At 72.0% G+C, this 230,686-nt stretch carries 196 protein-coding genes, 6 tRNA genes and 1 riboswitch (2 of these 203 running past the window's edge); of the genes, 135 read left to right on the top strand and 67 right to left on the bottom strand.

Features of this window, described 5'->3' with window-relative positions; all coding sequences use genetic code 11:
- The 3 genes in view from repSA to CHF15_RS19695 are tightly spaced (at most 11 nt apart) and all read left to right on the top strand, a layout consistent with a single transcriptional unit that may run on beyond the window.
- Positions 1–640: the 3' end of a replication initiator protein RepSA gene (gene repSA, locus CHF15_RS19705; protein ID WP_089225136.1), read on the top strand. Its footprint begins 761 nt before the window's first position; the window shows 640 of its 1,401 coding nt (coding positions 762–1,401); its start codon lies off the left edge, out of view; the stop codon is at positions 638–640.
- Between the two features lie 11 nt (positions 641–651).
- The gene (locus CHF15_RS19700; protein WP_179279879.1) at positions 652–825 is read left to right on the top strand and encodes a helix-turn-helix transcriptional regulator; all 174 of its coding nucleotides are present in this window, start codon (positions 652–654) and stop codon (positions 823–825) included.
- Complete coding sequence (locus CHF15_RS19695; protein ID WP_089225134.1) at positions 822–2,195, top strand: tyrosine-type recombinase/integrase; 1,374 nt, start codon at positions 822–824, stop codon at positions 2,193–2,195. The genes CHF15_RS19700 and CHF15_RS19695 overlap by 4 nt, the downstream gene beginning before the upstream one ends.
- Before the next feature lie 217 nt (positions 2,196–2,412).
- Here CHF15_RS19695 and CHF15_RS19690 read toward each other — a convergent pair.
- Positions 2,413–2,484, bottom strand: a tRNA-Arg gene (locus CHF15_RS19690).
- A gap of 243 nt (positions 2,485–2,727) precedes the next feature.
- Here CHF15_RS19690 and CHF15_RS19685 point away from each other — a divergent pair.
- The 25 genes from CHF15_RS19685 to CHF15_RS19560 all read left to right on the top strand — a co-directional run bounded on the left by CHF15_RS19685 (position 2,728) and on the right by CHF15_RS19560 (position 28,238).
- Positions 2,728–3,165 carry a response regulator gene (locus tag CHF15_RS19685; RefSeq protein WP_245938920.1) on the top strand — a complete coding sequence of 146 codons (438 nt, stop codon included), beginning with the start codon at positions 2,728–2,730 and terminating at the stop codon, positions 3,163–3,165.
- Positions 3,166–3,231: 66 nt separating this feature from the next.
- Positions 3,232–4,209 (top strand): ArgS-related anticodon-binding protein NrtL, encoded by a 978-nt coding sequence (gene nrtL / locus CHF15_RS19680; RefSeq protein ID WP_089225132.1) that lies wholly within the window; start codon positions 3,232–3,234, stop codon positions 4,207–4,209.
- Between the two features lie 19 nt (positions 4,210–4,228).
- Positions 4,229–5,620, top strand: a complete 1,392-nt coding sequence (lysA, locus tag CHF15_RS19675; RefSeq protein ID WP_089225131.1) for a diaminopimelate decarboxylase — start codon at positions 4,229–4,231, stop codon at positions 5,618–5,620.
- A 126-nt stretch (positions 5,621–5,746) separates the two neighbouring features.
- On the top strand, positions 5,747–7,093 hold the full coding sequence (locus CHF15_RS19670; RefSeq protein ID WP_089225130.1) for a homoserine dehydrogenase: 1,347 nt from the start codon (positions 5,747–5,749) through the stop codon (positions 7,091–7,093).
- 7 nt (positions 7,094–7,100) lie between these two features.
- Positions 7,101–8,189 (top strand): threonine synthase, encoded by a 1,089-nt coding sequence (gene thrC, locus CHF15_RS19665; RefSeq protein WP_089225129.1) that lies wholly within the window; start codon positions 7,101–7,103, stop codon positions 8,187–8,189.
- 261 nt (positions 8,190–8,450) lie between these two features.
- Positions 8,451–9,374, top strand: a complete 924-nt coding sequence (gene thrB, locus CHF15_RS19660; RefSeq protein WP_089225128.1) for a homoserine kinase — start codon at positions 8,451–8,453, stop codon at positions 9,372–9,374.
- Between the two features lie 398 nt (positions 9,375–9,772).
- Complete coding sequence (gene rho, locus CHF15_RS19655; protein WP_089225127.1) at positions 9,773–11,698, top strand: transcription termination factor Rho; 1,926 nt, start codon at positions 9,773–9,775, stop codon at positions 11,696–11,698.
- A gap of 262 nt (positions 11,699–11,960) precedes the next feature.
- The gene (locus tag CHF15_RS19645) at positions 11,961–13,100 is read left to right on the top strand and encodes an LCP family protein (protein WP_089225125.1); all 1,140 of its coding nucleotides are present in this window, start codon (positions 11,961–11,963) and stop codon (positions 13,098–13,100) included.
- Positions 13,101–13,223: 123 nt separating this feature from the next.
- Positions 13,224–13,448: a 50S ribosomal protein L31 gene (rpmE, locus tag CHF15_RS19640; RefSeq protein WP_018563536.1), complete on the top strand. Its 225-nt coding sequence runs from the start codon at positions 13,224–13,226 to the stop codon at positions 13,446–13,448.
- A 114-nt stretch (positions 13,449–13,562) separates the two neighbouring features.
- The gene (gene prfA, locus CHF15_RS19635) at positions 13,563–14,651 is read left to right on the top strand and encodes a peptide chain release factor 1 (RefSeq protein ID WP_018563535.1); all 1,089 of its coding nucleotides are present in this window, start codon (positions 13,563–13,565) and stop codon (positions 14,649–14,651) included.
- A gap of 16 nt (positions 14,652–14,667) precedes the next feature.
- Positions 14,668–15,513 carry a peptide chain release factor N(5)-glutamine methyltransferase gene (gene prmC / locus CHF15_RS19630; RefSeq protein ID WP_089225124.1) on the top strand — a complete coding sequence of 282 codons (846 nt, stop codon included), beginning with the start codon at positions 14,668–14,670 and terminating at the stop codon, positions 15,511–15,513.
- A gap of 31 nt (positions 15,514–15,544) precedes the next feature.
- Positions 15,545–16,192, top strand: coding sequence for an L-threonylcarbamoyladenylate synthase (locus tag CHF15_RS19625; protein WP_089225123.1), 648 nt, complete (start codon positions 15,545–15,547; stop codon positions 16,190–16,192).
- Positions 16,189–16,821, top strand: a complete 633-nt coding sequence (locus CHF15_RS19620; RefSeq protein WP_089225122.1) for an arsenate reductase/protein-tyrosine-phosphatase family protein — start codon at positions 16,189–16,191, stop codon at positions 16,819–16,821. The genes CHF15_RS19625 and CHF15_RS19620 overlap by 4 nt, the downstream gene beginning before the upstream one ends.
- 180 nt (positions 16,822–17,001) lie before the next feature.
- Positions 17,002–18,303 carry a serine hydroxymethyltransferase gene (locus CHF15_RS19615; protein WP_179279871.1) on the top strand — a complete coding sequence of 434 codons (1,302 nt, stop codon included), beginning with the start codon at positions 17,002–17,004 and terminating at the stop codon, positions 18,301–18,303.
- A 118-nt stretch (positions 18,304–18,421) separates the two neighbouring features.
- The gene (locus CHF15_RS19610; protein WP_089225240.1) at positions 18,422–19,729 is read left to right on the top strand and encodes an MraY family glycosyltransferase; all 1,308 of its coding nucleotides are present in this window, start codon (positions 18,422–18,424) and stop codon (positions 19,727–19,729) included.
- Positions 19,730–19,984: 255 nt separating this feature from the next.
- The gene (locus CHF15_RS19605) at positions 19,985–20,398 is read left to right on the top strand and encodes a hypothetical protein (RefSeq protein ID WP_089225121.1); all 414 of its coding nucleotides are present in this window, start codon (positions 19,985–19,987) and stop codon (positions 20,396–20,398) included.
- A 210-nt stretch (positions 20,399–20,608) separates the two neighbouring features.
- Entirely contained in the window at positions 20,609–21,439 is an 831-nt protein-coding gene (gene atpB / locus CHF15_RS19600) for a F0F1 ATP synthase subunit A (RefSeq protein ID WP_026251816.1), read from the top strand.
- Positions 21,440–21,517: 78 nt separating this feature from the next.
- Entirely contained in the window at positions 21,518–21,760 is a 243-nt protein-coding gene (atpE, locus tag CHF15_RS19595; protein ID WP_018563527.1) for an ATP synthase F0 subunit C, read from the top strand.
- Between the two features lie 44 nt (positions 21,761–21,804).
- Positions 21,805–22,350, top strand: coding sequence for a F0F1 ATP synthase subunit B (locus tag CHF15_RS19590; RefSeq protein ID WP_018563526.1), 546 nt, complete (start codon positions 21,805–21,807; stop codon positions 22,348–22,350).
- Positions 22,347–23,162 carry a F0F1 ATP synthase subunit delta gene (locus CHF15_RS19585; protein WP_089225120.1) on the top strand — a complete coding sequence of 272 codons (816 nt, stop codon included), beginning with the start codon at positions 22,347–22,349 and terminating at the stop codon, positions 23,160–23,162. The genes CHF15_RS19590 and CHF15_RS19585 overlap by 4 nt, the downstream gene beginning before the upstream one ends.
- Positions 23,163–23,251: 89 nt before the next feature.
- Positions 23,252–24,823: a F0F1 ATP synthase subunit alpha gene (gene atpA / locus CHF15_RS19580; RefSeq protein WP_018563524.1), complete on the top strand. Its 1,572-nt coding sequence runs from the start codon at positions 23,252–23,254 to the stop codon at positions 24,821–24,823.
- Positions 24,824–24,825: 2 nt separating this feature from the next.
- Positions 24,826–25,743, top strand: a complete 918-nt coding sequence (locus CHF15_RS19575) for a F0F1 ATP synthase subunit gamma (RefSeq protein ID WP_089225119.1) — start codon at positions 24,826–24,828, stop codon at positions 25,741–25,743.
- Positions 25,744–25,745: 2 nt separating this feature from the next.
- On the top strand, positions 25,746–27,188 hold the full coding sequence (gene atpD / locus CHF15_RS19570; RefSeq protein ID WP_089225118.1) for a F0F1 ATP synthase subunit beta: 1,443 nt from the start codon (positions 25,746–25,748) through the stop codon (positions 27,186–27,188).
- A 123-nt stretch (positions 27,189–27,311) separates the two neighbouring features.
- The gene (locus CHF15_RS19565; protein WP_026251815.1) at positions 27,312–27,692 is read left to right on the top strand and encodes a F0F1 ATP synthase subunit epsilon; all 381 of its coding nucleotides are present in this window, start codon (positions 27,312–27,314) and stop codon (positions 27,690–27,692) included.
- Between the two features lie 99 nt (positions 27,693–27,791).
- Positions 27,792–28,238, top strand: coding sequence for a DUF2550 domain-containing protein (locus tag CHF15_RS19560; protein WP_089225239.1), 447 nt, complete (start codon positions 27,792–27,794; stop codon positions 28,236–28,238).
- 138 nt (positions 28,239–28,376) lie between these two features.
- On the opposite strand, the gene CHF15_RS19555 is transcribed toward CHF15_RS19560, so the two are convergent.
- The gene (locus CHF15_RS19555; RefSeq protein ID WP_089225117.1) at positions 28,377–29,027 is read right to left on the bottom strand and encodes a response regulator; all 651 of its coding nucleotides are present in this window, start codon (positions 29,025–29,027) and stop codon (positions 28,377–28,379) included.
- A complete protein-coding gene (locus CHF15_RS19550; protein WP_089225116.1) occupies positions 29,024–30,226 on the bottom strand; it encodes a sensor histidine kinase in 1,203 nt (400 codons plus the stop codon). The genes CHF15_RS19555 and CHF15_RS19550 overlap by 4 nt, the downstream gene beginning before the upstream one ends.
- 135 nt (positions 30,227–30,361) lie before the next feature.
- Between CHF15_RS19550 and CHF15_RS19545 the strand changes: the two genes are divergently transcribed.
- Entirely contained in the window at positions 30,362–30,913 is a 552-nt protein-coding gene (locus CHF15_RS19545) for a hypothetical protein (RefSeq protein ID WP_089225115.1), read from the top strand.
- A 10-nt stretch (positions 30,914–30,923) separates the two neighbouring features.
- On the opposite strand, the gene CHF15_RS19540 is transcribed toward CHF15_RS19545, so the two are convergent.
- Positions 30,924–31,496 (bottom strand): cob(I)yrinic acid a,c-diamide adenosyltransferase, encoded by a 573-nt coding sequence (locus CHF15_RS19540; protein ID WP_089225114.1) that lies wholly within the window; start codon positions 31,494–31,496, stop codon positions 30,924–30,926.
- 252 nt (positions 31,497–31,748) lie between these two features.
- Between CHF15_RS19540 and CHF15_RS19535 the strand changes: the two genes are divergently transcribed.
- From CHF15_RS19535 to CHF15_RS19525, 3 genes are all read left to right on the top strand, one after another.
- On the top strand, positions 31,749–32,597 hold the full coding sequence (locus CHF15_RS19535) for a 3-hydroxyacyl-CoA dehydrogenase family protein (protein ID WP_089225113.1): 849 nt from the start codon (positions 31,749–31,751) through the stop codon (positions 32,595–32,597).
- 190 nt (positions 32,598–32,787) lie between these two features.
- Complete coding sequence (locus tag CHF15_RS19530; protein WP_018563514.1) at positions 32,788–33,111, top strand: STAS domain-containing protein; 324 nt, start codon at positions 32,788–32,790, stop codon at positions 33,109–33,111.
- Between the two features lie 243 nt (positions 33,112–33,354).
- Complete coding sequence (locus CHF15_RS19525; RefSeq protein WP_245938919.1) at positions 33,355–35,916, top strand: ATP-binding protein; 2,562 nt, start codon at positions 33,355–33,357, stop codon at positions 35,914–35,916.
- Between the two features lie 95 nt (positions 35,917–36,011).
- Here the strand turns inward: CHF15_RS19525 and nucS are convergent, their stop codons facing one another.
- A complete protein-coding gene (nucS, locus tag CHF15_RS19520) occupies positions 36,012–36,674 on the bottom strand; it encodes an endonuclease NucS (RefSeq protein ID WP_018563512.1) in 663 nt (220 codons plus the stop codon).
- A 186-nt stretch (positions 36,675–36,860) separates the two neighbouring features.
- On the opposite strand from nucS, the gene CHF15_RS19515 reads away from it, so the two are divergent.
- On the top strand, positions 36,861–37,253 hold the full coding sequence (locus CHF15_RS19515; RefSeq protein ID WP_018563511.1) for an SCO5389 family protein: 393 nt from the start codon (positions 36,861–36,863) through the stop codon (positions 37,251–37,253).
- Between the two features lie 53 nt (positions 37,254–37,306).
- Here the strand turns inward: CHF15_RS19515 and CHF15_RS19510 are convergent, their stop codons facing one another.
- Positions 37,307–38,332, bottom strand: coding sequence for an LLM class flavin-dependent oxidoreductase (locus tag CHF15_RS19510; RefSeq protein ID WP_089225111.1), 1,026 nt, complete (start codon positions 38,330–38,332; stop codon positions 37,307–37,309).
- Between the two features lie 214 nt (positions 38,333–38,546).
- Between CHF15_RS19510 and CHF15_RS19505 the strand changes: the two genes are divergently transcribed.
- The gene (locus tag CHF15_RS19505) at positions 38,547–38,870 is read left to right on the top strand and encodes a hypothetical protein (protein WP_026251812.1); all 324 of its coding nucleotides are present in this window, start codon (positions 38,547–38,549) and stop codon (positions 38,868–38,870) included.
- Positions 38,871–38,898: 28 nt separating this feature from the next.
- On the opposite strand, the gene CHF15_RS19500 is transcribed toward CHF15_RS19505, so the two are convergent.
- The 7 genes from CHF15_RS19500 to mce all read right to left on the bottom strand — a co-directional run bounded on the left by CHF15_RS19500 (position 38,899) and on the right by mce (position 48,493).
- Entirely contained in the window at positions 38,899–39,768 is an 870-nt protein-coding gene (locus tag CHF15_RS19500; RefSeq protein ID WP_179279870.1) for an ABC transporter permease subunit, read from the bottom strand.
- A complete protein-coding gene (locus CHF15_RS19495; protein ID WP_089225110.1) occupies positions 39,765–40,943 on the bottom strand; it encodes an ABC transporter ATP-binding protein in 1,179 nt (392 codons plus the stop codon). Before CHF15_RS19495 ends, CHF15_RS19500 begins: the two co-directional genes overlap by 4 nt.
- A gap of 113 nt (positions 40,944–41,056) precedes the next feature.
- On the bottom strand, positions 41,057–41,833 hold the full coding sequence (locus CHF15_RS19490; RefSeq protein ID WP_089225109.1) for an ABC transporter permease subunit: 777 nt from the start codon (positions 41,831–41,833) through the stop codon (positions 41,057–41,059).
- A gap of 1 nt (position 41,834) precedes the next feature.
- Positions 41,835–42,821, bottom strand: a complete 987-nt coding sequence (locus CHF15_RS19485; RefSeq protein WP_089225108.1) for an ABC transporter ATP-binding protein — start codon at positions 42,819–42,821, stop codon at positions 41,835–41,837.
- Positions 42,822–42,953: 132 nt separating this feature from the next.
- Positions 42,954–43,886, bottom strand: a complete 933-nt coding sequence (locus CHF15_RS19480) for a coiled-coil domain-containing protein (protein WP_089225107.1) — start codon at positions 43,884–43,886, stop codon at positions 42,954–42,956.
- Between the two features lie 103 nt (positions 43,887–43,989).
- Entirely contained in the window at positions 43,990–47,886 is a 3,897-nt protein-coding gene (gene scy, locus CHF15_RS19475; RefSeq protein ID WP_089225106.1) for a polarized growth protein Scy, read from the bottom strand.
- Between the two features lie 178 nt (positions 47,887–48,064).
- Positions 48,065–48,493 (bottom strand): methylmalonyl-CoA epimerase, encoded by a 429-nt coding sequence (gene mce / locus CHF15_RS19470; protein ID WP_018563502.1) that lies wholly within the window; start codon positions 48,491–48,493, stop codon positions 48,065–48,067.
- Between the two features lie 172 nt (positions 48,494–48,665).
- Between mce and CHF15_RS19465 the strand changes: the two genes are divergently transcribed.
- Together CHF15_RS19465 and meaB are read left to right on the top strand one after the other, a co-directional pair.
- Positions 48,666–49,841: an acetyl-CoA C-acetyltransferase gene (locus CHF15_RS19465; RefSeq protein ID WP_089225105.1), complete on the top strand. Its 1,176-nt coding sequence runs from the start codon at positions 48,666–48,668 to the stop codon at positions 49,839–49,841.
- Positions 49,842–49,946: 105 nt separating this feature from the next.
- Entirely contained in the window at positions 49,947–50,903 is a 957-nt protein-coding gene (meaB, locus tag CHF15_RS19460; protein ID WP_089225104.1) for a methylmalonyl Co-A mutase-associated GTPase MeaB, read from the top strand.
- 39 nt (positions 50,904–50,942) lie between these two features.
- Here the strand turns inward: meaB and CHF15_RS19455 are convergent, their stop codons facing one another.
- From CHF15_RS19455 to CHF15_RS19440, 4 genes are all read right to left on the bottom strand, one after another.
- Complete coding sequence (locus CHF15_RS19455) at positions 50,943–51,419, bottom strand: MarR family winged helix-turn-helix transcriptional regulator (RefSeq protein ID WP_089225103.1); 477 nt, start codon at positions 51,417–51,419, stop codon at positions 50,943–50,945.
- 64 nt (positions 51,420–51,483) lie between these two features.
- Positions 51,484–52,260, bottom strand: coding sequence for an AIM24 family protein (locus tag CHF15_RS19450; RefSeq protein ID WP_018563498.1), 777 nt, complete (start codon positions 52,258–52,260; stop codon positions 51,484–51,486).
- Positions 52,257–52,907: an AIM24 family protein gene (locus CHF15_RS19445; RefSeq protein WP_089225102.1), complete on the bottom strand. Its 651-nt coding sequence runs from the start codon at positions 52,905–52,907 to the stop codon at positions 52,257–52,259. Before CHF15_RS19445 ends, CHF15_RS19450 begins: the two co-directional genes overlap by 4 nt.
- Entirely contained in the window at positions 52,907–53,545 is a 639-nt protein-coding gene (locus CHF15_RS19440) for an AIM24 family protein (protein WP_089225101.1), read from the bottom strand. The genes CHF15_RS19445 and CHF15_RS19440 overlap by 1 nt, the downstream gene beginning before the upstream one ends.
- 255 nt (positions 53,546–53,800) lie before the next feature.
- On the opposite strand from CHF15_RS19440, the gene CHF15_RS19435 reads away from it, so the two are divergent.
- Positions 53,801–54,154 (top strand): DUF3817 domain-containing protein, encoded by a 354-nt coding sequence (locus tag CHF15_RS19435; RefSeq protein ID WP_089225100.1) that lies wholly within the window; start codon positions 53,801–53,803, stop codon positions 54,152–54,154.
- Positions 54,151–54,444 (top strand): MTH1187 family thiamine-binding protein, encoded by a 294-nt coding sequence (locus CHF15_RS19430; RefSeq protein WP_089225099.1) that lies wholly within the window; start codon positions 54,151–54,153, stop codon positions 54,442–54,444. Before CHF15_RS19435 ends, CHF15_RS19430 begins: the two co-directional genes overlap by 4 nt.
- 36 nt (positions 54,445–54,480) lie before the next feature.
- On the opposite strand, the gene CHF15_RS19425 is transcribed toward CHF15_RS19430, so the two are convergent.
- On the bottom strand, positions 54,481–55,455 hold the full coding sequence (locus CHF15_RS19425) for an ArsR/SmtB family transcription factor (RefSeq protein WP_089225098.1): 975 nt from the start codon (positions 55,453–55,455) through the stop codon (positions 54,481–54,483).
- A 92-nt stretch (positions 55,456–55,547) separates the two neighbouring features.
- Here CHF15_RS19425 and CHF15_RS19420 point away from each other — a divergent pair, with 92 nt between their 5' ends.
- Positions 55,548–56,771 carry an MFS transporter gene (locus tag CHF15_RS19420; protein WP_089225097.1) on the top strand — a complete coding sequence of 408 codons (1,224 nt, stop codon included), beginning with the start codon at positions 55,548–55,550 and terminating at the stop codon, positions 56,769–56,771.
- A gap of 99 nt (positions 56,772–56,870) precedes the next feature.
- Here CHF15_RS19420 and CHF15_RS19415 read toward each other — a convergent pair whose 3' ends face one another.
- Positions 56,871–58,496 carry a M4 family metallopeptidase gene (locus CHF15_RS19415; protein ID WP_089225096.1) on the bottom strand — a complete coding sequence of 542 codons (1,626 nt, stop codon included), beginning with the start codon at positions 58,494–58,496 and terminating at the stop codon, positions 56,871–56,873.
- 417 nt (positions 58,497–58,913) lie between these two features.
- Between CHF15_RS19415 and CHF15_RS19410 the strand changes: the two genes are divergently transcribed.
- The 3 genes from CHF15_RS19410 (at position 58,914) to CHF15_RS19400 (ending at position 61,668) form a co-directional block, all read left to right on the top strand.
- On the top strand, positions 58,914–59,420 hold the full coding sequence (locus CHF15_RS19410; protein WP_089225095.1) for a MarR family winged helix-turn-helix transcriptional regulator: 507 nt from the start codon (positions 58,914–58,916) through the stop codon (positions 59,418–59,420).
- 59 nt (positions 59,421–59,479) lie between these two features.
- Positions 59,480–59,815 carry a DUF3817 domain-containing protein gene (locus CHF15_RS19405; protein WP_089225237.1) on the top strand — a complete coding sequence of 112 codons (336 nt, stop codon included), beginning with the start codon at positions 59,480–59,482 and terminating at the stop codon, positions 59,813–59,815.
- Positions 59,816–59,967: 152 nt separating this feature from the next.
- The gene (locus CHF15_RS19400) at positions 59,968–61,668 is read left to right on the top strand and encodes an acyl-CoA mutase large subunit family protein (protein WP_089225094.1); all 1,701 of its coding nucleotides are present in this window, start codon (positions 59,968–59,970) and stop codon (positions 61,666–61,668) included.
- Between the two features lie 101 nt (positions 61,669–61,769).
- On the opposite strand, the gene CHF15_RS19395 is transcribed toward CHF15_RS19400, so the two are convergent.
- Together CHF15_RS19395 and CHF15_RS19390 are read right to left on the bottom strand one after the other, a co-directional pair.
- Positions 61,770–62,906 (bottom strand): DUF3103 family protein, encoded by a 1,137-nt coding sequence (locus CHF15_RS19395; RefSeq protein ID WP_089225093.1) that lies wholly within the window; start codon positions 62,904–62,906, stop codon positions 61,770–61,772.
- Between the two features lie 202 nt (positions 62,907–63,108).
- Entirely contained in the window at positions 63,109–63,726 is a 618-nt protein-coding gene (locus CHF15_RS19390; protein WP_089225092.1) for a TetR/AcrR family transcriptional regulator, read from the bottom strand.
- Positions 63,727–63,918: 192 nt separating this feature from the next.
- On the opposite strand from CHF15_RS19390, the gene CHF15_RS19385 reads away from it, so the two are divergent.
- From CHF15_RS19385 to CHF15_RS19365, 4 genes are all read left to right on the top strand, one after another.
- Complete coding sequence (locus CHF15_RS19385) at positions 63,919–64,878, top strand: tetratricopeptide repeat protein (protein WP_089225091.1); 960 nt, start codon at positions 63,919–63,921, stop codon at positions 64,876–64,878.
- 619 nt (positions 64,879–65,497) lie between these two features.
- Positions 65,498–66,121 (top strand): DUF6230 family protein, encoded by a 624-nt coding sequence (locus tag CHF15_RS19375; protein WP_089225090.1) that lies wholly within the window; start codon positions 65,498–65,500, stop codon positions 66,119–66,121.
- 90 nt (positions 66,122–66,211) lie between these two features.
- Entirely contained in the window at positions 66,212–66,823 is a 612-nt protein-coding gene (locus tag CHF15_RS19370; protein ID WP_089225089.1) for a DUF6114 domain-containing protein, read from the top strand.
- Positions 66,813–68,096 (top strand): hydrogenase expression protein HypF, encoded by a 1,284-nt coding sequence (locus tag CHF15_RS19365; RefSeq protein ID WP_089225088.1) that lies wholly within the window; start codon positions 66,813–66,815, stop codon positions 68,094–68,096. The genes CHF15_RS19370 and CHF15_RS19365 overlap by 11 nt, the downstream gene beginning before the upstream one ends.
- A 108-nt stretch (positions 68,097–68,204) precedes the next feature.
- Here the strand turns inward: CHF15_RS19365 and pyk are convergent, their stop codons facing one another.
- The 3 genes from pyk to pta all read right to left on the bottom strand — a co-directional run bounded on the left by pyk (position 68,205) and on the right by pta (position 72,992).
- Positions 68,205–69,629, bottom strand: a complete 1,425-nt coding sequence (pyk, locus tag CHF15_RS19360; RefSeq protein WP_089225087.1) for a pyruvate kinase — start codon at positions 69,627–69,629, stop codon at positions 68,205–68,207.
- Between the two features lie 109 nt (positions 69,630–69,738).
- Positions 69,739–70,890, bottom strand: coding sequence for an acetate kinase (locus tag CHF15_RS19355; protein WP_089225086.1), 1,152 nt, complete (start codon positions 70,888–70,890; stop codon positions 69,739–69,741).
- A gap of 23 nt (positions 70,891–70,913) precedes the next feature.
- Entirely contained in the window at positions 70,914–72,992 is a 2,079-nt protein-coding gene (gene pta / locus CHF15_RS19350; protein WP_089225085.1) for a phosphate acetyltransferase, read from the bottom strand.
- Between the two features lie 159 nt (positions 72,993–73,151).
- On the opposite strand from pta, the gene CHF15_RS19345 reads away from it, so the two are divergent.
- Positions 73,152–74,177, top strand: a complete 1,026-nt coding sequence (locus CHF15_RS19345; protein ID WP_089225084.1) for an ATP-dependent 6-phosphofructokinase — start codon at positions 73,152–73,154, stop codon at positions 74,175–74,177.
- Between the two features lie 42 nt (positions 74,178–74,219).
- Here CHF15_RS19345 and CHF15_RS19340 read toward each other — a convergent pair whose 3' ends face one another.
- Entirely contained in the window at positions 74,220–74,903 is a 684-nt protein-coding gene (locus CHF15_RS19340; protein WP_089225083.1) for a response regulator, read from the bottom strand.
- On the bottom strand, positions 74,900–76,534 hold the full coding sequence (locus CHF15_RS19335) for a sensor histidine kinase (protein ID WP_089225236.1): 1,635 nt from the start codon (positions 76,532–76,534) through the stop codon (positions 74,900–74,902). Before CHF15_RS19335 ends, CHF15_RS19340 begins: the two co-directional genes overlap by 4 nt.
- Before the next feature lie 143 nt (positions 76,535–76,677).
- Here CHF15_RS19335 and CHF15_RS19330 point away from each other — a divergent pair, with 143 nt between their 5' ends.
- The 6 genes from CHF15_RS19330 (at position 76,678) to fxsT (ending at position 87,292) form a co-directional block, all read left to right on the top strand.
- On the top strand, positions 76,678–78,060 hold the full coding sequence (locus tag CHF15_RS19330) for a cation:dicarboxylate symporter family transporter (RefSeq protein ID WP_089225082.1): 1,383 nt from the start codon (positions 76,678–76,680) through the stop codon (positions 78,058–78,060).
- A 491-nt stretch (positions 78,061–78,551) separates the two neighbouring features.
- Entirely contained in the window at positions 78,552–78,749 is a 198-nt protein-coding gene (locus tag CHF15_RS19325; RefSeq protein ID WP_089225081.1) for a hypothetical protein, read from the top strand.
- Between the two features lie 32 nt (positions 78,750–78,781).
- Positions 78,782–81,139 carry an FxsB family cyclophane-forming radical SAM/SPASM peptide maturase gene (locus CHF15_RS19320; RefSeq protein WP_245938918.1) on the top strand — a complete coding sequence of 786 codons (2,358 nt, stop codon included), beginning with the start codon at positions 78,782–78,784 and terminating at the stop codon, positions 81,137–81,139.
- A 1-nt stretch (position 81,140) separates the two neighbouring features.
- Positions 81,141–81,926 carry an AAC(3) family N-acetyltransferase gene (locus CHF15_RS19315; RefSeq protein WP_089225079.1) on the top strand — a complete coding sequence of 262 codons (786 nt, stop codon included), beginning with the start codon at positions 81,141–81,143 and terminating at the stop codon, positions 81,924–81,926.
- Between the two features lie 121 nt (positions 81,927–82,047).
- On the top strand, positions 82,048–83,391 hold the full coding sequence (locus CHF15_RS19310; RefSeq protein WP_089225078.1) for a TIR-like protein FxsC: 1,344 nt from the start codon (positions 82,048–82,050) through the stop codon (positions 83,389–83,391).
- Positions 83,375–87,292 carry an FxSxx-COOH system tetratricopeptide repeat protein gene (fxsT, locus tag CHF15_RS19305; RefSeq protein ID WP_089225077.1) on the top strand — a complete coding sequence of 1,306 codons (3,918 nt, stop codon included), beginning with the start codon at positions 83,375–83,377 and terminating at the stop codon, positions 87,290–87,292. Before CHF15_RS19310 ends, fxsT begins: the two co-directional genes overlap by 17 nt.
- A 7-nt stretch (positions 87,293–87,299) precedes the next feature.
- On the opposite strand, the gene CHF15_RS19300 is transcribed toward fxsT, so the two are convergent.
- The 6 genes from CHF15_RS19300 to CHF15_RS19275 form a co-directional block, all read right to left on the bottom strand.
- Positions 87,300–88,181 carry an alpha/beta fold hydrolase gene (locus CHF15_RS19300; RefSeq protein ID WP_179279877.1) on the bottom strand — a complete coding sequence of 294 codons (882 nt, stop codon included), beginning with the start codon at positions 88,179–88,181 and terminating at the stop codon, positions 87,300–87,302.
- Between the two features lie 48 nt (positions 88,182–88,229).
- Positions 88,230–89,126: a DUF4231 domain-containing protein gene (locus CHF15_RS19295; RefSeq protein WP_089225076.1), complete on the bottom strand. Its 897-nt coding sequence runs from the start codon at positions 89,124–89,126 to the stop codon at positions 88,230–88,232.
- A 192-nt stretch (positions 89,127–89,318) separates the two neighbouring features.
- Complete coding sequence (glgB, locus tag CHF15_RS19290) at positions 89,319–91,949, bottom strand: 1,4-alpha-glucan branching enzyme (RefSeq protein WP_089225075.1); 2,631 nt, start codon at positions 91,947–91,949, stop codon at positions 89,319–89,321.
- 37 nt (positions 91,950–91,986) lie between these two features.
- Positions 91,987–93,444, bottom strand: coding sequence for a maltokinase N-terminal cap-like domain-containing protein (locus tag CHF15_RS19285; protein ID WP_089225074.1), 1,458 nt, complete (start codon positions 93,442–93,444; stop codon positions 91,987–91,989).
- 253 nt (positions 93,445–93,697) lie between these two features.
- A complete protein-coding gene (gene treS, locus CHF15_RS19280) occupies positions 93,698–95,398 on the bottom strand; it encodes a maltose alpha-D-glucosyltransferase (RefSeq protein WP_089225073.1) in 1,701 nt (566 codons plus the stop codon).
- A complete protein-coding gene (locus CHF15_RS19275) occupies positions 95,395–97,392 on the bottom strand; it encodes an alpha-1,4-glucan--maltose-1-phosphate maltosyltransferase (RefSeq protein WP_089225072.1) in 1,998 nt (665 codons plus the stop codon). Before CHF15_RS19275 ends, treS begins: the two co-directional genes overlap by 4 nt.
- A 568-nt stretch (positions 97,393–97,960) precedes the next feature.
- On the opposite strand from CHF15_RS19275, the gene glgP reads away from it, so the two are divergent.
- Complete coding sequence (gene glgP / locus CHF15_RS19270) at positions 97,961–100,597, top strand: alpha-glucan family phosphorylase (protein ID WP_089225071.1); 2,637 nt, start codon at positions 97,961–97,963, stop codon at positions 100,595–100,597.
- Between the two features lie 85 nt (positions 100,598–100,682).
- Here glgP and CHF15_RS19265 read toward each other — a convergent pair whose 3' ends face one another.
- The 5 genes from CHF15_RS19265 to glgX all read right to left on the bottom strand — a co-directional run bounded on the left by CHF15_RS19265 (position 100,683) and on the right by glgX (position 110,786).
- The gene (locus tag CHF15_RS19265; RefSeq protein ID WP_089225070.1) at positions 100,683–103,058 is read right to left on the bottom strand and encodes a M4 family metallopeptidase; all 2,376 of its coding nucleotides are present in this window, start codon (positions 103,056–103,058) and stop codon (positions 100,683–100,685) included.
- Positions 103,059–103,394: 336 nt separating this feature from the next.
- The gene (locus CHF15_RS19260; RefSeq protein WP_089225069.1) at positions 103,395–105,281 is read right to left on the bottom strand and encodes an ABC transporter ATP-binding protein; all 1,887 of its coding nucleotides are present in this window, start codon (positions 105,279–105,281) and stop codon (positions 103,395–103,397) included.
- Positions 105,278–107,134 carry an ABC transporter ATP-binding protein gene (locus CHF15_RS19255; protein WP_089225068.1) on the bottom strand — a complete coding sequence of 619 codons (1,857 nt, stop codon included), beginning with the start codon at positions 107,132–107,134 and terminating at the stop codon, positions 105,278–105,280. The genes CHF15_RS19260 and CHF15_RS19255 overlap by 4 nt, the downstream gene beginning before the upstream one ends.
- A gap of 34 nt (positions 107,135–107,168) precedes the next feature.
- On the bottom strand, positions 107,169–108,440 hold the full coding sequence (locus tag CHF15_RS19250) for an MFS transporter (RefSeq protein WP_375821646.1): 1,272 nt from the start codon (positions 108,438–108,440) through the stop codon (positions 107,169–107,171).
- 63 nt (positions 108,441–108,503) lie between these two features.
- Entirely contained in the window at positions 108,504–110,786 is a 2,283-nt protein-coding gene (gene glgX, locus CHF15_RS19245; protein ID WP_089225066.1) for a glycogen debranching protein GlgX, read from the bottom strand.
- Positions 110,787–111,048: 262 nt separating this feature from the next.
- Between glgX and CHF15_RS19240 the strand changes: the two genes are divergently transcribed.
- The 5 genes from CHF15_RS19240 to CHF15_RS44960 all read left to right on the top strand — a co-directional run bounded on the left by CHF15_RS19240 (position 111,049) and on the right by CHF15_RS44960 (position 116,400).
- Positions 111,049–112,185, top strand: coding sequence for a L,D-transpeptidase (locus tag CHF15_RS19240; RefSeq protein WP_089225065.1), 1,137 nt, complete (start codon positions 111,049–111,051; stop codon positions 112,183–112,185).
- 200 nt (positions 112,186–112,385) lie between these two features.
- A complete protein-coding gene (locus tag CHF15_RS19235) occupies positions 112,386–113,564 on the top strand; it encodes a L,D-transpeptidase (RefSeq protein ID WP_089225234.1) in 1,179 nt (392 codons plus the stop codon).
- Between the two features lie 58 nt (positions 113,565–113,622).
- Positions 113,623–114,390, top strand: a complete 768-nt coding sequence (locus CHF15_RS19230) for an enoyl-CoA hydratase/isomerase family protein (protein WP_089225064.1) — start codon at positions 113,623–113,625, stop codon at positions 114,388–114,390.
- Positions 114,391–114,644: 254 nt separating this feature from the next.
- Positions 114,645–115,142: an ATP-binding protein gene (locus tag CHF15_RS19225; RefSeq protein ID WP_089225063.1), complete on the top strand. Its 498-nt coding sequence runs from the start codon at positions 114,645–114,647 to the stop codon at positions 115,140–115,142.
- Between the two features lie 289 nt (positions 115,143–115,431).
- Positions 115,432–116,400, top strand: coding sequence for a scabin-related ADP-ribosyltransferase (locus CHF15_RS44960; protein WP_179279869.1), 969 nt, complete (start codon positions 115,432–115,434; stop codon positions 116,398–116,400).
- A 202-nt stretch (positions 116,401–116,602) separates the two neighbouring features.
- Here CHF15_RS44960 and CHF15_RS19215 read toward each other — a convergent pair whose 3' ends face one another.
- Positions 116,603–118,240, bottom strand: a complete 1,638-nt coding sequence (locus CHF15_RS19215) for an FAD-dependent monooxygenase (RefSeq protein WP_089225062.1) — start codon at positions 118,238–118,240, stop codon at positions 116,603–116,605.
- 140 nt (positions 118,241–118,380) lie between these two features.
- Between CHF15_RS19215 and CHF15_RS19210 the strand changes: the two genes are divergently transcribed.
- The 10 genes from CHF15_RS19210 (at position 118,381) to CHF15_RS19165 (ending at position 127,270) form a co-directional block, all read left to right on the top strand.
- A complete protein-coding gene (locus tag CHF15_RS19210; RefSeq protein WP_089225061.1) occupies positions 118,381–119,481 on the top strand; it encodes a SchA/CurD-like domain-containing protein in 1,101 nt (366 codons plus the stop codon).
- Between the two features lie 81 nt (positions 119,482–119,562).
- Positions 119,563–120,000: a cupin domain-containing protein gene (locus CHF15_RS19205; protein WP_089225060.1), complete on the top strand. Its 438-nt coding sequence runs from the start codon at positions 119,563–119,565 to the stop codon at positions 119,998–120,000.
- Complete coding sequence (locus CHF15_RS19200) at positions 119,997–121,265, top strand: beta-ketoacyl-[acyl-carrier-protein] synthase family protein (RefSeq protein WP_089225059.1); 1,269 nt, start codon at positions 119,997–119,999, stop codon at positions 121,263–121,265. The genes CHF15_RS19205 and CHF15_RS19200 overlap by 4 nt, the downstream gene beginning before the upstream one ends.
- Positions 121,262–122,482, top strand: coding sequence for a ketosynthase chain-length factor (locus tag CHF15_RS19195; RefSeq protein ID WP_089225058.1), 1,221 nt, complete (start codon positions 121,262–121,264; stop codon positions 122,480–122,482). The genes CHF15_RS19200 and CHF15_RS19195 overlap by 4 nt, the downstream gene beginning before the upstream one ends.
- A 28-nt stretch (positions 122,483–122,510) precedes the next feature.
- Positions 122,511–122,768, top strand: a complete 258-nt coding sequence (locus tag CHF15_RS19190; protein WP_089225057.1) for an acyl carrier protein — start codon at positions 122,511–122,513, stop codon at positions 122,766–122,768.
- A gap of 3 nt (positions 122,769–122,771) precedes the next feature.
- Positions 122,772–123,233 carry an SRPBCC family protein gene (locus tag CHF15_RS19185; RefSeq protein WP_089225056.1) on the top strand — a complete coding sequence of 154 codons (462 nt, stop codon included), beginning with the start codon at positions 122,772–122,774 and terminating at the stop codon, positions 123,231–123,233.
- Positions 123,230–123,562, top strand: a complete 333-nt coding sequence (locus tag CHF15_RS19180) for a TcmI family type II polyketide cyclase (protein ID WP_089225055.1) — start codon at positions 123,230–123,232, stop codon at positions 123,560–123,562. The genes CHF15_RS19185 and CHF15_RS19180 overlap by 4 nt, the downstream gene beginning before the upstream one ends.
- A complete protein-coding gene (accD, locus tag CHF15_RS19175) occupies positions 123,555–125,285 on the top strand; it encodes an acetyl-CoA carboxylase, carboxyltransferase subunit beta (protein ID WP_089225054.1) in 1,731 nt (576 codons plus the stop codon). Before CHF15_RS19180 ends, accD begins: the two co-directional genes overlap by 8 nt.
- Positions 125,282–125,917, top strand: coding sequence for an acetyl-CoA carboxylase biotin carboxyl carrier protein (locus tag CHF15_RS19170; protein ID WP_089225053.1), 636 nt, complete (start codon positions 125,282–125,284; stop codon positions 125,915–125,917). Before accD ends, CHF15_RS19170 begins: the two co-directional genes overlap by 4 nt.
- Positions 125,918–125,923: 6 nt before the next feature.
- Entirely contained in the window at positions 125,924–127,270 is a 1,347-nt protein-coding gene (locus CHF15_RS19165; RefSeq protein ID WP_089225052.1) for an acetyl-CoA carboxylase biotin carboxylase subunit, read from the top strand.
- A 4-nt stretch (positions 127,271–127,274) separates the two neighbouring features.
- Here CHF15_RS19165 and CHF15_RS19160 read toward each other — a convergent pair whose 3' ends face one another.
- From CHF15_RS19160 to CHF15_RS19150, 3 genes are all read right to left on the bottom strand, one after another.
- Complete coding sequence (locus CHF15_RS19160; protein ID WP_089225051.1) at positions 127,275–128,351, bottom strand: methyltransferase; 1,077 nt, start codon at positions 128,349–128,351, stop codon at positions 127,275–127,277.
- Positions 128,348–129,418 carry a right-handed parallel beta-helix repeat-containing protein gene (locus tag CHF15_RS19155; RefSeq protein ID WP_089225050.1) on the bottom strand — a complete coding sequence of 357 codons (1,071 nt, stop codon included), beginning with the start codon at positions 129,416–129,418 and terminating at the stop codon, positions 128,348–128,350. Before CHF15_RS19155 ends, CHF15_RS19160 begins: the two co-directional genes overlap by 4 nt.
- Positions 129,419–129,509: 91 nt before the next feature.
- The gene (locus CHF15_RS19150; protein WP_089225049.1) at positions 129,510–130,556 is read right to left on the bottom strand and encodes a hypothetical protein; all 1,047 of its coding nucleotides are present in this window, start codon (positions 130,554–130,556) and stop codon (positions 129,510–129,512) included.
- Between the two features lie 215 nt (positions 130,557–130,771).
- Here CHF15_RS19150 and CHF15_RS19145 point away from each other — a divergent pair, with 215 nt between their 5' ends.
- Together CHF15_RS19145 and CHF15_RS19140 are read left to right on the top strand one after the other, a co-directional pair.
- Positions 130,772–131,329, top strand: a complete 558-nt coding sequence (locus CHF15_RS19145; RefSeq protein WP_089225048.1) for a sigma-70 family RNA polymerase sigma factor — start codon at positions 130,772–130,774, stop codon at positions 131,327–131,329.
- A complete protein-coding gene (locus tag CHF15_RS19140; protein WP_089225047.1) occupies positions 131,326–131,943 on the top strand; it encodes a zf-HC2 domain-containing protein in 618 nt (205 codons plus the stop codon). The genes CHF15_RS19145 and CHF15_RS19140 overlap by 4 nt, the downstream gene beginning before the upstream one ends.
- 103 nt (positions 131,944–132,046) lie before the next feature.
- Here CHF15_RS19140 and CHF15_RS19135 read toward each other — a convergent pair whose 3' ends face one another.
- Positions 132,047–132,499, bottom strand: coding sequence for a MarR family winged helix-turn-helix transcriptional regulator (locus CHF15_RS19135; protein ID WP_089225046.1), 453 nt, complete (start codon positions 132,497–132,499; stop codon positions 132,047–132,049).
- 68 nt (positions 132,500–132,567) lie between these two features.
- Between CHF15_RS19135 and CHF15_RS19130 the strand changes: the two genes are divergently transcribed.
- The 3 genes from CHF15_RS19130 (at position 132,568) to CHF15_RS19120 (ending at position 135,321) form a co-directional block, all read left to right on the top strand.
- Positions 132,568–133,659, top strand: coding sequence for a YhgE/Pip domain-containing protein (locus tag CHF15_RS19130; RefSeq protein WP_089225045.1), 1,092 nt, complete (start codon positions 132,568–132,570; stop codon positions 133,657–133,659).
- 86 nt (positions 133,660–133,745) lie between these two features.
- On the top strand, positions 133,746–134,531 hold the full coding sequence (locus CHF15_RS19125; protein ID WP_089225044.1) for a hypothetical protein: 786 nt from the start codon (positions 133,746–133,748) through the stop codon (positions 134,529–134,531).
- Between the two features lie 40 nt (positions 134,532–134,571).
- On the top strand, positions 134,572–135,321 hold the full coding sequence (locus tag CHF15_RS19120; RefSeq protein WP_089225043.1) for a hypothetical protein: 750 nt from the start codon (positions 134,572–134,574) through the stop codon (positions 135,319–135,321).
- Between the two features lie 89 nt (positions 135,322–135,410).
- Here CHF15_RS19120 and CHF15_RS19115 read toward each other — a convergent pair whose 3' ends face one another.
- The 4 genes from CHF15_RS19115 to gcvT all read right to left on the bottom strand — a co-directional run bounded on the left by CHF15_RS19115 (position 135,411) and on the right by gcvT (position 139,857).
- On the bottom strand, positions 135,411–136,790 hold the full coding sequence (locus CHF15_RS19115) for an L-serine ammonia-lyase (RefSeq protein WP_089225042.1): 1,380 nt from the start codon (positions 136,788–136,790) through the stop codon (positions 135,411–135,413).
- Between the two features lie 154 nt (positions 136,791–136,944).
- The gene (gene glyA / locus CHF15_RS19110; RefSeq protein ID WP_089225041.1) at positions 136,945–138,216 is read right to left on the bottom strand and encodes a serine hydroxymethyltransferase; all 1,272 of its coding nucleotides are present in this window, start codon (positions 138,214–138,216) and stop codon (positions 136,945–136,947) included.
- A 62-nt stretch (positions 138,217–138,278) separates the two neighbouring features.
- The gene (gene gcvH, locus CHF15_RS19105; protein WP_018563431.1) at positions 138,279–138,659 is read right to left on the bottom strand and encodes a glycine cleavage system protein GcvH; all 381 of its coding nucleotides are present in this window, start codon (positions 138,657–138,659) and stop codon (positions 138,279–138,281) included.
- A gap of 85 nt (positions 138,660–138,744) precedes the next feature.
- On the bottom strand, positions 138,745–139,857 hold the full coding sequence (gene gcvT / locus CHF15_RS19100) for a glycine cleavage system aminomethyltransferase GcvT (protein ID WP_089225040.1): 1,113 nt from the start codon (positions 139,855–139,857) through the stop codon (positions 138,745–138,747).
- 179 nt (positions 139,858–140,036) lie between these two features.
- Positions 140,037–140,137, bottom strand: a riboswitch (glycine riboswitch).
- A 173-nt stretch (positions 140,138–140,310) separates the two neighbouring features.
- Here gcvT and CHF15_RS19095 point away from each other — a divergent pair.
- Entirely contained in the window at positions 140,311–140,988 is a 678-nt protein-coding gene (locus CHF15_RS19095; RefSeq protein ID WP_089225039.1) for an AAA family ATPase, read from the top strand.
- A 34-nt stretch (positions 140,989–141,022) separates the two neighbouring features.
- Here the strand turns inward: CHF15_RS19095 and CHF15_RS19090 are convergent, their stop codons facing one another.
- A complete protein-coding gene (locus tag CHF15_RS19090; protein ID WP_089225038.1) occupies positions 141,023–141,781 on the bottom strand; it encodes a hypothetical protein in 759 nt (252 codons plus the stop codon).
- Positions 141,782–141,964: 183 nt separating this feature from the next.
- Here CHF15_RS19090 and CHF15_RS19085 point away from each other — a divergent pair, with 183 nt between their 5' ends.
- Together CHF15_RS19085 and CHF15_RS19080 are read left to right on the top strand one after the other, a co-directional pair.
- Entirely contained in the window at positions 141,965–142,747 is a 783-nt protein-coding gene (locus CHF15_RS19085; protein WP_245938917.1) for an enhanced serine sensitivity protein SseB, read from the top strand.
- A gap of 77 nt (positions 142,748–142,824) precedes the next feature.
- Positions 142,825–143,610, top strand: coding sequence for an enhanced serine sensitivity protein SseB C-terminal domain-containing protein (locus CHF15_RS19080; protein ID WP_089225037.1), 786 nt, complete (start codon positions 142,825–142,827; stop codon positions 143,608–143,610).
- A gap of 185 nt (positions 143,611–143,795) precedes the next feature.
- Here the strand turns inward: CHF15_RS19080 and CHF15_RS19075 are convergent, their stop codons facing one another.
- The gene (locus tag CHF15_RS19075; protein ID WP_089225036.1) at positions 143,796–145,307 is read right to left on the bottom strand and encodes a DUF885 family protein; all 1,512 of its coding nucleotides are present in this window, start codon (positions 145,305–145,307) and stop codon (positions 143,796–143,798) included.
- A gap of 323 nt (positions 145,308–145,630) precedes the next feature.
- Between CHF15_RS19075 and CHF15_RS19070 the strand changes: the two genes are divergently transcribed.
- The 21 genes from CHF15_RS19070 (at position 145,631) to CHF15_RS18970 (ending at position 172,806) form a co-directional block, all read left to right on the top strand.
- Positions 145,631–146,623 (top strand): ABC transporter permease, encoded by a 993-nt coding sequence (locus tag CHF15_RS19070; protein ID WP_089225035.1) that lies wholly within the window; start codon positions 145,631–145,633, stop codon positions 146,621–146,623.
- Positions 146,624–146,727: 104 nt separating this feature from the next.
- Positions 146,728–148,500, top strand: coding sequence for an ABC transporter substrate-binding protein (locus CHF15_RS19065; protein WP_179279868.1), 1,773 nt, complete (start codon positions 146,728–146,730; stop codon positions 148,498–148,500).
- A gap of 105 nt (positions 148,501–148,605) precedes the next feature.
- Complete coding sequence (locus CHF15_RS19060; RefSeq protein ID WP_089225232.1) at positions 148,606–149,604, top strand: ABC transporter permease; 999 nt, start codon at positions 148,606–148,608, stop codon at positions 149,602–149,604.
- Positions 149,601–150,713 (top strand): ABC transporter ATP-binding protein, encoded by a 1,113-nt coding sequence (locus CHF15_RS19055; protein WP_245938916.1) that lies wholly within the window; start codon positions 149,601–149,603, stop codon positions 150,711–150,713. The genes CHF15_RS19060 and CHF15_RS19055 overlap by 4 nt, the downstream gene beginning before the upstream one ends.
- An 11-nt stretch (positions 150,714–150,724) precedes the next feature.
- Complete coding sequence (locus CHF15_RS19050) at positions 150,725–151,789, top strand: ABC transporter ATP-binding protein (RefSeq protein ID WP_089225033.1); 1,065 nt, start codon at positions 150,725–150,727, stop codon at positions 151,787–151,789.
- Between the two features lie 26 nt (positions 151,790–151,815).
- Positions 151,816–152,481: a trimeric intracellular cation channel family protein gene (locus CHF15_RS19045; protein ID WP_089225230.1), complete on the top strand. Its 666-nt coding sequence runs from the start codon at positions 151,816–151,818 to the stop codon at positions 152,479–152,481.
- Positions 152,482–152,551: 70 nt separating this feature from the next.
- Positions 152,552–153,721 carry a cysteine desulfurase family protein gene (locus CHF15_RS19040; protein WP_089225032.1) on the top strand — a complete coding sequence of 390 codons (1,170 nt, stop codon included), beginning with the start codon at positions 152,552–152,554 and terminating at the stop codon, positions 153,719–153,721.
- 567 nt (positions 153,722–154,288) lie between these two features.
- Positions 154,289–155,452: a tRNA 2-thiouridine(34) synthase MnmA gene (gene mnmA / locus CHF15_RS19035; RefSeq protein WP_089225031.1), complete on the top strand. Its 1,164-nt coding sequence runs from the start codon at positions 154,289–154,291 to the stop codon at positions 155,450–155,452.
- Between the two features lie 84 nt (positions 155,453–155,536).
- Complete coding sequence (locus CHF15_RS19030; RefSeq protein ID WP_089225030.1) at positions 155,537–156,076, top strand: LOG family protein; 540 nt, start codon at positions 155,537–155,539, stop codon at positions 156,074–156,076.
- A 27-nt stretch (positions 156,077–156,103) separates the two neighbouring features.
- Positions 156,104–156,793: an SDR family oxidoreductase gene (locus CHF15_RS19025; protein WP_089225029.1), complete on the top strand. Its 690-nt coding sequence runs from the start codon at positions 156,104–156,106 to the stop codon at positions 156,791–156,793.
- A gap of 92 nt (positions 156,794–156,885) precedes the next feature.
- On the top strand, positions 156,886–157,851 hold the full coding sequence (locus tag CHF15_RS19020; protein WP_245938928.1) for a methionine synthase: 966 nt from the start codon (positions 156,886–156,888) through the stop codon (positions 157,849–157,851).
- 7 nt (positions 157,852–157,858) lie between these two features.
- Positions 157,859–160,087 carry an NAD-dependent DNA ligase LigA gene (gene ligA, locus CHF15_RS19015; protein WP_089225027.1) on the top strand — a complete coding sequence of 743 codons (2,229 nt, stop codon included), beginning with the start codon at positions 157,859–157,861 and terminating at the stop codon, positions 160,085–160,087.
- Positions 160,088–160,302: 215 nt separating this feature from the next.
- Positions 160,303–162,411 (top strand): putative bifunctional diguanylate cyclase/phosphodiesterase, encoded by a 2,109-nt coding sequence (locus CHF15_RS19010; protein ID WP_089225026.1) that lies wholly within the window; start codon positions 160,303–160,305, stop codon positions 162,409–162,411.
- 211 nt (positions 162,412–162,622) lie between these two features.
- On the top strand, positions 162,623–162,919 hold the full coding sequence (gene gatC / locus CHF15_RS19005; protein ID WP_018563411.1) for an Asp-tRNA(Asn)/Glu-tRNA(Gln) amidotransferase subunit GatC: 297 nt from the start codon (positions 162,623–162,625) through the stop codon (positions 162,917–162,919).
- A 5-nt stretch (positions 162,920–162,924) separates the two neighbouring features.
- Positions 162,925–164,418, top strand: coding sequence for an Asp-tRNA(Asn)/Glu-tRNA(Gln) amidotransferase subunit GatA (gatA, locus tag CHF15_RS19000; RefSeq protein ID WP_089225025.1), 1,494 nt, complete (start codon positions 162,925–162,927; stop codon positions 164,416–164,418).
- Positions 164,415–164,663 (top strand): hypothetical protein, encoded by a 249-nt coding sequence (locus tag CHF15_RS18995; RefSeq protein WP_089225024.1) that lies wholly within the window; start codon positions 164,415–164,417, stop codon positions 164,661–164,663. The genes gatA and CHF15_RS18995 overlap by 4 nt, the downstream gene beginning before the upstream one ends.
- 25 nt (positions 164,664–164,688) lie before the next feature.
- On the top strand, positions 164,689–166,197 hold the full coding sequence (gene gatB / locus CHF15_RS18990) for an Asp-tRNA(Asn)/Glu-tRNA(Gln) amidotransferase subunit GatB (protein WP_089225023.1): 1,509 nt from the start codon (positions 164,689–164,691) through the stop codon (positions 166,195–166,197).
- 244 nt (positions 166,198–166,441) lie between these two features.
- Entirely contained in the window at positions 166,442–168,640 is a 2,199-nt protein-coding gene (locus CHF15_RS18985; RefSeq protein WP_089225022.1) for an MMPL family transporter, read from the top strand.
- Between the two features lie 17 nt (positions 168,641–168,657).
- Complete coding sequence (locus CHF15_RS18980) at positions 168,658–169,284, top strand: hypothetical protein (RefSeq protein WP_179279866.1); 627 nt, start codon at positions 168,658–168,660, stop codon at positions 169,282–169,284.
- Positions 169,285–169,465: 181 nt separating this feature from the next.
- Positions 169,466–169,678, top strand: a complete 213-nt coding sequence (locus CHF15_RS18975) for a hypothetical protein (RefSeq protein WP_089225021.1) — start codon at positions 169,466–169,468, stop codon at positions 169,676–169,678.
- Between the two features lie 50 nt (positions 169,679–169,728).
- On the top strand, positions 169,729–172,806 hold the full coding sequence (locus tag CHF15_RS18970; RefSeq protein ID WP_089225020.1) for a helix-turn-helix transcriptional regulator: 3,078 nt from the start codon (positions 169,729–169,731) through the stop codon (positions 172,804–172,806).
- A gap of 29 nt (positions 172,807–172,835) precedes the next feature.
- Here the strand turns inward: CHF15_RS18970 and CHF15_RS44955 are convergent, their stop codons facing one another.
- The 3 genes from CHF15_RS44955 to CHF15_RS18960 all read right to left on the bottom strand — a co-directional run bounded on the left by CHF15_RS44955 (position 172,836) and on the right by CHF15_RS18960 (position 175,325).
- The gene (locus CHF15_RS44955; protein ID WP_179279865.1) at positions 172,836–173,006 is read right to left on the bottom strand and encodes a DUF6191 domain-containing protein; all 171 of its coding nucleotides are present in this window, start codon (positions 173,004–173,006) and stop codon (positions 172,836–172,838) included.
- Between the two features lie 23 nt (positions 173,007–173,029).
- Entirely contained in the window at positions 173,030–174,235 is a 1,206-nt protein-coding gene (locus CHF15_RS18965) for a PQQ-dependent sugar dehydrogenase (protein WP_410169651.1), read from the bottom strand.
- A gap of 97 nt (positions 174,236–174,332) precedes the next feature.
- The gene (locus CHF15_RS18960; protein ID WP_089225019.1) at positions 174,333–175,325 is read right to left on the bottom strand and encodes an aldo/keto reductase; all 993 of its coding nucleotides are present in this window, start codon (positions 175,323–175,325) and stop codon (positions 174,333–174,335) included.
- Between the two features lie 56 nt (positions 175,326–175,381).
- Between CHF15_RS18960 and CHF15_RS18955 the strand changes: the two genes are divergently transcribed.
- From CHF15_RS18955 to serA, 6 genes are all read left to right on the top strand, one after another.
- Positions 175,382–176,335 (top strand): 2-hydroxyacid dehydrogenase, encoded by a 954-nt coding sequence (locus CHF15_RS18955; protein ID WP_089225018.1) that lies wholly within the window; start codon positions 175,382–175,384, stop codon positions 176,333–176,335.
- Positions 176,336–176,607: 272 nt separating this feature from the next.
- A complete protein-coding gene (locus tag CHF15_RS18950) occupies positions 176,608–179,460 on the top strand; it encodes a putative bifunctional diguanylate cyclase/phosphodiesterase (protein ID WP_179279864.1) in 2,853 nt (950 codons plus the stop codon).
- A gap of 212 nt (positions 179,461–179,672) precedes the next feature.
- Complete coding sequence (locus CHF15_RS18945) at positions 179,673–181,550, top strand: acetolactate synthase large subunit (RefSeq protein ID WP_089225016.1); 1,878 nt, start codon at positions 179,673–179,675, stop codon at positions 181,548–181,550.
- A 32-nt stretch (positions 181,551–181,582) separates the two neighbouring features.
- On the top strand, positions 181,583–182,110 hold the full coding sequence (gene ilvN / locus CHF15_RS18940) for an acetolactate synthase small subunit (protein WP_018563397.1): 528 nt from the start codon (positions 181,583–181,585) through the stop codon (positions 182,108–182,110).
- A 77-nt stretch (positions 182,111–182,187) separates the two neighbouring features.
- Positions 182,188–183,186 (top strand): ketol-acid reductoisomerase, encoded by a 999-nt coding sequence (ilvC, locus tag CHF15_RS18935; RefSeq protein WP_089225015.1) that lies wholly within the window; start codon positions 182,188–182,190, stop codon positions 183,184–183,186.
- Positions 183,187–183,439: 253 nt separating this feature from the next.
- Positions 183,440–185,029 (top strand): phosphoglycerate dehydrogenase, encoded by a 1,590-nt coding sequence (serA, locus tag CHF15_RS18930; RefSeq protein WP_089225014.1) that lies wholly within the window; start codon positions 183,440–183,442, stop codon positions 185,027–185,029.
- Here the strand turns inward: serA and CHF15_RS18925 are convergent.
- The gene (locus CHF15_RS18925) at positions 185,013–186,320 is read right to left on the bottom strand and encodes a glycosyltransferase 87 family protein (protein ID WP_089225013.1); all 1,308 of its coding nucleotides are present in this window, start codon (positions 186,318–186,320) and stop codon (positions 185,013–185,015) included. The genes serA and CHF15_RS18925 overlap by 17 nt on opposite strands.
- 154 nt (positions 186,321–186,474) lie before the next feature.
- Positions 186,475–187,662: a PucR family transcriptional regulator gene (locus tag CHF15_RS18920; protein ID WP_089225012.1), complete on the bottom strand. Its 1,188-nt coding sequence runs from the start codon at positions 187,660–187,662 to the stop codon at positions 186,475–186,477.
- Positions 187,663–187,804: 142 nt separating this feature from the next.
- On the opposite strand from CHF15_RS18920, the gene CHF15_RS18915 reads away from it, so the two are divergent.
- Positions 187,805–188,734 (top strand): proline dehydrogenase family protein, encoded by a 930-nt coding sequence (locus CHF15_RS18915; protein ID WP_089225011.1) that lies wholly within the window; start codon positions 187,805–187,807, stop codon positions 188,732–188,734.
- 35 nt (positions 188,735–188,769) lie between these two features.
- The gene (gene pruA, locus CHF15_RS18910) at positions 188,770–190,410 is read left to right on the top strand and encodes an L-glutamate gamma-semialdehyde dehydrogenase (protein ID WP_089225010.1); all 1,641 of its coding nucleotides are present in this window, start codon (positions 188,770–188,772) and stop codon (positions 190,408–190,410) included.
- Between the two features lie 420 nt (positions 190,411–190,830).
- On the opposite strand, the gene CHF15_RS18905 is transcribed toward pruA, so the two are convergent.
- Positions 190,831–192,438 carry a purple acid phosphatase family protein gene (locus CHF15_RS18905; RefSeq protein ID WP_089225009.1) on the bottom strand — a complete coding sequence of 536 codons (1,608 nt, stop codon included), beginning with the start codon at positions 192,436–192,438 and terminating at the stop codon, positions 190,831–190,833.
- Between the two features lie 130 nt (positions 192,439–192,568).
- Here CHF15_RS18905 and CHF15_RS18900 point away from each other — a divergent pair, with 130 nt between their 5' ends.
- Positions 192,569–193,606 (top strand): 3-isopropylmalate dehydrogenase, encoded by a 1,038-nt coding sequence (locus CHF15_RS18900; RefSeq protein ID WP_089225008.1) that lies wholly within the window; start codon positions 192,569–192,571, stop codon positions 193,604–193,606.
- Positions 193,607–193,814: 208 nt separating this feature from the next.
- Positions 193,815–194,903 carry a branched-chain amino acid aminotransferase gene (locus CHF15_RS18895; RefSeq protein ID WP_089225007.1) on the top strand — a complete coding sequence of 363 codons (1,089 nt, stop codon included), beginning with the start codon at positions 193,815–193,817 and terminating at the stop codon, positions 194,901–194,903.
- Positions 194,904–195,000: 97 nt separating this feature from the next.
- On the opposite strand, the gene CHF15_RS18890 is transcribed toward CHF15_RS18895, so the two are convergent.
- On the bottom strand, positions 195,001–196,428 hold the full coding sequence (locus CHF15_RS18890) for a cytosine permease (protein WP_089225006.1): 1,428 nt from the start codon (positions 196,426–196,428) through the stop codon (positions 195,001–195,003).
- A 155-nt stretch (positions 196,429–196,583) separates the two neighbouring features.
- Between CHF15_RS18890 and ureA the strand changes: the two genes are divergently transcribed.
- The 7 genes from ureA (at position 196,584) to CHF15_RS18855 (ending at position 203,936) form a co-directional block, all read left to right on the top strand.
- The gene (gene ureA / locus CHF15_RS18885; RefSeq protein ID WP_089225005.1) at positions 196,584–197,267 is read left to right on the top strand and encodes an urease subunit gamma; all 684 of its coding nucleotides are present in this window, start codon (positions 196,584–196,586) and stop codon (positions 197,265–197,267) included.
- Complete coding sequence (locus tag CHF15_RS18880) at positions 197,264–198,952, top strand: urease subunit alpha (RefSeq protein ID WP_410169649.1); 1,689 nt, start codon at positions 197,264–197,266, stop codon at positions 198,950–198,952. The genes ureA and CHF15_RS18880 overlap by 4 nt, the downstream gene beginning before the upstream one ends.
- A gap of 14 nt (positions 198,953–198,966) precedes the next feature.
- Entirely contained in the window at positions 198,967–200,010 is a 1,044-nt protein-coding gene (locus CHF15_RS18875) for an agmatine deiminase family protein (protein WP_089225003.1), read from the top strand.
- Between the two features lie 25 nt (positions 200,011–200,035).
- The gene (locus CHF15_RS18870) at positions 200,036–200,650 is read left to right on the top strand and encodes a TetR/AcrR family transcriptional regulator (RefSeq protein WP_089225002.1); all 615 of its coding nucleotides are present in this window, start codon (positions 200,036–200,038) and stop codon (positions 200,648–200,650) included.
- A gap of 374 nt (positions 200,651–201,024) precedes the next feature.
- Complete coding sequence (gene cimA / locus CHF15_RS18865) at positions 201,025–202,629, top strand: citramalate synthase (protein ID WP_089225001.1); 1,605 nt, start codon at positions 201,025–201,027, stop codon at positions 202,627–202,629.
- A 363-nt stretch (positions 202,630–202,992) separates the two neighbouring features.
- On the top strand, positions 202,993–203,307 hold the full coding sequence (locus CHF15_RS18860; protein WP_089225000.1) for a hypothetical protein: 315 nt from the start codon (positions 202,993–202,995) through the stop codon (positions 203,305–203,307).
- Between the two features lie 122 nt (positions 203,308–203,429).
- Positions 203,430–203,936 (top strand): hypothetical protein, encoded by a 507-nt coding sequence (locus CHF15_RS18855; protein WP_089224999.1) that lies wholly within the window; start codon positions 203,430–203,432, stop codon positions 203,934–203,936.
- A 70-nt stretch (positions 203,937–204,006) separates the two neighbouring features.
- Here the strand turns inward: CHF15_RS18855 and CHF15_RS18850 are convergent, their stop codons facing one another.
- On the bottom strand, positions 204,007–204,840 hold the full coding sequence (locus tag CHF15_RS18850) for an MOSC domain-containing protein (protein ID WP_089224998.1): 834 nt from the start codon (positions 204,838–204,840) through the stop codon (positions 204,007–204,009).
- Positions 204,841–204,909: 69 nt separating this feature from the next.
- Here CHF15_RS18850 and CHF15_RS18845 point away from each other — a divergent pair, with 69 nt between their 5' ends.
- The 5 genes from CHF15_RS18845 to CHF15_RS18825 all read left to right on the top strand — a co-directional run bounded on the left by CHF15_RS18845 (position 204,910) and on the right by CHF15_RS18825 (position 209,453).
- Complete coding sequence (locus CHF15_RS18845) at positions 204,910–205,389, top strand: GNAT family N-acetyltransferase (RefSeq protein ID WP_089224997.1); 480 nt, start codon at positions 204,910–204,912, stop codon at positions 205,387–205,389.
- Positions 205,390–205,482: 93 nt separating this feature from the next.
- On the top strand, positions 205,483–206,559 hold the full coding sequence (locus tag CHF15_RS18840; RefSeq protein WP_089224996.1) for an HpcH/HpaI aldolase/citrate lyase family protein: 1,077 nt from the start codon (positions 205,483–205,485) through the stop codon (positions 206,557–206,559).
- On the top strand, positions 206,556–207,428 hold the full coding sequence (locus tag CHF15_RS18835) for an HpcH/HpaI aldolase/citrate lyase family protein (RefSeq protein ID WP_089224995.1): 873 nt from the start codon (positions 206,556–206,558) through the stop codon (positions 207,426–207,428). Before CHF15_RS18840 ends, CHF15_RS18835 begins: the two co-directional genes overlap by 4 nt.
- A 167-nt stretch (positions 207,429–207,595) precedes the next feature.
- Entirely contained in the window at positions 207,596–209,218 is a 1,623-nt protein-coding gene (locus tag CHF15_RS18830; protein WP_089225228.1) for an acyl-CoA carboxylase subunit beta, read from the top strand.
- A 16-nt stretch (positions 209,219–209,234) separates the two neighbouring features.
- The gene (locus tag CHF15_RS18825; RefSeq protein WP_089224994.1) at positions 209,235–209,453 is read left to right on the top strand and encodes an acyl-CoA carboxylase epsilon subunit; all 219 of its coding nucleotides are present in this window, start codon (positions 209,235–209,237) and stop codon (positions 209,451–209,453) included.
- Between the two features lie 187 nt (positions 209,454–209,640).
- Here the strand turns inward: CHF15_RS18825 and CHF15_RS18820 are convergent, their stop codons facing one another.
- The 8 genes from CHF15_RS18820 to CHF15_RS18785 all read right to left on the bottom strand — a co-directional run bounded on the left by CHF15_RS18820 (position 209,641) and on the right by CHF15_RS18785 (position 219,833).
- Entirely contained in the window at positions 209,641–210,219 is a 579-nt protein-coding gene (locus CHF15_RS18820; RefSeq protein ID WP_089224993.1) for a GTP-binding protein, read from the bottom strand.
- Entirely contained in the window at positions 210,200–210,760 is a 561-nt protein-coding gene (locus CHF15_RS18815) for a DUF742 domain-containing protein (protein WP_089224992.1), read from the bottom strand. The genes CHF15_RS18820 and CHF15_RS18815 overlap by 20 nt, the downstream gene beginning before the upstream one ends.
- A 71-nt stretch (positions 210,761–210,831) precedes the next feature.
- Entirely contained in the window at positions 210,832–211,245 is a 414-nt protein-coding gene (locus CHF15_RS18810) for a roadblock/LC7 domain-containing protein (protein WP_018562059.1), read from the bottom strand.
- Between the two features lie 9 nt (positions 211,246–211,254).
- Complete coding sequence (locus CHF15_RS18805; protein ID WP_245938914.1) at positions 211,255–214,356, bottom strand: sensor histidine kinase; 3,102 nt, start codon at positions 214,354–214,356, stop codon at positions 211,255–211,257.
- Positions 214,357–214,818: 462 nt separating this feature from the next.
- A complete protein-coding gene (locus CHF15_RS18800) occupies positions 214,819–215,427 on the bottom strand; it encodes a GTP-binding protein (protein WP_078620110.1) in 609 nt (202 codons plus the stop codon).
- A complete protein-coding gene (locus CHF15_RS18795) occupies positions 215,408–215,815 on the bottom strand; it encodes a DUF742 domain-containing protein (protein ID WP_089224990.1) in 408 nt (135 codons plus the stop codon). Before CHF15_RS18795 ends, CHF15_RS18800 begins: the two co-directional genes overlap by 20 nt.
- A 76-nt stretch (positions 215,816–215,891) precedes the next feature.
- Positions 215,892–216,305 carry a roadblock/LC7 domain-containing protein gene (locus tag CHF15_RS18790; RefSeq protein ID WP_018562063.1) on the bottom strand — a complete coding sequence of 138 codons (414 nt, stop codon included), beginning with the start codon at positions 216,303–216,305 and terminating at the stop codon, positions 215,892–215,894.
- 9 nt (positions 216,306–216,314) lie between these two features.
- Entirely contained in the window at positions 216,315–219,833 is a 3,519-nt protein-coding gene (locus CHF15_RS18785) for a nitrate- and nitrite sensing domain-containing protein (protein WP_089224989.1), read from the bottom strand.
- 564 nt (positions 219,834–220,397) lie between these two features.
- On the opposite strand from CHF15_RS18785, the gene CHF15_RS18780 reads away from it, so the two are divergent.
- The 10 genes from CHF15_RS18780 (at position 220,398) to CHF15_RS18735 (ending at position 225,223) form a co-directional block, all read left to right on the top strand.
- Complete coding sequence (locus CHF15_RS18780; protein WP_089224988.1) at positions 220,398–220,586, top strand: hypothetical protein; 189 nt, start codon at positions 220,398–220,400, stop codon at positions 220,584–220,586.
- Positions 220,587–220,671: 85 nt separating this feature from the next.
- Positions 220,672–221,463 carry a fumarylacetoacetate hydrolase family protein gene (locus tag CHF15_RS18775; protein WP_089224987.1) on the top strand — a complete coding sequence of 264 codons (792 nt, stop codon included), beginning with the start codon at positions 220,672–220,674 and terminating at the stop codon, positions 221,461–221,463.
- Positions 221,456–222,940: a glutamate--tRNA ligase gene (gene gltX, locus CHF15_RS18770; RefSeq protein WP_089224986.1), complete on the top strand. Its 1,485-nt coding sequence runs from the start codon at positions 221,456–221,458 to the stop codon at positions 222,938–222,940. The genes CHF15_RS18775 and gltX overlap by 8 nt, the downstream gene beginning before the upstream one ends.
- Before the next feature lie 69 nt (positions 222,941–223,009).
- Positions 223,010–223,969, top strand: coding sequence for a pseudouridine synthase (locus tag CHF15_RS18765; protein ID WP_089224985.1), 960 nt, complete (start codon positions 223,010–223,012; stop codon positions 223,967–223,969).
- A 9-nt stretch (positions 223,970–223,978) separates the two neighbouring features.
- Complete coding sequence (locus CHF15_RS18760) at positions 223,979–224,698, top strand: HAD family hydrolase (protein ID WP_089224984.1); 720 nt, start codon at positions 223,979–223,981, stop codon at positions 224,696–224,698.
- A gap of 88 nt (positions 224,699–224,786) precedes the next feature.
- Positions 224,787–224,858: transfer RNA gene (locus CHF15_RS18755), tRNA-Gln, on the top strand.
- 17 nt (positions 224,859–224,875) lie between these two features.
- Positions 224,876–224,948 (top strand) — tRNA-Glu (locus CHF15_RS18750).
- A gap of 27 nt (positions 224,949–224,975) precedes the next feature.
- Positions 224,976–225,048 (top strand) — tRNA-Glu (locus CHF15_RS18745).
- Between the two features lie 12 nt (positions 225,049–225,060).
- Positions 225,061–225,132 (top strand) — tRNA-Gln (locus CHF15_RS18740).
- Between the two features lie 18 nt (positions 225,133–225,150).
- Positions 225,151–225,223 (top strand) — tRNA-Glu (locus CHF15_RS18735).
- 91 nt (positions 225,224–225,314) lie between these two features.
- On the opposite strand, the gene CHF15_RS18730 is transcribed toward CHF15_RS18735, so the two are convergent.
- Positions 225,315–225,959 carry a MerR family transcriptional regulator gene (locus CHF15_RS18730; protein WP_179279863.1) on the bottom strand — a complete coding sequence of 215 codons (645 nt, stop codon included), beginning with the start codon at positions 225,957–225,959 and terminating at the stop codon, positions 225,315–225,317.
- A gap of 82 nt (positions 225,960–226,041) precedes the next feature.
- Between CHF15_RS18730 and CHF15_RS18725 the strand changes: the two genes are divergently transcribed.
- Entirely contained in the window at positions 226,042–226,542 is a 501-nt protein-coding gene (locus tag CHF15_RS18725) for a DUF4188 domain-containing protein (RefSeq protein WP_089224982.1), read from the top strand.
- A gap of 16 nt (positions 226,543–226,558) precedes the next feature.
- Here CHF15_RS18725 and ndgR read toward each other — a convergent pair whose 3' ends face one another.
- Positions 226,559–227,275: an IclR family transcriptional regulator NdgR gene (gene ndgR, locus CHF15_RS18720; RefSeq protein WP_089224981.1), complete on the bottom strand. Its 717-nt coding sequence runs from the start codon at positions 227,273–227,275 to the stop codon at positions 226,559–226,561.
- A gap of 161 nt (positions 227,276–227,436) precedes the next feature.
- On the opposite strand from ndgR, the gene leuC reads away from it, so the two are divergent.
- The 4 genes from leuC to CHF15_RS18700 all read left to right on the top strand — a co-directional run bounded on the left by leuC (position 227,437) and on the right by CHF15_RS18700 (position 230,556).
- Positions 227,437–228,858 carry a 3-isopropylmalate dehydratase large subunit gene (gene leuC, locus CHF15_RS18715; RefSeq protein WP_089224980.1) on the top strand — a complete coding sequence of 474 codons (1,422 nt, stop codon included), beginning with the start codon at positions 227,437–227,439 and terminating at the stop codon, positions 228,856–228,858.
- Positions 228,859–228,863: 5 nt separating this feature from the next.
- Positions 228,864–229,457 carry a 3-isopropylmalate dehydratase small subunit gene (gene leuD, locus CHF15_RS18710; RefSeq protein WP_089224979.1) on the top strand — a complete coding sequence of 198 codons (594 nt, stop codon included), beginning with the start codon at positions 228,864–228,866 and terminating at the stop codon, positions 229,455–229,457.
- 133 nt (positions 229,458–229,590) lie between these two features.
- The gene (locus CHF15_RS18705; protein ID WP_018562075.1) at positions 229,591–229,824 is read left to right on the top strand and encodes an SCO5555 family protein; all 234 of its coding nucleotides are present in this window, start codon (positions 229,591–229,593) and stop codon (positions 229,822–229,824) included.
- Positions 229,825–229,947: 123 nt separating this feature from the next.
- A complete protein-coding gene (locus CHF15_RS18700) occupies positions 229,948–230,556 on the top strand; it encodes an HU family DNA-binding protein (protein ID WP_089224978.1) in 609 nt (202 codons plus the stop codon).
- A gap of 73 nt (positions 230,557–230,629) precedes the next feature.
- Here CHF15_RS18700 and CHF15_RS18695 read toward each other — a convergent pair whose 3' ends face one another.
- Positions 230,630–230,686, bottom strand: partial view of a hypothetical protein gene (locus tag CHF15_RS18695; protein WP_018562077.1) — the final stretch only. Its footprint extends 162 nt past the window's final position; 57 of the gene's 219 nt are visible here — the last part of the coding sequence; its start codon lies beyond the right edge, outside the window; its stop codon occupies positions 230,630–230,632.

Genomic DNA, 230,686 nt, shown 5'->3' with positions numbered 1-230,686 from the left:
CATCCGCGCCGCCGCACGCCGGGTTGCGGTCCCGGTTCCCGCCGCCGGCGACTACCCGGCCCGCACCTTGGCCTGGGGCACACAGCTCGATGTGCAGCCCATCCGGTCTGCCGACGCCGGTACGGACGGGGAGCTGACCGAGCAGGCTGTCGCCTCGTACGTGGCCAAGTACGCCACCAAAGCCGCCGAGACCACCGGCACCGCCGACCGCCGGGTCGGCAACCGCGAGGCCCTCGTACTCCTGGGCGTCCCGCCCCACCCGCGACGGCTGATCGAAGCCTGCTTCGACCTCCACAAGCTCTACCCCGACCGCAAGCTCCTCGACTGGGCCCACATGCTCGGCTTCCGCGGCCACTTCTCCACCAAATCCCGCCGCTACTCCACCACCCTCGGCGCCCTACGCCAGGTCCGCGCCGACTACCGCGCCGCCCAACAACGCGCCGCCCTCGGCCTGCCCGACCCCGACGACTCCCCGGAAGCCACCACGCTCGTCCTCGCCCACTGGCAATACGCCGGCCACGGCCACACCCCCGGCGAATCCGTCCTCGCCGCCACCATCCACCGCGACATCCAGACCAACCGCGAAACCGCCCGCGAAGCCCTGCAAGACCTCCGAGCACAGGAAGGGACCGCAGCGTGAAGGACGAATTGATGACTGTTCCGCAAATCCTTGCCGAGTTGGGCGGCGTTTCACGTCGTACGTTCTACCGCTGGCGTGAACTGGGGCAAGGGCCTGACGCGTTCAAGCTTCCTAACGGAGAGCTCCGGGTGTGGCGTAGTGACTTCATGGCGTGGCTGCGCCGGCTGGAAGGGACCGCCGCGTGAGGTCTCTCGACGTGAAGGTGTGGGCCGTTCGCAAGCGGAACACCAAGACACCGTCCTATAACGTGCGCTGGTCCGTGGGCGGCCAGGTCTTCTCCGATACGTTCCGGACCAAAGGGCTCGCTGAAAATTTCCGCTCCAAGATCCTGCGGGCGGCCCATGACGGTGATGAGTTCGACTCCGGTAGCGGTCTTCCTGAGTCCATGGCTGAGAAGAAGCCCACGCTGACCTGGTACGACTTCGCGCTCAAGTACCTGGCCATGAAGTGGCCTCACGCCGCACCGAATACGCGCGTCGGGATCAATGAATCGCTGGCGGCGGTGACCGTGGCGCTTCTGGATGACCGTCTCGGCAGGCCGACGGATGAACTGCTCCGCAAGGCCTTGCGGAACTGGGCCTTCGTCCTGCCAGGGCCGAATGATCGGGAACTGCCGCCGGAGATCGCCAACGCGCTGCACTGGGTGTCCAAGGCATCACGCCCGCTGGTCGATCTCGGTGACCCAGTGATCGGACGTGCCGTGCTCGATTCGCTCAAGCTCAAATTGGACGGTACCGCCGCGGCTGCCGAGACCGTGCGCCGGAAGCGACGGACGCTCGTCAACGCCATGCATTACGCGGTCGACCTGGGCGCGTTTCCAGAGAATCCGCTCTCCGGCGTCCGGTGGCAAAAGCCCAAGGTTTCCAGCGAGGTAGATCCCCGGGTCGTCGCTAACCCTCACCAGGCGCGCGCTCTGCTGTGTGCCGTGTCGTACCTCGGCGGCTACCGCCGTGCCCGCGGCCGGCGCCTGGTCGGGCTGTTCGCCGCGATGTACTTCGGGGGCCTGCGTCCGGCCGAAGCGGTCGGCCTCGCCGATACAGACCTCACCCTGCCCGCCATCGGATGGGGCTCCGCCCTGCTCCACCGCACGCGTCCCAGCGTCGGCAAGCAGTGGACCGACTCCGGGGAGAGCCACGACGACCGCGGGCTGAAGAACCGGCCCGCTGAGGACGTGCGACGGGTGCCGATTCCCCCGCAGCTGGTGGTCATCTTCCGCGAGCACCTCGACACCTTCGGGACCGCCGGCGACGGGCGCCTGTTCTTCAGTGAGGGCGGGGGAGTGGTCTCGTCGTCGTCCTACTACCGCGCTTGGCAGGAGGCTCGCGTGCTGGCGCTGCCGCCGGCTGTGGCCGCCTCACCGCTCGCCCGGCGTCCCTACGACCTCCGGCACTCGGCGCTCTCGACGTGGCTGAACGCCGGCGTGGATGCCACTGAAGTTGCCGAACGGGCGGGCAACAGCGTGGAGGTGCTGCTGAGTCGGTACGCCAAGTGCATCGACGGCCGGCAGGAGGTCGCCAACCGCCGCATTGAGGACCTGCTGCGCGAGTACGAGTGACGATCGGCGGACTTCTGCGATCCTGGCCCCCGGACCTTTCCGGGGGCCTTCGCCGTTTTCGGGGGCTGACCTGGGCCGATGGCTCAAGATCCTGTCCACGTACTGTCCACAGACCCCGTCCTACGGCCACTTTTGGCGGCATACGGCTGCGCATACGCGAAGACCCCGCATCCAGCGTTCTGGCTGGTGGCGGGGTCTTTTGGCACCTCGTGCGAGGTGCCCCCGGCAGGATTCGAACCTGCGCACACGGCTCCGGAGGCCGTTGCTCTATCCCCTGAGCTACGGGGGCGTGTCGTCCGCCGTGGCGGCGACGGGTGAAACCTTACCAGCCTGGAAGGGGTGTCCGTGTACAGGGTTTCCGGGGAGGCGGGTTGCTGGAGGGGGCGGGGTGAAGGACGTGCCCCGAGCCGTGTGCCTGTGGCATAGCCCATGGCGGCGGGGCGTGTCCGGCACACCGTCGTGGCGTCCCCCGGTCGGGGAAGGAATGGGGAAAACGCGGACGCATCCGATCCGGCACGCCTAGGCTCTGAATGTGCCGGGCGTGTCCGGCCGGGTGCTTGTCGTCGACGACAACAAGGTCATCCGGCAGCTGATCAGGGTCAATCTCGAGCTGGAGGGCTTCGAGGTCGTGACCGCGGCTGATGGTGCCGAGTGCCTGGACGTGGTGCAGCAGGTACGCCCCGACGTGGTGACCCTCGACGTCGTCATGCCGCGCCTCGACGGGATACGGACGGCGGCCCGCCTCCGCTCCGACCCCCGCACCCGTGACGTGCGGATCGCCGTGGTCAGCGCCTGCACCCAGGCCGAGGTGGAGAGCGCCGTCGCCGCCGGGGTCGACGCCTTCCTCGGCAAGCCCTTCGAGCCCGGCGAGCTGATCCGTGTCGTACGGCGGCTCGTCGGTGTGGACGCCGACGTCGACGCCGACACCCCCCAGGAAGGCGCGTCGGCAGGCACCCCGGGCAGTGCGTGACGAGCGGTGACCAAAGGGTGAAACCCGTTCGCGTCCGCACCCCCCTCCTCGCCTACGCTTGCGCTTGTGACCCCCGCTGAGCTCTCCCGCACCGTGCTCGCCACGGTCCGTCGTGCCGTCGAGGCCGACGAGCTCAGCCTCACGGGCCCCGTGCCCGAGCGGGTCGTCGTGCGCAGGCCACCGCGCCCCGGGTGCGGGGACTACGCCACCAACGTGGCCCTGCAACTCGCCCCCCTCACCGGCGCCGCGCCCCTCGCCATCGCCGACGTCATCAGCCGCCGGCTCGCCGCCGCCCCCGGCATCGCCCGGGTGGACGTCGCCGCACCCGGCTTCCTCAACATCACCCTCCAGGGCGATTCCCACGAGGCCCTCGTCGACCTCGTGCGCGAGCAGGGCCACCGCTACGGCGTCGACGGGAACAAAGACCTTCCCGAACCCGCACCCACCGGCGAACCCCGCGCCGACGCCTACGCCGCCGCCCTCCGCCGGCTCCACGCCGCAACCGGCATCGAGCCGCCCGCGCGACGCCCGCACCCCGTACGCCGGACCCCGGACGAGTTGCTGCGCACCCTCGGCGCCGACGCCACCGCCTGGGCCCTGCTGCGCCCGCCCGCCGAGGACGCCCCCCGCACCGACCCCGCGGAGCACCTGGCACAGCGCGAGGGCAACCCCCTGTTCCTGGTCCGGTACGCTCACGCCCGCAGCCGGGCCCTGCTGCGCAATGCCCACGACCTGGGCCTGGAACCCGGCGCCGCATCCGGCCGCCGGGACCCCGCGGAGACCGAACTGCTCGGCCTGATCGCCGACTTCCCCCGCACCGTGGAGGCCGCGGCCCGGCACGGCGCGCCCGACCGGGTGGCGCGGCTGCTGGAGCGCACCGCCGACGCCTTCCTCCGCTTCCACGACGCGTGCCCGGCCCTGCCGAGGGGCGAGGAGAAACCCTCGGCCGTTCACGGGGCCCGCCTGGCGCTCGCCGACGCCGCCGGGACCGTGCTCGCCAACGGCCTGACCCTGCTCGGCATCAGCGCCCCCCGACACCTGTGAGAGCAGAGAGCACGAGACGATGAGCCGTTCCGCACACCCCGCCGGGCCCCGCTACGCCGACGTCCTCCCCGAGGGCCACTACGCGGCGCCGCCCGCCGACCTGAACACCCTGGACCCCCGCGTCTGGGCCCGTACCGTCACCCGGGACGCCGAGGGCGTCGCCACCGTGGGCGGTCTGGACGTCCGCGGCCTCGCGGAGGAGTTCGGCACCCCCGCCTACATCCTGGACGAGGCCGACTTCCGGGCCCGCTGCCGTGCCTGGCGCGAGGCCTTCGGCGCGGACGCCGACGTCTTCTACGCGGGCAAGGCGTTCCTGTCCCGCGCGGTGGTGCGCTGGCTGCACGAGGAGGGCCTCAACCTCGACGTGTGCTCCGGCGGCGAGCTCGCCGTGGCGCTGTCCGCGGGGATGCCGGCCGACCGGATCGCGCTGCACGGCAACAACAAGACCACCGCGGAGATCCGCCAGGCCGTCGAGGCCGGGGTGGGGCGGATCGTGGTGGACTCCTTCCAGGAGATCGTCCGGGTGGCGGACGCCGCCCAGAAGGCGGGCAGGCGCCAGCGGGTGCAGATCCGCGTCACCGTCGGCGTCGAGGCGCACACCCACGAGTTCATCGCCACCGCGCACGAGGACCAGAAGTTCGGCTTCTCGCTGGGCGGCGGGGACGCGGCCGAGGCGGTGCGCCGGGTGCTGCGCCTGGACTCGCTCGAACTGGTCGGCATCCACTCGCACATCGGCTCGCAGATCTTCGACACCTCCGGTTTCGAGGTGGCGGCGCACCGGGTGATCGGCCTGCTGCGGCAGATCCGCGACGAGCACGGGGTGGAGCTGCCCGAGATCGACCTCGGCGGCGGCCTCGGCATCGCGTACACCCCGGACGACGACCCGCGGGAGCCGCAGGAGATCGCCAAGTCGCTGGGGGAGATCGTCTCCCGCGAGTGCCGGGGCGCGGAGCTCGCCGTCCCGCGGCTGTCGGTCGAGCCGGGCCGGGCGATCGTGGGCCCGACGGCGTTCACCCTCTACGAGGTGGGCACGATCAAGCCGCTGGAGGGCCTGCGCACCTACGTGAGCGTGGACGGCGGGATGTCGGACAACATCCGCACCGCGCTGTACGACGCCGAGTACAGCGTGGCCCTGGTGTCGCGGTCGAGCGACGCCGAGCCGATGCTGACCCGGGTCGTCGGCAAGCACTGCGAGTCGGGCGACATCGTGGTGCGCGACGCCTTCCTCCCCGCCGACCTCGCGCCCGGCGACCTGCTGGCGGTGCCGGCGACGGGGGCGTACTGCCGCTCGATGGCCAGCAACTACAACCACGCCCTGCGCCCCCCGGTGGTCGCCGTCAGGGACGGTGAGGCCCGGGTGATCGTCCGGCGCGAGACGGAAGAAGATCTCCTGCGTCTCGACGTCGGCTGACGTGAAATCTCACATAGAAGAAGCCCGGTCTCGCGATCCGGACGGCACGTGGAAACTTCCGTCCGGTGCGTGAGACTGGGACCGTCCAAGAGGCTTGCAAGAGCTGAAACCGCGAAGCGAGGTCGGATGATGCGTACGCGTCCGCTGAAGGTGGCGCTGCTGGGCTGTGGTGTGGTCGGCTCAGAGGTGGCGCGCATCATGACGACGCACGCGGACGACCTCGCCGCGCGGATCGGCGCCCCGGTGGAACTCGCCGGGATCGCCGTACGGCGGCCCAACCGGGTGCGCGCGGGCGTGCCCGCGGAACTGCTCACCACGGACGCGACCGCCCTGGTCAAACGCGGGGACATCGACGTGGTCGTCGAGGTGATCGGCGGCGTCGAGCCCGCCCGCTCGCTGATCACCACCTCCTTCGAGCACGGCGCCAGCGTGGTGTCCGCCAACAAGGCGCTGCTGGCCGCGGACGGTGCCGCGCTGCACGCCGCGGCCGTCGAGCACGGGGTGGACCTCTACTACGAGGCCGCGGTCGCCGGCGCCATCCCGCTGATCCGCCCGCTGCGCGAGTCGCTGGCCGGCGACAAGGTCAACCGGGTGCTGGGGATCGTCAACGGCACGACCAACTTCATCCTCGACAAGATGGACACCACCGGCGCCGGCTACTCCGAGGCGCTGGACGAGGCCACCGCCCTGGGCTACGCCGAGGCCGACCCGACCGCCGACGTCGAGGGCTTCGACGCCGCCGCCAAGGCCGCGATCCTGGCCGGCATCGCCTTCCACACCCGGGTGACCATCGACGACGTGCACCGCGAGGGGATCACCGAGGTCACCGCGGCCGACATCGCCTCGGCCCGGCGGATGGGCTGCACGGTGAAACTGCTCGCGATCTGCGAGCGCAGCGCCGACGGGCGTTCGGTCACCGCCCGCGTCCACCCGGCGATGATCCCGCTGACCCACCCGCTGGCCAGCGTGCGCGAGGCGTACAACGCGGTCTTCGTGGAGGCCGCGGCGGCCGGCCAGCTGATGTTCTACGGCCCCGGGGCGGGCGGCTCGCCGACGGCCTCCGCGGTGCTGGGCGACCTGGTGGCGACCTGCCGCAACAAGCTGGCGAGCACCACAGGGCCGGGGGAGTCCGCGTACGCGCAGCTCACCGTGAGCCCGATGGACGACGTGGTGACGCGCTACCACATCAGCCTGGACGTGGCGGACAAACCGGGTGTCCTGGCCCAGGTGGCCACGGTCTTCGCGGAGCATCAGGTGTCGATCGACACGGTGCGGCAGCAGGGAAGGAATCCGGCCGCCGACGGAGTCGCCGTCGAACAGGGCGGCGGCGGGCGACGGGAGGGCGGGGAGGCGTCGCTCGTCGTCGTCACCCACCGGGCGCCCGACGCGGCGCTCGGGGCGACCGTCGAGGCGCTGCGCAAGCTCGACACCGTCCGGGGCGTCGCCAGCATCATGCGTGTGGAAGGGGAGTAACCCAGCGATGAACGCAGTCTCGGCCGGCCGCGTGCCGGCCACCCACCAGTGGCGCGGCCTCATCGAGGAGTACCGCGACCGGCTCCCGGTCGGTGCGGCGACCCCCGTGGTCACGCTGCTCGAGGGCGGCACCCCGCTGGTCCCCGCCCAGGTGCTGTCCGAGCGCACGGGCTGCGACGTCTTCCTGAAGGTGGAGGGCGCCAACCCCACCGGCTCCTTCAAGGACCGCGGCATGACGATGGCGATCTCCAAGGCCAAGGAGGAGGGCGCGCAGGCGGTCATCTGCGCCTCCACGGGCAACACCTCCGCCTCGGCCGCCGCCTATGCGGTGCGGGCCGGGATGGTCTGCGCCGTCCTGGTGCCGCAGGGCAAGATCGCGCTCGGCAAGATGGGCCAGGCGCTGGTGCACGGCGCGCGCATCCTGCAGGTCGACGGCAACTTCGACGACTGCCTGGACCTCGCCCGCGGCCTGTCCGACAAGTACCCGGTGGCGCTGGTCAATTCGGTGAACCCGGTGCGCATCGAGGGCCAGAAGACCGCCGCCTTCGAGATCGTGGACGCGCTCGGCGACGCGCCGGACATCCATGTGCTGCCGGTCGGCAACGCCGGGAACATCACCGCGTACTGGAAGGGCTACCGCGAATACACCGCGGACGGCGTGTCGACGCGCAATCCGCGAATGTGGGGCTTCCAGGCCTCCGGTGCCGCGCCGATCGTGCTGGGCCACCCCGTGCGGCAGCCGCAGACGATCGCCACCGCGATCCGCATCGGCAACCCGGCGTCCTGGCAGTTCGCCGAGGAGGCGCGGGACGAATCCGGCGGCCTGATCGACTCGGTGACCGACCGTCAGATCCTGGCGGCGTACCGGCTCCTCGCCGCCCAGGAGGGCGTCTTCGTCGAGCCGGCCTCGGCCGCGAGCGTCGCCGGGCTGCTGCAGGCCGCCGAGCAGGGCAAGGTCGACCCGGGCCAGCGGATCGTCTGCACGGTCACCGGCAACGGCCTCAAGGACCCCGACTGGGCGGTGGCCGGCGCGCCGCAGCCCGTCACCGTTCCGGTGGACGCCGACGCGGCCGCGGAGCGGCTCGGGCTGCTCTGACCCCCGAGGGACAACAGGGGCGCACGGATTCGCACGCGACACGCATCACGCGCTGTCCGTGCGCCCTATGTCGCAGGAGAACCTTCCTTCGATAGGCTGACCTCACACCGGCGCCGCCGCACGCCGTTCTGGCTCATGCCATTGGCATCCTCCTCGCGGGATCCCCTTGGTACGGTCCCCCAAGTCCTCGCCGCCGTACGGCAACGATGCCGCGGCATCGCGAGGCGCAAACGCCCGTGAAACAAGGAGAGTCATCGAACGATGGCCGGACCAGCCTTCCGCGCCGCCGCCGTCCGAGTGCGCGTCCCCGCGACCAGCGCCAATCTCGGACCGGGCTTCGACGCCTTCGGCCTGGCGCTCGGACTCTACGACGACGTCGTGGTCCGGGTGGCCGACTCCGGTCTGCACGTCGACATCGCCGGCGAAGGCGCCGACTCGCTCTCCCGCGACGAGAACCACCTGGTCGTACGCTCCCTGCGGACCGCCTTCGACCTGCTCGGCGGGCAGCCGCGCGGCCTGGAGGTGGTGTGCGCCAACCGCATTCCGCACGGCCGCGGACTGGGCTCCTCCTCCGCCGCCATCTGCGCCGGCATCATGGCCGCCCGCGCGGTGACGATAGGCGGGCAGGACAAGCTCGACGACGCCGCTCTGCTGGAACTGGCCAACGAGATCGAGGGCCACCCGGACAACGTCGCCGCCTGTCTGCTCGGCGGCTTCACGCTGGCCTGGACCGAGGGCGGCGCCGCCCACGCGGTCCGGATGGACCCCGCCGAGTCGGTCGTTCCGGTGGTCTTCGTGCCGGGCAGGCCGCTGCTGACCGAGACCGCCCGGGGGTTGCTGCCGCGCACCGTCCCGCACGTGGACGCCGCGGTCAACGCGGGACGCGCCGCGCTCCTCGTCGAGGCCCTCACCCGGCGGCCCGACCTGCTGCTGCCCGCCACCGAGGACCGGTTGCACCAGGAGTACCGGGCGCCCGCGATGCCGGAGAGCACGGCACTGGTGAACCGACTGCGCGCCGAAGGCGTCCCCGCCGTCATCTCGGGTGCGGGACCCACGGTGCTCGCGCTGGCGGACGAGGAAACCGCCGACAAGGTCTCCCGGCTCGCGGGCGAGGGGTGGGCGGCGAACCGTCTGGCCCTCGACGCGGCGGGGGCGAGTGTGCTGCCGCTCGCTGTGGGGCAGTGACACGATTGCCGGTCGTAGAGAGGGGGAATGTTTGTTGGATCCGGTAGTGTTAATCTCATTGCTGCACCCGTGGACTCAGGCACCCGCCTGCTGGACCTGTTGTCCCGGTGCCTTGTGTCCCGCATCGGGACCGCCCATTCTTCCGGGAGCCTCCCACACCGCATAGGCAGCCTGCCTGGGCAGTGCCGAGCACGCTCCGGAGACGGCGCGGGTGACATTTCACCCGAGAGTGAACTCTCACCTCGCCGGTAACTGTGTTTTTTTGTTCCACATCATTTCCTCCGCCATCAGGCGGACCACCGCCCCGGGTCCGGCGCAAGTGATAAGGACCGGATCCGGACAGCACGACCGGTCGCCGAGCCAGACAGGCCGACGTCCGCTCCAGGGAAGGACCCTTCGTGAGCGACACCACCGATCTGATGGGCGTACGCGCAGACAGCCCTGTCGCCGCGTCCGATGCTGCCGCGCCTGCCACCGGTGCTGCCACTGCCCCCGCCGCGCGGCGCCGTCGCGCGGGTACCGGTCTTGAGGGCATGGTCCTGGCCGAGCTGCAGCAGCTCGCCTCCGGTCTCGGCATCAAGGGCACCGCGCGGATGCGCAAGAGCCAGCTCATCGAGACCATCAAGGCCGCGCAGTCCGGCGGCGGCGCCAAGGCCTCCGCCGCCGAGGGCGCGCCCGCCGCCGAGAAGCCGAAGCGCCGGGCCACCTCGCGTACCCGTACGGGTGAATCCGCCGAGGCCGGCAGCCAGGGCGCCGAGCAGCAGCCGAAGCAGATCGAGATCCCCGGCCAGCCGGCCGGCGAGAAGGCCGCGTCCGCGGCCAAGGGCAAGGCGGAGTCCGCCAAGTCCGAGCAGTCCCCCGAGGGCCGTGCCGAGGCCGCCGTGGACAGCGCCGAGGGCAAGTCCGGTGAGGGCAAGGGCGGCGACGACCGCCGCGAGAGCCGCCGCGACCGTCAGCGGGACCGGCAGCGCGACCGCCGCAAGGGCGGCGAGGACGGCGGCCAGCAGCGTCAGCAGCAGGACGGCGGCCAGCAGCGTCAGCAGCAGGGCGGCGGCCCCCAGGGCGGCCAGGACGACTACGACGACGAGAGCGGCGGCCGCCGCCGCAGGGGCCGTTACCGCGACCGCCGCGGCCGCGGTGGCAACCGCCGCGACGACTTCGCGGGCGAGCCGCAGGTCGCCGACGACGACGTCCTGATCCCGGTCGCCGGCATCCTGGACATCCTCGACAACTACGCGTTCATCCGGACCTCGGGCTACCTGCCCGGCCCGAACGACGTGTACGTCTCGCTCGCCCAGGTCCGCAAGAACGGCCTGCGCAAGGGCGACCACGTCACGGGTGCCGTCCGGCAGCCGAAGGACGGCGAGCGCCGCGAGAAGTTCAACGCGCTGGTGCGCCTGGACTCCGTCAACGGCATGGCGCCGGAGAGCGGCCGCGGACGCCCCGAGTTCAACAAGCTCACCCCGCTGTACCCGCAGGAGCGGCTGCGGCTGGAGAACGAGCCCGGCCAGCTGATCACCCGGATCATCGACCTGGTCGCCCCGATCGGAAAGGGCCAGCGCGGCCTGATCGTGGCCCCGCCGAAGACCGGTAAGACGATCATCATGCAGGCCATCGCCAACGCGATCACCCGCAACAACCCCGAGTGCCACCTGATGGTCGTCCTCGTCGACGAGCGTCCGGAAGAGGTCACCGACATGCAGCGGTCGGTGAAGGGCGAGGTCATCTCCTCGACCTTCGACCGTCCCGCCGAGGACCACACCACCGTCGCCGAGCTCGCCATCGAGCGCGCCAAGCGGCTGGTGGAGCTGGGCCACGACGTCGTCGTCCTGCTGGACTCCATCACCCGTCTGGGCCGCGCGTACAACCTCGCGGCGCCCGCCTCCGGCCGCATCCTGTCCGGTGGTGTCGACTCGACCGCGCTGTACCCGCCGAAGCGCTTCTTCGGTGCCGCGCGCAACATCGAGGACGGCGGCTCGCTGACCATCCTGGCCACCGCGCTGGTCGAGACCGGCTCGCGCATGGACGAGGTGATCTTCGAGGAGTTCAAGGGCACCGGCAACATGGAGCTCAAGCTCGACCGGAAGCTCGCGGACAAGCGGATCTTCCCGGCGGTGGACGTCGACCCGTCCGGTACCCGCAAGGAGGAGATCCTGCTGGCTCCGGACGAGCTGAACATCACCTGGAAGCTCCGCCGGGTGCTGCACGCGCTCGACTCGCAGCAGGCGATCGAGCTGCTGCTGGACAAGATGAAGCAGACCAAGTCCAACGCCGAGTTCCTGATGCAGATCGCCAAGACCACCCCGGGTGGCAACAACGACTGACGCCCCGGCGTCGGCACGGCTCAGGAGGCCGGTCCGGTCACTTCGGTGACGGGACCGGCCTTCCGTCGTACGCGGCCGCCGGCGGCGTCCGGGTCCGCCGTGGCACCGACCGGATGGCTCTCACCTGCGGCGGTGTCCGGCGCGTCCCGCTGCGGGGCGGCCCCGGACCCGCTGTCATAGCCCTGCGGGCACCCCCTCGCGTGGCTGATCACCGGATGGGGTATCCCGATCATAAGGAGTCGAATCAGGACAAGAGGAGCCGATGCCCGAGCACGCGGACGACGGACGAGCCGCCCGGCGACGCCTTCGCAGCCCGAGCCTGCGCAGCCCCCGCCGGCGGGCCCTGCGGATCACCGCCTGGGTCGTGGCGACGTTCCTGCTGCTGACCACGACCGCCGTCGGATGCCTCTACCTCAAGCTCAACGGCAACATCAGGGGCATCGACATCAACGCCCTCCTCGGGCGCGACCGGCCGGCCGACGTCGACAACGGCTCGATGGACATCCTCGTCCTGGGCTCGGACTCCCGTTCGGGCAGCAACCAGAAGGCCGGCGGCGGCACGGACGACGGCACCGCCCGCTCCGACACCGCGATGATCGTCCACGTCTACCAGGGGCACGACCGGGCGAGCGTGGTCAGCATCCCCCGCGACACCCTCGTCGACCGGCCCGCCTGCGCCGAGCCGGGCGGCGGCACCGCCCCGCCCCGCAGCGGCGAGATGTTCAACGAGGCGTACGCGATCGGCGGCCCGGCCTGTGCGGTCAAGACGGCCGAGACGATGACCGGCATCCGCATGGACCACTACATCGAGGTCGACTTCTCCGGCTTCCAGCACCTGATCGACGCCCTCGGCGGGGTCACCGTCACCACCAGCCAGGCCATCAGCGACGACCGCAGCCACCTGCACCTGCCGGCCGGCACGCACCACCTCGACGGCAAGCAGGCCCTCGGCCTGGTGCGGACCCGGCACGGTGTGGGGGACGGCAGCGACCTGGGCCGCATAAGGCTGCAGCAGGCCTTCCTGAAGGCCCTGGTGGACCGGGTGAACGGCATCGGGCTGCTGAGCTCGCCGACCCGGCTCTACGAGATCGCTGACACCGCCACCGGTGCCATCACCACCGACTCGGAGCTGGCGTCCGTCAAGAAGCTGGTCGGCCTCGGGGAGAGCCTGAAGGGGCTGGGGTCCAAGGACATCGGCATGGTCACGATGCCGGTGCGCTACGACCCCGCCGACCCCAACCGCGTACTGCCCATCACCGACCAGGCGGAGCAGGTCTGGGCGGCGCTGCGGGCCGACAAGCCGATCCCCAGGTCCGCCACCAAGGGCTCGGCAGGTGACGACGTCGACACGAACGGTGTGGTCAGGAGCTCCTCGCAGGCGTCCGCCGGCGGACCGGAATAGATCACCGCGGCCCCCGGTTTGGGGAGATGCGGCCAGTGCTGGCAGACTGGTACGTCGGCCCCGGTTCACGTGACGCAAGCCCGCGGCACGACCCGGGACCCTCCCGAACACTAGGAGAACCCCTTGAAGCGCGACATCCACCCGGAGTACGTGGAGACCCAGGTCAGCTGCACCTGCGGCGCCTCGTTCACCACCCGCAGCACCGTGAAGGACGGCGTCATCCGTGCCGACGTCTGCTCCGCGTGCCACCCGTTCTACACGGGCAAGCAGAAGATCCTCGACACCGGTGGCCGTGTGGCCCGCTTCGAGGCCCGCTTCGGCAAGGCGGCCGGGTCCGCCAAGAAGTAGCGACCCGAAAGCGCCGGTCCACGGCTGCCCGGATATCCTCCGGCGGCCGGACCGGCGCTTTGTCGTCCCAGGCTGGTTCACCGGCGTTCACCCCTTCCAGAAGCAGGGATCCTGATGTTCGAGGCGGTCGAGGAACTGATCGGCGAGTACGCCGACCTCGAGAAGAAGCTTGCCGACCCGGCGGTCTTCGCCGACCAGGCCAACGCGCGCAAGCTCAACAAGCGCTACGCGGAGCTGACCCCCATCATCGGCACCTACCGCGGCTGGAAGCAGACCGGCGACGACATCGGCACCGCGCGGGAACTGGCCGCGGACGACCCCGACTTCGCCGCCGAGGTGAAGGAGCTGGAGAAGCAGCGCGAGGAGCTCACCGAGCGCCTGCGGCTGCTGCTCGTCCCGCGCGACCCCAGCGACGACAAGGACGTGATCCTGGAGGTCAAGGCGGGCGAGGGCGGCGAGGAGTCCGCGCTGTTCGCCGGCGACCTCCTGCGCATGTACCTGCGCTACGCCGAGCGCCAGGGCTGGAAGACCGAGATCATCGACGCCAACGCCTCCGACCTCGGCGGCTACAAGGACGTCCAGGTCGCGGTGAAGACCAAGGGCGGCAACGGTGCCACCGAGCCCGGTCAGGGCGTCTGGGCCCGGCTGAAGTACGAGGGGGGCGTGCACCGCGTGCAGCGCGTGCCGGCCACCGAGTCGCAGGGCCGCATCCACACCTCCGCCGCCGGGGTGCTGGTGACCCCCGAGGCCGACGAGGTCGAGGTCGAGATCGGCCCCAACGACCTGCGGATCGACGTCTACCGCTCCTCGGGCCCCGGCGGCCAGTCGGTCAACACCACCGACTCCGCGGTGCGCATCACCCACCTGCCCTCCGGGCTGGTCGTCTCCTGCCAGAACGAGAAGAGCCAGCTGCAGAACAAGGAGTCGGCGATGCGTATCCTGCGCTCCCGGCTGCTGGCCGCCGCGCAGGAGGAGGCCGAGCGCGAGGCCTCCGACGCCCGCCGCAGCCAGGTGCGGACGGTGGACCGCAGCGAGCGCATCCGCACCTACAACTTCCCGGAGAACCGCATCTCGGACCACCGCGTCGGCTTCAAGGCGTACAACTTGGACCAGGTCCTCGACGGCGAACTGGACGCGGTGATCCAGGCGTGTGTCGACGCCGACTCGGCGGCCAAGCTGGCCGCCGCAGGCGACGGAAGCTGAACCGGAGGCGGAGAACGTGAACCTGCTGCTCGCCGAGGTCGCCCAGGCGACCCAGCGGCTGGCCGACGCCGGCGTTCCCTCGCCGCGGTTCGACGCCGAGGAGCTCGCGGCGTATGTGCACGGGGTGAAGCGCGGAGCGCTGCACACCGTCGCCGACGCCGACTTCGACGCGCGCTACTGGGAGGCCGTGGCCCGCCGCGAGGCCCGCGAGCCGCTGCAGCACATCACGGGCCGGGCGTTCTTCCGGTACCTGGAGCTCCAGGTCGGCCCCGGGGTCTTCGTACCCCGACCGGAGACCGAGTCGGTCGTCGGATGGGCCATAGACGCGGTGCGCGCCATGGACGTCGCCGAGCCGCTCATCGTCGACCTGTGCACCGGTTCGGGCGCCATCGCGCTCGCCCTGGCACAGGAGGTGCCGCGCAGCCGGGTGCACGCGGTGGAGCTGTCCGACGAGGCGCTGGTGTGGGCCCGCAAGAACGTCGAGGGCAGCAAGGTCGACCTGCGGCAGGGCGACGCCCTGGAGGCCTTCCAGGACCTCAACGGCCAGGTGGACCTGGTGATCTCCAATCCGCCCTACATCCCGCTCACCGAATGGGAGTACGTGGCGCCGGAGGCCCGCGACCACGACCCCGGTATGGCGCTGTTCTCCGGTGAGGACGGCCTCGACACCATCCGCGGCATCGAGCGCACCGCGCACCGGCTGCTGCGGCCGGGCGGGGTCGTCGTCATCGAGCACGCCGACACCCAGGGCGGCCAGGTGCCCTGGATCTTCACCGAGGAGGCCGGCTGGGCGGATGCCGCCGACCACCCCGACCTCAACAACCGCCCCCGGTTCACCACTGCCCGCAAGGCGACGCCGTGACCACGGCGCCGCACGTCATGGAGGTCTGCTGATGGCACGGCGTTACGACTGCTCGGACGCGACGGACCGGGTTGCCGGACTGCGCGAGGCCGCGTCCGCCGTACGCCGCGGCGAGCTCGTGGTGCTGCCCACCGACACCGTCTACGGCATCGGCGCGGACGCGTTCAACACCGAGGCCGTCGGCGACCTGCTGGAGGCCAAGGGCCGGGGCCGCAACATGCCCTCACCCGTCCTGGTCGGCTCCCCGAACACCCTGCACGGCCTGGTCACCGACTTCAGCGAGCAGGCCTGGGAGCTGGTCGACGCCTTCTGGCCCGGCGCGCTCACCCTCGTCGCCCGTCACCAGCCCTCGCTCCAGTGGGACCTGGGGGACACCCGCGGCACCGTCGCCGTCCGCATGCCGCTGCACCCGGTCGCCATCGAGCTGCTGACCGAGACCGGCCCCATGGCCGTCTCCAGCGCCAACCTGACCGGGCACCCCTCGCCGCAGGACTGCGACGCGGCGCAGGAGATGCTCGGCGACTCCGTCGCGATCTACCTCGACGGCGGCCAGACCCCCGCGGCCGTGCCGTCCTCCATCGTGGACGTCACCGGCAAGGTGCCCGTCCTGCTGCGGGCGGGCGCGATCAGCGCGGAGCAGCTCCGTGAGGTCGTACCCGACCTGGAGGTCGGCAATTGACACCGCCCATACCCGGGCAGTGGGATCACGGCGAGCGCCCGTTCCGCATCCTCCACGTCTGCACCGGCAACGTCTGCCGCTCGCCGATGGCCGAGCGGCTGACCCGGCACGAGCTGACGGTGCGGCTCGGTGACGGCGCCGCGGGGATCATCGTGGAGAGCGCCGGCACCTGGGGACACGAGGGCGCGCCGATGGAGGCGCACGCGGCGACGGTGCTCGCCGAGTACTCCGCCGACCCGGTGGGCTTCCTCGGACGCGAGCTCCTCGACGACCACGTGATCGACGCCGACCTCGTGCTGACCGCGACCCGCGACCACCGCGCCCAGGTGATCTCCATGGGGCACGCGGCGGGTCTGCGCACCTTCACGCTCAAGGAGTTCACCCGGCTGGTGAAGGCCATAGACCCGGCGACGCTGCCGGAGGGCAGCGTGACCGAGCGCGCGCGGTCCCTGGTGCGCGCCGCCGCGGCCCTGCGCGGGTGGCTGCTGGCGCCCACCGCCGACGCGGACGAGGTGTACGACCCGTACGGCGCCCCGCTGACGTTCTTCCGCAGCATCGGCGAGGAGATCCACGACGCGCTGGACCCCGTCCTGACCGCGCTCACCGGGGTTCCGGCGCCCACCGCCTGACCGCGCGGGCGGAAGGTTTCCCCGGGTCGCGGGCGGCCCTCGGGACGGGCGCCCGGGGCGCGGCGGCCCGGCCCGCGGCGAGTCCCCGGCCCCCGGTGGAGCACAACGCGGCGCGAAATGTCCGGAAGGGTGCAACAGTGGCAGGTGAGAACCTTCCCAGCCGCCCCCGGGAGCGCCGCCATGCCCACCGCGGAAGCGTCTTCACCCCACATAGTCACCCCCACGCTCCCGGCGGGGGGCCGCGGCCTCGACGAGCTGCGCGCCCATGACCCGGAGCTGGCCGACATCCTCCTCGGAGAGGCCCAGCGGCAGGCCTCGTGCCTGCAGTTGATCGCGGGCGAGAACTTCACCTCCCCGGCCGTCCTGACGGCGCTCGGCTCACCGCTGGCCAACAAGTACGCCGAGGGCTACCCCGGTCACCGCCACCACGCCGGGTGCGAACTGGTGGACCTGGCCGAGCGGCTGGCCGTGGAAAGGGCCACACGGCTGTTCGGAGCCGCGCACGCGAACGTGCAGCCCTACTCCGGCTCCTCGGCCGTGCTGGCCGCCTACGCGGCCCTCCTGGTCCCCGGGGACACCGTCCTGGCGATGTCGCTGGCCCACGGCGGCCACCTCACCCACGGGTCCGAGTCGAACTTCTCCGGCCGCTGGTTCCGCATCGCCGGATACGGGGTGACGCGGGGCGAGACCTTCGAGGAGGGCGGGCTGATCGACTACGAGCAGTTGCGGGACCTGGCACACCGGCACCGCCCGAAGGCGATCGTCTGCGGTGGCATCGCCTACCCCCGGCACATCGACTACGCGGCCTTCCGGGAGATCGCGGACGACGTCGGCGCGTACCTGATCGTGGACGCCGCGCACACGCTCGGCCTGGTCGCCGGCGGCGCCGCGCCCAACCCGGTGCCGTACGCGGACGTGGTGTGCGCCACCACGCACAAGACGCTGCGCGGACCGCGCGGCGGGCTCGTCCTGTGCGGCGCGGACCTGGCCCAGCGCATCGACCGGGCGGTCTTCCCCTTCTCGCAGGGCGGTCCGCACATGCATGCCGTCGCCGCGAAGGCGGCGGCCCTCGCCGAGGCGGCGCGGCCGGAGTTCGCGCTCTACGCGCACCAGGTCGTCGCCAACGCCCGCACGCTCGCCGGCGCGCTCGCCGCTCAGGGCGTGCGCATCGCCACCGGCGGCACGGACACCCATCTGATCGCGGCGGACGTGTCGGCCCTGGGCGTCACCGGGATGCGCGCCCGCGGACTGTGCGCGGCCGCCGGGATCGTGCTGGACAAGTACACGCTGCCGTACGACACGGAGCCCTGCACGGCCGGATCCGGAATCCGTCTGGGCACCGCGTCGGTGACCACCCAGGGGATGCGCGAGGAGCAGATGCCGCAGGTCGCGGACCTGATCGTGCGCGCGCTGCGGGAGGAGCGGGGACTGGCCGGCGAGGTCGCGGAACTGGTGGAGGCGTTCCCCCCGTACCCCGGCTGAGACGCGCTTCACAGGGGGGCCGGGCCACCCGGGTGAGTGGCATGTGCAACCCTGGGTACCCGCTGTGAGTCTTCGTCTGTGTTTACAGTCGCCACCCGGACGCGAATAGGGTGTGCCCGTGCGCGAGTACCTCTTGACCCTGTGCGTGGCAGCTGCCGTGACCTACCTCCTCACGGGGCCGGTACGGAAGTTCGCCATCGCGGCAGGTGCCATGCCCGAGATCCGCGATCGCGACGTCCATCGCGAACCCACGCCACGCCTCGGCGGTATCGCCATGTTCGGCGGCCTGTGCGCGGGCCTGCTGGTGGCGGCCCACCTGACCAACCTCAAGAGCGTCTTCGAGCTCTCCAACGAGCCGCGGGCGCTGCTCTCCGGCGCGGGCCTGATCTGGCTGCTGGGCGTGCTGGACGACAAGTGGGGCGTGGACGCCCTGATCAAGCTGGGCGCGCAGATGATCGCGGCCGGCGTGATGGTGCTGCAGGGCCTCACCGTGCTGTGGCTGCCGATCCCGGGCAAGGGCATCGTCGCGCTCACACCGGTGCAGTCGACCCTGCTGACCGTGGCCCTGGTCGTGATCACGATCAACGCGGTCAACTTCGTCGACGGACTCGACGGACTCGCGTCCGGAATGGTGTGCATCGCCGCGATCGCGTTCTTCATGTACGCGTACCGCATCTGGTACGGCTACGGCATCGAGGCGGCCGCCCCGGCGACGCTGTTCAGCGCCATCCTCATCGGGATGTGCCTGGGCTTCCTGCCGCACAACCTGCATCCCGCGCGGATCTTCATGGGCGACTCGGGCTCGATGCTGATCGGCCTGGTGCTGGCCTCCGGCGCCATCTCGATCACCGGCCAGACCGACCCCGACGCCATCACCAACCTGACCGGTTCGACGCGGGACACCACGCACTTCATGGTGCCGGTCTACATGCCCCTGGTGCTGCCGCTGACGCTCATCGCGATCCCGGCGGCCGACCTGGTGCTGGCCATCGTGCGCCGCACCTGGAACGGGCAGTCGCCGTTCGCCGCCGACCGCGGCCACCTCCACCACCGACTGCTGGACATCGGCCACTCGCACAGCCGGGCCGTGTGGATCATGTACTTCTGGTCCGCGCTGATCGCTTTCGGCGCGGTCGCCTTCTCGGTCAACTCCTCCAGTCTGTGGATCGTCCTGGGCATCGTGATGCTGAGCGCCATGGGCCTGAGTGCCCTGCTCATGCCGCGTTTCCGGCCCCGGGCCCCGCGCTGGGCCGAGGCGTTCGTCCCGCCGCGGTACCGCCGTACCCAGGTGGAAGCCGCGCAGGAGGCACACGACGCCGCCGCGGCCACCATCGCCGCGGGGGAGGCCCCCGGCGTCAACGGGGCGACCGCGCTCAGCGCACGGTCCCTGGTGGACGCCGGCCGCGGCTCGGGCAGCCGTCCGTAGGCCGAACGCTCTTTAGCACACCCGTCGCGAAGCGCCGGGGAGACTCCGCGAGAGGTACTTCTTCCGTGTGACAGGTCACACACGAACCGGGTAAAGACCTCATCAAATAGTTTGTGATACCGTTCACGAGAACCCGGAATCAAGCCGAAAGACCCTAGTGCGATGGTCTTCCGGCGTGAGGCATGTCCTCGCCGCCGGGCTACCCTCGTCCTCGACGACCCCTGTACTCCCAACCTCGCCGGAGGAGCTGCCGCCATGCAGTCCAACGACGTCCGAACGCTTCTGAACTGCGCCGTGCCCGCCGTTGCCGCGGGGGTGATCGCGGTCGCTGTCTCCGGCGTACTCGCGGGCGGCAAGGGCGCGATCGGCGCGGGCTTCGGCGCGGTGGTGGTGATCGCGTTCATGGGAATCGGTCTGACGGTGCTTCAGCGCACCGCCCGTTCCTATCCCACGCTGTTCCAGGCGATGGGCCTGATGCTCTACACCGTGCAGCTGCTGCTGCTCGCCATCGTGCTGGCCGTGTTCAAGAACACGACGCTCTTCGACACCCAGGTGTTCGCCTTCACCCTGCTCGGCACGACCCTGGTGTGGATCGCCGCCCAGGCCCGTGCTCATATGAAGACCAAGATGCTGTACGTGGAGCCCGGCTCCGCCGGAACTTCACCGTGAAAAGCAGGGCCGGTGCAGGCGGACTTCCGCTCGTTTGCTATCGTCCGGTCTCAACTGCGGCAGAGCTGGCGCGGGTGGCAGTCATGCCTTCGCAACAGCCCTTCGGCTCAGCGCCCACCCGCCGCCCCCACATCCGTCAGACCAGTCCAGTGCCGTTCCGTGGCCGTGTGCCGCGCCGACACGTAGAGGTTGCCGTACCTATGCGCCACGCTGAAGGAGCTCTCGGTGAGTGATGTAACGACGCTCGCCTTCGAGACGAACTGCCACATCTTCGACGGGTGCGGCTTCCCGGCCCCCGGCCTGCACTCCTTCCTCTTCAAGCCGCTGATCGGCGACGGGGACAGCAGCGTCTACTTCAACAAGACGATGCTGCTGGCGCTGCTCGGCAGCATCGTGATCGTCGGCTTCTTCTGGGCTGCGTTCGCCAAGCCGAAGATCGTCCCGGGCAAGCTGCAGATGGTCGCCGAGGCCGGCTACGACTTCGTCCGCCGCGGCATCGTCTACGAGACGATCGGCAAGCGGGACGGCGAGAAGTACGTGCCGTTCATGGTGGCGTTGTTCTTCTTCGTCTGGATCATGAACCTGTGGTCGATCGTGCCGATCGCCCAGTTCCCCGTGACGGCGATCATCAGCTACCCGGCCGCGCTCGCCGCGATCGTGTACATCACCTGGATGTCGCTGACCTTCAAGAAGCACGGCTTCGTCGGCGGCTGGAAGAACATCACCGGCTACGACAAGAACCTCGGCGCGGTACTGCCGATGGTCGTCGGCCTGGAGTTCCTCTCCAACGTCATCGTGCGGCCGTTCACGCACGCCGTGCGACTCTTCGCGAACATGTTCGCCGGGCACGTCCTGCTGCTGCTGTTCACCATCGCCAGCTGGTACCTGCTCAACGGGATCGGCATCGCCTACGCCAGCGTCTCGTTCGTGATGGTCATCGTCATGACCGCCTTCGAGCTCTTCATCCAGGCCGTCCAGGCGTACGTCTTCGTGCTGCTGGCCTGCTCCTACGTGCAGGGCGCGCTCGCCGAGCACCACTGAGCAGCCGCACGACGCACAGCCCCCCGATTGTCCGGTGGCCAACCCCCACCGGTCCGTGAAAGAGAAGGAAGAAACAGCATGTCCGCTGTGAACCTCGCCGCCACCCAGATCCTCGGCAACCTGGGCTCCATCGGCTACGGCCTCGCGGCCATCGGCCCCGGCGTCGGCATCGGCATCATCTTCGGCAACGGTACGCAGGCGCTCGCCCGCCAGCCCGAGGCCGCCGGCCTGATCCGCGCCAACCAGATCCTCGGCTTCGCCTTCTGTGAGGCGCTCGCGCTGATCGGTCTGGTCATGCCGTTCGTCTACCCGACCTCCTGAGTCCGGGCTGACGAGACCAACCCCTTTCGACGGAAGGCACTGATGTGAACGCCCTGGCACAGCTGGCGGCCGAGGAGGCGGAGAACCCCCTCATCCCGCCGATCCCAGAGCTCGTCATCGGTCTCATCGCCTTCGCCATCGTCTTCTTCTTCCTCGCCAAGAAGCTCCTCCCGAACATCAACAAGGTTCTGGACGAGCGCCGCGAGGCCATCGAGGGCGGCATGGAGAAGGCCGAGGCCGCACAGGCCGAGGCTCAGCGGACCCTCGAGGAGTACAAGCAGTCGCTCTCCGAGGCCCGCCACGAGGCCGCGCGTCTGCGCCAGGAGGCGCAGGAGCAGGGCGCCGCGCTCATCGCCGAGATGCGTGCGGAAGGCCAGCGGCAGCGCGAGGAGATCATCGCCGCCGGTCACGCCCAGATCGAGGCCGATCGCCGGTCCGCCGCGCACGCCCTGCGCCAGGACGTCGGCAAGCTCGCCACCGACCTGGCCGGCAAGATCGTCGGTGAGTCCCTCGAGGACACCGCCCGCCAGAGCCGCGTGATCGACCGCTTCCTCGACGAGCTCGAGGAGAAGGCCGAGGCCGCGCGATGAACGGAGCGAGCCGCGAGGCACTGGCCACCGCGCGCGAGCGCCTCGACGCGGTGACGGGCAGCACGTCCGTCGACGCGGCGAAGCTCGCCGAGGAGCTGGCCGCCGTCACGGGGCTGCTCGACCGCGAGGGTTCGCTGCGCCGCGCCTTGACCGACCCGGCCCAGCCGGGTGAGGCCAAGGCGGGCCTGGCGCAGGCGGTCCTCGGCGGGCAGATCGGCGGCGAGACGTCCGACCTGGTCTCGGGCATGGTCCGCAGCCGCTGGTCGCAGTCGCGTGACCTGGTCGACGCGCTGGAGGAGCTGTCCTACGGCGCCGACCTGATCGCCGCGGAGCGGGCGGGCCACCTCGACGACGTCGAGGACGAGCTGTTCCGCTTCGGCCGCATCGTCTCCGGCAGCAGCGAGCTGCGGGCGGCGCTGACCGACCGCGCCGCGGGCGGCCAGGCCAAGGCGGCCCTGCTGCACTCGCTGCTGGGCGGCCGCGCCAACCCGGTCACGGAGCGGATCGTGGTCCGTCTCGTGACCCACCCGCGAGGCCGTAGCCTGGAGGCAGGGATCGACGCCCTGTCCAAGCTGGCGGCGACGCGCCGTAACCGCACGGTTGCGGTCGTGGTGTCGGCGGTACCGCTGAACGACCGGCAGAAGCAGCGCCTCGGTGCCGCGCTGGCCACGATCTACGGCCGGCAGGTGCACCTGAACCTCGACGTGGACCCCGCGGTCCGCGGCGGCATCTCGGTTCGGGTCGGCGACGAGGTCATCGACGGGACCATCGCGGACCGCCTCGAAGAGGCGAGCCGCCGGATGGCCGGCTGAACCAGCCACCAACTCAAAGAGCAGTACCAGCGGCCCGAGTTGGGCCGTAGCGAATACTTCGGGCCCAACAAGGAGAGCAGGGAACCCAGATGGCGGAGCTCACGATCCGGCCGGAGGAGATCCGGGACGCGCTGGAGAACTTTGTCCAGTCGTACCAGCCGGACGCGGCCTCGCGCGAGGAGGTCGGAACGGTCAGCCTGGCCGGCGACGGTATCGCCAAGGTCGAGGGTCTGCCCTCGGCGATGGCGAACGAACTGCTGAAGTTCGAGGACGGCACCCTCGGTCTCGCCCTCAACCTCGAGGAGCGCGAGATCGGCGCGATCGTCCTCGGCGAGTTCAGCGGCATCGAGGAGGGCCAGCCGGTGCAGCGCACCGGTGAGGTGCTCTCGGTCGCCGTCGGCGAGGGATACCTGGGTCGCGTCGTCGACCCGCTCGGCAACCCGATCGACGGCCTCGGCGAGATCGAGACCGAAGGCCGTCGCGCCCTGGAGCTGCAGGCTCCCGGCGTCATGGCCCGTAAGTCCGTCCACGAGCCGATGCAGACCGGCCTCAAGGCCGTCGACGCGATGACCCCGATCGGCCGCGGCCAGCGTCAGCTGATCATCGGCGACCGCCAGACCGGCAAGACGGCCCTGGCGATCGACACGATCATCAACCAGCGCGACAACTGGCGTTCCGGCGACCCGAAGAAGCAGGTCCGCTGCATCTACGTCGCCATCGGTCAGAAGGGCTCCACCATCGCGGGCGTGCGCGCCTCGCTGGAGGAGGCCGGCGCCCTGGAGTACACCACGATCGTGGCGGCCCCGGCGTCCGACCCGGCCGGCTTCAAGTACCTCGCCCCGTACACCGGCTCGGCCATCGGCCAGCACTGGATGTACCAGGGCAAGCACGTCCTGATCGTCTTCGACGACCTGTCCAAGCAGGCCGACGCCTACCGTGCCGTCTCCCTCCTGCTGCGCCGCCCGCCGGGCCGTGAGGCCTACCCGGGTGACGTCTTCTACCTGCACTCCCGTCTGCTGGAGCGCTGCGCCAAGCTCTCCGACGAGCTGGGTGCCGGCTCGATGACCGGTCTGCCGGTCGTCGAGACCAAGGCCAACGACGTGTCGGCGTTCATCCCGACCAACGTCATCTCCATCACCGACGGCCAGTGCTTCCTGGAGTCCGACCTGTTCAACGCGGGCCAGCGCCCGGCGCTGAACGTCGGTATCTCGGTCTCCCGAGTCGGTGGCTCGGCGCAGATCAAGGCCATGAAGTCGGTCGCCGGCCGCCTGCGCGTGGACCTCGCCCAGTACCGTGAGCTGGAGGCGTTCGCCGCCTTCGGTTCCGACCTGGACGCGGCCTCCAAGGCGCAGCTGGAGCGCGGCAAGCGCATGGTCGAGCTGCTCAAGCAGGGCCAGTACGCGCCGTTCCCGATCGAGGACCAGGTCGTCTCCATCTGGGCCGGCACCACCGGCAAGCTGGACGACGTCCCGGTCGAGGACATCCGCCGCTTCGAGCGCGAGCTGCTGGACTACCTCCGCCGTGAGAAGAAGGACCTGCTGCTGAGCATCGCCGAGACCGGCAAGCTCGGCGACGACACCGTCGAGGCCCTGACCGACGCGGTCGTGGAGTTCAAGAAGCAGTTCGAGACCTCGGACGGCAAGCTGCTGGGTGAGGGCTGAGCATGGGCGCCCAGCTTCGGGTATACAAGCGCCGCATCAAGACAGTCACCGCGACCAAGAAGATCACGAAGGCGATGGAGATGATCTCCGCGTCCCGGATCGTCAAGGCCCAGCGCCAGGTCGCGGCATCGTCCCCGTACGCCGATGAGCTCACCCGCGCGGTGGCGGCGGTCGCGACCGGTTCCAACACGAACCACCCGCTGACCACCGAGGCCGAGAACCCGACCCGTGCCGCGGTGCTGCTCGTCACGAGCGACCGCGGTCTGGCCGGCGGCTACTCGTCCAACGCGATCAAGGCTGCCGACCGGCTCACCGAGCGGCTGCGCGCGGAGGGCAAGGAGGTCGTGCACTACATCATCGGCCGCAAGGGCGTGGCGTACTACGGCTTCCGTGAGCGCCCGATCGCCGGATCGTGGACCGGGTTCACCGACAAGCCGGTGTACGCGGACGCCAAGTCGGTGGCCGACCCGCTGATCGACCAGGTCCTCAAGGACACGGCCGACGGCGGCGTCGACGAACTGCACATCGTCTTCACGGAGTTCGTGTCGATGCTGACGCAGGCGCCGGTGGAGAGGCGGCTGCTGCCGCTCTCCCTGGACGACGCCACCGGTGGCGAGGCCCGCAAGGAGGGGGAGATCCTCCCCCTGTACGACTTCGAGCCGTCGGCGGAGGGCGTCCTGGACGCGCTGCTGCCGCGGTACGTCGAGAGCCGGATCTTCAACGCGCTGCTGCAGGGTGCCGCTTCCGAGCACGCCGCCCGCCGCCGGGCGATGAAGTCGGCGACCGACAACGCCGAGGAGCTCATCAAGACGCTCACGCGGCTTGCCAACCAGGCCCGCCAGGCCGAAATCACCCAGGAAATCAGCGAGATCGTCGGTGGCTCCAGCGCCCTGGCCGACGCGTCTGCGGGGAGTGACTAAACATGACCACCACTGTTGAGACGGCCGCTGCCACGGGCCGCGTCGCCCGGGTCATCGGCCCGGTCGTCGACGTGGAGTTCCCCGTCGACGCCATGCCGGAGATCTACAACGCCCTCACCGTCGAGGTCGCCGACCCGGCCGAGGACGGCAAGAAGAAGACGCTGACCCTCGAGGTCGCCCAGCACCTGGGCGACGGCCTGGTCCGCGCCATCTCCATGCAGCCCACCGACGGCCTGGTCCGCCAGGCCGTGGTGAGCGACACCGGCACGGGCATCACCGTCCCGGTCGGCGACTTCACCAAGGGCAAGGTGTTCAACACCCTCGGTGAGGTGCTGAACGTCCCCGAGGAGAACGCCAACGTCGGCGAGCGCTGGACGATCCACCGCAAGGCGCCGAAGTTCGAGGACCTCGAGTCCAAGACCGAGATGTTCGAGACCGGCCTGAAGGTCGTCGACCTGCTGACCCCGTACGTCAAGGGCGGCAAGATCGGTCTGTTCGGTGGCGCCGGTGTCGGCAAGACCGTCCTCATCCAGGAAATGATCATGCGTGTGGCGAAGCTGCACGAGGGCGTTTCCGTGTTCGCCGGCGTCGGCGAGCGCACCCGTGAGGGCAACGACCTCATCCAGGAGATGGAGGAGTCCGGCGTCCTCGACAAGACGGCGCTGGTCTTCGGCCAGATGGACGAGCCCCCGGGCACCCGTCTGCGGGTGGCGCTGGCCGGTCTGACCATGGCGGAGTACTTCCGCGATGTGCAGAAGCAGGACGTGCTGTTCTTCATCGACAACATCTTCCGCTTCACGCAGGCCGGCTCCGAGGTCTCCACGCTGCTCGGCCGCATGCCCTCCGCGGTGGGTTACCAGCCGAACCTCGCGGACGAGATGGGCCTCCTCCAGGAGCGCATCACCTCGACCCGTGGTCACTCGATCACCTCGATGCAGGCGATCTACGTCCCCGCGGACGACCTGACCGACCCGGCGCCGGCGACCACCTTCGCCCACCTGGACGCGACGACCGTTCTGTCCCGTCCGATCTCGGAGAAGGGCATCTACCCGGCGGTCGACCCGCTGGACTCGACGTCCCGCATCCTGGACCCCCGCTACATCGCGGCGGACCACTACGAGTGCGCCATGCGCGTCAAGGGGATCCTGCAGAAGTACAAGGACCTCCAGGACATCATCGCGATCCTCGGTATCGACGAGCTGGGCGAGGAGGACAAGCTCACCGTCCACCGCGCCCGCCGGATCGAGCGCTTCCTGTCGCAGAACACCCACGCGGCGAAGCAGTTCACCGGCATCGACGGCTCCGACGTCCCGCTGGAGGAGTCGATCTCCGCGTTCAACGCCATCGCCGACGGTAAGTACGACCACTTCCCTGAGCAGGCGTTCTTCATGTGCGGCGGCATCGAGGACCTCGAGCGCAACGCCCGCGAGCTCGGCGTCAGCTGACGCCCGTCGCCTGACGGCTCACCGTGGCAGGGGGCGGACCCTGTGTCCGCCCCCTTGCCGCACCCCCGTTATCCTTTGTTTTATGCACCCGCCGGACGGCGGCGGGTGCCGACCCGAGGAGCCATCTTGGCTGAGCTGCACGTCGAGCTGGTCGCAGCGGACCGCCGTGTCTGGTCCGGCGAGGCCACACTTGTCGTCGCACGCACCGAGTCCGGCGACATCGGCGTCATGCCGAACCACGAGCCGCTGCTGGGCGTGCTCCAGTCCGGTCCGGTGACGATCCGCACCAGCGAGGGCGGCACCGTCGTCGCGGCGGTGCATGGAGGCTTTATCTCCTTCGCGGACAACAAGCTGTCGGTGCTGGCGGAGATCGCCGAGCTCGCCGAGGAGATCGACGTCCAGCGTGCGGAGCGGGCTCTGGAGCGCGCGAAGGCCGACGCCGACGCCGCCGGTGAGCGCCGGGCCGAGGTCCGGCTGATCGCCGCGACCAGCGGGTCGCGCTGAGCCTCCGGCCCAGTGGGCCATGAGCCGCGGGAGGCCCGTGAGGGTGTCCCGCGGCTGCAGTATCCCTATTCGTGACATGGAGCGAGGAGGTCGGTGGGCGTGATCCTCGCTTTTCAGGTGTGCGGGGCCCTGGTGGCGGTGGCGCTGCTGGGGCTGTTCGTCTTCGGGCTGCGGCGCCGGCTGATCCAGCGGCCCGGCGGCACGTTCGACTGCAGCCTGCGGATGCCGCCCACCGGCGCCGACAAACCCTCCGGCAAGGGCTGGGCGTACGGCGTGGCCCGCTACAGCGGTGACCGGATCGAGTGGTTCCGGGTCTTCTCCTACGCGCCCCGGCCGCGCCGGGTGCTGGAACGCTCCGCCATCGAGGTGCTCCACCGCCGCGCCCCCGAGGGCCAGGAGGAGCTGGCGCTCCTGTCCGACGCCGTCATCCTGGTGTGCGAGCACCGCGGCACCCGCCTGGAACTCGCCATGAGCGACGACGCCCTCACCGGCTTTCTCGCCTGGCTCGAGGCCGCCCCTCCGGGCCAGCGGGTCAATGTGGCGTAGGTAGCAGTACCGCCTTCTCCGATGGTTGGGGGTCCCCCCGGACGAAGTCTGGGGGAGGGGCAATGTGGCGTAGGTAGGAGTACCGCCTTCCCGCCGGCTGGGGTTCCGCCCGGACGAAGCGCGCCTCCCCGGCCGGTCCTAGGGCCGCTCCGGCAGCCCCAATTCCCGCGCGAGGACCGCCGCCTGCAGGCGGCTGCGCAGCCCCAGCTTGGCCAGCATGCGGCTGACGTGCGTCTTCGCCGTGGCCTCCGCCATCTCCAGACGTGCCGCGATCTCCGCGTTGGACAGGCCCTCGCCCACGCAGACCAGCACCTCCCGCTCCCGCGGCGTCAGCGGGCCGAGGACGGCACGGTCGGCGGCCGGACGCGGCCGCGGGCGGGCGAACTCGCCGATCAGCCGGCGGGTCACCGCGGGCGCGATCATTCCCTCGCCGCGCGCCACCAGCCGTACGCCCTCGATCAGCTGATCCGCCTCGGTGTCCTTCAGCAGGAATCCGGCGGCGCCCGCGCGCAGCGCCCCGAAGACGTACTCGTCCAGGTCGAACGTGGTGAGCACGAGTACGTCGGCCAGCCCCTCCGCGACGATCTCGCGGGTCGCGGAGACCCCGTCCAGCCGGGGCATCTGGAGGTCCATGAGGATCACGTCCGGGCGCAGCTCGCGGGCGACGCGGACCGCGGCCTCCCCGTCGGCCGCCTCGCCGACCACCTCGATGTCGGGCACCGAGCGCAGGATCAGCACCAGCCCCGCCCGTACCGCGGACTGGTCCTCGGCGACGACCACCCGGATCATGCGTTCCCCTCCATGGGCAGTACCGCCCTCACCCGCCACGTCGTGCCCTCGCCGCCCGCCTCGAAGGTGCCGCCCAGCAGTTCGGTGCGCTCCCGCATCCCGATCAGGCCGCTGCCGGAGCCGGGGGCCCGGGGACCGGGCCGGTGCGCCACGCCGCCGTTACGGCAGGGGCTCGCCACGGTCACCGTCAGCGCCCCGCCGTCCTGTTGCAGCACGACGGGCACCTCGCCCGGCGACGCGTGCTTCAGGACGTTGGTCAGGGACTCCTGCACGATCCGGTAGGCCGCCAGTTCCACCGGCGCGGGCAGCGGGCCGGCCCCCTCGGGGCGCTCGTCGCGCAGCACGAAGGCCGAGTGCGGGGCCGCCGCGCGCATCTGCTCCAGGAGCGCGTCCAGGCCGGCCAGCCGCGGGACGGGGGCCGGCTCCCCGTCCTCGCCCGCCGAGTCGCGCAGCAGCCCGATCAGCCGGCGCATCTCGGACAGGCCCGCGACGCTGTTCTCGCGGATCACCGCCAGCGCCTCGCGGGCCGGGCCCTCATGGCGGTCCAGTGACAGCGCGGCGGTGGAGTGGACGGCGATCGCGGAGAGGTGACCCGCCACCATGTCGTGCAGTTCGCGGGCCATCCGGGCCCGCTCGCGGCCCACCGCCTCCCGGCGGTCCAGCTCGGCGAGGAGCGCGGTCTGCTCCGCGCGGAGCCGTTCGTGGGCGGCCTCGTCGCGGTGCCGCCGTACGATCACCCCCGTCGAGGCGGGGGCCACCGAGACCAGGGCGCCGACGACGCCGATCAGCAGGGACTCGGCGACCGGGTGCACCGCCACCGCGGTGGCCGTGATCGCGGCCGTGCCGAGCACGCTGCCGACCGGGACGACCCGGGTCAGCCGCTTGGGCCCGTACAGGACGGCGGCGTACACGAGGTCGGTGAACATCAGCACGGTCACCAGCAGCGAACCGATCACGAAGTCGGCGCAGAGGGTGAGCACGCCGGCGACGAGCGCCACGCGGGGCGCGGTCCGCCGCAGCAGTTCGCATCCGGCCATGATCACCAGCGGGAGCAGCGGCAGCCAGGCGCGGTCGCCCGCCGGATGGTTCCCGGAGTAGGTGTACAGCCCGAACGCCCACATCGTGAGGCCCCCCGCGAGCCCCGCGGCGGCGATCAGCACGTCGTCGCGGTGCGGGCGCCGGGCGGCGGTGGTCGTCATGGGCCCATCCCAGCACGCGGCGCGGACGCCGCGCGTCCACCGGGGGTCGGAGCCGGTACGTACACCGAAGGATGCAGCCGGGACTCATCAGCGCCGACGACGCGCCGCGCGACGCCGTCGGGGGAGCCTTGCGGCATGTTGGTGACGCTGATCATCGGGTGCGAGATCGCCTTCTGGGTGCTGCTCGGCGCCGGGCTCGCCGTGCGCTACCTGCTGCGCCTGCCCCGGGCGGGCGCGGCCCTGCTGGTGTGCGTGCCCCTGGTGGACCTGGTGCTGCTGGCCGCCGCGGTGGCCGACCTGCGCGACGGTGGCACGGCCGCCGCGCGGCACGGTCTGGCCGCCGCCTACGTGGGCTTCTCCGCCGGCTACGGCCACTCCGTCGTCCGCTGGGCCGACGCCCGCTTCGCGCACCGCTACGCGGGCGGCCCGAAGCCCCCTCCGGCGCCGAAGTACGGCAGGGCCCGGGCCGTGCACGAGTGGCGGCTGCTCGGCCGTACCGCGGTCTCCACGGCCGTCGCCGCCGCCCTGCTGCAGCTGGCCGTATGGCTTGTCGCGGACGCCGGGCGCACGGCGGCCCTGGGGGAGTGGCAGGTGCGGATGGGGGTGACGGCCGGGATCCACGCCGTCGTCGCGGCGAGCTACACGCTGTGGCCCAAGCGGGAGCCGGCCGCCTCGCCGCGCGTCTGAGCGGGCGGGGTCAGCGGTTCTCGCCGGGCACCCACAGCACGTCGCCGACCTCCTTGTTGGCCGTGCGGGCCAGGATGAACAGCAGGTCGGACAGCCGGTTGAGGTAGGTGGCGGTGAGCGGGTTCATCGTCTCGCCGTGCTCCTCCAGCGCGGCCCACGTGGAGCGCTCGGCGCGGCGGACGACCGTGCACGCCTGGTGGAGCAGCGCGGCGCCCGGGGTGCCGCCGGGAAGGATGAAGCTGCGCAGCTTCTCCAGCTCCTCCAGGAAGCGGTCGCAGTCCGCCTCCAGCCGGTCCACGTAGGACTGCTCGACGCGCAGCGGCGGGTACTTGGGGTCCGGGACGACGGGTGTCGCGAGGTCGGCGCCGACGTCGAAGAGGTCGTTCTGGACCCGTACGAGGACGGTCGAGACCTCCTGCGGGAGCGCGCCGAGCGCGAGCGCCACACCGATCACGGCGTTCGCCTCGTTGGCGTCCGCGTAGGCCGAGATGCGGCTGTCGGTCTTGGCCGTGCGGCTCATGTCGCCGAGGGCGGTGGTGCCGTCGTCCCCGGTCCGCGTGTAGATGCGCGTCAGATTGACCATGTGTCGAGCGTAGTCAGGCCGCGCCCCGGCCGCGCTCCGGCCGCGCCCCGTGGCGGGACCGCGGCGGGGGACGCGGAGGCGGACTCCGGGGGCGGTCCCGGCCAAACTGGACGCGGTGCGGCAGCAACTGGGCGCCGGGGCCCTCAACTGTGCGACGAAGGACACAGGGTGACCCGCCTCTCTTCCTGCTGCGCTCCTCCGCGGAGCGACGTTAAGGTCCCGGCAACAGCATCGAGAAGATAGGTGTGTGCCGTGGCGAAGAAGCTCGCCGTCATCGGAGCCGGCCTGATGGGCTCCGGCATCGCGCAGGTGTCCGCACAGGCGGGTTACGAGGTCGTCCTGCGTGACATCACGGACGAGGCGCTGGCCCGGGGCAAGGGCGGGATCGAGGCGTCCTACGAGAAGTTCGTCGCCAAGGGCAAGCTCGCCGCCGAGGACGCGGCCGCCGCGCTCGCGCGCATCACCACCACCACCGACCTGGACGCGGCCGCCGGCGCCGACATCGTCGTCGAGGCCGTCTTCGAGAAGATCGAGGTCAAGCAGGAGATCTTCCGCGCCCTCGACAAGATCGCCAAGGCGGACGCGGTGCTGGCCTCCAACACCTCCGCCATCCCGATCACCAAGATCGCCGCGGTGACGGAGCGCCCTGAGAGCGTGGTCGGCACCCACTTCTTCTCGCCGGTGCCGCTCATGCAGCTGTGCGAGCTGGTGCGCGGTTACAAGACCAGCGACGAGACCCTGGCGCGCGCCAAGGCCTTCGCCGAGGAGGTCGGCAAGACGACCATCGTCGTCAACCGGGACGTGGCCGGCTTCGTCACCACCCGGCTGATCGCGGCGCTGGTCGTCGAGGCCACCAAGCTCTACGAGTCGGGCGTCGCCACGGCCGAGGACATCGACGTCGCCTGCAGGCTCGGCTTCGGCCACGCGATGGGCCCGCTGGCGACCGCCGACCTCACCGGCGTCGACATCCTGCTGCACGCCGCCGACAACATCTACACCGAGTCGCAGGACGAGAAGTTCGCCCCGCCGGAGCTCATGCGGCGCATGGTGGACGCGGGCGCGCTCGGCCGCAAGAGCGGCGAGGGCTTCTACCGGTACTGACGGAGCGTCAACCCGAAGGGCCCGGCCCGGTGCGGATGCCCGGCGGGCTGGGCCCCTCGGACCTCTCCTGTCACTCGCAAGGGTGAATTCGGTATCGGTTCGCTCACAGACGGCAACCTCTTCGTACGACGGACCGTCAGTTACGTAGAACCACGGCAGTTTCCACCCATTCACTTCACGGGGAGGCGTAATGCACATCAGGGGCGATCACGCCGAGCTGGTCGTCGGGGGCCGCCTCGACGTCCGCACCGCGGCGGACGCCCGCAAGGTCCTGCACAGCGCGGTGGACGGGGGCCACGGCGACCTCGTGCTCGACCTGACCGAACTCGACTCGTGGGACGCGACGGGCCTGGGGGTCATCATGGGGGCGCACCGCCGCTGCGGCCGGGCGGACCGGCGTCTCGTCCTGCGGGGCGTGCCGGCGCAGATGCAGCGGCTGCTGGTCGCCACGAGGCTGCACCGCATCCTGGTCATCGAGGGGGGAATCGCGGCAGAAGCACTGCCGCGGACCTAGGGCACCCACCGGGCGCGTCGGCACGGAAGCGGCAACCCGGGACAGATTCGGACGCAAGGGCGGCATGGCCGCCCTGGGCTTCGCACATACTGTGGGAAGGTTTAGGGTTCGGTTCCGGCGTGCCTCAACCCCGTACGCCGAGGAGGGGAGCCGGACCGGTCCAACGGCGGAACCGCGGGCCCGGTGGGGCCCCGCTGCGACGCACATGGGGGGCGGAGACTAATGGACCCACACGGACCCGACATGACCGGTGACGAGTACGGCGCACAACAGGACTCCACGAGCTTTGCCGACGCGACGCCCGCCGTGGGCGCGGAGGACGGCACCGCGCCGGCCCCGCGCGTCGGCCGGCCGCCGCGCGACCCGCTCGCCCTCGAGCTCGGGGCGGCCACGGCGGACGGCGACGCGCCACGCGTCGTCGAACTCGTGGTCGGTGACTACAGGCTGACCCTCAATCCCGTCGACGGCAGCGAGGTCAGCTCCCTCGCCCCCGGCGGCCTGCCCGCGCCCGTACGGCGCGCGGCGCAGGAACGCGCGGCGCTCACCGCGGCCGCCCGGCCGACGGCGCCGCCGGGGCCCCTCGCCCCCGAGCTCCCGCTGCTGGAGCGCGGGGAGGAGCGCGAGCGCCTGGTGCGGCTGCTCTCCCGGGGCCGCTCGGTGCGCGTGACCGGGCCCTCCGGCGCCGGCCGCAGCGTGCTGCTCGACGCGGTCGCCGAGGCCTGCGTGGACCTCGCCCCCGACGGCGTGATCCGGCTCTCCGGCTACCGCCGGACCCCCAGCGACCTGCTGCAGGAACTCTTCGGCACCATCTACGAAGCCGAGGACTACCGCCCCGACCGCAGCCGGCTGCTCGAACTGCTCCGCGAGGTCGGCGCGGTCGTCGTCCTGGACGACCTGGAGTTCGGCGGCGCCTCCCTGGAGGAACTGCTCGCGGCGGCGCCCGAGTGCGCCTTCGTGATGTCCGCCACCCCCGACGTGCCGGCCCCCTCCAGCGACTCCCTGGTCGAGGAGGTCTTCCTCCCGGGACTGACCCGGGTCGCCTGCCTGGAGCTGCTGGAGTTCTCCGCGGGCCGCCCTCTGGAGGAGGAGGAGACCGCCTGGGCGGCCGACCTGTGGTTCGAGTCGGAGGGCCTGCCGCTGCGCTTCGTCCAGGCCGGTGCGCTGCTGCGGCAGCGCGACGCCCTCGGGGCGGAGATCCTCGCGGCCGACGAGTCGGTGTGGGGCGACGTCGAGGCCGTCGACGGGCTGCCCGTCGACGCGCCCTTCGACGCCCGGCCGGGGGCGTCGGCCTCGCACGTGCCGCTGCCCTCGCTCGCCGAGAGCGCCGCCCCCGCGGTCCTGCTCGCCTCCCGCCTCGGCGCCTCGGCGCAGGAGGCGCTGCGCTTCGCCGTGGCCCTGGGCGGCGAGTGCCCGCACCCGTCGCACCTGCCGGCCCTCATCGGCGACACCCACGGCGACGCCGCCCTCGGCGAGATCGTGGCCGTCGGGCTCGCCGTTCCCGTCGCCGCGCACCACCGCCTCGCGGCGGGCGTGAGCCGGCAACTGGCCCTCGTGGACGGACTGGCGGCGGAGGCCGCCGCCGAGGGCTCCCCGCAGGCACTGGCCGCCGCCCAGCACTACGCCTGGTGGGCCGGGCACCCCTCGGTCACCCCGCAGCGCGTCGCCGCCGAGGCGGAGGCCATCCTGGCCGCCCTGGGGGCCGCGCGCGACGGCGGGCACACGAGCGCCGCCGTTCTCCTGGCCCGTACGGTGGCGCCCGTCCTCGCCGCGGCCATGTACTGGAGTGCGTGGGAACGCGCGCTGCGCGTCGGCCAGGAGGCCGCCCGGCTGGCCGGGGAGGTGGCCGAGGAGGCGTACTTCCTCCACGAACTCGGTGTCCTGGCGCTGTGCCTGGGCAGCCTGGACCGGGCCCGCAGTGAACTGGAGGCATCGATAGCCCTGCGCGGCGCTCTCGCGGACCGCCAGGGCACGACGGTGGGGCGCCGTACCCTCGCGCTCGTCGCGGACCGCGAGGGCGGTCCTGTGCCCGGCACGGGCCTCGTGGGCGTCGAGACCCCGGCGACCGGAACCGACATGTCCGAGGCGCCCACGACGATCATCGGCAAGCGCCTGGCCGCGGCGGCCGCCGCCCCGCGCCGGATCGCCCTCACCGGTTCCCGCCGCAACCTCGTCGCCGCCGGTGCGGGCGCCCTGCTGGCGGCCGTGCTCGGCACCGTCGTCACCCTCGGCACGACGGCCTCCGGCGGCGACCAGAACACCCCCATGAACGTGAAGCCGGTCGAGTCCGCCCAGGAGGACGGCGCGGACGACGGCCTCCCGGCCGAGGACCTTCCGACCCCCGGCTCCACCCAGCGGCCCAGACCCTCCGCGAGCGGCAGCGACACCGCGACGACGCCTGGCGCACCGGCCGGCGGCACCACGGGCGCCGGCGGCGCCGGGTCCGTGTCCGGTGGTGGCTCCGGCGGCACCGACGGCGGGGCCGACGGCGGCTCCTCGACGGGCGGCGGTTCGCACGGCGGCGGCTCGGGCGGTGGTTCGCACAGCGGCGGCTCGGGGGGCGACCCGAGCGGGGGAGGGGACACGGGGGGCGACGGCGGCACGGGCGACCCGACCGACGGCGGCTCGACGGACGGCGGCTCGACCGGAAGCCCGTCCCCCTCGGACTCGGCCACTCCCACCGATCCCACCCCGAGCGGGTCGGAGTCCGGCGACGGCGGCACCTCCGCCAGCGCGAGCGCGCCCGAGAGTTCCGCCACCGTCACCGGTCTGCCCGGCGCTCCCGACAGCTCCGGCACGATCGCCTGACACGCGCCCGTCATGGCGCGGCCCGGCGGTCTGCCGACCGCCGGGCCGCGCCGTACCGCTTCCCCGCCGACGGGCGGGGAAGCGGGCGGTGTCCGTCAGAAGAGGCGCAGCTTGTCGTCCTCGATGCCGCGCAGCGCGTCGTAGTCCAGGACGACGCAGTCGATGCCGCGGTCCGTCGCGAGGACCCGCGCCTGCGGCTTGATCTCCTGCGCGGCGAAGATGCCCTTCACGGGCGCCAGCAGGGGGTCCCGGTTGAGGAGTTCGAGGTAGCGGGTGAGCTGCTCGACGCCGTCGATCTCGCCGCGGCGCTTGATCTCGACCGCGACCGTCGTGCCGGACGCGTCCCGGCACAGGATGTCCACCGGGCCGATGGCCGTCGGGTACTCGCGGCGGACGAGGCTCCAGCCCTCGCCGAGCACCTCCATGCGGTCGGCCAGCAGCTCCTGGAGGTGGGCCTCGACGCCGTCCTTGATCAGGCCGGGGTCGACGCCGAGTTCGTGCGTGGAGTCGTGCAGCACGTCCTCGATGGTGATGATCAGCTGCTCGCCGGCCTTGTTGGTGACCGTCCAGACCCCGTCCTCGCCCTCCTTGAGCGTGCAGGGCGGCGACATCCAGTTCAGCGGCTTGTAGGCACGGTCGTCGGCGTGGACGGAGACACTGCCGTCGGCCTTGACCAGGAGCAGCCTGGTCGCCGACGGCAGATGGGCGGAGAGCCGGCCCGCGTAGTCCACGGAGCAACGGGCGATGACGAGACGCATGGTCGGCAACGTTACTCGCTACCGGGCGCGTCCGGAAAATGGCCTGTTGTGAACGCTCCCGCCTAGTGTCATGGGACCTCTCCGCCTACGGTTGTGGGTGGAGGCCGTCGTGCGGGAGAACTCTGGGCGGCTTCTCTCCGTAGTCCGTCTGACTCCTCGGACAGGGGGGTCACGAGAGGAGTACTCATGTCGCTCGACGTCTCACCGGCCCTCCTCGAACAGGCCGAGCGAGGCGAGGTCGACGAACGGGAATTCGTCGACTGCGTCCGGACCTCCCTGCCTTACGCATGGGACATGATCAGCTCTCTGGCGGCACAACTCAAGGTGGACGGCGGCGAGTTCGCCGACAACCAGGTACCCCCGCCGGATGAGCACGCGCGCGGGCAGCTGCTCCGCGCCCTGGCGAGTGACGCGATACGGGGGGCCCTGCAGCGGCACTTCGGGGTCCGGCTGGCGTTCCAGAACTGCCACCGGGTCGCGGTGTTCCCGCTGGACCCGGCGGTCGACGGGCGTTACGCCACCTTCACCTCCGTACGCGCACAGCTGCTGAACCAGTCCCCGGAACTGCGGGACTGCTGAACCGGGCAGGGTGCTCCCGCCATTGGTCGCACCACTGCTCTTTCAGGTTTCAATCAGGCCAATTGCGGGAGCACTTCGCTGCCGAGCCGCGCCACGTTCTCCTCGGTGGCCGCGAGATCGCCCGAGCCCTCGACGAGCAGGGCGAAGCGGCGGATGCCGGTCCGCTCGGCGGTGGCGGCCAGCCGGTCGGCGCACAGCGCCGGCGGGCCCACGGGGTGGAGGCCGCAGAGGAGTTCGGTGTAGGCGAGCGGATCGCGCATCGTCCGGGGCCGGCCGTCGACGGTGCGGTGCGCGGCGAGGCCCCGCTGGAGCCAGCCGGGCATCGCCTTGGTGAGGGACTCCACGGCGTCGGCGCGGCGGTCCGCGATCTGTACGACGCCCGCGGAGACATGTTCCGCTTTGGCCACCAATTCGGGTGAAAGCCCCGCATCGCGCGCCTCGGCCTGCCACATTGCGACCATGGCAGCTTTGTCCTCGTCGCCGCAGTGCATGCCGAGCAGCATCGGCAGGCCCCTGCGCGCCGCGAGCCGGACGCTGCCCGGCGAGGTGCAGGCGACGACGACCGGCGGCCCGCCCGGCGCCTCGAACTCGTCCGCCCGCGGTACGACATCGACCTCGCGGAAGGCGAATCGTTCACCCGAGGCCCCCACGCGGGGCTCGCGCAGCCAGCGCAGCAGCAGGTCCAGCGACTCGGGGAAACCGCTCTCGAAGGCGGCGAGTCCGGCGCCGAAGACCTCCAGGTCCACCCATGGGCCGCCGCGGCCCACGCCCAGCGTGAAGCGGCCGCCCGAGGTGATGTGCAGCAGCGCCGCCTGCTCGCCGAGCGCCACGGGGTGCGCGGTCGGCAGCACGCTCACGGCCGTCCCGATCCCGATCCGGCGCGTCCTGCCCAGCAGCAGCGCGGCGAGCGTCACGGCCGACGGGCACACGCCGTACGGCACGAAGTGGTGCTCCGCCAGCCATACGGAGTCCAACCCGGCCTTCTCCGCCGCCTCTGCGGACCGCACCGCGCGGTGCAGCGCCTCCCCCGGTCCCTGCCCCGGGAATTGGGCGGCGAGGACGAAAGTACCGACACGCATCGTGCTTCACACCTTCCTCGGTGGCCGACACGGCTCCCCTACTCGGCACTAACGCCTGACACGTGCCAAAGGCACGGTCCGGCCACCGCGATTTCATGATTTTCTAGGTGATGGCCGGAATGGGGGATACCCGGACGGGTACCCGGCACCGTGCGGGCTACGCGTACGCTGGGAAGCGGTCCCGAGTCCCCCGAACCGCATGAGGTGTGTGCCCGTGTCCCCGCGCCGAAACCGCCCACGAGGCGCCGCCGGCAGAGCCGAGGAGCGTCCCGAGGCCGGCCCGGCCCGGGGTCCGGAGCGCGTGGAGAGCTGGCGGGGCGAGCAGTGGACCGTCCGCCAGCTGGCCGGGAGCACGGGCGGCAAGCACTACCGCTGCCCCGGCTGCGACCAGGAGATCCCGCCGGGGGTGGGGCACTTGGTGGCCTGGCCGGAGCACGGCGGCGTGGAGGACCGGCGCCACTGGCACACCGCCTGCTGGAACGCGAGGGACCGCCGGGGCGCACGGCTCCAGCGGTCCCGCAACGCCCCCCGGTACTGACCGGGGGACGGAAGTCCGGTGCCCCGGGTCAGACGTCGCGCTTGGAGAGCGTCGCGCAGGCCGCGCCCAGGGCGACGGCCGTGATGATCGCGAGCACGACCAACTGGCGCACCCCGTCGGCGTCTCCGTTCTCCAGCATCGGCATCTGGTAGAGCGACGCGATGGCGTTGGGGGAGGAGTACTCGATCAGCTTCTCCTGCACCTTGTGCAGGCTGTCCGACTGCATGAAGATCGCGATGATCAGCGGCAGCAGGACCACGCCCATCATCGTGGTGATCGCGCCCGCGGAGTGCCGCAGGAGCGCGCCCACGGCCAGCGAGAGCAGCCCGAGCAGGGCCACGTAGAGGCCGACGCCGACGGTGGCGCCGAGCCACTGGGTGCCGCTGGCGGTGGTGAGGCCGTTCTCGACGACCAGCCGGGGGCCCAGGAAGGAACCCTCTCCCACCGGCTTGCCGCCGAAGGTGGCGTAGTTCATCAGCGCGGTGAGCGCGCAGGCCACAGTGGTGACGGTGAAGGTGAGCGCGAAGAAGACGATCGCCTTCGCGGCGAGCACCCGGCCGCGCTGCGGGCAGGCGGTCAGGGTCGTGCGGATCATGCCGGTGCCGTACTCGGAGCTGATCACCAGCACGCCGAGGGTCATCACGCAGAGCTGGCCGAGGAGCACGCCGAACAGCCCGAAGCCGAGCACCGGGTCGGAGACGATGTCCGACGAGGACAGGCCGACGATCAGGAGGTTGATCCCGAGGATCAGCACCAGCATGACGCCGAGCGTCCAGATCGTGGAGCGCACCGTGCGGATCTTGGTCCACTCGGACCTCAGGGCGTGGCCGAGGTGGGTCCGCTCCACGGGGACGGTGGAGGAGAACTGCGGGGCCGGCATGTGGACGGGGGCGGTCATCGGGCGTCCTCGACGGGCTCGGTCGGCTGCGGGGCGGACGGGGCGGCGGGCGCCGCGGGAGCGGCCGGCTGCGTGTACGGGTTCACCGGCGGGGCGTACGCCTGCACCGGAGGCTGCTGCGGGTGCTGCTGCGGCTGCCCGTAGCCGTACCCGTACGGCTGCTGCTGCGGGACGGGCTGCGGCCACGGTGCCTGCTGCGGCATGCCCCAGCCGCCGGGCGCCGGCGCACCGGCGGGCTGCTGCAGACCCTGACGCGGGTCGGCCGTGGAGCGGTAGTCGACGGCGCCGTTGGTGAGGCGCATGTAGGCCTCCTCCAGGGAGGCCTGGTGCGGCGAGAGTTCCCACAGCCGCACCGCCGCCTCGTGCGCGAGGTCGCTGATTCGCGGCAGCTCCAGACCGGTCACGCGCAGCGCGCCGTCCTGCTCCTGCTGCACCTGCGCGCCCGCGTCGGTCAGCGCCTTCGTCAGCTTCTCGCGGTCCGCGGCCACGTCCGGGGTGCGGACCATCGCGAAGCCCGTGGAGTTTCCGGCGATGAAGTCCTTGACGCTCATGTCGGCGAGCAACTGGCCGCGGCCGATCACGATCAGATGGTCCGCGGTCAGCGCCATCTCGCTCATCAGGTGCGAGGAGACGAAGACGGTACGGCCCTCCGAGGCGAGCTTGCGCATCAGATGGCGCACCCAGTGGATGCCCTCCGGGTCCAGGCCGTTGACCGGTTCGTCGAAGAGCAGCACCTCGGGGTCGCCCAGCAGCGCCGCCGCGATGCCGAGGCGCTGCCCCATGCCGAGCGAGAAGCCCTTGGAGCGCCTGCCCGCGACCTCCTGCAGGCCCACCACGCCCAGCACCTCGTCCACCCGGCGGGCGGGGATCCCGGACAACTGCGCCAGGCACAACAGGTGGTGGCGCGCGCTGCGCCCGCCGTGCACGGCCTTGGCGTCCAGCAGCGCGCCCACCCGGCGCGGGGCGTTGGGCAGCTGCCGGAACGGCTGTCCGCCGACGGTCACTCGTCCCGCGGTGGGGGTGTCCAGGCCCAGGATCATCCGCATCGTGGTCGACTTCCCGGAGCCGTTGGGCCCCAGGAAGCCGGTCACCATGCCGGGCCGCACCTGGAACGACAGGTTGTAGACGGCCGTCTTGCTGCCGTAGGTCTTGGTGAGGCCGACTGCCTCGATCATGCTCCGCCCCTCGACGAACAGTCCGCGGGACGGTGCTCGCCCCCGTGAGGATTAGGAGGCTAGCGGGGCCGGATCGGTTCCGGGGCCGTGAGGCCCGAATTCCGGGGGAGCGGTCAGGCGTCCCGCTTCTTCAGCAGCACGTAGCCGCCGATCAGCGCCACGATCACCCACAGCGCCATGATGCCGAGTCCGCCCCACGCGCTGTAGGGGGCGGGGTCGTCCGGGGCGATCGTGGCCCGCATGATCTTGCTGCCTGCCTGGTCCGGGAAGTACCGGGCCACGTCCTTGGCACCCGGTACGGCCGAGAGGATCCCGGAGATCAGGAAGAAGAAGGGGATGAGGATGCCCAGTGAGACCATCGGGCTGCGCAGCATCGTCGCGACGCCGACCGCGAAGAGCACCATCAGCGTCATGTAGAGGCCGGCTCCGAAGACCGCTCGCAGGACCCCCGGATCGCTGATCGAGGTGTCGAGGTCGCCGCCGAGGATGGCCTGGCCGATGAAGAAGGAGATGAAGCTGACGATCACCCCGAGGACGAAGGTGATGCCGGCGGCGACGGCGACCTTGGAGAGGTAGAAGGTCGCGCGCTGCGGCACCGCCGAGAGCGAGGCCCGGATCATGCCCGTGCTGTACTCGCTGGAGATGATCAGCACGCCGAAGGTGATCAGCGCGAGCTGACCGAGGAAGAGACCGGACAGGCTTTGGCTGGTGGCGTCGAACTGCGCGCGGGCGCCCTCTTCGATGGTGTCCCACTGGGTACGGAAGAGCAGGCAGAACAGACCACTGATGACGATCGTCAGGACGGCGGCCGACGCCAGCGTCCACACGGTCGACCGGACGGTCCTGACCTTGGTCCACTCCGACTGCAGAACAGCGGTGGTCGCTGCCATGTCAGGCTTCCTTTCCGGTGTGCGTGTTCCAGGCGGCGCCCCACTGGGGCGCGGGCGCCGCGGCCTCGCCGGCCTCTGCCGCGGGCCCACCGGCGTGGTACTCCACCGACTCGGCGGTGAGTTGCATGAACGCCTGCTCCAGGGAGGCCTGCTGGGGGCTGAGCTCGTGCAGCACCAGCTGGTTCCGGGCGGCGAGTTCACCGATCTTGGCGGATTCCGCGCCCTCGATCTCGAAGGCGCCCTCGTCGTCGATCACCGCGATGATCGACGCGGCCGCCAGCGCGTCCTTGAACTTCTCCGGCTCCGGGGTGCGGACGCGCACGTAGGAGCGGGAGTTCTCGGCGATGAAGTCCGCCATCGTCGTGTCCGCCATCAGCTTCCCGCGACCGATCACGATCAGGTGCTCGGCGGTCAGCGCCATCTCGCTCATGAGGTGGCTGGAGACGAAGATCGTGCGGCCCTGGGCGGCCAGCCCCTTCATCAGATTGCGGATCCAGTGGATGCCCTCCGGGTCCAGTCCGTTGACCGGTTCGTCGAACATCAGGATCTCGGGGTCGCCGAGCAGCGCCGCGGCGATGCCGAGACGCTGTCCCATGCCGAGGGAGAAGCCCTTGGAGCGCTTCTTGGCGACGGGGGCCAGACCGACGATCTCCAGCACCTCGTCGACCCGGCGGGCCGGGATGCGGTTGGACTGGGCCAGGCACAGCAGGTGGTTGTACGCCGTGCGGCCACCGTGGATGGCCTTGGCCTCGAGCAACGCACCGATGTGCTTCAGCGGTTCGTGCAACTCGCGATAGTGCTTGCCGTCGATGCGGATGCTGCCGCTGGTCGGATTGTCCAGGTCCAGCATCATGCGCATCGTCGTCGACTTGCCCGCCCCGTTGGGGCCGAGGAAGCCGGTGACCACCCCCGGACGCACCGTGAAGGTGAGGTCATCCACCGCGGTCTTGTCCCCGTACCGCTTGGTCAGCCCCTGCAGCTCGATCATGCCGCATACACTATTTGGCCGCGGCGTGCGATGCACGCGGAATTCATGCCCCCGTTTGCGCTCCCCGGACACGACCGAGCCCCCTGCCGGGAAGGCGGGGGGCTCGATGTGCGCCAGGGGCTGCGCGGAGCGTCAGCGCTGGGCCGGGACGCCGCGCGAGACGGGCTCGTCGTCGGCGGGGGCGCCGGCCGCGGCGACCGCCGCACCGGTCAGCGTGGCCAGCATCTCGCGGACGTTGGTCAGCTGGGCGTTGATGCTGTCGCGGCGGTTGGTGAGGGCCGCCAGCTCGCGCTCGGATTCGCTGCGGATGCGGTCCGCCTTGGCGTTCGCGTCGGCCACGATGTCCTCGGCCTGGCGCTGAGCGGTCTCCACCGTCTGGCGGGCGCGGCGCTCGGCGTCGGTGCGCAGCTTCTCGGCCTCCAGGCGGAGCTGCTCGGCGCGGTGCTCGATCTCGGCGAGGCGCTTTTCGGCCTTGGCCTGACGCGACGCGAGGTCGCGCTCGGACTGCTCGCGGCGCTTGGCCAGGTTGGTCTCGAAGTCGGCCGCGGCCTGGGCCGCCTTGGCGCGGGTCTCCTCGAAGAGGGCGTCCGCCTCCTCGCGCTTGGCCTGCGCGTCCTTCTGCGCGTCGGCGCGCAGCTGGCCGGCCTCACCCTTGGCCTTCTCGACGATGCGCTCGCCCTCGTCCTCGGCCTTCGACTTGCGCTCGGCGGCGTAGGACTCGGCGTCGTTGCGCACCTGGGTGGCGGCGGACTCGGCCAGCTCGCGGTGCTGCTCGGCGGCGCGGCGGGCCTCCTCGCGCAGGTCCTTCGCCTCCTCCTCCGCGAGGCGGAGGATCTTCTCGACGCGCGCGCCGAGACCGGCGTAGGACGGTTCGGCGTCGTTGACCTGGGCCTGCGCGTTCTGGGTCTCGAGGTGGAGTTCCTCGATGCGCTTCTCCAGCGCGTTGATCCGGGCCAGCGCGCTGTCACGGTCGGCGACGAGTTTGGTGATGCGGTCGTCCACCTGACCGCGGTCGTATCCACGCCGCACGAGCTCGAAGCCGAAGGGGGAGGAAGTGTCGCTCATGGGGTTCCTGTCAATTCAGACCGGGTGGGGTGATAGGGGGAATCCTAGGGGCCGAAGCGGCGTGTCTTACAGTCACTGTCCAGTAACTGTGCACAATGTCCGCTCAATCGAGTGGCGCATCGTCGGACCGCTTGCTCCCTGTCCGGGGCGTACCGACCGCTGCACCAGCGGTGACCGCGTTCTTACCGTTCTGTGTGGTGTTCTGACTGTTGCCCTTCCCCCCGTCGGCCGGCTGCTGGAATGACTCCAGTGCCTCGAGGACATCCTGCACGCGGGTGATCTCCGCGTTGATGTCCTGCCGGCGCCGGCTGAGCACCTCGAGCTCCTTCTTGCCCTCGGTCACGATGCGCTCGGCCTCGACACGGGCCTCGCTGCGCACCCGCTCCGCGTCGCGCTCCGTGTCGTTCTTCTTCTGCTCGGCCCCCTTGAGCAGCTCCTCCGCCTTCTTCACCGCGGCGATGCGGACCTTGCTCGCCTCCGCGCTCGCGTTGGACCGCGTCTCCTCGGCCCTGGCCTCGGCGTCCGTGACCAGTTCGCGGGCCTTGGCCTCGGCCTTCTCCAGCTGCTCCGTGGCGGCCTCGACGAGCTTGTCGACGCGCTCGCCCGCCGACTTCATGGTGGCGGCCGACTCCGAGCGGGCCCGCTCGTGCAGCTCCTCGACCTCGGCCTCGACGCGCTGCCGCAGCTCCGTCGCGCGCTCGCGGATGGCGGTGGCGTCCCTGCGGGCCTCTTCGAGCAGCGTGTCGGCGTCCGTACGGGCCCGCTCCACCATGCCGTTGCTCTCCGAGGTGGCCCCGGCGACGATCCGGTCGGCCTCCTTGCGGGCGGCGCCGACCATGGTGTCGGCCTGCTCCTCCGCGGTGGTGCCGATCTTGAGGGCCTCGCCCTGTGCCTGCGAGATGAGCTCGTCCGCCTGGCCCGCGGCCTCGGCGCGGCGCTTGTTGGCGTCCTCGCGGGCCTCGTCCCGGATCCGATCGGACTCCGTGCGGGCGGCCTCGGCGTCGCGCTCGGCGGACTCCAGGGCGTCCTTGGCCAGGATGCCCAGCCGCTCCGCCTCCGCACGGGCCTTGGTGATCAGCTGGTCCGCCTGCTGGGCCGCGTCCGTGCGCCGCTTGTTGGCCTCGTCGCGCGCCTCGTCCATGATGCGGCGGGCCTCCGCCTCGGCGGTGCCCAGCGACTCCTCGGCCGCGCGGCGGCGCTCCTCGGCGTCCCGCTCCGCGGAGTCGAGGGCGTCCTTGGCGAGGATGCCCAGCCGCTCGGCGTCGCGCTGCGCCTTGCCCACGGTCTCCTCGGCCCGGGCGGCGGCGTCGGCGCGGAGCCGGTCGGCCTCCTCGATCGCCTCGGTGAGCAGCCGGTCGGCCTGCTCGGCGGCCTCCACCCGCTGCCGGTTGGCCTCGTCGCGGGTCTCCGTCCGCAGCCGGTCGGCCTCCTCGATCGCCTCGCCGACCGTGCGGTCGGCCAGCTGCCGGGCCTCCTCGGCCTCCTCCTGCGCCTCGCGGCGCATCCGCTGGGCGTCCTCGGTGGCGCGCTCGCGCTCGGCGTTGGCGTCCGCGTGCAGCCGGTCCGCGGCCTCCTGGGCCTCGGACCGCAGGCGCTCCGCGGCGTGCTCGGCCGCCGAGCGCAGCCCGGTGATCTCCTCCTCGGCCTGCTCGTGCAGCCCGTTGACCGAGTCCCGCACCTGCTGGGCGGTCTGCTCGGCCGCGCCGACCAGCTCGGCAGCGTGCCGCTCGGCCTCGGCGACCAGCCGCTCCGCCTCGGCGCCGGCCTCCTCCACCCGCTTGCGGGCGGCGGCCAGCAACTCCTCGCCCTCGCGGCCGGCCTGTGCGCGCTCCTGCTCCGCCTCGCCGCGGGCCGCGCCCAGCAGCTCCTCGGCCTCCCGGCGGCGGCGCACGGCCTCCTCCTGGGCGGCGGACAGCGCCTCGGCCGCCTCGGCCCGCAGCCGTCCTGCGGTCTCCTGCGCCTCGGCGCGGACCCGGTCGGCGGTCTCCTGGGCCTCGGTGCGCAGGGTCTCGGCCTCGGCTGCGGCGTCGCCCCGCAGACGTACGGCCAGCTGCTCGGCCTCGGCCCGGGTCTGCGAGGCGTCGGCGGCGGCCTCGTCGCGCAGCCGTACCGTCTCCTGCTCGGCCTGCTCCTGCAGCCCGCGGACCCGCTCAGCGACCTCCGTGCGCAGCGTGGCCGCCTCCTCGGCGGTCTCGCGGCGCAGCCGCTCCGCCTCGGTGCGGGCCTCGCGCAGCGCCTCCTCGGCCGCGGCGATGCGGTGCTCGGCCTCCTCGCGCAGCCGGACCAGATCGGCCTCGGCCTCGTCGCGCAGCCGCTGGGCGGCCCGCTCGGCCTCCTCGCGCAGCAGCCGGCCGGCGCCCTCGGCGTCCTCCTTGACCTGCTCCGCCTGCTGCTCGGCCTCGGCGCGGACCTGCTCGGCCTCGCCCCGGGCGCGCTCCAGCAGCTCGTCGGCCTGCCGGCGCAGGCCCCCGGCACGGTCGATCGCCTCGGTGCGGACCTTCTCGGAGTCGGCGGTCGCCTTCTGCCGGTGCTCCGCGGCGTCGGCCTTCGCCTTGGTCAGCAGCTCCTCGGCGGACCGGGCCGCCTCCTCGATCTGCTGCACCGCCTCGCGCCGCGCCTCGCCGCGGATGCGCTCGCCCTCGGCGACCGCCTCGGCGCGCAGCTGCTCGGCCTCGCCACGCAGCCTGCGGGCCTCCTCCTGGAGCTCGACCGTCTTGGCGCGGTACTCCCTGGTGTCGTCCTTGGCGGTGCCGAGCAGCTCCTCGGCCGACTCCTCGGCCTGGCCGCGGAGCCGGTCCGCCTCCGCCTCCGCCTCGCGGCGGATGCGCTCGGCCTCCTCGCTCGCCGCGCCGGTGGTGGCACGGGCGTCCTCGGTGGCCTTGTTGAGCACCTCCTCGGCGGTGCGGGCCGCCTTGGCCAGCGCCGCCGCGGCGTCCTCGGCCGCCTCGGACTTGGCGGTCTCCTGGGCCTGGCTGCGCAGCCGCTCGGCCTCGTTGTTGGCGTCGGCGAGGATCTGCTCGGCCTCGGCCTTGGCGGCCTCCGCCTCCTTGGTCGCCTCGGCGACCAGCCGGGCCACCTCGGCCTTGGCCGTACGGGTGCGCTGCTCGTTGTCGGCGTCGACGGTGGCCAGCCGCTTGGCGGCGTTGGCCGAGGCCTCCTCGCGGAGCCGGTCGGCCTCGCTCTGCGCCTCGCGCAGCTTCTCCTGTGCCTCGCGCAGCTTCTCCTCGGCGGAGCGGGAGAGTTCGCCGGCCTGGGTGCGGGCGTTGTCGGTGTCGCTCTGGGTGGAGGCACGCAGCTGCTCGGCCTGCGTGGTGGCCTCCTGGGCCTGGCTGGCCGCGGCGTTCAGCAGCCGCTCGGCGTCCGCGCGGGCCCGGCGCAGCAGTTGATCGGCCTCGGCGCGCGCGGTCGAGGACTCCGACTCCAGCCGGTCGCGGGCGCCCTCGGCGATCCGCTGCGCCTCGGCGCGTGCGGCGGCCAGCGCGGCCTCCGACTCGGTGCGGGTCTCCTCCATGAGCCGGCGGGCCTGCGACTCGGCGCGGGCCCGCAACTGCTCGGCCCAGGCCACGTTCTCGTTGACGTGGCTCTCGACGTTGGTGCGGCGCTCGGCCAGCTCCTCGTCCAGCCGGCGGCGCCGGCCGACGGCCTCGGCGTGCCACTCGGCCTCCACGCGGGCCTGGTGCTCGGCCTGCTCCTGGAGGAGGCGCTGGGTGGCCGCCCGGGCCTCGCGCAGCTCCCGCTCGGCGTCGGCGCGCAGTTGGTCGGCCTGGATCTGGGCATTGCGCAGCAACTGGTCGGCCTGGTGGCCGAGGTTGTCGTAGGCAGGACGGCTCGCGAGGTTGCGGCGCGCCTCGTGCAGCTTGGCGCGCAGCACCTCGACCTGGTAGCCGAGGTCGTCGGCATGCTGGACGACCTTGTCCCGCTCCTTACGAAGCCGCTCCATCTCGGCCTCGAACTGCGAGAGGTGGTCGTCCTCAACCTCGTAGCGGTCGTAGCCCCGCACTCCGCGGTCCCATCCGTCTCCTGGTGTACCCACCCGCCAACCGAGTGAGATTCCCCGGGGCCCCGTTTACCGCGGAGCCTTGCGGAGAATTGTGTCCGATCCCACGCCGAGGCGCGGGCAGGTACCCCAGCCCACCCCGGGGTCGCCAGGCCACTCTACCGGGGCGAGTCGTCTCCGGTCAGTGGTCCTTGGCCGAGGTGACGAGCTCGGTGAGCACTCCATGGCAGTCCTTGGGGTGCAGGAAGGTGATCCGCGACCCCATGGAACCCTTGCGCGGACTGTCGTAGAGCACCCGCACACCCTTGTCGCGCACGGAAGCCGCGTCCGCGTCGACGTCCTCGGTGCCGAAGGCGATGTGGTGCACCCCCTCGCCGTTCTTGGCCAGCCACTTGGCGACGGTGGAGTCCTCGCGGGTGGGCTCCAGCAGCTGGAGGTAGGAGGCCCCGCCGTCGGAGGTCTCGTTGATCTTGAGCATGGCCTCGCGCACACCCTGCTCCTCGTTGACCTCGGTGTGGAACACCTCGAAGCCGTAGGTGGCACGGTAGAACTCGACGGTCTTGTCGAGATCGAAGCAGGCGATGCCGATGTGGTCGATTCGCGTCAGCATGACTCCAGTGGACCGCCGGTCCGCATGGTCACGCAACGTGCGCGCGATCACACCGTCTGCCGGGTGACCGCCGGCTCCACCCCTCAGTACATTGACACCACCCTCGAAAACCATCGTTAACATTCCCTCCGTGCAAAGGGGCCGCGTCATGACCAGCCAGGCACGAACGTCCGTGATCGTCGCGGGTGCGCGCACCCCCATGGGCCGGCTTCTCGGCTCGCTGCGCACCTTCTCCGGGGCCGAGCTCGGCGCCGTCGCCATCAAGGCCGCGCTGGACCGGGCGGGCATCGGCGGTGACCAGGTGCAGTACGTGATCATGGGCCAGGTGCTCCAGGCGGGTGCCGGGCAGATCCCGGCCCGTCAGGCAGCGGTCAAGGCCGGCATCCCGATGAACGTGCCGGCGCTGACGATCAACAAGGTCTGCCTCTCCGGACTGGACGCCATCGCCCTCGCCGACCAGTTGATCCGGGCGGGTGAGTTCGACGTCGTCGTGGCCGGCGGCCAGGAGTCGATGACCAACGCCCCGCACCTGCTGCCCAAGTCCCGCGAGGGCTTCAAGTACGGCGCCGTCCAGATGCTGGACGCCATGGCGCACGACGGTCTCACCGACGCCTTCGAGAACATCGCCATGGGCGAGTCGACCGAGAAGCACAACACCCGCCTGGGCATCGGCCGCGCCGAACAGGACGAGATCGCCGCGCTGTCCCACCAGCGGGCGGCGGCCGCGCAGAAGAACGGCCTGTTCGAGGCCGAGATCACCCCGGTGGAGATCCCGCAGCGCAAGGGCGAGCCGGTGGTCTTCGCCAAGGACGAGGGCATCCGCGCCGAGACCACGGCCGAGTCGCTCGCCAAGCTGCGCCCCGCCTTCAGCAAGGAGGGCACGATCACCGCGGGCACCTCCTCGCAGATCTCCGACGGCGCCGCCGCGGTGGTCGTGATGAGCAAGGCCAGGGCCGAGGAGCTGGGCCTGGAGTGGATCGCCGAGATCGGCGCCCACGGCAATGTGGCCGGTCCGGACAACTCGCTGCAGTCGCAGCCGTCCAACGCCATCGCGCACGCCCTGAAGAAGGACGGCCTGTCGGTCGGCGACCTGGACCTGATCGAGATCAACGAGGCCTTCGCCGCGGTGTCGGTGCAGTCAATGAAGGACCTGGGTGTGACACCTGAAAAGGTGAACGTCAACGGCGGTGCCATCGCCCTCGGTCACCCGATCGGCATGTCCGGCGCCCGTATCGTCCTGCACCTGGCCCTGGAGCTCAAGCGCCGCGGCGGCGGTGTGGGCGCGGCGGCCCTGTGCGGTGGCGGCGGCCAGGGCGACGCCCTGATCATCCGCGTACCGGGCAACTGACACGAACTGCGGGCGAATGAGCCGAAGGGGAGCGGCCGCTGTCGACAGCGGCCGAGCGAACCGGAGGCGAACCGAGCCCCTGAAAGGCGAAGAGGAGCGTTGGCGATGGACGTCCCCACCCTGGTGGAGCAGGCGCGGCAGGGCCGCCCGCGGGCGGTCGCCCGGCTGATCTCGCTGGTGGAGGGGGCGTCCCCGCAGCTGCGCGAGGTGATGGCCGCGCTCGCGCCGCTGACCGGCGGCGCGTACGTGGTCGGGCTGACCGGCTCGCCGGGCGTCGGCAAGTCCACGTCGACGTCGGCGCTGGTCTCGGCGTACCGGCGGGCCGGCAAGCGGGTCGGGGTGCTGGCCGTCGACCCCTCCTCGCCGTTCAGCGGGGGCGCCCTGCTGGGCGACCGGGTCCGGATGAGCGACCACGCGTCCGACCCCGGCGTCTACATCCGCTCCATGGCCACCCGAGGCCACCTGGGCGGTCTGGCCTGGGCCGCGCCGCAGGCGATCCGCGTGCTCGACGCGGCCGGCTGCGAGGTGGTCCTGGTGGAGACCGTCGGCGTCGGCCAGTCCGAGGTGGAGATCGCCGCCCAGGCCGACACCTCCGTGGTGCTGCTCGCGCCGGGCATGGGCGACGGCATCCAGGCGGCGAAGGCGGGCATCCTCGAGATCGGCGACGTGTACGTCGTCAACAAGGCCGACCGGGACGGCGCCGACGCGACCGCCCGCGAGCTCAACCACATGCTGGGCCTGGGCGAGACCCGCCGGCCGGGCGACTGGCGCCCCCCGATCGTCAAGACGGTCGCCGCCCGCGGCGAGGGCATCGACGAGGTGGTCGAGGCCCTGGAGAAGCACCGCGCGTGGATGGAGGAGCACGGGGTGCTCGCGGAGCGCCGGCTGCGCCGCGCGGCCCTGGAGGTCGAGCACATCGCCGTCACCACGCTGCGCGAGCGCATCGGCGACCTCCACGGCGACCGCCGCCTCGGCGCGCTCGCCGAACGGATCGTCGCCGGCGCGCTGGACCCGTACGCCGCCGCCGACGAGCTCGTCGCGGGCCTCACCGAGCGGGCCTGAGGCCCGCGCCCCTCGGGCGCGGGCTCTCGCGGCGGTGGGTCAGGCCTTGCCGCGCACCGCGCGCAGGTGGTCCGCGACCGGGTTGAGGGCCTTGCGCAGGGCCGCCAGGTCCTCGGCGGGGAGCAGGTCGATGAAGTGCTCCCGTACGGCGGCGACGTGGTGCGGGGCGACCTTGCGCATGGTCTCCCAGCCGTCCTCGGTCAGGACGGCGAACAGCCCGCGCCGGTCGGACTCGCAGTTCTCGCGGCGGACCAGGCCCGCGGCCTCCATGCGGCTGATCTGGTGCGACAGCCGGCTCTTGGACTGCAGGGTGGCGCGGGCCAGGTCACTCATCCGCATGCGGTGCTCGGGTGACTCCGAGAGGTTCACCAGGATCTCGTAGTCGTTGTAGGTCAGACCGAACGGCTGCAGATCCCGTTCGAGCTGGTGCGTCAGCAGCTTGCTGACCTCCAGGTGGATGCGCCAGGTGCGCTGCTCGTCGGCGGTCAGCCAAAGGGTGCCGGTCTCTGTCTCCATGATGGAATTATACCCAGAAAGTTGAAATCCGGATTATTCGGGGTCCCGGTACGTGTCGGTAGGTTCACAGACCGAAGCGGCGCTGCAAGTCCCCCAGCTGTCCGGGGAGCCTCGGCACGCCCTGCGGCGCGCCCGGGGTGCCCGTCCCGCCGCCCGGGACACCGGCCTCGTGCGGGACCGCGCCCGTGGCCTGCTCGGGCATGAGCACCTCGCTCGACTGGAGCAGCACCTGCCCCGCGCCGACGAACTCGAACTGGTGCTCCTCGCCCGAGGTGCCGCCGACGCCGGTCAGCGCACGCAGCCCGCCCAGGACGCCGCGCATGTACCCGTGGTCGTAATGGTGGCAGGGGGAGGGGCAGTCCGCCCATCCCACCAGGGCCTGCGGGTCGACGCGGACCGGCGGCTCGACGAAGTGCACGGCGCCGTTGGAGGCCGCCACGAACTTCCCCGTGCCGATCAGGGTGAGGAAGCCGGGGATGATCGACTGCTTGAGCGACAGGCCCGGCTGGAAGGCCAGCAGGTTGCCCGACCGGATGGTCAGGTTGCCGTCCTCCAGGTCGAAGGAGTTCACGTCGAACGCCCGGTCGGCGAGGATCATCTTGCCCTGGCCCTCGGCGACCACCCAGTCCGCGGCGTGCAGCGGGGAGTGGAAGTTGCTGCGGATCAGCCCGTCGAGGGCGCCGTGGCCGATGCCGTGGAAGCTGATCTGCCCGTAGTAGGCGATCATCTTCCCCTTCTGCAGGAACCACTGGCCCTTCAGGTCGACGCTGAAGGCGTACGGGTTGACGTTGTCGTCGACCGGCAGGGTGTACGGGTCGTGGACGACCGGTCCGGTGCTCACAGCTTCTCCTCACTCGCCTGGACGTAGACCGTGCCCTGACCCGACAGCTCCAGCTGGAACGCCTCGCCGGAGCCGCGGCCCACCATGTCGCGCCAGCCGAGCGCGGTGGACAGCTTGTTGCGCACGTCGCCGCGGTGGGCGACGTACGCCTGGGGGTCGACGTGCACCGGGCGCTGCGGGGTGATCGGCAGCTCGATCACGCCGCCGTGCGCCATCACCGCGACCGCGCCGTGCCCCTGCAGGGTGGTGGTGAACAGCCCCTGGCCGGTGACCTGGCCGCGGATGACGCCCATGACGCCGCCCTGGGACCCCATGAACATCGTGCCCTGCCGCAGCGAGCCGTCGAAGGCCAGCAGCCGGTCCGCCTCGACGTACAGGGTGTCGCCGCCGAGGTCCACGCAGTGCACGTGGTGGCCGCCGTGGCCGAACATCACCGAGCCGTGGCCCTCGACGGTCATCAGCGGGGTCGCCTCGTTGGCGAGCCGGCGGCCGATCATGGAGCCGATGCCGCCCTGGCCGCCCTGCATGTTCGGGGTGAAGCTCACGTTCCCCCGGTAGGCGAGCATCGCGCCGCGCTGGCTGAACAGCCGCTGGCCCGGCAGCACCTGGGCCTCGACCATCTTGGAGTTGATGCGGGTGAACGGCATCAGACCTGCCCCCCGATGGTGTTGCGCTCGCTCGGCTGCACGTAGACCAGGCCGTCGCCCTCGAAGCGGATCTGGAAGGACTCGCCGCCCGACTCGCCGATCACCGTCCGCCAGCCGATGCCGGTCTGGAAGTGCTGCTGGAGGTTGCCGGTGTGCGCCACGTACGCGCCCGGGTCCACCTGCAGCGGCATCCCGGGGCTGACGCGGAGCACCACCGCCGGGCCGTCGGAGGTGATCGCCGCCTGGCCGGCGCCCTCCACCGTGGTGGTGAACAGGCCGTTGCCCTGCGAGGCACCGCGCAGCCCGGTGAAGGTGGTGCCGGTGCGCAGCGTCGCCTCGGTGGCGAGCAGATTGCTGGCCTCGACGTAGAGCTTCTCGCCGTTCAGCCGCACGAGGTTGATCTCGCTCGCGCGATCGGCGAAGTAGCAGGTGCCCTGCCCTCGTACCTCCATGACCTCCATGGACTCGCCGGTCAGCCGTCGGGTCACCATGCCGCGCAGACCCTCGCCGCCCCCGGACATCTTCTTGAAGCTCATCTGGCCGTCGTACGCGACCATCGAGCCGTTCTTCGCCTTCACGGCGTCGCCGGCCATGTCCACGGCGAGCACCTTGCTGCCCTGCAATCGAAACTGAGCCACGGGTCAGACCGTATCCGTCCGGGAGGAACCCGTCACCAGGGTCCTCGTCATGTGAAGTTCACAGGTTTCGTATCGCGTGTCGTGGAGGGGGACGCCGTCCGCGCGCCGGCGGTTCACCGGCGCCCCGCGACCCCGGGGGAGGGGCGGCCCGGTGGCCGGGTCATAATGGACGGAGCGTTTGTGATCGCATTCACAAACAATCCGATCCTCAGCGCCGGCGCCCGCCGCAGTCCCCTGTCCCGATAGTGAGGTCCCGTGGACACCAAGACCGCCTCCGCCCTGAACCGGCTCCGCCTGGTCTCCGCCCCGGAAGGGGTCTCCTTCCTGCTCCTGCTGATCTGCTCGGTGCTCAAGCGCACCACGGACTTCAACGCGGTCCCGGTGATGGGGTACGTCCACGGCTCCCTCTTCGTCCTCTACGTCGTGTTCTGGCTGGACGCCTGGAACCGCACCAAGTGGCCGCTCGGCCGCGCCGCGCTCTACTTCGTGCTCTCCGTCCTCCCCACCGGCGGCTTCTTCGCCGAGCGCAGGCTGCGCCGCGAGGCCGAGGACAGCGTCATCGCCGCCCGCGCGCGCAAGGAGCTCAAGGAAGGCGTGGTCGAGGCATGATCGTCGCCTTCTCCGTCACCCCGCTCGGCGTCGGCGAGGAGGTCGGCGCGTACGTGGCCGACGCGGTCCGCGTGGTCCGCGAGTCGGGCCTGCCCCACCGCACCGACGCGATGTTCACCTCCATCGAGGGCGAGTGGGACGAGGTCATGGACGTCGTCAAGCGCGCCGTGGCCGCCGTCGAGGCCCGGGCGCCGCGCGTCTCGGTGGTCCTCAAGGCCGACATCCGGCCCGGCGTCACCGACGGGCTCACCTCCAAGGTGGAGACCGTCGAGCGCCACCTCGCGCAGTAGCCGCACCGCACCCCGCGGGGTAGCGCGCACCGGCGGTCAGTCGCCGGCCAGCGCGCCGCCCAGCGGGGTGCGTTCGTACAGCACCTGGTGGCCGTAGCGGCGCGAGGTGAGCAGGCCCGCGTCCCGCAGGACCGCCAGGTGCGCCGACACCGACGACAGCGCGAGGCCGTGCCGGTGGGCGAGCGCGGTCGTGGTCGCGGGCTCGCCCAGCCCGCCGAGGATGGCGGCGCGGTTGGCGCCGAGCAGCCGCACGAGGGCTTCGGAGGCGGCCTGCGGCGCCTGCCACAGCCCTCCGATGCCGCGGGCCGGATAGACGACGGTGCCCTGCCAGGGCGGGTCGAAGCCCGCCGCGAGGTCCGGCCACACGAAGACGCTGGGCGCCAGGACCAGGCCGTCGCCGCCCAGGTCCCGGTCGTGCTCCGTCGGCTTGTGCAGCGTGAGGGTGTCGTCGGCCCAGCTCAGCGACGGGTGGAGGTCGGCGAAGAGGCCGCTCAGCCCGCCGTCCGCGAGCCGGCGCGCGCGGAAGGCGATGTCCGCCTCCAGCACGGCGCGCAGCCGGGGCCAGTACGGGGCGACCAGCGCCTGCCATGCGCGCTCGTACAGGTCCGCCAGTTCCCCTACCGCGCGCGCCGGGTCGGCCAGCATCGCCCGCCCCTGCGGGGTGGCGGCGGCGCCGGGGGTGTCCGCCAGCGAACGGGCCAGGTCCTGCCGGGCGACCTCCGGGTCCGTCGCCCGCACCCGGGCGAGTTCGTCCTCGATGGCCGCCGACGGGCCCTGCGGTGGCGGGCAGAGGAAGTCCGGGCTGTGACCGGGGCGGGGCATCAGCAGCCACAGCGGGGTGAGGTCCAGCGCGCGGGCCGCCTCACGGGTCTGCCGCAGCCAGGGCATGTGGTAGGCCTGCAGCCCGGGTTCCTTCAGCGTGCGGACCGCGCCCTCGGTCTCCCACAGCGGGGAGACCGCGAACCGGCAGCGCAGCAGGTCGTCCGGTCCGAAACGCATGCGGAACGGCACGGCACGCCCCTCGCTCCCCGGTGGTGACCCGATGCTTTCGGCTGGAGCCGAAACACTACGCCGCGCCCCCTCCGGGCCGCCAGGCTGCGCCCATGACGCTGAACACCGACACCACCGCGGCCGGCCCGGCCGCCGGGCGCGGCTACCGCGCGGTCTTCGCCGTACGGGAGTTCCGGGCCGTCTTCGCGGCGCACGTGCTGTCGCTCCAGGGCACCGTGGTCGCCGAGATCGCGCTGTCCGTGCTGGTGTTCCGGCTCACCGGGTCGCCGCTGCTGACCGCGCTCACCTTCGCGCTCGGCTTCGTGCCGTACGCGCTGAGCGGCACCCTGCTCGCCGGGATCGCCGACCGCTTCCCGCCGCGCCGGGTGCTCGTCGTCTGCGACCTGCTGTGCGCCCTGTGCGCGGCCGGGATGGTGCTGCCCGGGACGCCGATCGCGGTCCTGCTGGGGCTGCGCTGCGTGATGGCGATGATCGCGCCGGTGTTCACCGGAACCCGTGCCGCGAGCCTGGCCGACATCCTGCCGGGCGACACCTTTGTGCTGGGCCGGTCCCTGATCCGCATGGTCGCGCAGGGCGCGCAGATCGTGGGCTTCGGCGTCGGCGGGTTCCTGCTGGTCGTCGTCCCGCCCCGGGCCGCGCTGGCGATCACCGTGGCGGCCTTCCTGGGCTCCGCGCTGCTGCTGCGCCTCGGCACCGCACGCCGCCCGGCGCGCGGCGGCGGCGCGGCACGCTCCGCCGGCGGCACCGGCCGCCTGATGCGGGACCCCCGGGTGCGGGCCCTGCTGCTGCTCTGCTGGATCCAGCCGTTCTTCGTGGTGTTCCCGGAGGCGCTGGCGGCCCCCTACACCGATTCGATCGGCGCCGGCACCCCGGGCCTCGGTCTCTTCATGGCGGCGATGCCCGTCGGCACCGTCCTCGGCGAACTCCTCGCGGGCGCCTTCCTGCCGCCTGCCGCCCGCGCCCGCCTGACCGTTCCGCTCGTCGCGTGCTCGCTCCTGCCGTACGCCCTCTTCGCCCTGCGCCCCTCGCTGCCGCTGGCCGTCGCCGCGATGTTCACCACGGGCCTGACGGCCGCGTACACCCTCGGTCTCGACCAGTGGTTCGTGGCGGCGGTGCCGGAGGCGTTGCGGGGGCGGGCGATGACGTTGCAGTCGGCGGGGCTGATGACGATCCAGGGGCTGGGGATGGCGGTGGCGGGTGCGGCGGCGGAGTTCGTCGCGCCGCATGTGGTGGCGGCGGGTGCGGCCGGTGCGGGGACGGTGTGCGTGCTGGTGGTGCTGGCGCGGGTGCGGGGGACCGCCGCAGACGGCGTCTGAGCGGGCCGGGCGGAAACGTGCTCGTGGTGCCGCGGACCGTATGGGGCGGTCCGCGGCACCACGAGTGATGGGGTGCCGGTCGGGTCAACCGGTCCTGGGTCAGCTGACGTTGACCCCGGTCCATGCGGCGGCGACCGCGTTGTACTCGGCGGAGCCGGTTCCGTACAGGTCCTTGGCCGCGCTCAGGGTGGAGGTGCGGGCCTTGGCGTAGTTGGTGGACGAGGTGAAGTACACCGTCAGCGCGCGGTACCAGACGGCGGCGGCCTTGGCGCGGCCGATGCCGGTGACGGTGGAGCCGTTCTTCGTCGGGCTGTTGTAGCTCACGCCGTTGATGGTCTTGGCGCCGCTGCCCTCGGAGAGCAGGTAGAAGAAGTGGTTGGCCACGCCCGACGAGTAGTGGACGTCGAGGTTCTTCACCGAGGACGACCAGTAGTCGGCGGAGGCGCCGTCCTTGGACGGCTTGTCCATGTACCGCAGCGGGCTGCCGTCACCGTTGATGTCGATCTTCTCGCCGATGAGGTAGTCGGGCGTGTCCGAGGGCAGGTTCTCGTAGAACTCCACCATGGTGCCGAAGATGTCGGAGGTGGCCTCGTTGAGGCCGCCGGACTCGCCGGAGTAGGTCAGGCCGGCCGTGGCGCTGGTGACGCCGTGGGATATCTCGTGGCCCGCGACGTCGAGAGCGGTCAGCGGGTGGGTGTTGCCCGAGCCGTCGCCGTAGGTCATGCAGAAGCAGCTGTCGTCCCAGAAGGCGTTGACGTAGTTGCTGCCGTAGTGGGCGCGCGACAGGGAGCCCTTGCCGTCGCCTCGGATGCCGGAGCGGGCGAAGGTGTTCTTGTAGAAGTCCCACGTCGCCGCCGCGCCGAACTGCGCGTCCACGGCGGCCGACTGCCGGTTGGAGGCGGAGCCGTTGCCCCAGACGTCGTCGGTGTCGGTGAAGGTGGTCCCGTTGCCGCTGGTGCGGTTGTTCAGGTCCGTGGTGTAGATGCCGCCGCGGCTCGCGTCCTTGAGCGTGTAGCTGCTGCCGGACTTCGTGGTGGTGAGCTGGACCGAGCCCACGTGGACGCCGGTCCCGCTGCCGGTCTGGATGCCCTCGTAGCGCTGGATCACGGCGCCGGTGGCGGCGTCGGTGATGACGTTGAGCGCGCTGGGCGTGCCGTCGGCCTGGGTGCCGTGGACCACGGTCCGGTACGCCAGGCGGGGTGTGCCGCTGACGGCCCAGACGACCTTCTCGGGGGCCGCGGCCGACCCGACCGCCTTCAGCGGCTCCTCGCCCTTGACGAGCGGGGTCTTCAGCAGGCCCTTGACCGTCGCCGCGGCCTTCTCCCGGGCGGCGGCGGCCGTGACGGAGGGCGTGAGCGTGGCGGGCGCGATTCTCGCGGTGACCGCGCGCGAGACGGACCGGGTGGCGCCGCTCCTGTCCTGGTGCACCACCAGGTCGCCGCCGAGCACCTCCAGGCCGGCGTAGGTGCGGTCGTAGCGCAGGTGACGGGTGCCGTCGGGGTCGACGACGGCGTCCCTGACGGTCAGTTGCTCGCGGTCGCCCAGGCCGAGGCTCCCGGCGAGGCCGGCGGCCTCGCCGCGGGCGTCGGACAGGGCCTGCGCGTGGGATGCGGCGATGCCCTGGGCGGTGGGGGCGCTCTGGGCGTTCGCGGCGAGGGACTGGAGACCGCCGGCCAGGAGCGCCGAGGCGGCGGCGAGCGTGCCGAATGCCAGCTTCTTGCGCAATGTGACTCCTTGGCTCCCGTCGCGTGGGGGCGACGGGCGAGGACCCCGGGCATGTGGGTGACCGGGGCCGTGTGGGGGGTGCGCGGTGTTCCGCGCGGCAAGGAGCCTCGCACCGAACGACGGGTTAATGACAGGTGCATTTCATCCTTTGGCCGGTTCGTGCGACGGCGACCCCGGCCCATGCGGCCATCTCCCGTCCCAAAGGGTGACAACTCCGTCCCACGCGTAGGGGAAACCCTCCCCGGGGAGGGCGGCTTTCCGGTCACGATCCGCGTCCCGGGTGGCTGAAACATCGCGGTAATACGTGTGACGGGAACCCGCCGTACGATCACGCGCACCAAGGCGACGGCGGACGGCGCCGTCCCGCCCCGCGAGACGCGGCTGCCCAGCATGTGACCGACGGGTAGGCTCGGGCCTGTGCCCAAGCCGCTGAGCCTGCCCTTCGACCCCATCGCCCGTGCCGACGAGATCTGGACCCGGCGCTGGGGGCGTGTGCCCTCGATGGTCGCGATCACGTCGATCATGCGCGCCCAGCAGATCCTGCTCTCCCAGGTCGACTCCGTCGTCAAGCCGTACGGGCTGACCTTCGCCCGCTACGAGGCACTGGTGCTGCTGGCCTTCAGCAAGGAGGGCGAGCTGACGATGTCCAAGATCGGCGAACGCCTCATGGTGCACCCCACCTCGGTCACCAACACCGTCGACCGCCTGGTCGCCGCGGGCTTCGTCGCCAAGCGGCCCAACCCGAACGACGGCCGCGGCACGCTCGCCTCCATCACCGCCAAGGGCCGCGAGGTGTGCGAGGCCGCCACCGAGGACCTCATGGGGATGAAGTTCGGGCTCGGCGCGTACGACGACGAGGAGTGCGCGGAGATCTTCGACCTGCTGCGACCGCTGCGCATAGCCGCTGGGGACTTCGAGGCGTGATGCGCACCACGGCCGGGGCCGTGGTGGGCGCCGGAATCGCAGCGGTTACGCTCGTCCGCATGAAGCAGAGTGTTCTGACCCGGTACCGCACGCTCGCCTACGTGACGGGCGTGCTGCTGGTGCTGCTGACCATCGGCGTGATCGGCAAGTACGTGCTGGAGATCGACGGCGCCGCGGGCTTCACCAAGGTCGTCAGCATCGCCCACGGCTGGCTGTACGTCCTCTACCTGGTCTTCGCCTTCGACCTGGGCTCCAAGGCGAAGTGGCCGCTCGGCAAGCTGGCCTGGGTGCTGCTGGCCGGCACGATCCCCACCGCCGCGTTCTTCGTCGAGCGCAAGGTACGCCGCGAGGTCGCGCCCCTGGTGGTCCCCGCGGGTGAACCCGTCAAGGTCTGAGACCGGCCTGACCAGCGACTTCCTCCCCTCGTTCAGCGGACGGGGGGATCCGCCGTCGACAGGTACTAGGACGTCCTAGTATTTTCGCCTTGTAGGGGTCATCCTCGTGGTACGGGGACCGGCCCGGCAGGCGAGAGAGGCGGAGACACGGCATGGACGCTGCAGCCATCGAAGAGGGGCGCAGCCGCTGGCAGGCGCGCTACGACGCCGCGCGCAAGCGCGAGGCCGACTTCACCACCCTCTCCGGGGACCCGGTGGAGCCGGCGTACGGGCCGCCCGCAGGCGCCGAGGTGCCCGGCTTCGAGCGGATCGGCTGGCCCGGCGAGTACCCCTTCACGCGCGGACTGCACCCGACCGGTTACCGGGGCCGTACGTGGACGATCCGCCAGTTCGCGGGCTTCGGCAACGCCGAGCAGACCAACGAGCGCTACAAGATGATCCTTGAGGCGGGCGGCGGCGGTCTGTCCGTCGCCTTCGACATGCCCACCCTCATGGGCCGCGACTCCGACGACCCCCGCTCGCTGGGTGAGGTCGGTCACTGCGGTGTCGCCATCGACTCCGCCGCCGACATGGAGGTCCTGTTCAAGGACATCCCGCTCGGCGACGTCACGACCTCCATGACGATCTCCGGCCCCGCGGTGCCGGTCTTCTGCATGTACCTGGTGGCCGCCGAGCGCCAGGGTGTCGACCCCGGTGTGCTCAACGGCACCCTGCAGACCGACATCTTCAAGGAGTACATCGCGCAGAAGGAGTGGCTGTTCGCCCCCGAGCCGCACCTGCGCCTGATCGGCGACCTGATGGAGCACTGCGCGGCGGGCATCCCCGCGTACAAGCCGCTGTCGGTCTCCGGCTACCACATCCGCGAGGCCGGCTCCACGGCCGCGCAGGAGCTCGCCTACACCCTGGCCGACGGCTTCGGCTACGTGGAACTGGGCCTGTCCCGCGGGCTGGACGTCGACACCTTCGCGCCGGGCCTGTCCTTCTTCTTCGACGCGCACCTGGACTTCTTCGAGGAGATCGCCAAGTTCCGCGCAGCGCGCCGGATCTGGGCCCGCTGGATGCGCGACGTGTACGGCGCCAAGACCGACAAGGCGCAGTGGCTGCGCTTCCACACCCAGACCGCGGGCGTCTCGCTCACCGCCCAGCAGCCGTACAACAACGTCGTCCGCACCGCCGTGGAGGCCCTCGCCGCGGTCCTCGGCGGCACCAACTCGCTGCACACCAACGCCCTGGACGAGACGCTGGCGCTGCCCAGCGCCCAGGCGGCGGAGATCGCGCTGCGCACGCAGCAGGTGCTGATGGAGGAGACCGGCGTCGCCAACGTGGCCGACCCGCTGGGCGGCTCCTGGTACGTCGAGGCGCTGACCGACCGCATCGAGGCGGACGCGGAGAAGATCTTCGACAAGATCAAGGAGCTCGGCGCCCGCGCGGTGCCGGACGGAAGGCACCCGGTCGGCCCGATCACCTCGGGAATCCTGCGCGGCATCGAGGACGGCTACTTCACCGGCCAGATCGCCGAGGCCGCCTTCGAGTACCAGCGCGCCCTGGAGAAGGGCGACAAGAGGGTCGTCGGCGTCAACTGCCACACCGGCTCGGTGACGGGCGACCTGGAGATCCTGCGGGTCAGCCACGAGGTCGAGCGCGAGCAGGTCCGCGTGCTCGCCGACCGCAAGGGCGAGCGCGACGACGCGGCGGTCCGCAAGGCGCTGGACGCGATGCTGGCCGCCGCCCGGGACGGCAGCAACATGATCGGGCCGATGCTCGACGCGGTGCGGGCCGAGGCCACGCTCGGCGAGATCTGCGGCGCCCTGCGCGACGAGTGGGGCAGCTACACCGAGCCCGCCCGCTTCTGACGGACGACGCGGGGCCCGTCGGGAACAGCGCGTGTTCCCGACGGGCCCCGCCGGCCGTCGTGCCCGCCGCCCCCGGAGTCCGGGGGCGGCGGGCACACGGCTCAGAACTGCTCGACGAAGTACGGCTGCAGGGTCATCCAGCCGTTGCCGCGGGCGCCGTTGCGGGTGCCGTTGTCGCTCCGGGCCAGCGTGTACCAGGAGTCGACGTAGTCCGGGTCGTCGGTCCACCAGTCGTCCGGGATCGCGTCCAGGACCGCGTTCACCAGCGGGATGTAGGCGCCCTGGTCGGCGATGGTCAGCAGGACCCCCGCGATGGCCTTGGCCAGGTCGCGGTAGTTGGTGCTGCCGTCGTCCTCCATCATCACGGCGTCGGCGAGGTTGTACTTGTACAGCGACCAGTTGACCAGGATCTGGTTCGGGCTGTACGTCGTCCCGTCGTTGTCCAGGTACGGCATGTCGACGGGGTCGACCCGCACGACTCCGTCCTGGCCGAAGCCCGTGACGAGGGTGTAGATCTCGGCGTCGCCCTTGACCCACGGCTCCTCGTCGTCGGAGAGCCGGACCTGGGTGATGCGCGTGGTCCAGAAGCCGGCCGCGGCCGCCCCGGCCGACGAGGACGGCGCCGCGGAGCGCCGCTCGGAGGACGTCAGGCCCTGGCGGTCCAGCTCGCCCCGCAGGACGTCCAGGCCCGCGGCCAGCGCCTTGGAGCCGTCGATGTCGACGACGTACACCGGGTGGGTGGGGGCGGTACGGGCGTCGAGGCGGTGGGCCCGGCCCCGGCTGTCGTAGGCGGTGACGGTGCGGGCGTCCTCGTCGGAGCTGGCCGCGGCCACCCAGGGGGTGACACCGGAGGCCAGCGCCCCGCGCATCGAGTCGTCCCCGAGCCGCAGCCGCAGCAGGGAACCGACGTCCGCGCCGAGGCCCTTGGCGGCGGCGATCCGCCGGTCGGCGTCGGCGAGCGCGGGCCGCAACTGCGGGTCGGCGAGTTCGGTGACGGCCACCTCGTCCGAGGACAGCGCCGCGTGGCGGACGCGGGCGCGCCACGAGGCGTCGGAGAGGGAACCGGCGATGGCGCGCGCCGCCTGGTCCTCCGCCACGGTGACGGCGGACGACGGGGCGTGGGCACGCGGGGCGGCGGTCGCGGGGAGCGCGGTGGCGCTCTGTGCGGCCGTCAGGGCGATCAGCGAGGCGGCGACGGTGGCGACGACGCCGCGCCGACCGGGGTGAGGGTGTCTCACGTGGATCGATCCTCCTGGGGGCGAGCGATCAATGGGCGCGCTGACAGGGTGGAACGAGGGAACGCCGAGCAACGGCCATGCCTGGCCGCCGGGTTGTCTATGCGAGTAGATGACCCGCCGGTAAGCATGACGATGACATGCCATACGGGCAAGGGGTGTTGAGGTTTCCTCGAAGGAAGATCGGCCGAACTCCCGGCGACGGCTAGATCGCCGAGGCCGCCGCGAGCCCGCCCAGCAGGACGGTGGTGAAGCGGGCCGCCCAGTCGGCGTCCACCGGTTCGCAGCTGACGAGCGCGCGGTGCACCACGGCCCCCGCGATGACGTCGAAGATGAGGTCGACCTGCGCTGTGGGGTCGCCGTCGTCCGGCGGGATCTCCCCGCGTTCCTGGGCCCGCCGGCGGCCCTCGATGACCAGGCGCTTCTGCCGGTCGACGATCGCCGCCCGGATCCGCCGCCGCAGCGCTTCGTCGTGGGTGGCCTCGGCGACCACCGCCATGAGCGCGGTCCTGGTGGCTGGCTGCTCCAGCAGGGCCGCGAACTGCAGCACCACGCCCTCCACGTCGGCCCGCAGGCTGCCCCGGTCGGGCAGTTCGAGCTCGTCGAAGAGCGCGGCGACCGCGTCGACGACGAGTTCGTTCTTGTTCGCCCAGCGCCGGTAGAGGGTGGTCTTGGCGACCCCGGCGCGGGCCGCGACGTCGCCCATGCTGAGCCTGCCCCAGCCGAGCTCGACCAGGGCCTGCCGCGCGGCGTCCAGGATCGCCCGGTCGGCCTCCGCACTGCGGGGACGTCCGGTCCTTCTGCCTGTTTCACGCGCGCACATGGCTGGGAACCCTATCCCCGTTGCGCGGCGTGCGACCCTGCAGTTACGCTACGGGTCGTATCGAAAGAGTGGCGGCCACCGCGTGCGAGTCGGGGACTTCGCATCGGGTGGTGCGTCATCGCCGCGCGCCGCAGGTGGCGCTTTCGGGGGGCGATTCCCCGGGAACCGCGACGAGGGGGGAGGATTGGTCTCATGCAGCCACGGAACATGTCCATGAGCGGCGTGGTCGACCTCGCCGCGGTGAAGGCGGCCGGAGAGGCCAAGGCGAAGGCCGAACAGGCCCGCGCGGAAGCCGCCCGCAACGGGGGAGCGCCCGCCGCCCCCGCCCTGGTGACCGAGGTCACCGAGGCCACCTTCGAGAGCGATGTCCTGCAGCGCTCCACCGAGGTCCCGGTCGTCGTCCACTTCTGGACCGACCGCGCGGACGCGAGTGTGCAGTTGCAGGAGACGCTGGAGCGGCTCGCCGCCACCTACGCGGGCCGGATCGTCGTCGCCAGGATCGACGTCTACGCGAACCAGCTGCTGGTGCAGCAGTTCGGCGTGCAGGGCATTCCCGCGGTGTTCGCGGTGCTGGCCGGCCAGGCCATGCCGCTCTTCCAGGGCGCAGCTCCCGAGGACCAGATCCGCGAGGTGCTGGACCAGCTGGTCGCCGTGGCCGAGCAGCGGTTCGGCATCACGGGGGTGCCGGCCGAGGAGGGTGCCGAGGTGCCGGTCGCCGAGGAGCGGCCGCCCACCGCGCAGGAGATCGCGCTGTCGGCGGCGCACGACGCGCTGGACCAGGGCGACCTCGGTGGTGCGATCCAGGCGTACCGCAACGTGCTCTCGGACGACCCGGCCAACGCCGAGGCGAAGCTGGGCCTGGCGCAGGCCGAGTTGCTGCAGCGGGTGGAGGGCGCCGACGCGCAGGCCGCCCGCAAGGCCGCGGCCGACGCACCGGCGGACGTCGCGGCGCAGATCGCCGTGGCCGATCTGGACCTGGTCGGCGGCCATGTCGAGGACGCCTTCGGCCGGCTGGTGGACACCGTGCGGCGCACCGTGGGCGAGGACCGCGACACCGTGCGGCTGCGGCTGCTGGAGCTGTTCGAGGTGATCGGTTCCGACGATCCCCGGGTGACGGCCGCCCGCGCGGCGCTCGCACGAGTGCTGTTCTGACCTGATCACGTAAGGTGGCCGTGCCTCGAAAGCCATTTCGAGCCCGGTGTGGGACCGGCCGCGCTTTACCAAATCTTGATGAAGCGCGGCCGCTGTTACTTCCGGTAAGAGAGTGACAGGAATGTGTCCGCATCTATCACCCGATGGGCGATTTTCACACCCTCACCGCAACTACGCAGGGTAACCGTTGTGGTCTAGACCATATCTTCTGGGTTATCGCACCGTTACCCGCTAGTAACGACGCCCCTTGTGCAGCGGCGCCGAATGGACCACGATCGGCCAAGCCCGGTCCGTCGCCGAGAAGTCGGCATCCAGCCGTCCGATTCGAGCGCGGGTCCCCACCGGGCGGGGACGTCGAAGCTGTGCCAGCAGCGGACGCGGACCACGGACAGGGGGGTCTCCGCCGTCCGGCGGGGCCTGTCCAGCAGGTTGCGCGAGAGCGTGGCCGTGTGGTTGTCGCTCGGGGGTGATCGCCGATTTTCGGACAGTGTCGTCCGCTCTTACCCGCGTGACGGCCGTCGATACGGCGCTCTCCTTCCCGAGGACGTAGCACTTCTCCCATCCCGCCGCAATCCCCACGATTCCGGCCGGAGATGTACGTCCGAGAAGGAGGAAAGTCATGGAGTCGCTCATCCGCGGCGGTACCAGATGGAAGCGGTTCGCCGTTGTCATGGTCCCGAGTGTCGCCGCCACCGCGGCGATAGGCGTGGCCCTGGGGCAGGGCGCGCTCGCCGCTTCGTTCAGCGTGTCGGGCCAGCAGTTCAAGGTCGCCGCCCAGGACCTGCAGGGTGAGGGCTTCGTCCAGTACGGAGCCCTCGACATCCAGCACGGCGGCAAGCCGGTCCCGGTCGCGGTGTCCGCGTTCGACTCGGCCACGATCACCGGACTGTGCCAGTCCGTGGTCGTGCCGACGCCGATCGGTGACGTCACGCTGAAGCTGGGCGCCGGCAACGGCGGCAAGAAGGTCGAGGCGAAGAACCTCTACATCGACCTCGACCAGCTCGACGCCGATGCGGAGTTCACCGACATCAACATCGGTGTCGCCGCCGGTGACACCGAGCAGGGTCCCGGCATCAAGGCCGGTGACAAGACCGACCCCGGTTCCTTCGCCCAGGAGGCCCGGAAGGCTCACCTCACCGGTGTGCAGCAGACCGCGTGGGCAACCAGCGCGGGCACCTTCAAGCTCAGCGGGCTGAGCATGTCGGTGAAGATGGGCTCCGGCCAGAAGCTCGAGTGCTTCTAGCCTGACCAGAGGGGGTGGGGGGCACGGGATGCCCCTCACCCTCCTCACCCCGACTCTTTCCAGAAAGCCAGTCCCAGGGAGCTGTTTTCCATGAGCGCCGAGACACACGGACTGAGGGGCCGGTTCGGCTATTGGCGGTTCCGCTTCCGCGTATGGCGCGGGCAGCGGCCGTTCTGGGCGGGCCTGCTGACGCTGCTGGCCGGTCTGCCCATCGCGTACTTCCCGTACGCCCATCTCTCACTCGGCGCGCTGAGCCTGACCATGGCCACCACGGCCGGGTCCGGTTCGCTGATCATCGGCGTGCTGCTGGTCGTACTCGGCCTCACCATGTGGTTCCAGTCGGCGGTGCGGGTCTTCTCGGGCGTCGCGTCGATTCTGCTGGCGCTGGTGTCGCTGGTGGTCTCCAACTTCGGCGGCTTCGTGGTGGGCTTCCTGCTGGGCCTGATCGGCGGCGCCCTCGCCGTCTCCTGGGCCCCGGGCGCACCGCCCGCCGACGGCGGCGCGGACCCGGCGGAACTGCCCGGCAGCGGCAAGGGTGACGACGGTGACGCCGGCTATGTGCCGCCCCCCGGTTCGCCCTACGCGGCGGCCTACGGCGAGTACCCGGCCGACCCGGCCGCCGACCAGGCGGCGACCGCCCCGCAGCACCCGGTGGACGGCGCCGAGACCGTAGACGCGAACGGGAGGCACAGTGCGGGGTGATGAGGTTCAGCCCGCTTCCGGGGTCGCCGCCGGCAGCGGCACCCGTGAGAGAACGGGGCCGCGGCACGCGGCACCGAGGAAGTCGCTGCTGACCAAGCTGCAGATGCCCGCGGGCAAGGCGATAGCCCTGGCCGCGATGCCGACGGCGGTCCTGATGGGCATGGGACTGACCCCGAGGCTGGCCTCTGCCGACGAACTGCCGAAGAACCCGTTCTCGGGCACGAAGTGCGTCGAGCAGCCCGACGAACCGTCGGCGTCCGCGACGCCGAGCGTCACCCCGTCGGGCGGGGCCACCAAGTCCCCGACCGCGACCCCGTCCGTGAGCCCCTCGTCGGACGACCCCACGTCGGGAACCCCGGGTTCCGGCGACGGGGGCGGCAAGGGCGACGAGAGCGGCGGCGGTTCGTCCGGTTCGTCCGGTGGTGCGGGGACGACGGCGCCCGACCCGTCCGCCTCGCCGTCGGCGACCAGGCAGAGCGACCCGCTGGACCCGCTGGGCGTCGGCGACGCCCTGGGCGACTTGCTGGGCCTCGGCAAGAAGAGCGAGGAGCCCGCCGCGGCGACCCCGTCGCCGAGCACGACGCCCGCCCCGGGCGCGACGTCGGCCGCTCCCAGGCCGAGCGCCTCCACGGGCACGGTGGAGAAGAAGACCGAGGACACCACCGACGCGCTGAAGAAGAGGGTGTCGGAGGCGGTCGAGAAGCTCTCGGAGACGACGGGGAAGGCCACGCAGCCCCCGAGCCCCTCGCAGAGCTCACCGGCCGAGTCGGCGGACGGCAAGACCCCGTTCCCGTGCCCGACCCACGACGCGCAGGCACTGGCGGACGCCGCCTACCAGGAGACGCAGTCGCTGCTGCCGGACGACCCGTGGGTCCTGCGCAGCAGTCTGCTGACCCTGACCGGGCTCGACTACAAGGGCATCGTCGAGGTCAAGACCTGGAGCGGAAAGGTCAAGAAGGTCCTGAAGTTCACCGCCACCGGCGTGGACATCAAGGACCTGCGGCAGGAGGTCGTGGGGCCGAACGGCACCGTCGGGCACGTGGACGCCCGCAAGGGCAGCACCTCGACGATCCGCAACGGCACGGTGACGATGTACACCGAGTCGCTGAAGGGCAACCTCTTCGGGCTCATCCCGATCGAGTTCACCCCGGACACCCCGCCCCCGATCAACGTGCCGGCCGCCTTCTTCACCAACGTGACGGTCGAGCAGGCCGGTCAGTTCGGCGGCACGCTGACGGTCCCCGGCATGCACGTGTACAACACCGCGGACTGAGCCGGGCCGCACAGGACCCCTCCGGGAGCCGCGCACGAGGAAACGGCGGAGGGCGCCGTCCCCGCAAGGGGAGGTGCCCTCCGCCGTTCCCGTGTCCCGGGCGGCCGGTCAGACCGCGCGGTGGCCGAGGTGGTGGACCCGCACCAGGTTGGTGGTGCCGGGGACACCGGGCGGGGAGCCGGCCGTGATGATCACGGCGTCGCCCTCGGTGTAGTCGCTGAGCTTCAGCATCTCCTGGTTGACGATCTCCACCATCTCGTCGGTGGTGTTCACGTGCGGGACGACGGTGGTCTGCACGCCCCAGGTGAGTGCCAGCATGTTGCGCGTCGACTCGTCGGTCGTGTACGCCACCACGGACTGCGGCACGCGGTAGCGGGCCAGCCGGCGGGCGGTGTCGCCGGACTTGGTGAAGGCGACCAGGGTCTTGGCGTCCAGGTAGTCCGCGAGTTCGGCGGCGGCACGGGCGACGGCGCCGCCCTGGGTGCGCGGCTTGCGGCCCTTGAGCGGCCACAGGCCCTGCTTGAGCAGTTCGACCTCGGCCGCCTCGATGATCCGCGACATCGTCTTCACGGTCTCGATCGGGTACTTGCCGACGCTGGACTCGGCGGACAGCATGACCGCGTCCGTGCCGTCCAGGATCGCGTTGGCGACGTCGGAGGCCTCGGCGCGGGTCGGACGGGAGTTGGTGATCATCGACTCCATCATCTGGGTCGCGACGATCACCGGCTTGGCGTTGCGGCGGCAGAGCTCGATCAGCCGCTTCTGCACCATCGGGACCTTCTCCAGCGGGTACTCCACCGCCAGGTCGCCGCGGGCCACCATGACGCCGTCGAAGGCCGCGACGACGTCCTCCATGTTGTCGACCGCCTGCGGCTTCTCGACCTTGGCGATGACCGGCACGCGGCGGCCGACCTCGTCCATGACGCGGTGGACGTCACGGACGTCCTTGGCGTCGCGCACGAAGGAGAGCGCCACCATGTCGACGCCCATGCGCAGCGCGAAGCGCAGGTCCTCGATGTCCTTCTCGGACAGGGCGGGGACGTTGACCGCGGCGCCGGGCAGGTTGATGCCCTTGTGGTCGGAGATGACGCCGCCCTCGACGACCAGGCAGCGGACCCGCTGGCCCTCGACCTCGATCACGCGCAGCGCGACGTTGCCGTCGTTGATCAGGACGGGGTCGCCGGCGCGGACGTCGGCGGGCAGGCCCTTGTAGGTGGTGCCGCAGATGGTCTTGTCACCGGGGACGTCCTCGGTGGTGATGACGAACTCGTCACCGGCGACCAGCTCCACGGGACCGTCCGCGAAGGTCTCCAGGCGGATCTTGGGCCCCTGGAGGTCGGCCAGCACGCCGATGGCACGTCCGGTCTCGACGGAGACCTTGCGCACCCGCTGGTAGCGCTCCTCGTGCTCGGCGTGGCTGCCGTGGCTGAAGTTGAAGCGGGCCACGTTCATTCCGGCCTCGGCCAGCGTCTTCAGCTGGTCGTAGGAGTCGACGGCGGGACCCAGGGTGCAGACGATTTTCGCTCGGCGCATGACGACGATCCTATCGGGTTTGTTCCGCTCCGGAATTTTCCCGTGCGGGGGAGGCATGGACGGTGCGGACGGCGGCCATAGAGTAGAGCCTCCGGGTGGCCTCAACGAGTCACCGGCCGGTCACCAGCGAGTACGTCTGCTGTGCGATCTCCAGTTCCTCGTCGGTGGGGACGACCGCGACCGCCACCCGGCTGCCCCCTGCCGACACCACGCGGGCGGCGCTGCCGCGCACCGCGTTGCGCACCGGGTCCAGCTCGACGCCCAGCGCCTCCAGGCCGCCCATGGCCGCGGCCCGGACCGCCGCGGAGTTCTCGCCGACGCCCGCCGTGAAGGCGATCGCGTCGACCCGTCCCAGCACGGCGGTGTAGGCGCCGACGTACTTGCGCAGCCGGTGGACGTAGACGTCGAAGGCGAGCTGTGCGGCCGCGTCGCCCTCGGCCATCCGGCGGGCGATCTCCCGCATGTCGTTGTCGCCGCACAGGCCGAGCAGGCCGGAGCGCTTGTTGAGCAGGGTGTCGATCTCCGCCACCCGCATTCCGCCGACGCGGGCGAGGTGGAAGACCACGGCCGGGTCCAGGTCCCCCGAACGGGTCCCCATCACCAGGCCCTCCAGGGGGGTGAGCCCCATCGAGGTCTCCACGCACTCCCCGCCGCGCACGGCGGAGGCGGAGGCGCCGTTGCCCAGGTGCAGGACGATGACGTTGACCTCGGCCGGGTCCCTGCCGAGCAGCCGCGCGGTGGCGCGGGAGACGTACGCGTGCGAGGTCCCGTGGAAGCCGTAGCGGCGCACCTGGTGGGCGTCGGCGGTCTCCCGGTCGATCGCGTAGCGGTAGGCGTGCTCGGGGACGGTGGAGTGGAAGGCGGTGTCGAAGACGGCGACCTGCGGCAGGTCCGGGCGCAGGTCGCGGGCGACCCGGATGCCGGTGACGTTCGCCGGGTTGTGGAGCGGGGCCAGCGGCGCGAGTTCCTCGACGGCGGCGAGCACCTCGTCGTCGATCAGCGTCGGCGCGGTGAAGCGCGTGCCGCCGTGCACGACCCGGTGGCCCACCGCGGCCAGTTCGGGGGAGTCCAGGCCGAGACCGCGGGCGGCGAGCTCGGCCGCGACGGTCTTCAGCGCCTCGGCGTGGTCCGCGGCCCCGCCCGGCTCGCCGATCCGCTCGACGATCCCGGCCGCCGGCCGGCTGCCGTCGGCCATGTCCAGCAGCTGGTACTTCACCGACGAGGAGCCGGAGTTGAGCACGAGTACGCGGGTGGCGGTCACGGTGCCTTCCCTGTTGTGGCCGGTCACCGGTCGCCCTGGGCCTGGATGGCCGTGATGGCGACGGTGTTGACGATGTCCTGGACGAGCGCGCCGCGCGACAGGTCGTTGACGGGCTTGCGCAGGCCCTGCAGCACCGGGCCGACCGCCACCGCGCCCGCCGAACGCTGCACCGCCTTGTAGGTGTTGTTGCCCGTGTTGAGGTCCGGGAAGATCAGCACGGTGGCGTTCCCGGCGACCTTCGAGTCCGGCAGCTTGGTGGCCGCGACCTTCGCGTCGACCGCCGCGTCGTACTGGATCGGGCCCTCCACCAGCAGCTCCGGGCGCCGCTGCCGGACCAGTTCGGTGGCCCGGCGGACCTTGTCCACGTCGGCGCCCGAGCCGGAGGTGCCGGTGGAGTACGACAGCATCGCCACCCGCGGCTCGACCCCGAACTGGGCGGCGGTCTCGGCGGACTGGATCGCGATGTCGGCCAACTGCTCGGCGTCCGGGTCCGGGTTGACCGCGCAGTCGCCGTACACCAGCACCCGGTCGGCCAGGCACATGAAGAAGACGGAGCTGACGATGGACGCGCCCGGGGCGGTCTTGATGATCTCGAAGGCCGGGCGGATCGTCGCCGCCGTGGAGTGGACGGCGCCGGAGACCATGCCGTCGGCGAGGCCCTGCTCCACCATCAGCGTCCCGAAGTAGGAGACATCGGCCACGACGTCGTACGCCAGCTCGTAGCTGACGCCCCGGTGGGCGCGGAGCCTGGCGTAGAGCTCGGCGAAGTTCTCGCGCAGCGGCGAGGTCTGGGGGTCGGTCAGGGTGCAGCCGGGCACGTCGACGTTGACGCCGAGCTCGCCGGCCCGCTTGCGGATCGCGTCCTCGTCGCCGAGCAGGACGATGTCGCACACGTCCCGGCGCAGCAGGACCTCGGCCGCGTGCAGGATGCGCTCCTCGGTCCCCTCGGGGAGGACCACCCGGCGGCGGCCGGAACGGGCCCGCTCGATCAGCTCGTGCTCGAACATCATCGGGGTGACGCGCTCGCCGCGGACCACCGACAGCCGCTCGGTCAGCTCGGGACCGTCCACGTGCTTCTCGAAGAGCCCCAGCGCCGTCTCCGCCTTGCGCGGGGTGGCCGCGCCCAGGCGCGCCTCCAGGGCGAAGAGCTCGGCGGCGGTCGGGAAGCTGCCGGACGGCACCGACATCACCGGGGTGCCGGGGGCCAGCCGGGCCGCCAGGGCCATGATCTCCGGGCCGGGCACCTCGTCCAGGGTGAGCAGGATGCCGGCGATGGGCGGGGAGCCCGCGGAGTGCGCGGCCAGCGAGCCGATGATCAGGTCCGCCCGGTCGCCCGGGGTGATCACCATGCAGCCGGGGGTCAGCGCGCGGATGAAGGTCGGCAGCATCGCGCCGCCGAAGACGAAGCCCATCACGTCCCGGGACAGTCCGCCGTGGTCCCCGAGGAGCACCTCGGCGTGGAGCGTCTCGACGACCTGGGCGACCGTGGGGGCCGACAGCGCGGGCTCGTCGGGCAGTACGTACGAGGGCACCGGGAGCCGGCGGCGCAGCCGCGTCGCGGCCTCCTCCAGCACCTGCGGGGGCACCCGGTTGGCGATCATGGCGATGATGTCGCAGCCCAGCCCGCTGTACGCCTGGTGCGCGTTGCGGACCTCGTCCACCACCGAGTCGGCGCTCTGATCGCGGCCGCCGACCACGGGGATCACCGAGGCGCCGAACTCGTTCGCCAGCCGGGCGTTGACGCCCAGCTCGCCGGGGAGGTTCGTCTCGTGGAAGTCCGAGCCGAGGACGAGCACGGTGGGGAACTCCGAGGCCACCAGGTGGTAGCGGTCCACGAGGCGGGCGATGAGCGCGTCCCGGCCCTGCTCGGCCTGGAGCGCGGCCGCCTCCTCGTAGCTCAGGCCGTAGGCGGTCGCCGGGTCCTGGGTGAGCCGGTAGCGGCTGCGCAGCAGCTCGAACATGCGGTCGGGAGTGTCGTGGACGAGCGGCCGGAACACCCCGACGCGGTCCACCTGCCGGGTCAGCAGCTCCATCACGCCCAGCTCGACGACCTGGCGGCCGTCCCCCCTGCCGATACCGGTTACGTACACGCTGCGCGTCACGCGCTCTCTCCGTTCCTGCCCGGGCGTGATCCACCCAGTCGGGTGGCGGACATCTGTTGACATTACCGTTCGGTGTGCGTATGGCGCGCGGCGGGTGCGGTGCGGACCTACGATGCGAAAAGGCGACCGTACACGCGACCGGAGGGAGCGTGGAGCGCCATGCGCATCGGAGTCCTCACCGCCGGCGGCGACTGCCCAGGGCTCAACGCCGTCATCCGCTCGGTGACCCACCGCGCGCTGACCTACCACGGCGACGAGGTCATCGGCTTCGAGGACGGCTTCAAGGGCCTGCTGGAGGGCCGCTACCGTCCGCTCGACCTCAACTCCGTCAGCGGCATCCTCGCCCGGGGCGGCACCATCCTGGGCTCCTCCCGGCTGGAACGCGCGCGCCTGCACGAGGCGGCCGACAACTGGCGCACCATCTGCTCCGGCTACGGCCTGGACGTCCTCATCCCCATCGGCGGCGAGGGCACGCTCACCGCGGCCCGGCTGCTCGCCGAGGCCGGCATGCCGGTGGTCGGCGTCCCCAAGACCATCGACAACGACATCTCCGCCACCGACCGCACCTTCGGCTTCGACACCGCCGTCACCGTCGCCACCGAGGCCATCGACCGCCTCAAGACCACCGCCGAGTCCCACCAGCGCGTCATGGTCGTCGAGGTCATGGGCCGGCACGCCGGATGGATCGCCCTGGAGTCCGGCATGGCCGGCGGCGCCCACGGCATCTGCCTGCCGGAACGGCCCTTCGACCCCGCCGACCTCGTCGCGATGGTCGAGGAGCGCTTCGCCCGCGGCAAGAAGTTCGCCGTCATCTGCGTCGCCGAGGGCGCCCACCCCGCCGAGGGCACCATGCCGTACGCCCACGGCGAGATCGACGCCTACGGCCACGAGCGCTTCGCCGGCATCGGCGCCCGGCTCGCCGCGGAACTCGAGCAGCGCATGGGCAAGGAGGCGCGCCCCGTCATCCTCGGCCACGTCCAGCGCGGCGGCGTTCCCACCGCGTACGACCGGGTGCTGGCCACCCGCTTCGGCTGGCACGCCGTGGAGGCCGCGCACAAGGGAGCCTTCGGCTGCATGACGGCGCTGCGCGGCACCGCGGTGGACCTGGTGCCGCTCGCCGACGCGGTGATGGTGCTCAAGCGGGTGCCCGAGGACCGCATGCAGGAGGCGGAGTCGGTCTTCTGACGGCTCTTCCGACGGGTCGTCACGGGCGTCCCGCGCGGCGGCTCACGGACGGCGCTGCGGGGCCCAGCGGTAGGTGAGTTCGGGCCTGCCGACCTGGCCGTACTGCGGGGCGCGGACCGCGCGGCCGGTCTCCACCAGGTGCTCCAGGTAGCGGCGGGCGGTGATCCGGGAGACGCCGACGGCCTGGGCCGCCGCGTTCGCCGACAGGCCCTCCGCCGCCTCGCGCAGTGCCGCGGTCACCGCCTCCAGGGTGGGGCCGCTGAGACCCTTGGGGAGTACGGAGCCCTCCGGGCTGCGCAGCGCCGCCAGCGCGCGGTCCACCTCGTCCTGCCCCGAGGCCTCGCCGCCGGCGAGCTCGTCGCGGTAGCGCGCCCAGCGCTCCAGCCGGTCGCGCAGGGTGGGGAAGGTGAAGGGCTTCAGCAGGTACTGCACCACCCCGACCGAGACGGCCTGCCGCACCACGCCGAGATCGCGGGCCGAGGTCACCGCCACCACGTCGGCGGTGTGCCCGGCCGCCCGCAGGGTGCGCACCACCTGCAGCCCGTGACCGTCGGGCAGGTTGAGGTCGAGCAGGATCAGGTCCACCTGGTGGCGTTCGAGGGCGCGCAGCGCCGCGCCCCCGGAGTGGGCCACCGCGGCCACCGTGAACCCCGGCAGCCGGTCCACGTACAGCCGGTGGGCGTCCGCCGCCACCGGGTCGTCCTCGACGACCAGCACCTTGATCATGTCCGCACCTCCCCGCGCAGCGGCAACCGTACGGTGAAGGATGCGCCGCCGCCCACCGCCCGGTCCAGATCGACGGTGCCGCCCGCGCGCCGGGCGGTCTGCTCGACGAGCGCCAGCCCGAGGCCGTGCCCGTGGCTCTTGGTCGTCCAGCCGCGCAGGAAGACCTCCCGCACCACCGCCGGGTCCACCCCGCGCCCGCTGTCGGTGACCCTCAGCAGCAACTCGCCGTCGTCGGTGCGGGCGGTGACCTCGACGTGCGGGCGCGCCGTCGTCTGCGCGGCGCCCTCGATGGCGGCGTCCAGGGCGTTGTCGACCAGGTTGCCCAGGAGGGTGACGAGGTCCCGGGAGGTGAGCGAGGCGGGCAGCACCCCGTCGTCGATGCGGCTGTCCTCGGTGACCGTCAGTTCCACGCCGCGCTCGTTCGCCTCGGCCGCCTTGCCCAGCAGCAGCGCGGCCAGCACCGGTTCCGCGACCGCCGCCACCACGCGGTCGGTCAGCGCCTGGGCCAGCCGCAGTTCGGCGGTGGCGAACTCCACCGCTTCCTGGGTGCGGCCCAGTTCGATGAGCGAGACGACCGCGTGCAGCCGGTTGGAGGCCTCGTGCGCCTGCGAGCGCAGCGCCTCGGCGAAACCGCGCACGGAGTCCAGCTCGCCGGTGAGGGACTGCAGGTCGGTGTGGTCGCGCAGGGTGACCACGGTGCCGCGGCGCTCCCCGCCGCGCACCGGCGAGGTGTTGACCACCACCACCCGCTCCGCGGTCAGGTGCACCTCGTCCACCCGCGGCTCGGCCGCCAGCAGCGCGCCGGTCAGCGAGGCGGGCAGCCCGAGGTCGGCGACGTACGAGCCCACCACGTCCCCGGGCAGGCCCAGCAGTTCGCGGGCGGCGTCGTTGCACAGCGCGACCCTGCGGTCGGCGTCCAGCAGGATCAGGCCCTCGCGCACCGCGTGCAGGGTCGCCTGGTGGTAGTCGTACATGCGGCTCAGCTCGTCCGCGGCCATGCCGTGCGTGTGGCGGCGCAGCCGGGCGTTGGCGAGGTAGGTGCCCAGGCCCCCGACCGCCAGGGCCGCCGCGGCGATCCCGATGAGCACCGCCAGTTGGTCCCGCACCTGGTCGGTGATGGCCTCGAGCGTGATGCCGACGCTGACCAGGCCGACGATCCGGCCGTCGTCGCGGACGGGGGTGACCACGCGCACGGACGCGCCCAGCGTGCCGGTGTACGTCTCCGTGAAGGTGCCGCCGCGCTGCGCGCCCTCGATGTGCCCGAGGAAGGGGAGGCCTATCTGCTGGGTGTCGGGGTGCGTCCAGCGGATGCCGTCCGGGCTCATGATCGTTATGAAGGAGACGCCGGTGTCCCGCCGGACCTGCTCCGCATACGGCTGGAGCGCGGCCGTGGGGTCCTCGCCGCGGATCGCCGCCGCGACCGAGGGGGCGTCGGCCACCGCCCGCGCGGCGGCCGTGACCCGGTCCTTCGCGGCGTCCTCCGCGCGCTCGGCGGCGTTGACGTAGACGAGCACCGCGATGCCCGAGACCACCATGGCCACGATGACCACCTGCATCGCGAACAACTGGCCCGCCAGGCTGCGCGCACGGCGGCGCGGCCGGGGGCGGCGGAAGCGGTTCGGGAGCGGCATGCCCACCAGTGTGCACAGGTCCCGCGAACACAATGAACGCAAACGTGACCTGGCTCACTGCACGGGCGCATAGTCACCGGGACCTATCCAATCGCGGACGTCCCGGGACGACGTCTGGGTGGACCGAGGAGACGAAGGTGTCAGTGCCGGTACAGAGCCGTACCCAAGGTCGCAGGGACCGCACCCATTTCCTGTACATCGCGGTGCTCGTCGCCGCGGTCGCCGGCGCCGTGCTCGGCATGGTCGCGCCCGACGCGGCGATCGAGCTGAAGCCCATAGGCACCGGGTTCGTGAACCTGATCAAGATGATGATCTCGCCGATCATCTTCTGCACGATCGTGCTCGGCGTGGGCTCGGTCCGCCAGGCCGCCAAGGTCGGCCGGGTCGGCGGCCTCGCCCTCGGCTACTTCGTGGTGATGTCGTTCGTCGCCCTCGCCATCGGCCTGGTGGTCGGCAACATCCTCCAGCCCGGCGACGGACTGCAGCTGACCGACGCGCTCAAGGACGTGGGCCAGGCGCAGGCCAAGGACGCCCCGGCCGAGACCCTGCCGGACTTCCTGCTGGGCATCATCCCGGTCACCCTGGTCTCCGCCTTCACCGAGGGCCAGGTGCTGCAGACCCTCCTGGTCGCGCTGCTGGTCGGTTTCGGCCTGCAGGCCATGGGGTCGGCGGGCGAGCCGATCCTGCGCGGCGTCGGCCACATCCAGAAGCTGGTCTTCCGCGTGCTGTCCATGATCATGTGGGCGGCCCCGATCGGCGCCTTCGGCGCGATCGCGGCGGTCGTCGGCTCGGCGGGCGTGGACGCCCTCAAGGCGCTCGCCACGATCATGTTCGGCTTCTACGTCACCTGCCTGATCTTCGTCGTGGTCGTGCTCGGCCTGATGCTCCGCTTCTTCGCCGGGGTCAACCTCTTCCAGCTGCTGAAGTACCTCGGCCGGGAGTTCCTGCTCATCGTCTCCACCTCCTCCTCGGAGTCGGCGCTGCCCCGCCTCATCGCCAAGATGGAGCACCTGGGCGTCAGCCGCCCGGTCGTCGGCATCACCGTGCCGACCGGCTACTCCTTCAACCTCGACGGCACCATGATCTACCTGACCATGGCCTCGCTGTTCATCGCCGACTCGATGGGTCAGCCGCTCTCCCTCGGCCAGCAGATCACCCTGCTGCTGTTCATGATGGTCGCCTCCAAGGGTGCCGCCGGCGTCACCGGCGCGGGTCTGGCGACCCTCGCCGGAGCGCTGCAGTCGCACAAGCCGGCCCTGGTGGACGGCGTCGGCCTCATCGTCGGCATCGACCGCTTCATGAGCGAGGCGCGCGCCGTCACCAACTTCGCGGGCAACGCGGTCGCCACGGTGCTGATCGGCACGTGGACCAAGGAGTTCGACCGTGAGCAGGCCCGGCGCGTGTTCGCCGGCGAGCTGCCCTTCGACGAGACCACGCTCGTCGACGACGGGCACGGTACGGCTTCCGAGCCGGGTGAGCCTGCTGAGCCGGCGGACACCGGCAAGGAGCCGGTGAAGACGGCCTGACCGGCCGTCACCCCCAGAACGGTCCCGCCGGGCGGATCCCCCCTCCGCCCGGCGGGACCCGTCTTTGTGCGGCGTTCACCCGGTCGGCCCATGGCGCGGGGCGAATTTCCGCAGGGCGGGCCGGGCGCGCGGGAGCCGGTGAAGGAGCGGGCGCGAAGGGCTCGTGCGCCGGGCGTGCGGTCGGCTCCGCGACACGCCGGATGGCGTGACGAGGGGGTCGGTACCGAGCGGCGCTCGTTCCGCTTCAGAAACTTGGTCTCGAATCGGAAAACTCCTCAACTCCCCTCCTGGATAAGGGAGATAATCACACGGCCCGGCCATGGGGGGTGGGGAGTACGCGTGCCTGCTGGACTTGACGAAAACGTGCACTTGTCACGGCTCGCTCGTTATGCGTGTGCGTCGCCTTTCTGTGTTCGGGATGAGATATTTGCCGCATTCCGGACAAATGGTGTGCGCGCGCCAACGCACCCCGAGTGAACGAGGTCCCCGCTATGACTGCCACCCCCACCGTGATGGCCGAAAACGATGTCCTGGCCGGGCGCTCGCAGACGCGGCGGAGGATCCCGCTGGCGGAGCTCGCCTCCCGCGGCAGCTCACTCGCCTCGCCGACCCTCAGCCGCGTGATGCCCGCCGCAGCCTCCGCCGGGAACGTCCCGGTCGCGGCCTTCCAGTCGTTCAGCAGCAAGTAGGCCCGACCGACTCGGGGGTCCGGGCCGCAGCCATGGAGACACCAGCGCCGACCAGGGCGTTGTCGCAGTTCGTACTGAAGTTGCACAGCCGGTGCGATCTGGCGTGCGATCACTGCTACGTCTACGAGCACGCCGACACCAGCTGGAAGGCGCGGGTCCGCGCCACGCCGGACGAGGTGGTCGAACGCGTGGCGGCACGGATCGCCGAGCACGCCGCGGCGCACCGGCTCCCGGGCGTCCAGGTGGTGTTCCACGGGGGAGAACCCCTGCTGGCGGGCCCGGCGCGCATGCGCCGGGCCGCAGCCGCGTTACGCGGGGCGCTCGACGGCGTGTGCGCCCTCGAGCTCGGCATCCAGACCAACGCCCTTCTCCTGGACGAGCGGTTCTGCGACGTCTTCGACGAGTTCGGCATCTCGGTCGGCGTCTCTCTCGACGGCGGCCGGGCCGAGAACGACCGGCACCGGCGGTTCGCCGACGGGCGCGGCAGCTACGACCGCGTGGTGGCGTCGATCGGGCTGCTCCGCGAGCCGCGCTACCGCCATCTCTTCGGCGGGCTGCTCTGCACGATCGACGTCGAGAACGACCCGCTGGCGGTGTACGAGGCCCTGATGGCGCTCGAACCGCCCCGCATCGACTTCCTGCTGCCGCACGCCACCCACGACGTCCCGCCCCCGCGTCCCGGCGGCGCCCGGGCGCCCTACGCGCAGTGGCTGCTGGCCGTCCACGAACGCTGGACCGCCGAGGGACGCCCGGTGCCCGTGCGGGTCTTCGACTCCGTGCGCCGGATGCTGCGCGGCGGGAGCAGCCTCGTCGAGTCGATCGGCACCGATCCGGTCGACCTCGTCGTCATCGAGACCGACGGCAGCTTCGAGCAGGCCGACTCGCTCAAGACCGCCTTCGACGGCGCGCCGGCCACCGGGATGGACGTGTTCGCCCACTCCCTGGACGAGGTCGCCGCCCACCCCGGCATCGAGGCACGGCGGCAGGGCAAGGAGGGGCTGTGCGACGAGTGCCGCCGCTGCCCGGTCGTCGACGTCTGCGGCGGGGGACTGTACGCGCACCGCTACCGCACCGGGAGCGGATTCGCGAATCCGTCCGCGTACTGCGGCGACCTGATGGAGTTGATCCTCGGCATCCGCGAGGCCGAGGAGACGGAACGGGAGAACCCGGTGAGCACCGCGTCGGGGCAGCAGCCCCAGCACCCGCTGACGGAGGACCAGATCGACCAGCTGGCCGCCGGCTACGGCGACGCCGCGACGGTCGCCGCGCTCGCCGCCGAGCAGTTGGTGATCACCCGCGGGCTGCTCACGGCCGTCTGGGAGCGTGCTCCCCGGGACGGCAGGACCGCCGCGGTCTGGCGGGTGCTCGCCGAGGTCGACGAGGCCGCGCCGCAGGCCCTGGACGAGGTGCTCGCCCACCCCTACGCACGGACGTGGGCCCGGCACTGCCTGGAGACGGGCGGCGACGGCGGGGCGGACGTCGCGGGGCTCGCCGAGTTCGCGGCCGCCGCCGTGGTGCGGGCCGCGGGCCGGTACGAGGCGACCGTCCGCGTGCCCGTGCACGACGGCGCGGTCCGGCTGCCGGGGCTCGGCCGCGTCCTGGTCGGCGCCCCCGACGGGGAGGACGCCGAGGTCGCCGCCACCGCCGACGGCTTCTCGGTGAGCGCCGCGGGCGGCACCGTGCGGATCGACGTGCACGGCCCGGGGGACGCGCGATGGCACCCCGTACGGCGGGTCGGCCCGGCCGGCTGGAGCGTGGCGCTGGAGGACACCGACCGCTACCGCGACGCCCACCAGTGGCCTTCGGTGCCCCGGCAGGACGAGGCCGAGGTGAAGGCCTGGCACGAGGACCTCGTCGCCGCCTGGGACTTCCTCGGCCGTGAACTGCCCCGCTACGCGCCGGGCCTGGCCGCCGGGCTCGGTACCGTCACCCCGCTGGTCCCGCCCGGCGACGGCAGCGACGTCAGCGGGGCCGCCCGGCAGGCGTTCGGCGCGGTCGGCATCGCGCGGCCCGCCTCGCCGGACACCCTGGCCCTGCTGGTCGCCCACGAGTTCCAGCACGTGAAGCTCGGTGCCGTGCTGGACCTGGCGGACCTGTACGACCCGCAGGACACCCGCCTCTTCCACGCCCCGTGGCGCCCCGATCCGCGCCCGCTGGAAGGGCTGCTGCAGGGGACGTACGCCCATGTCGCCGTCGCCGAGTACTGGCGCGCGCAGGCCCGCCGGGACGTCCCTGGGGCCGCGGCGCCCTTCGCCCGCTGGACCCGCGAGACGGCGGAGGCGGTCGACCGGCTGGCAGGCAGCGGATCGCTCACCCCGCTCGGCAGACGGTTCGCGGACGGGATGGCCCGCACCGTCGCCCCCTGGCTCTCCGAACTGAAGGGGGTCTGAGGTGCACACGCTGGAAAGCCTGACCAGGGCCCTGCGCGCGCTGGGCATCGAGCCGGGGGAGGTGCTGCTCGTCCAGGGCTCGCTGAAGGCGCTCGGCCCGGTCGAGGGCGGCGGGCGCACCGTGGTCGCGGCCCTGCGGGCGGCACTGGGCGACCACGGCACCCTGGTCGCGTACGCGGCGACCCCGGAGAACTCGCTCACCTCCCGCGTGCACCGGCAGCGCACGGAGGGCATGGACGAGACGGAACTGGCCGCCTACCGCGAGGCGATGCCCGCCTTCGACCCGCTGACCACCCCCGTCTCGCCCAGCGTGGGGCGGCTCGCCGAGGAGGTACGGCTGCTCCCGGGCGCCCTGCGCAGTGCGCATCCGCACACCTCCTTCACCGCCTTCGGCCCGGCCGCCGGCTTCGTCACCGAGGCCCACGCGCTGGAGAGCCACCTCGGCGAGGACTCGCCCACCGCCCGGCTCTACGACCTGCGGGCCCGTGCCCTGCTGATCGGCGTGGACCTGTGGGTCTGCACCGCCTACCACCTGGCCGACTACCGCGCCGTCCCGCCGCCGGACCGCCTGTACCAGGCCGTGGTGCGCACGGAGGACGGCGGCAAGAAGTGGGTGCGCTTCGAGGCGCCCGACATCGACGACCGGCACTTCCCCGGGCTGGTCCCGGTGGTGGCGAGCGAGTGCGCGGTGCTGGACGGTCCGGTCGGTGACGCGTCCTGCCATCTGGTGCCGATCGCCGACGCCGTGGATGCCATCGCCAAGTGGCTGGTGAACAACGGCCGTTGACCCGATCCGCGCAAAAATGATGGTCATGCGCTATTCCGCCGGAGAATCGGCGGTTCCTACACTGAGATTCCCTCACGAGGGGTGGAGCGGGGTCGTGTAGGTCGGGCGGGGGAGATGGCGCATGGCATTACCCGTGGGGCAGGGAGACGCCTCGGACAAGCCCTATTTCTTCCTCAGTTATGCGCACACCCCCAGGAACGACCCCTCGGACCCCGACCCCGACCTGTGGGTCGCCAAGCTCTACAACGACCTGTGCGCGCACATCCTGCAGATGACGACGCTGCCCGCCGGGGTGAGGGCGGGCTTCATGGACCGGGGGATGAACGTCGGCGAGGGCTGGCCCGAATCGCTCGCCGAAGCGCTCGCGCACTGCCGGGTGTTCGTCCCGCTCTATTCGCCCCGCTACTTCCGCAGCCAGCAGTGCGGCAAGGAGTGGTACGCCTTCTCGCAGCGCGCCGTCTACCACCGGTCGCTGCACGACCGCCAGATATCCGGCATCGTGCCCGCGCTGTGGGTGCCGGTCGCGGCGAACGACATGCCGGGCCCGGCCGAGGGACTGCAGTTCAACCACGCGGACTTCGGCGAGGACTACGCCGCCGAGGGCTTCTACGGGCTGATCAAGCTCAGCTACCTCAAGCACGAGTACGAGCGGGCCGTCTACCGCCTCGCGCAGCGCATCGTGCAGGTCGTCGAGGACACGAAGATCGCCAAAGGGCGCCACCTCGACTACCACCACGTCCCCAGCGCCTTCGGGCCCCCCGGCGCCAGCCGGCCGCTGCGCGTGACGGTACTCGCCTGCTGCGACACCGAGGAACTGCCCGCGGGCCGCAGCCCCAGCTGTTACGGGCCCTCGCCCCGCGACTGGAACCCGTACCGCCCGCAGAGCAGCCGGCCGCTGGCCGACCACGCCGCCGACCTGGCGCGCAACCTCGACTACCGAGTCAGCGTGGGGGTGTTCGAGGAGGAGCTGGACCGCCTGCTGGACCCCACCCCCACCGCCCCCGGGCTGCTGCTGCTCGACCGCTGGGCACTGGCGTCGGCCGAACGGCGGGAGATGCTCAGCCGCTTCGGCAGTGAGCACCGGCCCTGGGTCAGCGTCCTGGTGCCGTGGAACCGTGCCGACCCGGAGTCGGGCGGCCACGAGGAGAACCTGCGCCGTCTCGCCGACGACGCCCTCGACCCCAGCCGCACGGACGGCACGGGCGGGCGCTTCGTCCGCAACAACATCCCGAGCCTCGAGGTCTTCAGCGACGACGTGCCCAGGGCCGTGGGACGCGCGGCCAAGCACTACGCCGCCCACGCCCCGGCCTTCCCGCCCCGGGGCCCGCACAGCTCGCGCCCCAGGCTCCGGGGTCCGTCCGCCGGGACGTACGGATCCGACCGCTCCTCCCCGCACGGCCTGCACGACGACCGCGGCACCACTGAACCCGACAAGCCGGAGGGCCAGGATGACCGAGAGCCGTAACGGACGTGTGATCACGTTCTACTCGTACAAGGGCGGCACCGGACGGACCATGGCCCTGGCGAACACCGCCTGGATCCTCGCCGCGAACGGCCACCGGGTGCTGACGGTGGACTGGGACCTGGAGGCCCCGGGCCTCTTCCGCTTCTTCCACCCCTTCCTCGACTCCTCCGCGCTCGCGGCCACCACCGGCATGATCGACCTGATCACCGAGTACCGGGAGGAGGCGCTGCGGGACGTGCCGCGGCCGCCCGACTGGCACCGCCAGTTCGCCCGGGTCCGCCCGCACGCCATATCCCTCAACTGGGCCTTCCCCGACGGCGGCAGCCTGGACTACCTGTCCGCCGGCCGGCAGGACCGCAACTACTCGACCGCGCTCACCGGCATCGACTGGGACGTCTTCTACGACCGCTTCGGCGGCGGCCAGTTCCTGGACGCCATGCGCGCGGACATGCGGCGCCACTACGACTACGTCCTCATCGACAGCCGCACCGGCCTCAGCGACATCGCCGACATCTGCACCGTCCACATGCCCGACGAGCTCGTGGTCTGCTTCACCCTCAGCGACCAGAGCATCTACGGCGCCTCCGCCGTCGCCCGCGACATCGAGGAGCGCTACAACGGCCGCGGCATCCGCATCTTCCCCGTGCCGATGCGCATCGACGACGGCGAGAAGGAGAAGGCGGACGCCGGACGGGCCCTGGCCCGTTCCCGGTTCGAGGGGCTGCCGGCCGGGATGGACGACGACGAACTCGTCTCTTACTGGGGGTCGGTGGAGATCCCGTACCGCCCCTTCTACGCCTACGAGGAGATCCTGGCGACCTTCGGGGACGCCCCGGGCCTGTCCAGTTCGATGCTGTCGGCCTGCGAACGCCTCACCTCCGTGGTCTCCGGCGGCTCGGTGACCTCGCTGCCCCCGATCCCGGAGTCGGAACGGCTGCGCTGGGCGGCGGAGTTCACCCGCCGCAGGCCCGTACCGCCGTCCGGGCTGGTGCTGGCGTACGTGCCCGAGGACCGTATGTGGGCGGACTGGATCGAGTGGATCCTGACCCGGGCCGGCTTCCGGGTCGTCCCCTGGGACGTGGAGACCCACACCGCCCCCGCGGAGCAGCCCGCAGTGGCCGGGGCGTCCTCCCGCACCCTCGTCGTGCTGTCCGCCGCCTACCTGCGGTCCCGGCGGGCCATGCGGGTGTGGGAGTCGAGCGCGGGCACCGACCCCTCGGGCCAGCAGCACCAGCTGATGCCGATCCGGGTCGGCGACGTACGCCCCGGCCCGCCGCTGGCCCAGCGCAGCCCGGTCAGCCTGGTGCGGCTCGACCACTCCGCTGCCGCCACCACACTGCTGCGCGCCCTCGGCCGGGACGAAGCGGACCTCAACCCGACCGCCATGGCGGGCGGTCCGCGCTACCCCGTCGGCGACCCCAAGGTGTCTAACCTGCGGCCCCGCAACACCTTCTTCACCGGCCGCTCCACCGTCCTGGACCGGCTGCGCGACCGCCTGGGCGGCGGCAACCCCTCCGTCCAGCCCTTCCCGCAGACCCTCCACGGCCTCGGCGGCGTCGGCAAGACGCAGGTGGCGCTGGAGTACGCGCACCGCTTCAAGGCCGACTACGACCTGGTGTGGTGGATCGAGGCGGAGCAGGAGGACCGGATCGCGCCCTCCCTCGCCGAGCTCGCCCGCCGGCTGGAGCTGCGCGTCGGGGACAGCGTGTCCGAGGCCGCCGAGGCGGCCCGGGAGGAACTGGCCGCCGGTACCCGCTTCACGCGCTGGCTGCTGGTCTTCGACAACGTCGAGGACCCCGAGCGGGTACGCCGCTTCTTCCCCGGTGGGCGCGGCCACATCGTGGTCACCGCCCGGAACAAGCCGCCGACGGGACCGACCGAGCCGCTGGAGATCGAGGTCTTCAACCGCTCGGAGAGCGTGGAGCATCTGCGCCGCCGGGTCGGCGGCATGAGCCGGGAGGACGCCGCGCAGGTCGCCGAGGCGGTCGGTGACCTGCCGCTGGCCGTCGAGGTGGCCGCCGCGTGGCTCGCCGAGACCGCCACCCCCGTCGACGTCTATGTGCACCAGCTCAAGGAGCAGACGACCAAGGCCCTGTCGGTCACCACCGCCGCCGGCTATCCGCGGGAGGTCGGCGCGACCTGGAGCATCTCCATCAGCCGGCTGCGCAACCAGTCCAAGGCCGCCGTCCGGCTGCTGGAGCTGTGCGCGTTCTTCGCGGCCGAGCCGATCTCGATGACCCTGATCGAGAGCGACTCCATGATCCAGGCGCTGCTGCCCCACGACCGCGAACTGCGGGACCGCTACATGCTCGGCAAGGTCATCCAGGCGCTGAACCGCTTCGCCCTGGCCAAGGTCGACCCGGCCGACAGCAGCATCCAGGTGCACCGGCTGGTGCAGGCGGCCGTGCGCTCGGAGATGTCGGAGGACGACCGGCAGGAGACGATGCACGAGGTGCACCGCATCCTCGCCGAGGCCCGGCCGCCGGAGGACGCCATCAACGACCCGGCGAACTGGCCCGGGTTCGAGCTGATCTGGCCGCACCTCGCCCCCTCCCAGGCCGAGGACTGCCGCGAGGAGAAGCCGCGGCAGCTGCTGGTCAACCGTGTCCGCTACCTGTGGAAGAGCGGTGAACTGGAGCAGGCCCGGCTGCTGGCCGAGCAACTGCTCCGCAACTGGCAGCAGTCCCTCGGCCAGGACGACCAGCAGACCCTCAACCTGCAGTTCGAACTCGCCAACGTGCTGCGCTCGCAGGGCAAGTACCAGGAGGCCCGGCAGTACGACGAGGACACCCTGACCCGGCAGACCGCCCTGCTGCCCGCCGGCCACCCGCACACGCTGATCACCGGCGGCAGCCTCGCCGCGGACCTGCGGGCACTCGGCCTCTACCAGGAGGCCAGGGAACGCGACGAGGAGATCTACGCCGGATTCAAGGACATCTTCGGCGAGCAGCACCCGCGCTCGCTCGTCGCGGCCAACAACCTCGCCATCGACTACCGCCTCACCGGGGACTCCGAACTCGCCCGCCGGCTGGACCAGGAGACCGTGGACCGGCGGACCCCGATGCTCGGCGACCGCCATCCGTACACCCTGTCCACCAAGGCCAATCTCGCCCGCGACCTGCGGGAGGTCGGCGACTACACCGGATCCGTCGCGATGCTCGAAGAGGTGATGGACGTCTTCCAGGACGTCCTCAACCCCGACGTGCCCGAGACGCTCCGCAACGCCAAGAGCCTCGCGGTCTCGCTGCGCAAGGCGGGCCGCGCCGCCGAGGCGATGCGGCTCACCCAGGTGACCTACGACCGCTACCTGGAGCGGTACGGTCCCGAGGTGCCCGACGCCCTCGCCTGCGCCCTCAACCTCGCAGCCGACTACTCGGCGGCCGGGGACAAGGAGAAGGCGCGCGACCTGGCCCTGGACGCCCTCGCCTCCTACCGGCAACTGCTGGGCGACGAGCACCCGTTCACCCTGGCCTGCCGCAACAACCTCGCCATCTACCTGCGCGGCAGTGGCAACGCGCGGGAGGCCGTGGAGGTCGGCACCGACACCCTGGCCAAACTGGAGCGGGCGGTCGGCCCCCGCCACCCGTACACCCTGAACTGCATGATCAACCTGGGCAACGCGACGGGCGAACTCGGCGACAACGAGCGGGCCGTGACCCTCCTGGAGGCCGCCCTGCGCGGCCTCACCGAGCGCTACGGCCCCGAGCACCCGGACGCCCTGGCCTGCGAGATCAACCTGGCCTACGCCCTGCGGCAGTCCGGGCGGCACACACGGGCGCAGGCGATCCGCGGCAAGGTGCTCCCGGAGTGCGTACGGCTGCTCGGTGAGGAGCACCCCCTCAGCCGGGCCGCCCGCGAGTGGTACCGGGTCAACCGGGACCTGGAGCCGCAGCCGGTGTGAGCGGCGGTCAGGCGGGCACGGACCGTTCCCGGCCGTCCCCGGCGGCCGCCCAGGCCAGCACCCGGGGGAGCACCGACAGGGCCGCGAAGTGCGCGGCCCCCGGCTGCACCACCATGGTCGCGCCGGGGATGTGCTCGGCCAGCCAGCGGGAGTGAGCCACGGGTGAGAACACGTCGTCCTCCCCGTGCCACAGCAGCACCGGCGCCGCGATGCGGTCCAGGCCGAACCCCCAGCTCCGGTTGAACGCCATCGTGTCGTCGATCCAGCCGTCGGCCGAGGTGCGCAGCGCCTCCGCGTAGGTGCGCAGCAGCATCGTGCGCAGGCCCGCGTCCGCGATCACCAGCTGGTCCGGCAGCGGCATCTCCTCGCGGAGCAGGGCGAGCAGACTGGCCGGATCGTCGCGGATGGTGCGGGAGCGCAGTTCCAGCCGGGCGGCGAGCCGCCGGTGCGCCGCGTCGGCGGTGGTGTGGTCGCGGACGTTGGACCGGGTCATCCCCGCGTGCCAGGCGAGCCCCCGCGCGTCCCGCGGCGCGAGCCCCACCAGCACCGCCACCCGCCGCACCCGGTCCGGCAGCAGCGCGGCGCACGCCAGCGAATGCGGACCGCCGCCCGAGCGGCCGACGACCGCGAACGCGTCCAGACCCATGGCGTCCGCGATCGCCGCCACGTCGGCGGCGGCGTCCGCGACCCGCCGGCCGGGCAGCCGCTCGGAACCGCCGTAGCCGGGCCGGTCGAAGGAGATCAGCCGCACCCCCAGCCGGTAGAGCACCGCACTGCGCGGCACCGGGCCCAGCCGGCTGCCGGGTGTGCCGTGCAGCAGGAACACGGGTCTGCCCCGCGGATCGCCCCGGGTCTCCACCGCCAGTTCCCGCCCGTCCCTCGCCCGCACCACACGCACTCCGAGCGGCCCCCTCTCGTGTGTCCTCCGGCCCGTCCCTCACACCCGCATCTCGCGCCTCGCCTGCCAGGTGGTGTGCTCCCGGGACACCGCGTCCTCGGCGTCGCGGGTCAGCTGGGACCACAGGTGCTCGGCATGCGGGTCGTCAAGGTCCAGCGACGCCAGCTGCACCCGGATCAGCTCCAGCTCGTCCGCCGCCACCCGGTACGCCGCGGCCAGCGGGCTGTACTGGCGCAGCTGCGCCCAGGCGGCCACCGAGGCCGTGATGGCCGACACGAAGCCCAGGGTGTCGAAGGGGGACCAGCCGCCCGCCCGCAGGACCAGGAACAGGATGCCGAGCAGCGGGAACGTCATCGCCAGGCGCCCCGCCCGGCGGCCGTTCACCTCGCAGCGGGCCGCCTTGACCGTGTACCACTCGTGCTGCACCCGGATGCGCTCCCGCAGGTACACGTCGTGCCGCACACGCAGCGGCGCGTCCCGCAGCCGCCGCATCGCCGGGGTGATGCCCGAGTCGACATGCCGGGGCAGTGCCCTGCTGCGGCGGAAGGTGTGCAGGACGTCGCCGAGCTGCAGGCGGTAGAGGGCGTCCGGGTCGCGTTCGTCGCCGGGTGGCGTGAAGGGGTCGGCCCGCACCGAGTACTTCCAGGCGAGCGTCTTCATGGACTCGGCCAGCGCCCGGCCCTCGTACCAGAGGGCCTGCGGGTTGTGGCGGTGGATCACCCAGGTCGTCCACGCGGCGAACGCGAACAGGGCGGCCGCGAGCCACGAGGCCCAGTGCAGACGGCCGGCGGCCACGTCGAACGAGCTGAAGACGGAGGCCACCGTGAGCAGGCCGAGCTGCCGGCGCGACAGCCGTACGGTCTGCAACTGGCCCCGCAGCGACGCCCGGTCGGCGCCCCAGAACAGGTCCGGCAGCAACTCCCGTTCGCTCACCATCGGCAGCGGCCCCCCGGTACTCGCCGAATCCCGCAGTCACCCCAGTATGGGTGCGCAGGGGGTGGCCGCCCAGTAGGCGTCCGGCCGAACTCCCGCTCCCTGCGGGCCCCTTGCCCGCGCGGGCGGCGCCCGCCCGCACCTGGCGTGGCGCGGGCGGGACCCGTCCCTCGAAGGCGGCTTCGCGTCGTCCGGTCAGGCGGGGCGCAGCCAGACCGTGGCCAGCGGGGGCAGCGTGAACTGCACGCTCTGGCGCCGGCCGTTCCAGGCGACCGGCTCGGACTTCAGCGGCTCGGCGTTGGTGACGTCGCTCCCGCCGTACACGGCGGCGTCGGTGTTCAGCACCTCCCGCAGCGCCTCCACCCCGTCCGGCACGCCGATCCGGTAGCCCTGCCGGACGACCGGCGAGAAGTTGCTGACCGCGATCAGCGGGTTCCCCCCGGCGTCCAGGCGCACGAAGGAGAAGACGTTGTCCTCGGCGGCGCCGCCGTCGAGCCAGGCGAAGCCGTCCGGGGTGGTGTCGCGCTGCCACAGCGGCGGCGTGGCCCGGTACAGGGTGTTGAGGTCCCGGACGAGGTCCCGGACGCCGCGGTGGTCGCCTGCCGCGGAGTAGGTCTCGTCGAGCAGCCACCAGTCCGGTCCGTGGTCGTGGGACCACTCGGCGCCCTGGGCGAACTCCTGCCCCATGAAAAGCAGTTGCTTGCCCGGGTGGGCCCACATGAAGCCGAGGTAGGCGCGGTGCGTGGCGCGCTGCTGCCACCAGTCGCCGGGCATCTTGGCCACCAGCGCGCCCTTGCCGTGGACGACCTCGTCGTGCGAGATCGGCAGGACGTAGTTCTCGCTGTAGGCGTACACCATCGAGAAGGTCATCTCGTTGTGGTGGTACTTGCGGTGCACCGGCTCGTGCTGGACGTACTCCAGCGAGTCGTGCATCCAGCCCATGTTCCACTTCAGGCCGAAGCCGAGCCCGCCGAAACCGGCCGGGCCGACGTGGTGGGTGGGGCGCGTGACGCCGTCCCAGGCGGTGGACTCCTCCGCGATGGTGACGACACCGGGGCAGCGCCGGTAGACGGTCGCGTTCATCTCCTGCAGGAAGGCGACGGCGTCCAGGTCCTCGCGGCCGCCGTACGCGTTCGGCGCCCACTGGCCGTCCTCGCGCGAGTAGTCGAGGTAGAGCATCGAGGCGACCGCGTCCACCCGCAGCCCGTCGATGTGGAACTCCTCGCACCAGTAGACCGCGTTGGCCACCAGGAAGTTGCGGACCTCGGTGCGGCCGAAGTCGAACTCCAGCGTCCCCCAGTCGGGATGCTCCCCGCGCCAGGGGTGCTCGTAGAGGTTGGTGCCGTCGAAGTCCGCCAGCGCCCAGTCGTCCTTGGGGAAGTGGGCCGGCACCCAGTCCATGATCACGCCGATGCCCGCCCGGTGCAGCGCGTCCACCAGGTACCTGAAGTCGTCCGGGGTGCCCATCCGGGCGGTCGGGGCGTAGTACGAGGTGACCTGGTAGCCCCACGAGCCGCCGAAGGGGTGCTCGGCGACCGGCATCAGCTCCACGTGCGTGAAGCCCAGATCGCGCACGTAGGCCGGGAGCTGCTCGGCCAGTTCGCGGTAGGACAGCCCCGGCCGCCAGGAGGCGAGGTGCACCTCGTACACCGAGAAGGGCGCCTCGTGCACCGGCAGGCTGCCGCGCGAGGCCATCCAGTCGGCGTCCTGCCACTCGTGGTGGGCCGCGGTGACGACGGAGGCGGTGGCCGGCGGCTCCTCGGTGCGGCGGGCCATCGGGTCGGCCTTGAGCCGCCGTCCGCCGTCCGCGCCGCAGATCTCGAACTTGTAGCGCTGCCCCTCGCCGACCTCGGGCAGGAACAGCTCCCACACGCCGGAGGAGCCCAGCGAGCGCATCGGGAAGGCGGTGCCGTCCCAGTAGGTGAAGTCGCCGACCACCCGCACCCCGCGTGCGTTGGGCGCCCACACGGTGAACCGGGTGCCGGTGACGCCCTCGTGGGTCATCGGCTCGGCGCCCAGCGCCCGCCACAGCTGCTCGTGCCGCCCCTCGTGGACGAGGTGCAGGTCGAACTCGCCGAGCGCGGGCAGGAAGCGGTACGGGTCGTGGACCTCGCGCTCGTCCCCGTCGTAGGCGACGGCCAGCCGGTACTCGGGGACCTCCGTCAGCGGGAGCACCCCGCTGAACAGCCCGTCGCCCTCGTGGTTCAGCACCGTCCGCGTCCCGTCGCCGGTGACGACGGCCACGCTGCGCGCGTACGGCCGCAGGGTCCGGAAGGCCAGGCCGTCCGCCACACGGCGGACGCCGAGCAGCCCGTGGGGGTCGTGGTGGGCGCCGTCCAGCAGCCGCCGGCGCTCGCCCGGGTCGAGTTCCGGGGCCGGCGGAACGTCGCCGGTCACCGGGCCCGCGGTCGGCGCCACCTCGGGCGCGGGCGGCGGAGCCTGGTGGCCGACGCCCGCGGGAGGCGCGGTGCGCGGGGCGGTGCCCGAGGCGGGCGGGCGTTCGGACCCGGCGGGGTCGTAGCCGCGCGCGACGGCCTCCGAGGATCCGGACGCGTCCGGTCGGGGGCGGCCCGCGGCGGCCGGACCGGCGCCCTCGGCCGCGGGTTGCGCACCTCCGGTCTTCCCACCGCGGGCGGGTTTCGCACCGGCCGCCTTCTGCGGCCGGGTGGCCGAGGCCGGCGGGTTCGGCGGGGCAGCGGGGGGCGGCGGGGGAGCCGAGCCCTCGGATCCGGTGCCGCGAGAGGGACGTGCGGCGCGGGCCCTCCCGTTCCCGCCCGGGCCGGGGGTGCCGGCGGTGGCGTCGGGGAACGGCTGGCGATCGGTCACGATCAGGTCCTCCTCGGATGGGCGTGGGGGTGCCCGGTCAGGGGGTGCGGCCGTGCGGCGGCTGTGCGAGACGGCGCACCGCGGCCATGGGGATGGGGAGCCAGGCGGGCCGGTGCCTGGCCTCGTAGAGCACCTCGTAGACGGCCTTGTCCGTCTCGAAGGCTCGTATGGCGACGGGCTCGTCCCTCGGATCGGTACCGGCGGCCTCCGCGTAGCCCGCGCAGAAGGCGGCGCGCTGCGTCTTCGCCCATTCGGGCGCCCCGGGGGCGGACGGGTCGTGGTGCCGGGCGGCGTAGTCGAAGGAGCGCAGCATCCCGGCGACGTCCTGCACCGGGGGCGCGGGACGGCGGCGTTCGGGCAGCGGCCGGGCCGGCTCGCCCTCGAAGTCGATCAGCACCCACCCGCCGGGGCCCGTGCGCAGCGCCTGGCCGAGGTGGAGGTCGCCGTGGATGCGCTGCGCGGCCAGCGTCGTGCCGCGCGTGCCGAGCGCGGCGAGGTCGTCGAAGGCGGTCCTCAGGGCGGCGCGGTACGGCCGCAGGGCGGGCACCGCCGCCGCGGCGGCGTCCAGCCGCCCGGCCATCGCGGCGGCGAGCAGTTCGATCTGCGGACGGCGCAGGGTGCTCGTCGGCAGGGCGCGCGCCAGCGCCAGATGGACCTCCGCGGTGGCGCGCCCCAGCGCGCGCGCCTCGCCGGAGAAGTCCGTGCCGTCCTCCACCGCCTGCAGGGCGAGTTCCCACGCCCCGGCGGAACCGGGTAGGAAACGCTGCAGCACGCCGAGCGTGGCGGGCTCGTCGTAGAGGCCGAGCGCCTCGAACCAGGCGGCGGGCGCCGGGACCCGCCGCGAGCCCGCCCGCGCCAGGGCGAGCGAGAGCTCCAGGTCCGGGTTGGGGCCCGGGGCGATCCGCCGGAACAGCTTGAGGATGAACGTGTCGCCGTAGATGACCGAGCTGTTGGACTGCTCGGCGGTGGACAGCCGGGGCGCCAACCCCACCGGGATCGCCGCATCCGGCTCGGAACCGAAGCGCAGGTGCCCGGTGCGGCCGGGGGCGCGCAGCCGCTCCAGCAGCAGGGACGTCAGACGGGGGTCGTGCAGCGCCTCGTAGATGGTCAGGCCGTCCAGGGGTCCGCCGACGGCGTGCCCGACGAGGGCGGGTGCGAGCGCGGGCGGCAGCAGCGCCCGGGTGCCGAGCAGCAACTGGTAGGTGTCGGGCGGCTGCCCGCGTCCGCTTCCGGGCATCCGCTCCTGCACGTCCTGGTGGACGTCGAGCAGCAGATGGAGCAGCCCCGGGGTGCCCAGCCGCCCGTCGGCGGGCAGCAATTCGGTGGCCGAGACCAGTCCGAGGCCGCTGATCGGCCGCCCCTTCCCGGCGAACCACCGCTGCCGGGGCAGCCACTCCCGCAGCATCGGGACGAGCGCGGGGAGCAGCCCCGGTGCCGGGGGCACGGTGGTCCCCGACCGGACTGCGGAGGTGCGAAGCCACGAGGTGTCCGACATGACGTCCTTTCCTCGGGTGCCGGGCCTGCTGGTTCCCTAAGTGAAGGGGCGCGCTGCGGCGATGGTCCGACGAGTGGGACGTGTCGGACGAATATCATCCGAGCCGGTGGAGCAATTGGCGTACTTGGCGTACGAGGGACAAGGGCCCGTACAGCATCCGATATGACGCTGGATCCGGCAGGGGGAGCCTGCCCCGGCGGCCCGGCACGAAACCGTGCCGGGCCGCCGGGTCGCCGTCACCCGGCGGGCCCGCCTACACCGCGTCGCGGCGCAGCCGGAACCAGTAGAAGCCGTGACCGGCGAGGGTGAGCAGGTACGGCCATTCGCCGACGGCCGGGAAGCGCACCCCGCCGATCAGCTCGACGGGATGCCGGCCCGTGAAGGACCGCAGGTCGAGCTCGGTGGGCTGGGCGAAGCGCGAGAAGTTGTTCACGCACAGGACGAGGTCGTCCTTGTACTCGCGCAGGAAGGCCAGGACGGCCGGGTTGGTGGAGGGGAGTTCGGTGTACGAGCCCAGCCCGAAGGCCGGGTTCTGCTTGCGGATCTCGACCATCCGGCGGGTCCAGTGCAGCAGCGAGCTCGGGGAGCTCATCTGTGCCTCGACGTTGGTGACTTGGTAGCCGTAGACCGGGTCCATGATGGTCGGCAGGTAGAGCCGGCCCGGATCGCACGAGGAGAAGCCCGCGTTGCGGTCCGGGGTCCACTGCATGGGTGTGCGCACCGCGTCTCGGTCACCGAGCCAGATGTTGTCGCCCATGCCGATCTCGTCGCCGTAGTAGAGGATCGGCGAGCCCGGCAGGGAGAGCAGCAGGGCGGTGAAGAGCTCGATCTGGTTGCGGTCGTTGTCCAGCAGCGGGGAGAGCCGGCGCCGGATGCCGATGTTGGCCCGCATGCGCGGGTCCTTGGCGTACTCCGCGTACATGTAGTCGCGCTCTTCGTCCGTCACCATCTCGAGCGTCAGCTCGTCGTGGTTGCGCAGGAAGATGCCCCACTGGCAGTTGCTGGGGATGGCCGGGGTCTTGGCCAGGATCTCCGAGACCGGGTAGCGGGACTCCCGGCGTACCGCCATGAAGATGCGCGGCATCACCGGGAAGTGGAAGGCCATGTGGCACTCGTCGCCGCCCTTGGCGTAGTCGCCGAAGTAGTCGACCACGTCCTCGGGCCACTGGTTGGCCTCGGCGAGCAGCACCGTGTCGGGGTAGTGGGCGTCGATCTCCTCGCGGACCATCTTCAGGAAGTCATGGGTGCGCGGCAGGTTCTCGCAGTTGGTGCCTTCCTCCTGGTACAGGTACGGCACCGCGTCCAGCCGGAAGCCGTCGATGCCGAGGTCCAGCCAGAACCGCAGGGCGGCCAGGATCTCCTCCTGGACCTTGGGGTTCTCGTAGTTGAGGTCCGGCTGGTGCGAGAAGAAGCGGTGCCAGTAGTACTGCTTGCGCACCGGATCGAAGGTCCAGTTGGAGCTCTCGGTGTCGACGAAGATGATGCGGGCGTCCTGGTACTGCTTGTCGTCGTCCGCCCAGACGTAGTAGTCGCCGTAGGGGCCGTCCGGGTCCGTGCGGGACTGCTGGAACCACTCGTGCTGGTCGCTGGTGTGGTTGACGACGAAGTCGATGATCACCCGCATCCCGCGTTGGTGGGAGGCGTCCACGAATTCCACGAAGTCGGCCAGGTCGCCGAACTCCGGCAGTACGGCCGTGTAGTCGGCGACGTCGTAGCCCCCGTCTCGCAGCGGCGAGGCGAAGAACGGCGGCAGCCACAGGCAGTCGACGCCCAGCCACTGCAGATAGTCCAGTTTGGCGGTGAGCCCTTTGAGGTCGCCGATGCCGTCGCCGTTGCTGTCCTGGAAGGACCGTACGAGCACTTCGTAGAAGACGGCCCGCTTGAACCAGTCGGGGTCCCGGTCTTTGGCCGGGGTGTCTTCGAACGTGTCAGGTACGGGTTCGTTGACGATCAAGTGGGTGACCCTCCTGTCGATGGAGTAGGTCGCAGGGTGAGGATGTGCGCGGGCGTACGGCCCGGCTCGAGGCGCACATAGTTGTCCCTGCCCCAGTGGTAGGTCTCGCCGGTGAGCTCGTCGCGCACCGGGGTGGACTCGTGCCACGCGAGGCCGAGTTCCGGCATGTTCAACGAGACGGTCGCCTCCTGGGTGTGGTGCGGGTCCAGGTTGACGACCACCAGTACGACATCGCTGCCGTCGCCCGAGCGCTTGGAGTACGCCAGCACCGCGTCGTTGTTCACGGGGTGGAAGCGCAGGTCGCGTAGCTGCTGGAGCGCGGGGTGGCGGCGTCGCAGCCGGTTCAGCGTGGTGAGCAGCGGAGCCAGCGAACGGCCGTCGGCCTCGGCTGCCGCCCAGTCGCGGGGCTTGAGCTCGTACTTCTCCGAGTGTAGGTACTCTTCGCTTCCCTCGCGCACCGGCGCGTTCTCACAGAGCTCATATCCGGCGTACACCCCCCATGTGGGGGAAAGGGTCGCCGCCAGGACCGCACGCGCCTCGAACGCCGGGCGGCCGCCCCGCTGCAGATAGGCGTGGAGGATGTCCGGGGTGTTGACGAAGAAGTTGGGCCGCATGTAGCTCGCGGCCTCGCCGGACAGCTCCGTCAGGTACTCCGTCAGTTCCTGCTTGCCGTTGCGCCAGGTGAAGTAGGTGTACGACTGCTGGAAGCCGATCTGGGCCAGGGTGTGCATCATGGCCGGACGGGTGAAGGCCTCCGCCAGGAAGATGACGTCGGGGTCGGTGCGGTTGATGTCGGCGATGACCTTCTCCCAGAAGACCACCGGCTTGGTGTGCGGGTTGTCGACCCGGAAGATCCGCACCCCGTGGTCCATCCAGTGCCGCAGCACCCGCTCGGTCTCCTGCACGATGCCGCCGAAGTCGGCGTCGAAGGCGATCGGGTAGATGTCCTGGTACTTCTTCGGCGGGTTCTCGGCGTACGCGATCGAGCCGTCCGCCCGGGTGGTGAACCATTCGGGGTGCTTGCCGACCCACGGGTGGTCGGGGGAGCACTGCAGCGCGAAGTCCAGGGCGATCTCCAGCCGCAGTTCGCGCGCCCGCTCCACGAAGAAGTCGAAGTCCTCGATCGTGCCGAGGTCCGGGTGGACGGCGTCGTGGCCGCCCTCGGCGGAGCCGATCGCCCAGGGCGAGCCCACGTCGTGCGGTCCGGGGTCGAGCGTGTTGTCGGGTCCCTTGCGGAACGCTGAGCCGATCGGGTGCACGGGTGGCAGGTAGACCACGTCGAAGCCCATCGCGGCGACCGCCGGCAACCGCTCGGCCGCCGTGCGGAAGGTGCCGGACCTCGGTGGTCGCCGGCCCGTGGGATCCACCACGGCACCTTCGGACCGGGGGAACATCTCGTACCAGGACCCGAACAGCGCACGCTGCCGCTCCACCTGGAGGGCCGCGGGACGGGAGGCGCTCACCAGGTCGCGCAGCGGGTGCCGGCCGAGCACCTCCACCACGTCGGCCGCGAGGGCGGCGGCGTGCCGCTCGGCGGGCGTGCGGGAGGTGTCGCGCAGCGAGTCGGCTGCGGCCAGCACCACGGCGCGGCCGTCCTTCTTCGGTACTCCGGCCGCGGCGCGCTCGTGCAGTTCGGCCCCCTCGGCGAGGACCAGTTCGGTGTCGATGCCCGCGGGGACCTTGATGCCCGCGTGGTGCCGCCAGGTGGCCACCGGATCGCTCCAGGCCTCCACCGTGTACGTCCAGCGGCCCTCCGCGGTCGGGGTCACCTCGGCGCCCCAGCGGTCGGTGCCGGGGGCGAGTTCGCGCATGGGGATCCGTGGCCCGGAACGTCCGGCGGGGCTGCGCAGGACCACGTTCGCCGCCACCGCGTCATGTCCCTCGCGGAACACCGTGGCGGTGACCTGGAAGGTCTCGCCGACCACGGCCTTGGCGGGGCGGCGGCCGCAGTCGACCAGCGGGCGGACGTCCAGGACGGGGATACGACCGATCATTGCGCCTCACCAGTTTGTGCGGGTGGCCGGACGGGTACCTTCCGCTCTTTTTATCTGCTCCTTCGGATGCCTGCCTGTGGGCATGACCGCTCCTGTCCGCGTTCACTCGGGTGGGCGGATACGAGTTGTGGTGTGGGAGGGTTCGGCGCCGCGTCGCGCAAGGGTGAGCCTGCCCATTGGATGACGGTCGAATACTCCCCGGGAAGGGGTACTGGCGCGTAAGTTGCGCTCCCGGCGGTCCCGGCGGCGCCCGTACGAAGACAACCGGCCACCGTCCCGCGGCCCGGCGCGCACCGCCGCCGAGGGCGCCGGGCCACCGCCCGCGACCCCGTCCCGGCCGTACGTCGTAGCCCCCGCGGTGCGCCGCGGCCGACGGCCGTGCAGCGGTGGTCGTAGCCCCCGCCCGACACGCTGACGAGGCGTCCGCGGGCCCGCGGGCGGGGGGCCAGGGACGCCCGTGACGTCCCCGTACGCCAGGGCACGGGTGCCGCGCCGCGGCGCCCGGGTTCGGGATGTTGGGTCCCCGGTTGTCACCACCGCACCGAAAGATGCCGCTACCGTCGGAGATGTGAAGGCTATTCGTCGATTCACCGTGCGAACCGTCCTGCCCGAACCACTACGTCCCCTGGGGGAGCTCGCGCAGAATCTGCGCTGGTCCTGGCACAACGAGACCCGTGAGCTGTTCCAGTCCGTCGACCCCGAGGGCTGGAGAGCCGCGGCCGGCGACCCGGTGCGGCTGCTCGGCGCCGTCTCGAAGGACCGGCTGATCGCCCTCGCCAAGGACCGAAGGTTCCTCCGCCGGCTCGGCACCGCCGTCGAGGACCTCCACGACTACCTCGGCAATCCGCGCTGGTACCAGGGCGCCGCCGAGGCCGGGGAACTCCCCTCCGCCATCGCCTACTTCTCGCCCGAGTTCGGGATCACCGCCGCGCTGCCCCAGTACTCCGGCGGCCTCGGCATCCTGGCCGGCGACCACCTCAAGGCCGCCAGCGACCTGGGCGTGCCGCTGATCGGGGTCGGCCTGCTCTACCGGCACGGCTACTTCCGCCAGTCCCTGTCCCGGGACGGCTGGCAGCAGGAGCACTACCCCGTGCTGGACCCCAACGAGCTGCCGCTGTCGCTGCTGCGCGACGAGGACGACGGCCCCGTCCTGATCACCCTTGACCTCCCCGGAGGACGCAGCCTGCGCGCCCACGTGTGGCTGGCCAGGGTCGGCCGGGTCCCGCTGCTGCTGCTCGACTCCGACGTCGAGGAGAACCACCCCAACGAACGCGACGTCACCGACCGCCTCTACGGCGGCGGCAGCGAGCACCGGCTGCTCCAGGAGATGCTGCTCGGCATCGGCGGCGTCCGTGCCGTACGCACCTACTGCGCGCTGACCGGGCACCCGGCACCCGAGGTCTTCCACACCAACGAGGGCCACGCGGGCTTCCTCGGCCTGGAGCGCATCCGCGAGCTCGCGGCCGACGGAGAAGGGCTGGATTTCGACTCCGCCCTGGAGGCCGTGCGGGCCGGCACGGTCTTCACCACCCACACCCCCGTGCCGGCGGGCATCGACCGCTTCGACCGGGAGCTGGTCGCCCGGCACCTCGGCGACGACGGCGAGCTGCGCGGCGTGGACGTCCAGCGGGTGCTGGAGCTGGGGATGGAGACCTACTCCGGCGGCGATCCCAACGTCTTCAACATGGCCGTGATGGGGCTGCGGCTCGCGCAGCGCGCCAACGGGGTGTCCACCCTGCACGGCGGCGTCAGCCGCGAGATGTTCGCCGGTCTGTGGCCGGGCTTCGACCCGGAGGAGGTGCCGATCACCTCCATCACCAACGGAGTGCACGCCCCCACCTGGGTGGCGCCCGAGGTGTTCCGGCTCGGCGCCCGCCAGGCCGGCGCGCAGAACGCCGAGGACGCGATGACCACCGGGCTCGCCGACACCTGGGAGAGCGTCTTCCGCATCCCCGACGCCGCGATCTGGGAGCTCCGCGGGGAGCTGCGCGAACAACTGGTGCGGGAGGTGCGCCGCAGGGTGCGCGCCTCCTGGCGGCAGCGCGGCGCCGGCTCGGCCGAGCTGGGCTGGGTCGACGGCGTCCTCGACCCGGACGTGCTGACCATCGGCTTCGCGCGCCGCGTCCCGTCGTACAAGCGGCTCACCCTGATGCTGCGCGACCAGGACCGGCTGATGGAGCTGCTGCTGCACCCGGCCCGGCCGATCCAGATCGTCGTCGCCGGCAAGGCGCACCCGGCCGACGACAGCGGCAAGCGGCTGGTGCAGGAGCTGGTGCGCTTCGCCGACGACCCCCGGGTGCGGCACCGCATCGTCTTCCTGCCGGACTACGACATGGCCATGGCCCAGCACCTCTACCCCGGGTGCGACGTCTGGCTGAACAACCCGCTGCGGCCGCTGGAGGCGTGCGGCACCTCCGGTATGAAGGCCGCGCTCAACGGCTGCCTCAACCTGTCCGTCCTGGACGGCTGGTGGGAGGAGTGGTTCGACGGCAACAACGGGTGGGCGATCCCCACCGCCGACGGCTTCGGCGCGGCCGGCGACCCCGACCGCCGCGACGACATCGAGGCGGCGGCCCTCTACGACCTGATCGAGAACCAGGTCGCGCCCCGGTTCTACGACCGCGGCGCGCCGGGACTGCCGGTCCGCTGGATCGAGATGGTGCGGCACACCCTGAGCACCCTGGGGCCGAAGGTCCTCGCCGGGCGCATGGTCCGCGAGTACGTGACCCGGCTGTACGCGCCCGCCGCGCGCGCCCACCGCCTCGCGGGCGGCGGGGAGTCCGTCGAACTCGCCGCGTGGAAACGGCGGGTGCGCGAGCAGTGGCCCCTGGTCGGCGTCGACCACGTGGAGACCGGTGCCTCGGTCGGCGGCTCACCGGAGCTCGGGACCACGCTCACCCTGCGGGTCCAGGTGGCCCTCGGCGGCCTGGAGCCCGGTGACGTGGACGTCCAGGTGGTGTCCGGGCGCGTCGACGAGTCCGACCGGATCGCCGACCCGACGGTGGTCTCCCTCAAGCCGGGCGGACGGCCGGACCTTGAGGGCCGCTGGCTCTACGAGGGCCCGCTCGCCCTCGACCGCACCGGGCCCTTCGGCTACACCGTCCGCGTCCTGCCGATGCACCGGCTGCTCGCCTCGGTCGCCGAGCTCGGGCTGATCGCCGTGCCGCCCGAGGCGACGGGGATGACGGCCGGCGTGCTGCGCTGAGCCGGACGCCCCGCGGGAACGGGACCGGGCCCCGGCCGTCGTTGACGACGGCCGGGGCCCGGCGTGTACGGTCAGCCGACGGGGGTCAGCTGCTGGTGTTCACCGCGGTGTCGTCGACCACGAAGCTCGTCTGCAGCGAGGAGTCCTCGGTGCCGGTGAACTTCAGGGTGACGGTGGAGCCCGCGAAGGCGTTCAGGCTGAAGGACTTCTGGGTGTAGCCCGAGGCCTTGTTGAGGTTGGAGTAGGTGGCCAGGGTGGTCGACCCGGCGGTGACCGTCAGCTTGTCGTACTGGGTGCTGGTGGTCGTCTCGGCGGAGTCGATGTGCAGCCAGAAGGTGAAGGTCGCCTTGCAGCCCGCCGGGATGCTCACCGACTGGGAGAGCGTGTCGGTGTGGGTCGAGCCGTAGCCGTCCAGCCACGCCTTGTACGAACCGCCGTGGGCGGCCTGGCTGCTGGAGTTGGTGATCACACCGCTGGAGGCCGTCCAGGAGGCGCTGCCGGACTCGAAGCCGGGGTTGCCGAGCAGTTGGGCGGAGGCGCAGCTGCCGGGGGTGGTGACGGTCCAGGTGAAGGACGCGGTGCCGGTCTTCGCCGCGGAGTCGGTGACCGTGACCGTGGTGTTGTACGTGCCCGCGGCGCTCGGGGTGCCGGAGATCAGGCCCGTGGAGGCGTTGATCGACAGACCGGAGGGCAGGCCGCTCGCCGCGTAGCCCAGCGCGCCGCTGTTGGTGCTGCTCGCCTGGATCTGCAGGCTGACCGCGGTGCCCACGGTGCTGCTCTGGTTCCCCGGGTTGGTGACCGTGACGCCCGAGACGGGCGCGTGGCTGCCGACGCCGATGCCCGCGAAGGCGTTCTGCACGCCCGCGTACTGGGCGGAGCCGGCGCCGTAGAGCGCCTGGGCGGCGTTCAGGGCGGCGGTGCGGGCGCCCGCGTAGTTGGTGCTGCTCGTCATGTACGAGGTCAGCGCCTTGTACCAGATCTGCAGCGCGGCGGCGCGGCCGATGCCGGCGACGGCGATGCCGTCGGCGGTCGGGCTGTTGTAGCTCACCCCGTTGATGACCTTGGCGCCGCTGCCCTCGGAGAGCAGGTAGAACATGTGGTTCGCCGGGCCCGAGGAGTAGTGGACGTCCAGGTTGCCGATGCCGGAATACCAGTTGTCGGGTGACGTGCCGTCGCGGGACGGCTTGTCCTGGTAGCGCAGCGGGGTGCCGTTGCCGTTGATGTTGATCTCTTCACCGATGAGGTAGTCACCGATGTCGTTGCTGTTGTTCGCGTAGAACTCGACGCCCGTGCCGAAGATGTCGGAGGTCGCCTCGTTCAGGCCGCCGGACTCCCCGGAGTAGTTGAGGTTCGCCGTGGCGGAGGTGACGCCGTGGCTCATCTCGTGGCCCGCGACGTCCAGCGAGGTCAGCGCGTGGGTGTTGCCCGAGCCGTCGCCGTAGGTCATGCAGAAGCAGCTGTCGTCCCAGAAGGCGTTGACGTAGCCGCTGCTGTAGTGGACCCGCGAGTACGCGGCGACACCGTCGTTGCGGATGCCGCTGCGGCCGAAGGTGCTCTTGTAGAAGTCCCACGTCGTCTGCGCGCCGTAGGCGGCGTCGGCGCCCGCGGTCTGGGTGTTGGAGCCGGTGCCGTCGCCCCAGACGTCGTCGGCGTCGGTGAACAGCGTCCCGGTGCCGGAGGTGCCGCGGTTGAGGTTGTACGTCTTGTGGCCGCCGCGGGTCGTGTCGTTCAGCTGGTACGTCGAGCCGGACAGCGTGGTGGTCAGCGAGACCTGGCCGCTGTACTGGGTGTTGCCGGTACCGGTCTTGACGTCCTGGTACCGGTGGAGCTCCTTGCCGGTCACGGCGTCGGTGACGACGTGCAGCCGGCTCGGCGTGCCGTCGTCCTGCAGGCCGCCCACCACGGTCTCCCAGGCGAGCTTCGGGGTGCCCTGGCCGGCCCAGATCACCTTGCGGGCGCCCTCCGCGGCGGGTGCCTCGGCCTTGAGCGCCTTGGCGGCCTTCAGCGCGGCGGTGGTCGCGGCGGACTCGACGACCTTCGGCGTCGTCGAGGCGACCGTGATCCGCCGGTCGGTGTTGAACGTCGTGCCGACCGTGCCGGCGCCCTTGGCGGGCGTGTGCACCACGAGGTCGCCGCCGAGCACCGGGAGACCGGCGTAGGTGCGCTCGTAGCGGGTGTGCAGCGTGCCGTCGGCGTCCTTGACGACGTCCCGGACGACCAGCTTCTCCTTGCTGCCCAGACCCAGCGACCGGGCCGTGACCGCGGTGCGGTCGCCGGCGCTCTTGATCAGCGCCGTGCGCTGGGCGGGGGTGAGCTTCGCCTCGAGGGCCCCGGTGCGGAGCTGGCTCGTGTGGGGGGCGGCGTTCGCCGTCGCGGACGTGGCCGGTATGCCGACGGCGATGAATGCGGCGGTGGCGACCACACTGGCGGCCGCGACTGCCTTGCGGGGGGATCGTCTCACTCGGACTCCTACTGCGTCGGCCGCGGTTGGCGGCCGGGGACAGCCGGGCAGACGGGGTGTGCTGCCCGGGCGGAACTAGCCGTGCGGGTGGGACGTGCGGAGTTCGGACGGTGCGTCAGCACGATGCGGTGCGATGTGTGGGCGTACTGACGGCCGACCGGGGGAAGAGTGCCACTGTTCATGGCTTGGTGTCATGTACGTGACGAGAAGTTGGCCGAATTCGTCCTTTGAGGGGGACATCGGGTTCGCATTCCGGACAGGGCGGGGCGAAGCGCTCCGGTGTACGGGGCCGGGGCGGGTGGGGCCGGCCGGCCCCACCCGCCCCGCAGGCACGCGCTAGACGAGGCTGTCGCGCCAGGCCTGGTGCAGATCGGCGAAGCGCCCCGCGCCGGAGACGAGTTCGGCCGGGGTGCCGTCCTCCACGATGCGGCCCTGGTCCATCACCAGCACCCGGTCCGCGATCTCCACCGTGGACAGCCGGTGCGCGATGATCACGGCCGTGCGGCCGCGCAGCACCTCCCGCATCGCCTGCTGCACCGCGCGCTCGCCCGGTACGTCCAGCGAGGAGGTCGCCTCGTCCAGGATGAGCACCGCCGGGTCGGCGAGCAGGGCGCGGGCGAAGGCCACCAACTGGCGCTGGCCCGCCGAGATACGGCCGCCGCGCTTGCGCACGTCGGTGTCGTAGCCCTCGGGCAGCGCCGCGATGAAGTCGTGGGCGCCGATCGCCCTCGCGGCCGCCTCGATCTCCTCGCGGCCGGCCTCCGGGCGGCCGATGGAGATGTTCTCGGCGACGGTGCCCGAGAAGAGGAACGCCTCCTGGGTCACCATGACGACCCCGCGGCGCAGTTCGGGCAGGGCCAGGTCGCGCAGGTCCACCCCGTCCAGGGTGACCCGGCCGTCGGTCGGGTCGTAGAACCGGGCCAGCAGCTTGGCCAGCGTCGACTTGCCCGCGCCGGTGGCGCCGACGACCGCGACCGTCTGCCCGGCGGGCAGCCGCAGGTCGAAGCGGGGCAGCACCTCGCCGCCCGTGCGGTAGGCGAAGCGGACCTGGTCGAAGACGACCTCGCGGCCGGGGACGTCAGCCTCCGTGGCCGGCAGCGTGCGCGGCGCCCGCGGCTCGGGCACCGAGGGCCGCTGGGCCAGCAGCCCGGCGATCTTCTCCAGCGAGGCGGCCGCCGACTGGTAGGAGTTGAGGAACATGCCGAGCGGGTCGATCGGCGCGTACAGCCGCCGCAGGTAGAGCACGAAGGCGGCGAGCACGCCCAGCGCGAGCGAGCCGGAGGCCACGCGGTACGCGCCCCACACCACCACCAGCGCCACCGAGGTGTTGGCGATCAGCCAGGAGCCGACGGTGAAGCGGCCCATCTCCAGGATCGCGTCGCCGTTGGCCTTCCGGTGGGTGGCGTTGAGCTCGTCGAACGCCTCGTCGTTCGCCTTCTCGCGGCGGAATGCCTGCACGGGCCGGATGCCGTTCATCGTCTCGGTGAAGCGCACGATGACGGCGGCGATCGCCGCGGAGCGGAGCGTGTAGACCTTGGCCGACCGGCGCCGGAAGATCCGCACGGTCACCACCAGCGGCACCGCGGTGGCGAGCGCGAACAGGCCGAGCTCCCAGTCCAGCCACAGCAGGACCGCCGAGATGTAGAGCACCGACAGCCCGACGTTCAGCAGCTCCTGCAGGCCCTCGGTCAGCAGCTCCCGGATCGACTCCACGTCGGAGGTGGCGCGGGCGATGATCCGGCCCGAGGTGTACCGCTCGTGGAAGTCCAGGCCGAGCGCCTGGGCGTGCCGGAAGATCCGGCTGCGCAGCTCGACCAGCACGTCCTGGCAGATCCGGCCTGCCTGCCGGATGAACGTACGCTGCAGCAGGCCGCCCGCGACGGCGCAGCCGATGTAGCCGACCGCCACCGCGATCAGCGGCCCGTGGTCGTCCCGGCGCAGCGCCGGGATGGCCCGGTCGATGGCCACCGCCACGATCAGCGGGCCCGCCTGCACGGCCGCCTGCTGCAGCAGCAGGAGTACCGCCGCCAGCCACACGCGCCGCCGGTGCGGGCCGACCAGTTCGCGCAGCAGCGCGCGTGACGCCCCCTCGGGCGCCGGAAGCCGGTCCTGGTCGAAGGCGTCGTCCTGCCGGCCCTCCCGTGCCTCCCCGGAGTCCCGGTGCCCCGCCGGTTCCTCGTCGGCCGACGTCTCGGCGGGCTGCGACTGGGCCACGGAGGTCATCGGGTGCTGCTCCCTTCGAATTGCGGGCGGTCCGGCGCGGCGGGCGTGCTCCCGTCCTGGCCGGACATCAGGCGGCGGTAGGCCGCGGAGGAGGTCAGCAGCTCCTGGTGGGTGCCGACCGCGGTGATCCGGCCCTCCGACAGCAGCGCCACCCGGTCGGCGAGCATCACCGTGGACGGGCGGTGGGCGACCACGAGTGCCGTCGTGGTGGACAGCACCTGGCGCAGGGCCGCCTCGACGAGGGCCTCGGTGTGCACGTCGAGGGCGGACAGGGGGTCGTCCAGCACCAGGAAGCGGGGGCGGCCGACGACCGCGCGGGCCAGCGCGAGCCGCTGCCGCTGACCGCCGGACAGGCTCAGGCCCTGCTCTCCGACCTGGGTGTCCACACCCTGCGGAAGCTTGTGGACGAAGTCGCACTGGGCGATCTCCAGCGCCCGCAGCAGGTCCGCCTCATCGGCGCCGGGCGCGCCCATCAGCACGTTCTCCCGCACGCCGGCGGAGAACAGGGTGGGTTCCTCGAAGGCCGTCGCGACCAGGGAGCGCAGAGTGGAGCGGGTGAGCAGCGCGGCGTCGGTGCCGTCCAGCGTGATGCGGCCGCCGGTCGGCTCGTACAACCGCGGGATGAGCGAGGTCAGGCTCGTCTTGCCGCTGCCCGTCGCGCCGACCAGCGCCACGGTCTCGCCGCTGCGGATGTGCAGGTCGATCCCGGTGAGCAGGTCGGGGGTGCCCTCGGGGGCGTCGGGGTAGCGGAAGCGCACGGCGCTGAAGCGGATGCCGTCGGCGGGCCGCCCCTCCTCGGCGGTGCCGGTGCCGGTGCCGGTGCCGGTGCTCGTGCCCTTGCCGGTCTCCGGCGGGACCTCGGTGTCCAGGACCTCGAAGACGCGGTCGGCGGCGGTGGCCGCCTCGTTGCTGAAGGACAGCAGCCAGCCCAGCGACTCCACCGGCCAGCGCAGCGCGAGCGCAGTGGACAGGAAGGCGACCAGGGTGCCCGCCGACAGGCCGCCGTCGGCGACCTGCACCACGCCCAGGACCAGCGCCGCGCCGAGCGCGACGTCCGGCAGGCCGACGATGACCATCCACAGGTCGGCCAGCAGCCGGGCCTTGCGCAGCTCGGTGCCGCGCAGTTCGCGCGACTGCCGGTGGAAGGCCTCGGCCTGGCTGCGGTGCCGGCCGAAGGCCTTGATGATGCGGATGCCGAGCACCGACTCCTCGACCAGCGTGGTCAGGTCGCCGACCTGGTCCTGCGCGGTACGGGAGGCCACCTGGTACCGCGCTTCGAAGTACGAGCAGAGGATCACCAGCGGCACGACCGGTACCAGCAGGATCAGCCCGAGGGACCACTGCTGCACGAACAGGATGCCGAAGCCCGCGACGATCGTGGCGGTGTTGACCGCGAGGAAGACCATCGGGAAGGTCAGGAACATCCGCAGGATCTGCAGGTCGTTCGTGGCCCGGGAGAGCAGCTGACCCGAGCCCCAGCGGTCGTGGAAGGAGACCGGCAGGCGCTGCAGCCGGTGGTACAGGTCGGCCCGCATGGTGGCCTCGAGCCCGGCCATGGGGCGCGCCACCAGCCAGCGCCGAACGCCGAAGAGCCCGGCCTCCAGGAGACCGAGCAGCAGCACCAGCCCACCGCCGAGCCACACCCCGGACGGGTCGCGGTGGGCGACCGGACCGTCCACGATCCACTTCAGGACCAGCGGGATCAGCAGCGCCAGGCAGGACGCGACCACGGCCACACCCGCGGAACCGAACAGCCGGTGGCTGATCGGCTTCACGTACGGCCACAGGCGCAGCAGTGATCGCACGGCGGATCGGGAACGTTCGGGCTCGGGTTGGTTGGTCGACTCAGGCATCGTTTCAGAGGGTACGTGCGACCGCCGACAACGCTCATCCGGATTTTCGGCCGAGGTCGCGCACGGCGGGCACCGCCAGCAGCGCCACGCACACCAGCAGGGTCACCGCACCCCCGGCGAGCAGCACCGGGCGCGCGCCGAAGACGCCCGCCGCAGGCCCCGCCAGGGCCTGGCCGACGGGCAGCATGGCGACCGAGCCGGCGACCTCGTACGCGTGGATCCGGTTGAGGATCTCACCGGGCACCTGGGTCTGGACGCTGGTGGCCCACATCACACTCCAGAACGCCCAGGCCGTCCCCGCGACCAGCACCGCCGCCGCGACCGCCGGCACCGGAAGCCCGGCGCCGACCGCCGCCGGGTAGAGCGCGAACCCGAACAGGGCCACGGCCCCGCCGCGCAGCGGCCGGGCCGGCCGCACCCGTATCGCCAGCAGCCCGCCGAGCGCGGTGCCCGCGCCCAGCGCGGACGAGACCAGGCCGTACGCCTTCGGGCCGTGCTCGGGCAGGATCTCCCCGGCGGCCAGCGGGGTCACCGGGCCCATGACGAGGATCATGAAGCCCATCCAGATGACGATCACCGACCACATCCAGGTGCGGGCGCGGAACTCCCGCCACCCCTCCACCAGGTCGGCCCGGAAACTGCTGCGCGCGGAGGCGTCCCGCGCCTCCCGCGCGGTGCGCCCCGGCAGCCGGAGCAGCAGCAGGCAGACGGCGCTCACCGCGTAGGTGCCGGCGTGCACGGCGAACACCCCGCCCGCGGAGGTGAAGGCCACCAGCACTCCGGCGAGCGCCGGGCCGGCCAGCGCCATCAGCGACTCGGCGGTGCGCACCACCCCGTTCGCCTCCTGGACGTCCCGGGCCACCTGGGGCACCGTGCTGGCCACCCCCGGCTGGAACATGGCGCCCGCCACGCCGTTGACCGCGCCGATCACACAGATCTGCCAGAGCACGACGTGCCCCGAGAAGAAGAGCCAGGCGGCCAGCGACTGCGTGGCGACCCGTGCCAGGTCCGCCCCGATCATCAGGCCGCGGGCGCTGAAGCGGTCGGCGAACACCCCGCCGAGGACGACCAGCCCGGCGAAGCAGGCGGTGAAGGAGGCCATGGCGTAGCCGATGTCCCCGGCGCCGTAGCCGTGCTGGAGCAGCCCCGCCGACAGGGCGACGGGCAGCATCGAGTCGCCGAGCATGGCGACGCTGCGGGCGGTGAAGTACAGGCTGAACCCCCGTGACCACAAACGGTCCCGGGGGGCGGCAGGCGCGTCGAGGGCGGAGGCGCACGGCGGCGAGGGCGGAGGTGCGGAGGTCACGGCCGACCAGTGTGGACTGGACCAATTGGCCGAGTCCACACCTTTGCCGCCGCGTCTCGTCCCTCAGACGGCGCGCAGCAGCAGCACCGTCCTGCCCGGCACCGTCAGCGCCCGCCCGCCGCGGTGCCGGCTGCCCGGCGGTTCCGCCTGGTCCTCGCGCGAGGTGTCGAGCAGCAGCTCGTACTCCCGGGCCCAGGGCCCGCCCGGCAGGGTGAAGCGGACGGGGCGGTGGGAGGCGTGGAAGACGGCCAGGAAGCTGTCGTCGGTCACCGGGCGGCCGCGCGAGTCGTGGTGCGGGATGTCGGCGCCCGACAGGTACATCCCGAGCGTGGACGTCGGGCCGTACCAGTCGGCGTCGGTCATCTCCCGGCCCTGCGCGGTGAACCAGGCCAGGTCCCGCAGTCCTCCGGCGGACTGCGGACGGCCGGAGAAGAAGGCCCGCCGGCGCAGCACGGGGTGCGCCCGGCGCAGGGCGATCAGCCGGGCGGTCAGGTCGCGCAGCGAGGCCCAGGCCGGATCCTCCGGCAGCGACCAGTCCAGCCAGCTGATCTCGTTGTCCTGGCAGTACGCGTTGTTGTTGCCGCCCTGGGTGCGGCCCGTCTCGTCCCCGGCCACCAGCATCGGCACGCCGGTCGACAGCAGCAGCGTCGAGAGCATGTTGCGCAGCTGGCGGCGGCGCAGCTCGCCCACGGCCGGGTCGTCGGTCTCGCCCTCGTGGCCGCAGTTCCAGGCCCGGTTGTCGTTGGTGCCGTCGCGGTTGTCCTCGCCGTTGGCCTCGTTGTGCTTGTGTTCGTACGTCACCAGGTCGCGCAGGGTGAAGCCGTCGTGGGCGGTGATGAAGTTGACCGAGGCGTACGGCCTGCGCCCGCCCCACGCGTACAGGTCGCTGGAACCGGACAGCCGGTACCCCAGGTCGCGCACGTCGTGCCGGCTGCCGCGCCAGAAGTCCCGGACGGTGTCGCGGTAGCGGTCGTTCCACTCCGTCCACAGCGGCGGGAAGGCGCCGACCTGGTAGCCGCCGGAGCCGACGTCCCAGGGCTCGGCGATGAGCTTGACCCGGCGCAGCACCGGGTCCTGGGCGATGACGGCGAGGAAGGGGGAGAGCATGTCGACGTCGTGCATCGACCGGGCGAGCGCCGCGGCGAGGTCGAAGCGGAAGCCGTCGACGCCCATCTCGGTCACCCAGTAGCGCAGGGAGTCGGTGATCAGCCGGAGCACCTGGGGCTGGACGACGTGGAGGGTGTTGCCGCAGCCGGTGTAGTCGGCGTAGCGGCGCGCGTCGCCCGCCAGCCGGTAGTAGCCGTGGTTGTCGATGCCGCGCAGGGAGAGGGTGGGCCCGAACTCGCTGCCCTCGGCGGTGTGGTTGTAGACGACGTCGAGGATCACCTCCAGCCCCGCGTCGTGCAGGGCGCGCACCATCCGCTTGAACTCGCCCACCTGCTGTCCGCGGGTGCCGCTGGCGGCGTAGCCGGCGTGCGGCGCGAAGTAGCCGATCGAGTTGTAGCCCCAGTAGTTGCGCAGGCCGCGGCGGAGCAGGTGGTCCTCGTGGGCGAACTGGTGCACCGGCAGCAGTTCGACGGCCGTCACGCCGAGGCCGGTGAGGTACTCGATCGCCGCCGGGTGGGCCAGCCCGGCGTAGGTGCCGCGCAGTTCGGGCGGGATGCCGGGGTGGCGCATGGTGAAGCCGCGCACGTGCACCTCGTAGATGACGGAGTCGGCCCAGGGCGTCTTGGGCCGGCGGTCGTCCGTCCAGGGGTCGTCGTCGTCCACCACGACGCCCTTGGGCACGTACGGGGCCGAGTCGCGGTTGTCCCGCACGGTGTCGGCGACCGCCTGCTCCGGCCAGTCCCGGACGTGGGCGTACACCTCGGGGGGCAGCGTGAAGTCGCCGTCGACCGCCCGCGCGTACGGGTCCAGCAGCAGCTTGGCCGGATTCCAGCGGGCACCGGTCCACGGGTCCCAGCGGCCGCCGACCCGGTAGCCGTAGCGGTGGCCGGGCAGCACCCCGGGCACGAAGCCGTGCCAGATCTCATGGGTCAGCTCGGTCAGCGGGACCCGGGTCTCGGTCCCCTCGTCGTCGAACAGGCACAGCTCCACCGACTCGGCGCCGCCCGCCCACAGGGCGAAGTTGGTGCCCGGGCGTCCGTCGGGGCCGGTGTGGAAGCGTGCCCCCAGCGGCTGTGGACTGCCCGGCCACACCACGGTGTCCCCGGCCCCGGCGGGCCCGGGCACCGCCGGCGCGGTCTCCGGGCGCGGCAGCGGCACGGCCACGGGGGCGGTCCGGTGGCCGTTCGGGCGCAGCTTTCCGGACCGGTCGACCGATTCGTCCTCGCGCGTCTCCGACACGTGCTCGCCTCCTGCGGCTCGGGGGACGCCGGACCCGGCCGGCGCCGGCCGTGCCCGTGCGCGGCGCGGTGTCCCTCCGCGCGCGCGTCGCGCCCTCCCGCTTTACCTTCCCGTTCCCCCCTCGGCGTCACACGCGTGATCGATCGTGGGCATCGCGGACGTTTCCCCGGGGCCGTCCGGTCGTTGACCGAGCGTGACGACTGCGGTGCGGCGCGCTCTGCGCGCGGGGGCGGGGCTTGCCACCGCCATGTGGCTGGCGGGGATGCTGACGGCGTGCGGGCTCGGGTTCGGGCCCGCGGACAGCGGTGCGCCGGCCGACGACACCCCGAAGGTGTCCGAGGCGAGGATCAGGATCACCCCGGTGGACGGTGCGCGTGACGTGGAGGCGGACGACCCCTTCACGGTCGAGGCCGATGACGGCCGCCTCACCTCCGTGCACGTCGAGGACGGGGACGGGGAGGTGGTGGAGGGCGTGTTCACCGCCGACCGGTCCCGCTGGCACCCCCGGTCGCGGCTGTCGCTCTCGGAGAAGTACACGGTGGACGCCGTCGCCGAGGACATGGGGGGCCGGCGCGCCGCCAAGCACGCGGTGTTCACCACCCTCGTCCCCAAGAACACCCTGATCGGCTACTTCACGCCCGAGGACGGCCAGACGGTCGGCACGGGCATGATCGTCTCCCTGGACTTCAACCGTCCGGTCGCCGACCGCGAGGCCGTCGAGCGTGCCGTCAGCGTCGGCTCCTCGCCCGCGGTGGAGATCGCCCCGCACTGGTTCGGCGACCGTCGCCTCGACTTCCGTCCCCGCGAGCGCTGGCGTCCCGGCACGAAGGTGACGCTCTCGCTGCGGCTGCGCGACGTCGAGACCGCCCCCGGGGTCTACGGGGTGCAGTCCAAGGACGTCACCTTCGACATCGGCCGGGACCAGACCAGCACCGTGGACGCCGCCGCGCACACCCTGACGGTGCGCCGCGGCGGGCAGGTGACGCGCGTGCTGCCGATCTCGGCGGGCGCCCCGTCCAACCCGACGTACAACGGCTCGATGGTCATCTCCGAGAAGCTCCGGCTGACCCGGATGAACGGGGACACGGTGGGCTTCGGCGGCGAGTACGACATCCCCGACGTCCCGCATGCCATGCGGCTCACCCGCTCGGGCACCTTCGTGCACGGCAGTTACTGGGCGGCACCCGGCACCTTCGGGGCGGCCAACACCAGCCACGGCTGCGTCGGCCTCCTCGACGTGAAGGGCGGCGGCACGGCCACCCCGGCGGGCTGGTTCTTCGCGCACTCGCTCGTCGGCGACCTCGTCACCGTCGTCAACTCCCACGACCGGACCGTCTCTCCGGACAACGGCCTGGGCGGCTGGAACATGGCCTGGGAGCAGTGGGCGGCGGGCACCTGAGGCCGGGGCCTCCGACTGGGACGGAACGGTGACAAAACCGGGATCCCCAACACCGGTTCCGTGTGGTTCTCTAAGCGCAGGGTGAGGGGGACTCACACTTGGGCCACGGGGCCACGGGCCGGTTGGGGAGACGACAGTTGAAGGCGATACAGGGCGCGCCGGGCGCAAGGCGGACCACCTTGGCCCTGGCGGTGGGGGCGATGCTGCTCCTGGTCAGTGCGTGCGGGGGCAGCGCCAGCGGCGACAGCAAGGACGGGGGCAAGGCCAAGCCGGGGGCCTCGGCCTCGCAGGGCGGCAAGGGCGACACGACCGAGTCGCAGGCCGTCGTCACCATCGCGCCGGAGGACGGCGCCGACGAGGTGGCCACGACGGGGGACCTCAAGGTCACCGCCGGCAAGGGCAAGCTGACCTCGGTCGTGGTGAAGAGCGGCAAGGGCGACCCGGTCGAGGGCAAGATATCCACCGACGGCAGCAGCTGGGAGCCGACCGAGACGCTCGGCACCTCCACCAAGTACTCGGTGGACGCGATAGCCAAGGACGGCGCGGGCCGTGAGTCGGCCAAGCACGCGAGCTTCACCACGGTCACCCCGAAGGACACCTTCATCGGCTTCTTCACCCCCGAGGACGGCCAGACGGTCGGCGTCGGCATGCCGGTCTCGCTCAAGTTCAACCGGGCGATCACCGACAAGCAGGCGGTCCAGGACGCGATCAAGGTGACCGCGAACCCCTCGGTGCCCGTCGTCGGCCACTGGTACGGCGACCAGCGCGTGGACTTCCGTCCCGAGAAGTACTGGGCCAAGGGCACCAAGATCACCCTCTCCCTGCGGCTGAACGGCGTCGAGGCGGCGAAGGGCGTGTACGGCACCCAGTCCAAGGACGTGCACTACACCATCGGCCGCAGCCAGGTGAGCATCGTGGACGCCGCGAAGCACACGATGAAGGTCTACCGCGACGGCAAGCTGACGAAGACCATACCGATCACCTCGGGCGGCCCCGGCACGACGACCTACAACGGCAAGATGGTCATCACCGAGCGGTACAAGGTGACCCGCATGAACGGCGACACCGTGGGCTTCGGCGGCGAGTACGACATCAAGGACGTGCCGAACGCCCAGCGGCTGACCACCTCGGGCACCTTCATCCACGGCAACTACTGGGCCTCGCCCGGCACGTTCGGCAACTCCAACGTCAGCCACGGCTGCGTGGGCCTGCGGGACGTGCGCGGCGGCAACGGCGACACCCCGTCCTCGTGGTTCTACAACAACTCGATGATCGGCGACGTCGTGGAGGTAAGGAACTCCCACGACAAGACCGTGCAGTGGTGGAACGGGCTCAACGGCTGGAACCTGCCGTGGAGCCAGTGGACCCCCGCCTCCTGACGCGCCCCGTGAGGCACGTCGCAGCGTAAACGGGCGTTCACGGATACCCTCGTCGGCCATGACAGTTAATCTCGAGGTCGACGAGGGTGTCGGCACCATCCGCCTGGACCGCCCCCCGATGAACGCCCTGGACATCGCGACCCAGGACCGGCTCCGCGAGGTCGCGGAGGAGGCGTCCCGGCGCGAGGACGTGAGGGCCGTCGTGATCTGGGGCGGCGAGAAGGTGTTCGCGGCGGGCGCGGACATCAAGGAGATGCAGGTCATGGACTACGAGGCCATGGCCGTGCGGGCCCGCGCACTGCAGGACTCCTTCACGGCGGTCGCCCGGATCCCCAAGCCGGTGGTGGCCGCCGTGACCGGTTACGCCCTCGGCGGCGGCTGTGAACTCGCGCTCTGCGCCGACATCCGGATCGCCGCGGACGACGCCAGGCTCGGCCAGCCCGAGATCCTGCTCGGCCTCATTCCCGGTGCGGGCGGTACGCAGCGGCTGTCGCGCCTGGTGGGCCCCGCCAAGGCGAAGGACCTCATCTTCACCGGCCGCATGGTCAAGGCCGACGAGGCCCTCACCATCGGCCTGGTGGACAAGGTGGTCCCGGCCGGGGAGGTGTACGCACAGGCCCGTGCCTGGGCCGAGCGGCTGGCCCGCGGGCCGGCGCTGGCGCTGCGCGCGGCCAAGGAGGCGGTGGACGCCGGCCTGGAGACCGATCTGGAGACCGGCCTCACCATCGAACGCAACCTGTTCGCGGGGCTGTTCGCCACCGAGGACCGTACGACGGGCATGCGCAGCTTCGTCGAGGAGGGTCCGGGCAAGGCGAAGTTCCGCTAGGACCAACCCGGTTGAGTGACAGCCGGCACCCGTCGGGTCGCCTTAAGTAGACCTTAAGAGGACCTTAAGGCGACCTGCGCCGATTTCATCGGCCGTTCGTCTCGGACACCCTCTTCGTGCAGGTGAGGGGGGTCGTGTGAGATCCATCATTGCCCTTGACATATGCCAGTACGGCAACTCGGAATGACGCGTTCCGCCGCGTCAATTCCCTCGATCCGCCCCGAACCGCCGTTGCGTACGGCCATCATGAGAGCATGGCGGGGCAGCAGGGAGCATCTGAGCAGCCGCAGCGGGTAACGGTCCCGGCGGCGGGGTGGCCGCCCACGGCGGTCGACGATCTGGCGGCGACGTCCCTCGATCTGTTGGGGAATCCCTCCGTGGACGAGGTGCGGCTCTCCTCGCGCCCGGAGTCCGCGGCCACGGCCCGCCGGCTCGCCCGGTCGGTGCTGCGGCTCTGGGGCCTTCCCCAGTTCGACGACGTCGTCGAGTTACTCGTCTCCGAACTCGTGGGCAATGCCGTGCGTCACACGGGGGCCCGCACCTTCGGTCTGCGCATGCTGCGCCGCCGCGGCTGGATCCGGGTGGAGGTGCGCGACCCGTCCCGGGCGCTGCCCTGCTTGATGCCGGTGCGCGAGATGGACGTGAGCGGGCGCGGACTCTTCCTGATCGACAAGCTCGCCGACCGCTGGGGCGTGGACCTGCTGCCGCGCGGCAAGACGACCTGGTTCGAAATGCGGGTCATCGACCGCTGAACGGCAAATGAACAGCTAACCTGCGTTTGCAAGGTCAGTGTCCCACCTCACTCCCACATCGTGAGGTTTCGGCTGCGATGTCTCGTATAGTTATGGAGCAACGACCCCCATGACCCGGGCTCGGTCGTCCCATGGCGTCGTGGATCACACCCCCTGGCTCCACGACGAATCGAGAGGCCCCAGCAGCGTCGCACAACGATGCGCAGGGGCCTCTTTCGTCTTCCGGCGGGACACGCCGACAAGGGTGACCATTCCGGCGACCGGGCGATACCGGGGTGATCGTGGGCATATGATCGCACTGCGCACGCTGCGCCGGCTCTGCGCCGCCGCCCTTTCCCTGGGGGTGCTCGCACTCCCCGTCTGCACGGCCGCCGCGGCCGTCGCCCCGGGTCTTCCATACGACCCGGCCGTCCCCGAATGGTGCCCCGTCGTCCCGGACCGGCTCTACGCCGCCGCGGACACCAGCGTCGACCTCGACCGGATCAGGCCCGACGAACCGGCCTGGCGCTCCAACTGCAACGCCCTCTTCCGCGGGGACGAACGCCCGCCGGAGTCCGTCTTCAAGGACGGGCTCCGTCCCGCGGACGTGAGCGACGGCGAGTACGACCTGCAGGCCTACGCCCGGCGGGAGCAGCCCTCGCCGTTCGTGGCCACCACCTACGACCGCGAGTTCCTCAAGCATCAGACGACCGCCTACCACTACTACATCGACGCCCCCGGGGGCATCGAGCTCGACGAGACCCTCGGCACCCGGGAGCTGCGCTCGGCCCGCACCGGCGTGGTCTTCCCGGGGGGCGTCGCCCGGCAGTTCATCGTGAAGGCCTGCCCGGTGGACAAGGCCACCAAGGCCGAGCTCACGGCCCGGTGCGTGCCCAACCCCGCGTACTCGCCGTGGCGCGGCTGGCCCGCCCCCGACTGGACGGGGGTGAAGGAGCCCGCCGCCCCGCCGCCCGCCGTCAAGCCACCCGCGGTCAAGCCCCCTGCCGTCAAGCCGCCCGCGGTCAAGCCCCCTGCCGCCCAGTCGCCCTCCGTCAAGCCGTCCGCGCCTCCGGCAGTCCAGCCGGGTGCGTCACCGGCCGGCCGGCCGGCCGTGCCTCCTCAGACCGTCCAGCAGGGCGCGCCTCCGGCCGCGCGGCCGTCAGTGCCTCCGGCGGCCCGGCCGGGTACGTCACCGGCCGGCCGTCCGGCCGCGCCGCCCGTCGCCCAGCCGGGCGCACCCCGGACGCCGGTGGAGGCCGGGGACGGCCCGGTGGGCTGACGGCACCCGCGGTACCCGCTCCGTCGTGCGGTGCGGTGACCGGCCCCGGCCGGTCGCCGCACCCATGGCGGAGCTTCGCCGTCGGCCCGTTCCCCGTCCCGGCCCCGCGGGCGATCGCCCCGGTCACGGCAACGCGAACGGCGGCCACCAGCGCTCCGGTGAGCGTGGTGGCCGCCGCTCGGCAGGTGCTGCGGCGGGGCCTTCAGCCCAGGCGCAGCACCGCGGTGAGCACCTCGTCCAGCGTCGCCGCGGGGTCCTCCACGGCGTCACGGCTGCGCCAGGCGACGAAACCGTCGGGGCGGACCAGGATCGCGCCGCTCGGCGTCATGCCGTGCACCGCCGTCCAGTCCGTGCCCGCCTCGGGCACCAGGTCGGCCTGGGTGGACTCGCCGAGCCGGTACGCCTCCAGCGGCACCCCGAGGCGCTCCGCGACCGCGCGGGCCGCGTCGTGCCAGGCCGTGCCCTTCGGCCCGTCGCCGGTGAGCAGCACCATGGAGCGCTCGTACAGGTCCAGCGTGGAGCGGCGCTCGCCGTCCCGGGTGGTCACCCACACGTGCGGGGAACGGCCGCCGGGTTCGGCGACCGGGCGGAAGTCCTCGGGGACGACCGGGCGCCCCGGGTCCGCGCCGAGGAACGCGCCCTCGGGGTAGCGGTAGCCCAGCGCGACCACCAGGACGCCCTTCTGGGGTCCGCCGCCGGCCGGCGGCGCGTACCCGGGGTGGGCGTGCTCGGCGGAACGGGCGGAGGCCCGCTCGCTGGTGGCCACGGCGACCGGGCGGCGCTCGGCCTCGTACGTCTCCAGCAGCCCCGGCCCGGCCCAGCCGCCGGTGACCGCGGCGAGTTTCCACGCCAGGTTGTGGGCGTCCTGGATGCCGGTGTTGGAGCCGAAGGCCCCGGTGGGGGACATCTCGTGGCACGAGTCGCCGGCCATCAGGACCCGCCCGCGCCCGTAGGAGTCCGCGACCCGCTCCGCGGCCCGCCAGGGGGCCCGGCCGGTGATCTCGATCTCCAGGTCCGGCACACCCACCGCGGTGCGGATGTGGGCGGCCAGCCGCTGGTCGGTGAAGTCCTCGATCGCCTCTCCCCGTTCGGGGTGCCAGGGCGCGTGGAAGACCCAGTTCTCCTGGTTGTCGACCGGCAGCAGCACACCGTCGGCGTCCGGATTGGTCAGATAGCAGGCGATGAAGTAGCGGTCGCCCACCGCGTCGGCCAGCCGCTTGGCGCGGAAGGTCGCGCTGATGTTGGCGAACAGGTCGCCGCGGCCGCTGTGCCCGATGCCCAGGGCGCCGCGCACCGGGCTGCGCGGACCGTCGGCCGCGATCAGGTAGTCGGTCCTGACGGTGCTGCGCTCGCCGGTCTCCCGGTCCATCAGCTCGCAGGTGACACCGTCGTCGTCCTGGGTGAACGAGACCAGCTCGGTGCTGAAGCGCAGGTCGCCGCCGAGCCCGCGGGCGTAGTCCAGGAGCACCGGCTCCAGGTCGTTCTGGCTGCACAGGCACCAGCCGCTGGGGCTGATGCCGGACAGCCTGCCGCCCGGGTCGATCTCCCGGAACAGCCACTCCGCGTTGTCCGAGGTGAGCGAGTCGGCCTGCAGGATGCCGTGGTTGTCGGCGAGTACGGAGGCGGCCCGCCGGATCAGCGGCTCGGCCCCCGCCGTACGGAACAGCTCCATGGTCCGCAGGTTGTTGCCGCGGCCACGGGGGTGGATGGAGGTACCCGGGTGCTTCTCGACGAGGACGTGCCGGACGCCGAGCCGGCCCAGGAAGACTGAGCTGGAGAGCCCGACGAGGGAGCCCCCCACGATGAGGACCGGAACCCGGTCTTCGGCCTGTGGAGTCATAGCTCCCTTGATGCCCGATTACCGGGGGTATTTTCGCCCGTCACCCAATTGGATCACATATCTCGCACCGGTTGGGCCACCACAGCACGATCGTTGGACGACGGACCTCGGGGGTTGCTAGCTCTCGGAAGAGGTGGAATATGCCGGCCCAGGCCGAAAAGGTCTCGCAGTCCGCGCTCGATGGCAATCGCCTGCGCGTCGTCCTCATGCTTGAAGTTGAAGACGGCGCCGAGCAGCGGTTTCTTGACGCGTATGACCAGATGTGCCGCCACGTGGCTGCCGTGCCAGGACACGTCAGCGACCAGTTGTGCCAGTCGATCGAAAATCCCTCGCAATGGCTGATCACCAGTGAGTGGGAGAGTGCGCTGCACTTCCTCGCCTGGGTGGACAGCCCGACCCATCTGGAGATGGTGCAGCCGATGCACGGCTGCGTGAAGGACACCCGCTCGCTCCGCTTCGGGGTGCTGCGGGAGACCCGTACCTCCTACGAGTCCGGTCGCATGCAGACCGTGCCGCGGGTCGGGGACGGGATCATCCGCCACGCCATCACCTTCACCGTGAAGCCCGGCAGCGAACAGAAGGTGGCGGACATCCTGTCCGGCTACACCTCGCCGCAGGCCGTGGTCGACGAGAACACGCGGCTGCGCCGCACCTCGCTGTTCATGCACGGCAACCGTGTCGTGCGCGCCGTGGAGGTGGAGGGCGACCTGGCCAGGGCACTGCGCCACGTCGCCCGCCAGCCCGAGGTGCGGGCGGTCGAGGAAGCCATCAACCCCTACCTGGAGGTGGACCGGGACCTCAACGACCCGGGCTCGGCACGGGAGTTCTTCGCCCGCGCCGCGCTCCCGGCCGTGCACCACGTCGCCAGGGGCGCCGACCGGCCGGAGTCCCTGAGCCGGCACGCCCTGATCTACCCGGCCAAGGCGGGCTCCGGCCCGGCGGTCGCCAAGATGCTCGCGCAGCAGGACGAGGAGGCCGTGGACGTCCCCAAGGGGCCGCTCGCGCGCAGCACCGTCTACCTCCGCGAGGACATCGTGGTGCGACTGGTGGACCTGCGGGTCCCGGTGGAGGAGGTTCCGCTCGTCGCCGTGGGCGCCGCCGGCAAGCACAAGGCCGGCGTCCTCGCCAGGCTGCTCGACCTCGGTCCCGACTGGGACCTCGGGGACGAGCAGGGCCTGAAGCGGTTCCTCGTCGAGTGCGACATGCGCATGGTCACCGACCGCAGCGCGGCCACGTCCTGACCCGTCCGAGCGATTGGCAGCCGGCAGGTACCGGCCGGCCCGGGGTGCGCCCCGGGCCGGCCCCCGCCGGAGGAGGCAAGCATGGATGATCTTCTGACCAACGAACGGAACGTTCCGTTCACGCCGACCATCGTGAATCTGGGGGACACCCCGCACAACCGCCGCCGCGGCGGCGACCTGCGGGCGATGCTCACCCCGACCGCGTGCGGCGCCACCAGCGGCTTCATGGGCGTGGCGCTCGTGGACCCCGGTGACCGGATCGGCGAGCACTACCACCCGTACTCCGAGGAGTTCGTCTACGTGGTCTGCGGTGCGCTGGAGGTGGACCTCGACGGCGAGCCCCACGTGCTCCGCCCGGAGCAGGGCCTGATGATCCCGCCGTACGTCCGCCACCGCTTCCGCAACGTGGGCGACACCGAGGCCCGGCTCGTCTTCCACCTCGGTCCGCTCGCTCCGCGCCCGGAGCTGGGCCACGTCGACACCGAGGTCACCGAGCAGACCGAGGACGCGGCGTCATGACCCGCCGGGTGGCGGTCACCGGGGCCGGTGTCGTCGCCCCCGGCGGTGTCGGGGTCCCCGCTTTCTGGGAACTGCTCACCGCCGGCCGGACGGCGACCCGCGGTATCACGCTCTTCGACCCGACGGGCTTCCGGTCCCGCATCGCCGCCGAGGTCGACTTCGACGCGGCGGCCTGCGGGCTGACCCCGCGGGACGTGGAACGCGCCGACCGGTACGTCCAGTTCGCGCTCGTCGCGGCCGCCGAGGCGGTCCACGACGCCGGGCTGGAACTGGACGAGGAGGACCCCTGGCGGGTCGGGGTGTCCCTCGGCACCGCCGTCGGAGGCACCACCCGGCTGGAACACGACTACATACGAGTCAGCGAACGAGGCGCCCGCTGGGACGTCGACCACCGCCAGGCGGGTGCGCATCTGCACCGGGCGTTCGCGCCCAGCGCGCTGGCCTCGGAAATAGCCGAACGGCACGGTGCCCGCGGCCCCGTGCAGACCGTCTCCACGGGCTGCACCTCCGGCCTCGACGCCGTGGGCTACGCGTTCCAGACCATCGAGGAGGGACGCGCCGACATCGTCATCGCCGGTGCGTCCGACTCCCCGATCTCACCCATCACGGTGGCCTGCTTCGACGCCATCAAGGCCACCTCCCCCAACAACGACGACCCGGCCCACGCATCCCGGCCCTTCGACGCCCGCCGCGACGGCTTCGTGATGGGTGAGGGCGGCGCCGTGCTCATCCTGGAGGAACTGGAGCACGCCAAGGCGCGCGGGGCCCGGATCTACTGCGAGATCGGTGGCTACGCCACGTACGGCAACGCCTACCACATGACCGGGCTCACCACCGACGGCCTGGAGATGTCCGAGGCCATCGACCAGGCCCTGGACCACGCCAGGATCGACCCGGGCGACGTCGACTACGTCAACGCGCACGGCTCGGGCACCAAGCAGAACGACCGCCACGAGACCGCGGCGGTCAAGCGCTCGCTGGGCGCACATGCCTACTCCACGCCCATGAGCTCCATCAAGTCCATGGTCGGCCACTCCCTGGGTGCGATCGGCGCCATCGAACTCGCCGCCTGCACCCTGGCCCTCGCCCACGGCGTGGTGCCGCCGACCGCCAACTACGAGACCCCGGACCCCGAGTGCGACCTGGACTACGTCCCGCGCACCGCCCGTGAGCTGAAGCTGCGCACCGTGCTGTCCGTCGGCAGCGGGTTCGGCGGCTTCCAGTCCGCGGTGGTCCTCAACCGACCGGAGGGGAGCCAGCGATGAACACGCAAGCGGTGGTCACCGGCATCGGCGTCGTCGCACCGAACGGCATCGGAGCCGACGCCTTCTGGAAGGCGACCAGGGAAGGCGTCGCCGTCCTCGACGCGGTCACCCGCGAGGGCTGCCAGGACCTGCCGCTTCGCGTCGCGGGAGAGGTCCGCGGCTTTGACGTGTCAGCGGTCGTCGAGGACCGCTACACGGTGCAGACCGACCGGTTCACCCACTTCGCGATGGCGGCCGCCGACCAGGCACTCGCCGACTCGGGACTGCGCTTCGACGAGGAGGCCCCCTTCGACATCGGCGTGGTGACCGCGGCCTGCTCCGGCGGCGGCGAGTTCGGCCAGCGCGAACTGCAGCACCTGTGGGGCAAGGGGCCGCGCTTCGTCGGCCCGTACCAGTCCATCGCGTGGTTCTACGCCGCCAGCACCGGACAGATCTCGATCCGCGGCGGCTTCAAGGGCCCCTGCGGCGTGGTCGCCAGCGACGAGGCCGGCGGTCTCGACGCCATCTCCCACGCCTGCCGCAACATCACCCGTGGCACCGGCACCCGGGCCGTCGTCGTCGGCGCCGCAGAGGCGCCGCTGGCGCCGTACTCGGGTGTCTGCCAGCTCGGATACGAAGAACTCAGCCTGGAGGAGGACCCCGAACGGGCCTATCTGCCCTTCACCCGGCACGCCCGCGGCTTCGCCCCCGCCGAGGGCGGCGCGATGCTCGTGGTCGAGGACCCCCGGCACGCCGCCGGCCGCGGGGCCGAGGTGCAGGCCGTCATCGCGGGGCACGGCGCCACCTTCACCGGGGCCTCGCGCTGGGCGGAGTCCCGTGAGGGACTGGGCCGCGCCATCCGCGACGCCCTCGCGGAGGCCGCGTGCGCCCCCGGGGACATCGATGTCGTCTTCGCGGACGCGCTCGGCACCCCGGAGGCGGACCGCGCCGAGGCGGGGGCACTGGCCGACGTGTTCGGCAAGCGCGCCGCGAAGATCCCCGTGACCGCCCCCAAGACCGGCACCGGCCGCGCCTACTGCGGCGCCCCGGTGCTCGATGTGGCCGCCGCCGTGTTCGCCCTGCGGCACGCAGTCGTGCCCCCCACCCCCAACGTCACCGACACCTGCCACGACCTCGACCTGGTCACCGGCCGGCCCCGGCCGGCGGAACTGCGGACCGCGCTGGTGCTCAGCCGCGGCCTGATGGGTTCCAACTCGGCCCTGGTCGTCCGGGCGTAGCGCAGGCTCAGTGAAGGAGAGCTCTTCCATGAGCAAGGAACTGACCTACGGCGAACTCGCCGCCCTGATGAAGTCCAATGCCGGTATCACCGTCGACGCGGGCCTCCTCGACGGCCACCCGGAGACACCTTTCGCCGAGTACGGACTGGACTCGCTCGGCCTGCTCGGCATCGTCGGCGCCCTGGAGAACGACCGGGGCATCCCGATCGCCGGCGACGCCGACTCGTGCAAGACCCCCGGCGCCTTCATGGACGTCGTCAACACCTCACTCAAGGCAGGAGTCTGACCCATGCCCGGCCACACCGAGAACGAGATCACCATCCCCGCCCCCATGGACGTCGTCTGGGACGTCACCAACGACGTGGAGGGCTGGCCGGACCTGTTCAGCGAGTACGCCTCCGTGGACATCGTCGAGCGCGAGGGCGACCGGGTCGTCTTCCGGCTCACCATGCACCCCGACGAGCACGGCCAGGTCTGGAGCTGGGTCTCCGAGCGGACCGCCGACCGCGCCACCCGCACGGTGCGCGCACACCGGGTCGAGACCGGCCCGTTCCAGTACATGGACATCCACTGGGAGTACGAGGAGGTCCCCGGCGGCACCCGGATGCGCTGGACCCAGGACTTCGCCATGAAGCCCGGCGCCCCCCTCGACGACGAGGCGATGACCGACCGGATCAACGAGAACTCCAAGATCCAGCTGGAGCTGATCCGCGAACGCATCATGCAGCGCCACGGCGGCGGCGCGGCATGAACAGCTACCGCAGCCTGATCGTGGCCAGGATGAAGCCCGGCGCCGAGGAACGGGTGGCGCAGGTCTTCGCCGAGTCGGACAAGGGCGAACTGCCCGGTCTGATCGGGGTCACCGGACGCAGCCTGTTCCAGTTCGGCGACGTCTACCTGCACCTGGTCGAGGCCGACCGGCCGCCCGGCCCGGAGGTCGGCAGGTACAAGGACCACCCGGCGTTCCGGGACATCAGCGAGCAGCTGTCGTCCTTCATCTCCGCGTACGACCCCGAGACCTGGCGCGAGCCCAAGGACGCCATGGCCCGGGAGTTCTACCGCTGGGAGCGCAGTGGCTGACAAGGCCACCGCCGAGCCGGACTGGGTGCGCTGCGAGCGCTGTGCCGCGCTCGTCTACGGCAAGCGCTACACCCGTACGCTGCGCGTCTGCCCCGAATGCGGCGCGCACGGCCGGCTCACCGCCCGGCAGCGGCTCGACCAGCTGCTGGACGCCGGCTCCTGCCGGCCGCTCGCCGCGGAGCGCGGCGAGCGGCCCGCGGAGCACGACCCGCTGGGCTTCACCGACACCCGCCCGTACGCCGAGCGGCTGCGCGAGGCCCGGGCGGAGACCGGGATGGACGAGGCCGTCGTCTGCGTGGGCGGCACCGTCGAGGGGCAGCCGGCCGTGGTCGCCGCGATGGACTTCCGCTTCCTCGGCGGCAGCCTCGGTCTGGAGGTCGGGACGCAGATCACCCGGGCCGCCCGGACCAGTCTGCGGCGGCGCGTCCCCCTGCTGCTGGTGACCGCCTCCGGCGGCGCCCGTATGCAGGAGGGCGCCCTGTCGCTGATGCAGATGGCCAGGACCGCCCAGGCGCTCGCCGAGCTCGACGAGGCGGGCGTCCTCGTGGTGTCCCTGGTCACCGACCCCACCTACGGCGGCGTCGCCGCCTCCTACGCCACCCTCGCCGACGTCATCCTCGCCGAGCCCGGCGCCCGGCTGGGCTTCGCCGGACCGCGCGTCATCCAGCAGACCACCGGCCAGCGGCTGCCCGAGGGCTTCCAGACCGCGGAGTTCCTCCTCTCACGCGGCCTCATCGACGACGTCGTCCCGCGGGCCGCGCTCCGTCCGACGCTGGCCCGGCTGCTGCGGCTGCGCTCCGGGGAAGGCGCCGCGCGGCCGGGTGCGCGGGGTTCCGCCGAGCGGCCCCGGCCGGCGATCGTGCCGCGCGGGCCCGCCGTACGTGTCGTCCGCACGGCGGACGAACTGCCGGAGCGGGACGCCTGGGAGGCGGTGCGCCTGGCCCGGCACCCGATGCGGCCCACGGCCGCCGACTACGCGGCCCATCTGCTGCAGGACTTCCACGAGTTGCACGGCGACCGGCTGGCCGCCGACTGCCCGGCCGTCATCGGCGGGCCGGGCCTGCTGCACGGCAGCCCCGTCATGCTGATCGGCCATCACAAGGGCGGCCCCGGGCTGGAGGAGCGCCGGCGGCGGCACTTCGGCATGGCCACCCCGGCCGGCTACCGCAAGGCCGCCCGCCTGATGCGGACCGCCGCCAAGCTGGGCATGCCGGTGGTGACCCTCATCGACACCCCGGGCGCGAACCCGGGTCCGGAGGCGGAGAGCGGCGGCCAGGCCCTCGCCATCGCGGAGAACCTGCGGCTGATGTCCCGACTGCCCGTACCGGTCGTCGCCGTGATCACCGGCGAGGGCGGCAGCGGCGGGGCGCTGGCCTTCGCCGTCGCCGACCGGGTCCTGGTCAGCGCGAACGGCATCTACTCCGTGATCAGCCCCGAGGGCTGCGCCGCGATCCTGTGGAAGGACCCCGGCGCCGCCCCCGCCGCGGCGGCCGCCCTGCGGCTGCACGCCCGCGATCTGCTCCGGCTGGGCATCGTCGACGGCGTGGTCCCCGAACCGCCCGACGGTGCCCACGGGGACCACGCCCACGCGGCCGCCCTCGTCGGCGGCGCGCTCTCGGCCGCCCTGGACGAACTGCGTCCCTGGGCCCCCGACCGGCTGCTGGCCGAGCGCCGCGACCGGTTCCACCGTTTCGGCCGACTGGAGGAGGAGGCAGCACCGTGACACTCCACGGCGACGACAGGACGGCCCGCCCCCCGGGCGCGGGCAAGGCCCTCAACGGAACGTCCCCCGGCGGTGCGCCGGCCGGGCTCCCGGCGCTGGAGGCGGTCTGCCGCAGCGCCACCGAGCTGGCCCGCTCCATGCCCACCCCGCCGCGGCGGATCAGGCTGCGGCACGGGCAGACGGCGGTCGAGATCGAATGGCCGCAAGCGCCGGCGCAGCACCCGGCGGGCACCGCCGGGCCCGCCTCCGCACCCGAGGCGGCGCCCGCGACCGCCCTCGCCGCAGCGGCCTCCGCACCGGCTCCGGCGCCCGCCGCCGGGGGACGCAGCCACGGCGCACAGGAGGCGCAAGAGGCGCACGGAGCGCACGCTTCCACGTCACTTCACTACGTCTGCGCCCCCACGGTGGGCACCTTCTACCACGCCCCCGAGCCGGGCGAGCGCCCCTGCGTCTGCGTCGGCGACCTCGTCCGCCCCGGCCAGCCCGTGGGCGTCCTGGAGGTCATGAAGATGATGAGCGTCGTCGAGGCGGACGTGGCCGGCCGGGTCGTGGAGGTCGTCGTCCCGGACGGGCAGCCCGTCGAGTTCCAGCAGCCGCTGATCGCACTGGAGCCGATACCGGTGGGGGAGTGAGAGCCCGTGTTCTCCACCGTCCTGGTCGCCAACCGTGGCGAGATCGCGCTGCGGGTCGCGCGCGCCTGCCGTGAACTCGGCATCCGGACCGTCGCGGTGTACTCCACCGCCGACCGCGACTCGGCCGTCGTCCGCTTCGCCGACGAGGCCGTGCACATCGGGCCGCCCCCGGCGAGGGCGAGCTACCTCAACATCCCCGCCGTCGTCGAGGCCGCCCGCCGCACCGGCGCGCAGGCCGTCCACCCCGGTTACGGCTTCCTGTCGGAGGACCCCGACTTCGCCGAGGTGTGCGAGGCCAACGGCCTCACCTTCATCGGGCCCTCCCCGGACGTGCTCTCCCGGCTCGGCGACAAGGCCGCCTGCCGCGCGCTGATGGCCGAGGCCGGACTGCCCGTGCTGCCCGGCAGCACGGGCCCGCTGGCCGGCGCCGCCGACGCGAAGGAGGCGGCGCAGCGGACCGGTTACCCCGTGATCCTCAAGGCCGTCGCGGGCGGCGGGGGACGCGGCATGGCCGTGGTCACCGACCCCGACCGGCTGCTCGACACCTACCGGCGCACCTCCGCGCACGCCCGCTCCGTCTTCGGCGACGACCGGCTCTACCTGGAGCGGTACGTCGAGCGGGCCCGCCATGTGGAGGTGCAGGTGCTCTGCGACCGGCACGGCGCCGTCGTCCACCTCGGCGAGCGCGACTGCTCGGTGCAGCGGCACCACCAGAAGCTGGTCGAGGAGACCCCCGCCCCGGACCTGCCGGCCCGGCTGAGGTCGGCGATGTGCGACGCGGCCGTCCGCGGCGCCCGGGCGGTCGGCTACACGGGCGTGGGCACCTTCGAGTTCGTGCTGACCCCCGAGCGCGACTTCCACCTGATGGAGGTCAACTGCCGGCTCCAGGTGGAGCACCCGGTCACCGAGATGGTCACCGGGATCGACCTGGTGCGTGAGCAGATCCTGGTCGCCGCCGGGCATCCGCTGACCCTGCGCCAGGAGGACGTCGTGCACCGCGGGGTCGCCGTGGAGTGCCGCGTCAACGCCGAGGACCCCTCGCGCGACTTCGCCCCGACCCCCGGCCTGCTCACCGAGTTCGAGGCCCCCGGCGGCCCCTTCGTACGGGTGGACACCCACGCCTTCCCCGGCTGGCGGATCGGGCCCGACTACGACTCCCTGCTCGCCAAGGCCGTCGTCTGGGCCCCGGACCGGGAGCGGGCGCTGGCCCGGATGGACCGGGTCCTGGAGGAGCTTCGGGTGCGCGGCGAGGGCGTGTGCACCACGGCCGGCTTCCTGCGGAAGGTGCTGGCCCGCCCGGAGTTCCGGGCGGGCCGGCACACCACCGGTCTGGTGGCGGAGATGACCGGCTAGCAGGTCACCGCGCCCCGCCGACCGTGCTGTGCAGGGCGTGCAGGTAGGCGTTGACCGGGGACACCTCGCCCACCTGCAGCCCGGCCTCCGTCATCAGCTTCACCATGCTGTCCCGCGTGTGCTTCTGGCCGCCGACGTTCAGCAGCAGGAGCAGGTCCATGGCGGTGGTGAAGCGCATGGACGGCGTGTCGTCGACGAGGTTCTCGATGACGATCACCTTGGTGCCGGCGCCGCCCGCCGCGACGACGTTGCGCAGCGTGCGCCGCGTGCTGTCGTCGTCCCACTCCAGGATGTTCTTGATGATGTACAGGTCGGCGGCCACCGGGATGTCCACACGGCAGTCCCCGGGCACCAGCCGGGCCCGCGCGGCGAGCGGGCCGCCCTCGCGCAGCCGCGGGTCGGCGCCGGCCACGACCTTCGGCAGGTCCAGCAGCGTGCCCTGCAGCTCGGGGTGCTTCTCCAGCAGCGCGGCCAGCACGTGTCCCTGGCCGCCGCCGATGTCGGCGACCGAGCCGACGCCGGACAGGTCGAGCAGCGCGGCGATGTCCTCGGCGGACTGCCGGCTGGAGGCGGTCATGGCGCGGTCGAAGACGCGGGCGCTCTCGCGGGCGTCGTCGTGGAGGTACTCGAAGAACTCCTTTCCGAAGACCTCGGGGAAGATGTTGCGGCCGCCGCGCACCGCCTCGTCCAGCCGCGGCCAGACCTCCCACGTCCACGGCTCGGTGCACCACAGCGCGATGTAGTGCAGGGTGTTCGGGCTGTCCTTGCGGAGCATCCGCGACATCTCGGTGTGGGCGAAGCGGCCGTCCGCCTGCTCCTCGAAGACCCCGTACGAGGCCAGGGCGAGCAGCAGCCGGCGCAGCTGGCGCGGCGCGGTGCCGACCATGGCCGCGAGCTCGTCGACGGGCGACGGGTCCTTGCCGAGCGCGTCCGGCACGCCGAGCCTGACCGCGGCCCGTACGGCGGCGGCGCAGGCGGCGCCGAAGACGAGCTCGCGCAGCCGCATCGCGGGCGGAGTGGCGGCCTCGGCGCGCGCCGCGTTCGCGGTGCCGTCCGCGCTGGTGGTTTCTGTCAAGGTCATTCCTCGCACAACCCCTTCGGTTCGGAGACGCGGCACGTGTTGTCACGGAGGACATTCGCGGTGCCCCGGTCACGGTCGGCCAGATCGGCCGGGCTGTTGCCCAGGGTCGTGTTGCCCCGGACGGTGTTGCCGGTGTCGGGGGCGCCCACCACGCTGCGGAAGAGCACGATCCCGCCGGACATCGGTGAGGTGCCGTGGTTGTCCACGACCCGGTTGCGGACCACTAGGGTCCGCTCCGCCCCCGTCAGCACGATCCCGGCACCCTGGATGAAGGGGAGCCGGGCGTTGGGCGGGCAGTACTTGTTGTTCGCCGCCACGAGGTTGTCGGAGACGGTCAGGCCCCCGGCCCGCGGGACGCCCTCGTCGCCGACGACGAAGACGCCGCCGCAGTTGGCGGTGATGTGGTTGTCGACGACCCCCAGGTTGCGCACCCGGCGCAGCACGACCCCGATCCGGTTGCCCGTCAGCTCGTTGCCGCTGACGCGGGTGCGCAGGGTGTCCAGCGCGCCGCCCTCCGCGTCCGCGGTGTTGGCCAGGAAGATCCCCGACTCGCCGTTCTGCCGGGAGACGTTGTCGCGCAGGAGCGTGCGTACCGAGTGCTGGACACCGATGCCCTGGTGCCCGTTGTGCTCGGCGGTCACGTCACCGACCTCCAGGCCGTCCGTCCAGGAGGCGTCGACGCCGTTCTTGCGGAAGCCGGAGACCGACAGCGACAGCAGCCGGACACCGTCCAGGCCGCTCTGCTCCGTTCCGGTGACGCACAGTCCGTGGCCCGCCTGGGCGCAGGCGTTCCCGTCGGGCCTCGCGTCCGGGGTCAGGACGGTGTCCGCGCCGTTGCCGACCAGCGTGAGCCCGGGCTTGGTCACGTTGACGCTGCCCGGGTAGGTCCCGGGGAGGATCTTGATGACGTCGCCCGGCCGGGCCCGGTCCACCGCGGCCTGGACGGACTCCCCGGGCCGGACGACGAGCGCGCCCGGCGACGCCGCCTCGGCCCCGGGAATGGCGCACAGCCCCAGCACACTGACGACCGCGGCCACGGCGGCCGCGTGGGGCCGACGAAGTGTCATGACTGCCGTACCTGCTTTCCGGGTGACGTCCCGAGTCACCCGAAATCTGACGCTATGAGTGGTTCTGGCGGATCGCCACTCTGCCGGGGCATCAGAGGCGGCGGCGCGCGGAGGACCGCACGGGCACCACCACCCGGTGACCGAGCACCCCCGCGTCCACCGTTCCGTCGGCCGCCGCGTACCAGAGCCAATGGGCGCCCGGGACATGGCCGACCGTCAGGACCGTCCAGCCGCCGCCCTTCGGGCCCGCCAGCGCCGCCAGCAGACGGGCCTCCTCGGCGTCCGGCCGGTGCAGCAGCACGACCAGCCCCGCAGTCGCCTGCGGCGTCCCCGCCCCGCGCAGCGCGGGGATCTGACGGACGGTCCGGACCCGGAGCACGGCGGGCGGCCCGGGCAGCTCGCCGGCACCGGGGCCCACGGCGACCAGCACGGTACGGGCCGCGGGCGCCGCCTCCAACACCCCGTCCACCAGGGCGAGCACCGCCTCCCGTGCGACGGCGGGATCCCCGAGCACACTGAGGACGCCGCCGATCCGCGCGAGGTTCACCAGCACCTGGCCCCGGCCGACCGCGCCGAGCCTGGTCAGTTGGGGCAGCGGTCCCGGACCGGGGGCGGGTGTGCCGGCCGGTGCGAGACCCGTGCGCTCCCAGCGGGTCGGGGTCAGCGCCGTCCACGGCGCCGGGGCCGGCCCGGCCGCCGAGACCGTGGCCAGCACCCGGCCGGGCTCGGCGAGCACGCCCCGCACCCGAACCGGGCTGTCGGGCCGTCCCGCCAGGGCCAGTTCGCGCAGCGCGTGCCGGACCACCAGCGGGGTGCGGGTGTCCGCGGCGAGCCGCCGGCCGAGCGCCGCCCGCCGGCGCCGCCGCACCGCCCTCAGCAGCGGACGCCGGCCCGCGGCGAGACCGGCCAGCAGCGCCACCGCCCCGATCCCCGCCGCCGTCATGCCGTACGACGGCCGGCCGGCCCCGGCGCGCGGTGGCCGGGGCTCACCGGTGGCCGTCGCCGGTCCCTTCGGCACCAGCCGTACGGGGCCGGCGGGGGAGCGGTCCGCGGCGGTGCCGGGGGACGGGGCGACGGCGAACAGCACGGCGGCCGCCGCCAGCAGGCGGATCGTCCTCATCGCGGGGCTGTACCGCATCGTTCCTCCTCCTGTGGACCGGCTGTGGACCGGCTGTGGACCGGCTGTGGACCGGCAGGGCACGCGGGGGCGTGTGACCAGACACGGCCCGCGCCGCCCGGCGGTTCAATCCCGGGCCGCGCGGTGTGAGGCGGCTCACCTGAACCCCGCCCGGACGGGGGCCGTGTCTGCGTCGAGGCACCGCGGCACGGTCGGTGGGCGGACGGAGTGGGCGGATGGCGGCAATGCGGTCCCGTACCCGGCACAGCCGGGGCACGAGTGACGAGGCGCTCGTCAGGGCGCTCTACGAGGAACACGGCAGGGCCCTGCTCGCGTACGCGACCCGCCTCACCGGCGACCGCGCCGCGGCCGAGGACGTGGTCCAGGAGACCCTGATCCGCGCCTGGCGCCACCCCGACGCACTGCTCAACGGCAAGGGCTCCGTGCGGGGATGGCTGCTCACCGTGGCGCGCAACATCATCACCGACCGGCACCGGGCCAGGGCCGCCCGCCCCACCGAGGTCGCCGAATCGACGGCGGCCCCGCCGGTGGAGCGCGACCACGCGGAGGCGGTGGTGGACGCCGTGGTCGTCATGGAGGCCCTGGAACGGCTCTCCGCCGACCACCGCGACGTGCTCTACGTGCTCTACTTCCGCGGGCAGAGCGTCGCCGAGGCCGCCAGGACCCTGGGCATCCCCCCGGGCACGGTCAAGTCCCGGTCGCACTACGCCCTCAAGGCGCTGCGCGACTTCTGCCGGCACACGCCCGTCGAGTGGGGGGAGGTCGCGGCATGAGCACCGGGGAGCGGCACGACGGCGAGGCGCTCACCGCCCGCGTCCTGGGCGCGCTGAACGACGAGGAGGTCCGTGCCGTGGACGAGCACGCCGCGTCCTGCGAGCCCTGCGGGACCGAACTCGGCGAACTGCCCGCCCTCGCACGGGCCCTCGGCGGCGTCCCGCCGGAGGCCTTCCTGGACGGCCCGCCGGAGGGCGGGGACCTGCTGCTGCAGCGGACGTTGCGTCAGGTCCGCGCCGAGCGCGCGGGCGCACGGCGGCGACGGCGGGCGGCCCGGCCGCCGGTCGCGGCCCCGGCGCCGGGGCCCGTCCGTACCGCCTCGGGCGCCGACCCGTCCACTGGGGCCCGGTTGACCGTGCGGCTCACCCCGGCCACCGCCGCCTGGGTGCGGCTCCGGGCCCGGGTCGGCGGTATCCCGGCGGGGGAGCACTGCCTGCTGGTGGTGGTGGCCCGGGACGGCGCCCGGCAGATCGCCGGCAGCTGGGTGGTGGCGCCTGCCGGGGAGGGCCGCGGCGTCAGCCTGGACGGCTCCGCGGCGGTGGCCCCGGACGAGGTCGCCGCGGTCGTCGTGGAGACGGCCGACGGCACGGCGTACGTGTCGGCGAAGCCCTGACCGCCCGCGGGGAGCGCCTGCGCGGGCCTCAGGCCGCCCGTGCGGGCGTGCCGGGTGAGGCGGTGACGGCGGAACTTTCGTTGAAAGGTAAACTAATGAGAGTTCAATCACCCGACGGAAGGGTGTGCGGGTTCAGGGTCGCCAGCATGCGCTGCAGGTCGGCCCGGACGCGTGCCCGCTCCTGAGCGCCAAAGGGGGAGAGGGCCTCCTCCTCGGCGGGGGCGATGGCCTGTTCGGCGCGGACCGCCAGCTCCTCGCCCTGCGGGGTGGCGCTGATCTCGATGATCCGGCCGTGCGTCGGATGGGCCCGCCGCTCCACCAGTCCGCGCTCGGTCAGCCCCTGGACGGCGGTGCCCATGGACTGCGGTGTGACCCCGCATCGGCGCGCCAGTTCGGCGCTCGACATGGCCCCGTAGGTGCTCAGGTGCATGAGGGCGCTGAACTGCGCCTGGGTCAGTCGGAGCGGGCGCATCGCCTGCTCGATGCGGATCGCGTAAGCCTGCGAGAGCTGCCAGATCAGATAGCCGATGTGCTCGCGGGGTTCGCGCGGGGGCATACCGGATGCCTTCCTTTTGTCTGTTAACTTATATAAGTCAGCTTACATTATAGGAGGGATCCTCCCTGGTGGACACCGTGATCATCACCGATGCGCAGCCCCCCGCGGACGAGCCTCCGTCGCACCACCGGCACCGGCACCGGCACGTCCCGGGACCGCAGACCGACGCACCGCCCGCCCGGGTGGGACTGACCGGCCCCAAGGCCGTGATCACCCCGGTGATCACGGTGCTCGTCGTCGGGCTCTCCTTTGTGAGCGTCTTCCTGGCCGCCTTCCACACGCCCACGGCGCACCGGCTGCCGGTGGCCGTCGTCGCCTCGGACCACTCGGCGGCCCTGTTCGACGTCCGCCTCCAGCGCATCGCGCCCGAGGCATTCCAGGTCGACCGGTATCCCGACGCGGCCTCGGCCCGGCACGCCGTGGAGCACCGGGAGGCCTACGCGGCCTATCTGTCCGAGGGCGGCAAGCCCAAGGTCGTCTACGCCGGCGCGAACGGCCCGGCGGTGTCCGCTCTGCTCACCCCCCTGGCGTCCGTTCCGCACGGCGAGAGCCACAAGATCCCCGTGGTCGACATCCTGCCGCTGTCGTCCGGTGACAGCAGAGGGCTGTCGGTCTTCTACGCCTCCTTCGGGCTGATCCTGGCAGGTTTCCTGTTCGGCCAGCTCACCTACCAGGTCGCACCACGGCTCTCCTTCAACCAGCGCGTCCTGAGCATCGGTCTCTTCGCCGTCCTCGGCGGCCTGGCCACCACTCTCATCGCCAGTACGGCCTTCGGCGCGATACCCGGTTCCTTCTTCGGGATCTTCGGCGTCGTCACCCTCATGGCCGGCGCGGTGGCCGCCGCCACCGTCGCGCTCATCCGCGTCTTCGGCCCGGCCGGGGTGCTCCTGGGCTCCATCTTCATGCTCATCATCGGGAACGCCACCAGTGGCGGCGTCCTCCCGCCGTACTTCCTCCCGGGCTGGCTGGAGCCACTGACCTCCGTCATGCCGGCCGGGGTCGGCGTCCGCGCCATGGACGGAGTCGCCTACTTCCACCACGACGGCCTGACCCGCGGGATCGTCATCCTCTGCAGCTGGATCGTGGCGAGCGTCGGCACCATGTTCCTGCTCGACCGCATCGCGGCGACCTCGGGGATCGTGCACGCGGCCACCCGCTGACGGGGACGGCTGCTCCCGGGGGAGCAGCCGGCCGGCCTCCCCCCCCGGACGACGACCGGCCGCGCCACCCACGGCAGCCTGGGGCCATGGCGACGACCACCACCCCCGCGGCCCCGGGACGGACCCTCGGCGGCCCCCGCACGGCAGACCGCCTGTGCCACGCGACCGGCGCCGTGCTGATCCTCTCGGGCCTGTTCCACCTCGCCGTCCTCGCGGTGGACGGCGGCCCCTGGGACGGCCCGGTGTCCTGGCGCAAGCCCGCGACCTTCGGGCTCTCCTTCGGCCTGACCCTCGTCGCGGTCGCCTGGGTCACCTCGTACCTGGAGATCGGCGCGCGCCTGCGCACCCTGCTGCTGGCCGTGTTCGCCGCCGACTGCGTCGTCGAGGTCGCCGGCATCACCCTGCAGGCCTGGCGGCGCGTGCCGTCGCACCTCGACATGGAGACCGGCTTCGACACCGCGGTCTCCATGACCCTCGCGGTCGGCGGCGGCGTCCTCGTCGCCGTCCTGTCGGCCTTCGCCCTCGTGTCCTTCCGGCGCCGGCCCGCCGGCCCCGCCGGCATGCCCCTCGCCCTGCGCGCCGGCTTCGCGATCCTGCTCGTCGGCCTGCTCTCCGGCGCCGCCATGATCGCCCGCGGCGTCCATCTCACCCGGACCGGCCACCAGGCCGCCGCCTACGCCTCCACGGCCCCCCTCAAGCCCCTGCACGGCGTGAGCCTGCACGCCGTCCTCGTCCTCCCCGCCCTCGCCCTGCTCCTGTCCCGCACCCGTCTGACCGCCCCGGCGACCACGCGCATCCTCCGCGCCGCCACCGCCTGCTACGCCCTCGCGGTCGTCGCGACAGCCGCGTGGGCCGCGCTCACGTACCGCTGACGCGGAGTCCCGGTCCGGTGGTGCCTGGCATCATGCGGGCATGGGGAGGCAGGACAGCGACGAGGCGTACGTACTCGACCTGTGCGACGAGGTGTTGGCCGAGCGAGGCGAGCGGCAGCGCCGTTTCGATTGGCTCGTGGGTGATCCGAGCCCGTCGGGCCGCAGAGCACGCTTGCCGGTCGATTCCTGCTGGCCGGGCCACGGACTGGTGGTGGAGTACCGGGAGATCCAGCACGACCGGCCGGTCACCTTCTTCGACAAGCCCGAGGCCCTGTACGACGCGCGCCGCGAGGCGCTGATTCCGGCGAACGGCCTGGAACTGCTGGTCATTCGACCGGCGGACCTGGCGGCCGACTCTCGGGGGCGGTTGCTCCGGGTCCGCGAGGCGGACCTCGCCGTGCTCCGCAGGCTCCTCGCCACGGCGGAGCACCGCCTGACGACCGACGAGGACCGCGTGGTGGCCGTCTTCCGCCGCTGGTTGATCTCCCGAGGGTGGACGGCCGTGCTGCCGACCGACCACCACACCGACATCGAGGCCGTGCGGGACGGCCGGCGGATCGTGGGAGAGGCGAAGGGCCGCACCAAGGAGCCGGGCGTCGACGCCGACATCGCCTACGGGCAGCTGCTGAGGAGGATGACCGATACCTCCGAGACCACGCGCTACGCCCTCGTCGTGCCCACCTCCGGTCTCCGTGCAGCCCGACGTGTGCCCGTAGCCGTGCGCCACGTGCTCCGGATCGACGTGTACGAGGTCACGGACACCGACGGCGTGCGGCCGGCGGCCGACTGACCCCTCCGTGGCCGGGCTCGGGGCGCCAACTCGCCGGTTCCGCCCGGGCGACGGCAGGCCGCCGGGCGGGCCGGCGGGGGCCCGCCCGGTCAGCACTCGATGACGTTGACCGCGAGGCCGCCCCGCGCCGTCTCCTTGTACTTGACCTTCATGTCGGCCCCGGTCTCCTTCATGGTCTTGATGACCTTGTCGAGGGAGACGTGGTGCCGCCCGTCCCCGCGCATCGCCATGCGCGCGGCGGTGACGGCCTTGACCGCGGCCATCCCGTTGCGCTCGATGCAGGGGATCTGGACGAGCCCGCCGACGGGGTCGCAGGTGAGGCCGAGGTTGTGCTCCATGCCGATCTCCGCGGCGTTCTCGACCTTCTCCGGGCCGCCGCCGAGGACCTCGGCGAGGCCGCCCGCGGCCATGGAGCAGGCGGAGCCGACCTCGCCCTGGCAGCCGACCTCGGCGCCGGAGATGGAGGCGTTCTCCTTGAACAGCATGCCGATCGCGCCCGCCGCGAGCAGGAAGCGGACGACGCCGTCCTCCCTCTCGGCCTCCGACGACTGCCCGGCCACGAAGTTCACGTAGTAGTGCAGGACGGCAGGGATGATGCCGGCGGCGCCGTTGGTGGGGGCGGTGACGACACGGCCGCCCGCGGCGTTCTCCTCGTTGACGGCCATGGCGTACAGGGTGACCCACTCCATGGCGTGCGCCGCCAGGTTGCCCTCGGCGCGCAGCTGGCGGGCGGTGGCGGAGGCGCGGCGGCGGACCTTGAGGCCGCCGGGGAGGATTCCCTCGCGGGTCAGCCCGGCCCGCACGCAGTCCTGCATGACGCGCCAGATCTCCAGCAGGCCCGTGCGGATCTCCGCCTCGGTGCGCCAGGCCTTCTCGTTCTCCAGCATCAGGCCGGAGATGGACAGCCCGGTCTCCCGGGTGAGCCGCAGCAGCTCGTCGCCGGTGCGGAAGGGGTACTTCAGCACGGTGTCGTCGAGCTTGATGCGGTCCTCGCCGACCGCGTCCTCGTCGACGACGAAGCCGCCGCCCACCGAGTAGTAGGTCTTCTCCAGCACGGGCGCGCCGGTCTCGTCGTACGCGAAGAGCGTCATGCCGTTGGCGTGGTACGGCAGCGAGCGGCGCCGGTGCAGGACCAGGTCGTCGGCGGAGAACGGGATGTCGTGGGCGCCGAGCAGGCTGATGCGGCCGCTGCTGCGGATGTGCTCGACCCGCTCGTCGGCGGTGTCGACGTCGACGGTGCGCGGGGAGTGCCCCTCCAGGCCCAGCAGCACCGCCTTGGGGGTGCCGTGGCCGTGGCCGGTCGCGCCGAGCGAGCCGAAGAGTTCGGCGCGCACGGAGGCGACACCCGCCAGCAGGTCGTCGTTCTTCAGCCGCTGGGCGAACATCCGCGCGGCGCGCATCGGGCCCACCGTGTGGGAACTGGACGGGCCTATGCCGATCGAGAAGAGGTCGAAGACGGAGATGGCCACGGTGCGATGACTCCTCGGATTCGCGGACCCCGTTGTCCGCGGGCGGCCGGCGGGGTCGCCGCCGGAGTGGTACGTGAGCGGCGTGGGTGCGCCGCACTCGCTCCAGTGTGCGGGACCGTCCACGCGGACGGTCCCGCACACCGGGTGACGCTCGCTACTTCAGGCCGGGGTACAGCGGGTGCTTGTCGGCCAGGGCGGTGACCCGGGCGCCGAGCGCCTTGGCGGTCTCCGCGTCGAAGCCCGGCTTGAGGGCCTCGGCGATGACGTCGGCGACCTCGTGGAAGTCCTCGGTGCCGAAGCCGCGGGTGGCCAGCGCCGGGGTGCCGATGCGCAGGCCGGAGGTGACCATCGGCGGGCGCGGGTCGTTCGGGACCGCGTTGCGGTTGACCGTGATCCCGATCTCGTGCAGCCGGTCCTCGGCCTGCTGCCCGTCGAGCTCGCTGTCGCGCAGGTCCACCAGGACCAGGTGGACGTCGGTGCCGCCGGACAGCACCGAGACCCCGGCCGCGGTGACGTCGTCCTGCGTCAGCCGCTCGGCGAGGATCTTCGCGCCCTCCAGGGTGCGGACCTGGCGGTCCTTGAACTCCTCGCTCGCCGCCACCTTGAAGGCGACCGCCTTCGCCGCGATGACGTGCTCCAGCGGGCCGCCCTGCTGGCCGGGGAAGACCGCCGAGTTGATCTTCTTGGCGAGCTCGGCCTTGGACAGGATGACGCCGCCGCGCGGGCCGCCCAGCGTCTTGTGCGTGGTCGTGGTGACGACGTCCGCGTACGGCACGGGGGAGGGGTGCAGCCCCGCCGCCACCAGACCGGCGAAGTGCGCCATGTCGACCATCAGGTACGCGCCGACCTCGTCGGCGATCCGCCGGAAGGCCGCGAAGTCCAGCTGCCGCGGGTACGCCGACCAGCCGGCGATGATCAGCTTCGGGCGGGACTCCTTGGCCAGGCGCTCGACCTCGGCCATGTCGACCTGCCCGGTCTCCTGGTCCACGTGGTAGGCGACCACGTTGTAGAGCTTGCCGGAGAAGTTGATCTTCATGCCGTGGGTCAGGTGCCCGCCATGGGCGAGGTTCAGACCCAGGATCGTGTCGCCGGGGTTCAGCAGCGCGAACATCGCGGCCGCGTTGGCCTGCGCGCCCGAGTGCGGCTGGACGTTGGCGTGCTCGGCGCCGAAGAGCGCCTTGATCCGGTCGATCGCGAGCTGCTCGACGACGTCGACGTGCTCGCAACCGCCGTAGTAGCGGCGGCCGGGGTAGCCCTCGGCGTACTTGTTGGTCAGCACCGAGCCCTGGGCCTGGAGCACCGCGACCGGAGCGAAGTTCTCCGAGGCGATCATCTCAAGGGTGGACTGCTGGCGGTGCAGTTCGGCGTCGACGGCGGCGGCGACGTCGGGGTCGAGCTCGTGCAGTGAGCTGTTGAGAAGCGACATCAGGGGGTCATCCGTCCGGAGGTCGGAGTGGACAGGGCGGAGCGGCGGCAGGGCTCGGGCGGTCAGCTGCCGGTGAAGGCGGTGTACTCGTCCGCGGAGAGCAGGTCGCCCGGCTCCTCGGAGATCTTCACCTTGAACAGCCAGCCGCCCTCGAAGGCCGCCGAGTTCACCAGCGAGGGGTCGTTGACGACGTCCTCGTTGACCTCGGTGACCTCGCCGGAGACCGGGGCGTACAGGTCGCTGACCGACTTGGTCGACTCCAGCTCACCGCAGGTCTCACCCGCGGCGACCGTGTCGCCCACCGCCGGGAGCTGGACGTAGACGACGTCGCCGAGGGCGTTCGCCGCGTGCTCGGTGATGCCCACCGAGGACACGCCGTCCGCGTCGGCGGCCGAGACCCACTCGTGCTCCTTGCTGTACCGCAGCTGCTGGGGGTTGCTCATGGCGTGAATTCTCCTGGATGCAGGTATGTGCTGGTGAACGGCTGTCTTGACAGGTGGGACGGCTGTGCCGGATGTGACCGGGACCTCAGCGCTGCCGCTTGTAGAACGGCAGGGCCACCACCTCGTACGGCTCATGCGTACCGCGGATGTCCACGCCCACACCAAGGGAGCCCGGCGCGGCGTGCGCGGCGTCCACGTACGCCATGGCGATCGGCTTGCCCAGGGTCGGGGACGGGGCGCCGGAGGTGACCTCGCCGACCACCTCGCCGCCCGCCACCACGGGGTAGCCCGCCCGGGGGACGCGGCGGCCCTCGGCGACCAGGCCGACCAGCTTGCGCGGCGGCGTGGCCTCGGCCTTGGCGGCGGCCGCGGTCAGCGCCTCGCGGCCCACGAAGTCACCCGGCTTGTCGAACTTCACGACCCTGCCGAGCCCGGCGTCGAAGGGGGTGAGCGCGGTGGTCAGCTCGTGCCCGTACAGCGGCATGCCCGCCTCCAGGCGCAGCGTGTCCCGGCAGGACAGGCCGCACGGCACCAGGCCGGCGTCCGCGCCCGCCTCGGTCAGCGCCTGCCACAGCTTCTCCGCGTCGGCCGGGGCGACGAAGAGCTCGAAGCCGTCCTCGCCGGTGTAGCCCGTGCGGGCGATCAGCGCGGGGACCCCGGCCACGGTGCCGGGCAGGCCCGCGTAGTACTTCAGCCCGTCCAGGTCGGCGTCGGTGACCGACTTGAGGATGGCGGGGGAGTTCGGGCCCTGGACGGCGAGCAGCGCGTAGGCGTCCCGGTCGTCGCGGACCGCGGCGTCGAAGCCGGCGGCGCGTTCGGTGACCGCGTCGAGGACGACCTGGGCGTTGGAGGCGTTGGCGACGACCATGTACTCCTCGTCGCCGAGGCGGTAGACGATCAGGTCGTCGAGGATGCCGCCGTCGGGGGCGCAGATCATCGTGTAGCGGGCACGGCCCACGGCCAGCGCCGAGATGTGGCCGACCAGCGCGTGGTCCAGCGCCTCGCCCGCGGCCGGACCGGTGACCGTGATCTCGCCCATGTGGGACAGGTCGAACAGACCGGCCCGGGTCCGCACGGCGGTGTGCTCGTCGCGCTCGCTGGCGTACCGCAGCGGCATGTCCCAGCCCGCGAAGTCGGTCATGGTGGCGCCGAGGGCGCGGTGCAGCGCGTCCAGTGCGGTACGGCGGGGTTCACTCATCGGGCGGGCTCCCAAGGCGAGGAAGGGACAGACAGGGCGATGACGGGGCAGGTCCTCCCCATCTGTCATCGGAACCTGAGAGGTTCACCTGGACCCTCCGGTCGGAGGAGTCCTGGTTTGCACCTTGGGTGGGGCGGCGCCCCCGTCGCCGGGAGGGCTCGCCCGCTTTTCAGATGTGCCTCGAACGCGCGGTATCTGTGCCTGAGAGATTCAAGGGAGGACTTGCTCCTTCGGCGTCCCGCCCGCCGCAGCGGTGCGGAAGCTCTCCCGCGCGGCCTCGAACGGCCGATATGTGATTGAGGCCGCCATCATTGCACGGGCGCCCGCCGTTGTCGCGATCGAGTCCCGGATGTCCCGGTCCGGTTCCGATCCGGTTGTAACGCCGCCGTTTCTCTGGGTAGGCAAAGACACAGGATTTACCATTTCTTGAACGTCGGACCCGGAGGGCGAACTGTGCGGTGGCAGAGTGCGTATGCGACGGCCGGGGGCCCGGCCGTGTCCCGGCCGGTACCGGCGCGGGCCGGGGAGGCGCGCCGTGGGGGCCGCGCCGTGCGGCCGCGCCGGCTGCTCGATCTGCGGCGGGGGCGCCGGCCGGTGCGCACCCTGCGCTACCCGGCGGGTGACGTCCTGGTCGTCTCCGGCCTTCCGGGCGGCGGCAAGAGCACCCTCATGCGGCGCGCGAAGGGCGGGGCCCGCCTGATCGACTCGCAGGACGTGAGGGAGCGCTGGCAGGCCCGGCTGCCGCGGCTGCTGCCGTACGCCCTCTACCGCCCCCTGGTGCGGATCGCGCACTACGCCGGGCTGTGGCAGGCGCTGCGCTCCGGCGACAGTGTCGTCGTGCACGACTGCGGCACCCTGCGCTGGGTGCGCGCCTGGGTCGCCCGTCAGGCGCGGCGCCGGGGGCGGGGCATGCACCTGGTGCTGCTCGACGTCCCCGTGCGGACCGCTCTGGACGGTCAGCGCGAACGCGGCAGGGGAGTGTCGGCGTACGCCATGGCCCGGCACCGCAACGCCTCCCGCCGGCTGCTCGCCGAGGCGGAGGCCGGCCGGCTTCCCGGGGTGTGCGCCTCGGTGGTGCTGCTGGACCGCGAAGCGGCCCGGGAGCTCGAGGCCATCGACTTCGACGGCTGAGCGGCCGGGCCGCGTCGCGTGAGGGGCGGTACTGCTACTGACCCTGGAGGTCCTCCTGGGCCTGCGGCGCGATCTGCGCCTCGGGCGGCAGCTGCTCCCCCTGGTCGTTCAGAGGGAGCGGCAGCGGGAGCGGAAGCGGCAGCGGCAGCGCGCCGGTGAGCAGCTTCGGCACCGCCAGCAGCAGGGCCTGCAGGTCGGCGACGACGGTGGCGACACCGGCCGTCACACCCGCGAGGTCCTTCGCGACCACCTTGGCCAGCAGGTCCGTGACGTCCTGGACCAGCTTGGTGAGCGCGTTCTTGACGTCGGTGACGGCGTCCGCGGCACCCTGGTCGCCCGGACCGCCGATCTGGTCGATGGCGCCCTGGTCGATGGCGCCCTGGTCACCCGGCTGGCCGAGATCCCCTGGCTCCAGGCCCGGTTGTGGCGCGCCCGGATCGAAGGCCGACGGGTCGGTGACGCCGGGAGATACCGCACCAGCCTGGTCGAGGACCGAGGCCAGCTGTCGGCTCGCCTCCTCCAGACCCCTGCGGAGTTCCTCCAGCTTCGCCGAGTCCGGGCTTTCGATCTGGGCTTCCTGGGTGAGCTTGGCCCCGATGGACAGCGTGTCACCCAACTTGGCGATGAGTTCGGCGTTGCCCGTCTCCGCCGCCCGGGCGGCGAGGTGCTCGACCTCGACGGCCGTGCTCCGGGTGGGGGCCTGGGCACTCGCGACACCGCCGGTGAGGCCCATCGTCAGCGCGGCGCACACGGCCGCCGCTATGAGGGTGGAGTTGATCCTGGTGATGCGCATGTCGAGATATCTCCCGGTTGAGGGTTTTCTCCTTGCTCGTCCTACCTTCGGAGCCGTAGTGACGCTTCGCAACCGGACGATCGCGTTATGTGACGTATACGAGGTGCGGGGGTCGCTCGCGCCCCGCGCCGGATAGGGTTTCCACGGAGCGCACCACCACGGCAAATTGCGAGGCGAGACGCAGTGAACATCCCGGGGCAGCGGATAACGGACGGCTTCGCTCCGTCGGTCCACGGTGCCGGCGGCTGGCCCGCCAACGAGCTCGAGGAAGTGCTCTCCGCGGCACTCGGCGATCCGGGTGCCACGGCCCGCGTCCTGGAGGTGCTCGGGCGCTCGCAGTTGTGGATTCCGCTGCCGAACGGCGGCGGTCCCGAGAGCACCGACCTCGACCTGCCGACCCTCGAACTCGAAGGCGGCGTCTACGTTCCGGTCTTCAGCTCCGAACAGCAGTTCCTCGCCGCCGGTTCCGGCATGAGCTTCGCCGTCGCCCCCGCCCGCGAGTTCGCCCGCGGGCTGCCCCCGCAGCTCGGGATCGCCGTGAACCCCGGGGGCGCGGTGGGCCTTCCGCTGCCGCCCGCAGCGGTGATGGAGCTGTGCCGCACCGACCGCGAGCCCGGCACCCCGAGCGGCGCCCGGGTCCGGCTGTGGGAACCCTCGCCGGACGAGGAGCCGGTCGACTTCCTGGCCGTCGCGGCGGGCGAGTTCGCCGTCACCCCCGTCGTGCTCTCCGCCCGCCGCGCGCTGGCCAGCGTCGAGGGCGACCCCGCCACGCTCTTCGTCGGAGTCGAACTCGACCGCTGGCAGGAGGAGGACCGGGCCGCCGCCATGGCCGCCCTCGGGCGCGCACTCGGCGCCGTACCGCTGCCCTGGCAGGTCAATCTGGTGCTGCTGGACGTCGCACAGGACCCCATCGGCGACTGGATGCTGGAGCGCGTGCGACCCTTCTATGTCGGCACGGGCGCATAACCTGGGTCCGGCACGACACCCGAGGCATTCGGCGAAGCAGACGACGCGGACAAGGCAGACGCGGAAGGGCGGGACACGTGAGCGCCGGCGTGGGAGGGGGCGGGGGGCTGGAGCATGCGCTCCGGCAGGTGACGCCCGGTAGGTACGACGCCTACGAGGAGGTGCTGCGGGCCCTCGCCGACAGCCAGGTGTGGATGCTGCTCTGGCAGGGCACCCCCGGCGGCGCGGACGCGCAGTACGGCAACATGGAGGTCGCCGGCCACGGCTACGCGCCCTGTGTGACCTCACCGCAGGAGTTCACCGCCTGCGGCTGGAACCGGGCCCACGAGGTGGTGTCCGGTCGCGAGATCGCGGCATCGCTCTTCCCCGACCGCTGGGGACTGTGGCTCAACCCGCACGCCCCCGGCGGCGGAATCGGCATCCCCTGGCTCGACCTGCGGCGCGTCTGCCTCGGCCTCGACCGTTCCCCGGCCGGACCGCTGCGGATCGGCGAGCCCGCGCTCCAGATCCCCCAGTACTACGCCCTGTTGACCCAGCAGGCCCATCGCACCCCGGCCGTCCGCTCGCTGCGGCGCGCCTGGGTGCAGCCCGCGCTGGGCGAGCCGTACCTGGCGATCGGCGTCGACCTCTACGACGCCGGGCCCCAGGCGGTGGAGACCGTGCGCCTGATGATGCAGTCCGCCCTCGGGGCGGTGCCGCAGGGGCTGCCGGTCGCCACGGTCGCGCTCACGGACGAGTACGACCCGGTCGGCATGTGGATGCGGGCCTCGGCGCAGCCCTTCTACTCCCGCGACGCCCACGGCGCGCCAGGTGCGCCGGGTGCACCCGGGGCGACGTACGGCTGGGCCCCGCAGCCCTACTGAGGCCTCCGGCGGGCTTTTCCCGCCCGCCCCGCGTGCGGCGCCGTCGGCGGCTGCGGCCGGTTCTCGCCCCGCGTTCACGCAGCGCGGGCGGTGACGGGCGGGAGGGTGGGAGACAGCCCGCCGCGGGCGCGGCGGACCCGCACTCGTCCACGCATCGCGGCGAGGGCCCCGCGAGGGGCCGCCCGTCACAGGACCGCGTCGATGAGCCCCAGCGGCGGGCTCCCCAACTCCAGCAGTGCGCCGTGGAACCGCTGCAGCGAGAACTCCTGCCCCCAGGCGAGCCGGGCGCGCTCACGCAGCCGCATGATCTCCAGCTTGCCCCAGGTGTACCGCCCGTACGCCGCGTCGAAGGTGCCGCGCCGGGCCTCGGAGGCCGCGCCGGCCCGTGCGAGGTGGGCGTCGCGCATGAACCGCTGTGTCGCCTCCTCCAGCGTCATCGCCCCCGTGTGCAGTCCGATCGCGCACGCGAGCCGGGTGACGCGTACGAGCGCCTCCAGGGCCACGCCGATCGCGAAGCGGGGGTCGCGCGAGCGGAAGCCCTCCTCGAGGCAGACCTCCTCGACGTAGTGCGCCCAGCCCTCGCAGAAGGACAGCGAGTGCAGGACACGCCGTACCTGCGTGGGTGCGTGCCGCAATGCCCGGCCGTGGGCGAAATGGCCGGGCGCCACCTCGTGGACGGTGATCGCCGGCAGGCTCGTGCGGCTGAAGACCGAGAGCCACTCCTCGCGTTCCTCCTCCGGCCAGTCCGGCTCCGGCGGGGTGACGTGGTACCAGGAGGCGGAGTCGGCCTCCTCCGGTGCGGCCCAGGTCATCATCGCCATGGACCAGCGGCGCGACGGCGGCGCCGGCCCCACGAGGCAGTCGCCGTCGAGCCAGGGCACGAGCCCCCGCCGGCGGGTGAAGTCGATGACCTCCTCGGTGAGCCGGGCCGCCTCGGGGATGACCCCGTCGGCGTCCGGGTGGTCGGCGAGCAGTCGCGGGATGAGCTCGTCCACGGTGGACTTCGGGTCCAGCCGTCCGCAGGACTCGGTGAGGAGCGCGGTGAGCCGGTCCCGCTCGCGTTCGGCCTCGTCGGCGAGCGCCGACAGGTCCACCCGCAGGCCCTCCTGACTGCCCATCAGCAGCGCCAGCGCCTCCCCGCCGAGCCGGGGATCGGGGTCGCCGGTCTCGGCGGCGCGGGCGATGTGGTCGACCAGGCGGGAGTGCGCGGCGAGCGCGGGACCCGCCTCCGGCTCGGTTTCCCGGTCGAGGTCGGCGGCGAGGCCGCGGACCGCTCCGAGGAGTGCCCCGGCGACCGGCGCACTCACCCGGTCGAGCGACGCGATGGCCGCGTCGACCGCGTCCGGCCACTGCTGGAGGTGGCGTCTGCGGGCCTCGGAGAGTTCCTCGCGGGGCGCGTACTCGCGGTCGTAGGCGGTGAGTTCGAGATTGGACAAATGCGGATATGGGTCGCGCCGGTGCAGTTCCAGCTCGCCGTACTGGACCTTGAGGGTGTCCTCGAAGACCGAAAGGTGCCGTTCGTCGTGGGGGTCGGCAAGGGCCGGTTCGCGGAGCCGGGCGTGGGCGAGCGAGGACAGTCCGCGGCGGACGCCGTCGGGTGACAGGTCCTGCAGCTGGCCGTCGTACTCGTGGAGTCCCGCCATCTCCCTGACCACGGGGACCATCAGGTCGCACACCGAGCGAAGCCGATCATTCATGGCATCGAAGGTAGCGACTCCCGTTGCCTCGCGGCGATCTGTCAACGCGCGTAACACTGCGGTAATAACGGACGAAGGTTCACCACATCACGGTTGCGCATCGCTTCCCTGCGGGGTCTGGCGCGTGATCCACGCCCCATGAAGACTCGCGCACCAAGGCGCTGCACGCGTCGCCTTAACGATTCATCACCAGCCAAACACACAGCCCAGCGCCACCGCACCACCATCAAGAGCTGCGCCCGACATGGTCGGTCCGCTCCGTCGACCCGGGCGGACGGCCAGGCGAAGCCGGCCACCGCCGGCAGGGGGATGCACGAGGAGACATGACAGCACCGCTGCACGACACCGCCGAGACGACCGTCGCCGACGTCGCCGCCGACATACCCGCGAAGGCGATCGAGGGGCGTTCGCCCGGGCGTATCGCATGGATGCGCCTCAAGCGCGACAAGGTGGCGCTGGCAGGCGGCGTGATCGTCGTCTTCCTCATCCTGGTCGCGATCTTCGCCCCCCTCATCGTCAGCGCCCTCGGGCACCCGCCGAACGACTTCCACGAGGACAAGATCGACCCGCTCTTCGGCACCCCCACCGGCAAGTGGGGCGGCATCAGCGGGGATTACCTCTTCGGCGTGGAGCCCGTCAACGGCCGCGACGTCTTCAGCCGCATCGTCTACGGCACGCGGATCTCCCTGCTGGTGGCCTTCCTGTCGGCGATCGTCGCGGTCGTCCTCGGCACCTTCTTCGGCATCATGGCCGGCTACTTCGGCGGCTGGGTCGACGCCGCCATCGGCCGTGTCATGGACGTCCTCCTGGCCTTCCCCCAGCTGCTGTTCATCATGTCCCTGGTCTCGGTCATGCCCAACTCGCTGCTGGGCTTCAGCGGCACCGGCGTGCGCATGGGCGTCCTGGTGGTCGTGATCGGGTTCTTCGGGTGGCCGTACGTCGGCCGCATCGTCCGCGGCCAGACCCTGAGCCTGCGCGAACGCGAGTACGTCGACGCGGCCCGCAGCCTCGGTGCCGGCCGCGGCTACATCCTCTTCCGGGAACTGCTGCCCAACCTCGTCGCCCCGATCACCGTCTACGCGACGCTGATGATCCCGACGAACATCCTCACCGAGGCCGCCCTGAGCTTCCTCGGGGTCGGCGTGAAGCCGCCCACCTCGTCGTGGGGACAGATGCTCTTCAAGGCGCTGTCCTTCTACGAGACGGACCCGATCTTCATGCTGATCCCGGGTCTGGCCATCTTCGTCACCGTGCTCGCCTTCAACCTCTTCGGTGACGGCGTACGGGATGCGCTGGACCCGAAGGGCTCCCGCTAGCCCTCGCACACCGCCCCTGCCATTCCCGTCAGGTGGCTTCTCACCGAGAAGGACCGCAGGTCCGCGGAAAGTCGCGGACCGCGAATCACGGAGGTTACGAAAAAGTGACATCCCCACGCTCATCGAGGCGCAGGCTGGCCGCAGGGACGGCCGTCGTGGTCGTCGCGCTGCTGTCCACCGCCGCTTGCGGCGGAGGCGGCGGTGGCAAGTCCGACGGCAACGCCAAGGCCCCCGGATTCAACGCCGCCGTCAACAAGGTGGCGAACGCGTCCGACAAGAAGGGCGGCACGCTCAAGTTCATCGGCACGCAGGACGCCGACTCCTGGGACCCGCAGCGCGGTTACTACGGCTTCATGTGGGACTTCGCCCGGTACTACACGCGCCAGCTGGTCTCCTTCACCCCGGAGCCGGGTCTCGCCAGCACCACGCTGAAGCCGGACCTCGCGACCGGCCTCGCGAAGGTCGAGGACGGCGGCAAGACCTACACGTACACCCTGAAGGACGGCCTGAAGTGGGAGGACGGCTCCCCGCTGACCTCCAAGGACGTCAAGTACGGCATCGAGCGCATCTGGGCGCAGGACGTCATCTCCGGCGGCCCGATCTACCTGCAGCAGGTGCTCGACCCCAAGGGTGAGTACAAGGGCCCGTACAAGGACACCTCGGCCGACAAGCTCGGTCTGAAGTCCATCGAGACCCCGGACGACAAGACCATCGTCTTCCGCCTGCCGAAGCCCAACAGCGACTTCGAGCAGATGCTGGCGATGCCGTCCGGCTCCCCGGTGCCCGCGGCCAAGGACACCGCCGCGAAGTACGGCCTCAAGCCGTTCTCCAGCGGCCCGTACAAGTTCCAGTCGTACACGCCGAACAAGTCGATGGTGCTGGTCCGCAACACCAACTGGAGCGCGTCCACCGACGACCTCCGCAAGGCGCTGCCGGACAAGATCACGGTCACCCTGACCACCAACGCCGACGACATGGACAAGCGCCTGATCAACGGCGACTACGACCTGGACCTCAACGCCACCGGCGTCGGCCAGGCCGCGCGCGCCGAGGTGCTCGGCAAGAACAAGGCCAACGCCGACAACCCGGACACCGGCTTCATCCGCTACGCGGTCTTCCCGACCACGGTCAAGCCGATGGACAACATCCACTGCCGCAAGGCGGTCATCCTCGCCGCCGACCACAAGTCGCTGCAGACCGCCCGCGGCGGCCCGCAGGCCGGTGGCGCGATCGCCCCGAACATGCTCCCGCTGGGCATCAAGGGCGCCGACGGCAAGTACGACCCGTACAACGTCCTGAAGGACACCACGGGCAACGTCGAAGAGGCCAAGAAGGAGCTCAAGGCCTGCGGCCAGCCCGACGGCTTCAAGACCACGATCGCGGTCCGCAACAACAAGCCGATCGAGATCGCCACGGCCGAGTCCCTGCAGGAGTCGCTGAAGAAGGTCGGCATCACCACCGAGCTCGACGAGTTCGACGGTGCGCAGACCTCCGGCATCATCGGTGCCCCGAAGACGGTCAAGTCCAAGGGCTACGGCATCATCATCATGGGCTGGGGCGCCGACTTCCCGTCGGGCCAGGGCTTCCTCCAGCCGCTGGTCGACAGCCGGTTCATCCTCGAGAGCGGCAACAACAACTTCGCCGAGATCAAGGACAAGGCCATCGACGGCCTGTTCGACCAGGCGCTGACCCAGACCGACGCGAACGCGGCGGCCGAGGTGTACAAGCAGATCAACCAGAAGGTCTCCGAGGGCGCGTACTACCTGCCCTTCACCTTCGAGAAGAACATCATCTGGCGCAGCTCGCGCCTGACCAACGTCTACACGGCCGACGCGTACAACGGCCGCTACGACTACGCCTCGCTGGGCGTGCAGTAACAACTCTCGAATCGATCGAGTGCCACACCCGCTAGGCACGAAGGGCAGGTGATGGCCGCGTGCGGCGGCCCGGGGAACCCCCGGGCCGCCGCCGGGCCGAGCACAGTGCTTGCATACATCATCCGGCGACTGTTCGCTGTCGTCGTCATGTTGCTGGTCATCACATTGGTGACCTTCGGGATCTTCTTCCTGATCCCCAAATGGGTCGGTGTCGACCCCGCCACCTACTTCATCGGGAAGCAGGCGGACCCGGCCTCGCTTGAGGGCATTCGGAAGAAGATGGGCCTCGACGACCCCATCCTCGTGCAGTTCGGCAAGTTCCTGTGGGGGCTGGTCGCCGGGCGTGACTACGCCAACGGCACGGACGTCACCCACTGCTCCGCCCCCTGCTTCGGCTACTCCTTCCGCAACGAGCAGGCGATCTGGCCGGTCCTGACCGACCGTCTCCCGGTGACCATGCAGCTGGCCGCCGGCGCCTGCGTCATCTGGGTCGTCGTCGGTGTCGGCACCGGTGTCGTCTCCGCTCTCAAGCGCGGCTCCGCGCTCGACCGCACCCTGATGACGGTCGCGCTCGCCGGCGTCTCGCTCCCCATCTACTTCACCGGCATGATCGCCCTGGCGGTGGTCGTCTACGGCCTGGGATGGATCGACGGCCAATATGTGCCGTTCGGTGAATCGGCCTCCGGCTGGTTCGGCGGCATGCTGCTGCCATGGGTCACCCTCGCCTTCCTCTACGCGGCCATGTACGCCCGGATGACCCGGGCCACCATGCTCGAGATCATGGGCGAGGACTACATCCGCACCGCGCGGGCCAAGGGCCTGCGTGAGCCGGTCGTCATCGGCAAGCACGCCATGCGCTCGACCATGACGCCGGTGCTGACCATCCTCGGCATGGACCTCGGCGCCCTCGTCGGCGGCGCGATCCTCACCGAGACGACGTTCAGCCTGCCCGGTATCGGCCAGGCGGCGGTGAAGGCGATCTCGGACAAGGACTTCCCGCTGATCCTCGGCGTCACGCTGATCGCGGCCGTCGCCGTGGTGGTGGCGAACCTCCTCGTAGACCTGCTGTACGCCGTCGTCGACCCGCGCGTGAGGCTGTCATGACCGACCTCCCCATCCAGAAGTCCGGCACCGGGGCGGACTCCGCCCCGAACGAGCCGGTGGCCGGGAAGGCGAAGCCCACGGCGTTCCTGGAGGTCCGCGACCTCAAGGTGCACTTCCCGACCGACGACGGCCTGGTGAAGTCCGTCGACGGCCTCTCCTTCCAGCTGGAGAAGGGCAAGACCCTCGGCATCGTCGGCGAGTCCGGCTCCGGCAAGTCCGTCACGTCGCTGGCGATCATGGGTCTGCACCGGGCCGGCCAGTACGGCCGCAGCAAGGCCCGGATGTCCGGCGAGATCTGGCTCGAGGGCAGGGAACTGATCTCGGCCGACCCGGACGAGGTCCGGCGGCTGCGCGGCAAGGACGTCGCGATGATCTTCCAGGACCCGCTGTCGGCGATGCACCCCTACTTCACCGTCGGCGCGCAGATCGTCGAGGCGTACCGGGTGCACCACGACGTGTCCAAGGCCGTGGCCCGCAAGCGCGCGATCGAGATGCTCGACCGCGTCGGCATCCCGCAGCCCGACAAGCGCGTCGACGACTACCCGCACCAGTTCTCCGGCGGCATGCGGCAGCGCGCGATGATCGCCATGGCGCTGTCCAACAACCCCGACCTGCTCATCGCGGACGAGCCGACCACCGCGCTCGACGTGACCGTGCAGGCGCAGATCCTGGACCTGATCCGGGACCTGCAGAAGGAGTTCGGCTCCGCGGTCATCATCATCACCCACGACCTCGGCGTCGTCGCCGAGCTCGCGGACGACATCCTGGTGATGTACGGCGGTCGCTGTGTGGAGCGCGGGCCGGCCGACAAGGTCTTCTACGAGCCGCAGCACCCCTACACCTGGGGCCTGCTGGGCTCGATGCCCCGCCTGGACCGTGAGCGCACCGAACGGCTCAACCCGGTCAAGGGGTCTCCGCCGAGCCTGATCAACGTGCCGTCCGGCTGCGCCTTCCACCCGCGCTGCCCGTACGCGGAGCTCACCGGCGGCGCCAGCACCACCGTCGTTCCGGAACTGAGCGAGGTCGGCAGCCGGCACCACGCCGCCTGCCACCTGAGCGCGGCGGACCGGGAGCGCATCTGGACCGAAGAGATTGCGCCGAAGCTGTGAAAGGCCAGGAGATGACGATCCCCCAGCAGTCGACCGCCGACGGGTCGGATGCGCTGCTCAAGGTGAGCGGCCTGGTCAAGCACTTCCCGATCACCAAGGGCCTGCTGCGCCGTCAGGTCGGCGCGGTCAAGGCCGTCGACGGCATCGACTTCCACGTCAACCCCGGGGAGACCCTCGGCGTGGTCGGCGAGTCCGGGTGCGGCAAGTCCACCATGGGCCGGCTGATCACCCGGCTGCTCGAACCGACCGGCGGGAAGATCGAGTTCGAGGGCCGCGACATCACGCACCTGGGCACCGCGGGCATGCGCCCGCTCCGCCGCGACGTGCAGATGATCTTCCAGGACCCGTACTCCTCCCTCAACCCGCGGCACACCGTCGGCACCATTGTCGGCGCGCCGTTCCGGCTGCAGAAGGTGCAGACGGAGAACGGGGTGAAGCGGGAGGTCCAGAACCTCCTGGAGCTGGTCGGCCTCAACCCCGAGCACTACAACCGCTACCCGCACGAGTTCTCCGGCGGCCAGCGGCAGCGCATCGGCATCGCCCGCGCGCTGGCGCTCAAGCCCAAGCTCGTGGTCGCGGACGAGCCGGTGTCGGCGCTCGACGTCTCCATCCAGGCCCAGGTGGTCAACCTCCTGGACGACCTGCAGAGCGAGCTCGGCCTGACCTACGTGATCATCGCGCACGACCTGTCGGTCATCCGGCACGTGTCGGACCGCATCGCGGTCATGTACCTCGGCAAGATCGTCGAGGTCGCCGACCGCGAGGACCTCTACACCAAGCCGATGCACCCGTACACCAACGCGCTGCTCTCCGCGGTGCCGGTGCCGGACCCCAAGCGGCGCGCCAAGCGCGAGCGGATCCTGCTGACCGGCGACGTCCCGTCGCCGATCTCCCCGCCGTCCGGCTGCCGCTTCCACACCCGCTGCTGGAAGGCGACCGAGGTCTGCAAGACCACGGAGCCCCCGCTGGTCACCCTGGCCACCGGGCACGAGGTCGCCTGCCACCACCCGGAGAACACCGGTGACTCCGGCGACTCCGGCGGCGGTACGGCCGGGAAGACGGCCGAAAAGGCGTAACCCCGGCACCCGGCACAATGGAGCCGGTGCACACCGAACTGTTCAGCCACTCCGTCCAGCACGTGCTCGACCTCGTCGGAATCTTCGTCTTCGCGATCTCCGGCGCTCTGCTCGCCGTACGCAAGAACTACGACGTCTTCGGCATGGCGGTGCTCGCCGAGGTCACCGCGCTGGGCGGAGGGCTGATCAGGGACCTGATCATCGGAGCGGTCCCGCCGGCCGCCTTCACCGACCTCGGGTACTTCCTCACCCCGCTGATCGCCACCACGGTGGTGTTCTTCCTGCACCCCCAGGTCGAGCGGATCAACACCACCATCAACGTCTTCGACGCCGCCGGCCTCGGCCTCTTCTGCGTCGCCGGCACCACCAAGGCCTACGACTACGGCCTCAACCTCACGGCGTCCGCCACCCTCGGCCTCGCCACCGCCGTCGGCGGGGGCGTGCTGCGCGACCTGCTCGGCAACGAGGTCCCCTCCCTGCTGCGCTGGGACCGCGACCTGTACGCGGTACCGGCCATCGTGGGGGCCACCGTCGTGGTGGTGCTCATCAAGTTCCAGGCCCTGACCCCCGCCACCGGGGTCCTCGCCGTCCTCTGCGCCTTCGCCCTCAGACTGCTGGCCATGCGCTACCACTGGCGCGCCCCCCGCGCCTGGCACCGGCGCACCACCGCGGCGGAGGAACTCCACCTGTAGCGGGGCACCGCCCGGGAGGGCGGGCCTCGGTCCGGGCAGGCGCCGCGGCGGCCGTAGAATCACGCTCATCATGGCCTACCTCGACCACGCCGCCACGACCCCGATGCTGCCGGAGGCGGTCGAGGCGATGACCGCGCACCTCGCCGTCACGGGCAACGCATCCTCCCTCCACGCGGCCGGCCGCCGGGCCAGGCGCACGGTGGAGGAGTCCCGCGAGTCCCTCGCCGCCGCGCTCGGCGCCCGCCCCAGCGAGATCGTGTTCACCGCGGGCGGCACCGAGGCCGACAACCTCGCGGTCAAGGGTCTGTACTGGGCCCGCCACGACGCCGACCCGCGGCGCACCCGGGTCCTCGCCAGCCCCGTCGAGCACCACGCCGTCCTCGACGCCGTCGACTGGCTCGCCACGCACGAGGGCGCCCGGGTCGAATGGCTCCCGGTCGACGCCTACGGGCGCGTCCACCCCGAGGCCCTGCGGGAGGCCATCGCCCGCGACCCCGGCGATGTGGCGCTCGCCACGGTGATGTGGGCCAACAACGAGGTCGGCACGGTCTTCCCGATCGCGGAACTCAGCGAGGTGGCGCGGGAGTTCGAGGTGCCGCTGCACTCCGACGCCGTCCAGGCCCTCGGTCAGGTCGAGGTCGACTTCGCGGCGTCCGGGCTCGACGCGATGACCGTCACCGGGCACAAGGTCGGCGGCCCGTACGGGGTCGGCGCGCTGGTGCTCCGGCGCGAGATCGGCCCGGTCCCCATCCTCCACGGCGGCGGTCAGGAGCGCGGCGTACGCTCCGGCACGCTGGACGTGCCCGCGGTCGCCGCGTTCGCCGTCGCCGCGGCGCTGGCCGCCGAACGTCACGAGGACTTCGCGCGGGAGATCGGCGCCCTGCGCGACGACCTGGTCGCCCGGGTCCGCGAGGCCGTCCCCGAGGCCATCCTCAACGGCGACCCCACCCCCGGAGGCCGCCTCCCCGCCGGCGCCCACTTCTCCTTCCCCGGGTGCGAGGGCGACTCCCTGCTGATGCTGCTCGACGCCCAGGGCATCGAGTGCTCCACCGGCTCCGCGTGCACCGCCGGCGTCCCCCAGCCCAGCCACGTCCTCCTGGCCATGGGCGCCGACCCCGACCTCGCGCGGGGCTCCCTGCGGTTCTCCCTCGGGCACACCTCGACGGCGGAGGACGTCGCGGTCCTCGGCGAGGCCATCGCCCCCGCGGTGGCCCGCGCCCGCAGCGCGGGCCTGATGTAACGCCCGCGGCGCCCTCGCCCTCGCGTTGCGTCCGGTGCCGGTTCGCGGGCGGCTCGCGCGCCGTTGCGCCTGCGGCGGGCCTTCCCCGCCCGCCCACCCGTGCGGCACCGTGGGCGTGTGCGGGTGGCTCCTGTGGGTGGTCGCTGTGCGTCGGCGGCCTGCGGCGGTGTGCCGCCTTTCCGCCCGCCACCCGTGCGGCACCGTGCGCGTGTGCGGATGGCTGCCGTGGGTGGTCGCTGTGCGTCGGCGGCCTGCGGCGGTGTGCCGCCTTTCCGCTCACGCAACGCAGGGGGCAACGGGTGGGCGGGTGGGAGACCGCCCGCCGCAGGCGCAACGCACCGGCACTCGTCCGCACACCCGTTAAAGGGCACCGCAGGTGCAACGCAGCGGTACCCGGCCACACACCCGCACCCGCGTTCACGTAACGCAGGCGGCAACGGGTGGGTGGGAGACCGCCCGCCGCAGGCGCAACGCACCCGCACTCGCCCACACACCCGCAGCCCGCAAGGGCCCCGCGGCGACCGGCCCCGCGAACCGGCGCCGGGGCGCCGTACTCTAGGAGGCGCTATGACTGACTTCCCCGGTGCACCCACAGGCCCTGGCGACGGCCGTCGCCTCCGCGTGCTCGCCGCGATGAGCGGTGGCGTCGACTCGGCCGTGGCGGCCGCCCGCGCCGCCGAAGCGGGGCACGACGTCACGGGCGTGCACCTCGCCCTCTCCGCGAACCCGCAGTCCTTCCGCACCGGTGCCCGCGGCTGCTGCACGATCGAGGACAGCCACGACGCCCGCCGCGCCGCCGACGTGATCGGCATCCCCTTCTACATCTGGGACCTCGCCGACCGCTTCCGCGCCGACGTCGTCGACGACTTCGTCGCCGAGTACGCCGCGGGCCGTACGCCCAACCCCTGCCTGCGCTGCAACGAGAAGATCAAGTTCGCCGCGCTGCTCGACAAGGCGATCGCCCTCGGCTTCGACGCCGTGTGCACCGGCCACTACGCCACCGTCGTCGTCAACGCTGACGGCTCCCGCGAGCTGCACCGCGCCTCCGACGCGGCCAAGGACCAGTCGTACGTGCTGGGCGTCCTCGACGAGCGGCAGCTGGCGCACGCCATGTTCCCGCTCGGCGACACCCTCACCACCAAGGACGAGATCCGGGCGGAGGCGGCCCGCCGCGGCCTGTCCGTCGCGAAGAAGCCCGACAGCCACGACATCTGCTTCATCACGGACGGCGACACCCAGGGCTTCCTCGCGCGACGTCTCGGCACCGCCGAGGGCGACATCCTCGACGAGGACGGCAAGCGCCTGGGCACCCACTCCGGCGCCTACGGCTACACCGTGGGCCAGCGCAAGGGCCTGCGCCTGGGCGTGCCCGCCGCCGACGGCAAGCCGCGCTACGTGCTCGACATCTCGCCGGTGAACAACACGGTGACCGTCGGCCCGGCCGAGGCGCTGGACGTCACGGCCCTGACGGCGATCCGCCCGCGCTGGTGCGGCACCGCGCCCGACGGCGCCGGGCCGCGTACGTACACCGCCCAGCTGCGCGCCCACGGCGACGACGTGCCCGTCACGGCCGAGCTGGCCGACGGAGAGCTCAGCGTCCGTTTCACCGGCGGAGCCGTCCGCGGCGTCGCGCCGGGCCAGGCGGTCGTGCTCTACGACGGCACGCGCGTCGTCGGCTCGGCGACGATCGCGACGACGGAGCGCAGCCCGCGCGCCGCCGCGAGCGCCTGACGCCTGCCCCTCCGAGCGCGGGTCACGGAACGGGCCGGGCGCCCCCCTGCCCGGCGTCCGGCGCCATGCGCGAGACTGGCCCGCATGAACATCTGCGTCTTCCTCTCCGCCGCCGACCTCGAGCCCCGCTACACCGAGCCGGCCCGCCAGTTCGCCGAGTTGATCGGCAAGGGCGGCCACACCCTGGTGTGGGGCGGCTCGGACGTGGGCCTGATGAAGGTGATGGCGGACGGGGTGCAGGAGCACGGCGGGCGCCTGGTCGGGGTCTCGGTCGAGTTCCTCGCGGCCAAGGCCCGCAAGGGCGCGGACGAGATGGTGATCGCGGCCGACCTCGCCGAGCGCAAGGCGGAGCTGCTGGCCCGCGCGGACGCCGTGGTGGTCATGGTGGGCGGCACCGGCACGCTGGACGAGGCGACCGAGATCCTGGAGCTGAAGAAGCACCGCCTGCACACCAAGCCGGTCGTCCTGCTCAACACGGCGGGCTTCTACGACGGGCTCAAGGAGCAGTTCCAGCGCATGGACGCGGAGGGCTTCCTGCCGCTGCCCCTCACCGACCTGGTGTTCTTCGCCGAGGACGGGGTCGCGGCGCTCGCCTACCTGGAGGAGAACGCCGGCATCGTGTGAGCCGGCGGGGATGACAGCATGGGGCCCATGTCGATTCACCTGATCACCGGCGCGGGCTCCGGCATCGGCGCCGTCGTGGCGCAGCGCCTCCTCGAACGCGGCGACGAACTGTGGCTGCTGGCCCGCGACGCCGGACGCGCCAAGGAACTGGCCGACCGCTTCCCGGGCGCGCGCACCCTCGTCGGCGACCTCGCGGAGCCGGAGCGGCTGTCCTGGGCGCTGGGCCACCAGTCGCCGCCGGACCGGCTGGACTCCCTGCTGCACATCGCGGGCGTCGTGGACCTGGGGCAGGTGGGCGAGCTCACCCCGAAGACCTGGAACCGGACGCTCGCCGCCAACCTCGTCGCCCCCGCCGAGCTGACCCGCCTCCTTCTGCCCCAACTGCGGCTCTCCCGCGGCCACGTGGTCTTCGTCAACTCCGGCGCCGGGCTCAACGCGCACGCCGAGTGGGGCGCCTACGCGGCCAGCAAGCACGGCCTCAAGGCGCTCGCAGACTCCCTGCGCCACGAGGAGCACGCCAACGGGGTGCGGGTCACCTCCGTCTACCCGGGGCGCACCGCCACGCCGATGCAGGCCAAGGTGCACCAGCAGGAGGGCAAGGCGTACGACCCCTCGCGCTGGATCGCCCCCGAGTCGGTCGCGACGGCGATCCTGACGGCGATCGACCTGCCGCGGGACGCCGAGATCAACGACCTGACGATCCGGCCGGGAGCCTGACCGGCCCGCCGTCGTAGGCTGCACCGGTGAGCACGGAAGGTACCGAAGCGAAGTTCCGGCTGCCCGAAGGGGCGGCCACCGGTGTGGGGTCGATGCCGGGAGGTGACGCGCGCGAGGCGGCACGGACGGCGACCGGGGCGCTCGAGGCGCTGCCGTTCCTGCCGGAGCTGCCCGCGCGCGGCCCGGGCGCCGACATGATCGGCCGTACGCTCGGGATGCTGGTCGAGCTGTACGCGCGCGTGGAGCCCAGCGGATGGCGCTTCGGCGACCGCCCGGGCCGGGACACCCGCCGGGCCGGGGCGTGGCTGGGGGAGGACCTGGACGCCCTGGAGGAGTTCACCCAGGGCTACGAGGGCCCCCTCAAGCTCCAGGCCGTCGGGCCGTGGACGCTCGCGGCCTCCGTCGAGCTGAAGAACGGCGAGGCGGCGCTCTCCGACCCCGGGGCCTGCCGCGACCTGGCCGCCTCGCTCGGCGAGGGGCTGCGGCTGCACCTGGAGGACGTGCGCCGGCGCGTGCCCGGCGCACAGCCCGTGCTGCAGCTGGACGAGCCCTCGCTGACCGCCGTGCTCCAGGGCCGGGTCAGGTCCGCCAGCGGCTACCGCACGCACCGTGCGGTGGACCGGGGCGTCGTCGAGGGCGCGCTGCGGGACGTCATGGCGGCCGTAGGCGCTGGGGACGGCGTGCCCGTGATCGCGCACTCCTGCGCGCCGGAGGTGCCCTTCGCGCTGCTGCGGAGGGCCGGGGTGGCGGGGGTGTCGTTCGATTTCTCGCTGCTCACGGAGAGTGACTGGGACGCCTTCGGTGAGGCGGCCGAGGCGGGAACCGCGCTCTTCACCGGTGTCGTCCCGGGTACCGATGCCCCATTGTCGGACCCTGCGGGTAGCGTCAGTGGTGTTCGGGCGCTGTGGCGCAGGCTGGGGCTGTCCCCGGGGGATCTGGGCACCTCCGTGGCGGTGACCCCGTCCTGCGGTCTGGCGGGGGCCTCGCCGGCCTATGCCCGTGCCGCACTCGTGCACTGCGCGAAGGCGGCACGCTCGCTCGTCGACAACCCTGAGTGAGGATGGGATGAGGAAGGACGTGGACGTGGAGGACTCCGTGATCCCCGAGGGCGCCAGGAACGAGGACGTGCCGGCGCAGGCGCGCGAGCTGCACGCCTCCCTTGCCGAGCAGGTCGAGGAGCACCGCTTCCGCTACTACGTCAAGGACCAGCCGGTCGTCAGCGACGCCGAGTTCGACAAGCTGCTGCGGCGGCTGGAGGCGCTGGAGGACGAGCACCCCTCGCTGCGCACGCCGGACTCGCCGACTCAGAAGGTGTCCGGCGCCTATGCGACGGAGTTCACCTCCGTCGAGCACCGCGAGCGCATGCTCTCCCTCGACAACGCCTTCACCGAGGAGGAGCTGAACGCCTGGGCGGAGCGCCTCGCCGCGGAGCTGGGCCCCCCGGCGGGCGAGGGCGGCACCTACCACTTCCTGTGCGAGCTGAAGGTCGACGGCCTCGCCGTCAACCTCACGTACGAGAACGGCCGCCTGGTGCGCGGCGCCACCCGCGGCGACGGCCGCACCGGCGAGGACATCACGCCCAACGTCCGCACCATCGCCGAGATCCCGGACCGGCTGGCGGGGGAGCGCGTCCCCGCGCTGGTCGAGATCCGCGGCGAGGTCTTCTTCCCCATGGAGAAGTTCGAGGAGCTCAACGCCCGCCTGGTCGAGGCGGGCGACAAGCCCTTCGCCAACCCGCGCAACGCCGCCGCCGGCTCCCTGCGGCAGAAGGACCCCCGGGTCACCGCGAGCCGCCCGCTGCACATGGTGGTGCACGGCATCGGCGCCCGCGAGGGCTTCACCATCGACTGCCAGTCGCACGCCTACGAGCTGCTGCACGAGTGGGGCCTGCCCACCACCAGGTACGCCCGCGTGGTCGGCACGCTCGCCGAGGTCAAGGAGGCCATCGCCTACTACGGCGAGCACCGCCACGACGTCGAGCACGAGATCGACGGCATCGTCGTCAAGGTCGACGAGATCCCGCTGCAGGGCCGGCTCGGCTCCACCGCCCGCGCGCCGCGCTGGGCCATCGCGTGGAAGTACGCGCCGGAGGAGGTCAACACCAAGCTGGTCGACATCCGGGTCGGCGTGGGCCGCACGGGCCGCGTGACGCCGTACGCGGTGGTCGAGCCGGTCACGGTGGCCGGCTCCGAGGTCGAGTTCGCCACCCTGCACAACCAGGACGTGGTCAAGGCCAAGGGCGTGCTGATCGGCGACACCGTCGTGCTGCGCAAGGCCGGTGACGTCATCCCGGAGATCCTCGGCCCCGTCGTCGACCTGCGGGACGGCAGCGAGCGCGCGTTCGTGATGCCCGCCCAGTGCCCCGAGTGCGGCACCCCGCTGCGGCCGATGAAGGAGGGCGACATCGACCTGCGCTGCCCCAACGCGCGGGGCTGCCCGGCGCAGATCCGGGAACGGCTGTTCTACCTGGGCGGCCGCAGGTGCCTGGACATCGAGAACTTCGGCTACGTCGCCTCCGCCGCGCTCACCCGGCCGCTGGAACCCGCCGAGCCGCCGCTGAGCGACGAGGGCGACCTGTTCGGCATCACCGCCGAGGACCTGCTGCCCATCCGCGCCCACGTCCTCGACCAGAACACCGGCCTGCCCAAGCGCGACCCGGAGACCGGTCAGGAGAAGGTCGTCTCGGTCTTCGCCAACCAGCAGGGCGAGCTGAAGAAGAACGCGGTGGCCATGCTGGAGAACATCCAGCAGGCCAAGGAGCGGCCGCTCGCCCGGATCATCGCGGGCCTGTCGATCCGTCACGTCGGCCCGGTCGCCGCCGAGGCCCTGGCCCGCGAGTTCCGCGACCTGGACGCCGTCTTCGCCGCCGACGAGGAGCGACTGGCGGGTGTCGACGGCGTCGGCGGGATCATCGCGGCCTCCCTCAAGCAGTGGTACGAGGAGGAGTGGCACCGCGAGATCCTGCGCAAGTGGAAGGCGGCCGGGGTCCGCTTCACCGAGGAGGGCTCCGACGAGGGGCCGCGTCCACTGGAGGGCCTCACCGTCGTCGTCACCGGCACCCTCGCCACCCACACCCGGGACGGCGCGAAGGAGGCGCTCGTGAGCCGCGGGGCCAAGGTCACCGGATCGGTCTCCAAGAAGACCGACTTCGTGGTCGTCGGCGACAGCCCGGGCTCCAAGTACGACAAGGCGGTGCAGCTGAAGGTGCCGATCCTGGACGAGGACGGCTTCGCCGTGCTGCTCGGGCAGGGCGCCGACGCGGCCCGGGAGGCGGCCGTGAACCCGGAGGGCTGACACCCCATCATCACCCTTTCGGCCCATAGGGGAACGATCCGGGAGGGTGGGATCCATTCCGGGCAACAGCAGCCGATCGGTGCCCGTGACAGCCTTTATCGGCCTACTGTTGAGAGGCGCGCCTTCGGGCATGGGCCCTCCAGCAGCCCGGCGGTCAATGCCGCGGGCAAGGGCGTGTGGTGGAACGGCGCACGCGGCTGCGAGAGGGTACGGGCATGGAACCGACGGACAGCGCCGGACCGGCGCAGCGGCTGCTCGGACCGGCCGCGCCGGTGCTGCCCGCGGCGGCACTCAGGTACTCGGTCGTGGGCGCTGCCGCGGCGGCCCTGGTGGTGGGCGTCGTCCGGATACTCGTGGACGGCAACGCCTTCTTCCCCGGCGGCGACGTCGGCTGGGCCTTCGCCGTGCTCACCGGCATCATCGTCGGCCACCTGGTCGCCATGGGCCGGGACCGCTGGTGGGGCGGCACCGGCTCCGGCGCCGCGCTGACGCTCGCCATGCTGCTGCTCTACGGCTGGGTGCCCGCGGTGCTGGTCAGCCTGGCCGTGGTCGTCCTGGTCGGCGCGGCCCGCCGGCACCGCTGGCGCGAGGCGCTGCTGCACGGCGCCGTGGACATCCTCGGCATCGGCGCGGCCTCGCTCGCGCTCTCCGTCTTCGGCATCCACCCGTCCGTCGAACAGCCCTGGCAGCCCGCCACATGGGGGATGGCCGCCGTCCCCGCGGTGCTCGCCGCGGCACTCGGCTACCTCGCCGCGACCCGCACCCTCCTGTGGTACGCGATCGTGCCGCGCGCCGGGGCACTGCCCACCGTGGCCCGCACCGCGCTGATACGCCAGGGCTTCGTCGGCGTCGCACTGCTCGGCATCTCCCCGCTGATCATCATCGTCGCGGCCGATCTGCCCCTGCTGCTGCCGCTGTTCGCCGTGCCCCTGATCGCACTCGACTCCACGCTCTGGATCGCGCACGCCCGCGCCGAGGAGCAACTGCGCGACCCGCTCACCGGACTGCCCAACCGTCAGTGGCTGCTGGAGCGCACCTGGACCGCGCTGGACGACGCCGCCCGCAGCGGCGAGCGCGCCGCGCTGGTCCTGATCGACCTCGACAAGTTCCGTTCCGTCAACGACACCCTCGGCCACATGGCCGGCGACCGGCTGCTGCTGCAGATCGCCGACCGCCTGCGGCTCGCCCTGCCGCGCGGCGCCGAGGTCGCCCGGCTCGGCGGCGACGAGTTCGCCGTCCTGCTCCCCACCTGCGACGCGCCGACCCGCGCCCAGCGCATCGCCAGGGCCCTGGTCGCCGCGCTGAGTTCGCCGTTAAGTCTCGACGGCCTGACCCTGGTCCTCGAGGCCAGCGCCGGGGTCGCCGTCTACCCCGATCACGCCGGTGACGCCGAGGGCCTGCTGCGCCGCGCCGACGTCGCGATGTACCAGGCGAAACGTGACCGCAGCGGGGTCGAGGTCTACGAGTCCTCCCGCGACGGCAACACCCCCGACCGCCTGGGCCTGCTCGGCGACCTGCGCCGGGCGCTGGACCGCGGCGAGGTCGAGCTGCACTACCAGCCGAAGGTCCGCTTCGACGGGCAGGTCGCCGGGCTGGAGGCGCTGGTCCGCTGGGTGCACCCCGAGCGCGGCCGGGTCAGCCCCGAGGAGTTCATCGCGATCGCCGAGACCTCCGGGCTCATGCCGCAGCTCACCGAGTACGTCCTGGAGACCGCCCTAGGCCAGGTCGCCCGGTGGCGCGCGATGGGGCTCGACGTCCCCGTCGCCGTCAACGTCTCGCCCCGCGACGTCCACTCGCCCGGGTTCGCCGGGGCCGTCGCCGCACGCCTGGCCCGGCACGGGGTCCCGCCGGGGGCGCTGCAGCTGGAGATCACCGAGCACGTGCTGCTGGAGGACCCGCAGCGCGCCGCCGACACCATGGCCGGGCTGACCGGACACGGGGTGAAGATGTCGCTGGACGACTTCGGCACCGGGTACTCCTCCCTGGTGCATCTGCGGCGGCTGCCGGTCAGCGAGCTGAAGATCGACCGCTCGTTCGTGGCGCGGCTGTCCGTCGACGCCGAGGACGCGGAGATCGTGCGCTGCACGGTCGACCTCGCCCACTCCCTCGGACTCCTCGTCGTGGCGGAGGGCGTCGAGGACGACGAGACGTGGGAGCGCCTGCGGGACCTGGGCTGCGACGCGATCCAGGGCTGGCTCGTCGCCGCCGCGATGCCCCCGGAGGAGACCACGGCCTGGCTGCGGCTGCGCGGCCGTTCCGGATGGCGCCGCCCGGCGGAGCTGGAGGCCGCGAAGGAGCGGGCCGCCGTCCCCGACGCGCAGTAACGTTTGCGGGCCCGCGACCTGCGGGCCCGCACCCCCCGCGTCGCGTCGTCGGCGCCCCGTGGACCCCACCCGCCCCGGCGGCACCACGGGCCCGGCCGGCCCGTCCCGGCGCACCCCGACCGGGCGAAGCGCAAACCGTTTCGCCCCCGGGGCGCCCGCGCCCATAGGATTGGGCGCGAAAAGACCAAACTCACCCCCAGAGGATCGCTGCATGCCAGGCATCACGCGCGAGGAGGTCGCCCACCTCGGCCGGCTGTCGCGTCTGGAGCTGAAGGACGAAGAGCTCGACCACTTCGCCGGACAGCTCGACGCCATCATCGGCGCGGTCGCCCGCGTCTCCGAGGTGGCCGGCGAGGACGTACCGCCGACCTCCCACCCGCTGCCGCTGACGAACGTCATGCGCCCTGACGAGGTCAGGCCCAGTCTGACCCCGGCGGAGGCGCTGTCCGGCGCGCCCGCCCAGGAGCAGCAGCGCTTCAAGGTGCCGCAGATCCTGGGGGAGGACTGATCACGATGACCGATCTGACCAGGCTCACCGCCGCGCAGACCGCGGCCGCCGTCGCCTCCGGCGAGACGTCCGCCGTCGAGGTCGCCCAGGCCCACCTCGACCGCATCGGCGCGGTCGACGAGAAGGTCCACGCCTTCCTGCACGTCGACACCGAGGGCGCCCTGAAGGCCGCCAAGGCCGTCGACGACAAGCGCGCCGCGGGCGAGAAGCTCGGCCCGCTCGCGGGCGTCCCGCTGGCGCTGAAGGACATCTTCACCACCAAGGGCATCCCGACGACCGTCGGCTCCAAGATGCTCGAGGGCTGGATCCCGCCGTACGACGCGACGCTGACCGCCCGCCTCAAGCAGGCCGGCATCGTCATCCTCGGCAAGACCAACATGGACGAGTTCGCCATGGGGTCCTCCACCGAGAACAGCGCCTACGGCCCCACCGGCAACCCGTGGGACCTCACCCGCATCCCCGGCGGCTCCGGCGGCGGTTCGTCGGCCGCCCTGGCCTCCTTCCAGGCCCCGCTGGCCATCGGCACCGACACCGGCGGCTCCATCCGCCAGCCGGCCGCCGTCACCGGCACGGTCGGCGTCAAGCCCACCTACGGCGGGGTCTCCCGCTACGGCATGGTCGCCTTCAGCTCCTCCCTCGACCAGGGCGGCCCCTGCGCCCGCACCGTGCTGGACGCGGCGCTGCTGCACGAGGTCATCGCGGGCTACGACCCGATGGACTCCACCTCCATCGACGCCCCCGTCCCGCCGGTCGTCGAGGCCGCGCGCAACGGCGACGTCAGGGGCCTGCGGGTCGGCGTCATCAAGGAGTTCGCCGGCGAGGGCTACCAGGCCGGCGTCATGGAGCGGTTCAACGAGTCCGTCGAGCTGCTGCGCGAGCTCGGGGCCGAGGTCGTCGAGCTGTCCTGCCCGTCCTTCGAGTACGCGCTCGCCGCGTACTACCTGATCGCGCCGTCCGAGTGCTCGTCCAACCTGGCCCGCTTCGATGGCCTGCGCTACGGCCTGCGGGTCGGCGACGACGGCACCCGCAGCGCCGAGGACGTCACCGCCCTCACCCGCGAGGCCGGCTTCGGCCCCGAGGTCAAGCGCCGCATCATGCTCGGCACGTACGCGCTCAGCTCCGGCTACTACGACGCCTACTACGGCAGCGCCCAGAAGGTCCGCACCCTGATCTCGCGGGACTTCGAGCGCTCCTTCCAGCAGGTCGACGTGGTGATCTCGCCGACCACCCCCACCACCGCGTTCCCGATCGGCGAGCGCGCGGACGACCCGATGGCGATGTACCTCGCCGACCTGTGCACCATCCCGGCCAACCTGGCGGGCAACGCCGCCATGTCCGTGCCCTGCGGCCTCGCTTCCGAGGACGGGCTCCCGGTCGGTCTGCAGATCATCGCCCCGGCCATGGCCGACGACCGCCTCTACCGTGTCGGTGCGGCCGTCGAAGCGGCGTTCACCGCACGCTGGGGGCACCCGCTGCTGGAGGAGGCACCGATCCTGTGAGCAAGCTCGAGAAGGCCAAGGGCTTCAAGAAGAGCAAGTCCGGCACCTACCTGTCGATCGGCACCACGCTCTTTGGCGCGGTCGGTGTGGCACGGCAGATGAAGCGCGGCCGGGCCGACAGCGACACGCTGCTGCTGATCGATGCCGTCGTGAGCGCCGCCGCCATCGCCACCGGCGTGGCCCTGCTGGTCCGCCAGCTGCGGCGGCTCGGCGACGACACCGACTTCGACGTGTTGTCATCCTGACGGGGAACTGAGAGGTATCGGAACTGTGACCGTCACGGACCTGGTGTCGTACGAGGACGCGCTCGCGTCCTATGACCCGGTGATGGGCCTCGAGGTCCACGTCGAGCTCGGCACCAAGACAAAGATGTTCTGCGGCTGCTCGACGACACTCGGCGCCGAGCCCAACAGCCAGGTGTGCCCGGTGTGCCTGGGCATGCCCGGCGCGCTGCCGGCCGTCAACGCGACCGGCATCGAGTCGGCGATCAAGATCGGCCTGGCGCTCAACTGCGAGATCGCGCAGTGGTGCCGCTTCGCCCGGAAGAACTACTTCTATCCGGACATGCCGAAGAACTTCCAGACCTCCCAGTACGACGAGCCGATCGCCTTCAACGGCTATCTGGACGTCCAGCTGGAGGACGGCGAGGTCTTCCGTGTGGAGATCGAGCGCGCCCACATGGAGGAGGACACCGGCAAGTCCACGCACGTGGGCGGGGCCACCGGCCGAATCCACGGCGCCTCGCACTCGCTGCTGGACTACAACCGGGCCGGCATCCCGCTGATCGAGATCGTCACCAAGCCGATCGAGGGCGCCGGTGAGCGCGCGCCCGAGGTCGCCAAGGCGTACGTGACCGAGCTGCGCGAGCTGATCAAGGCGCTGGGCGTCTCCGAGGCCCGCATGGAGATGGGCCAGATGCGCTGCGACGTCAACCTGTCGCTGCGCCCCCTCGGCCGGGAGAAGTTCGGCACCCGCAGCGAGACCAAGAACGTGAACTCGCTGCGCAGCGTCGAGCGGGCCGTCCGCTTCGAGATCCAGCGGCACGCGGCCGTGCTCTCCTCGGGCGGCACGATCGTCCAGGAGACCCGGCACTTCCACGAGGACACCGGCTCCACCACCTCCGGCCGGATCAAGGAGGAGGCGGAGGACTACCGGTACTTCCCGGAGCCCGACCTCGTCCCCGTCGCCCCGGCCCGCGAGTGGGTCGAGGAGCTGCGGGCCGGTCTGCCGGAGCTCCCGCGGGTGCGCCGGGCGCGCCTTCAGAAGGACTGGGGCATCTCCGACCACGAGATGCAGTCGGTGCTCAACGCCGGCGCGATCGACCTGATCGTCGCCACCATGGAGGCGGGCGCCGACGCGGCCGCCGCACGCAAGTGGTGGATGGGCGAGCTGGCCCGCCGTTCCAACGAGGACGGCGTGGAACTGGGCGCCCTGCCCATCACCCCGGCCCAGGTGGCCCGGGTGGCGGCGCTGGTGGCCGAGGGCTCGCTCAACGACAAGCTGGCCCGCCAGGTCATCGAAGGCGTGCTGGCCGGCGAGGGCGAGCCGGACGCGGTCGTGGACAAGCGCGGCCTGAAGGTCGTCTCGGACGAGGGCGCGCTCGGCGCGGCCGTCGACGAGGCCATCGCGGCCAACGCCGCCGTCGCGGACAAGATCCGCGGCGGCAACCTGGCGGCCGCGGGCGCGCTCATCGGCGCCGTCATGAAGATCACCCGTGGTCAGGCCGACGCCAAGCGCGTGCGCGAGCTCGTGCTGGAGAAGCTGGGCGTCCAGGGCTGATCGGGCGCGGCCGTCCAGGCCGGCAGGTACGCAAGGGGCGGGCTCCCGGTCGGGGGCCCGCCCCTTCCGCGTCGTCGCAGGTCGGCCGCTTGTAAGGGCGACATAAATTCCCCTCGCGGGGTGTGATTCAGCGCACGAACGCGGCCAACGATCTTTTCTTCCTGGTTCAGTCGAAGACGTACGTGTTGTGTTCTTTGCGGGCTCTTCGCCGGCCTGAAAGATCCGCGCAACCCCAGGGAGAGCAATGGCCGCCCTTGCCCGCTGGTGCCTCGACCGCCGTCTCGCCGTCGTCCTGCTGTGGCTCGTCGCCCTCCTCGGTCTGTCCACGGCCGCCCTGGTCGCCGGGTCCGCCTACTCGAACGACTACGACATCAAGGGCACCGACTCCAGCAAGGCGACCGCCCTGCTGAAGGAGGCCTTCCCAGGCTCGGCCGGCGACAGCGACACGATCGTCTGGCACACCGACAAGGGAACCGTCGGTGTCGCGTCCGTCAGGGAGCGCCTGACCGGCACGCTGGACAAGGTGGCCGAACTCCCCGGGGTCGCCTCGGTGACCAGCCCCTACGGCACCGAGGGTGCCGGGCAGATCAGCCGCGACGGGCACACCGCCTATGCGACGGTGATGTTCGACAGGCCCTCGGACGACCTGCACGCCGGCCAGGTGCAGCAGGTCGTCGACACCGCCAGGGCCGCCGCCGACGACAACACCCAGGTCGCCCTGGGCGGTGGCGCCATCGCGCTCACCGAGGGCGGCGGCGGGCACATGAGCGAGGTCGTGGGCGTCGCCGTGGCGGCCGTGGTGCTGCTGGTGGCCTTCGGCTCGCTCTTCGCGATGTTCATGCCGATCGTCACCGCGCTGGTCAGCGTGGGCACCGCGTACATGGCGGTCCAGCTGCTCGGCCACCTGATCAGGGTCGCCGACTTCGCGCCGATGCTCGGCCTGCTGATCGGCCTGGGCGTCGGCATCGACTACGCCCTGTTCATCGTCACCCGCCACCGCAGAGGCCTGAAGCAGGGACTGCCGGTACGGGAGGCCGCCGAGAAGGCGGTCGCCACGACCGGCAGGGCGGTGGTCTTCGCCGGCGGCACGGTCTGCGTGGCCCTGCTCGGCATGCTGATCCTGCGGCTGTCCTTCCTCAACGGCGTCGCGATCGCCGCCTCCCTCACCGTGATCCTCACCGTCGCCGCCTCGGTGACGCTGCTGCCCGCGCTGCTGGGCACCATCGGCATGAAGGCGCTCAGCCGCCGGGAGCGGCGCCGGCTCGTCGAGCACGGGCCGTCGCCCGAACTGCCGACCGGGTTCGCGGCCCGCTGGTCCGCCTTCGTCGAACGGCACCCCAAGGTGCTCGGCGCGGTCGCCGCCGTCGTGATGCTCGTGCTGGCCCTGCCCACGACCTCCCTCCACCTGGGCGCCTCCGACCAGGGCAACAGCGCCGCGGGCACCACCACCCGCCAGGCGTACGACATGCTCTCCGAGGGCTTCGGACCGGGCTTCAACGGCCCGCTGCAGCTGGTCGCCAAGTCCGGCGACGCCGCCGACCGCGCGGCGCTGGAGCAGCTCACCGCCGTCCTGGCGCGCACCGAGGGCGTCGCCGCGGTGCACATGGAGCAGCCGCAGCACGGCAGCGGGCCGGACGTCATCGACGTCGTCCCCACCACATCCCCGCAGGACCAGGCCACCGACCGGCTCGTCGCCCACCTGCGCGAGGACGTCATTCCCGAGGCCACCGAGGGCACCTCTCTGGAGGTGTACGTCGGCGGTGTCACCGCGGGCTACGCGGACTTCGCCTCGGTGATCGTCGGCAAGCTGCCGCTCTTCGTGGGCTCCGTCATCGGTCTGGGCTGCGTGCTCCTGCTGCTGGCCTTCCGCAGCTTCGGCATCCCGCTCAAGGCCGCGGTCATGAACATCGCCGCCGTCGCGTCGTCCTTCGGCATCGTGGTCGCGATCTTCCAGTGGGGCTGGGGGAGCGAGCTGCTGGGGCTGGGGGCGGCCGGCCCGATCGAGCCCTTCCTGCCGGTGATCATGGTCTCGGTGCTCTTCGGGCTCTCCATGGACTACCAGGTCTTCCTCGTCAGCCGGATGTACGAGGAGTGGCGCGAGACCCGTGACAACCGCCGCGCGGTCCGGGTCGGCCTCGCCGAGACCAGCCGCGTGATCAACTCGGCCGCGGTCATCATGATCTCCGTCTTCCTGGCCTTCGTGCTCAGCGGCGACCGCGTGATCGCGATGTTCGGCATCGGGCTGGCGGCCGCCGTCGCGCTCGACGCCTTCATCCTGCGGACGCTGCTCGTACCGGCGCTGATGCACATGCTGGGCGACTGGAACTGGTGGCTGCCACGCTGGCTGGAGCGCCGGCTGCCGCGGATCTGCATCGAGGGCCCGGCGGAGCCCGCTCCGGCCGCCGCGGACGAGGCCGGCTCTCAGAAAGCTCTCATAATCTGACCGTACGGTTGCCGCCCATGGAGACCACCAAGACCCACGGCGCGGATGCCGGCGAACTCGCCGCGGACGCCGGGCCCGACCGGACCGAGGACGACGGCGCGACGGACGCGACCGCGCCCGAAACGGCGCCGCCCGTCACCGCGCCCGCCACGACCGGCGAGCCGCCGCAGGACACCGACGAGTCCGACGAGTCCGACGACGCCGACGAGCCGGAGACCACCGGCACGGCGGACGCCCCCGCCGCCCACGCCGGGGTCGTCCCCGGTGCGGCGGCCGTCGTCGGCGCCGCCCTCGGCCTCGCGTCCCTCACCGGAACCTGGCTGGGCACCGTACTGGCCGAGCGGCGGCAGCTGATCGGGCAGATCAACACCTCCTCCGGCAGCCCCGCCCAGCAGATCGAGCAGATATACGGCGCGCCCTGGCACACCACGGCCGCCGTCAACGGCGTCTGCGCGCTGGTGGCCCTCGTCCTCCTCGGGGCCGTGCTGCTCGCCGGACGGAACTCCGCGCCCTGGGTGCGCGCCGTCGCCTGGGGCGGTCTCGCCCTCGGCGTGCTGGGGCTGTTCGTCGCCGCCGGGACGTGGTTCGACCTCTTCGGCGGGCTGCCGACCGTGGCCGAGACCCCGGTCTCGTCCGGCGGCTGAGACCTCCGGGGAGGGCGCCGCTCGGGTGTCCCGGCGGCCTGAGTGGTCCGCCGCGCGGACTAAGGCATCCGCACCCCCGAAGCCTGGGCGGTTGCCCGATGCGCCCCACCCCCCTCGGGGACGAGGCTGATGGCACGGAGAAGACCTCCGGACCATCGGTCCCGAACCCGAGGAGCAACGGATGTACACCCACGAACTGCTGGGCCGCGAGAAGGCGGAGCAACTGCTGCGCGAGGCCGCCCGGTACCGCCTGGCCCGCCAGGCACGTGAGGCCGCCCGAGAGGCCGCCCGCGCCGCCGCCGGCCGCCGGGTGACCGCCGCCGACCAGGACGAGGGAAGGCGGCACGCCAGGAGGGCCGGCCGGCTCATCCGGCGGCCGAGGGCCGCCGGATGAGCACCGCGGTGCCGGTGGAAACAGGTACCGCGCCGTCAGGGCCCCGTGCGATGCTCGGGACCGTGCAGAACCAGTCGGTCAGCCCGGTGTTCGTCGGACGCACCCGCGAACTGACCCGCCTCACCTCCGCGCTCGCCCGCGCCCACGCGGGCGAGCCGCAGGCGCTGGTGATCGGCGGCGAGGCGGGCGTCGGCAAGACCCGGCTCGTCGAGGAGTTCCTCGCCGCGGCCCAGGACGGACCGGCGACCGTCACCGCCGTCGGCGCCTGCGTGGAGATCGGCGCGGACGGACTGCCGTTCGCACCCGTCGCGACGATCCTGCGCGCCCTGCACCGCCGGCTCGGCGACGAACTCGTCGCCGCGGCCGCCGGCAGCGAGGCCGAACTCGCCCGCCTGCTGCCGGGGCTGGGCGGGACGGACGGCCCCGACCCGCTCGCGGACCAGCGCGACGAGCACGGCCGCGCCCGGCTCTTCGAGCTCACCTCGCGGCTGCTGGAACGGCTCTCGGAGGAGCGCACGCTCGTCGTCGCGCTGGAGGACCTGCACTGGGCCGACCGCTCGACCCGCGAACTCCTCGGCTACCTGCTGCGCTCGCTCTCCCGCGGCCGGCTCGTCGTCCTGGCCACCTACCGCTCCGACGACATCCACCGCCGCCACCCGCTGCGGCCCTTCCTCGCCGAACTCGACCGGATGCGTTCCGTCGCCCGCCTCGAACTGTCCCGCTTCACGCGCGCCGAGGTCCGTGCCCAGGTCGCCGGCATCCTCGACTCCGAGCCCTCCCCGAGCCTGGTCGACCGGGTCTTCGGCCGCTCCGACGGCAACCCCTTCTTCGTCGAGGAACTGGCCTGCAGCATCACCCAGGGCTGCCGCACCGGACTCAGCGACAGCCTGCGCGACCTGCTGCTCGTCCGCGTCGAGACACTGCCCGAGACCGCGCAGCGCGTCGCCCGCGTCGTCGCCGAGGGCGGCTCCGCCGTCGAGTACAGGCTGCTGGAGGCCGTCGCCGGGCTCGGCGAGGACGAGCTCATCGAGGCCCTGCGCTCCGCCGTGGGCGCCAAGATCCTGCTGCCCACCGACGACGGCGACGGCTACCGCTTCCGGCACTCGCTGGTCCGCGAGGCCGTCGGCGACGACCTGCTGCCCGGTGAGCGCAGCCGCATCAACCGCCGCTACGCGCGGGCACTGGAGACCGACCCCGGCCTGGTGCCCGCCGACGAACTCCCCGCCAGGCTGGCCAGTTACTGGTACCACGCCCACGAGCCCGCCAAGGCGCTGCCCGCCGTGCTGGCCGCCTCCGTCGAGGCACGCCGCCGTCACGCCTACGCCGAACAGCACCGGCTGCTCGAACGCGCCCTGGAGCTGTGGGACGACACCCCCGCGGACGTCCGCGAGGAACTGCGGCCCGTCGACTACGTCGAGGTGTTCCCTCCCACGACCCCGGACTCCGGCACGGGGGACCCCGGCGGCTGCCACCCGGCCGGCAGGCCCCTGCAGTACATGGACCTGCTTGCCGAGACGACTGTGGCCGCGCGCCTGAGCGCCGACCGCGAGGGCGCCTACGAGGTCACCAAGCGGGCGCTGCGCCTGCTGGAGCGCTCCGGGGACCCGCTGCGCGCCGCCTGGTTCTGGATCCAGCGCTCCCGGCTGATGGTCGCCATGGGCCGCGGCGACGGCTGGGCGGAGATCGCCGAGGCCCAGGAACTCGTCCGCGGGCTCCCGCCGTCACCGGTCCACGCCGAGGTGCTGGAGAGCGCTGCCGGCTGGGACATGATGCACGACCCGGGGCCGGACAGCATCGCCACGGCGGAGCGCGCCATCGAACTGGCCCGGCTGGTCGGCGCCGAGGAGACCGAGCTGCACGCCCGGGTCACCCTGGGCATCCTGCTCGCCGACGCCGGTGACGCCGACGCCGGCATCGCCGAACTGGAGGCCGCCCGCGAACGGGCCGCCGCCGCCCGGTACGGCAGCCTCACGGTGAACACCGACGCCAACCTCGCCGCCCTGCTGGAGGCCGTGGGCCGCTCGGAGGAGGCGATCGCGGTGGCCCGCAGGGGAGTGGAGAGCGCCACCCGCCACGGGCTGCGCGACGGCGTCACCTTCGCCTCCGCCAACCAGGCCGAGTCCCTGCTCGCCCTCGGCCGCTGGGACGAGGCGGCCGAGGTCGCCGCCCGCGGCCGGGAGAACACCAACCACGCCCTGTACCTCGGCTGGGCCGCGACCCTGCTGGCCCATGTCGCCGTGCGACGCGGGGAGTACGACCGCGCCGAGGCCGAGGTCGCCGCCGCCCGGGACCATCTGGGCCCCCAGGACCACCAGCCGCAGAACACCCTGCCGCTGCGCCATCTCACCATCGCGGTCGCCGCCGGGCGCGGGCGCTTCCTGGAGGCGAGGGCCGCGGTACGGGCCGCACTGGAAGCCGGGTTCCCGCCCGCGTTCCACCGCTACGTCTGGCCCATGCTGCACACGGCGGCGGCCGTGGAGGCGGACGCCCTCGGACTGCCCGGCGCCGAGGCGGGACGCGCCGAGACGCTCGCCCTGATCCGCAGGGCGGCGGGCCGGCTGCCCCGGTTGTCCCCGGTGTGGGCCGCCCACGCCCTGTTCGTCGAGGCGGAACTGCTGCGCGCCGAAGGGTGCACCGGCCCCGAGCCCTGGGCGGCCGCCGAGGAGGCGTACGCCGCCCTCGACCGCCCGTATCCGCTCGCCCTGGTACGGCTCCGGCACGCCGAGGCCCTGCTCGCCCTGCACGAACCCGGCGCCCGCGACCACGCGACCGCCCTGCTCCGCCGGGCGTGCGAGGTCGCCGACTCCCTGGGCGCCGTCCCGCTGCGCGACGCCGTCCGGCTGCTCGCCCGGCGCGGCCGGCTGGCGCTGGAGGAGCCGGAGGCGGCCGCCGCCCCCGAAGCCGCCGGGGAGCAGGAGCCCTTCGGCCTGACGGCGCGCGAGCGCGAGGTGCTGCGCCGCGTCGCCGCCGGCTACACCAACCGCCGCATCGCCGAGGAACTGTTCATCTCGCCGAAGACCGCCAGCGTGCACGTCTCCAACATCCTCGCCAAGCTCGGCGTCTCGGGCCGCGGCGAAGCGGCCGCGCTCGCCCACCGGCTGCGGCTGTTCGCCGGGCAGCCGGGCTGAGTGACGCCCCGCGGGCGGCAGGCGTACGGCTAGCCGCCGGCCCGCGGCGGACGTATCAGGACGGCGCCCGAGTCCAGGTCGACCGGGCCCCGGCCGGGATCGGCGTCGCCCTCCTCGTCACGCACCAGTTCCAGGCGGTTGCGTTCGTCCTCGGCATGCCTGCGGCCCGGAGCGAACAGCTCGTCCAGCGCGTTGAACATCGCACCCCCAGGGTGTCGTCGGGTCAGCTCACCCGCAGCCGCAGGATGCGGTCGTCGCCCTTGCGGGGATCGCCGCGGCCGTCGGTGTTGCTGGTGGTCAGCAGCAGTCCGCCGTCCGGATCGGCGAGGACGGTGCGCAGGCGTCCGTACTCGCCGACGAGGAAGGCCTGCGGGTCGGCCGCGGCCTTCGTCCCGACCAGCGGGATCCGCCACAGGCGGGCGCCGCGCAGCGAGGCCATCCAGATCGAGCCGTCCGCGTAGGCGATGCCGCTGGGCGAGGCGTCGTCGGTGCGCCACTGCGCGACCGGGTCCGCGTAGCCGTCGCGGTGGGCGAGACCCTCCACGACCGGCCAGCCGTAGTTCTTCCCCGGCTCGATCAGATTGAGCTCGTCCCAGGTGTCCTGCCCGAACTCCGCGGCCCACAGCCTCCCCCGGCTGTCCCAGGCCAGGCCCTGCACATTGCGGTGGCCGTAGGAGTAGACGACGGAGTCCGCCTCCGGATTGCCGTGCACGGGCTCGCCGTCGGGTGTCATCCGCAGGATCTTGCCGCCCAGGGACTTCTTGTCCTGCGCCAGACCCCGTTCGCCGCTCTCGCCCGTGCCCGCGTAGAGCATGCCGTCGGGGCCGAAGGCGATCCGCCCGCCGTTGTGGATGGCGCCGTGCGGGATGCCGCGCAGGATCGTGTCCGGCGCGCCCAGCTGCTCCCCGGCCGGCTTCGCCGGGTCGTAGAGCATGCGCGCGATGCGGTTGTCCGAGTCGGTGGTGAAGTACGCGTACACCAGGTGGTCGGTGGCGAAGTCCCGGGAGACGGCGAGACCGAGCAGGCCGCCCTCGCCTCCCGAGGAGACCCCGGGCACCGTGCCGACGGGGTTGGTGCGGCCGCTGCCCGCGGCGACCCGGACGACGCTCCCGGTGTCCCGGGAGGCCACCAGCAGATCGCCCTCCGCCAGCGCGGCCACGCCCCACGGGGTCGTGAGCCCGGTGGCGACCGTGCCGGTCACCTCCGCCGTGCCCCGCGCCGGGGCCGAGGGCTCGTCGGTGCCTCCGGAGGCCGGTGCCGACTCGGCGGCGGAGACGGAGGCGGAGGCCGGGGGAGCCGGGGCGGAACCACCGTCCGGGGAACATCCGGTGGCGAGCAGCGCGGCACTGGCCAGCGCGGCGGTCACGACGGCGGCACGGCGTCCCACGCTTCCCTCCCGGGGGTTCTCCGGCTCGGACTCCAAGAACATCACATCCATCACTACACCGCCCGGCCGTTCGCGGTTCCCACCGCAGGCCGTGGTTCTCCCCCGCGACCAACCGGCCCCGTCCGTCACGGTGGCGACCTCAGTCCCAGGAGCCCCGCGCCGGCGGCAGCGCCGCGATCTCCGCGAAGTCCTCCTCGGTCAGCCGCAGTTCCGCGGCCCCGGCGTTCTCCGCCGTCCACCGCTGCTGCTTCGCCCCGGGTATCGGCACGACCTGCCGTCCCTGGGCCAGCACCCAGGCCAGCGCGACCTGCGCGGGCGTCGCGCCGTGCACCTCGGCGACCCTCCGCAGCCCCGCGACGATCGGCTGGTTGGCGGCCATCATCTCGGCCGTGAACCGGGGATGGCGGGCCCGTACGTCGTCCGGCTCGAAGCCCTGGCCGGGGGTGAGGGTGCCCGTCAGGAAGCCGTTGCCGAGCGGCATCGCGGCCATGAAGCCGACCCCGCGCTGGGTGCACCAGGGCAGCAGTTCGGCCAGCGCCTCGGGCGACCACACCGACAGCTCCGCCTGTACGCAGCTCACCGGGAAGACCTGCTGGGCGCGGCGCAACTGCCGCAGTGTCTCGTCGTATATGCCCGCGCCCGCGCGCCGGGCCGCCCGGGCGCCCACCGCGCACCACCCCAGCGCGCGCACCTTGCCGGCCGCGACCAGTTCCGACATCGCGCCCCACGTCTCCTCGACCGGGACCTCGGGGTCGGCGCGGTGCAGCTGGTAGAGGTCGATCACGTCGGTCTGCAGCCGCCGCAGCGACGCGTCGACGGCCCGCTTCACGTACGAGGGGCGGCCGTTGGCCACCAGGTGCTGCTCTCCGACGAGCAGCCCGCACTTGGTGGAGACGAAGACCTCCCGCCGACGCTCCCTCAGCACCCGCCCCAGCAGCAGCTCGTTGGTGAACGGCCCGTACATGTCGGCGGTGTCCAGCAGCGTCGTACCGTGGTCGAGCGCCGCGTGCACGGCCCGCAGTGACGATTCGCCGTCCTGCCGGGACGCCGTGTACGCCCAGCTCATCGGCATGCATCCGAGGCCGACGGCGCCCACCTCCAGAGCCGCTGATCCGACCGTCCTGCGCTCCACCTGGCTGACCTCCGCTGACCTCTCGCGCCGCCCCACTGTGCCATAGCCTCCTGACCATGGCTGACATCACCCGGAACCACCGCCCCACGGTCTGGCTCCCGATCCCCGCCGAGGAGGTCGAGGGGCTCCCCGCCGAACTCGACTACCTCTTCTGGGACGGCGACGAGGAGTTCCCTGCCGACCCCGCCGACGCCGCCTTCTATGTGGTGCCCTACATGAAGGGTCCGGAGGTCGTCGGCCGCCCGCTGCCCCGCATGTCCGGGGTCGGTGTCGTGCAGACCCTCAGCGCCGGCGTCGACCACGTCACGCCGTACATCCGGCAGCTCCCCCGGGGGGTGCGGCTGTGCAACGCCCGCGGGGTGCACGAGGCCAGCACCGCGGAGCTGGCCGTCGCGCTCACCCTGGCGGCCCTGCGCGGCATCCCCCGCTTCGTACACGGCCAGGACGCCGAGGAATGGCACTCCGGCTTCTACCCGGCCCTCGCCGACAAGCAGGTGCTCATCGTCGGCTACGGATCGATCGGCGCCGCCATCGAGGACCGGCTCACCCCCTTCGAATGCGACGTCGCCCGGGTCGCCCGGCTGGCCCGGAGGTCCCCGCGCGGCCCCGTGCACGCCCTGGGGGACCTGCCCCGGCTGCTGCCGCAGGCGGACGTGGTCGTGCTGTCGACCCCGCTCACCCCGGACACCCGCCATCTGGCCGACGCCCGGTTCCTGGCCGGGATGAAGGACGGGGCCCTGCTGGTGAACGTCGCCCGCGGCCCGGTGGTCGACACCAAGGCGCTCCTCGCGGAACTGGAGGCGGGCCGTCTGCGAGCGGCACTCGATGTCACCGATCCGGAGCCACTGCCTCCGGGGCACCCGCTGTGGCACGCGCCGGGCGTCCTGGTCAGCCCGCACGTCGGAGGCAGCACCTCCGCCTTCCTGCCCAGGGCGAAAAGGCTGCTCCGCGAGCAACTGCGCCGTTTCGCGGCCGGTGAGGACCTCGCCAACGTCGTCCTGACCACCTGAACACGCCATGGCACCTGGTGCCTCACGCATGGGGCAGGACGCTACGCGTGGTCACGCTGTGTAGAGGAACTATGTCCCTGAGTGACTGAACTGGTGTATCGTCCCGCACTGGGGGAACACGACCGGCGTGGCTCGGCGAGCCGCGAACGGGCGTGGGACGACTCAGGACTTGATGGGGGGCGACGGGCGATGCACGGCCAATGGACAGAGCATCCGACGCTGGACCACGGCACACCGTGCCGGGGACGTTCACGGTCCCAGGGGACGACACCGTGAGCGCGCCCGGTGCGGTCCTCTCGCAGGCCTCCGCGCCGGGCAACCGGACCGGCCTGCTGCCCCAGATGCTGCTGGCCGTACTCTGCGGCGGCTACGCCGTCGGGTCGGCCTTCGGCTGGGGCGGTTCCACCGGGCTGGCCCTGGTCATGGGCGACTTCGGGCTCTCCGTGGCGGCACTGGCCGCGGCCGTCTCCTGCCTGGTCTACGTCCGCAGGGCCGCCACCGACCGGTACCGGCCCGCATGGGCGCTGTTCGCCGTCTCCTCCGCCATGGTGGCGCTCGGCAACGGAATCTGGGGCTGGTACGAGGTCGTGCTGCGTGGCGACGTGCCGCGCACCTCGGTCGCCGACTTCTGCTTCCTGCTCTTCGCCCCTCCCGCCATCATCGGGCTGCTGGTGCTCGCCAAGCGGCCGGTCACCCGGGCCGGCTGGGTCTGCCTCGGACTGGACGCCTGGCTCATCGGCGGCTCCCTGCTGACCCTCTCCTGGACCCTCGCCCTGGCCCAGACGGCCCTGTGGGAGGGCCACAGCACCGCACGCATCGCCCTGTCCCTGGCGTACCCATTGCTGGACATCATGCTGGTGAGCATGGTGCTGGCGCTGCACTTCCGGCGGTCCTCGGCCAACCGGGCGGCGGTGAACACCGCCATCGCCTCGCTCGCCCTCACCGTGCTGTGCGACGCGCTGTTCACCTCGCCCCTGCTGCGCGAGCACTACAACTCCGGCCAGATCCTGGACGCCGGATGGTTCGCCGGCAGCATGCTGCTCGCCTACGCCCCCTGGGTCGGCGAGCGCGACACCGCCGAGCGGGTCGCGGCCGAGCGGGGGACCGCCGAACGGGAGCAGGAGCAGGGCCGCCGTATGAGCGGCTCACTGGCGGCGCTGACCCCGTACCTGGCCGCCGCGGTCTGCGTGCTCGGCATCCTCTACAACGTCATCGACGGCCGGAAGAGCGACCGGGTGGTGCTGCTGACCGGCTGCACCGTCGTGCTCGCCCTGGTGGTGCGGCAGGGCATCATGCTGCTGGACAACATGGCCCTCACCCAGGAGCTGGCCCAGAAGGAGAACCACTTCCGGTCGCTCGTGCAGGGTTCCAGCGACGTCATCATGATCGCCTCGCCGACCGGCGCGCTGCGCTACGTCAGCCCCGCCGCCAAGGGCGTCTACGGCTGCGACCCCGAGGAATGGGTCGGCACCGAGTTCGCCACCCACATCCATCCGGACGACCTGGGACGGGTGGTGCACGAGGTGCGCCGCTTCCTGGCCGCGCACGCGGCCGAGGAACCCGCCACCCGCATCGAGTGCCGCATACGGCACGGAGACGGCAGCTGGCTCAACGTCGAGTCCAGTGTCAACCGCCACCAGGGCGGCCTGATCTTCAACAGCCGCGATGTCACCGAGCGGGTGCGGCTCCAGGCACAGCTGCAGCACAACGCCTCGCACGACCCGCTCACCGACCTGCCCAACCGGGCCCTGTTCACCGAACGGATCCGCCAGGCGATCGGCGGCCGCCGGTCCGGTGACGGCGACACCGGCACCACGGCGGTGCTCTTCATCGACCTCGACGGCTTCAAGGCGGTCAACGACACCGTCGGCCACCAGGCCGGCGACGAGCTCCTCGTCCAGGCGGCGCGGCGCCTGCAGGACTCGGTACGCGCCGGCGACACCACCGCACGCCTGGGCGGGGACGAGTTCGCCGCCCTCATCTGCGGCACCAGCGCCGACCCCCATCTGCGCGAGTACCAGGTCCACGAGGTCGCCGACCGGCTCCGTGCCGCCCTCTCCGAGCCCTACCGGGTGGACGGCACCGAGGTCCGGGTGGCCGCCAGCATCGGCGTGGCCTTCGCCGACCCCGGGGTCAGCCCCGGCGAGCTCCTGCGCAACGCCGACCTCGCGATGTACCGGGCCAAGCAGGCGGGCAAGGGCCGGGTCGAGATGTACGCGCCCGCCATGCAGGCCGAGGTCGTACGCCGCGCCGAGCTCGCGGGACGGCTGCGCACGGCCCTGCGGGACGGCGAGTTCGCCCTGCTCCACCAGCCCGTGGTCGACCTCGGCACCGGCGAGGTGACGGCGGTCGAGGCGCAGGCCCGCTGGCGGTCCGCCCAGGGCATCCTCTTCACCCCCGCCGAGTTCCTGCGGGTCGCCGAGGACACCGACCGGACCGCACAGCTGGCCCGCTGGCTGCTGGAGGAGGCGGTCGGCCAGGCCGCGCTGCGCCACGCCGCGGGCAGCCCGGTGCCCGTCGCCGTGCGGCTGTCGACGCGGCGCCTGATGCACCGCGAGCTGCCCACCAAGGACGTGGAGGCCCTGCTCGAACGGCACGGGCTGCCGCCGGACTCCCTCGTCCTGCAGGTCGCCGATCAGGACCCGCGGATCTCCCTGGACGAGCTGGAGCGGCGGCTGACCGCGCTCAGCCGGCTCGGGGTGCGCATCGCCCTGGAGGGCTTCGGCAGCGGCTACGCGCCCATGGACACGCTGCGGCGGCTCCCCGTCGACGTGCTCAAGCTGGACCGCGGGCTCACCGAGGGCGTCGTGGAGTCCCCGCGGCTGCGGAAGATCACCGCGGGGCTGCTGCGCATCGCCGAGGACCTCGGGATCCGCTCGGTGGCCGAGGGCGTGGACCGCCCGGAGCAGGTGCTGGCCCTGCGCGAGATGAACTGCACCCACGGGCAGGGAATGGCGTTCTCCGGGCCGCTGGACGAGCACCGGCTGCGCTCCTCGCTGACCCGCGGCAGCTATCCCGTGCCCGGTGGGGCGGTCCCGCCGGACAGCCCCCGGATCTCCGTACGCGGCACACGGAAGGCGGACGAGCTACGCTCAAATAATGAGACGCCCGTCCCACCCGCTTGACACTCCCCGCTCGCGAGGAGGAAGGTCAGTCCCATGCGCACCCGAATTCTCGTACTTGGAAAGCGCGTCGGCTGACCCGGGGCCCCTGACCGCCTCGTGGAACGCACCGACGCGCTCCCCTCGCTTGCCTGCCGGCACGAGGGGTTTTTTGTTGCCTGGGATCCAGACATACCGCCCTCTCCACCCTCAAACTCCTGAGAGATGAGAACCAGATGACCGAGCAGGCCACCGGGGCCCACCACCCGCAGCCGCGGGCCCGCGGCGCCGCGCCGCAGCCCACTCCCGCCGAGCGCGTCACGGGCGCCCAGTCCCTCATCCGCTCTCTCGAGGCGGTCGGCGCCGACACCGTGTTCGGTATCCCGGGTGGTGCGATCCTTCCCGCGTACGACCCGCTCATGGACTCCTCGAAGGTGCGCCACGTCCTGGTCCGGCACGAGCAGGGCGCCGGTCACGCCGCCACCGGCTACGCGCAGGCCACGGGCAAGGTCGGCGTCTGCATGGCGACCTCGGGCCCGGGTGCGACCAACCTGGTCACCCCGATCGCGGACGCCCACATGGACTCGGTCCCCATCGTCGCCATCACCGGTCAGGTGGCCTCCAAGGCGATCGGCACCGACGCCTTCCAGGAGGCGGACATCTGCGGCATCACGATGCCGATCACCAAGCACAACTTCCTCGTCACCAACGCGGACGAGATCCCCCGCACCATCGCCGAGGCCTTCCACATCGCGTCCACCGGGCGCCCCGGCCCGGTCCTGGTCGACATCGCCAAGGACGCCCTGCAGTCGCAGACCACGTTCTCCTGGCCGCCCGTCACCGACCTGCCCGGCTACCGCCCGGTCACCAAGCCGCACGCCAAGCAGATCCGCGAGGCCGCCCGGCTGATCAACGAGGCCAAGCGCCCCGTGCTGTACGTCGGCGGCGGCGTGCTCAAGGCCCGCGCCACCGGAGAGCTGCGCATCCTGGCCGAGCTGACCGGGGCCCCGGTCACCACCACCCTCATGGCGCTGGGCGCCTTCCCCGACAGCCACACCCAGCACGTCGGAATGCCCGGCATGCACGGCTCGGTCTCCGCCGTCGCGGCCCTGCAGAAGGCCGACCTGATCGTCGCCCTCGGCGCCCGCTTCGACGACCGCGTCACCGGCAAGCTCGACTCCTTCGCCCCGTTCGCGAAGATCGTGCACGCCGACATCGACCCGGCCGAGATCTCCAAGAACCGCGTGGCCGACGTGCCGATCGTCGGTGACGCCCGCGAGGTCATCGCCGACCTGATCGTCGCCGTCCAGGCCGACCACGACGCGGGCCGGCGCGGCGACTACGCCGACTGGTGGAAGCTGCTGGGCGGCCTGCGCGACACCTACCCGCTCGGCTACGACCTGCCCGCGGACGGCAGCCTGTCCCCGCAGCAGGTCATCCAGCGGATCGGCGAGCTGGCCCCGGAGGGCACCCTCTTCGCGGCGGGCGTCGGACAGCACCAGATGTGGGCCTCGCAGTTCATCTCCTTCGAGCGGCCCAACACCTGGTTCAACTCCGGCGGCGCCGGGACGATGGGCTACGCCGTCCCCGCCGCCATGGGCGCCAAGGCCGGCCGGCCCGGCGCGACCGTGTGGGCGGTCGACGGCGACGGCTGCTTCCAGATGACCAACCAGGAGCTGGTCACCTGCGCGCTGAACAACATCCCGATCAAGGTCGCCATCATCAACAACGGCGCCCTCGGCATGGTCCGGCAGTGGCAGTCGCTCTTCTACAACGAGCGCTACTCCAACACCGTCCTGCACGCCGGTGAGACCAACGCGGGCCGCGGCTCCCACCAGGGCTCCAGCGATACCCCGCCGCCCGGCACCCGCGTCCCGGACTTCGTGAAGCTGTCGGAGGCCATGGGCTGCGTCGGTCTGCGCTGCGAGTCCCCCGACGAGCTGGACGAGATCATCGAGAAGGCCAACGCGATCAACGACCGCCCGGTCGTCGTGGACTTCATCGTCCACGAGGACGCCATGGTGTGGCCGATGGTCGCCGCCGGCACCTCCAACGACGAGATCATGGCCGCCCGCGACGTCCGCCCCGACTTCGGCGACGCCGCGGACGACTGAGGACCGAGAGAGAAGCAGAGGAACGACGCGACATGTCCAAGCACACGCTCTCCGTCCTGGTGGAGAACAAGCCCGGTGTCCTGGCCAGGATCACCGCCCTGTTCTCCCGCCGCGGCTTCAACATCGACTCCCTCGCCGTGGGCACCACCGAGCACGCCGACATCTCCCGCATCACCATCGTGGTGAACGTGATCGAGGACCTCCCGCTGGAGCAGGTCACCAAGCAGCTCAACAAGCTGGTGAACGTCCTGAAGATCGTGGAGCTGGAGCCCTCCGCCGCCGTCCAGCGCGAGCTGGTCCTGGTGAAGGTGCGTGCCGACAACGAGTCCCGGTCCCAGATCGTGGAGATCGTCCAGCTGTTCCGCGCCAAGACCGTGGACGTCTCGCCCGAGGCGGTCACCATCGAGGCCACCGGCGGCGCCGACAAGCTCGAGGCCATGCTGAAGATGCTGGAGCCCTTCGGCATCAAGGAACTCGTCCAGTCCGGCACGATCGCGATCGGCCGGGGTGCACGCTCGATCACCGACCGCTCTCTGCGCGCCCTCGACCGGACCGCATAGCGAGACCGCCAGACTTGATCCCGGCCCGCGGACGTAGTGTGTGGGCAACCCCCCAGATCACCAAGGAGAGACCCGAAGTGGCCGAGCTGTTCTACGACGACGACGCCGACCTGTCCATCATCCAGGGCCGCAAGGTCGCGGTCATCGGCTACGGGAGCCAGGGCCACGCCCACGCGCTGTCGCTGCGCGACTCGGGGGTGGACGTGCGCGTCGGCCTGCACGAGGGCTCCAAGTCCAAGGCGAAGGCCGAGGAGCAGGGTCTCCGCGTGGTCACCCCCGCCGAGGCCGCGGCCGAGGCCGACGTCATCATGATCCTGGTCCCGGACCCGATCCAGGCGCGGGTCTACGAGGAGTCCATCAAGGACAACCTGAAGGACGGCGACGCGCTGTTCTTCGGACACGGCCTGAACATCCGCTACGGCTTCATCAAGCCCCCGGCCGGCGTCGACGTGTGCATGGTCGCCCCCAAGGGCCCGGGCCACCTGGTGCGCCGTCAGTACGAGGAGGGCCGCGGCGTCCCGTGCATCGCGGCCGTCGAGCAGGACGCGACCGGGAACGGCTTCGCGCTCGCGCTGTCCTACGCCAAGGCCATCGGCGGCACCCGTGCGGGCGTCATCAAGACGACCTTCACCGAGGAGACCGAGACCGACCTGTTCGGTGAGCAGGCGGTGCTCTGCGGTGGTACCGCGGCGCTGGTCAAGGCCGGTTTCGAGACCCTGACCGAGGCCGGCTACCAGCCGGAGATCGCGTACTTCGAGTGCCTGCACGAGCTCAAGCTCATCGTGGACCTCATGTACGAGGGCGGCCTGGAGAAGATGCGCTGGTCCATCTCCGAGACCGCCGAGTGGGGCGACTACGTCACCGGTCCCCGCATCATCACCGACGCCACCAAGGCCGAGATGAAGAAGGTCCTCGCGGAGATCCAGGACGGCTCCTTCGCCAACAACTGGATCGCCGAGTACAACGCCGGCCTGCCGAGGTACAACGAGTACAAGAAGGCCGACGAGAGCCACCTGCTGGAGACCACCGGCAAGAAGCTGCGCAAGCTGATGAGCTGGGTGGACGAGGAGGCGTAAGTCCTCCGCACCGCGGTCTGCACGGTCCCGGGGGCGCCGCGCCCCCGGGACCTGCCGCTTTGGCCACGCCGTACACCCTCGTGCGGGTGATCCTTCCACGTTGGCGCAGGATGCCGGGCCCGCCGCCGATAGACTCCACTAACAAGCGCGTCAGGCTCACAGCGTCGTGCGTCTTCCACGCGGCATGCCATCCCTCTCCACCGCCTTCGGCCGTCGGGACGCGGCCGTAGACCAGGGACTAGTGAGGACTCACGTGAGCAACCCCGTCGTACTCATCGCTGAAGAGCTGTCGCCTGCCACCGTCGACGCCCTCGGTCCGGACTTCGAGATCCGGCACTGCAACGGCGCCGACCGAGCCGAACTCCTGAGCGCGATCACCGATGTCGACGCCATCCTGATCCGCAGCGCCACCAAGGTCGACGCCGAGGCCGTCGCCGCCGCCTCCAAGCTCAAGGTCGTGGCCCGCGCGGGCGTCGGCCTGGACAACGTGGACGTCTCCGCCGCCACCAAGGCCGGCGTCATGGTGGTCAACGCCCCGACCTCCAACATCGTCACCGCCGCCGAACTCGCCTGCGGTCTGCTGATCTCCGTCGCCCGCAACATCGCCCCGGCGAACGCGGCCCTGAAGCAGGGCGAGTGGAAGCGCAACAAGTACACCGGCGTCGAGCTCGCCGAGAAGACCCTCGGCGTGGTCGGCCTCGGCCGCATCGGCGCCCTGGTGGCCCAGCGCATGTCGGCCTTCGGGATGAAGATCGTCGCGTACGACCCCTACATCCAGCCCGCGCGCGCCGCCCAGATGGGCGTGAAGATCCTCAGCCTCGACGAGCTGCTGCAGGTCTCCGACTTCATCACGGTGCACCTCCCCAAGACGCCGGAGACGGTCGGCCTCATCGGCGAGGAGGCGCTGCGCAAGGTCAAGCCGCACGTCCGCATCGTCAACGCCGCGCGCGGCGGGATCGTGGACGAGGAGGCGCTGTTCGCCGCGCTCAAGGAGGGCCGGATCGGCGGCGCGGGCCTGGACGTGTACGCCAAGGAGCCCTGCACGGACTCCCCGCTCTTCCAGTTCGACAACGTGGTGGCCACCCCGCACCTGGGCGCCTCCACGGACGAGGCCCAGGAGAAGGCGGGCATCTCCGTCGCCCGTTCGGTGCGCCTCGCCCTCGCCGGTGAGCTGGTGCCGGACGCGGTCAACGTCCAGGGCGGGGTCATCGCCGAGGACGTCCGCCCGGGCCTGCCGCTCGCCGAGAAGCTCGGCCGGATCTTCACCGCCCTCGCGGGCGAGGTGGCGGTCCGCCTCGACGTGGAGGTGCGCGGCGAGATCACCCAGCACGACGTGAAGGTGCTGGAGCTCTCCGCCCTCAAGGGCGTCTTCGAGGACGTCGTCGACGAGACCGTCAGCTACGTCAACGCCCCGCTCTTCGCGCAGGAGCGCGGCGTCGAGGTCCGCCTCACCACCAGCAGCGAGTCGCCCGACCACCGCAACCTGGTGACCGTGCGGGGCACCCTCTCGGACGGCACCGAGGTGTCCGTCTCCGGCACGCTGGCTGGTCCCAAGCACATCCAGAAGATCGTCGCGGTCGGCGACGACGACGTGGACCTGGTCTTCGCGGAGCACATGGGCTTCCTGCGCTACATCGACCGCCCGGGTGTCGTCGGCACCATCGGCCGCATCCTGGGCGACGCCGGCATCAACATCGCGGGCATGCAGGTCGCCCGTGACCAGGCAGGCGGCGAGGCGCTGGTCGCGCTCACCGTCGACACCGCCATCCCCGCGCCGGTGCTGGCCGAGATCGCCGAGGAGATCGGCGCGACCTCGGCCCGCGCGGTCAATCTCGAGGGCTGACGGCCGGTTCGCTCCGCTGGGGGCGGCCGACCCGGGTGATCCGGGTCGGCCGCCCCTTCGCCGTCAGCGTCGCCATCGTGGGGGAGCCGGGCCGGAAGCGCAGCGCCACCGCCGCGAGGAAGAACAGGCCCAGCACCGGGTAGGGAGAGGCGAAGGGCTGCAGCCACCACGCCAGGTGCAGATCGAGGTCACCGGCCTTCGGCACGATCCACAGGGTGCGCGCCAGGAAGACCACCGCCGCCACCCGCAGCGCCCAGCGCGGCGCCTCTGCGGCGAGCAGGATCAGCATCGGCACGCACCACACCCAGTGGTGCGACCAGCTGATCGGCGTGATGAGCAGTGCCGTCACCGCGCAGCACACCACGCCCCAGGCCTCCCGGCCCAGCCGGCCCATCCGCACCGAGACCGCGAGCCCCGCGCAGGCCACCACGAGCGCGGCGACCGCCCACACCGCACCGGGGTGGGCGGTGTGCAGCACCCGGGCGGCGAAGCCCTGCAGCGACTGGTTGTCGACGATCCAGACCTTGCCGATGCGGCTGGTGTCGAAGACGCAGCGGGTCCAGTAGTCGACCGTCGCGCCGGGCAGCGCGAGCGCCCCCAGCAGTGCGGTCCCGGCGAACCCGGCGGCGGCGACCGCGGCTTCCTTCCGCCGGCCGGTCAGCAGCAGGTAGACGGCGAAGATCGCGGGGGTGAGCTTGATGCCGGCCGCGACGCCGATCGCGATGCCCTTGCCGCGTGCGCCGTCCGGCCTGCTCAGGTCCCACAGCACCAGTACGGCGAGCAGCAGGTTGATCTGGCCGTAGAGCATCGTCTGGAAGACAGGCTCCAGCCACAGCCCGAGGGCCATGGCCAGCAGCACCACCACCCAGCGCGAACCTCGGGCGCGCGGCCATCCCGTCGCCCGGCAGGACAGATGCGCGAGCAGCCCGAGCAGCAGCAGGTTGCCGCCCATGAAGGCCAGCTTCAGCAGCGGTACGGGCAGCCACGTCGTCGGCACGAACAGCAGCGCGGCGAACGGCGGGTAGGTCGCCGGGAGGTTCCACTCGGTGACGGTGAAGCCGTACAGGTCGGTGCCGTCGACGGCGGCCGCGCCCTCGGCGCGGTAGACCTGCATGTCGGCCATGGGCACGGCCATCGACAGGCACAGCGCGGTGAATGCGGCCAGCGACACGACGAGCAGCAGCCCGGCGAGGAGCAGTCTGCGGTCGGCGCGGGGTCTGCCGGGGACGGTCGGCGGCGTCCTCCACAGCGCTGGGCGTTCGCGTCCGTGGGCCTCCGTGGAATGAGTCACCGGCTCCCGATCCCCTTGTTTCGCCATCCGCGGTGTCCGCGCCGGACGCGCGGTTCGCCCACGTCCTACGCGTGTCGATCAAGCCCCCCTGAGCCCTGTCGGCCCGAGCCTCGCGTCACGTTACTTGTGCCCCCCCGGGTCGGCAACAGTCCCTTCAGTCCCCGAGCCCGGCCGTCTTGAGGGCTATGTGGAGCAGCAGCCGGTCCTCCCCGTCGTCCAGGTCGAGGCCGGTCAGCCGCTCGATGCGGGACAGCCGGTAGTACAGCGTCTGCCGGTGTATCCGGAGCTCCGCGGCGGCGCGCCCGGCCTGCCCCGCACGGTCGAGGTACACCTCGGCGGTATGTGCGAGGTCGGAGTGCGAGGGGTCGAGCAGCGGACGCACCGCCGGATCCACCGCCCCGGCGGGCAGCGCGGCCAGCATCCGGTAGGGGCCGATGGCGTCCCACTCGGCGGTGCGGCCGAGCCGCGGCTGGGCGCGGGCGGCCCGGGCCGCGGAGACGGCCTCGTGCCATGCCGCGGGCAGTTCGGCGAGCCCCTGGCGGGGGGTGCTGATCCCGGCCCGCGCGCTCGGCTCCACCGCCTTGCCGTTGCCCTCCATCAGCCGTGCGGCCGCGGTGATCGCCGGCCCCGACATCGTCGCCGCGCGCAGCCGTACCAGGGCGGCGAGCGCCGTGGCCGGGGGCTCCCGGTGTGTGTCGGCCGTGCTTTCCTGCGGCGGCACCACGCACAGCGCGGCGGCGCCCGGCACGCTGCGAGGCCCCGGTGCGTCGCCGTCCTCGCCGCCCGGCCAGGGCAGGACGCACACCACCGCGTGGGCCTCGTCCGCGTCCGGGCCGAGCGCCTCCCGCAGCGCCTCGCGGGCGGCCGTACGACCGGGCCCGGGGGAGGAGCCGAGAAGGTCGCCCAGCGCCCGGCCCGCGTCGGCGCCCGCGCGGGACTCGGCGGCCAGCAGCGCGCCGATACGGGCGGCGACCGCCATGGCGGCGGTCAGCTGGGCGTCGGTGTGCCCGCTGGTGTCCAGCAGCCACACATAACCGTGCACGACGCCGCCGTGCCGTACCGGCAGGCACAGCCGGGGCCGGAAGACCCCGGCGTCGGGCGCGGCCGGGATGCGGACCGGGGCGGTGGCGCGGGCGATACCGAAGCGCTCGAACCAGGAGCGGACCTCGGCGGTGGAGCGGCGGGTGAGGATCGACCGGGTGCGCACCGGGTCCATGGCACCGTCGTCGTCGCTGTCATGGGCGCCGAAGGCGATCAGCCGGAAGTCGCGGTCCTCCAGGGTCGCGGGGGCGCCGAGCAGCGCCGAGACCTCGTCGACCAGCTCCTGGTAGTCACCACGCACGCCGCCATTCTCCCTCATACATCTGTATGAGCGATGCCGATCGGATGCGTGACAGCTGTCGATGGCGGGCGGGGTAGGTGAATCCTAGATTTCACGGCGACGCTGCCTGCCCCCTGGGCAGCCCTTCAACCAGGAGGAGACCGTGCTCGGTCCCGTGCTGCTCGCCGCCTCGCGCAGCGACCGTATGCGCCGCGTCGTCGCGGGCGCGCCGATCACCCGCCCCGTGGTGAACCGCTTCATCGCGGGTGACGAGCTGGCGCCCGCCATGGACACCGTGCGCTCGCTGACCGCCTCCGGCCTGGAGGTCACGCTCGACCACCTGGGTGAGGACGTCACCGACAAGGCGACCGCGCTCGCCACCCGCGACGCGTACCTGCGGCTGCTGGAGGCTCTGAAGGCCGAGGGCCTGGGCACCCGCGCCGAGGTCTCCGTCAAGCTGTCGGCCTTCGGGCAGGCCCTGCCGGCCGGCGGCCACGACATCGCGCTGGAGAACGTCCGTCCCGTCGCCGACCTGGCGAGCGAGATCGGCACCACGGTCACGCTCGACATGGAGGACCACACCACGGTCGACTCCACCCTCGCGATCCTCGACGACCTGCGCCTGCGTCACCCCGGCACCGGCGCCGTCCTGCAGTCGTACCTCTTCCGCACCGAGGAGGACGCCCGCAACCTCGCGGTCGCCGGCTCCCGCGTGCGCCTGGTCAAGGGCGCCTACAAGGAGCCCGCCAACGTGGCCCACCAGGACAAGGCCGAGGTCGACCGCGCCTACGTGCGCTGCCTGAAGATCCTGATGGCGGGCGAGGGCTACCCGATGATCGGGTCCCACGACCCGCGGCTGATCTCCATCGGCCAGGAGCTCGCCCACCGCCACGGCCGCAAGCAGGGCTCGTACGAGTTCCAGATGCTGTACGGCATCCGCACCGCCGAGCAGCGGCGGCTGGCCGAAGAGGGCGAGCGCATGCGCATCTACGTCCCGTACGGCGCAGACTGGTACGGGTACTTCATGCGGCGTCTCGCGGAGCGGCCGGCGAACCTGGCCTTCTTCCTGCGGTCCTTCCTCCCCACCCGCTGACCACGACCCCACAAGGACACAAGGAGATGTCTTCCATGGACGCTGTGACCCAGGTCCCCGCCCCGGTGAACGAGCCGGTGCACTCCTACGCCCCGGGGAGCCCGGAGCGGGCCCGGCTGGAGGCGAAGCTGAAGGAGCTGGCCGGGAACCCCGTCGAGCTGCCGATGACCATCGGCGGCGTGCGGCGGATGGGCGGCGGCGAGCGCTTCGACGTCGTACAGCCGCACAACCACGGCGCCCGCCTGGGCACCTACGCCAACGCCACCCAGGACGACGCCCGCGACGCCGTCGAGGCCGCACTGGCCGCCGCCCCGGCCTGGCGCGCCATGTCCTTCGACGACCGCGCCGCCATCATCCTGCGCGCCGCCGACCTGCTGGCCGGCCCCTGGCGCGAGACGATCGCCGCCTCGACGATGCTCGGCCAGTCCAAGACCGCGCAGCAGGCCGAGATCGACAGCCCCTGCGAGCTGGTCGACTTCTGGCGCTTCAACGTGCACTTCGCCCGGCAGATCCTGGCCGAGCAGCCGATCGCCAACTCCCCGGGTGTGTGGAACCGCCTCGACCACCGCCCGCTCGAGGGCTTCGTCTACGCGATCACGCCCTTCAACTTCACCGCGATCGCCGGCAACCTGCCGACCGCCCCGGCCCTGATGGGCAACGTCGTGGTGTGGAAGCCGTCCCCGACCCAGACGCACGCCGCCGTGCTGCTGATGGAGCTGCTGGAGGAGGCCGGGCTGCCCAAGGGCGTCATCAACCTGGTCACCGGCGACGGCATCGCCGTCTCCGAGGTCGCCCTGGAGCACCCGGACCTGGCCGGCATCCACTTCACCGGTTCCACCCGGACCTTCCAGCACCTGTGGAAGACGGTCGGCAACAACATCGACAAGTACCGCTCCTACCCGCGGATCGTCGGCGAGACCGGCGGCAAGGACTTCGTCGTCGCCCACCCGTCGGCCGACCCGGCGGTGCTGAAGACCGCGCTGACCCGCGGCTCCTTCGAGTACCAGGGCCAGAAGTGCTCCGCGACCTCCCGCGCCTACATCCCGCGCTCGCTGTGGGAGAACGGCTTCAAGGAGGAGTTCGCGGCCGAGGTCGACGGCCTCACCATGGGTGACGTCACCGACCTGTCGAACTTCATCGGCGCCGTGATCGACGAGCGCGCCTTCGCCAAGAACAAGGCCGCCATCGACCGCGCCAAGGCCGACCCGACCGTCGAGGTCGTCGCCGGCGGCACCTACGACGACAGCGTCGGCTACTTCGTCCGGCCGACCGTGCTGGCCTCCTCCGACCCGGAGAACGAGATCTTCCGCGAGGAGTACTTCGGCCCGGTCCTCGGCGTCCACGTCTACGACGACGCCGACGAGGGCGCCTTCGAGGCGATGCTCACCCAGATGGAATCGGTCGCCGCGTACGCGCTGACCGGCTCGGTCGTCTCCCGTGACCGCGCCGCCGTCGCGCACGTCATGGAGAGGCTGCGCTTCGCCGCGGGCAACTTCTACATCAACGACAAGTCCACCGGCGCCGTGGTCGGCCAGCAGCCCTTCGGCGGCGGCCGTGCCTCCGGCACCAACGACAAGGCGGGTGCCGCGCAGAACCTCATGCGCTGGACGTCGACCCGGTCGATCAAGGAGGCCCTGGTGCCCCCGACCGACTACCGCTACCCGCACATGGGCTGACCTCCGCGTCACCCGGACGAGCCCGCAAGGGGCAGGGCCCGGTACCCCCGATTCCGTGGGGTGCCGGGCCTTCGCCGTCTCAGATAGTAGGAAGTCCGAGTAATTGTGGAGACAGATCGGCCGAGCTGTCCTAGCTTTGTAGAAGCCGAACGTCTCGCTCCACCAGCGACCGGCGGACGTCAGCCGCGCACCTCTGGCAGGTCACCCCCTGCAGCGCCGCTCCCCGCCCCGTTCTATGGCGACACAACCCTCCTCTTCTTCTCCGGGAGCTGTTCACCATGGACGAGACCGCCCGCAAGAACGCCGCCGAAGCCCTCCAGCGCGCCCTGGACCGCCGTGACAACGGCGGCTCGACGGGTCACGAGCCGCGATGAGCGGCCCCCTCGTGCCCCGCCGGATCAGCCGTCTGCGGCGCCTGGCCTACCTGGCCGTGCGCGCGATGGTGAAGTGATCGATCCGTCTGCCGTTCTCGGCGAGTGCCGAGACGACCAGCCGTGCCGTCCTGCCGGACGGCGCGGGCTGCGACTCCACGGACAGGAACGAGTGGCCGGTGTAGCGGACGCGTGACCACTCCACCGTCTCCGCGGCCTTGTGGGCACCCTTCACCCAGCGATAGGTGTCCACGCTCTCCAGGTCCTTGACGTGCCCTTCGTGGCTGTCCGGCACGGGGAAGGCGTACAGGGTCTTCCCCGCGCCGCCCGCCGTGACGTAGACGATCCCGTCCCGCTCGGGGTAGGTGGTCGCCCCGACGGGGACGGCCCTGCCCACGGCGTCGCGGCGCACCGCGTCGGTGCGCTCGTAGACGTGGTTGTGCCCGTTCACCACCAGGTCGACCCGGTGCTTCTCGAAGAGCGGCACCCACGCCTCGCGCACCCCGCCCTCTGAGGCGTGCGCGCTGGTGGTCGAGTAGGCGCAGTGGTGGAAGAAGACGACCACGAAGTCGGTGCCGCGCCGCGCCCGCAGCTCGCCCAGTCGCCGGTCCAGCCACGCGGTCTGCCGGCCGCCGCTGATCCCGCGGTTGGCCGGGATCTCGTACGACACGTCGTTGGCGTCCAGCGCGACGACGGCCACGTTGCCGTAGGCGAAGGAGTAGGCGCCGGGGATGCGCGCCGGGTCGGGGCCGTCGCCCGGCAGTGTCCAGCGGGCCTCCTGGCCGCCGTAGCCGTTGGGGGAGTACCAGGCCTCCATGTCGTGGTTGCCGAGCGCGACCATCCACGGGACGCGTGCGGCGACGCTCTCGGTCTGGGCGAGGAACTGGTCCCAGACCCGCGCGTCGTAGGTGTCGTCCCGCTTGCCGTGGCCGGAGTCGTCGGCGTAGCAGATGTCGCCCGCGTGCAGGTGGAACGCGGGGTTCTGAGCCAGGATCAGACTGTCGTTGGCCAGCGCGTGGTAGCTGACGCCCTGGTCGCCGAAGGCCGTGAACACGAACGGCCGGCGCTGCGCGGGGTCCGGGGCGGTGGTGAAGGAGCCGATCGTGGCGTAGGCGGACGGCAAGGCGGGGTCGAAGCCCCGGTGCCCCACGCCGTAGTAGTACGTGGTGCCGGGGCGCAGCCCGTCGAGCGCCGCGTGCAGGTAGTACTGCTCCACCGCGGGCAGTTCCTTGCCGAGCGCGGCCGTGTGCAGCGGGCGCACCTCGGCCTCGATCCGCTGCCCGAGGTCCCAGGGCCGCAGCCCCACCCGCACGAACGGCCCCCGCACCGGCAGCGGTACCTGCCAGGAGACGCGCATCTGCGTCCCGGGGTCGGCGCCGAAGGCCAGGTGACGGCCGAACGGGGCCACCAGCGCACCGTCCACGTGGGCGGCGGCCGGCGGGGCGAGCACCTCGGGGAAGCGCACCGGCGCGGAAGTCTCCCCGCCGGCGTACGCGGACGCGCCCAGCACACCGGCTCCGGCGACGATCCCGGCGGCCGCGACGCCGCCCCGGATCACCCGTCTGCGCGAATGCCGCTCCCGCAGGTGGGCGTGCTGCTCCGCCATGCTCAGACGGCCGGCGAGGTGCTCGTCGATGCCCATCCGTGGAGTGTCCATGGACAGGGAATTCCCCGCCGCCGCCAACTCAGCACGGTCAGACGGGTGAACAGCACCCGGCGGGTACGCACCGCGTCCGCCATGCGGACATCACGTGTCATTCCCTGGACGGGAGAGTAGGGTTCTCGCCATGTCTCGCAGCATCAGTCTCGCAGTGATCCCCGGTGACGGAATCGGCCAGGAAGTGGTGGCAGAGGGCCTCAAGGTCCTGTCCGCCGTCCTTCCGCAGGACGTGAAGCTGGAGACCAAGGAGTACAGCCTCGGCGCCAAGCGCTGGCACGAGACCGGCGAGACCCTGCCGGACGCGGAGCTGGAGCAGCTCAAGGCGCACGACGCCATCCTGCTGGGCGCGGTCGGCGACCCTTCGGTGCCCTCCGGCGTCCTGGAGCGCGGCCTGCTGCTGAAGCTCCGCTTCGCCTTCGACCACCACGTCAACCTGCGGCCCTCCCGGCTCTTCCCGGGAGTGAAGGGTCCGCTGGCCGGTGAGCCGGACATCGACTTCGTCGTCGTCCGCGAGGGCACCGAGGGCCCCTACGTCGGCAACGGCGGTTCCCTGCGCACCGGTACGCCGCAGGAGGTGGCCACCGAGGTCAGCCTCAACACGGCGTTCGGCATCGAGCGCGTGGTGCGCGACGCCTACGCCCGCGCCCAGGCGCGCCCCCGCAGGAAGCTGACGCTGGTCCACAAGAACAACGTCCTCGTGCACGCCGGCCACCTGTGGAAGAACATCTTCGACCGGGTCGGCGAGGAGTACCCCGAGGTCGCCACCGACTATCTGCACGTCGACGCGGCGACGATCTTCTTCGTCACCCAGCCCGAGCGCTTCGACGTGATCGTCACCGACAACCTCTTCGGTGACATCCTCACCGACCTGGCCGCCGCCGTGACCGGTGGCATCGGCCTCGCCGCGAGCGGCAACATCAACCCGGGCGGTGAGTTCCCGTCGATGTTCGAGCCGGTGCACGGCTCCGCCCCGGACATCGCCGGCCAGGGCAAGGCCGATCCCACCGCCACCGTGCTCTCGGTCGGCATGCTGCTGCGGCACCTCGGCTACACCGCCGAGGCCGAGCGGATCGAGGCCGCGGTCGCCGCGGACCTCGCCGAGCGTTCCGCGGCGCGCAGCACCTCCGAGATCGGCGACGCGCTCGCCGCACGAGTAGCCGGCTGACCGCCGGGCAAGCCTCCGCCAGTCGGCCCGGCCGGTCAGCGACCGCACCACGACTGACCTCCACCTCCCGGGCCGCGCATGTATGTCCTCGGCCCCACCGCTGCGATAATCGGCGGTGGGGCCGCTGTGCGAGGGGAAACTCGGACGTCCTAGCAGCTGAGGACGTCGGGTGCGGTCCGCCCTGACCCTGACGCGAAGGACACCACACATGACGACGCCCACGATCGAGCTCAAGCCCTCCTCGCACCCGCTGCCCCACGCGCAGCGCGAGGCGATCCTCGCCAGCCCCGGCTTCGGCCGCCACTTCACCGACCACATGGTGACGATCCGGTGGACCGAGGGCCGAGGCTGGCACGACGCGGAGCTCGTGCCGTACGCGCCGCTCTCCATCGACCCCGCGAACATGACGCTGCACTACGCGCAGACGATCTTCGAGGGGCTCAAGGCCTACCGTCAGCCCGACGGGTCCGTCGCCACCTTCCGTCCCGAGGCCAACGCCGAGCGCTTCCAGGCATCCGCCCGCCGCCTGGCCATGCCGGAGCTGCCCGTCGAGACCTTCATCGCCGCCGTCGACGCGCTCGTCAGCCAGGACAAGGAGTGGGTGCCCAGCCAGGGCGAGCAGTCCCTCTACCTGCGTCCGTTCATGTTCGCCACCGAGGTCGGCCTCGGCGTCAAGCCGGCCAACGAGTACCTGTTCATGGTCATCGCCTCCCCGGCGGGCGCCTACTTCCCCGGTGGCGTCAAGCCGGTCTCCGTCTGGCTCTCCGAGGAGTACGTCCGCGCCGCGCCCGGCGGCACCGGCGCCGCGAAGGCCGGCGGCAACTACGCCGCCTCCCTGGTCGCGCAGGCCCAGGCCATCGAGCACGGCTGCGACCAGGTCGTGTGGCTCGACGCGATCGAGCGCCGCTGGATCGAGGAGATGGGCGGCATGAACCTGTACTTCGTGTACGGGGACAGGATCGTCACCCCCGAGCTCACCGGCTCCCTCCTCCCCGGCATCACCCGCGCATCGCTGCTGCGCATCGCCGCCGACCTCGGCTACGAGGTCGGCGAGGGCCGCATCTCCGTGGACGACTGGAAGAACGGCAACGCGGACGGATCACTGACCGAGGTCTTCGCCTGCGGCACCGCGGCGGTCATCACGCCGGTCGGTTCCGTGAAGTCCACCCGCGCGGACTGGACCGTCGGCGACGGCCGGTCCGGCGAGGTCACCATGAAGCTGCGCAAGGCGCTGCTCGACATCCAGACCGGCCAGTCCCCCGACACCCACGGCTGGATGCACCCCCTGGGCGGCTGACCGCCCGCCGTCCGCGTACGGCGCCGCCCGGGGCAGGGCCCGGGCGGCGCCGCACTCCTGCCGCGCGACGGCGGGGCCGGGCGGGGAGCGGCCCGTCTCACACGGGGACGGCGATCCGTTCCGGCGTCCGCGCCGGCGGCGCGGGGTGCGGGCGGCCCGCGTCGAGCGCCAGGTACACCGCGGCCGTGACGGCGCCCGATATCAGGAAGCTGAGGTCGATCCCGCCGGTCACGGGCAGCAGGGGCCCGCTGTACGCCGGGGTGTCGACGGACAGCAGCCCGATGCCCGACCCCGCCGCCCAGGCGACCGCGGCCCGCACGTTCCAGCCGCCGCGGTACCAGTACAGACCGCCGCGGCCGCGCCGGTTGTAGACCTGGAGGGCGTCGGCGTCGTAGCGCCCCCGGACCCGGGCGAACCCGATGAGGGTGATCACCGCCCACGGGGTGCCCACGGCGGTGAGCAGCAGGACGAACGAGGTCATGGCGTCCTGTGCGGCCCAGGCGAAGTGACCGAGGTAGACCAGCAGCGTCGAGACCGCGGCGACCACGTAGGTCGCCTGCGTGCGCGTCGCCCGCGGCAGGATCGCGTCCAGGTCCAGGCCCATGCTGTAGAGCATCAGCCCCGCGTTGCCCACCGAGCCGGCCGAGGCGTTGACCAGGAGCAGCACCAGGTACCACGCGGGCGCCGCCGCGACGAGGGGCCCCGCGTAGTCCTCGCCGGCGCCGACGGCGAGCGCGGTGAAGGTGCCGAAGAGCTGGGGTACCAGCAGCCCGGCGACGAGCCCGGCGCAGGTGGCCCGGAAGACCCGCGGTTGGGAGAAGCGGCGCGGCGATATGTAGCGCGTGTAGTCGCCCAGCAGGGTGATGAACGCGATCGGCCCGCTCAGGCCCGCCGAGACCGTGGCGAGCAGCCAGGTCGGCCAGAAGCCGCCGAGCAGGTACTCCGTGCCGGCGGGCGCGGCCGTGGTGAAGTCCCCCGCGTACGCGACGACCCCTATCACCAGCAGCACCGTCAGCCCTATGGACAGGGCGCGGCTGAGTCGCAGCAGCATCCGGTAGCCGAAGACCGCGGACGTGGCGGTGCAGGCCGCGAGCAGGGCGTAGACCACGGCGTAGCTCCAGCCGCCCGCCGGGAGCCCTACGAGCCGGTCGAGGCAGCCGACGACGGCGTCGCCGCCGACCCAGAGGGTCAGCGCGGTGTAGCCCAGCGACAGCAGCAGCCCGATGACCGAGCCGAGCAGCCGGCCGCGCACGCCGAAGTGCGCGCCGCTGCTCGTGGACAGGTTGGTGGCCGTGCGCAGCGAGACCAGCGCGAGCGGCGCGACCAGCACCGTGCCGACCACGGTGCCCACGAGCAGGGAGGTGAAGGAGGCCCACCAGCCGAGACCGAACGAGACGGGGAGCCAGCCGAAGACGATCACGCCCAGCGCGAGGTTGGAGCCCAGCAGGATGCTCACCAGATCGCGGGGACGACTGGTCCGCTCCTCGTCGGGGACGGTGTCCACTCCGCGTTGTTCGATCTGCATGGCGGGCTCCCTTGCCGTGCCGGGAAAGTTTGAACGCCACTCAATTTCCTCTGACCGCTTCCCGACGTCAATACTTCCCATGGGTGTCTTTCAGGTTTAGAGTGGTGCTCTAATCGGTGATCGATGTGGGAGGTCGACATGGGAGGTGTCCAGGCGTGAGGCTCACTCCGACCGAGCGCGACCGGCTGCTGCTGTTCGGCGCCGCGGAGCTGGCCCGGGCCCGCCGTGCGCGCGGGCTGCGGCTCAACGTGCCCGAAGCCACCGCACTGATCGCCGACGCCGTCTGCGAGGCCGCGCGGGACGGCGCGCGCCTCGCGGAGGCCGTCGAGGCCGGCCGTACCGTGCTCGGTCCCGGGGACGTGCTGCCCGGCGTGGCGGACGTCGTCACCGAGGTCCACGTGGAGGCCGTCTTCGACGACGGCTCGCGACTGGCCGTGGTCCCCGACCCGATCGGCGGGGGCTCGCTGGAGGCGGAGGCGCCCGGGGCGGTGCTGCCCGGCCCGGCCCGGCCCGAGCGGTCCCCGGAGGCGGTGGTGGCCGTGCGCAACACCGCCTCCGTACCGGTCAGCGTGACCTCGCACTTCCACTTCTTCGAGGCCAACCCCCGGCTGGACTTCGACCGTTCGGCGGCGTACGGCATGCGGCTGCACGTCCCGGCAGGCTCGTCCGTGCGCTTCGGGCCGGGGGAGGAGCGGGAGGTCGGGCTGGTCCCGATCGGCGGCGACCGCGTGGTGATCGGTTTCGCCGGGCTCGTCGACGGCCCGCTCGACGCGCCCGGCGCGAAGGCGGAGGCGCTGCGGCGGGCCGCCGCCTGCGGATACCTGGGAGCGCAGCGATGAGCATGGACCCCTACGAGTACGCCGCCGTGCACGGACCGCGTGCGGGGGACCGGGTCCGGCTGGGCGACTCGGGCCTGGTGGTCCGCGTCGAGTCGGACTCCCAGCGGCCCGGCGACGAGTTCCTGGCCGGGTTCGGCAAGACCGCCCGCGACGGGCTGGCGCTCAAGGCCGCCGCCGTCCGCGAGACCTGCGACGTGGTGATCAGCAACGTCCTGGTCATCGACGCGGCCGTCGGCATCCGCAAGGTGTCCGTCGGCATCCGCGAGGGCCGCATCCACGCCATCGGCCGGGCAGGCAACCCCGACACCCTCGACGGGGTGGACGTCGTGGTCGGCACGGGCACCTCCATCGTGTCCGGTGAGGGGCTGATCGCCACCGCCGGAGCCGTGGACACCCATGTCCACCTGCTGTCCCCGCGCATCATGGAGGCCTCGCTCGCCTCCGGGGTCACGACGATCATCGGCCAGGAGTTCGGGCCCGTCTGGGGCGTCGGCGTCAACTCGCCCTGGGCGCTGCGCCACGCGTTCAACGCCTTCGACGCCTGGCCCGTCAACATCGGCTTCCTCGGGCGCGGTTCGTCCTCCGACCCGGCGCCGCTGGTCGAGGCGCTCGCCGAGGGCGGCGCGTCCGGCTTCAAGGTCCACGAGGACATGGGCGCCCACACCCGCGCCCTGGACACCGCGCTGCGCGTCGCGGAGGAGTACGACGTCCAGGTCGCCCTGCACAGCGACGGCCTGAACGAGTGCCTGTCCGTGGAGGACACCCTGCGCGTGCTGGAGGGCCGGACGATCCACGCCTTCCACATCGAGGGCTGCGGCGGCGGGCACGTGCCCAACGTCCTGAAGATGGCGGGCGTGCCCAACGTCATCGGCTCCTCGACCAACCCCACCCTGCCCTTCGGCCGGGACGCGGTCGGCGAGCACTACGGGATGATCGTCTCCGTCCACGACCTCAAGCCCGACCTGCCGGGCGACGCGGCCATGGCCCGCGACCGCATCCGCGCCGGCACGATGGGCGCCGAGGACGTGCTGCACGACCTGGGCGCGATCGGCATCACCTCCTCCGACGCCCAGGGCATGGGCCGCGCCGGCGAGACCGTGCGCCGCACCTTCGCGATGGCGGGGAAGATGAAGGCCGAGCGCGGCCCCCTGGAGGGGGACGGCCCGGACGACGACAACGCCCGCGTGCTGCGCTACGTCGCCAAGCTGACCATCAACCCGGCGATCGCCCACGGCCTCGCCCACGAGATCGGCTCGATCGAGGTCGGCAAGCTCGCCGACATCGTGCTGTGGCGGCCTCAGTACTTCGGCGCCAAGCCGCAGATGGTGCTCAAGTCCGGCTTCCCCGCGTACGGGGTCACCGGCGATCCCAACGCCGCCACCGACACCTGCGAACCGCTCGTCCTCGGCCCGCTGTTCGGGGCCCACGGCGCCACCGCCGCCGACCTGTCAGTGGCGTTCGTGGCCCGCCCCGCACTGGAGCTGGAGCACGACCGGATGCCCACCCGGCGCCGTCGCGTCGCCGTGCGCGGCACCCGCGGCATCGGTCCGGCCGACCTCGTCCTCAACTCCCGTACCGGGCAGGTGGACGTGGAGGGCACGACGGGCCTGGTGACCCTCGACGGCGATCCGCTGCGCTCCGAGCCCGCGGAGCAGGTGTCGCTCAGCCGTCTCTACTTCTTGTGACAAGGACCAGCGCCATGCCCAGCACCCCCGCCGCCGACGGCTACACCATGCCGCCCGAGTGGGCCCCGCACACCCGCACCTGGATGGCGTGGCCGTCGCCCAGCGTCACCTTCGACGGCGCGGAGGACCTCGCCCAGTCCCGCGCCGCCTGGGCCGCGGTGGCCCTGACGGTCGCCCGCTTCGAGCCGGTGACGGTCGTGGCCCGGCCCGAGGACGCGGCGGGGGCCAGGGAGCTGCTCGGCTCCGGCGGCGCGGACGTCACGGTCGCCGAGGCGCCGCTGGACGACGCCTGGATGCGCGACATGGGCCCGACCTTCCTGACCGGCGGCGGGCGCCTCGCGGCCGCCGACTGGACGTTCAACGGCTGGGGCGCCCAGGAATGGGCGGCCTGGGGGCACGACGCGCAGATCGGCGCCTTCGTCGCCGGGCGGGCCGGCGCCGCCCGCTACGCCACCTCCTTCGTCAACGAGGGCGGCGGCATCCATGTCGACGGCGAGGGCACCGTGCTGCTCACCGAGACCGTGCAACTCGACCCGGGCCGCAATCCGGGCTGGACGAGGGAGCGCGCGGAGGCCGAGGTCCACGCCTTCCTCGGCACCCGCAAGGCGATCTGGCTGCCCCGCGGTCTCACCGCCGACTACGGGCGCTTCGGCACCCGCGGGCACGTCGACATCGTGGCGGCCTTCGTCCGCCCCGGCGTGGTCGTCGTCCACAGCCAGCAGGACCCGGCCCACCCCGACCACGCCGTCTCGCGGGAGGCCGCGTCCCTGCTGCGAGCCGCCACCGACGCCCGGGGCCGGCCGCTGGAGGTCGTGGAGCTGCCCGCGCCGCAGGTCCGGGAGGCGGACGGCGAGCTGGTCGACCACTCCTACGTCAACCACTACCTCTGCAACGGCGCCGTGGTCCTGTGCGCCTTCGACGACCCCGCCGACGAGGTCAACAAGGCGGTCTTCGAGCGGCTCTTCCCGGACCGGGAGGTCGTGCTGGTGGACGCTCGTACGATCTTCGCCCACGGTGGTGGTATTCATTGCATCACCCAGCAGCAGCCCCAGGTGTGACCGCCCCACCACCTCCGGAGGAACAGTGACCGGACCCGCCCGCCCGCGGCGGCGGCTCAAGCAGCCGCGCGAGGACGTGATGGCCGCCGCCATGGCGACCATCGCCGAGCGCGGGCTCGCCGAGCTGACCATCGCGGGCATCGGCCGGCAGGTCGGCATGAGCAGCGGGCACGTCCTCTACTACTTCGGCAGCAAGGACGAGCTGCTGCTGCAGACCCTCGAATGGAGCGAGGAGCAGCTCGCCGCCGAGCGCCGGCGGGTGCTGGGCGGCCCCTCCGCGCCTCGGGAGCGGCTCGACGCCGTGATCGACCTCTACCTTCCCGACGGGCGCCGCGACCCGCGCTGGACGCTGTGGTCCGAGATCTGGAACAGGACGACGGCCGCCGAGGACGTGCTGCGCCGCCAGCTCGATCTCGAACTGGTCTGGCACCGCGACCTGGTCGCCCTGCTCGCCGAGGGCATCTCGCGCGGCGACTTCCGGCCCCTGGACCCCGAGCGCTTCACCGTGCGGCTGCGGGCGCTGCTGGACGGCTTCGGGGTGCCCCTGGTCATCGGGCTGCCGGGGACGGACCGCGGGCAGACCCTGGAGCACGTCAAGGAGTTCCTGGACGACGCCCTCACCCCGGCCCCCGCGGGCTGACGGAAGGCTCGCGGCCGGGGGCGGCGCTGCTGCCCGGGCCGGAGCGGACGCGGCCGCCGCGGCCCCCGCCGGCCCGGTGCCCGCATTCTGAGACCGTGTCCCACGTCCGCGGGTCCTGTGGCAGACTGCCGATGTGCCCTCGTTCGCCATGATTATCGGCAGCAGGCGCGCCGGTCCTCAGTGATCGCCGAACCGCAGACCATCGCGGAAGCGACCACCGTGTCCCAGACCCGCGCGCAGACCTCTCGCACCCGCGAGGGGTTTTTTCGTTTCCCGGCCCACCCGCGCCGGAGGCGGCGCAGCGCGAGGGATGATGGGGGCAAGTGGAGCCCGGTCTTCCGGAACCACTCACCCGACAGGAGTTGGAACGAACCATGACGGCCGTACTGGACGACAGCTTCCACGTCTTCGACACCACGCTGCGCGACGGCGCGCAGCGCGAGGGCATCAACCTCACCGTCGCCGACAAGCTGACGATCGCCCGGCACCTGGACGACTTCGGGGTGGGCTTCATCGAGGGCGGCTGGCCGGGTGCCAACCCGCGCGACACCGAGTTCTTCGCCCGCGCCGCCGCGGAGCTGGACCTGCGGCACGCCCAACTGGTGGCGTTCGGCGCCACGCGCCGCGCCGGCGGCAACGCCGCGGAGGATCCGCAGGTCAGGGCGCTGCTGGAGTCGGGAGCCCCGGTCATCACGCTGGTCGCCAAGTCCCATGACCGGCATGTCGAGCTGGCCCTGCGCACCACGCTCGAGGAGAACCTGGAGATGGTCCGGGACACCGTCTCCCACCTGCGTTCCCAGGGCCGACGGGTCTTCGTCGACTGCGAGCACTTCTTCGACGGCTACCGGGCCAACCCGGGGTACGCCAAGGAGGTCGTGCGTACCGCCCACGACGCCGGCGCCGATGTCGTCGTCCTCTGCGACACCAACGGCGGGATGCTCCCCGCCCAGATCACCGCCGTCGTCCGCACCGTGCTCGCCGACACCGGAGCCCGCCTGGGGATCCACGCCCAGGACGACACCGGCTGCGCCGTCGCCAACACCCTCGCCGCCGTCGATGCGGGCGCCTCCCACGTCCAGTGCACCGCCAACGGCTACGGCGAGCGGGTCGGCAACGCCAACCTCTTCCCGGTCGTCGCGGCGCTGGAACTCAAGTACGGCCGCAAGGTCCTGCCCGCCGGTTCCCTCGCCGAGATGACCCGCATCTCGCACGCCATCGCCGAGGTCGTCAACCTCACGCCCTCCACCCACCAGCCGTACGTGGGAATCTCGGCCTTCGCCCACAAGGCGGGGCTGCACGCCTCCGCGATCAAGGTCGACCCCGACCTCTACCAGCACATCGACCCGGAACTGGTCGGCAACACCATGCGCATGCTGGTCTCCGACATGGCGGGCCGTGCCTCGGTGGAGCTCAAGGGCAAAGAGCTCGGCATCGACCTCGGCGACGACCGGGAGCTGGTCGGCCGCGTCGTGGAGCGCGTCAAGGAGCGCGAACTCGAGGGCTACACCTACGAGGCCGCCGACGCCTCCTTCGAACTCCTGCTGCGCGAGGAGGTGGAGGGCAGGCCGCTGCACTACTTCCGGGTCGAGTCCTGGCGCGCCATCGTCGAGGACCGCCCCGACGGCACGCACGCCAACGAGGCGACGGTCAAGGTGTGGGCCGACGGCCAGCGCATCGTCGCCACCGCCGAGGGCAACGGCCCGGTCAACGCGCTGGACCGCGCGCTGCGCGTCGCGCTGGAGCGGACCTACCCGCAGCTGGCCAAGCTGGAGTTGGTGGACTACAAGGTCCGCATCCTGGAGGGCAAGCACGGCACGGAGTCCATCACCCGGGTGCTGGTCTCCACCTCCGACGGCAGCTGCGAATGGTCCACCGTCGGTGTCGGCGAGAACGTCATCGCCGCCTCCTGGCAGGCACTGGAGGACGCCTACGCGTACGGGCTGCTGCGGGCCGGCGTGGAGCCGCGCCGGAACGACTGAAGGGCCCGACACGGCGGACGCGGCGTGATAACCCGCGTCCGCCGCGCCGGAATAATTGCCGTGGGCACCGGAATTCTCACCCGGTAATTCCGGGTGATTGATCCGTCCCAAGAAGAGCACGTGTCCATGAGTGGACACCCGGCGCCCGGGTCGTTACGGTCGAATTATCGGCGTCATCGACGTGGGATGACTTGATCCGCAGGTCAGATGGCGTGCGCAGTCGGAATCGACCGGCTGTCATGGTGCCCGGCGCACCGCATTGCAGATTTCGCCCTCCGGGCCCGCTTCGCATGTCCTCCATGCGTCCCCGGCCGGGTCGAGCGCACCATCCGCGCGTACCAGATTCCAGGGAAGAAGAAATTCATGCGCGCCAAGCGAAGCATCGCATTGCTGGCAAGCCCCCTCGTCGCGGCCGCGGCGCTGGCGTTCTCGTCGGCGGTACCGGCAACGGCGTCCGCGGACACCTCGCACCACGCGACGGCGTCCGCGCAGCAGGCTCCCACCAAGGACGACCCGAAGTACCAGCAGGGTTACAACGCCGGGCTTCTCGACGGACGCTTCGACGGGAAGTCCTGCTCGTACTACGACTCCTACAGCCCGGAGACCACGAACGCGAAGTACAAGTCGGGCTACTCCAGCGGCTACAACGTCGGCTACAACGCCAAGTGCAGCAACTAGCGCCCCGCACGCTCCAAGTGCCGCGCATACGCGCGTAGAACACCGGGCACACTCCTCCTGCTCCCTGCTCCACCTGCACCGCCGCCCCACCGGAAGCACGGTCCCCAGCAGGAGGAATCCCCATGAAGTTCCGCTCCGTCCTGAGCGCGCTCGTCCTCGCGCTCGGAGTGCTGTTCGCCCCCGGCGTCGGTCTGACCGCGTCCCACGACGCCTACGCCGTCACGAAACTGACGCACGCCCAGGCCACGACGATGTTCCGCAACGCCGGGATCACCTGGTCCTCGTCAGGCGGTTGCTCCAACCGCAACAACGCGACCTGCACGTCCTTCGACCAGCTCAACCAGCCGACCGCACAGGGCGCGGTGACGCTGAAGGGCGCCACCGGCTGCGCCCTGAACATCACCGGCGGCACCGAGACCGGCCACGCGAGCGGCACCTACTCGCACTGGAACGGCTACAAGCTCGACTACGGCAAGAACAGCTGCGTCACCAACTACATCCACGGCGTCTTCACCTACATCGGCCTGCGCGGTGACGGCGCACCCCAGTACCGCTCCGGCTCGGGCAACATCTACGCCGACGAGGGCAACCACTGGGACGTCCTGTACTACAACTGCGGCGGCTGCTGATCCGTGCCCGCGGAGCCGCCCGCGGCACGGTCCCGGCCGTGCCGCGGGCGGTCCCGCACACCGACGACGCTCACGCCCAGGACCGGACCTCCACCGGGTCGCCCACTGCGATCGTGCCCGGCCGGAGCACCGCCGCCTTCATCGCGAAGCTCACCTTGTTGCCGTACTCCGGCTCCCGCCGGTAGCCGGCCAGGGTGCGCACCGGCTCGGGTCCGGCGGTACGGCCGGTCGCCTGGTCGACCAGCGGTACGGAGCAGCGCATCGCGCGCACGGAGTAGCCGAGGCGGGCGGTGCCGACGTCCATGAGCCGCGCCCGGTCCTCGGTGTGGGGCTCGCTCCAGCCGGCGACCGCGATGTTGGGGCGGAAGCGGTCCACCGGCACGGGTGTGCCGCCGCGTTCGGTGATGCGCCTGTTGAGGTCGTCGAGCGAGGCCAGCGAGGCCACGGAAAGGGCGTGCGCGTCGGCGAAGTTGACCTTGCCCGGGTGCTCGCCCCAGCCGTCCCGGTCGAAGCCCGGACGGACCCGCACCAGGCGCGAGGGCGCACCCAGCGCCTCGGAGAACCAGTGCGCTGCCTCCTCGCCCTGGTCCACCGCCGGCCCCAGCGGCCGGTCGAACAGGACGACCTCGCGCGAAGGCCCCTCGTACGCCACCTCCAGCGTCAGTTCCCCGGCCCCGGGCGCCGACAGCGACAGGTGCTTGCCGTCGTCGGTGACGTCCGCGCGCACCACCGCCATCCGCGGGAGCGTCCGCTGGCTGCGGAAGGATCCGTCGGCCGCGTCGACCACTATGAACGTACGGTCGTGGACCAGGCCGGTAGCGGTGACGGCCGCGCCGGTCAGGGGCACGCCGGCGCAGCCCTTGACGGGGTAGCAGGTCAGCGAGTGCACGGTCGCGGCGGTCATGGGGCTCGTCCTTCCCGGGGCGGAGAAACCCATTCGATCACGCTCCCGCGCCCGGCGTACCGTCATCGCGTGACCGACGACACGACGCCGAGGATCAGACCCGCGCGGGCCGAGGACGCGGACGCGATCACCGCGGTGTTCCTCGCCTCCCGGGAGGCCGCGATGCCCTGGCTGCCCCGGCTGCACAGCGACGAGGAGACCCGGTGGTGGGTCGCGAACGTCGTCCTGGAGCAGTGCAGGGTGTGGCTCGCGGAGGAGACCGGGACCGGTGCCGCGGTCGGCTTCGCGGCACTCGGGGGCGACTGGCTGGAGCATCTCTACCTGCGGCCCGACGTGCGCGGACGCGGCATCGGCACGCGGCTGCTCGACGAGGTCGTGCGCCATCACCCGGACGGCCCACTGTCGTTGCACGTCTTCCGGCGCAACACCGCGGCACGCGCGTTCTACGAACGGCACGGCTTCCGTGCCGTCCCCGGCAGCGGGGGCACCGAGAACGAGGAGGGCGAGCCGGATCTGACCTACCGTCTGCCGCCGGTGACCGACCGGTGACCAACGGCACACGTACCGACCGGTAACGCGAGGACCCCGCGGATCATAGGGTGAGCGCCGTACGCTCCCCACCCTCGAACCCTGGGAGACCGCATGCGTTCCGCGAAGGACTTCTTCCGACCGCTGGCCGTGGGGGCCCCGGCCCCCGTACGGGAAGTGCCGTTCCGGCCGTCGCGGATGATCCACTTCTTCGATCCGAGCAACGAGAAGATGGCGGCGAAGGTCCCCACCATCGCCCCCAAGGTGGACGTCCTGCTGGGCAACCTGGAGGACGCCGTCTCGGCCGACCGCAAGGAGGCCGCCCGTGCGGGGCTGGTCGCCACGGCCAAGGCCCAGGACTTCGGCGACACCCAGCTGTGGACCCGGATCAACAGCCTCGACTCGCCGTGGGCGCTGGACGACCTGCTGACCCTGGTCACCGAGATCGGCCACAAGCTCGACGTCGTGATGGTGCCCAAGGTCGAGGGCGCGGAGGACATCCACTACGTCGACCGGCTGCTGGCCCAGCTGGAGGCCAAGGCGGGCATCGGGCGGCCGATCCTCGTCCACGCGATCCTGGAGACCGCGACGGGCGTCGCGAACGTCGAGGAGATCGCCGGGGCGAGCCCCCGGATGCAGGGCATCTCCCTCGGCCCCGCCGACCTCGCGGCGAGCCGCCGCATGAAGACCACCCGCGTCGGCGGCGGGCACCCGGGGTACCTCGTGCGGGAGGACCCCAAGGATCCCGGGATGGAGCTGCCGCGGCTGACCTTCCAGCAGGACCTGTGGCACTACACGATCGCGCGCATGGTCGACGCCTGCGCGGCGCACGGGATCCTGCCCTACTACGGGCCCTTCGGCGACATCAAGGACACCACCGCCTGCGAGGACCAGTTCCGCAACGCCTTCCTGCTCGGCTGCGTCGGCGCGTGGAGCCTGCACCCGGTGCAGATCGACATCGCCAAGCGGGTCTTCTCCCCGGCGCCCGCCGACGTGGCCTGGGCGCGCAGGGTCATCGACGCCATGGGCGACGGCACCGGCGCCGTGATGATCGACGGCAAGATGCAGGACGACGCCACGGTCAAGCAGTGCCACGTCGTCGTCGAGCTCGCCGAGGCGCTGGCCGCCCGCGACCCGGAGCTGGCGCAGGCGTACGAGGCCGCGTACAAGGAGCAGGAGCAGAACCGATGACCGACGCGATCCTGCGGCCGCGCCGCTCCGTCCTCTACATGCCCGGCGCGAACGAGCGCGCCCTGGAGAAGGCGAAGACCCTCCCCACCGACGCGCTCATCCTCGACCTGGAGGACTCCGTCGCGCCCGACGCCAAGCCCGAGGCACGCAAGCGGGTCGCCGCGGCCGCCGCCTCCGGCGAGTACGGGTACCGGGAGGTCGCCATCCGGGTGAACTCGCCCGGTACGCCCTGGCACGAGGACGACCTGCGGGCCGCCGCCGAGGCGGGCCCGGACGCCGTGGTCGTCCCCAAGGTCGACTCGGCCGCGACGGTGCACGCCGTCGAGCGCGCCCTGGAGGCCGCGGGCGCCCCCGACCGCACGGCCATCTGGGCGATGGTGGAGACCCCGCGCGCGATGCTGGACGCCCGTGCCGTCGCGGCGGCCTCCGAGCGGCTGCGCGTACTGGTCATGGGTACCAACGACCTCGCCAAGGAGCTGCACGCCGAGCACGTCCCCGGCCGTGCCCCGCTGCTCACCGGGCTGTCGCTGGCCCTGCTGGGCGCCCGCGAGGCCGGCAAGGTGATCCTGGACGGTGTCTACAACGACGTCACCGACGAGAGCGGCTTCGAGGCGGAGTGCGTCCAGGGCCGGCGGTTCGGCTTCGACGGGAAGACCCTGATCCACCCCCGGCAGGTGGAGGTCTGCAACAGGGTCTTCGCCCCCTCGCCGGAGGAGGCCGACAAGGCGCGGCGCATCATCGAGGCCTTCGAGGAGGCCGTGGCCGAGGGCCGGGGGGTGGTCACGGTGGACGGCCGGATGATCGAGAACCTCCATGTGGATGACGCCCGGCGTGTCCTTGCGCTGGCCGAGGCGGTATCCGGAAGGTAGCGCTCCCGTTGAGTCCGGGTGGACAACCGCTACAAAGAAAAGGTCCCGCACGTGCCGTGCGGGGCCTTTCTTGTGTTGGTTCTGTCCAGATGCTCCATGAAGCGGGTCCGGACACTGTACGAAGTCGACGCCGATTTTGACGGCCCTCCGCTCGTATGGTCGATGGCATGAGCGTTTTGGACGAGGTGCCGACCCAGCCCGCCGAGGCCGAAGGGGCCGAAGAGGCCGCGCAGCCGGCGAACGACGCGCGCGGGCGCGTCGCGGAACTGCACGCCATCCGCGAGCAGGTCCGGCTCGGCCCCAGCGAGAAGGCCACCCAGGCCCAGAAGGCCAAGGGCAAGCTGACCGCGCGCGAGCGCATCGAGCTGCTGCTCGACGAGGGCTCCTTCAACGAGGTGGAGCCGCTGCGCCGGCACCGCGCCAGCGGATTCGGCCTGGAGTCGAAGAAGCCCTACACCGACGGTGTCATCACCGGCTGGGGCACCGTCCACGGACGGACCGTCTTCGTGTACGCCCATGACTTCCGGATCTTCGGCGGCGCGCTGGGCGAGGCCCACGCCAGCAAGATCCACAAGATCATGGACATGGCCATCGCGGCCGGCGCCCCGCTGGTCTCGCTGAACGACGGCGCCGGTGCCCGTATCCAGGAGGGCGTCTCGGCGCTCGCCGGCTACGGCGGCATCTTCCAGCGCAACACCCGCGCCTCCGGTGTGATCCCGCAGATCTCCGTGATGCTCGGCCCCTGCGCCGGCGGCGCCGCGTACTCCCCGGCCCTGACCGATTTCGTGTTCATGGTCCGGGAGACCTCCCAGATGTTCATCACCGGCCCGGACGTCGTCCAGGCCGTCACCGGCGAGAAGATCTCCCAGAACGGGCTCGGCGGCGCCGACGTCCACTCCGAGGTCTCCGGTGTCTCGCACTTCGCGTACGACGACGAGCAGACCTGCCTGGAGGAGGTCCGCTACCTGCTGTCGATGCTGCCGCAGAACAACCGCGAGAACCCGCCGTCGGCCCCCGCCGCGGACCCGGCCGACCGGCGCTCCGACGTCCTGCTGGACATCGTCCCGGCCGACGGCAACCGCTCGTACGACATGCACCAGGTGATCGAGGAGCTCGTCGACGACGGCGAGTACCTGGAGATCCACGAGCGCTGGGCGACCAACATCATCGTGGCCCTGGCCCGCCTCGACGGCCAGGTCGTCGGCATCATCGCCAACCAGCCCGCCTCCCTCGCCGGCGTCCTCGACATCGAGGCCAGCGAGAAGGCCGCGCGCTTCGTGCAGATGTGCGACGCCTTCAACATCCCGCTCATCACCCTTCTGGACGTCCCCGGCTTCCTGCCGGGCGTCGACCAGGAGCACGGTGGCATCATCCGGCACGGCGCCAAGCTGCTGTACGCGTACTGCAACGCGACCGTGCCGCGGATCTCGCTGATCCTGCGGAAGGCGTACGGAGGTGCCTACATCGTCATGGACAGCCAGTCGATCGGCGCCGACCTGACCTACGCCTGGCCGACCAACGAGATCGCCGTCATGGGCGCCGAAGGCGCCGCCAACGTGATCTTCCGCCGTCAGATCGCCGAGGCCGACGACCCCGACGCCATGCGCGCCCGCATGGTGAAGGAGTACAAGTCCGAGCTGATGCACCCCTACTACGCCGCCGAGCGCGGCCTGGTGGACGACGTGATCGACCCCGCGGAGACGCGCGAGGTCCTCATCCGCTCGCTCGCGATGCTGCGCACCAAGCACGCCGACCTGCCGTCCCGCAAGCACGGCAACCCGCCCCAGTAAGGGAGAGACGAACCCCGTGAGCACCCCTGCCGACAGCACCTCCGCCGCGCTCGTGCGCGTGGAGCGCGGCCACGCCAGTGACGAGGAGCTGGCCGCCCTCACCGCTGTCCTGCTCGCCCGCGCCGCGGCCCAGGGCCAGGACGCGACCGACTACGTCAAGCCCCGCTCCACGGCCGGCTGGCGCCGCCTGGAGCGGCAGTCCGGCTTCAGCGCGCCGCACAGCTGGCGCAGCTGACCCCTCCGGTCCCGCACGGCGGCGCGGCACCCCTCCCGGGTGCCGCGCCGCCGTCGTCGTATGGGGGCACCACGACGCGTCCCCGGCCCGGAGCGCGGCCGCGGCGCCGCCGCGGCTCCCCAGGCAGCGCGAAGGCCCCGCACATCTCGTGCGGGGCCTTTCGCGTCGTGCTCGGGAGCGGGAACCGCTACCGCAGCCGCGCCATCAGGGCGTGCTCGACGAGCGTGATGAGCGCGCTCTTCGCCTCGGCCCGGTGCCGGGCGTCCGTGATGATGATCGGCGCCTCGGGGCCGATCTGGAGGGCCTCGCGGACCTCCTCCGGGTTGTACGGCTGGTGCCCGTCGAAGCCGTTGAGGGCGATGACGAACGGCAGGCCGCTGTTCTCGAAGTAGTCGACGGCCGGGAAGCAGTCGGCCAGCCGGCGGGTGTCGACCAGGACGACCGCGCCGATGGCGCCGCGCACCAGGTCGTCCCACATGAACCAGAAGCGGTCCTGGCCCGGCGTACCGAACAGGTAGAGGATCAGGTCCTCGTCCAGGGTGATACGGCCGAAGTCCATGGCCACCGTCGTGGTGGTCTTGTCCGGCGCGTGCGTCAGATCGTCGATCCCCGCGGAGGCGGAGGTCATCACGGCTTCGGTACGCAGCGGGTTGATCTCCGATACGGCACCGACGAACGTGGTCTTGCCCACGCCGAAGCCGCCCGCCACCACGATCTTCGCCGAGGTGGTTGAGCGAGCTGGACCGCTAGAGCTTGCGAAGTCCACTGAGCACCCTTTCGAGCAGTGTCACGTCTGGCTGTCCGCCCGAGGCATCGTCGCCACCGGGCTGGTGAATGGCGACGAGCCCGGCCTCCGCCAGGTCGGCGACGAGGATTCGGGCGACGCCGAGGGGGATGGAGAGGAGCGCGGAGATCTCCGCGACCGACTTGATCTCCCGGCAGAGGATGCAGATCCGCTGGTGCTCCGGCAACTGGCCCCGCAGCTGGGCCGGGTCGGCGGTCGTGCTGACCAGTGCCTCGATGGCGAGCTGGTAGCGCGGCCGGGTGCGGCCACCGGTCATGGCGTAGGGGCGTACCAGACCGGACGGCGTCCTGGCGCGCCCGGTCTGCGCTGTCCGAGGCGGTGGCGCCTGCGGGGGTTCGTACGGCTGGATCCTCGGCTGCCGGTGCGGCGGCATGGGGCCGGGATGCCCCCCACCGTGGGTGGGGGGTGGCTCCTGGCTCGGTGCCGAGGGGAAGTTGAACCGCTTCAGGGGCGGCTGCTGTTGGTGATTGCCGTACTGATCTCCGCCTGGGGGCGTTGCCACGGTTCCTCCTCCAGCTGGGTAGCGCGTCTGAAAACCCTACGGGTCCCCAGACGCGCCCGCATGCCTGTCCGTTAGTTGAGCAGGCTGCCCTGCAATTCCGCACGCAGATCGGGGGTGAGCACATTGCCCGCCCGATCGACCAGCAGGGCCATCTCGTAGCCCACGAGGCCGATGTCGCACTCCGGGTGCGCCAGCACGGCCAGCGAGGAACCGTCCGAGACGGACATGATGAAGAGGAAGCCGCGCTCCATCTCCACGACGGTCTGGTTCACGTGGCCGCCCTCGAAGATGCGCGAGGCACCCGCGGTCAGCGAGGTCAGACCGGAGGCCACCGCGGCCAGCTGGTCCGCGCGGTCCCGCGGGAATCCTTCGGACATCGCCAGCAGCAGGCCGTCGGCAGAGACCACAACCGTATGGGAGACCCCCGGGGTCTGGTCCACGAAACTGGTGATCAACCAGTTCAGGTTCTGTGCCGCCTGGCTCATCGGACTCAACTAACGCTCCTGGTGCTTGGGGCCGAAGCCCTGGCCGTTCGTGTCAGTTCCCGCAGTGCGTCCCTGCTGGACACCGCGCCGGAGATTGCTCAGCCGGCCGCGGACGTCCTCGGGTGCACGGGAGACCATCGGTCCACCCTGCGGAGTCTGCTGGGCGGTGCCCGGGACCAGGTTGGCCTTGGGGACCCGCCGGGGCAGGCCGGAGGGGGTGACCCCGCCCGCCTTGGGCTTACGGGCCTGTTCGGCCCGCTGCCAGTTCTCGTCGTTCGTGGAGCGCCAGTCGGAGGACGACTCCCCGTCCGGCGCCGGTGCGGAGGGCGCCGGCTGCGCCGGGAAGGCTTCCGCCGACTGGGGTTCCGGCTGCGCCGGGGCCGCCGGGCCGGACTGCTGCCATCCGCGGTCGCGGCGCGGCAGTCCCGCGTCGGTCACCGAGGACTGCAGCGGGCCGGTGGTCGGACCCGATTGGTCGAAGCCTACGCGCTCCGGGGCCCCGAAGGGGGCGGCTGCGGCGGAATCGGTCGCGGCCTGGGCGGGGAAGCCCTGCTGCTGGGCCGCCTGCGGCAGCTCGCCGCCGGGTGCTGCCGTCCACTGCTCCTGGGCGTAGCCGTTCTGCTGCTGCCAGTCGTCCTGGGCGTAGCCGTTCTGCGGAGCGGCGTATCCCTGCTCCGCGTAGGCGCCCTCGGTGTACGCCGGCTCCTGGAACCCGGGCTGCGCGTCGTAGCCGTGCTGCTCCGGGAACGGCTGGGCCTGCGGCTCCTGGTAGCCCTGCTCGGCGTAGCCGTTGGCCGGGAAGCCGTTGTCCTGGAAGGGGGTCTCCTGGAACGCGGCCTCGGCGCCGGACTCCTGGTAGCCGTCCTGGAAGCCCGTCTCCTGCGCATCGCCCTCGAAGGGCGGGCGCTCCGCGGTGCGGTCGCCGGCCGCGGCCTCCAGCTGGGCGCGGCGCTGGTCGCGCATGAGCGAACGGCCGACCGGGTCGAGCGAGCGGGCGTCGTTCGGGACCTCGGCGCGCTCGTAGCGCGAGTCGTCGAAGCCGAGTTCGGCGGCGGTCGGCCCGTAGGCGTCGAACTGCGGGGTCTCGAGCTCCGGCACGATCCGGGAGACGGTGAAGTCGTCCTCCAGCGGCATCTCCTCGCCGCCGCCACCGTGGGTGATCGGCTCGGGGAGCATGACCAGCGAGGTGGTGCCCGCCTGCTCGCCGGAGGGACGGAGCTGGACGCGTATGCCGTGCCGGTCGGCCAGGCGGCCGACCACGAACAGGCCCATGCGCTTGGAGATCGACGCGTCGACGATCGGCGGGTCGGCCAGCTTGTGGTTGATGTCCGCGAAGTCCTCGGCCGTGAGGCCGATGCCCTTGTCGTGGATCTCGACCATGACGCGGCCGTCGGGCAGCCGCGTCGCGGTGACCCGCACCTTGGTCTGCGGCGAGGAGAACGTGGTGGCGTTCTCCAGCAACTCGGCCAGCAGGTGCACGAGGTCGGTCACGGCGGTGCCGTGGATCTCGGTCTCCGGGATGCCGACCAGCTCGATACGGGCGTACGCCTCCACCTCGGAGGCCGCCGCGCGCAGCACGTCGACCAGCGGGACCGGCTGGTTCCAGCGGCGGCCGGGCTCCTCGCCGGCGAGGACCAGGAGGTTCTCGCCGTTGCGGCGCATACGGGTCGCCAGGTGGTCCAGCTTGAAGAGGTTCTCCAGCTGGTCCGGCTCCGCCTCGTTGTTCTCCAGGTCCGTGATCAGCGTCAGCTGGCGCTGGATGAGGCCCTGGTTGCGGCGGGAGAGGTTGGTGAAGATCGCGTTGACGTTGCCGCGGAGCAGCGCCTGCTCGGCGGCGAGCCGTACCGCCTCGCGGTGGATCTGGTCGAAGGCGCGGGCGACCTCGCCGATCTCGTCGTTGGAGGTGATCGGGATCGCCTGGACGCGGGTGTCGACCTTGCCCGGGTCGGTGCGGGAGAGCTGGTCGACCAGGCTGGGCAGGCGCTGCTCGGCGACCTCGAAGGCCGAGGTGCGCAGGCGGCGCATGCTGTTGCTCATGGAGCGGGCGACCATCGCGGCCACGATGAAGGCGATGATCAGCGCGATCAGCACGACGGCGGAGTTGACGATGGCGTCGATGCGGGCGCTGTCGGCGATGTCGCTCGAGTCGTTGTAGGCCTGGTTGGCCAGGTGCTGCTCGACGTTCTTGTAGGCGTCGAAGGCGAGGGTGGTCGCGCCGAACCAGCTCTGCGCGGTCACGCCCTGGCTCTTGAGCTGCTCAGGGTCCTGACCGGAGGCGATCAGCTTGATCATGTTTTCCAGGCTCGGGGGCGCCTTGAAGGGCTGACCGGCCTGCTTGGCCGCCTGTGCGGCCTCGGCGACCTGCTCCTTGCCCTTCTCCAGGGCCGCGGCCTGCTCGTTCTGCAGCCGCTGGTAGTCCGCGTCGGTGCCGCCGCCCCGGTACTCCTCGAGGGCGACCTGCTGGAGGTAGGCGTACGAGGTGAAGGCGGTGACCTGGAGCTGCAGCTCGCCGTCGGCGAGCTTGCTGCGGTCCTCGACGAGCAGGTGGGTGCCTATGGAGCGGGTCAGCGACTCGGCGGCCTTCGACAGTTCGAGCGCGTAGAGCGTGCGGCCGTAGGAGGCGACGCTGTTGGTGCCGAAGCCCAGCTCGTTCGCCAGCTCCATCAGCGGGTGCTGGACCTCGACGTACTTCTCCTCGGTCTGCACGCCCGGGAGCTGCCGGGTGAAGGCCGTGTCGCGCAGCTTCGCCAGGACCTTCTCGCCCTCGCGGATGTTCTCCACGCGGCGCTGCAGCCGGTCGTTCACGGGCAGCTCGGCGACGGCCGTGTCGAACTTCGCGGCGGCCTGGTCGGTGGCCGCGCGGGTCGCGGTGACGGTCTCGTTGTCGGTGTCGCCGGCCAGCAGGGGAACGACGCTGAGATCGCGTTCGTTCAGGATGGCGTTGGCGTAGTCCACGGCGGCACGTACGGCGTTGGCGGTCCGCACCGCGTCGTCCGCGTCCTGCCAGGTCTTCACCGAGCTCTGCACCCGGAAGCCGCCGAAGACCAGGGCGACCAGCACCGGGATGAGGAGGATGACGTTCAGACGGGTGGCCACCCGCCAGTTGCGCATGGCGAAGCGGCTTCCCGCGCTCGCCGCCGGCTCGGGGGCAGGGGCGGCCTCGTGGGCGGTGTCCTGTGCCGTGCCGTATCGCGCAGGCGGGGTGAAATTGCCACGCGGGTGGTCCGCGGGACCCGGCTCTGCTCGCCTCGTGTTCCTCACTCGACCAACAACCTCTCGGCGACGGCGCGGGCGGCGCCGTTCCTACTCTCGGGTTTCGATGAATTCCAGCACGTCATGGGGGTGCTCCACAAACCTCCGGCGAGGAGTGCGAAGCCATGATCACGCGCCGGTCAAAGGGGGCATAAGCGTAAAGCGGTGGCAATTCACTGGGTGGATGTATGCGCAGTGAAGCCGACTGGGCGCGGGCGGTGTTCGGGTTGTTGCGATTCGCGGTCGAAACGTTATGAACAGAAGGACCGGCCATGTCAAAAGACACAGCCGGTCCTTTCGTGAAGTGGCAAGCTGGAACGCTTACTTGAGACGAGCGAGCAACGCGTGTTCGACGAGCGTGATGAGCGCGCTCTTCGCCTCGGCCCGGTGCCGGGCGTCGGTGATGATGATGGGCGCGTCCGGGCCGATCTGCAGCGCCTCCCGGACCTCGTCGGGCGTGTACGGCTGGTGCCCGTCGAAGCCGTTGAGCGCGATGACGAACGGCAGGCCGCTGTTCTCGAAGTAGTCGACGGCCGGGAAGCAGTCCGCCAGCCGGCGGGTGTCGACCAGGACGACGGCGCCGATGGCACCGCGGACCAGGTCGTCCCACATGAACCAGAAGCGGTCCTGGCCCGGCGTACCGAACAGGTACAGGATCAGGTCGTCGTCGAGCGTGATACGACCGAAGTCCATCGCCACGGTCGTCGTGGTCTTGTCGGCCACGTGCGTCAGATCGTCCACGCCCGCGGACGCCGAGGTCATCACGGCCTCCGTGCGGAGCGGGTTGATCTCCGAGACCGCTCCGACGAACGTGGTCTTGCCCACGCCGAAGCCACCCGCCACCACGATCTTCGCCGAGGTGGTGGACCGGGCCGCGGGCGGCGCACCGTACGCCGCCTGCTGCCCCGGCCTAGAGCTTGCGAAGTCCACTGAGCACCCTTTCGAGCAGTGTCACATCAGGCTGTCCGCCGGCCTCGCCGCTGCTCGGCTGGTGGATGGCGACCATACCGGCCTCAGCCAGGTCGGCCACCAGAATCCGGGCCACCCCCAGCGGGATCCCCAGCAGTGCGGAGATCTCGGCGACCGACTTGATCTCCATGCACAGGTGGCAGATGCGCTGGTGTTCGGGGAGTAGCCCCTGGAAGGCACTCGCGTCCGCGGTGGTGCTGACCAGCGCCTCGATGGCGAGCTGGTAGCGGGGCCGGGTGCGACCACCGGTCATGGCGTACGGCCGCACCAGCGGCTGGTCGCCTTCGTCCCCGTACGGCGCATGGTGGGGCGCGCCGTACGGGCCGGGCGAGGCGGGCGGCGGGGTCATGAATGGTCCTCCGGGTAAGAGCGGACGCGTGTCGCGAGTAGTCATGGGGCGTGCATTCGGCCGGGCTCCGGAGAGCTCAGCCCATCAGGCTGCCTTGGAGTTCTGCGCGCAGGTCGGGGGTGAGAACGGCGCCCGCTCGGTCGACGAGCAGGGCCATCTCGTAGCCCACGAGGCCGATGTCGCACTCGGGGTGCGCCAGTACGGCGAGTGAGGATCCGTCCGAGACCGACATCAGGAGGAGGAAGCCGCGCTCCATCTCCACGACGGTCTGGTTGACGCTGCCGCCCTCGAAGATGCGGGACGCGCCCGCGGTCAGCGAGGTGAGGCCGGAGGCCACCGCGGCCAGCTGGTCGGCGCGGTCACGGGGGAAGCCCTCGGACATGGCCAGCAGCAGGCCGTCGGCGGATACGACCACGGTGTGGGACACCCCGGGGGTGTTGTCCACGAAGTTGGTGATCAACCAGTTCAGATTCTGTGCCGCCTGGCTCATCTGACTCAACTAACGCTCCTGCTGGTGAGTGGTGCCAAAGCCGCGGCCGTCGGTCGTTCCCGTACCGGCCTGGCGGCCCTGCTGGATACCGCGACGGAGGTTGGTCAGGCGTCCGCGCACGTCGTCGGGCGCCCGCGAGATCTGCGGACCGCCCTGTGGGGCTTGCTGGGGAGCACCGGCTCCCGGGACGAGGTTGGCCTTGGGGACCCGCCGCGGCAGACCGGACGGGGTGACCCCGCCGGCAGACGGCTGGCGCACCTGGCCGGCGCGCTCCCACACCTCGTCGTTCGGCGAGGACCGCCACGCCGCCGATTCGCGGCGCGGAGGCTGCGGCGGCTGCGCGGGCTGTGCCGGGTGCGCGGGCGGCGCGGGGTACTCGGCGCGGGCCCGCTGCGGCTGCTGCTGGTGGGGCTGCTGCTGCGGCGCGGGCTGCTGCGGGCGCTGCGGCGGCCGGGTGGGCGCGCCGACGCTCTGGCCGTTGCCGTTCTGCTGCGCCGGGACCGGGCCGCTCTCGACGTGCACCTGCTGCATGCGCTCCGCACGACCGGTACGGAACCAGTCCGACTCGAGGGAGTCGAAGATCGGGCTGGACTCGTCCGCGCGCATCGGGGCCGGGGGCAGCGCCATCGGCTCGCTGACGGGCGGCAGCGGCTGCCGCTCGGCCTGCGGGGCCGCGGGACGCTGCTGCTGGTGACCGCCACCGGGGCCCTGGGCGTAGCTCGCGGAGTGCCGCGGGCCCTGCGGGGCCGCCGGAGCGGGCGGCGGGGTCTCCGGCGCCTGCGGGTACTGAGGTGCCTGCGGGTACTGCGGTGCCTGGGGCGCAGCGGGGCGCTGGAAGACGTCGCTGCGGGTGAACTGGCCCTGCTGCTGCGGGACCTGGCCACCGTGCTGCGGCATCTGCGGAGCCTGCGGCATCTGCGGGGCCTGCGGCATCTGGGGGGCCTGCGGCATCTGCGGGGCCTGGGGGCCGCCGTACGCCTGCGGCGCGTGCGGCATCGCGTTGAAGTCCGGGCGCTCGAACTGCGCCGTGGACTCCAGGTCCTCGTGACCGCGCGGCATGTCCGCCTCGGGACCGTGCGCCGCACCCATCGGCTGCGGGGCCGCCGGACGCTGCGGGGGAGCCGCGGGCCGCTGAGGTTGCTGCGGCTGCTGCGGCCGGCCCTGGCCGCCGGGGACCTGCTCGTTGGCCCAGCTCGGGCCCGAGCGCTGCGGGCCGGGACCCGCCGGAGCGCCGGGGCCGCCCGGACGGCCGCCCTGCGGGCCCATGCCGGGCCCGGAGTTGAGGGCCGGACGCGACGCGGAACCGGACACCTGGCCGCGCTGGCCGCTGCGGTGCATGCCGGCCAGTCCCGTACCGCCGCCGCCCATCGCGGGGGCGGGCGCGCCCGGAGCCGCGCCGGGGGCACCGCCGGGCTGCTGGCCGCGGTTGCCCGCGCCGGGCTGCGGCTTGGCGCCGCCCTGGGTGACGTCCACCGGCAGCATGACGAGCGCGGTGGTGCCGCCCGAGTCGGACGGACGCAGCTGGATCCGGATGCCGTGTCGCAGGGACAGGCGGCCGACCACGAACAGACCCATGCGGCGGGAGACGGAGACGTCCACCGTCGGCGGGTTCGCGAGCCGCTCGTTGATGTCGGCGAGGTCCTCCGGGGAGAGGCCGATGCCGGTGTCGTGGATCTCGATCAGCACGCGGCCGTCGGGCAGCGCGTGACCGGTGACCCGCACCTTGGTCTGCGGGGAGGAGAACGAGGTCGCGTTCTCCAGCAGCTCTGCGAGCAGGTGGACGAGGTCGTTGACGACGCGGCCGGTGACCTCGACCGCCGGCACCGAGGTGAGCTCGATGCGCTCGTACTGCTCCACCTCGGAGGCGGCGGCGCGCAGGACGTCGACCAGCGGGACCGGGCGGGTCCAGCGGCGGCCGGGCTCCTCGCCCGCGAGGACGAGGAGGTTTTCGCCGTTCCGGCGCATACGGGTCGCGAGGTGGTCGAGCTTGAAGAGGCTGGACAGCTGGTCCGGGTCGGCCTCGCGGGACTCCAGTTCGGAGATCAGGCTCAGCTGGCGCTGGATCAGGCCCTGGCTGCGGCGCGAGAGGTTGGTGAACATCGCGTTGACGTTCCCTCGCAGCAGCGCCTGCTCGGCGGCGAGACGGACCGCCTCGCGGTGGACCTCGTCGAACGCGCGGGCCACCTGGCCGATTTCGTCGCGGGTGTGGATGCCGATCGACTCGACCGAGGTGTCGACGTCCTGCGGGTCGGACTCGGAGAGCTGCTTGACCAGCTCGGGCAGTCGCTTCTGGGCGACTTCCTGGGCGGTGTCCTGCAGCCGGCGCAGCGAGCGGACCATCGACCGGGCGACGACGAAGGCGCCGACGACCGAGATACCGAGCACGAGGAGGATCAGCGCACCGCTGAGGATCGCCTCTTGCTGGGCCTCGTCTCGCAGCGTCAGGGCCTTCTGCTGCATCTGCTGCAGCAGGGTCTGCTCGATCTGGCCCATGACCTGGAGCTTGGTCTTGGCGTCGTCGTCCCAGTCCAGGTACGAGGTGTCCTTGAAGTTCTGGATGCTGGACTCGGAGGCCGTGATGCGCTCGACCTGCTGGTCGACCTTGGTGACGATGTCGTTGCCGCCGTTGAGGCCCTTGAGCAGGTCCCCGGCGTTCGCCTGGCCGTAGATCTGGCCGAACTGCTTCAGCTCCGTGTTCTCGGAGCGGTGGACGCTCGAGAGGTAACGGAAGTCGGCGGCGCTGAGCGTGCGGTTGTCGGCGAGCGCGGCACTGACCACGGCGCGCTGGATGGAGTCGTACTCCTTGGCAGCCGAGAAGGCCGCCAGCGCGCGGGTGCTCGCGATCATCTCCGGGTTGCCGGTCGCCTCGGCCAGTTCCTGGGAGAGGTCGATCAGCGACTGGATGATGTTGTTGTAGTCGCTGACGGTCTGCGAGATGTAGCCGTCTTCCTCGTACGCGTTCTCGCGGATCGTGTTCAGCTCTTGGAGATTACGAGAGATCACGGACAGCGAGGCGTTGACGCCCGTGAGGTCCGGCGAGACCTCGTTCGCGGCGGTGTTGTAGGCCGTGCGTGCCAGCTTGGTCTTCGCCTGGGAGGCCTTGATGTTGTCGTCGTTGACGTCCCGGGGCGTGCTGGACAGCGGCCCGGCCGCGGCGTCCCGCTCCTCCTGGAGCGCGGCGGCGAGCTTGGTCGCCTGCTCCGTGAGGTCGGTCAGCGAGGTCATGGCCTCCAGTTGCTGCACGTTCTCCAGCGAGCTCTGGATGCGGAGCGCACCCAGCGTGGTCGCGGCGACCACCGGCAGCGCGAGCAGCGACACCAGACGGGTGCTGATGCGCCAGTTGCGCATGGCTATTCGAGAGCCGTGCTTCGGGCCGGTGCGCACACCGATTCCCGGCGTGACGTCGCTCTGCGCGCCCGCGGTTCCGGCGTCTGCGGTTTCATCCCGGCGGGCGGGACCGTGTTCGGTCCCACCGCGCTGCTCCGGGTCGCCCGCAGCGCCGCCATCCCTCTTGAAACGTCCCTGCACTAGCGTCGCAACCTCTGGACCAGGCGTCCCCCGCACGGGCGGCAGGACGGTGTCGAGTCTTCGGAGTACCGCCCCCCGGCGGAATACCCATTGGCCGCCGCCGCTCGGCGATCGCACGCTCCCCCCTGCGCGCCGGCATCTGTTGATACGGCGGTCCGGGGAATTCCAGCACAGTGCCGGACGTCCAACAAGGGCCGACATGTTTCGAGTGGAATACGTGACTCAGCGCGTCCGGTGGATCACGCGGTGTCGGTCCCCTTTCGGATTTCTTCCGGCAATCCGGGCTTTCTCCAGGGGGGTTGGGGTCCCCCGTCCGGCGCCCGGCTGCTGCCAACCGGGGGTGAAGAGTCCGGATCGGCCGTGATGTCGGATTGGGGGGCATCGGCCGGCCGACCGATTCGCCCCTCTTGTCCCGGCCTTCGTGAGGAAAATCACAGGCCGTCAGTTGTATTGGGCATCCGGATCGGGGAACAGGCGCCGATAGATTGACGTTTGACACAGCCGTGTATTACGTCAACCGCGCCTTGCGGGGCGCCCGGTACAACACGAGGTTCTGACCGGCCCATGAAGACGACCATGATCATGCGACCCATAGCCAACCCGCGCCGTACCACCCTCGCGCACCTGACGGACGCCGAGGACGCGCGGACCGCAGAGGTCGCGCCGGCCGTCGAGGGCGCGGAGGCCGTCGTGCTGCCCCGGCAGACCGCCAACCCCCGCCGTACCGTCCTGACGGAGCTGCCGACCGCCTGAGGCGCGGCTCGGCGGGCGGGGCCGGGAGCCACCCCCGGGATAACCTGGAGCGTCAGTCTCCGGCCAGTGAGGTGAGCTGCTTCCCGTGCGCATCGCCAGGTTCTCCATCGACGGCAATGTCGCCTTCGGCGTCGTCGAAGGCGACGAGTCCGTCCCGGACGGACTCGTCCTCGACATCATCAAGGGCATCCCGTTCGCCGAGTACGAGCGCTCCGGCACCAAGGTGCCGCTGAGCAAGGTCCGGCTGTTGCCGCCGGTGCTCCCCAGCAAGGTCGTCGCGATCGGCCGGAACTACGCCGAGCACGCCGCCGAGCTGGGCAACGAGGTGCCGGAGGTCCCGGTCGCCTTCTTCAAGCCGTCCACCTCGGTGATCGGCCCCGGCGACCCCATCGTGTACCCCTCCTTCTCGCAGGAGGTGCACCACGAGGCCGAGCTCGCCGTCGTCATCGGCCGGATGTGCCGCGAGGTCCCCCGCGAGCGGGTCGCCGAGGTCGTCCTCGGCTACACCTGCGCCAACGACGTCACCGCGCGGGACGCCCAGAAGGCCGAGAAGCAGTGGGCGCGCGCCAAGGGCTTCGACTCCTCGTGCCCCATCGGCCCCTGGATCGAGACCGGCCTCGACCTCGCCGCCGCGAACGACCTCGCCGTCACCGCGACCGTCAACGGCGACCTCCGCCAGTCCGGCCGCACGAGCCAGATGATCCGCTCCATCGAGGACCTGATCGTCCACATCACCGAGGCCATGACGCTGCTCCCGGGCGACGTCGTCCTCACCGGCACTCCGGCGGGCGTCGGCCCGCTCCACGTCGGCGACGAGGTCGCCGTCTCCATCGAAGGCATCGGCACTCTCACCAACAAGGTGATCAAGCGTGACTAGCGCAGCTCCCGTACGCGTACGTTTCTGCCCCTCGCCGACCGGCAACCCCCACGTGGGCCTGGTCCGCACCGCCCTGTTCAACTGGGCGTTCGCCCGCCACCACCAGGGCGCCCTGGTCTTCCGCATCGAGGACACCGACGCCGCCCGCGACTCGGAGGAGTCGTACGAGCAGCTGCTGCAGGCCATGCGCTGGCTCGGCTTCGACTGGGACGAGGGCCCCGAGGTCGGCGGCCCGCACGCGCCGTACCGGCAGTCGCAGCGCATGGACGTCTACCGGGACGTCGCCGCGAAGCTGCTGGAGTCCGGCCACGCGTACAAGTGCTACTGCACCACCGAGGAGCTCGACGAGCGCCGCGAGGCCGCCCGTGCCGCCGGCCGCCCCTCGGGCTACGACGGCCACTGCCGCGACCTCACCGCCGAGCAGGTCGACGCGTACGAGCGCGAGGGCCGTGAGCCCATCGTCCGCTTCCGCATGCCCGACGAGACGATCACCTTCACCGACCTGGTCCGCGGCGAGCTGACCTTCACGCCGGACAACGTGCCCGACTACGGGATCGTCCGGGCCAACGGCGCGCCGCTGTACACGCTGGTCAACCCGGTCGACGACGCGCTGATGGAGATCACGCACGTGCTGCGCGGCGAGGACCTGCTGTCCTCCACCCCGCGCCAGATCGCGCTCTACCGCGCGCTCGCCGAGATCGGCGTCGGCAACGGCACCACCCCGCACTTCGGCCACCTGCCGTACGTCATGGGCGAGGGCAACAAGAAGCTCTCCAAGCGCGACCCGCAGTCCTCCCTCAACCTCTACCGGGAGCGCGGCTTCCTCCCCGAGGGGCTGCTGAACTACCTGTCGCTGCTGGGCTGGTCGCTCTCCGCCGACCGCGACGTCTTCACCGTCGAGGAGATGGTGGCCGCCTTCGACATCGACGCGGTCAACGCCAACCCGGCGCGCTTCGACCTCAAGAAGGCCGAGTCGATCAACGGCGACCACATCCGCCTGCTGGACGTGAAGGCGTTCGTCGAGGCCTGCGGCCCGTGGCTGAAGGCCCCGTTCGCGCCCTGGGCGCCCGAGGCGTTCGACCAGGCCGCCTTCGAGGCGATCGCGCCGCACGCGCAGACCCGTCTGACGGTGCTCTCCGACATCACCGACAACGTCGACTTCCTCTTCCTCGACACGCCGGTGGAGGACGAGGCGTCCTGGCAGAAGGCGATGAAGGACCCGGCCGCCGCCTCGGCGCTGCTGACCACCGCCCGGGAGAACCTGGCGGCCGCCGACTGGAACGCCGAGGCGCTCAAGGACGCCGTGCTCGCCGCCGGCGAGACCCACGGCCTCAAGCTCGGCAAGGCCCAGGCGCCGGTCCGGGTCGCCGTCACCGGCCGCACCGTCGGGCTGCCGCTCTTCGAGTCCCTCGAAGTGCTCGGCCGTGAGCGCACCCTGGCCCGCGTCGACGCCACCCTGGCGAAGCTGGCCGGCTGACCGAGGTAGGCCTATCCGCCCCGGGCACCTTGCCAGGAGCCCGGGGCGGCACGCTTCCCGGACCACGTCATGCGCCGCAGGACCCGGCCCCCGATTCCCCCGCTGCCCCAGCGCCGCGGGGTCGATCCCGTACGCGTGCGGCTGCCCGGCACCGGGACCTGGGCGACGGTCCGCGACCACCTGGTGGACCGTCTCGGCGCGGCGGTGCCCCCGGAGCGGGTGGACGCCATGTTCGCGGCGGGGGAGGTGCACGGGAGCGACGGCCCGCTCGAACCCGACGCCGCCTACCGCCCGGGCGGCCACGTCTGGTTCCACCGGGAGCTGCCGGCGGAGGTCCCGGTGCCCTTCGGGATCGAGGTGCTCCACCGGGACGACCGGCTGCTCGTCGTCGACAAGCCGCACTTCCTCGCCACCATGCCGCGTGGCGTCCACGTCGTGGAGACGGCGCTGAGCCGGCTGCGCCACGACCTCGCGCTGCCCGAGCTCAGCCCGGCCCACCGGCTCGACCGGCTGACGGCGGGCGTGGTGATGTTCGTGATCCGCCCCGAGCTGCGCGGCGCCTACCAGACGATCTTCCGCGACCGGCTGGTGCGCAAGGAGTACGAGGCCGTGGCCCGGCACGACCCCGCCCTGGCGCTGCCGCGCACGGTGGAGAGCCGGATCGTCAAGGAGCGCGGCGAGATGGCGGCCCGCGAGGTCCCCGGCGAACCCAACGCCCGCAGCCACGTGGAACTGCTGGAGCACCGCGACGGGCTGGCCCGCTACCGGCTCCGCCCCGAGACCGGCCGCACCCACCAGTTGCGGGTGCACATGAACGCCCTGGGGGTGCCGATCCTCGGCGACCCCGTCTATCCGCACGTCCTGCCGCCGTTCGCGCCCGGCGACTTCACCCGCCCGCTGCGGCTGCTGGCCCGGGTGCTGGAGTTCGACGACCCCGTGACGGGTGACCGGCGCCGTTTCGAGAGCCGCCGGACGCTGTTCACCCGGTGGCAGCCGGGCCCCGGCGCCCCGGACGGAGCACCGGGTTAGAGTCGGCATATGCCGATCCGCGCCGTGCTCTGGGACATCGACGACACGATCTTCGACTACTCGGGTGCCGAGCGGACCGGCGCGCTGCGTCACCTCGAGGCCGAGGGCCTGCTCGGTGCGTTCGGCGGCGAGGAGCGGGCGCTGGGCACCTGGCGCGAGGTGATGGAGACGCACTACGCGCGCTTCCTCACCGGGGAGCTGGACTTCACCGAGCACCGCAGGGAGCGTGTCCGGGCCTTCCTGGGACCCTCGGTGAGCGACTCCGCGGCCGACGCCTGGTTCGCCGCCTACTACGTGCACTTCGAGGCCGCATGGTCGGTCTTCCCCGACGTGGTGCCGGCGCTGGACGCCCTCACCCCCGGCTACCGGCACGGCCTGCTCTCCAACTCCAGCACCGCCCACCAGGAGCGCAAGCTCACCCGGCTGGGGCTGCGCGACCGCTTCGAGTGCCTGGTGTGCTCGCAGGAACTGGGACACGCCAAGCCCGCCCCGGAGGCCTTCCTGGGAGCGTGCGAGGCCCTGGGACTGCCTCCGGAGGAGGTCGCCTACGTCGGCGACAAGGCCGACACCGACGCGCGCGGCGCCGACGCGGCGGGCCTGTACGGGGTGTGGCTGGACCGTACGGGTTCCGTCACCGCGCCGGACCTGCGGCGGATCACCGGGCTCGCGGAGCTGCCCGCACTTCTGGCGGCGGATACTCGTTTTGGAGCCCCGTCACCGATCGGGTAATGTTCTTCCTGCGCCGCCCGGGCGGGCCGAAATGGCCGGTACGGGGAGCGCGGCCAAACAAAACCCCCTGCGGGGGGTTGAGTTTTGGTGGGGTATGGTGTAATTGGCAGCACGACTGATTCTGGTTCAGTTAGTCTAGGTTCGAGTCCTGGTACCCCAGCGCAGATCTTCTGCAAAGCCCCCGTTGTGTAGCGGCCTAGCACGCTGCCCTCTCAAGGCAGTAGCGCCGGTTCGAATCCGGTCGGGGGTACTGATCTCTCTCGCAGGGATCGCTAGGGCCCCCGTTGTGTAGCGGCCTAGCACGCCGCCCTCTCAAGGCGGTAGCGCCGGTTCGAATCCGGTCGGGGGTACTTGACACACCATGGGGTATGGTGTAATTGGCAGCACGAGTGATTCTGGTTCATTTAGTCTAGGTTCGAGTCCTGGTACCCCAGCGCATTTCCTCAAGGCTTGCCCCCGTTGTGTAGCGGCCTAGCACGCCGCCCTCTCAAGGCGGTAGCGCCGGTTCGAATCCGGTCGGGGGTACAACGAGGGGAGGCCCTCCGCTTCGGCGGGGGGCCTCTTCCGTTTTCCCCGTTCCCCTCCCCGGTGCCTTCCCCGTTCCCGGCGGCCGGGCTCACTCAACTCCGAAGCGGCGCCGGGACTCCTCGGCCTCGGCGAGCCGGCGCAGGCTCAGCAGCACCGGTTCGTACAGCACCGTGAGGGTCACGGCGGCGGCCGCCTGTTCCAGCGGGGTGTCGTAGGTCTCGACCAGATCCAGGTCGTGGACGGCCTGTTGGGCGGCGAGCCGCGCGTAGGGCGCCAAGTGCCGTGCGCTGCTGGGGTATCCGAGGCGGGTCAGGGCGGCGACCGCCGTCACGAGCATCCGGTACGCGGGGGAGGGGCCGTACTTCTCGCCGCCGTGGCTCCAGCCGAGTTCGGCCATCAGCCCGTCCACCTCGCGGCGGGCCGTCCCGGTCGCCGGGTCGTCCTCGTCGGGGTCCGGGCCGTGCGGCAGGGCGAAGGTGGCGGCGCCGAGCCGCATGTGCTGGTTGAGCGAGTCGTCCTCCACCGCGGCGAGCACCTCGCGGGCGGTGGCCACCGGCACCTTGCCGACCTGGATCAGCGCCCGGACGAACCGCAGCCGGCGCAGGTGCTCCTCTCCGTACTCGGACTGCGTGGCCGTGACGCGACGGCCCGGCGGGAGCAGGCCCTCGCGCAGGTAGTACTTGATCGTGGCCGTGGCCACGCCGCTGCGTTCACTCAGTTCCGCCAGTCGCATTCCCTTGCGCCCTCCATTGGATAGTGGCACTATCTAAGCATGGATAGTTCCACTATCCAACACGACCGACAGGGGGCTCCTCATGTCCGCGCAGGTGATTCCGGGCCGCAACACCGCCGCCGCCGAGGGCGGCATCGTCGTGTTCCTCATCGGGATGCGGATCAACCGCTTCCTGGCATTCGGCAGCTGGCTCCCGGTGTTCCGTGCCATGCCGCGCATGCTGCGCGAGCTGTCGCAGGACGACGGGAGCGGGTTCCTGGGATACCGGCTGCTGTTCGGCGGGCCCCGGGTGATCTACGTCGTCCAGTACTGGAGGTCCACGGAGCAGCTCTTCGCGTACGCCTCCCAGCAGGACAAGCAGCACCGGCCCGCGTGGGCGGCGTTCAACCGCCGCGCGCGGGCCGGCAAGGGCAGGGTGGGCTTCTGGCACGAGACGTACGCCGCGCCGGCGGGCGCCTACGAGTCCGTCTACGTCGACATGCCCGCCTTCGGGCTGGGCGCCGCGACGGGCGTCGTCCCGGTGGGACGCCGCGGTGAGACGGCGGCGCAGCGGCTGAAGGCGGGCGAGGAGCGGGCGGCCTGAGGCCGGCGCTCGGGGCTCAGCCGCTGCGGCGCAGCGCCTCGGACAGGCGGCCGGCGGCGTCCACGACGGCCTGGGCGTGCATGCGCCCGGGGTGCCGGGTGAGCCGCTCGATCGGGCCGGAGACGGACACCGCCGCCACCACGCGGTTGGACGGGCCGCGCACCGGGGCCGAGACGGAGGCCACACCCGGTTCCCGCTCGCCGATCGACTGGGCCCAGCCGCGGCGCCGTACGCCGGAGAGCGCGGTGGCGGTGAAGCGGGCCCCCTGCAGCCCGCGGTGGAGCCGCTCCGGCTCCTCCCAGGCGAGCAGGACCTGGGCGGCGGAGCCGGCCTTCATCGGCAGCGTCGAGCCGACCGGGACGGTGTCCCGCAGTCCGGACAGCCGCTCGGCGGCGGCCACGCAGATGCGCATGTCGCCCTGGCGGCGATAGAGCTGGGCGCTCTCGCCTGTCACGTCGCGCAGGTGCGTGAGCACCGGCCCGGCGGTGGCCAGCAGGCGGTCCTCGCCCGCCGCGGCGGCCAGTTCGGACAGCCGCGGGCCGAGGATGAAGCGCCCCTGCATGTCGCGGGCCACCATCCGGTGGTGCTCCAGGGCGACGGCGAGGCGGTGCGCGGTGGGGCGGGCGAGACCCGTGGCGCCCACGAGCCCGGCCAGGGTGGCCGGGCCGGACTCCAGTGCGCTGAGCACCAGAGCCGCCTTGTCGAGAACGCCGACGCCACTACTGTTGTCCATGCAACGATACTCGCGTCTCACTCTGTGAAACGCAAGTTCAATTTTCCGGCGGACGCGGCACGCTGGAATGCACAGGCCCGCTGCGGCCACTCCCCACAAGGGCGCGGACACACAGGGCAACGACGAACAGGCCGGCAGAGCGGCCGGTCGGAGGGAATGCGATGGCAAGGACACTCGCGGAAAAGGTCTGGGAGGATCACGTCGTACGGCGCGCCGAGGGCGAGCCCGACCTCCTCTTCATCGACCTGCACCTGCTCCACGAGGTCACCAGCCCGCAGGCCTTCGACGGTCTGCGGATGAACGGCCGCCCGGTGCGCCGGCTGGACCTCACCATCGCGACCGAGGACCACAACACCCCCACCCTCGACATCGACAAGCCGATCGCCGACCCGGTCTCGCGCACGCAGCTGGAGACGCTGCGCAAGAACTGCGCCGAGTTCGGGGTGCGGCTGCACCCGCTGGGCGACGTCGAGCAGGGAGTCGTGCACGTCGTCGGTCCGCAGCTGGGCCTGACCCAGCCGGGCATGACGGTCGTCTGCGGCGACAGCCACACCTCTACCCACGGTGCCTTCGGCGCGCTGGCGTTCGGCATCGGCACCAGCCAGGTCGAGCATGTGCTGGCCACCCAGACCCTGCCGCTCGCCCCGTTCAAGACCATGGCGATCACCGTCGACGGCGAGCTGCCCGGGGGCGTCACCGCCAAGGACCTGATCCTGGCGATCATCGCCAGGATCGGCACCGGCGGCGGCCAGGGCTACGTCATCGAGTACCGCGGCTCGGCCATCGAGAAGCTCTCGATGGAGGCCCGGATGACCATCTGCAACATGTCGATCGAGGCGGGCGCCCGGGCCGGCATGATCGCCCCCGACCGGACCACCTTCGACTACCTGCAGGGCCGTCCGCACGCCCCGCAGGGCGAGGACTGGGACGCCGCCGTCGCGTACTGGAAGACGCTCAGGACCGACGAGGACGCCGTCTTCGACCACGAGGTCGTCATCGACGCCGCCTCGCTGTCCCCGTTCGTGACCTGGGGCACCAACCCCGGCCAGGGCGCCCCGCTGAGCGCCTCCGTGCCGGACCCGGCCGGCTTCGAGGACCCCAGCGACCGCCTGGCCGCCGAGAAGGCCCTGGAGTACATGGCCCTGGAGCCCGGTACGCCGCTGCGCGAGGTGAAGGTCGACACCGTCTTCGTCGGCTCCTGCACCAACGGCCGCATCGAGGACCTGCGCTCCGCCGCCTCCGTCGTCAAGGGCCGCAGGATCGCCGACGGCGTGCGGATGCTGGTCGTGCCCGGCTCGGTCCGGGTGGCGCTGCAGGCCGTGGAGGAGGGTCTGGACAAGGTCTTCAAGGAGGCCGGCGCCGAGTGGCGGCACGCGGGCTGCTCGATGTGCCTGGGCATGAACCCCGACCAACTGGCCCCCGGTGAGCGCTCCGCGTCCACCTCCAACCGCAACTTCGAGGGACGGCAGGGCAAGGGCGGCCGCACCCACCTGGTGTCGCCGCAGGTCGCGGCCGCGACCGCGGTCACCGGCCGCCTCTCGTCCCCCGCCGATCTGCCCGGCGCAGCCGTCCTGGAGGCCTGAGAACGATGGAAGCTTTCACCACGCACACCGGCCGCGCCGTGCCGCTGCGCCGCAGCAACGCCGACACGGACCAGATCATCCCGGCGCACTGGCTGAAGAAGGTCACCCGCAACGGCTTCGAGGACGGCCTGTTCGAGGCTTGGCGCAAGGACCCCGAGTTCGTCCTCAACCGGCCCGAGCGCCAGGGGGCGACCGTCCTGGTCGCCGGCCCGGACTTCGGCACCGGCTCCTCCCGCGAGCACGCGGTGTGGGCCCTGCAGAACTACGGTTTCAAGGCCGTCATCTCCTCCCGTTTCGCCGACATCTTCCGCGGCAACTCGTTGAAGAACGGCCTGCTCACCGTGATCCTGCCGCAGGAGACGGTCGAGGAGCTCTGGCAGCTGACCGAGGCGGACCCGACGATCGAGATCACCGTCGACCTTCAGGCCCGCGAGGTCCGCGCCGAGGGGATCACCGCCCCCTTCGAACTGGACGACAACGCCCGCTGGCGGCTGCTCAACGGCCTGGACGACATCAGCCTCACCCTGCAGAACGAGGCCGACATCGCCGCCTACGAGGCCGAGCGCCCCTCCTACAAGCCGCAGACCCTGCAGGTCTGAGAGCTCCAGCGGCCCCGCGGCCGCCCGCCCGCCCCACCTCCGCAGCGCCCCCCGCCCCCACCGGGCGGGGGGCGCTGCGGCGTGTTCGGCTCCACACCTCGTGACAACTCACCGCAGATGACACAATCGGCACATGGAACACGATGGCCAACTCGAGCTGTACGGGTTCCTCGCTGCCAGGTTGAAGCAGGCCCACACCCGGGTGGCGGGTCTGCAAGTGCCGGAGGACGTCAGGATGCAGTTGACCCGGCGGCTGCTCGTCATCACCGCTGCCGCGAAGCACGATCTCGCGGGTGCGGCAAGGCGTCTGGAGGAACTGATGAAGGACCTCGACGAAGGCCGATTCCCCGATCAAAGGTCTTCCTGAGCCCCGAGTTCGTTGCGGCACAAGGGTGATTCGCCCGTTTCGTATTTGATTTGCGGTATATATCCGCCTAGCGTGCGAAAAAGCCCGAACTTCATCGCCGGGCAAGTTTCCGAAGGGGAAGACGTGAACAAGGCGCAGCTCGTTGAAGCGATTGCCGACAAGCTCGGCGGCCGTCAGCAGGCCGCGGACGCGGTCGACGCCGTCCTGGACGCGATCGTCCGCGCGACGGTGAGCGGGGACCGGGTCTCGGTCACCGGCTTCGGCTCGTTCGAGAAGGTGGAGCGTCCTGCCCGCTACGCCCGCAACCCCCAGACCGGGGAGCGGGTCCGGGTCAAGAAGACCTCCGTCCCGCGCTTCCGCGCCGGTCAGGGCTTCAAGGACCTGGTCAGCGGGTCGAAGAAGCTCCCCAAGGCCGGAGAGGTCTCCGTCAAGAAGGCGCCCAAGGGCAGCCTGAGCGGAGGCGTCACCGCCAAGGCCACCACCAAGAAGGCCGCCGCGAAGAAGACCACGGCGAAGAAGGCCGTCACCAAGGCCGCCGCGGCCAAGAAGACCACCGCCGCCAAGACCACGGCCAAGAAGGCCACCGCGGCCAAGGCGACGACGGCGAAGAAGGCGGCCGCCAAGAAGACCACGGCGAAGAAGGCGACCGCCAAGAAGACCGCCCCGGCCAAGAAGGCGCCCGCCAAGTCGGCGGCCCGGAAGACCGCCACCAAGCGGGCCGCGAAGCGGTAACGATTCCGCGGCCCCGCACACGCCGACGGGCCGGACACCCCTGAATCAGGGTGTCCGGCCCGTCGGCGTGTGCTCAGGCCCCCGGGTCGGGGAAGGTCTGCAACGTCACGAACACCACCCGGCGCCCGTC

The organism is Actinacidiphila glaucinigra, from assembly GCF_900188405.1.
Taxonomy (GTDB): domain Bacteria; phylum Actinomycetota; class Actinomycetes; order Streptomycetales; family Streptomycetaceae; genus Actinacidiphila; species Actinacidiphila glaucinigra.
This window is presented reverse-complemented; position numbering and strand designations above follow the sequence as displayed.

Bases quoted from the DNA above. Each gene is read 5' to 3' on its own strand.
- CHF15_RS19145 (WP_089225048.1), top strand. From the start codon at position 130,772: ATGGCGGCAATGCGGTCCCGTACCCGGCACAGCCGGGGCACGAGTGAC.
- CHF15_RS19180 (WP_089225055.1), top strand. From the start codon at position 123,230: ATGAACAGCTACCGCAGCCTGATCGTGGCCAGGATGAAGCCCGGCGCC.
- CHF15_RS19485 (WP_089225108.1), bottom strand. From the start codon at position 42,821: ATGATCGAGCTGCAGGGGCTGACCAAGCGGTACGGGGACAAGACCGCG.
- CHF15_RS18965 (WP_410169651.1), bottom strand. From the start codon at position 174,235: ATGTTCTTGGAGTCCGAGCCGGAGAACCCCCGGGAGGGAAGCGTGGGA.
- CHF15_RS18780 (WP_089224988.1), top strand. From the start codon at position 220,398: ATGAAGACGACCATGATCATGCGACCCATAGCCAACCCGCGCCGTACC.
- atpD (WP_089225118.1), top strand. From the start codon at position 25,746: ATGACCACCACTGTTGAGACGGCCGCTGCCACGGGCCGCGTCGCCCGG.
- CHF15_RS18810 (WP_018562059.1), bottom strand. From the start codon at position 211,245: ATGAGCCAGGCGGCACAGAACCTGAACTGGTTGATCACCAGTTTCGTG.
- CHF15_RS19135 (WP_089225046.1), bottom strand. From the start codon at position 132,499: ATGCCCCCGCGCGAACCCCGCGAGCACATCGGCTATCTGATCTGGCAG.
- CHF15_RS19200 (WP_089225059.1), top strand. From the start codon at position 119,997: ATGACCCGCCGGGTGGCGGTCACCGGGGCCGGTGTCGTCGCCCCCGGC.
- CHF15_RS18830 (WP_089225228.1), top strand. From the start codon at position 207,596: ATGAGCGTTTTGGACGAGGTGCCGACCCAGCCCGCCGAGGCCGAAGGG.
- cimA (WP_089225001.1), top strand. From the start codon at position 201,025: ATGACGGCCGTACTGGACGACAGCTTCCACGTCTTCGACACCACGCTG.
- meaB (WP_089225104.1), top strand. From the start codon at position 49,947: ATGGACGTCCCCACCCTGGTGGAGCAGGCGCGGCAGGGCCGCCCGCGG.
- CHF15_RS19445 (WP_089225102.1), bottom strand. From the start codon at position 52,907: ATGCCGTTCACCCGCATCAACTCCAAGATGGTCGAGGCCCAGGTGCTG.
- CHF15_RS19670 (WP_089225130.1), top strand. From the start codon at position 5,747: ATGATGCGTACGCGTCCGCTGAAGGTGGCGCTGCTGGGCTGTGGTGTG.
- CHF15_RS19150 (WP_089225049.1), bottom strand. From the start codon at position 130,556: ATGCGGTACAGCCCCGCGATGAGGACGATCCGCCTGCTGGCGGCGGCC.
- CHF15_RS19575 (WP_089225119.1), top strand. From the start codon at position 24,826: ATGGGCGCCCAGCTTCGGGTATACAAGCGCCGCATCAAGACAGTCACC.
- nucS (WP_018563512.1), bottom strand. From the start codon at position 36,674: ATGCGTCTCGTCATCGCCCGTTGCTCCGTGGACTACGCGGGCCGGCTC.
- CHF15_RS19235 (WP_089225234.1), top strand. From the start codon at position 112,386: ATGCTGCTCCTGGTCAGTGCGTGCGGGGGCAGCGCCAGCGGCGACAGC.
- CHF15_RS18725 (WP_089224982.1), top strand. From the start codon at position 226,042: ATGTCCGCGCAGGTGATTCCGGGCCGCAACACCGCCGCCGCCGAGGGC.
- CHF15_RS19555 (WP_089225117.1), bottom strand. From the start codon at position 29,027: ATGATCCGGGTGGTCGTCGCCGAGGACCAGTCCGCGGTACGGGCGGGG.
- CHF15_RS18880 (WP_410169649.1), top strand. From the start codon at position 197,264: ATGAGCATGGACCCCTACGAGTACGCCGCCGTGCACGGACCGCGTGCG.
- CHF15_RS19285 (WP_089225074.1), bottom strand. From the start codon at position 93,444: ATGTCGGACACCTCGTGGCTTCGCACCTCCGCAGTCCGGTCGGGGACC.
- thrB (WP_089225128.1), top strand. From the start codon at position 8,451: ATGGCCGGACCAGCCTTCCGCGCCGCCGCCGTCCGAGTGCGCGTCCCC.
- prfA (WP_018563535.1), top strand. From the start codon at position 13,563: ATGTTCGAGGCGGTCGAGGAACTGATCGGCGAGTACGCCGACCTCGAG.
- CHF15_RS19605 (WP_089225121.1), top strand. From the start codon at position 19,985: ATGCAGTCCAACGACGTCCGAACGCTTCTGAACTGCGCCGTGCCCGCC.
- atpA (WP_018563524.1), top strand. From the start codon at position 23,252: ATGGCGGAGCTCACGATCCGGCCGGAGGAGATCCGGGACGCGCTGGAG.
- CHF15_RS18705 (WP_018562075.1), top strand. From the start codon at position 229,591: ATGGAACACGATGGCCAACTCGAGCTGTACGGGTTCCTCGCTGCCAGG.
- ndgR (WP_089224981.1), bottom strand. From the start codon at position 227,275: ATGGACAACAGTAGTGGCGTCGGCGTTCTCGACAAGGCGGCTCTGGTG.
- ilvN (WP_018563397.1), top strand. From the start codon at position 181,583: ATGTCCAAGCACACGCTCTCCGTCCTGGTGGAGAACAAGCCCGGTGTC.
- CHF15_RS18875 (WP_089225003.1), top strand. From the start codon at position 198,967: ATGCCCAGCACCCCCGCCGCCGACGGCTACACCATGCCGCCCGAGTGG.
- CHF15_RS19430 (WP_089225099.1), top strand. From the start codon at position 54,151: ATGATCGTCGCCTTCTCCGTCACCCCGCTCGGCGTCGGCGAGGAGGTC.
- lysA (WP_089225131.1), top strand. From the start codon at position 4,229: ATGAGCCGTTCCGCACACCCCGCCGGGCCCCGCTACGCCGACGTCCTC.
- CHF15_RS18795 (WP_089224990.1), bottom strand. From the start codon at position 215,815: ATGACCCCGCCGCCCGCCTCGCCCGGCCCGTACGGCGCGCCCCACCAT.
- CHF15_RS19490 (WP_089225109.1), bottom strand. From the start codon at position 41,833: ATGGCAGCGACCACCGCTGTTCTGCAGTCGGAGTGGACCAAGGTCAGG.
- CHF15_RS19160 (WP_089225051.1), bottom strand. From the start codon at position 128,351: ATGACCTTGACAGAAACCACCAGCGCGGACGGCACCGCGAACGCGGCG.
- CHF15_RS19075 (WP_089225036.1), bottom strand. From the start codon at position 145,307: ATGAATGATCGGCTTCGCTCGGTGTGCGACCTGATGGTCCCCGTGGTC.
- CHF15_RS18905 (WP_089225009.1), bottom strand. From the start codon at position 192,438: ATGGACACTCCACGGATGGGCATCGACGAGCACCTCGCCGGCCGTCTG.
- ligA (WP_089225027.1), top strand. From the start codon at position 157,859: ATGAGGAAGGACGTGGACGTGGAGGACTCCGTGATCCCCGAGGGCGCC.
- CHF15_RS19645 (WP_089225125.1), top strand. From the start codon at position 11,961: ATGCCCGAGCACGCGGACGACGGACGAGCCGCCCGGCGACGCCTTCGC.
- glyA (WP_089225041.1), bottom strand. From the start codon at position 138,216: ATGTCGCTTCTCAACAGCTCACTGCACGAGCTCGACCCCGACGTCGCC.
- CHF15_RS18805 (WP_245938914.1), bottom strand. From the start codon at position 214,356: ATGCGCAACTGGCGGGTGGCCACCCGTCTGAACGTCATCCTCCTCATC.
- CHF15_RS18850 (WP_089224998.1), bottom strand. From the start codon at position 204,840: ATGACCGCCGCGACCGTGCACTCGCTGACCTGCTACCCCGTCAAGGGC.
- CHF15_RS19420 (WP_089225097.1), top strand. From the start codon at position 55,548: ATGACGCTGAACACCGACACCACCGCGGCCGGCCCGGCCGCCGGGCGC.
- CHF15_RS18860 (WP_089225000.1), top strand. From the start codon at position 202,993: ATGCGCGCCAAGCGAAGCATCGCATTGCTGGCAAGCCCCCTCGTCGCG.
- CHF15_RS19525 (WP_245938919.1), top strand. From the start codon at position 33,355: ATGACCGGTGACGAGTACGGCGCACAACAGGACTCCACGAGCTTTGCC.
- CHF15_RS19215 (WP_089225062.1), bottom strand. From the start codon at position 118,240: ATGACTCCACAGGCCGAAGACCGGGTTCCGGTCCTCATCGTGGGGGGC.
- CHF15_RS19020 (WP_245938928.1), top strand. From the start codon at position 156,886: ATGCCGGGAGGTGACGCGCGCGAGGCGGCACGGACGGCGACCGGGGCG.
- CHF15_RS19625 (WP_089225123.1), top strand. From the start codon at position 15,545: ATGGCACGGCGTTACGACTGCTCGGACGCGACGGACCGGGTTGCCGGA.
- gcvH (WP_018563431.1), bottom strand. From the start codon at position 138,659: ATGAGCAACCCCCAGCAGCTGCGGTACAGCAAGGAGCACGAGTGGGTC.
- CHF15_RS19190 (WP_089225057.1), top strand. From the start codon at position 122,511: ATGAGCAAGGAACTGACCTACGGCGAACTCGCCGCCCTGATGAAGTCC.
- leuC (WP_089224980.1), top strand. From the start codon at position 227,437: ATGGCAAGGACACTCGCGGAAAAGGTCTGGGAGGATCACGTCGTACGG.
- CHF15_RS19700 (WP_179279879.1), top strand. From the start codon at position 652: ATGACTGTTCCGCAAATCCTTGCCGAGTTGGGCGGCGTTTCACGTCGT.
- CHF15_RS19040 (WP_089225032.1), top strand. From the start codon at position 152,552: ATGGCCTACCTCGACCACGCCGCCACGACCCCGATGCTGCCGGAGGCG.
- CHF15_RS44955 (WP_179279865.1), bottom strand. From the start codon at position 173,006: ATGTTCAACGCGCTGGACGAGCTGTTCGCTCCGGGCCGCAGGCATGCC.
- CHF15_RS19030 (WP_089225030.1), top strand. From the start codon at position 155,537: ATGAACATCTGCGTCTTCCTCTCCGCCGCCGACCTCGAGCCCCGCTAC.
- gatA (WP_089225025.1), top strand. From the start codon at position 162,925: ATGACCGATCTGACCAGGCTCACCGCCGCGCAGACCGCGGCCGCCGTC.
- CHF15_RS18985 (WP_089225022.1), top strand. From the start codon at position 166,442: ATGGCCGCCCTTGCCCGCTGGTGCCTCGACCGCCGTCTCGCCGTCGTC.
- CHF15_RS19530 (WP_018563514.1), top strand. From the start codon at position 32,788: ATGCACATCAGGGGCGATCACGCCGAGCTGGTCGTCGGGGGCCGCCTC.
- CHF15_RS18970 (WP_089225020.1), top strand. From the start codon at position 169,729: ATGCTCGGGACCGTGCAGAACCAGTCGGTCAGCCCGGTGTTCGTCGGA.
- gatC (WP_018563411.1), top strand. From the start codon at position 162,623: ATGCCAGGCATCACGCGCGAGGAGGTCGCCCACCTCGGCCGGCTGTCG.
- CHF15_RS18760 (WP_089224984.1), top strand. From the start codon at position 223,979: ATGCCGATCCGCGCCGTGCTCTGGGACATCGACGACACGATCTTCGAC.
- CHF15_RS18765 (WP_089224985.1), top strand. From the start codon at position 223,010: ATGCGCCGCAGGACCCGGCCCCCGATTCCCCCGCTGCCCCAGCGCCGC.
- CHF15_RS19185 (WP_089225056.1), top strand. From the start codon at position 122,772: ATGCCCGGCCACACCGAGAACGAGATCACCATCCCCGCCCCCATGGAC.
- CHF15_RS19400 (WP_089225094.1), top strand. From the start codon at position 59,968: ATGGACGCTGCAGCCATCGAAGAGGGGCGCAGCCGCTGGCAGGCGCGC.
- thrC (WP_089225129.1), top strand. From the start codon at position 7,101: ATGAACGCAGTCTCGGCCGGCCGCGTGCCGGCCACCCACCAGTGGCGC.
- CHF15_RS18790 (WP_018562063.1), bottom strand. From the start codon at position 216,305: ATGAGCCAGGCGGCACAGAATCTGAACTGGTTGATCACCAACTTCGTG.
- CHF15_RS19260 (WP_089225069.1), bottom strand. From the start codon at position 105,281: ATGACCTCCGTGGCCCAGTCGCAGCCCGCCGAGACGTCGGCCGACGAG.
- CHF15_RS19340 (WP_089225083.1), bottom strand. From the start codon at position 74,903: ATGATCAAGGTGCTGGTCGTCGAGGACGACCCGGTGGCGGCGGACGCC.
- CHF15_RS19455 (WP_089225103.1), bottom strand. From the start codon at position 51,419: ATGGAGACAGAGACCGGCACCCTTTGGCTGACCGCCGACGAGCAGCGC.
- pyk (WP_089225087.1), bottom strand. From the start codon at position 69,629: ATGCGCCGAGCGAAAATCGTCTGCACCCTGGGTCCCGCCGTCGACTCC.
- fxsT (WP_089225077.1), top strand. From the start codon at position 83,375: ATGACCGAGAGCCGTAACGGACGTGTGATCACGTTCTACTCGTACAAG.
- atpE (WP_018563527.1), top strand. From the start codon at position 21,518: ATGTCCGCTGTGAACCTCGCCGCCACCCAGATCCTCGGCAACCTGGGC.
- CHF15_RS19205 (WP_089225060.1), top strand. From the start codon at position 119,563: ATGGATGATCTTCTGACCAACGAACGGAACGTTCCGTTCACGCCGACC.
- CHF15_RS19540 (WP_089225114.1), bottom strand. From the start codon at position 31,496: ATGGTCAATCTGACGCGCATCTACACGCGGACCGGGGACGACGGCACC.
- CHF15_RS19125 (WP_089225044.1), top strand. From the start codon at position 133,746: ATGGCGACGACCACCACCCCCGCGGCCCCGGGACGGACCCTCGGCGGC.
- mce (WP_018563502.1), bottom strand. From the start codon at position 48,493: ATGCTGACGCGAATCGACCACATCGGCATCGCCTGCTTCGATCTCGAC.
- CHF15_RS18980 (WP_179279866.1), top strand. From the start codon at position 168,658: ATGGAGACCACCAAGACCCACGGCGCGGATGCCGGCGAACTCGCCGCG.
- CHF15_RS19550 (WP_089225116.1), bottom strand. From the start codon at position 30,226: ATGACGACCACCGCCGCCCGGCGCCCGCACCGCGACGACGTGCTGATC.
- CHF15_RS19225 (WP_089225063.1), top strand. From the start codon at position 114,645: ATGGCGGGGCAGCAGGGAGCATCTGAGCAGCCGCAGCGGGTAACGGTC.
- CHF15_RS19390 (WP_089225092.1), bottom strand. From the start codon at position 63,726: ATGTGCGCGCGTGAAACAGGCAGAAGGACCGGACGTCCCCGCAGTGCG.
- CHF15_RS19155 (WP_089225050.1), bottom strand. From the start codon at position 129,418: ATGACACTTCGTCGGCCCCACGCGGCCGCCGTGGCCGCGGTCGTCAGT.
- CHF15_RS19510 (WP_089225111.1), bottom strand. From the start codon at position 38,332: ATGCGTGTCGGTACTTTCGTCCTCGCCGCCCAATTCCCGGGGCAGGGA.
- CHF15_RS19240 (WP_089225065.1), top strand. From the start codon at position 111,049: ATGCTGACGGCGTGCGGGCTCGGGTTCGGGCCCGCGGACAGCGGTGCG.
- CHF15_RS19310 (WP_089225078.1), top strand. From the start codon at position 82,048: ATGGCATTACCCGTGGGGCAGGGAGACGCCTCGGACAAGCCCTATTTC.
- CHF15_RS18855 (WP_089224999.1), top strand. From the start codon at position 203,430: ATGAAGTTCCGCTCCGTCCTGAGCGCGCTCGTCCTCGCGCTCGGAGTG.
- CHF15_RS19405 (WP_089225237.1), top strand. From the start codon at position 59,480: ATGAAGCAGAGTGTTCTGACCCGGTACCGCACGCTCGCCTACGTGACG.
- CHF15_RS19545 (WP_089225115.1), top strand. From the start codon at position 30,362: ATGTTGGTGACGCTGATCATCGGGTGCGAGATCGCCTTCTGGGTGCTG.
- CHF15_RS19070 (WP_089225035.1), top strand. From the start codon at position 145,631: ATGACAGCACCGCTGCACGACACCGCCGAGACGACCGTCGCCGACGTC.
- CHF15_RS19335 (WP_089225236.1), bottom strand. From the start codon at position 76,534: ATGCCGCTCCCGAACCGCTTCCGCCGCCCCCGGCCGCGCCGCCGTGCG.
- gcvT (WP_089225040.1), bottom strand. From the start codon at position 139,857: ATGAGTGAACCCCGCCGTACCGCACTGGACGCGCTGCACCGCGCCCTC.
- CHF15_RS18900 (WP_089225008.1), top strand. From the start codon at position 192,569: ATGTCTCGCAGCATCAGTCTCGCAGTGATCCCCGGTGACGGAATCGGC.
- CHF15_RS19615 (WP_179279871.1), top strand. From the start codon at position 17,002: ATGCCCACCGCGGAAGCGTCTTCACCCCACATAGTCACCCCCACGCTC.
- CHF15_RS18840 (WP_089224996.1), top strand. From the start codon at position 205,483: ATGCGTTCCGCGAAGGACTTCTTCCGACCGCTGGCCGTGGGGGCCCCG.
- CHF15_RS19255 (WP_089225068.1), bottom strand. From the start codon at position 107,134: ATGCCTGAGTCGACCAACCAACCCGAGCCCGAACGTTCCCGATCCGCC.
- CHF15_RS18895 (WP_089225007.1), top strand. From the start codon at position 193,815: ATGACGACGCCCACGATCGAGCTCAAGCCCTCCTCGCACCCGCTGCCC.
- CHF15_RS19195 (WP_089225058.1), top strand. From the start codon at position 121,262: ATGAACACGCAAGCGGTGGTCACCGGCATCGGCGTCGTCGCACCGAAC.
- CHF15_RS18975 (WP_089225021.1), top strand. From the start codon at position 169,466: ATGTACACCCACGAACTGCTGGGCCGCGAGAAGGCGGAGCAACTGCTG.
- CHF15_RS19295 (WP_089225076.1), bottom strand. From the start codon at position 89,126: ATGGTGAGCGAACGGGAGTTGCTGCCGGACCTGTTCTGGGGCGCCGAC.
- CHF15_RS19325 (WP_089225081.1), top strand. From the start codon at position 78,552: ATGACTGCCACCCCCACCGTGATGGCCGAAAACGATGTCCTGGCCGGG.
- CHF15_RS18730 (WP_179279863.1), bottom strand. From the start codon at position 225,959: ATGCGACTGGCGGAACTGAGTGAACGCAGCGGCGTGGCCACGGCCACG.
- CHF15_RS18945 (WP_089225016.1), top strand. From the start codon at position 179,673: ATGACCGAGCAGGCCACCGGGGCCCACCACCCGCAGCCGCGGGCCCGC.
- leuD (WP_089224979.1), top strand. From the start codon at position 228,864: ATGGAAGCTTTCACCACGCACACCGGCCGCGCCGTGCCGCTGCGCCGC.
- CHF15_RS19585 (WP_089225120.1), top strand. From the start codon at position 22,347: ATGAACGGAGCGAGCCGCGAGGCACTGGCCACCGCGCGCGAGCGCCTC.
- pruA (WP_089225010.1), top strand. From the start codon at position 188,770: ATGGACGCTGTGACCCAGGTCCCCGCCCCGGTGAACGAGCCGGTGCAC.
- CHF15_RS19515 (WP_018563511.1), top strand. From the start codon at position 36,861: ATGTCGCTCGACGTCTCACCGGCCCTCCTCGAACAGGCCGAGCGAGGC.
- CHF15_RS19275 (WP_089225072.1), bottom strand. From the start codon at position 97,392: ATGATCGGTCGTATCCCCGTCCTGGACGTCCGCCCGCTGGTCGACTGC.
- CHF15_RS18890 (WP_089225006.1), bottom strand. From the start codon at position 196,428: ATGCAGATCGAACAACGCGGAGTGGACACCGTCCCCGACGAGGAGCGG.
- CHF15_RS19055 (WP_245938916.1), top strand. From the start codon at position 149,601: ATGACCGACCTCCCCATCCAGAAGTCCGGCACCGGGGCGGACTCCGCC.
- CHF15_RS19345 (WP_089225084.1), top strand. From the start codon at position 73,152: ATGCGCATCGGAGTCCTCACCGCCGGCGGCGACTGCCCAGGGCTCAAC.
- CHF15_RS44960 (WP_179279869.1), top strand. From the start codon at position 115,432: ATGATCGCACTGCGCACGCTGCGCCGGCTCTGCGCCGCCGCCCTTTCC.
- CHF15_RS19495 (WP_089225110.1), bottom strand. From the start codon at position 40,943: ATGATCGAGGCAGTCGGCCTCACCAAGACCTACGGCAGCAAGACGGCC.
- CHF15_RS19090 (WP_089225038.1), bottom strand. From the start codon at position 141,781: ATGCGCATCACCAGGATCAACTCCACCCTCATAGCGGCGGCCGTGTGC.
- CHF15_RS19210 (WP_089225061.1), top strand. From the start codon at position 118,381: ATGCCGGCCCAGGCCGAAAAGGTCTCGCAGTCCGCGCTCGATGGCAAT.
- CHF15_RS19230 (WP_089225064.1), top strand. From the start codon at position 113,623: ATGACAGTTAATCTCGAGGTCGACGAGGGTGTCGGCACCATCCGCCTG.
- CHF15_RS19320 (WP_245938918.1), top strand. From the start codon at position 78,782: ATGGAGACACCAGCGCCGACCAGGGCGTTGTCGCAGTTCGTACTGAAG.
- CHF15_RS19480 (WP_089225107.1), bottom strand. From the start codon at position 43,886: ATGAGCGACACTTCCTCCCCCTTCGGCTTCGAGCTCGTGCGGCGTGGA.
- CHF15_RS19370 (WP_089225089.1), top strand. From the start codon at position 66,212: ATGAGCGCCGAGACACACGGACTGAGGGGCCGGTTCGGCTATTGGCGG.
- CHF15_RS19120 (WP_089225043.1), top strand. From the start codon at position 134,572: ATGGGGAGGCAGGACAGCGACGAGGCGTACGTACTCGACCTGTGCGAC.
- mnmA (WP_089225031.1), top strand. From the start codon at position 154,289: ATGACTGACTTCCCCGGTGCACCCACAGGCCCTGGCGACGGCCGTCGC.
- CHF15_RS19385 (WP_089225091.1), top strand. From the start codon at position 63,919: ATGCAGCCACGGAACATGTCCATGAGCGGCGTGGTCGACCTCGCCGCG.
- CHF15_RS19500 (WP_179279870.1), bottom strand. From the start codon at position 39,768: ATGACCGCCCCCGTCCACATGCCGGCCCCGCAGTTCTCCTCCACCGTC.
- CHF15_RS18955 (WP_089225018.1), top strand. From the start codon at position 175,382: ATGGCTGACATCACCCGGAACCACCGCCCCACGGTCTGGCTCCCGATC.
- CHF15_RS18835 (WP_089224995.1), top strand. From the start codon at position 206,556: ATGACCGACGCGATCCTGCGGCCGCGCCGCTCCGTCCTCTACATGCCC.
- CHF15_RS19010 (WP_089225026.1), top strand. From the start codon at position 160,303: ATGGAACCGACGGACAGCGCCGGACCGGCGCAGCGGCTGCTCGGACCG.
- CHF15_RS19025 (WP_089225029.1), top strand. From the start codon at position 156,104: ATGTCGATTCACCTGATCACCGGCGCGGGCTCCGGCATCGGCGCCGTC.
- CHF15_RS19140 (WP_089225047.1), top strand. From the start codon at position 131,326: ATGAGCACCGGGGAGCGGCACGACGGCGAGGCGCTCACCGCCCGCGTC.
- CHF15_RS19375 (WP_089225090.1), top strand. From the start codon at position 65,498: ATGGAGTCGCTCATCCGCGGCGGTACCAGATGGAAGCGGTTCGCCGTT.
- CHF15_RS19050 (WP_089225033.1), top strand. From the start codon at position 150,725: ATGACGATCCCCCAGCAGTCGACCGCCGACGGGTCGGATGCGCTGCTC.